A 230,686-nucleotide genomic window follows, 5' to 3' on the forward strand; every position below is an offset into this window, starting at 1 on the left:
GGCCATCAAGTAATCTGTTGTGATATAGATGAGAAGAAAATTAACAAGTTATTAGATGGTGAAATTCCTATATACGAACCTGGTTTAGAAGAAGTTGTAAAAAGGAATATAGAAGAAAAAAGGTTAACTTTTACAACAGATATTCCAAGTGCAATCCGTGACTCAGAAGTGATTTATATTGGAGTTGGAACACCGATGGCTCCATCAGGTGAGGCTGACTTAACTTATGTGAAGAATGTAGCCAAAACAATCGGTGAGAACTTGAATAGTTATAAAGTGGTTGTTAATAAAAGTACAGTTCCAGTCGGGACAGGCAGATTAGTTGCTTCTATTATTAAGGAAAACCTACAAAAGGAAATGGATTTTGATGTCGTTTCAAATCCTGAATTCCTAAGAGAAGGTTCTGCTTTGTATGACACGATGAATATGGAAAGAGCGGTAATTGGGGCAAGTAGTGAAAAAGCTGCGGCGATTATCAAAGAAATTCATGAGCCTTTTAATACTACTATTATTAGTACTGATATCGAGAGTGCCGAAATGATTAAATATGCTTCTAATGCTTTCTTGGCAACTAAAATATCCTTTATCAATGATATCGCAAACATTTGTGAGAGAGTAGGAGCGGATGTTACGAAGGTTGCAGAAGGAATGGGAATGGATACAAGAATAGGCGCTAAGTTCCTGCAAGCTGGAATTGGCTACGGCGGCTCTTGTTTTCCTAAGGATACACAAGCTCTTGTTCATATGGCTGAACAGGTAGATTATGATTTCAAATTGATTAAAGCCGTTATTGAAACTAATCAACAGCAAAAAATGCATATTGTTAAGAAGCTTAAAGATATCTTCCCAAGCCTTAAAGGCAAAAAGATATCTATTCTAGGACTTGCATTTAAGCCAAATACAGATGATATGAGAGATGCTCCATCGCTTGATATCATTCCTGCATTGTTAGAGCTTGGTGCAGAAATTAAAGCCTTTGATCCTATCGCAGTAGAAGAAGCTAAGCATTATTTTGCTGATAGTATTACCTATAATACAGATCTTAATTCTACTTTAGAAGGTACAGATGCAGCGGTAATATTGACGGACTGGAAAGAAGTTATGGAAATGGATTTAACCATCACAAAACATCTTCTGAATAACCCAATCCTTATTGATGGAAGAAACTGTTTTGATTTGAAATATGCTGAGGAAGCAGGCCTGATATATCATTCTATAGGGCGTCCTCAAGTTAATAATTAATTTTTACTCTAAAGCCCCCGAATTTTTATGGAGATTTTCTTTTTCATTTAAAAGGGGGCTTTTTATTAGGCGCAATAATCAGGAAGATTAAACCATACCAACTTTATTGAAAAGTAGTTATACTATAAAGAGTTGTAGTGAATTTTAGTAAAAGAAAATAAAGGGGATATGTAAATGGGCAACCTGTTAGATGAAAAAGGACGCCGACTCGCTTTTATTCTGATTGATTTAGGGATAATTACATTATCTTATCTCATTGCATTCTACGTTAGGTATGAAACATATGATGCTAAAAACTGGGATTCTTTTGTCCAAGTATTGCCTTGGGTGCTTTTAATTAGTGCTTTTTTCCTTTCCGTTTATGAAGTGAATCCATCGCGGAGAAAGCGTTTTTTTGATTATATAGGAAGTATTTTGGTTAGTACTTTTTCCATTACTGTAGCAACTATGGCAATTTCGTTTTTCTTCCGAGCATTTGGGTTGCCTAGATCAGTTATCCTTTTATCGTTTGTCTTTTCTGTGGTATTGTTGACAATCTGGAAAATGGTGTTTATTTACTTTAAGAAAAATACCTATCCAGAAAACATTTTGCTTATCGCGAAACCTCAGGACAAGTACAGATTGACGTACCAGATTCAGGATACCTTTGCTACCAAGGTAAATATAAAATATGTGGAGTATCATACACCACTTGAGGAAACATTTAAGGCAATTAAAAAAGCTGATTCAGTTATCTTGGGACCAAAGGATACAGATGAGAAAAAAAGTTCGCTCATCTATTACTCATTTAAGAATAAGAAAAACCTATATCTTGTACCATCTTTTTACGACTTGCTATTATCCAAATCAGATATTACGCCTTTTGAAGATACAATGGCATTATCGGTTAAAAAGTTTGGCTTATCTATTGACCAGCAAATCTTAAAGAGAACGTTTGACCTTGTTGTTTCAGTTGTTGTCTTACCATTTATTCTGCCGTTCTTCTTACTAGGAGTTTTACTTATTAAAATTCAAGAACCAAGGGGCTCTATCTTTTATTCTCAAGCTCGTTTAGGTAAGGATAACAAAGAGTTCCAAATCTTGAAGTTGCGAACGATGATAGAGAACGCTGAGGGGTCTACAGGGCCAATGTTGGCTACTGATAAAGATCCCCGAATCACCAAAGTAGGAAATTTCCTAAGAGCCACGAGAATTGACGAATTACCTCAAATTTTTAATGTGTTAAAAGGGGATATGTCCATTGTCGGCCCGAGACCTGAGCGTAGTTTCTTTATTGAACAGTTTAAAAAAGACATTAGCTCCTATCAGTACCGTAACACCGTAAAACCAGGGATTACCGGTTACGCACAAATTATGGGGAAATATACAACTAGTGTGGAGGACAAGCTACGGTTTGATCTTCACTATATTCGTAATTTCTCTGTGATGTTTGATATCGTCATCATTTTGAGGACTGTACTGGTAATGATCGACAAAACCAAGTCAGAAGGGGTAAAAGAGCCTCAAACCCGAAGTGAAAAAACCTCATAAAAAAAGACCTTGGAGCAACTCCAAGGTCTTTTGCTTATTCAGTCGTTTCTTCTGTCTCTGCAGTAGTATCTTCAATCTCTAAATGCTGTTTTAAAATGCTTCTTACTTCTAAAATGCTCTCCTCGTAAGGGACAAAGTAGTACGCTCCTGTACTAGTATCATCTGCACCTTCAAGCGTTACGTTTTCCATGCTGGATGAATTAAAGCCTGTATAAAGTTTACTTAATCCAATACCTTCTGAAACTTTGATATTGGTCTGAACGTTATTACCCATCTCTTTTGCGATATCATCAACTTTTAACAGGTTTCCTGGCTTAAGCATTTCGCTCATCGCAGCCTGGATAATTTGTTTTTGTCTATCGTTACGGCCAAAGTCTCCGCGTGGATCTTGCTTTCTCATTCGGGCATAGGCCAAAGCTTCTTCCCCGTTCAATGTCATTGGACCTTCTGTAAATTGAAGAACAGAATTGTCTACATCGGATTTTTCTGTAAAGTCAAATGGAACCTCTACATCCACACCTCCGAGAATGTCAATTACATTTTTGAAGCCTTCAAAGTTTACTGTTGTATAATAATCAATCGGAACTTCAAGTAGTTCCTCAACTTTTTCAATGGTCATTTCTTTTCCGCCATATGCATGAGCATGGTTTATTCTTGATTCATATCCAAGATGCTCATAATACACTAAAGTATCACGTGGGATACTTAATAATTTTACTGTTTTTTCTTTTGGATTTAATGTAGCGACGATTAATGTATCTGTACGTCCGTTTTCCCCACCAGAAGAATAATCCTCAATACCCATAATTAATACTGAAAAAGGATCTTTGTTAATTTTTACTTCTTTGTCACGGTACTTCGATTTATCTCTATCTAATTCCGTATATGCGCTATTGGCTGCTTGGTATGTTTCAAATAATAGGTAACCGCCATAAGCAACAACAGCTAAGAAAAGTGTCATAAAGATGAGTAAAACTCTTTTTAACCTTTTCCCTTTCTTCTTTTTCTTTTCATATCTAGAATTAACCAATGTTTTATCTCCTCTATAAAAAATTTACATATCCTGTTCAAGGTAAAGACGTTCGCCAGGAGTGGTATTTACTTTTCCATTTGTTAGGTCTATCATCCAATCCATGTATTCCTGACATTTATCTTCTACGACATACACGTCAAATGTTACGTCCTCAAGATAATGAATGTCCTTCAAAAGGTATATAGGAGAAGAACGCAACTCATTTTCTATCTTTCCTAATAATGTGTACTCGACGTTTGTATGCATAATTTGCACTAATTTCCGTTCTACCATTCCTGTTGCAGCAATTCCTTCTGAGGTAGCTTTGCCGTATGCGCGAATAAGTCCCCCTGCACCGAGTTTAATGCCGCCGAAGTAGCGGGTAATGACAACTACAGTGTCTTTCAGATCTTTTTTCTTAAGGACTTCTAGGATGGGGACGCCTGCTGTGCCGCTTGGCTCTCCATCGTCATTTGCCTTTTGAATCTGATTATTTTCTCCGATCATATAAGCAGAGCAGTTGTGTGTTGCATCCCAGTGCTTCTTTTTTATCTCTTGAATGAAGCTTTGGGCTTCTTCTTCAGTTGTTGCACGGGCTATGTGGGCAATGAATCTTGATTTTTGAATGGTAATTTCATGCTCTCCAGGCCCTTTTACGGTATAGTAGTGAGATAGCAATCTGACAACTCTCCTTTAATGAATGGCACTTTTGTATGAATAGTCATACTTTATCTATTATAAGTGCTGGGTGAAAGGACATCAAATAAAATATAGTTCATAGCTCCTTATAATGGCAAGAATCGACAAAGTTTAATCCGATTGTAATAATAATGTTATACAAGTAAAACTTTGGTCCGATATAATAAGGTGTGGACAATTTTCGACAGGTACCCCCACAAAGGTCTGGAAGAATTGGAATGATATAGCATATAGTGTCTTTCTTCCTTTTGGGTATAATGTACTATAACAATAAAGAAGTATTCATAATATTCTTTTAAGAATACAGGGTCTTTTGGAGGATGTCCTATGTCTCGGAAAGTTATAAACTCTAAACAATTAGACATGATTATTGAACAGATGGTGAAAACCGTCGAAGTGAGCAAGGACGAGATTTTTGAGATTGGGGAAAGCTCCCGAAAAGAATTTGAAAACCTCGGAAAAGAATTGAATGCGGTCAAGCTGGAAGTGGCGCAGCTTATCCATAAACAGGACAAGCTGGAGGTCCAAGTCCGGCATGCAAGAAACCGTCTTTCAGAAGTGAGCAGACAGTTTAAAAATTATACAGAAGATCAAATTAGACAAGCATATGACCATGCACATGAGTTGCAATTGGAGCTTCATACAATTTCGCAAAAAGAGGTCCAACTGCGCAACCGAAGAAATGAGATCGAACGTAGATTGTTGAATCTTGAAGAAACCATCACGAAAGCAGATCGCCTTGTTAGTCAGGTATCCGTGATTTTGAATTATGTCACAGGTGACCTTCAGCAGGTTGGCCAGATGATTGCCGATGCCTCTGAGAAACGTGATTTTGGTTTTAAAATCATGGAAGCACAAGAGGAGGAACGCCGCCGTCTTTCTCGGGAGATTCATGATGGACCGGCGCAAATGCTGGCCAATGTGATGATGCGCTCCGACTTGATTGACCGGACTTTCCGGGAGCGGGGCCCTGGGGAAGCTCTTTCAGAGATCCGCTCCTTGAAAGTAATGGTGCGCTCCGCTCTATATGAAGTGCGAAGGATCATTTATGACCTTCGACCGATGGCACTCGACGATCTTGGGTTGGTGCCTACTTTAAAGAAATATATTTCGACTATCGAGGATTATCATAATGGATATCCACAGATTGAGTTTATGAACCTTGGAGTGGAGCACCGCATTTCCTCAAACCTTGAGGTTGCCGTGTTCCGCCTTGTACAGGAGTCGCTGACAAATGCCATTAAACATGCTGCAGCGAGCTCTATCTACGTAAAATTGGAAGTGAAACCTACCCATATCATTGTCATTGTAAAAGATGACGGAGTAGGATTTGATACGACAGAAAAAAAAGAAAAGTCGTTTGGTTTAATAGGAATGAGAGAAAGAGTGGAACTAATCAGCGGAGAAATGGACATCCAATCCTCTTCTGGCAAGGGTACCACCGTTTTTATCAAAATTCCGTTAGGCTAAAGATGTATTTGGGAGGATGAGAGGAATGGATACGACAAAAATCGTGATTATTGATGATCATCAGCTTTTCCGTGAAGGAGTTAAACGTATTCTTGATTTTGAAACAAACTTTCACGTTGTGGCAGAAGGTGACGATGGAGAAGAAGCACTTGACCTAATGGAAAAGCATGATCCAGACGTCATCATCATGGACATCAACATGCCGAAAGTAAACGGTGTGGAGGCTACAAGGCGTTTAGTGGAAGCAAACGCGGAAGCAAAGGTCATCGTACTATCCATTCATGATGACGAGAATTACGTAACACACGCACTGCAAACAGGTGCACGCGGCTATCTTTTAAAAGAGATGGATGCAGATGCATTAGTGGATGCAGTTAAGGTGGTTGCTGATGGTGGGTCTTATCTTCACCCGAAAGTAACGCATAACCTTGTTAGGGAATATCGCCGTTTAACTGAAAATGGTGTGAGAAGCGGTTCACGCGGAAGCAGTGGTGGCAGTTCGACCGCTACAACGTACCAGCAGATTGAAATTCGCCGCCCGCTTCACTTGTTGACTCGCCGCGAATGCGAAGTACTTCAGCTGTTGGCTGACGGAAAAAGCAACAAGGCAATCGGGGAAGCGTTGTTCATCAGTGAAAAGACGGTTAAAAACCATGTGAGTAACATCCTTCAAAAAATGAATGTAAATGACCGTACACAAGCTGTTGTTGTCGCAATCAAGAATGGCTGGGTAGAGGTTAGGTAACCTTGGGGATTTCGGTCTCCAGGGTTTTTTTGTGGGGTTGGGTTGTGTGTGGGGGCAGGCGGCGGTGGTGGTGCGAAACCTGTCTGTTCTTGTCGATTGGCGTTTATATGAGGTATGTTGGTTGATAAAATACAAACTTGGTTGATAATATGAAAAGTTGGTCGATAAAATAAAAACTTGGTTGATAAATTTGAATGTCTCCCCTCTCCCTCAATAAATATCAAACAAAAGATGAAACTTATTCCCGTTTCATGTACAATCTATAATAGATAACAGAAATACTTTAGTATAAGGAAGGTCTACAATATGAAAACGGCGATTGTTACAGACAGTACTGCCTACATCTCATCAGAATTACGCGAAAAGCATGACATACATATGATCCCGCTAAATGTTATTTTCGGGAATGAATCGTACCAAGAAGAAGTGGACATAAAAGTAGAACAATTTTACGAAGAGGTTAAAAACAGTCGCGAACTGCCTTCAACTTCACAGCCTGCAATAGGCGAGTTTGTATCCCTTTTTGAAAAACTTGCAAAGGACTATGACGCCGTTGTGAGCATCCATCTATCAAGCGGCATCAGCGGCACATACCAAGGTGCTGTTGCAGCAGGTGATATGGTGGATGGAATTGATGTGTACGCATTTGATTCTGAAATCAGCTGCATGATCCAAGGCTTCTACGCATTAGAAGCGGCGGAATTGGCGGCTGAAGGGAAGTCCCCTGAGCAAATTATGGAACGTCTTAACGACATGAAAGAATCTGACCGAGCTTATTTTATGGTAGACGACCTTTCTCATTTACAACGCGGTGGCCGTTTAAGCAGTGCCCAAGCGATTGTTGGAAGCTTATTGCAGGTCAAACCGCTGCTGCATTTTGTCGACACGAAAATCGTTCCGTTCGAAAAGATTCGCACACGCAAAAAAGCGGTCAAACGTATTCATGACCTGTTTGATGAGGATGCTTCATTAGGAGTGCCGATGCGCGCGTGTGTGATTCACGCAAACCGTGAAGAAGAAGCGGAAGAGATGAAGAGAGAGCTTGAGCAGAAATACCCGCACGTGGAGTTTTTCTTGAGCTACTTCGGTCCGGTAATTGGAACGCATCTTGGTGAGGGTGCTTTGGGGCTTGGGTGGTATAAGCGATAACAAAAACACATCAACGAGAGATTGGAAAGACATCAGGAGCAGTGAGGTGCTTGGGGTGTCTTTTTTTAGTTTATTGAGGTAGAAAAGTGCGGGGATATCCATATTATTCTAGATCTGTTACCGTTTTGAGTAAAAAATAGGCGGAACGGGAGTAGAGAAGGCCTCTCGATTACCGTTTAAAGTAAAAAGTAAACAGAACGGGCGTAGAGGAGGGCTCTCTGTTACCGTTTTAAAGATGAAGCCAACAAAACGGGCGTAGAGACGACTCCTCAGTGACCGTTTATACGAAAATAACAACAAAACGGGCAGAGAGAAGCTAATCTAATACCAATTTTCAAACCCAAAGGAGGAAACCAATGCTTTTTACCCAAACAACTAATAACCTAATAAAAATTACCAACAATAAAACGGAACGCACCTTAAGAATTTCCGAAATAACTCCAATTCCGCAACCTCCCATTCAGGCAACATTCCCCTTTGACCAAGACCTCCAACACTTCCTCTCAGGCAAACGACTTCTAGCAGACGAACTTCCATTCAACCAAGACACAATCCACACCCATTACCAAAACGGATATCTAAAACTCGATTATGGAGTTCGCTCCACCAATCGAGAAACCAAATGCGATCGGTGCGGAAACGTAAATCTAAACCTGTTTGCTTCGTTCGACTGTGCCCGCTGTCACCAACCATGCACCTATTGCCGCCATTGCATCATGATGGGGCGGGTGAGTGAGTGCACACCGCTCTTCTCGTGGAGTGGACCACGACCGGACACCACTCTCCAATACAAGACCCTTAAATGGGAAGGCACTCTCTCCAAAGGTCAGCAACTCGCCTCCAATAAAGTCGTTGAAACAATTCAAAACAACACCTCGCTCCTCGTTTGGGCAGTCTGCGGCGCAGGGAAAACCGAGGTTCTTTTTAAAGGGATCGAAGCCGCATTAATGAAAGGCTATCGAGTTTGCATCGCCACACCGCGAACAGACGTGGTCTTTGAACTGTCCCCAAGGTTAAAACAAGTTTTTCCTACCGTTGAAGTTGCCACTCTTTATGGAGGCAGTGCGGACAGAGTAAAAAATGCTCCGCTCACCATTGCGACAACGCACCAGCTTCTTCGTTATTACCGCGCATTTGATATCCTCATTATTGACGAGGTCGATGCCTTTCCTTACTCCATGGATCGAACGCTTGAGTATGCAGCAAACCAAGCGCGAACTGAAGAAGGGAGCCTCATCTATCTAAGCGCCACTCCATCGAAAAAAATGCAAAGAGATGTTCGTGCTAAAAGCCTTGAATCTGTGGTGATTCCAGCCAGATATCACAAACATCCCTTACCGGTTCCGGCGTTAGAGTGGTGTGGGAAATGGGAGAAGCTGATTAAGAAAGGCGAGCTACCAAGGAATGTTAAAAATTGGGTGAGGATGGATGTCGAAAAGGGAAGGCCCATATTTTTGTTTGTTCCAAATATCGCTGTCTTAGAAAAAGTCACGGAAATCTTTGCAAAGGAATATGGAGACCTCGTGGCAGGCGTGCATGCAAAAGACAAGGAACGAAAGGAGAAAGTGGCTAGCTTCCGAAAAGGGAACATTAAAATACTTGTGACCACCACCATTCTAGAACGAGGCGTGACAGTAGCGGACGTGCAATTAGGAGTGCTTGGAGCCGAGGATGACGTTTTCACCGAAAGTGCTCTTGTTCAGATAGCAGGAAGGGCAGGCAGAAGTAGCAGTTTTCCAAGTGGTGATGTTCGCTTTTTTCACTATGGCAAGACAAATGAAATGGTTGCAGCGGTTGACCAGATAAGAAAAATGAACTACCAAGCGAGGAAGGGGGGCTTTTTCAAATGAAGAATTGCTTGATTTGTCATGGTGATGTTTCTTCTTCATTTGGATGGGGTGCATTCTTAGGTCTACATAAGCCTAATCCTGTTTGTGAGGAATGTGAACGTGCTTTTCAAAAAATCACGGGAGAGCTTTGTAGAATTTGCGGTCGTGAGTGGGAAATGGTGGCACCAGAAAACCGACGAAAGGACCTCTGCTCCGACTGTTTCAGATGGGAGGAAGACCAATCAACAGCTGGTTTGCTTCAACAGAACAGGTCTGTCTACCATTACAATGATCATATGAAAGATGTGTTAGCAAAATATAAATTCCGCGGGGATGCCGTTCTGGCTCAAGTTTTCCGAAAAGCGTTCCTTCAGTCATTTGAAACGACATGGAGTAAAAATCTGCCCATCTTTGTCCCCATACCCTTAAGTGCAGATCGCACATATGAACGCGGCTTTAATCAGTCGCTCTTTTTGGCAGAGCTTCTACCTGGAACCCCGGAAGAGTTACTCTTTAAATCCAACTCAGAAAAACAATCAAAAAAAGCACGAAAGGAGAGAATGGAACGGGAGAATTCTTTTTACGTCCCAGACCCTGAGCCGGTAAAGGGTAAAAGCATCCTTCTCATTGACGACATATACACAACAGGGACAACCTTACGCATGGCGGCAAAGGTCCTTAGAGACGCCGGTGCAAAAGATATTTCCTCCTTCACACTTGTTCGCAGTTAACAATTTTCCCTCCCATACGATATAAAGAGTAAGAATTTATTGCTCGAAAGGGAGTTGCGTTATGTCTCAACTAGATAATTGCCCAAGCTGCGGTCAGATTTATGTTAAAAATGCGTTTCGGGAAGTTTGTGAAACGTGCTATAAAGAAGAGGAAGCGAAGTACCAGACTGTTTACAAATACATCCGTCAACGAGAAAATCGAACAGCATCGATGGACCAAGTGGTGCAGGACACGGGAGTGGAAGAATACCTGATTATAAAATTCATCAGAAAAGGCCGTATTCAACTGGTTCATTTTCCGAATTTAGGCTATCCGTGCGACCGTTGTGGTAGGATTATTCGAGAGGATAAGCTTTGTCAGGGCTGCAAAAAAGATATACACGGACAACTTTCTCAATTAGAACGCGAAGAAGAGAGAGAACGTGCTATTCGTGAAGCAGGAAAAACATACCACGTTATAAATAAGAAGTTTTGATAAACATTCTGACTGATGTGCCGATAAGATAGATAGACAAACTGTTCGGAAGGAAGGGATATTAAATGAAGATAAATAATTTAGGACCTTCAGGGATTAATCCATATAAAAATCAGATGAAACAGCACCAAGCTGCGAAGACGAACCAAGCAAAAAGCGATCAGGTAGAAATATCAAGTAAAGCAAAAGAGCTGCAAGAGCGTTCACAATTTGCTGAAGCTCGTCAAGAGAAGATCGCTAAACTGAAAGTCTCTGTGGAGAACGGCACATATCAAGTAGACTCAAAAGCCGTCGCTAATAAGATGATTGATTTCTATCTAAATAAATAGGCCCTATAACAAGGAGAAAATATGTCCATTCCAACCATCATAACCATACTTGAAAAAATGCTTACCTTGCATGCCTACCTCTATGAACTTACAGTGCGGAAAGAAGAGATTGTAAAGGCAAACAAGGTAGAAGAGTTGCAACAGATTACTAGAGAAGAAAAACAATATACGAGAGCGATTGTCCAGCTGGAGAAGCAACGAGCTGAACTGTCAGAGGGGAAAACCGTTACAGAGCTTGCAGAAATGGGCACAGAAACAGAAAAACATTCGCTGCTTGATTTGAAAGCAAGGCTGACAGAAACAATTAGCAACATTCAAAAGCAAAACGAGCTTAATCAGCTTCTACTTCAGCAATCCTTGCAATTCGTCACGATGACCTTGAACACCTTAAATCCGCAGCCGAATGCGGTAAATTACGAGAAACCTGCGAATACGAAGAAAAGTGTCAGTGCCCCTGCGCGCTCGCTATTCGATTCGAGAGCTTAGGAGGAACATCCATGCGTTCAACATTTCATAGTCTCGAAGTTGCGAGACGTGGTCTGGTTACCCAGCAAACTGCCCTTCAGACAGTTGGTCATAATATTGCCAATGCCAATACCCCAGGTTACACGAGGCAAAGAGTTAATTTTGTCCAAACAGAACCTTATCCAGCTCCATCGTTAAATCGTCCTCAGATACCGGGACAGATTGGGACAGGTGTAGAAGCAGGCAGCATCCAGCGTGTGAGGGAGAGTTTCCTGGATACCCAATATCGCGGGGAAAACAATAAGCTTGGTTATTGGGAGTCACGGGCGGATGCATTGCAAAAGATGGAAGAAATCATGAACGAACCATCCGAAACTGGACTTTCTACGACATTAGATCGTTTTTGGCAGGCGTTTCAGGATTTGGCAGTTAATCCGACCAATGCAGGTGCACGTTCTGTAGTAAGGCAACGCGGGTTGGCGGTTTCAGAAACGTTCCGATTCTTATCAGACTCCCTGACCTCGGTTCAAGGTGATATTAAAAATGAGATGGATGTCACGTTGAAACAGGTTAATGCGCTGAGCCAACAGATTAACAATGTCAACAAACAGATTGGTGAAATCGAGCCGCATGGCTATCTTGCCAATGACCTGTACGATGAGAGGGACCGTCTTGTAGATGAGCTTTCCCAGCTTGTGAATATCAAGACAACAAAGGTTGGAACTGGCGGAAGCCCCAGTGCACTTGCCGAAGGAAAACTCACCATTGATTTAGTGGATGACTCCGGTCGCAAAATCGGTAACCTGGTCGATGCAACAACACTTAAAGTGAACAGCCTATCCCTAGAGTACCGTAATGATACGGAACTGGTGGACGGATACAGCCTTGGTGATACAAGCTTTGGAATTGGCAGCATGCAGGCTTCCGGTAAACTGCGCGGCCTAATCGATTCCTACGGCTTCATGGAAGGTAACACAGAAAAGGGTCTATACCCTGATATGCTGAACCACCTTGATACAGTGGCCTATGAATTTGCCCAGGAGATTAACAGAGTTCATGAATCAGGCTGGAGCATTTCAAGCATGGAGACTGGAGAGCACACAGCGTTTAAGTTCTTTGAGTTTAAAAATACAGACATTAGTGCTGCTAATAAAAAGGATGCGGCAAAGTTGTTCACCGTTTCAGCTGATATCATTCAATCATTGGACAATATCGCTGCTTCGGGCTACAACAAAGGGATTATCACGACAGGTGATTTCCATGGATACAACGGCGTGGAAAATGTCTCTGTGACTGTTCAGTCCACGGTAGATGCTGCTGGTGTTCAGCAGTTTAACTATACGGTGTATGATGCTGCACAGTCTCCGAAGCAAGAAGTGAAAACCTCCGGGAATTTTGCTAGCTTGAGTGAACTGGGAGCAGGATTGTCCGCAGAATTCACAGATGAGAACGGAAACCCATCGGTTGATTTTAATTTGGATAAGGTTCGTCTTGAGGATGTTTCTAAAGGTAATTTCATCAATGTAGACATCCCGAAAGTCGGACAGGTCGGTGGACGTGTTGGGGATGGAAGCAACGCAGTAGCCCTTGCAGAAGTAAAATCCCGTTCGCTTCAGTTAAATGGTGTCTCTACTACTTTCCAAAACTATTATGAGAGTGTCATAGGAGGCTTGGCAGTTGATGCACAAGAGGCAAATCGATTTTCTTATAATAGTGAAACACTGAGACTATCAGTAGATCAGCGTCGACAATCTGTAAGTGGCGTATCACTAGATGAAGAGATGACAAGCATGATTCAGTACCAGCATGCATACAACGCTTCAGCGAGAATGATCACGTTAACGGACGAACTTTTAGATAAAATAATAAACGGCATGGGAATAGGCGGAAGGTAGGTTAGATAGATGCGAGTAACACAAAGCATGCTTACGCAGAACTCACTGCGTCAATTGAGTACTAGCTACAGCAAAATGGGCAAGCTGATGGAACAGCTTTCTACAGGGAAAAAGATCTCCAGGCCATCCGATGACCCAGTCGTGGCGATGAAGGGGATGTATTACCGTACAAACCTTACAGAGCTTGAGCAGTACAAACGGAATTTGAGTGAATCGTATGCTTGGATGGAAAATTCGGAGGCAGCATTGGATCATGTACAAAGTGTCATGCATCGTGCACGCGAGTTGGTGGTGCAAGGTTCAAATGATACATATTCTCCAGAAGATCACCAGGCAATGGCAAAAGAGATCGAGCAACTGAAGCATGATTTTGTACAGGTTGCTAATACACAAGTTGCCGGAAAATACATTTTCAACGGCACAGCGATTGATAAGCCACGTATTACGGATGCAAATGACCCTACGTCAGTGAGTACGGAAAATTCTCCATTTGAGGTGGAGGTATCCCGTGGAATCAAGCTGCAGTCGAATATTAATTCGGAAAATGTTTTCAATAAAGACATGATGGAGATATGGAATGGGCTGCAATCTGCGCTTGAAACGAGTGATACAGATGCGTTGAAAGACCTGATGGGGCGTTTCGATAAGGCTGCTGATACGATTTCAGCAGAGCGTTCGGAATTAGGTGCTCGTTATAACCGCCTAGAGATGGTAGACAATCGCATTGGTTATCAGGAAGTGGTGGCTACACGGATTTTGTCCGATAATGAGGATGCGGATATTGAGAAGGTTATTACGGATTTAACGTCGCAGGAGAGTGTGCACCGCGCTTCGCTTGGTGTGGGTGCGCGTGTGATTCAGCCTTCGTTGTTGGATTTTTTAAGGTAGGGTGAGGAACTGTCTTGGAGGGAGCTGTTTAGGTGGCAGTTTTTTCTGGGGCAGTTTTTATTTTGGACTAAGGAGCTGGTGGATACATGCTATTTCCTCAAATAAGGTTGCAGTCGACATTTGCGCAGACAGAGCTGCAGATTCAAAAACCTGTACAACAAATCGAGCAGCCTCGAGCAGAGTTGAGCATAGAGCAACCGAAGACGGAGTTGACAATGAGTCGAACGCCTGGGAGATTGACGATAGATCAGACGCAGGCGAGAGAGGATATGGATTTGAAGAGTGTAGGCAGGCGCATTGAAGAAGCGGCGCAGTTTGGACGGCAGGACTGGTTGGCAGGTCTGGCACGGGTGGCGCAGGACGGCAACGAGTTGATGCAGATTGAAAATGGCGGTGGAGCTATTGTTCGTCAGGCTAAAAGAAACAGTGAGGGTCTTCCAAAAGAATTAAACATCGGCTGGATTCCATCGCACTTTAGTGTGAAAATAAATTATGTGCCAGGCAAATTGGAAATTGATGTGCAAGAACGAAAACCTATAATAGATGCGAAGACAAACAAACCGGTACATGATTACACACCTGGTTCGACACAGGTCAGCATGGCCAATCATCCATCATTAGAGATAGATTTTGAGAACCTGCGCCATGTCGGTACAGGCCGCTACGAACAAAAAATATAAGGTTGTGAAAAGATGAAAATAGAAACGAAGTATCATGGATTAATAGAAGTGTTGGAAGAAGAAGTGATCAGGTTCCCGAATGGGCTGCCAGGCTTTTTGGAGGAGAAGGAGTTCGCGGTGATTCCTTTTTCAGAGGACGGAACGTTTTTTATTATGCAATCGGTCCAGACACCTGAGCTTGGATTTGTATTGACGAATCCATTCCCATTCTTCCCTGACTATGATTTTAACTTAGAGAATCAGGCGGTGGATGCCCTCGAGCTGGATACCCCTGAAGATGTGACTATTTATACGGTTTTGACGATGGAAGATCCCTTCCATTTAACGACAGCCAATCTGCAGGCACCACTCGTGGTAAACACGAAAACAAACCTTGGCAAACAAGTAATTCTGACAGGCAGCCCTTATCAGACGAAGCATAATCTGTTTCCGGAAGCGATAGCAAAATAGAGAGGAGGAGACCGCATGCTAGTATTAACCCGAAAGAAAGACGAGGCCATTATGATCGGTGATGACATCGAAATCACCGTCCTCAGTATCAATGGCGATCAGGTGAAGCTTGGCATCCAAGCACCCAAGCATATCGAGATACATAGAAAAGAAATTTACCTTTCCATCCAAGAGGAAAACAATGCAGCATCCCACTCCTCTCTTGATCTACTGCAAGCTTTAAGTAACCAACTAAAAAAATAATTATATTTGTAGAAAATTCTCTCTCACCCTATAAACAGTTGTCGAGACGGGTCGATATAAAACATGTAAGCAAATAGAATTAAAAGGCGGCCGACTTTTGACCTATCTGCAAATCTAACACCGATTACACAAGGACGTGAAATCGGCGACAACTCAAGGAGGAAAATTGTAATGAGAATTAATCACAATATCGCTGCGTTGAACACGCACCGTCAATTAGGTTCTGCTAATGCTGGTCAAATGAAATCGATGGAAAAGCTGTCTTCAGGTTTACGTATTAACCGTGCGGGAGACGATGCTGCAGGTTTGGCTATATCTGAAAAAATGCGTGGTCAAATTCGTGGATTAGATCAAGCTTCCCGTAACTCCCAAGACGGTATTTCCTTGATTCAAACAGCTGAAGGCGCATTGAATGAAACTCATGCAATTCTTCAACGTATGCGTGAGCTTACTGTTCAAGCTGGAAATGGTACTAATCAAACGGAAGACTTGTCTGCCATTCAAGATGAGATTTCAGCATTAATAGAAGAAATCGGTGGAGAGTCAACTAAAGGTATTTCGGATAGAACTCAATTCAATGGTAAAGATCTTTTAACAGGAGATTTTGCATCTACAGGTATTTCATTTCAAGTTGGTGCTAATGCAAGTCAACAAATTGAACTAAATATTGCTGATATGAGTGCTAGTGCACTTGGAGTAAGTTCTATTGATGTTTCCTCAGGATTTACATTTGACAGTGCAATTGCTTTGATTGATAGTGCTATTAATGCGGTTTCTTCACAAAGATCTGATCTTGGTGCTACACAAAATCGTTTAGAGCATACAATCAACAACTTATCAACAGCTTCTGAAAATTTAACAGCGTCGGAATCTCGTATTCGTGACGTTGATATGGCTAAAGAAATGATGAACCAAACTAAGAACTCTATTTTAGCTCAAGCATCTCAAGCAATGCTAGCTCAAGCCAACCAACAGCCACAGGGAGTACTTCAATTGCTTCGTTAATTTTTTGGACCCTATACGAATTTATAGGGTCTTTTCTATTTTTAACCAAAGAATAACCATGATTAATATGATGCTTATTCTTTGGTTAGAAACTAAAATAAAACACTCGTAATTTTTTGGAGGGTTCATATGAGTAAAACACCTACTATATCTTTATGTATGATTGTAAAAAATGAAGAAAAGTACCTTAAAAAATGCTTAACAAGTGTGATGAATTCAGTCGACGAAATTGTTATTGTTGACACCGGATCAACAGACGCAACACTGGACATTGCGAGAGAATTTGGAGCAAGGATTTATCAATACGAGTGGAATAATGACTTTTCTGAAGCAAGAAACCATGCAATAAATTATGCAGAAAAGGAATATATACTTATTTTAGATGCAGATGAATGTATTGAGTTACATGGCAGTATTCTTAAGGATTTAAAAGAACGTAGAGATTATTACGTCACAAAGATCAAGAATTTTTCATCTGCTGGATTTATTAGGTATCATGAAGCAATACGCATATTTAAAAATAATATTGGCTTAAGATATTTTGGGAAAATTCACGAGCATATTAATATTGAGGAAACGAATAAAAATTATTCACGAGGCTATACGAATTTTTTAATTAACCATGAGGGTTATAAGGAGGAAGTTGTTACTGAAAGGAATAAAATCCAAAGAAATTTACAATTGTTATTAAAAGAAATATCTTGCAATCCCTCGGGTTATAATTTTTTTAATCTAGCGAAACAATATAAGCAAATGGGTAAAATTGACGATGCTTTAGAGTGCTTTAAGAATAGCTTTAACCTCAGCAAACTTAGCAATTATAAGAACGAATTATTATTTCACATCATTGATTGTTTACGCCAACAAAAAAGATATATTGAAGCTCTTAGAGTTTCAGAAGATGCTATATTCCTATTTCCTAATTATACAGATATACATTTTATTCGGGGCAGAGTTTACTTTGAACTAGATTATTGGGAACAAGCTGAAGAATCTTTCAGAAAATGTATAAGCATTGGGGAAGTGCAAAATTCTTCCACAACCGAAGGTGTGGGAGATTACTGGTCTTATTATTATTTAAGTGAAGTATTAATTAAAAAAGGAGATAGAATTGGTGCATTAGAAAATTTAATGTTTGCTATCAAATCTAAACACGGCTTTTATCAAGCGTTAGAAAAATATGTAAGGCTAATGACAGAAGTTAATATTGAGGCCAATGAAATTTTTAATGTATTATCAAGTGTTCATAAGATAGAAACTAGAGAAGATATTTTAAACACCGTTCAGAGCCTTTATTTTTTAAGAAATCCGCTATTGTTTATATATACTCAAAAATTTAATTTAAATATAAATAATAATGTATTGGCTGTGGCTTATATGTATGGAAAAAAATATAATCTAGCTTTAGAACTCTGGAATGAACAAAAGAATATACCGGAAGAAAATAAAAGGGATGTCTTACTTTTATCCATTATTTTGAAGAGCAAAGAACTTATTTTAAAATTGGAATGTAGTCCAGAAGAGAAAAAGTTTTATTGTTTGATGGCAAATCACGAGTTTGATAAAGTTAATGAAACTCCTGGGAATATTGAAAAGGTTTTCCTGGAAATTAGCGAAGGATTATTAAAATTAAAAGAATACAAAACTTTTTTTGAAATTTCGAAATTGGTCCCACGACTAACTTCTAATGGAAAATATAATTTGTCGAAAATTTTATATAATTATGGATTCTACAAGCAAGCGGCAGAATTACTATTAGAAATAATTAATAAGGACCCTCTTAACATTAAAGTGATGGAACTTCTTGGAGATATTTTTTATACAAATGATAACTTTGACCAATCTTTATTTTATTTTTCATCCGTACTCAATGTGCAAGAGGGCTATAGCGTATATTTCAAATTATACAAATTGTATATTAAATTTAATAAATCTGAGGCGTCAAACATTAAAAGTATATTAAATTCATTCCCTAGCTCACAATTTCTTAATGTTAAGGTGGAATCAACAATATGAAACAACTTAAAAAAGTACTAATCATTGCACATATTTTCCCACCTATAGGCGGATCTGGTGTACAACGTACACTGAAATTTGTAAAGTATTTAGAGACAAACGGATGGCAACCAACAGTTGTTACTGTAGGGAATTCCAAATACCCTTTTATTGATCAAACTTTAGTTGAGCAAATTCCTAAAAATATAGAGGTCATAAGATTTGATGAGCCAGATAACATAAACAATGAGAATATTAAGGAATTACTTTCATTATTAAATGGAGTGGTTTCCAACAAAAATTTATTGAAAGAATACTTGAGGTTTTTAAATGAAAATAAGGAAAAATTAGTGCAGTTAGTATTACCAGATCAATATTTAATGTGGGCAAATGTGGTCTTGAAGAATTTGGATAAAAAGATTAAGTTAGAAAACTTCGATCTTATATATTCTACATCCGGACCATATTCAGATCATATTATAGGCTATTATTTAAAAGAAAAACACAATAAACCATGGGTAATCGACATTAGGGATGAATGGTCCAATAATCCATACTTTCAAGTTAGTGATAAGGGTAACATTTTCTATAAAACTAGTATGGAAATTGAAAGTGAAATTCTAAGAAAGGCTGATAAGGTAGTTACAACTACACCGTTAACCACTAAAAATTATATAGATAATTTTAATCTGGATTGTGAAAAAGTGAATACTATTACAAATGGTTATGATGAGGAAGACTTCATTAATTTAGAACAAGTTCTGCCACGAAATAAGAGATTCACAATGGTTCATAATGGTTTATTTTATTCAGTACGAACACCAGAAACTATTCTAAGAGCAATACATAATCTTATTTCAAAAAAAATAATAGAGAAAAACTTAATTAAAATGGTATTTACATGGTCTGAAAAAGATTCTACCTGGTTAAAACTAATAAATGAGTTGAATCTTGAAGATGTTGTGGATTTTAAAGGCTATCTAAACCATAAGGAAAGTCTTGAATTAGCAAATCAATCTGACGCATTACTACTTGTCGTAGGACCAGACAATAAAGATAATGGAATGTATCCTGGTAAAATGTTTGAATATTTAAGATTTCAAAAACCAATCATTTCTTTAGCGCCTTCAGGTGGGGTAGTTGAAAAGATAATAGACCAAAATAATAGAGGCCAGAATGTTGACTTTCACAATATTGAAGGAATAGAAGAGGCTATTTTTAAGTATTATAAAAAATGGTTAACATTAGAAGAAAATCATTTTCCAGTTAGTGATGGAATTAAATTATATGAACGAAAGAGTCTTACTAAGGAATTGACAGAGACTTTTGATGAAAGTATAGAAGTTTTCAATAAAAAACAAGACAGTAAGAAAAATCTAAAAAAAGAAATAGAAGAAACAATTGATAATGGAAATACTGAAAGGGCTAAAGATCTGAGTGCTATATACATACAAGAATATGGATATGACATGAAGGTATATTCTTGGTTAGGGATAATCTCTATCTTGGAAAATGACAACGAAGGAGCTATTTATTACTTTCAAGAAGGGTTGAAGTTTGGGGATGACAATATGGATCTCCATTATAATCTCGGATATTCATATCTTAATATAAAAGACGCAAAATCTGCACTAATTCATTTTAAAAAAGCATTGAATTGTTGCACTGATGCTACATTAAAAAATGAAATTAAACAATACATAAATCAAGTTACAGAAGACTATCAAGAAAAGCAAAAACTCGTTTTTTTCTCTATTCACGGTGGAGATAAATTTCTACAAGAAATTATTAATGGTTTAAAAGAAGATTATGAAATCAGGAAAATTATTGTTACTGATCTAATGCAAGTAGAGGAAGGGATGAAATGGGCTGATATTTGTTGGTTTGATTGGTGTGATAAGTTACTAGAATATGGAAGTAGTCTTGAGGTTGCAAAGACACGAAGAATAATTTGCAGGTTACATCGGTATGAGGTATTTACAACAAATCCTGAAAAAGTTATTTGGGAAAATATTGATAGATTAATTTTTGTGTCAAATCACATATATGAAATTGCAAAAGAAAGAATAAGTTTGCCTAAAGAAAAAATATCAATAATTCCTAATGGTATTAATCAGACAAGATTTGAATACAGAGATAGGAAAAAAGGGTATAACTTGGCTGTACTTGGCCACATTAATATGAGAAAAAATCCAATGCTTATTCTTCATTATTTCCATGAATTACTTAAAGTTGATTCTAGATACAAATTGTACTTTGCAGGAGATTTTTCGGGAGATTTGGAGCGTGGTACATTGGAGATTTATATGAAAAATATGGTAAAAAAGTTAGGTTTAGAGAAAAAAGTGTTTTTCGACGGATTTATTGAAAATAAGAATCTTCCTGAATGGTTAGCTGATAAAAATTATCTGGTAACAGGTAGTATAAGCGAGGGCCACCCAGTAGGAATTATGGAAGGTATGAGTTGTGGACTCAAACCAGTTGTGCATGCCTATCCAGGTATTGAAGAACATTATCCGATTGAATATTCTTACAAAAGTGTAAATGACTTTATTGAGGCGATAAAAGGAGATTATTCTAGTCAAGAATACTATGATTTTATTAAAAAAAACTATTCCTTGGAAAAACAATTAGATTCTATTAAAAATGTACTATTAAGTGATGTAAATAGTTTCGATGACGAAAAAGTAGTGGAGAAGGAAAAAATAATAAACATAGAAAAAGTACAAGAATTTTATGACGATTTTATTGACCATTTAAAGAAGGATAGAGAAAGACCTAATCAACGACATGAATATATTAAAAATAGACTAAAGAAATTAGTTAAAAAAGGAGATAGAGTATTAGATTTGGGGTGTGGAATAGGTATTACTACAGAGTACATTTCCAGATTAGGGGTATCAAAAGTTATAGGGGTAGATCTATCACCAAAATTAATCAATTTCGCCAAGAGTTCAGTAAAAGATGTAGAATTTTTGGTGAATGATATTACTAACATTTCATTGGATGAAAAATTTGATGTAATAACATTATGTGATGTAGTGGAACATATTCCTAGAGATAGATACAAGGACTTGTTTAGTACCATAAGTAAACACTTAACTGATAGTGGAATTGTCTATATAACTGTACCTGACCCTCAATATAATGATTTTCTTAGAGAAACAACTCCTGAAAAAATGCAAATAATAGATAATAGTGTTACTTTAGATGAGATATTTGACTTATGCAAAATGAATAATCTGAAAATAAAGTTTACTAACATGTTTGGTGTATGGTTGCCCAACGAATACAATGAATATATCCTCGTGAATAACAATCAAGGGATGGACACCTGGATAAATTATTACATTAGATGAAAGTTTTAAGTCACTGAAAAACGTATTAATGATTATTGATTATTTAAGAGTCTGTATATTTATTGCAGGCTTTTTTTATTGGGAATTTTAACGTTTCGAGCTAGCAAAAAGCTTTTCCTATTTAAGAATGAAGATGTTGGTGGTGAGTATATGTTAATTTTTCACTTCACAATTCTCATGTTTAACCGATAATAAACTAGATAATAGTAAAATTAAGTCGGAGGAATCCCCTTGGAAATTAACAATACTGGGTCATTTGTAGAAAATACAACTAAAATTCAAAATCAAAAAGCAATATCTCATGAAGTGAAAAAATCTTTACAGAGAACAAAAGAGAATCTTCCAGAATTAAGTGAAGAAAGGATGGAAGAGATTGTTGAAGGGTTAAATAAGTTTGTTAACCCAGTCAATGTTTCTGTTCGATTTGAGTTACATGAAAGGCTTGAGGAGTACTATGTAAAAGTAGTAGATATAGCGACAGACGAAGTTCTAAGGGAAATCCCTTCCAAGAAATTTTTAGATATGTATGCGGCGATGACCGAGTATATGGGGTTGTTCGTTGATAAAAAGATTTAGGTGGTGAAGGATATGCGCTTAACTGGATTTCAAAGTGGGTTGGATATAAATCAGATGGTAAGTGATCTGATGAAAGCCCAGCGTATGCCAATGAACAAATTGACACAGCAGAAGCAGCTGCTAGAGTGGAAGCGGGATGACTACCGCGAGACAAATAGATTATTGAACGATTTCCGAAATCTTTCTTTTGATATGACATTGCAGCGTACCTACTCGCAAAAACAGGTCACTTCTACAAATGACAAGGTTTCTGCTACAGCAACTTCTTCAGCATCAAATGTTTCCTACAGTATTAAGGATGCACAGGTAGCAACAGTGGCCACAAATAGCTCTACCGCTTCCATGATGGAGGGTACAAACAAGCTTGATACAACTAAAAGCTTATGGGAGCAAAGGGGAGAAATTGCAAATTATGATTCGCTCACACCAATCGTTCCTGCCACCACTCTAACTGGAGCTACAGATCGTATTCAAGTTGGGACTGGGCTTGACCGAAACGATATGTCCTTAGTTAAAGTGAAAAAAAGCGCAGGGGAAATGATTACCTATACAATGGTGGACAGTGCTGACCAGTTTGAAACCGGAAAAAATCAAGCGTATTACAATGAAACGACAGGCGAAATCGTATTTAATAACACCTTAGATGCTGGAGCAGTGGTGGAAGTGCCTGCTAATTATCGTTTTTCTATCACGACCTATAATCAGGCAGGGGAAGCGCAGGATAATGAGTTTAATTTCCATGCAGATACCACGATGGACGAAATCGTTTCCAAAATAAACAATTCCTCTCTTGGGCTTACCGCTTTTTATGATGAGCATAATGGTGGATTAGTTCTTAGCAAAAGAGAGGCCGGTAATTTCAACGGTGCTGGTAATGAAATTGAGTTTCAAGGGACGTTTTTAACAGGTGTCTTGAATCTTGATCAAAGCAAGGAGAATGGTGGGACGGCTGCATCTGTTACGATTAACGGAGTCACAACTCAGCGTAATTCTAACACTTTCACCATAAACGGTGTAACCTTCAATTTAAAAGAAAATATGTCTCCAGGTGAGTCAGCGACCATCAACGTGGCGAACGATACAGATAAGACCTTCAATGCAATAAAGGATTATATAACAAAATACAATGAACTGATTGAAAAAATTAACGGAAAGACAGGTGAACCTGTCTACCGCGACTATAAGCCGTTGTCCGATGAAGAAAAAGAAGCCTTGTCGGAAAAGCAGGTTGAACAGTGGGAAGAAAAAGCTAGAAGTGGACTATTGCGAAATGATTCTATTCTAAATTCTGGCTTAGGTAAAATGAGATCGGCCATGTATGAGTCTGTTTCAGGTTTAAATGGACAATATGATCAGCTGGCACAACTGGGAATAACTACGAGCGCAAATTACCGTGATAAAGGAAAACTCCTTATCAATGAAGATAAATTGAGAACGGCAATTGCTAATGACCCTAATTCAGTAATGCAGATGTTCACTTCGAATGGTGAAAATGGAACAGGACTTGGGATAGCAAGGAAGTTACGTGAAGCAGCAGGAGCCACCATCTCCGGCATCGAAGCCCGCGCCGGTAACGCAACCCGCACTGCCCAGCAATTCACCATCGGCCGTGAACTATTAAATGTCGACCAACGCATCTCTGCTTTCGAACGCCGTATGCAAACAGTGGAAGACCGCTACTGGCGCCAATTCACTGCTATGGAAAAAGCTATCGGACAATCTAACCAACAATCCACGCAATTAATGAGTCAATTTTTCAGTGGCTGATAACAAGGAGTGAACAACTATGGCAATGAAAAACCCTTACCAAGCCTACCAGCAAAATTCCGTCAATACCGCAACACCTGGGGAATTGACGTTGATGCTTTACAACGGGGCTATCAAGTTTATGAAGCTTGCCAAAAAGGGAATGGAAGAAAAGAATATTGAAATGAAAAACACAAACCTGATCAAAGCGCAGAAAATCATTCAGGAACTGATGGTCACATTGGACACGAGTCATGATGTCGGGAAGTCGATGATGACGATGTATGATTATATGAACCGTCGCCTTATTGATGCGAATTTAAAAAACGACGCTACTATTGTAGACGAAGTGGAAGGGCTTATGATGGAGTTTCGTGATGCCTGGAAGCAGGTTATTCAGGCAAACCGCCAGCAGGCATTTGTTCAAGGTGGACAGGCGTAATGAACGTCGTTGAAAACCTGGATAAAGTCACTACACATCTTTTGACATTGCTTGATGGACCTTTACCGGCCGAAGAAAGCCGGGACGCATTTTTGGAAGAGATAGATAAGGTGTTGCAGATCAGAGACTCCCTGTTAGAACGTCTTGCCCCACCTTTTTCAGAAACAGAGATGGCGCTCGGTAAAAAGGTTGCGCTAGCCAGCCAACAGGTAACTCCTAAGCTTGAAATACTCCATAAACAGTTAAAGCAAGAGTGGGCCCAAATCCAGCAATCCAAAAAGACTGCCAAGGCATATGGGCAAGCGTATAGCTCTCCGACAGCAGACGGAATGTATTATGACAAAAGAAACTAGGTGCACAGGATGGCTGATTTGACAGAAGATGAATTTTTATTGTTAAAAAAATATAATGCCCTGCTCGATACGGTTGAAGAGGCTTTTGCCTATTTAAGTGACGAAAATCAAAACGCCTCCGCACCTGTGAAGCGCCAAGTTGTGCTGGATAGCTACGAAGCAATCGGTAAAATTGCAGAAGCTCATGTGAACCTCGTCCTTTTCTTTGAAAATAACGAAGAGGCTCTTCAGGTCATCGCACAATTTGGTAACCTTGTAGATGAACTCGAACAAATCGGACATTTCGAACAAAACACCGCACCAGAAAAAGAAGCACTACAAACCTATATCAAACCAGCATACGAAACATGGAAAAACGAAATCCAACACCATATCCTCCCCCACATCGCCCACTAACTCTCCAAAGTTTTGGAGGGTTTTTTATTATCTGTTTGCTTTGAAGGGCTTTATCCGTAAATGCAAATCCACCTGTTTCCTGCAGTGCAGGGTGTTCGACTCCAGCGGGGGAGCAAAGGTTGGCTGAGACCCCGCAACGCAGTGAGGAGGCTCAGCCACCTTCCCGCGGAAAGCGAACACCCGGAACGAAAGGAAACAGGAAGTAGACGAGATACCATCTCAATTTTTCATGAAAGTTTTCCCACCCATACGCATATACTTGTTTCACCCCACAAGAACAAGCCAACCCAAAACCATTCACAAATTCTTAATAATTCTTTTACGTTTAGGCAGGAATTCTGTTGGGTATTGTAGAAATATGTTTACATAAGCTTAATGCAAGCTTAACCTTCCACAATCAAATCAAAGGAAGGAAACGTAGGCAGATTGTTTGGATGCAATGAAAATCCAAACAGGAACAAAAGGAGGAGTTCGATTTATGAAGTACAACGTACGCGGTGAAAACATTGAGGTAACTCCAGCAATCCGAGATTATGTAGAAAATAAGATCGGAAAGATTGAACGCTATTTTGATTCCACAGACAATGCAGAATGCAAAGTGAATCTGAAAGTCTACAACAACCAACAAAAAATTGAAGTGACCATTCCTATGACAGGCCTAGTGTTACGTGCAGAAGAAAGTCACGATGATCTCTATGCAGCGATAGACCTTGTCGTAGATAAACTAGAGCGACAAATACGAAAACATAAAACAAAGGTAAACCGTAAGCTTCGCGATACAGGTTCACCTAAATACTTATTTAACGAAGTGATTGATAACGGAGCACCAGCCCAAGTGGCAGTTGAGGATGATGAGGACGAAGCAGACTTGGTTCGTACGAAACGCTACAACCTGAAGCCGATGGACAGCGAGGAAGCAATCCTTCAAATGAACTTGCTGGGCCACAACTTCTTCGTATTCTTAAACGCTGCGACGAATGAAACGAATGTGGTGTATAAGCGTAACGACGGGAAATATGGTTTAATTGAGTCTTATTGATAAGAAGAGGCCCTGACTACAGGGTCTTTTTCTTTTTGTTCGACTTTTTCTCCCAGCATTATTTCTCGGGAAATGTAAAAACCTCGATTATATTGTCATTTCCTAATTATTTTCAGAAAAGACTGTCTGCAAATTCTCCTTTAAGTTGTACCCACCCCCAATAAGTGTTAAAATTTATATATTATTTAGGCTATAAGACTATAGTTACAGAGGAGCGTTTGTATGCTTGGTTTATTAAATAAAGTGTTTGATATGAATAAGCGTCAATTGAAACGTCTGGAAAAGATGGCGGATCAGATAGATTCCCTAAGTGCCGATGTGGCAAGGCTTACGGATGATCAGCTTAAAGAGAAAACGGCTGAATTCCAAGGCCGTTACCAAAAAGGTGAGAAGCTAGAGGACATGCTGGTAGAAGCATTTGCAGTCGTTCGTGAGGCTTCTAAACGTGTGCTCGGACTTTATCCTTATAAAGTACAGCTCATGGGGGGCGTATCCTTACACGAAGGAAACATTTCCGAGATGAAGACGGGGGAAGGTAAAACGTTAACGGCAACGATGCCTGTTTACCTTAACGCAATCACTGGAAAAGGCGTCCACGTTGTAACGGTCAATGAATACTTGGCAAGCCGTGACGCGACAGAAATGGGTCAGCTTTATGAGTTCCTTGGTCTGACTGTTGGTTTGAACCTGAATGGACTGTCACGTGATGAAAAAATTGAAGCGTACAAAGCAGACATTACTTATGGTACAAACAATGAGTTCGGATTTGATTACCTGCGCGACAATATGGTGTTGTACAAAGAGCAGATGGTACAGCGTCCACTCCATTTTGCCGTGATTGATGAAGTTGACTCCATCTTAATTGATGAAGCGCGAACGCCATTGATCATTTCTGGTAGTGCTCAAAAGTCTGCAGCCTTGTACATCAAAGCAAACGCGTTTGCTCGTACATTGGTAAAAGATGTGGATTACACATATGATGTGAAAACAAAAGGCGTGCAGTTGACAGAGGACGGAATTACGAAGGCTGAGAAAGCATTCGGCATCGAGAATCTGTTTGATATCGGCAATGTTACGTTGAACCATCATATCAATCAGGCATTGAAGGCACATGTCACGATGCATCATGATGTAGATTATGTGGTACAGGAAGGCGAGGTTGTCATCGTTGACCAATTTACAGGTCGTCTGATGAAAGGCCGCCGCTATTCCGATGGACTTCACCAAGCGATTGAAGCAAAAGAAGGCTTGGATATCCAAAACGAAAGCATGACACTTGCGACAGTTACGTTCCAGAACTACTTCCGTATGTATGAAAAGCTTGCCGGGATGACTGGTACGGCGAAAACAGAGGAAGAGGAGTTCCGTAACATTTATAATATGAGCGTTATTGCAATTCCAACGAATAAAGATATCGTGCGTGATGACCGCGCAGATCTTATTTTCAAGTCAATTGAAGGTAAGTTCAATGCAGTGGCGGATGATATCGCAGAGCGTCATAAAAATGGACAACCTGTACTTGTTGGTACGGTTGCAATTGAGACGTCTGAGGTTATCTCTAAACTCCTCACAAAACGCGGCATTAAGCATGACGTATTGAATGCGAAAAACCATGCTCGTGAAGCGGATATTATCCTTGGTGCTGGTCAAAAGGGTTCTGTTACAATCGCAACGAACATGGCCGGCCGTGGTACAGACATCAAGCTTGGCGAAGGTGTGACGGAGGTTGGCGGTCTTGCTGTTATCGGTACAGAGCGTCATGAATCTCGTCGTATTGATAACCAGCTTCGTGGTCGTTCCGGACGTCAAGGTGACCCAGGGGTGACGCAATTCTATCTTTCCATGGAAGATGAATTGATGCGCCGCTTTGGTTCTGACAATATGAAAACCATGATGGAGCGCTTGGGTATGGATGATACGCAGCCGATCCAAAGTAAGATGGTTTCTCGTGCGGTTGAATCAGCTCAGAAACGTGTGGAGGGTAACAACTTTGATGCACGTAAACAGCTTCTTCAATATGACGATGTTCTTCGTCAACAACGTGAAGTTATTTACAAGCAGCGTTTTGAAGTGTTGGATTCGGAGAACTTGCGTGAAGTGGTGGAAAGAATGCTTGTTTCCGCAATTGAACGTCAAGTAGGCCTTTATACACCAAAAGAGGAAGTTCCGGAAGATTGGAACCTGCAAGGAATCGTTGATTATGTAGATGCGAACCTTTTAGAGGAAGGCGCAGTTACGCTGAACGATCTTCGAGGTAAAGAGCCAGAGGAAATGTCCGAGCTTATCATCGATAAAGTAAAAGCTCGCTATGACGAGAAAGAACAAGAGCTTACTCCGGAACAAATGCGTGAGTTTGAGAAAGTTATTGTTCTTCGTGCGGTGGACAGCAAGTGGATGGATCACATCGATGCAATGGACCAGTTGCGTCAAGGTATACACCTGCGTGCATACGGTCAGATTGATCCACTTCGTGAGTATCAATTCGAAGGATTTGCCATGTTTGAAAACATGATTGCTTCCATTGAAGAAGATGTTGCGAAGTATGTCATGAAGGCACAAATCCGCAACAACTTGCAACGTGAAGAAGTGGCAAAAGGCCAAGCCGTTGTTCCGAAAGAGGGCGGCGGAGAGCCTCCAAAGAAAAAACCAGTAAAAAAAGTAATGGACGTTGGCCGTAACGATGCTTGCATCTGCGGAAGCGGAAAGAAATATAAAAACTGCTGCGGAAACTAATGGCAGTTTTAGGGAGAGTGGGGCTTAATCAGCCTCACTTTTTCCATGTAAATAGAGGATATAGACATTTTCTGAAATAGTTCTTTTTAAACCAACGTTTGAATAAGTGAAAATGGAAATGTAGGAACCCCAGTAGGTACAGCGGTTCTGATTAGGATTAACTTTTGAAAAAGCTATTGTATAATAATGCGTGAAATAGCGTTTTTAAGGTGTTTTTACTACTTTAAGATAGCTCTTTTTAAACCAACGTTTGAATAACTGAAAATAGAAAATGAGTTACCCGAATGAGTGTAGCGGTTGTGTTTTGGATTAACTTTTGAAAAAGCTATTGTAACAAAGGAAATAACCACGTCAGCTCGTATTTTTTGGTTCATCTGTTGAACACAATCACTCAGGTACTTTTTTATTTGAGTGAAATACGATAATATAGACTATTAGTTGCCCTGTTCGTTTAATAAGGGTTAAAATCCGTGTTAGTGAAAATTTTATGAGGTGAAATAAATGGAATTAGTAGAAATTCGTCACGAGTTAGAAAAAATGGCTAAGCGATTAGTCGAGTTTAGGGGGTCTCTTTGACTTAGAGGCCAAAGAACGTCGTATTGCCGAGCTTGATAATGAGATGTCCAACCCGGAATTCTGGAACAACCAGAATGCAGCGCAGGTGGTCATCAACGAAGCAAACGCATTGAAAGAACCTGTAGGACAGTTTCATGAGTTAAGTGAAAACTATGAAAATCTGCAACTGACTTATGAGTTGGTGAAAGAAGAGCCAGATGCGGAGTTGCAAGCAGAGCTTGGCAGTGAAGTGAAAACAGTAGCGGAAGATTTCAACAAGTTTGAACTTCAATTATTGTTGAGCGGTGAGCATGACAAGAACAATGCGATTCTTGAGCTGCATCCTGGTGCTGGCGGAACGGAGTCACAGGACTGGGGTTCTCTTCTCTTACGTATGTACACTCGTTGGGCTGAACGTAAAGGCTTCAAGGTTGAGACGCTTGATTACCTGCCAGGAGATGAGGCTGGGATCAAGAGTGTGACTTTATTGATTAAAGGTCACAATGCCTATGGTTATTTGAAAGCGGAAAAAGGGGTACATCGTCTTGTGCGTATTTCTCCGTTCGATTCTTCCGGCCGCCGTCACACAAGCTTTGTTTCTTGTGAGGTAATGCCGGAGTTTGACGATAACATTGAAATTGATATTCGTACGGAAGATTTGAAAATTGATACGTACCGTGCAAGTGGAGCGGGTGGTCAGCATATCAATACGACCGATTCCGCGGTCCGTATTACGCATATCCCGACAAACGTGGTTGTAACATGTCAAACAGAGCGTTCCCAGATTAAAAACCGTGAGCGCGCGATGAAAATGTTGCAAGCGAAGCTTTATCAGAAGAAGTTGGATGAGCAGCAAGCGGAACTGGATGAAATCCGCGGCGAGCAGAAGGAAATCGGCTGGGGTTCCCAGATCCGTTCCTATGTGTTCCATCCATACTCCATGGTAAAAGACCACCGTACAAATACGGAGGTCGGCAATACACAAGCGGTCATGGACGGCGATTTGGATCCGTTTATAGATGCTTATTTAAGATCGAAACTTTAATAGTTGGTTGAGGACACCTCTGGCCGGTGATGGCTGGGGGTGTTTTTGTATGTATGAAAGTATAGGGTGAAGACTTAAGGTTAATCTAAGGGAAATGTATATATTCCTTAACACAAGTTCGTTAACGCTTTACCACGTTATACCAATGCCATTTACACCCTTATAATCGCGTGCTATACTCTTGCTCGTTGTGTGTATTTTAGAAAGATTCTGGGGGGCTTAAAGTTGAGTCGTAAAAATAGAAATGGGTATCAAGTGAATCCCGTGTATCAACGGGTGAAAGAATATACATATGTGGTGTTGGGTTCTGCCATTGTGGCATTGGCGTTTAACATGTTCTTGCTGCCGAACCAGGTTGCTTCCGGTGGGGTAAGTGGAATCAGTACCATATTGAAAGCGATCTTGGACTGGGAGCCGGGTATTGTACAATTATGCTTTAACATTCCACTTTTTTTAGCTGGGGTGATTCTTCTTGGAAAACAGTTTGGCCTTAAGACATTGGTTGGTACCATTACACTGCCATTGATTGTACTTTGGACGAGTAATGTTACTCCCGCAACACAGGATCCGTTGCTTGGTTCATTGTTTGGGGGAATAGGTGTCGGACTTGGGCTTGGGCTTGTTTTCCGAGGCCGTGCCTCAACAGGTGGAACAGATCTTGCTGCACAAATCATTCATAAATATACCGGTCTGACACTTGGCGCATGTGTCGCGATGATTGACGGGCTTATTGTTATCTCCGCCGCAGTAGTATTTGATTTGGAGCTTGGGATGTATGCTCTTATCGGACTTTTTGTAACGTCGAAAACGATTGACTTCGTCCAAGTGGGCTTAGGGTATTCCAAAATGGCCATCATCATTACCAAGAAGGAAGAGGAAGTTAAAGGTGCCATTCTCACAAAAATCGACCGTGGGGTAACGAAGCTTGCTGCTTATGGAGGCTACACGGAAAACGAGTTGCCTGTTTTGATGTGTGTGGTGGACCAGACGGAATTCACAAAATTGAAACAAGTGGTCCGGACCATTGATCCTGCTGCATTTGTGGTCGTAACCAACGCATCTGAAGTATTAGGTGAGGGTTTTAAAAGAGAATAAATAGGATATAATAAAAGCAATCTTGGTAATTATTACATCTCAAAATTGGGGGACCTACCTATGAAAAAGTATTTTATGGCGTTTGTACTTGGATCTTCTCTATTAACACTTGCAGCATGTGGCGGCGGTGACGAAGAACAGGAAACTTCCGGTGGTGGAGAGTTCACCATGGTAGAAAATGAAGAAGCACAGCAATTGTATCAAAGCTGTATTGGTTGTCATGGAACCAATATGGAAGGTAAGAGCGGTCCAAGCCTTCAAAAAGTAGGAAGCAAATACAGTCAAGAAGAAATTGAAAGCATCATCAATAACGGCCAAGGAAACATGCCGGCTGGTCTTGTACCAGAAGAAGACGCAACTGTTTTAGCTGAATGGTTGGCACAGCACAAATAAAATCGTGTGGAACTCTCCAAATAATGGAGGGTTCTTTTTATGTTCTTTTTACCTAAATAGGAAATTTTAATATAGGACATTCAGGGTGTTTTTGTTGGTTATTTGTGGAATTTTGTCAGTTCTTTTTAACTGAATTGTCGAAATTCTTCGTTTAATACACTAAAGTATATTGAAAATTTAAATTCTTGAAAATATAATGTGGATTGTAAAGATTTTGGACTTACGTAAGTAAATGGTACTTAAGTATATGTCTAGAATTTTTTACTTAAGTCGTAAGATACAACAAAAGGGGAGTGGGATGATTTGAAGCAGAAGTTAATCGCAGCATTCATGCCTTTGCTAGTTTTAGTACTTGTTTTCAGTACTTTTGCTACAAACGGTGTTTCTGCTAACACAGGGAAAGAAAACCTTGAGTTAGCAACCTTAAAAGGAGATTTTGATTTATCTTCCTCCAAAGCAGTTAAAGTTATTGTCGAATTACAAGAAGAATCAATTGTTGAAGCGAAGCAAAAAGGGAAAAAGCAGTCTAAGCAGAACCTGAAAAGTGCTCGTGATAAAGTAAAAAACGAAGTGGCAGACCGCACTTCTAAAAGTAAAGTGGAACGTGAGTATGACTACGTATTCTCCGGTTTCTCACTTGAGATTCCTGCAAATGAGATTCCTAGTCTACTAGCGACTCCTGGCATTAAAGCAGTATATCCGAACGTGGAATATACTACTACCGAAGAATTAGTGCCTGCAGAAGCTTATAGTCCAGCAATGGCTGATTCTGCACCATTCATCGGTTCTAACGAAGCATGGGACCTTGGGTTTACAGGAGCAGGTGTAACAGTTGCAGTCATTGATACAGGTGTTGACTATACTCACCCGGATCTTGTACATGCATTTGGGGACTACAAAGGATGGGATTTTGTAGATAACGATTCAGACCCACAAGAAACTCCAAAGGGTGACCCTCGTGGAGCTGAAACAACTCACGGTACTCACGTTGCAGGAACAGTTGCAGCGAACGGAGTTATTGAAGGTGTAGCACCAAACGCTACATTACTTGCATACCGTGTTCTTGGCCCAGGGGGCAGCGGATCCACTGAAAACGTAGTTGCATCAATCGAGCGTGCAGTTCAAGATGGTGCAGATGTTATGAACCTTTCATTAGGTAACTCTTTAAACGCTCCTGACTGGGCAACTTCCATTGCACTAGATCAAGCGATGGCTGATGGAGTAGTAGCTGTAACATCAAATGGAAACGCTGGTCCTAACAACTGGACAGTAGGATCTCCGGGAACTTCCCGTGAAGCAATCTCTGTAGGGGCTACTCAGCTTCCTTACAACGTATATGATGCTTCTATTTTTACAAGTGAAGGTGTAACTTATCCAACTTCTAAGGTAATGGGCTTCTCTTCTGATGAAGCATTAACTTCTTTAAATGGACAAACTCTGGAATTTGTAGATGCGGGTCTAGGAACTCCTGCAGACTTTGAAGACATTGATGTTGAAGGAAAGATTGCTCTAATTAGTCGTGGGGCTATACCATTTGTAGAAAAAGCAGATGCAGCAAAAGCAGCAGGTGCTGTTGGCGCAATTATCTACAATAGTGGAGCAGGGGAAATCCCATTCTACATTCCTGGAATGGCTGTTCCTACATTAAAGTTAGATGATGTTGATGGTGCGAAAATGCTCGAGGAATTAGAAAATGGAAACAATGAAGTGACGATTGGAATTGAATTTGCAGAGACAATCGGTGAAACAATGGCTGACTTCTCATCTCGTGGTCCTGTAGTTGATACATGGATGATTAAGCCGGATGTATCTGCACCGGGTGTTGACATTGTAAGTACGGTACCAACACATAATTCTGAAAATCCTCATGGTTATGGTTCTAAGCAGGGAACAAGTATGGCTTCCCCTCATGTAGCAGGTGCAGCAGCAGTCATTTTAGAAGCAAACCCTGAGTGGGGCGTATATGAAGTGAAATCTGCCTTAATGAACACAGCGGAAAAATTGATTGATCCAGCAACAGGTGAAGAATATGCACACAACTCTCAAGGTGCAGGAAGCATTCGTGTGGTTGAAGCATTACAAGCTGAGACGCTTGTGAATCCGGGCAGCTACTCTTTCGGTGTATTTGATAAGAAGAAAGGTAAGCAAGTAGAACGTCAACAATTTGAAATCCAAAACCTTTCTGACAAAGCAAAAAAATACAACATGGAATTCTCTTTCAAAAATGAAGTAGGTAAACACGTGAAGGTAAGTACAAGTAAAAACCTTCGTGTAAACCCTGGGAAGACTCAAAAAGTAAATGTGAATGTTCAAGTAAATGCGTCTAAACTTGAGCCTGGTTACTATGAAGGGCATCTAGTAGTAACAGAAGGTGACACGGAAATCCAAGTTCCTACTATTCTATTTGTAGGCGAGCCGGATTATCCTCGTCTTACTCACTTTGGTGTTACACCATTAGGTAACAATGAATTCGAATTCTATTCCTATCTACCAGGTGGAGCGGAAGAATACCAAGTTTGGGTTTACTCAGCTGACCTAAGCACATACCTTGGTGACGCTCTCTACGATGCAGATTTAGGAAAAGGCTACAACTATCATAATTGGGACGGAACGTTAGTGGATGGAACCGTTCTAGAACCAGGAAGCTACACAGTAGTCGGCTATGCAGCCAAAAAAGGCGAATCCAACTACGTTATCAGTGAAGACCTCCTAACAATCGAATAATAAGAATAACAATAAGGTGTTGTATTATAACCTTATAGTATTCGACAGAACTTCAAAAACACCTTCGGGGGTCTGACCCCCGAAGGTGTTTTTTTTCTCTTTCTCCATAAAAATCGACAAATTTCATTCGACAGTTTTCTATGTTTAGGAAAAATATACCTATGTTACCAACAATGACTTAGATTTGAAAAGAAACTGTAATAATAAAAACTCTTATTTTGTCGAAATAGATGATATAATAAAAAAGTGAATTTATGCGGAAATTTTAGATAAATATACATATTGCAAATTTCATGTACTAGTCTTATAGAACTTCCGCAATTGCTTAATGAATATTTCTGACTCATTTTTAGAATAGAGAAGAAATGCAATGATTCAAATCTTTGACCCAAACAGGTGATTAAATGATTGAAATGCAAGACGTATTTAAGAAATACCCTAACGGCGTACAAGCTGTGGATGGTATTAATATAAAAATAAAAGCAGGCGAATTTGTCTATGTAGTAGGTCCAAGTGGAGCCGGTAAATCTACGTTCATCAAGATGATGTACAGAGAAGAAAAGCCCACAAGCGGAAATATTGTGATAGACGGAGTCAATCTTTCAAAACTGAAGGAAAACAAAGTACCTATACTTCGAAGAAGCATAGGAGTAGTATTTCAAGATTTCAAACTTCTACCTCAGCTAACAGTCTATGAAAATGTGGCCTTTGCCTTAGAAGTAATAGAAGAAAGTCCTAAAAATATAAAAAAACGTGTCATGGAAGTACTTGATCTTGTTAAGCTGAAGCACAAGGCACGTCATCTTCCAAATGAACTTTCAGGTGGAGAGCAGCAACGTATTTCGATTGCACGCTCGATAGTTAATAACCCGAAAGTAATGATTGCCGATGAGCCGACAGGTAACCTTGACCCTGACACCTCATGGGAAATTATGAACATCTTTGAAGAAATCAACGAAAAAGGTACGACGATAGTAATGGCCACGCATAACCGCGAGATTGTAAACACAATCAAGAAGCGTGTAATTGCAATTGAAAATGGGAAGATCGCGCGTGACCAAGCAGAGGGGGACTACGGTTATGAAGCCTAGAACTCTACTGCGACACTTTAAGGAAAGCTTTAAAAGCTTAGCGCGTAATGGCTGGATGACATTTGCATCCGTCAGTGCTGTAACAGTTACCCTCCTATTGGTTGGTGTATTCTTGGTACTAATGATGAACTTAAACAATGTCGCATCAGAAATTGAAAGTGATGTCGAGATTAGAGTACACATTGACTTGACGGCCACTAAAGAAGATCAAGAAGTGTTGAAACAACAGATACAAAATATATCTGAAGTGGAAACAATCGAATTTTCTTCTAAAGAGGAAGAGTTGAAAGGCCTGGTGGATAGTTTTGGTGAGGACGGCGGAGCATTTGAGCTGTTTGAACAAAATAATCCATTATATGATGTTTTCATCATCAAGACAGCAACACCACAAGAAACCATTACAGCAGCCAAGAAAATTGACGAGCTGGAATTTACACATAAAGTTATCTACGGTGCAGAAACGGTGGAAAGATTATTCAAAGTGTTTGAGATTGCAAGAAACGTTGGACTTGCTCTAATCCTTGGACTAGTATTCACGGCAATGTTCCTAATTTCCAACACAATCAAAATTACCATCTTTGCCCGCAGAAAAGAAATTGAGATCATGAAATTGGTTGGAGCAACAAACTGGTTCATCCGTTGGCCATTCTTCTTAGAAGGTTTATGGTTAGGAATACTCGGTTCTTTCGTTCCGATTGGTATTATCCTAACATCTTATTATTATCTAATAGATCTTGTTCAACCAAGAATTCAAGGTACATTTATCCAACTGCTTCCATTTTACCCGTTCGCATTCCAAGTTATCGGAATTTTAGTTGCGATTGGTGCGTTTATCGGAATGTGGGGAAGCATGATGTCTGTTCGAAAGTTCCTACGAGTTTAAGAGATTGCTATAGTTGTAATACCCGCTTAAAAAATACAGAAAACCTGATGGGAACAACCAATTTGTTCCTGTTGGGATACATAAGAGTTTAGGGGGAAGTAAGGGATGAGAAGAAAGATTGGTACAATCGCTATTGCTGCAGTCATTGGCTTTTCCGGATTCTTCGCTTCGGGACTATCTGAAAAAGCTTTTGCAAATGAGATGCAACAAAGGCTGAATGAAGTGAAAGATCAACAATCATCAAATGAATCTACGAGAAATGAGAAACAAAATGAGGTTAGTCAACTTCAGGCGGAGCAAGCGGAAATAAGAGCAGAAGTTGAACGCCTGGATAAAGCGGTAGCAGAAACGAAAAATAAAATCAGCTCTAAAAAAGAAGAGATAGACACAACTCGTAAAGAGATTGAAAAACTTAAACAAGAAATTGAAGTACTAAAAGAGCGTATTGCTAAAAGAAATGAGCTTCTAGAAGATCGCGCTCGTTCCTTCCAACAAGGTGGAGGAGCCGTGAACTACTTAGACGTATTATTAGGTGCACAAAGCTTTGGAGATTTTCTGGACCGCGTTGGCGCGGTAGCAACAATTGTTCAAGCCGATCGTGATATTCTACAAGCTCATCAAAATGACATGGAAGAACTAGAAGCAAAAGAACTAGAAATGCGTGAGCAGCTAGCTTCATTAGAACAACAACTAGTCGATTTAGAGAACATGGAAGTTCAACTTAAAAGTCAAATTGCTGAAAAAGACAAGCTTTTAGCTGAATTGAAGAAAAAAGAAAAAGAAACGATGCACGAACTTCATGAACTTGAAAATGAAGCGGAAGTATTAGCTTCTCAGGAAAAAGCAATCCGTGCTGAAATTAAAGCAGCAGAAGAGCGCGCTAAACGTGAAGCAGAAGAACGTGCTAGACAAGAGGCAGAAAGAAAACGCCTTGAAGAGCAACGCAAAAGAGAACACGAAGCAGCTGTTGCAGCAGCAAAGGCTAAAGGAGAGCCTGAACCAAAACCTGAACATGTTACTTCACCGCCACCACCAGTTTCATCCGGATCTTGGACAAGACCGACAACAGGTAGTGTAACATCTGGTTTCGGTACACGTTGGGGCTCCCAGCACTATGGAATCGATGTTGGGAAAAACGGAAGAAGCGGAAATGTACCTGTCGTAGCAGCAGGTAGCGGAACAGTATTCCAGGCTTACTATTCCAGCTCTTATGGTAATGTAGTTTTCATCACACACTACATTGATGGTCAAACTTGGACAACTGTTTATGCTCACTTGGAAAGCTTGGGAGTAAGTGCAGGACAATCCGTATCTAAAGGTCAATTCATCGGTAACATGGGGAACACTGGATTCTCAACTGGTCCTCACTTACACTTTGAATTGCATAAAGGTTCTTGGAATGGATCTAAATCTAATGCAGTGAACCCTGCGTCTTATATCAACTTTTAATTTTTAGCCAACACAATCTCGCTGTTAGTAAAGGCGGCGGGGTTGTGTTTTTTTCTGCTTTCCTTTACTTTTCCTGATTCCATCACATAATATGTCCACCTATCACATATACTTAAACTATAAAAGGCATTGCACTTCCCGTGTGATGCCTTTTGCTTCAGGAACGAAGAAACTGGCAAGTGGGACAGGCTTTCTAAGAACACGTCCCCCACACTGTAGCCACTTACATAAGTTTTAATAATTTTCAACCAACGCCGGCTATGGTACAATTGCGTCATATCTATCGTTCGGTACGGGGTATAGGATGAGGAGGAGCTTTCATGAATCGCAAAATTGTTACAGTATTAATGGTTGTATCAGTTCTAGTTGGAGCGGCGGGAATGTATGCAGGGTTACAATGGTTCGGGCATGGACCGGCTGCAGCGGTACCTTCCGTGCAAAATCCTCTCACTGATAACACAGAGCAAGCTGCACCACAGGAATCGCCGAAAAAAACGGCGGCACAGATGGAAAAGATTCAACAAGCATATGAAATCATTTCTTCCCGCTATGTGGAGGAAACAGAATCAGAAAAACTGATTGAAGGCGCCATACAAGGGATGGTCAATACGTTGGAAGATCCATACTCCGTGTATATGGATAAAGATACGGCAGAGCAATTCACACAGTCGCTCGAATCTTCTTTTGAAGGAATTGGGGCAGAGGTCGGCATGCAGAACGGGAAAGTGACCATTGTGTCTCCATTCCGTGGTTCTCCGGCTGAAAAGGCTGGACTGCAACCAAATGACCAAATCCTTAAAGTGGATGACCAGGACATAGAAGGCTTAGATTTATACGAAGCAGTACTTAAAATCCGTGGGGAGAAAGGGACTGTTGTAACACTTGAAATCCAGCGTCCCGGCGTTCAGGAACCGTTCAATGTAGAAGTGACACGTGATACGATTCCGATTGAAACGGTGTATTCTGAAACAATTGAACAGGATGGAAAGAAAGTTGGGTACATCCAGATTACTTCTTTCTCACAAGATACCGGGAAAGACTTTCAAGAGCAATTAGCAGCACTGGAAGAGCAAAACATTGATGGCTTAGTGGTCGATGTTCGCGGTAACCCAGGAGGCCTTTTAGATCAAGTTCAGATCATTGCTGCTGAGCTTGTCACGAAGGAAAAGCCATATGTTCAGATTGAGCAGCGCAATGGCGAAAAGCAGCGTTTCTTCTCTTCTTTAACGGAGAAAAAGCCTTATGAAATTGTGACTTTAATTGATAAAGGAAGTGCGTCAGCATCTGAAATTTTAGCAGGTGCTTTAAAAGAAGCGGGCAACTATGAAGTGATAGGGGATGCTTCATTTGGTAAGGGAACCGTTCAACAAGCGTTAGAACTTGGTGATGGAAGTAACCTGAAGTTGACCCTTTATAAGTGGTTGACACCTGATGGGAACTGGATCCATAACGATGGAGTGGAGCCAACAATTCCTGTTAAGCAGCCGGACTACTTCTATGCGAATCCAATCAGCATGGAAGAAGATGAAGAGCTGGCGCTGGATACAAATAGTGAAAAAGTAAAGAACGTACAAGTGATGCTGAAAGGTCTTGGCTTTGATCCAGGACGTGAAGATGGGTATTTTAGTAAGGAAACGGAAGATGCCGTGAAATCTTTCCAAGCTGAAAACGACTTATCCAATTCTGGAAAAGTTGACAGCCAGACAGCAGAACAGCTGCAAGCGCAATTGCTTGAAGCAGTACGTGCGAAAGAGAATGATGTACAACTGAAAGAAGCAATCAAAACATTGCTGAAATAAATGGCTGTTTTCGTAAACTTTGTTGATTTTTCGTAGGTTTAAATCAACCGTTATATTCCTTACTGTCGTGCTCTTTTCTCTGCTATACTAAAAATACTACACGCTTATTTTAGAGTATGTAAACTGTAAAAAGTCCAATTGCAGACTTTTTACTAGTGAATAACAACACACTTTGAGAAAAGAGCCAAATAAATTAACACAGTCAGCTTCCACTATGGTGGGAGCTGACTTTTTTGTGGTAAAATAAAAGAAAAGTTTGTATGTTTAGGCGGTGATCGGGTGATGGATTCATGGTTTTGGGAATTGTTGATAGGAGTGGGACGCCTTTTCATCCACCCTGTCCTTTATGTAACCTTAGCCGTTGCAGTAGTATTAGGATATTTTCGCGTCAAAAGAGAACGCCATGACTTTCATATACGAGTGGAATACGGCCTGACAGAGTTTCAAAAGGCTTGTAAGAGTCTTTTTGTGGGACTTGCTTTATCTGTGCTGACAATTGGTTTAGGAGTGATCATTCCGTTTGGGACGATTGTGCTTCTCAGTTTATTCAGCATCATTTTTACCCTTTTCATTAAGCCTAGATGGCTCTCGACTGCCTACATATTCGGTTTTACTATTTTGGCAGTTGTGCTTGTTCCAAGATTGGAAACGGGTATCACCATTATTCAGCGCCTGGCTGAATCTGTAGAAGCAACACATTTACCGACACTTGCCATACTGATGGGGATACTCATGGTTGCTGAAGGTATGTTCGTTTGGAAGCAGGCACCTGCAAAGACCTCTCCACAGCTTCAGAAAAGTAAGCGCGGGTTGCCTGTTGGCACACATGTTGTCCAGCGAGTGTGGATTCTTCCGTTATTCTTATTTGTGCCTGTTGGTTCGGGGGGAATTGAGACAAGCTTTGATTGGTGGCCTGTCCTGCAAATGGGAGAACACACGCTTTCCTTGTGGCTTGTTCCATTCAGCATGGGTTATTATCAACGACTAAAAGCAAGCTTACCGCTTGATGCTATCCCGATTGTTGGTAGACAATTGGTTCTGCTTGCCGTTGTTATATTAATGACCGGAACTGGAAGCCTTTGGTGGGAAAATGCCGCCATCCTTGCAGCAGTCTTTGCTGTAGTAGGTAGAGAATGGCTGAATTATAGAGCCAAAACAGAGGACGAGAAGCACCAACCGATCTTTGTTCAACGTGATAAAGGACTCGTCATTCTTGGGGTGATTCCGGACAGTCCAGCTGAAAAAATGAATCTTCAAATTGGAGAGGTCATCACAAAAGTGAACAATATACCGGTAAATACCGTTTCAAATTTTTACGAAGCACTTCAACAAAACAGGGCTTTTTGCAAACTGCAAGTCGTTGATGCAAACGGTGAAACACGTTTTTCTCAATCTGCGTTATACGAAGGGGATCACCATGAATTGGGGCTCTTGTTCGTACAGGTGGGGAAGAAGTGGAAGCAGACAGAAGCGGTGTAATCTAAATTCGAACACACTTTAGAGAAACGAATTATTCGTTTCTCTATTTTTTATACTAAAATAAAGAACTAATTCAATGAATACGTGACTCAGTGGGGGTAAATACCATCAAAGAGTGGTTGACCTTTTAAAAAGCGGTATGCTAAAATTTTATGTGCAATTGATTATTATTATCAATAAGTATGGAGAATTTACTATCTTAATAAAATATGAATGTAGTAACCAAGATCTTCACAGAGGTGTGAAGGATAGAAAGGGTGTAAATATATGAAAAATATAGAGAAATATAAAAATGCATTTATCGATGCGCTGGACATAGAGGAAAATGATATAAATGAAGATTTAGCACTTGGAGCAGTTAGAGAGTGGGATTCAATTGGACATATGGCCCTCATTTCTGAGATGGAGGATGTTTTTGATGTCTCAATAGATTCAGAATGGATTACAGAGTTCAACTCTTACCTATCAGGAATTGAGTTATTGAAACGTTTAGGTGTGGACTTTATTAATGAATAGTTTTCAAAAAATGGAGGAGTTTGCGAACCTCACCGCTGTATATGCTGAACGACCATATTCTTATTCTGAAATGTTAGATATTGCTGATGCTATTTGTGCAGGAGTAGGGGAAAGAACGCTCGTTTTTTGCTTATGTTCCAATAATAAAGAATCTTTATTTGGTTATGTAGGCTTTATTAGAGGTGGAGTTGTTCCTGTACTTTTGGACGCTTCGATCCATATGGATCAGCTTCGCAGATTGATTAACCTTTATAAGCCTACTTACATTTGGGCGAGTAGCGAAAATCAAGATCTATTAAGTGAAATGGAAAGTACATTTGAATTCGGAGATTACACGTTATTTAGATGTCCGTCATCTTTCCAACATAACCTTCATAAAAGTCTTGCGCTTCTATTAACAACCTCTGGAAGTACTGGAAGCCCCAAATTTGTTCGGTTAAGTTATGAAAATATTTTTAAAAATGCTGAATCGATAGCAACGTACCTTGATATTAATGCAGAGGATAAACCTATTACAACACTTCCAATGAATTACTCCTATGGCCTCTCTATCATCAATAGTCATTTTATATGCGGGGCGACGATCGTTGTAACGGATGCATCTATTATGCAAAAAGAGTTTTGGGACTTATGTAGGGAGCAGCGAGTAACAACTTTTGGAGGAGTTCCTTTCGTATATGAGATGCTTGATAGGCTGAAGTTTGAAGATTTTGATCTTCCGAGTTTAAAAAAACTGACTCAAGCAGGTGGGAAACTAAGCTCCACTCTATCGGCGAAATTTGCTAACGTATGCAATCAGAAGGGGATCCAATTCTTTTCCATGTACGGTCAAACGGAAGCAACGGCGCGTATGGCCTATTTACCATGGGAAAAAAATCTTGAAAAAGTCGGAAGCATTGGCATTGCCATTCCAGGAGGAGAGCTGATTCTGCAAGACGATAATGGTAACCCAATTACAGAGCCTAACGTTAAGGGCGAATTGATATACAAAGGACCAAATGTTTCTTTGGGGTATGCGGAGTCGGTATTCGATCTTTCGAAAGAAGATGGGAATAAAGGCATTTTGCATACAGGTGATCTGGCTTACTTTGATGAGGATGGGTATTTCTATATAAGTGGCCGAATCAAAAGAATGATTAAGCTCTATGGGAACCGTATCAGTCTTGATGAGGTGGAAGGATTTTTATCTGAACATGGTCATGATTGTATCAGCGCTGGGACGGATGACCAAATGTATATTTACACATTAAAAGATGATGGTGTCCCAATTAAAAAAATTATTAAGGAAAAATTAAACTTAAAGGGCATGAAGATTATCAGGATTGAGGAAATCCCACGTAATCAGTATGGAAAGATCCTCTATTCCGAGTTACCTAAACATGGATAAGTTATAGAAACTTCTTAAGTTTATTTTTTGACAGGTGGTTGGATGAGTTTTATATCAATTGAGTTTCTCCTATTTTTTGCAATAATCGTTTTTACTTATTATTTAATCCCACATCGATTCAGGTGGATTCTCTTATTTGTTGCAAGTTACGTTTTTTACGCAATTTTAAGTATCCAATTTATACCTTTACTGCTTGTAAGCACAGTTTCTACCTATTTTTCTGGAATTCTTATAGAAAAACAGGAGACAAAAAGACAAAAGAAAAATGTCATGCTCGTTGGGATTTCCGTGCTATTGTTATTTCTCGGTTGGTTTAAATACGTTAATTTTGTAAATGAATCGCTTCGAGCGGTTGCAAATTACTTTAACTTGAACTATTCCATACCGTACCAAGAAATTGTATTGCCATTAGCGATTTCTTTTTATACTCTTCAGGCAGTAGGTTACCTTGTGGATATCTACCATGGAAAGCAAAAAGCGGAGAGACATTACGGATATTTTTCCATATTCTTTGCATTTTTCCCACAACTAGTTGCGGGGCCAATTGAACGCGCCAAGAAATTGCTTCCCCAATTGAAAGCGGAACAAAGTTTAAATTATGAGAATTTAAGCTATGGGATGAAGCGAATTGCATGGGGTTTTTTTAAGAAGACATTAATTGCAGATCGACTAGCTCCCATTGTCTCTAGTGTTTATGATAGTCCAGATCCGACTGGTTCACAAATCGTACTAGCTACTATTCTATTCTCGATACAATTGTTCGCTGATTTTTCTGCGTTGAGTGACATTGCCATCGGTTGTGCTAGAATGCTAGGGATAAAATTGACTGAAAACTTTAAGCAACCGCACTTTGCAACTTCGATATCCGATTTTTGGAATAGATGGCATATAACGTTCTCTACTTGGCTAAGGGACTATATCTTTTTCCCTTTATGTAAGGGGAAAAAGAAAAGAACGGACATTTATGCAGCAATTGTGATTACTTTCTTAGTAAGCGGAATTTGGCACGGCGCGGCATGGACTTTTGTTATATGGGGTTTAATTCATGGGTTTTATCGAGTGTTTGGAGATTATACAAAACATTATCGTGAAAAAGTGGCTTCCTTTACTCACTTGGATAGAAATGCAGTGTTTCATAAATGGGTGAAAATCGCCATAACCTTCCTGCTGGTTTGCTTTTCTAGAGTTTTTTATCGATCAGATTCCGTCACGCAAGCTTTTGAAAATGCACAACTTTTCTTATCCATTAGCTCCTGGAGTCCATGGGGAATCGTTCAAGCGTTTGAAATATTTAAGCTGCTAGATTTAGTGATTTTTGCATTTTTCTTTATTGTTTTTCAACTATTTCAATATATCGAAAGAAAAAATGTTTCAACATGGAAATTGCTATCGCAACGCCCGACATTTGTTAGATTTGCATTTTATGTTTTTATCATTCTATCAGTGATTATATTCGGAGCTTCGGGTGAAGGGTTTATTTATGGCAGATTTTAATACAACTTCCATGGAAAAGAAACAATGTTTTGAAAGGATTTGCTATGTGTATGGGACGTTTATTCATTAAGTTAACAATAATCATAACGGTCGTTTTATTACTGTTTATGCCAGTAAATAAATTCGTAAAGGATTCTTATGATTACAACATAAGCCATTCCATACTAGCTTTTAAGAAAGATCCACATCCAGTTGATATCATCAATCTGGGTGCATCTCATTCCATGTACGGATATTATTTTAAGCCTACTGGTTTGTCCCATCTAGACTTAGCACTTCCTGCTCAGACCATTGAATACGATTATAAATTGTTAAAAGAATATGGCAAGTATCTTAAACCTGGTGGCGTAGTGATCGTTTCCATTTCTCAAATTACATTCGCAAATTCTGAGACCAATAACATCGGAAATTACTATAAAATTTTGGATCGTAAAGATATTGAACCGTTTAATGTACTTGATTATTACAGTTATTTGTACTTACCGGGGGCAAATAGTGGGAGTTTTCATTCTGCCCTCTCTGGTAAATTGAAAAAATTTAGATGGAACGCTCATCAGCCTTGGGCAAATAACGGTAAAAACTATTCGGAAAGAAAATATGAGGATGTAGAAGAAGAATACAGAGAAGCCGTTGAAAACAATAAAATAGAACAAAATGTCAAGCAACTCAAAGAGATTGTGGATTATTGTAAAGAGAAAGGCTACCAAGTCGTATTAACCATGGAGCCGGTTCATCAGTCTTATCAAGAATATTTGAGTGAGGAAGTCATGAATAGATTAGTATTTCAGTATTTAGAGCCTCTTCAGTTAGATGTCCCATTTTTAAATTATATGGATGATCAAAGATTCGCAAACAATAAAGAGTATTTTATCGATGCAGATCATTTAAACAGTAAGGGCAGAAAAATGTATTCTTGGATTGTATACAGGGATCTCAAGAAATTGGGGTATTTATGAGTGATTACATGTAATGGTGGTAAAGAGACAGGGGCTTTGTTTAATCCTGTCTCTTCTTTTTTTACACAGTCATGTTTGTCCAATCGATGCATATACATGAACCGTTATCGAAGAAATTCTTCAGACAGCGGGAGTGTGAAAAATGGATTTCGGATTGATATCGATTTTTCTGGTTGTGTTATTGGGACCTTTACTTGTTAAAAAAATAGAAGAGAATAATGAAGTTTTTTTGTTGAGCATGGGGATACTTGCGAGTATGGTAAGCGAGGTCTACAATGAAAAACTCTTCTTCATCGCTGCAACAGATCCTATCTTAATTTCACTCGCCGTGTTGGTGGCAGGGCTCGTTTTCAGGTGGTTGCAGGTGCCTTTTAGCCGAATTCTTCGGTTTTTAAAAAATAAAATCCCATTTAAGTTATTTATCTTTTTACTAGTTGTGTTTCTTGGGTTAATTTCAAGTGTCATTACAGCAATTATTGCTGCGCTCCTTTTGGTTTTTATAGTGGTAGGACTTGATCTTGAAAAGAAAGAGCAAATAAAGCTTACTGTGCTGGCTTGTTTTTCCATTGGGTTAGGTGCAGCGCTGACTCCCATTGGAGAGCCATTATCCATCGTGACAATCAGCAAGTTGAACGGGGATTTCTTTTACCTGTTTAGGCTGATTGGCAAGGATGTGTTAGTAGCTTTGGTCTTATTCGGACTGCTTGCTGCCTTTATGGTGAAAGCACCAGTGGCTAACGATTTGCTGCGCAGTGCGAAGGACGTGGAAAGCTATGAAGAAATTTTTGTAAGAGGCTTAAAAATTTACTTTTTTGTCATGGGACTTACTTTACTTGGTGCAGGGTTTGAACCATTTGTCTCCACCTACTTTTTAGGAATGGATTCTTCCGTTTTGTACTGGTTTAATATGTCCTCAGCCATTTTGGATAACGCGACTCTGGCGGCTGCTGAAATCAGTGCCGAGCTGGATCCGGCAGTCATCCGGGTGATTTTGCTTGGTCTCATGATTAGCGGGGGGATGTTGGTGCCAGGGAATATTCCCAATATCATTGCAGCTGGAAAGCTTGGGATTACAAGTAAAGAGTGGGCAAGGCACGCGATACCAGTTGGACTTTGTGCGATGGTGATTTATTATTTTGTGGTAGTGTAGGAATGAAGACAATCTTGATCCGGAAAAAGTGATGAGATTGTCTTCATAAGGTGAATGAAGACAATTTCGAAGCGGAAATAGCGATCAAACTGTCTTCATAAAGAGTATGAAGACAATCTCGATCCAAAATAAGCGGTGAAACTGTCTTCATGCTCCCAAAATAAAACAAAGCTGGCTAGTGTGTCGTTTTTTCGACTCCTAGCCAGCTTTATTTATACTCGCTTCACTGAAATTGCCGCACGAACCTTCTGTAGTGCCTCTTTTCCCTCATCCTTCTTCGCCATGAGCACATTTACATAAATGGCATCAATCATGGCAAGCTGGGCAATTCGGGATGCCAATGCCTCTGAGCGATAGTCCGTTTCCTCTGACATCGTGTACAGTGCCATGTCCACCCCTTGACTTAACGGTGATTTGGCAAAGTTTGTGATGCCGATTGTCTTTACTCCATTTGCTTTTACCACCTCAAGGATATGCATCATGTCCTTCGATGCTCCAGTATGAGAAATGATGATGGCAACGTCTTGGTCTGTCAGTTGGCTGGCAGACATAAGCTGCATGTGGGTATCAGATTGAACGTTCACGGAAACCCCTGTGCGTATAAGTTTATGATAAGCGTCCATAGCAATAACATTGGATCCGCCGCTTCCGAACAACTCCACTTTTCGAGCCCCCAGAATGGCGCTGATCACCTGGTGAAAAGCCTGATCATCCAAAATCTTTAACGTATCTTCAAGCGTTTTTATATTAGACCGGAAAACTTTTTCCGCAATTGTTTTTTCGCTGTCGTGTTCCATGATATTTTCATGAATATCTTGAATAGGCTCCACGATTTCCGTTGCGAGTGCAATTTTCATGGCCTGATAGCCTTTAAAGCCGATCCGCTGGCAAAAACGGAATACTGTAGAGTCCGCTACACCGAGATCATCTGCAACCTGATTGATGGTGCTGTGGACAATTTTTTGTGGATTATTGAGGATATAGTCCGCGATGACTTGCTCCTTCCCCTTGAATTGTGGATAGTGGGAACGTATGCGCATCATGCAGTATTGCGATTCTTGTCTTTTCATGGTGCGACCCTCCAGAAATAGTAATCTATTATCTATCATAAAGAGGTTTCAAAAAAAAAGAAACTATTTTTTGATAACGCTTGCATTTTGAGGAATTTTTTTTCATAATAGGAACAAGACAAAAAATATTTTTCTTTTTAAAGTTCGAAAATGAAGAAGGGAGTTTCAATTTTTATGAAACTAGCAATGATAGGATTAGGCAAGATGGGATACAACCTTACATTAAACTTAGTAGATAACAAGCATGAAGTAGTTGCTTTTGATGTCGATAATGAAAACGTTGTCAAAAGTGAACAGGCAGGTGCAATCGGTGCTTACTCCATTGAGGAGGCATTAAGTAAACTGGAATCACCGAAAGTGGTATGGATGATGGTGCCGGCTGGTGAGATCACAGAAAATGTGCTTTCAGAGATTAGTAGATTCGTAACAGAAGGAGACATCATCATCGATGGCGGAAACTCCAACTATAAAGATACGTTAAAGCGTGCAGAAGATCTTGCTGCAAAAGGTATCCACTACTTGGATGTTGGGACAAGCGGCGGAATGGAAGGCGCTCGCAACGGAGCTTGTACGATGGTTGGTGGAAACGAAAAAGCGTTTAAGCACGTTGAAGCGCTTTTCCAAGACATTTGTGTAGAAAACGGCTACTTATATGCAGGGAAATCCGGTAGCGGTCATTTCTTAAAAATGGTCCACAATGGTGTGGAGTACGGCATGATGCAAGCAATCGCTGAGGGTTTCGATATCCTAGAAAAAAGTGATTTCGATTTTGACTATGAAAAAGTTGCGAGAGTTTGGAACAACGGATCTGTCGTTCGCTCTTGGCTGATGGAACTCACAGAAAATGCATTCAGCAAAGATGCGAGATTAGAAGGAATCAAAGGCGTTATGCATTCATCCGGTGAGGGTAAGTGGACAGTAGAGACAGCACTCGACCTCCAAGCGGCAGCACCAGTCATCGCCCTATCCCTGATGATGCGCTACCGCTCTCTTGAGCCGGATACTTTTTCAGGGAAAGTAGTGGCTGCCTTAAGAAACGAATTCGGCGGACATGCGGTAGAGAAGAAATAAGAAAAGGTCATCTTTGGTACCTGGGCAAGGCATTATGGGAGCTGAAAATGATTTTGGCACGAACTCGGTGCGTTTTGGCACGAACTTGCCTCATTTTGGCACGAACTCGATGCGTTTTGGCATCAACTCGTCCCATTTTGGCATCAACTTCCGAGAATGCTTGCTCAGGTTATAAAAAAACAACCACAATTTTAATCAATATGATATTTAACTAAAGGAGGAACAACACATGTCAGGATCCATGCTAATCTTAATCGCAGCAGCAGCAATATTCGTCCTACTATTCCTAGTCATCCGCACCAAACTACACGCATTCGTAGCCCTGCTCCTAGTCAGTCTACTTGTAGGTATCGCCGCAGGCATGCCGCTAAACGAAGTCATCTCATCCGTCCAAAACGGTATGGGAGGCACCCTCGGGTTCGTTGCAGTCGTAGTCGGACTTGGTGCCATGTTTGGTAAAATGCTAGAAGTATCAGGTGGAGCAGAAAGACTTGCTCAAACTCTGATGAAAAAATTCGGTGAAGAAAAGTCCCAATGGGCACTTGGTATCACAGGTTTCTTAGTAGCAATCCCGGTTTTCTTTGATGTAGGTTTCATCATTTTAGTGCCAATCGTGTATGGCTTGGCGAAAAAAACAGGAAAGTCCCTTTTACACTACGGTATTCCATTGCTAGCTGGTCTTGCTGTAACGCACAGCTTTATCCCGCCAACTCCGGGACCTATCGCAGTTGCTGACTTAATCGGCGCAGACCTTGGTTGGGTTATCCTGTTTGGTGTTATCGCAGGTATTCCGGCTATGATTTTAGCTGGTCCAGTGTTCGGTAAATATATTGGTAAGAAAATTCACGTGGTTGTACCAAAATACATGGAAATTGATGAAGATAAAGTATATGACAAGGATCTACCAGGATTCGGACTTATTGCTTCTATCATTCTAGTACCTTTAGTGTTGATTTTAGTGAATACGTTTTCAACCGTTATTTTTGAAGAAGGTCACATTGTTCGTGAGATTACGACATTTGTCGGTCACCCGTTCGTGGCGTTGACAATTGCAACGTTGCTAACGTTCTACTTCCTTGGAACAAAGCGCGGTTATACAAAACAAGATGTACAAGATATTGCGACGAAAGCACTCGAGCCAGCAGGTATCATCATCCTTGTAACTGGTGCAGGTGGAGTTTTCAAGCAAGTACTAATCGACTCTGGTGTTGGTGATGTTCTTGGTGAAATGATGGCAGGATCTGCATTGCCTCCCATCGTTCTTGCGTTCTTGATCGCAGCCGCAGTTCGTGTGGCACAAGGTTCCGCAACAGTTTCGATGGTAACGGCAGCTGGTCTGATCACCCCGCTAATCGGTATCATGGGTCTTGAAGGTCCGGTACTTGGTCTAATCGTTATCTCGATCGCTTCCGGTGCAACGGTTCTATCACACGTAAACGATTCTGGTTTCTGGTTGGTAAACAGATACTTCGGCCTTGATGTAAAAGATACATTAAAATCTTGGACGGTTATGGAAACCATCATCGGACTTGTAGGTTTTGCAGTAGCGGTAATTCTTGGTATATTTATAGGATAAGATTATTTGCTAAGGCTATTCAGAGGGTCATATAGCTGTTGATTGGAGCAAATAGCGAAGACTCCTGAGGGAGATAGCGCTAGGTGGAGACCCCGCAGGCTTGCCGAGGAGGCTTCAGCAGCGCCCCTAGGAAAGCGAAGCCATTTGCGGAAATCAACAGCGGTGTTAAACATTGTCTTAATATAATCTAAAGGGGGTCAAGGAGCTATTTCCTTGGCCCGTTGTGATTTTGAATCAAGGAGGACATCACCATGACAACATACATGCTAGGCGTTGATATAGGAACAACAAGCACAAAGGCGGTTCTTTTCACGAAGGACGGAAAAGTAAAAAGCCAACATGCCGTGGAATATCCTTTGTACACTCCTGAAATGGGAGCGGCTGAACAGGATCCCGACGAAATACTCGAAGCGGTGGCTGTTTCAATTAGTGAAACTATTCTTAAAAGTGGCATCGATACCACAGACCTTTCCCATGTCAGCTTCAGTGCGGCGATGCACAGTCTGATTGCAGTGGATGAAGCAGGAATTCCCTTGACCAAAAGCATCACTTGGGCGGACCAGCGCAGTGAGAAGTGGGCTAAGAAAATAAAAAACGAATGGAATGGCCATGAGATTTACATGAGAACTGGAACACCGATTCATCCGATGTCTCCTCTGGCTAAGTTAGTTTGGTTGCGAAGCGAACACCCTGCAATTTTTGAAAAAGCATCTAAATTCATCTCGATAAAAGAATATGTGTTTCATAAGCTATTTGGTGAGTACGTTGTGGACCACTCCATCGCTTCTGCAACAGGTTTGTTGAATCTGGAAAAATTAGATTGGGATGCTGGAGCACTTGGAGTTGCCGGTGTGACACCTGGCAAGTTGTCCCGCCTTGTGCCGACAACGGAAATCATTACAGGATTACAACCAGAATGGTCGGTGAAATTGGGACTGCCTGCTGATGTGAAATTTGTAATTGGTGCAAATGATGGTGTACTTTCCAACCTTGGAGTAAATGCTGTTCAGCCTGGCGTGGTCGCATTGACGATCGGAACAAGTGGGGCCATCCGTACCGTTGCGGATAAGCCGGTAACCGATCGGAAGGGCAGAACATTCTGTTATGCACTGACGGGGAATCATTGGGTCATTGGCGGTCCAGTCAACAATGGCGGCATGATTATGCGCTGGCTTCGAGATGAATTTTGCCAAGCGGAAGTGGAAGAAGCGAAAGCACTTGGAGTCGATCCATATGATGTGATGACAGCAAAAATTGCACAAGTGAAACCAGGTGCAGAAGGTGTCTTGTTCCATCCGTACCTGACAGGTGAACGTGCACCATTGTGGAACGGAAATGCACGCGGATCCTTTTATGGACTTGGCATCCACCATAAAAGAGAGCATATGATGCGTGCGGTATTAGAAGGAATCAATCTTAACCTGTATACAGTCTTGTTGGCGTTGGAAGAGATTATCGGGATTCCTGAAAAAATTCATGCCACTGGCGGATTTGCGAGATCAGAAGTTTGGTGCCAAATGCTTTCAAACATTTTCAATCAGGAAGTAAGCATCCCGGAAAGTGTGGAAAGTTCTTGTCTTGGTGCTGCAGTTCTTGGCTTGTATGCCTTAGGTGAAATTGACTCGTTTGATGTAATGAATGAGATGGTAGGGACGACGAATGGGTATGTTCCGGACCAAGCGGAAGTGGAAGTGTATAAAGAGTTGACCCCGTTGTTCATCCGATTGAGCCGTTTGTATGAACAAGAATTTGATGCGGTGGTGGCGTTTCAGCAGAGGAAATGATGGGAAGTTGACTTAACGGTTGATTTCCGTTCCAGGCGCTTCGCTTGCCTGCGGGCGGTCCGGGAGCCTCCTCACAACGCTTCAGGGGTCTCCCCTGTCCCTTCCTCCCGCGGGCGTCTGCGCGCCTTCCACTGCAACAACTGGAAATTGCATTAATTTGCTACTCAATTCTCTTTCTGTTAATTTTATATAAAAATAAAGAGATGGATAGATTCTAAAGCTGTTAATTGGAGCGAAAGGTGGAGACTCCGGCGGGAGGTAGCGGTAGCTTGAGACCCCACAGCGCAGCGAGGAGGCTCAAGCACACGCCCCGCGGAAAGCAAAGCCTGGCGCGGAAATCAAAAGCGGCGTAAATGGAATACAAAAATAAAGAACGACATTCTCCCGGTCACCACCATAGCGAGATTGTCGTTCTTTTTTGTACAGCTGATTCAGTTTTTCTTTTTTCGTCTTGGTTGTTTTGGTTGTAAGGTTTGCAAGGGCATAGGTACCGCGGCCGTTTTCTGGATTGCGCTTGCCTTCGCGGACTTGCTTGTCACGCAGCTTTTTTGCTTTACTTTTTGCCAAAATGATCACTCCTAACATATATTTACAAAGAGTATAACCGAGAATAGGAATAATGGAAATAGGTTTTCGTTGGATTGCTATATTTTTCTCGCGCTGATTTCTGTTATAATAGCACTATTGTGTAATTTTTGAGAGGTAGGTACGGAAACTGTGAAAAATGAACTATTAAATAAAGAGATAGACCGCCGCAGAACCTTTGCGATTATATCCCACCCGGATGCCGGGAAAACGACATTGACGGAGAAGCTTCTTTTATTCGGTAACGTTATTCGTTCAGCAGGTACGGTAAAAGGGAAGAAGTCCGGAAAATTTGCAACATCTGACTGGATGGAGATTGAAAAGAAACGTGGAATTTCCGTAACATCAAGTGTTATGAGCTTTGAATACATGGATAAGCATATTAATATTCTTGATACACCAGGACACGAAGACTTCAGTGAAGATACGTATCGTACGTTAACTGCCGTAGACAGTGCCGTGATGATCATCGACTGTACAAAAGGTGTCGAGCCACAGACGATTAAGCTTTTCAAGGTTTGTCGTATGCGTGGTATTCCGATCTTTACGTTCATCAACAAATTGGACCGTGAAGGTAAAGAGCCACTTGCGCTATTGGAAGAGATTGAAGAAGTGCTTGGCATTGAATCTTATGCGATGAACTGGCCGGTTGGAATGGGGAAACGCTTCTTGGGTGTTTACGACCGTTACAATGAAGTGTTCATCCGTTATCAAGGAAAAGATGAAGAGGATCGCATTCCATTCAAGGAACTGGATGCTGTGGAGGAAATCTCTACTCACCCGACTTTTATTCAAGCAAAAGAAGACTTTGAACTGTTGGAAGAAGCCGGGAATGACTTTGATATCAATAAAGTGAAGAATGGTTTGCAGACACCGGTATTCTTCGGAAGTGCCATCTCCAATTTTGGTGTGGAAATGTTCTTCCGTACGTTCTTGGATCTTGCAAGTGAGCCACAACCGCGTCAGACAGAAGAGGGGAAAGTAGAGCCGAAATCTACAGAGTTCTCGGGCTTTATTTTCAAAATCCAGGCGAACATGAACCCTGCTCACCGTGACCGTCTTGCATTCTTGCGCATTTGTTCCGGTGTGTTTGAGCGTGGAATGACGGTACAGGTAAGCAGAACAGGTAAATCGATTAAATTGACCCAGTCTCAGCAATTCCTAGCGTCTGACCGTGAGACGGTAGATCACGCATATCCTGGTGATATCATCGGAATCTATGATCCAGGTGTGTATCAGATTGGCGACTCTCTGTTCAGCGGTGGCAGTCAAAAGGTTGAGTTTGATGAGATCCCGACGTTTGCTCCTGAGCTTTTCGTAAAAGTAGAAGCGAAAAATGTCATGAAAGGGAAGCAGTTCGGAAAAGGTATCACCCAGCTTGTGCAAGAGGGTGCCATCCAGTTGTTCCGTCAATACGGTACAGAAGCCTACATTCTTGGTGCGGTTGGTCAGCTTCAATTGGACGTATTCGAGTACCGCATGAAAGGCGAGTACAACGTGGAAGTCGTCTACAATATGATTGGCTCGAAAATTCCTCGTTGGTTGGAAAGCCAAGACGTGGATACTTCATTGTTTGATTCCCGTAACATCCTGGTGAAAGACCGCAACGACCAGTATGTTGCCTTGTTTGATAACGACTTCTCGTTAAGGTGGTTCCAAGATAAAAATCCGAAAGTCGGCCTGATTGATATTATGGCGGAAGAGGATTAAGTTTTAATATATGTAGCTCAGAATACCCTTTCAAGCAGGGTGTTTTGGGCTTTTTTGTTGGATGAAGACACTTTCAAGGGAGTTTTCTTGTTGAAAATGTCTTCATAAGTGTGATGAAGACAATCCCGCGGAAGTTTTTGGGATGAGAGTGTCTTCATGAGCTGGATGAAGACAATTTTAAGTAATTTTTCGGGTTGAGAATGTCTTCATCAATCGACTAGTTAATTAAATGGCTACAAATAATAAGCAACCCTAAAAAAGTTTGGTTCACCAGCCGATATAATAACCAAAAGAACGGGTTTAGGGGGCAGTTTTTATGGGGGAGCAAAATGATAAGTTAATGTGGCTAGGCTTATATAGAACAAGGCACTTTGTAGTTGGTGGGATGACCATTTTACAAGTGAACGGGCGTGAAGTGACGACGGGCAGTACGAAAGTGTACATGGAAGAGCTTAATATGGAAAAATTGCGTTTTATCAGCCGGGTGGAGATTCCGGAAAATAGTAATGTGTTGTTAGGGTTGAAGTTCATGGTTGCCAATCAATTGCTAGAGTTTAAAGCCAATATCCTTGGCGTTCAGGCAAATGTAAAAAAGAGAAGATATACATACTTGGTAGAGTTTTTAATAGAAAATGATAAAGACAGACAGTCACTCCTTACATTTGTAAATAAAATTCAGTTGGCGAATAAACAGAAGAAGTTGAGAAGTGTGACAGAGATAGCTGTGGAAGTGGAATAATTATTGTAGCAGAAGCCACCAGATAGGTGGTTTTTCTTTTGAATTTTATAGAAAAAATGAAACCTATTATTCTTATAAAACGTCAAACAGAAAAAACAAGAAGGAGGTGGCAGATTGGCAAGGGAGAATGATTTGTCGGAGGAAAAACGGGAGGAAATGGTTGTGTGGGCTATGGATCACTATGGCGAAGAGATTAAACGATTAATCTACACATATGTGAGAAATTATGCAGTGGTTGACGACTTATCCCAGGAAGTGTTTGTGAAAGTTTATAAGAATTTACATCTTTTCCGAGGGGATAGTGAGTTGAAAACGTGGATTTATAGAATCGCCATTAATACCTCAAAGGATTATTTGAGAAGTTTTAAACATAAAGTCATGGAGTTGGTCCAGCCGTTTTTGGCAGGCGGTGAACTGACGGATGAGAAGGTTTTAATTTCAGAGGAAAGGCAAGAGCTTGCTGCTGTGGTAATGAGTTTGCCACTGAAATATAGGGAAGTTCTTATTCTACATTATTATAGAGACTTTTCGGTGGAAGAGATTTCAGAACTTTTGGAAGTAAACAAGAATACTGTAAAGACGAGGCTCAAACGTGGAAGAGACAAGGTAAGAGTATACATAATGGAAGGAGGCGATGAACATGAGCAAGAACCCTCGACTAGAAAGCGATCACTTTAAACAGGAAATGGACCATTTCATTTCGTCAAATTCATTATTTACTAGTGTAGACCGGGAACGAGTGTTGGAGAGAATTAAGGGGGCGAAAAAGAGAAAACACTGGTGGGGACATCCAAGGATTGTGTTGAGTGTGCTGCTCTTGTTCATTATTTCCGGTACACTTTATGGGGTTATGCAAACAACAACAGACAGGGAGACCATCTCTGCGGAATTTGTTTCGAGTAATTTATCTACAGGAATGAGCAAGCAGGAGGTCCGCAACATACTTGGAACCAATTATGTAGAGGTTGAACAGTCGATGGACAGTGGCCCCGTCTTTACTTTAAATCGGTACGATTTTCCAGTAGAGGAAGGCTACGTTTTTGAATCCCCAATGGATGACTTGGATATAGAAGGTGTACAAAGTGAAAAGATGGGAATGCAAGTTATGGTTCACTACGATGGTGAATTATTAAAAGGTTATTCTATAATTTTTAAAGAGGAAAATGGAAAAACAGTGATACACAGGTTTTTTGGTGATGAAATTCAGGTGGTACCAGTAGATTGATTCTTCTTATATAGAAGCAGAAAAACTGCTATACTAACAATAGAAGATTTTCGGATGAGATAGAAAAGAGGTTTTCAGATTGTTGGTAAAGCTGGGTTTAGCATTGATTATTCCTGCGTTGCTCGTGGTTCTTTTTACAAGAGTGACCTATAACCTATACGTGGGTACAGGTTTGGCAGTTGCGCTCATTTTAGTTTCCATTTTTAAAGGTCACGGAAATGAATGGTATGTTATTTTAGTAGATGTCCTTTCTTTAGTGATTGGATTTTTGTATGCAAAGCGCATGGTAGGGAAATTTAAATAGACAAAGAGGGAGCAACTTTCCGGTTTACGGAAGGTCTGCTCCCTCTTTTGCTTGTTGTGCTGCTTGTTGGTAGGCGGTCAATGCTTCTTGTTCTTCAGTGGTCGTCGACTCCAGTCTGGCGGGTCTCACTACCCAAAGAGGATCTTTTCCGAAGGTTTCCCCATAGCCTGTTAGTACGCCTTCAAATGTCAAAACATCTCCAACTTCCGGTGTAGGATTCAATTCTTCTACAAAAGTAACAAGGATAGCTGGAAGGAGTAGCTCCTGTAGCTCATATGTGGAATTGTTTTCTACACGCGTCACCGTGGCAGTCCATCTAATAGATTTGTCCTTATTTGCCTTGATAAAATCATGCACATACTCTCCATCCACTTCACTGTAAGTTAGTTCCTCCTCGGGAGTTTCCAATGCACGTTCATCTATATATGGGATGTCCAGCGTTTCTTCAGGAATATCGTTGAACGAACAGCCGGTCGTTAGCATAATCAGCCAAGCAAAGCAGAACATCTTACTGTAAAAAAACTTTTTCATCATAAATCTCCCCAAAACTAGTTTCCGATTCCAAATACATGATAATGATAAGAATATAGAAAACACTCTTAAAACGCAACAGACTCGGGTATAGAGTAAAAAAGCCTTTTTTTATATAAAAAGCGAATATCAGTTCGTATTTTTGTTGTTTTGGGTAGGTATTGTGGTAGAATATTGGTAGAGGTTAGATGAACGGAAATGGAGGCTTTTTGTGGATGGAACAGTTTGAGTTAGTTTCTGGATATAAGCCGGATGGAGATCAGCCGACCGCAATCGCGGAGATTGTGGAAGGTCTCAAAAACGGGAAAAAACATCAGACACTGCTTGGTGCAACAGGAACGGGGAAGACGTTTACTGTCTCCAATGTGATTCAGGCAGTAAACAAACCGACATTAATTATCGCCCACAACAAAACGTTGGCTGGGCAATTATATAGTGAATTCAAAGAGTTTTTCCCTAACAACGCAGTTGAATACTTTGTTAGTTATTATGATTACTATCAACCGGAAGCGTATGTACCTTCCACCGATACGTTTATAGAAAAAGACGCAAGCATCAATGATGAAATTGATAAACTTCGCCACTCGGCTACGGCTTCCCTTTTTGAGCGGAACGACGTTATCATCATCGCCAGTGTGTCATGTATCTATGGCTTGGGGTCACCGGAAGAATACCGTGACCTTGTCGTCAGCTTAAGAACAGGAATGGAAAAAGAACGGAATGTCCTGCTGCGTGACTTAGTAGATATCCAATACAGTAGAAATGACATTGACTTCAAGCGCGGAACATTCCGGGTTCGTGGTGATGTAGTGGAGATTTTCCCTGCATCCCGTGACGAACACTGCATTCGTGTGGAATTTTTCGGCGACGAAATTGACCGCATACGAGAAGTGGATGCACTAACAGGGGAGATTCTCGGAGACCGTAACCATGTTTCCATTTTCCCGGCTTCCCACTTCGTAACCAGAGAAGAGAAAATGAAAAAAGCCATCGTCAATATTCAGGCAGAGCTAGAAGAGAGGCTTGAAGAACTTCGCGAAGCAGGCAAACTGTTAGAAGCACAGCGATTAGAACAGCGAACTCGTTATGATTTGGAAATGATGGCGGAAATGGGCTTTTGTTCTGGAATTGAGAATTACTCCCGGCACCTGACCCTTCGTCCAGCTGGCTCGACCCCTTACACACTAATGGACTTCTTCCCGGAAGATTTTCTATTGGTGATTGACGAGTCCCACGTTACGCTTCCTCAAATCCGTGGGATGTTCAATGGGGACCAGGCAAGAAAACAAGTCCTCGTGGACCATGGTTTCCGACTGCCGTCAGCGAAGGACAATCGTCCACTCAGGTTCGAGGAGTTTGAAAAGAAAACAGCCCAGCTTGTCTATGTTTCTGCAACACCAGGACCATACGAGCTTGAGCATACACCCAAAATGGTAGAACAAATTATCCGACCGACCGGGTTGCTTGATCCGATTATTGAAGTTCGTCCAATAAAAGGACAAATTGATGACTTAATCGGTGAAATTCATCAGCGAGTGGAAAAGGATGAAAGGGTCCTTGTCACTACCTTGACGAAGAAGATGTCCGAGGATCTTACAGCTTACTTAAAAGAGCTAGGTATTAAAGTTGCGTACCTGCATTCTGAAATCAAGACGCTTGAGCGGATTGAGATTATAAGAGAACTGAGAATGGGTAAACATGATGTCTTGATTGGAATCAACCTTTTGAGAGAAGGTCTAGACATTCCAGAAGTATCACTTGTCACCATTCTCGATGCAGACAAGGAAGGGTTCCTGCGTTCTGAACGTTCCTTGATTCAAACCATCGGACGTGCTGCTCGTAACTCTAACGGTAAAGTCATCATGTATGCCGATAAAATAACAAAATCGATGGATATTGCGATCAATGAAACAAAGCGTCGCCGTGAAATCCAAGAGGCATATAACTTGGAGCATGGCATCACACCGACAACCATCAAGAAAAAAGTTCCAGAACTTATCCGTGCGACTTTCGTAGCCGAGGAAGATGGCAATTACGAAGGCAAAGCACCGACACTCAGACCGAAGAACAAGAAAGAAAGAGAAAAGCTCATAGAAAGCATGGAGCAGGAAATGAAAGATGCGGCAAAAGCGCTCGATTTCGAACGTGCAGCCGAGCTTCGTGACCTCATCTTGGAGCTCAAAGCGGAAGGATGACATAAGGATGGCAATGGATAAAATTGTAGTAAAAGGGGCCAGAGCCCATAACTTAAAAAACATAGATGTAACGATTCCCCGCGATAAATTAGTGGTGTTAACCGGGCTTTCAGGATCGGGGAAATCCTCTCTAGCCTTTGACACCATCTATGCGGAAGGACAACGCCGATATGTGGAGTCCCTTTCTGCCTATGCGCGCCAATTCCTTGGACAGATGGATAAACCGGATGTGGATGCGATTGAAGGGCTGTCACCTGCCATTTCTATCGATCAGAAGACAACAAGCCGTAATCCTCGTTCTACCGTTGGAACGGTAACAGAAATTTATGATTATCTACGTCTTCTTTTTGCACGGGTCGGTAGGCCGACTTGTCCGAAACATGGCATAGAGATTTCCTCTCAAACAATTGAACAAATGGTTGACCGTATCATGGAATACCCTGAACGGACCAAACTTCAAATTTTAGCACCAGTGATTCAAGGCCGTAAAGGCACGCATGTGAAAACACTTGAGGATATAAAAAAGCAAGGATATGTGCGCGTGCGAGTGAATGGTGAAATGATGGAAATATCCGACGATATTGAGTTGGAAAAGAACAAAAAGCATTCTATTGAAGTAGTGATAGACCGTATTGTTGTAAAAGAGGGCGTGGAAACACGTCTGTCAGATTCATTGGAATCTGCTATCAGACTTGGGGAAGGGAAAGTTATTGTGGACGTAATTGGGGAAGAGGAACTTCTCTTCAGCGAGCATCATGCTTGTCCACAATGTGGATTCTCCATAGGTGAATTAGAACCAAGAATGTTTTCTTTTAACAGCCCTTATGGAGCATGTCAAAAATGTGATGGACTAGGCACAAAGCTTGAAGTAGACATTGATTTGGTAATGCCAAACAAAAATCTCAGCTTAAAAGAACACGCTCTTGCGCCTTGGGAACCAACAAGTTCACAATATTATCCACAAATGCTGCAAGCGGTGTGCAATCACTTTGGCATTGACATGGATGTACCAGTAAAAGATATCCCCAAGAATCTATTGGATAAAGTCCTTTATGGCAGTGGAAAAGAAGAAGTTTACTTCCGCTACGAAAATGACTTTGGACAAGTGCGGGAAAGCTACATCATCTTTGAGGGAGTTATCCCCAATGTGGAAAGACGTTACAAGGAGACGAGCTCGGACTACATTCGTGAACAGATGGAAAAGTATATGGCACAGCAACCATGTCCTGCTTGTAAGGGGAACCGTTTGAAATTAGAAAGCTTATCGGTACTTATCAACAATAGGCATATCGGAAATGTGACTAACTTTTCCATTGTTGAAGCTTTGGATTTCTTTGATAGTCTTGAGCTGACAGAAAAAGAAAGAAAGATTGCCCATATGATTTTGCGAGAAATTGAGGAACGACTTGGCTTCTTGAACAATGTCGGGCTGGATTATTTGACGATGAGTCGTTCTGCCGGAACGCTTTCAGGCGGAGAGGCGCAACGAATTCGTCTTGCAACCCAAATTGGCTCACGATTGACAGGGGTTCTGTATATTCTAGATGAGCCATCTATCGGACTTCATCAGCGAGATAATGACCGCCTCATTCAAACGTTAAAAAACATGCGCGACATCGGAAACACGTTAATTGTCGTCGAGCATGATGAAGACACGATGATGGCAGCGGACTATTTGCTTGATATTGGACCTGGAGCAGGTGTTCATGGAGGTCAAGTGATTTCTGCTGGTACACCTGAGGAAGTAATGAATGATGAGAGCTCTTTGACAGGTCAATATTTATCAGGCAAGAAGTTCATTCCACTACCGACAGAAAGAAAAGTTGTAAAGGACCGCTTTATTGAAGTCATCGGTGCGAACGAAAACAACTTGAGTAATGTGGATGTAAAAATACCTCTGGGGTGTTTTGTTGCAGTGACGGGGGTGTCAGGGTCAGGAAAAAGTACGTTAATCAATGAAATTTTGCATAAGGCGCTTGCGCAGCGTTTGCATAATGCGAAGACAAAACCTGGCCAACATAAAGAGATTCGAGGGATTGACCATCTTGATAAGGTAATTGATATCGATCAGTCTCCGATTGGAAGAACGCCTCGCTCAAATCCGGCGACCTACACAGGGGTATTTGATGACATCCGTGATGTGTTTGCATCCACCAATGAAGCGAAAGTTCGTGGATATAAGAAAGGTCGTTTCTCTTTCAATGTAAAAGGCGGTCGCTGTGAGGCATGCCGCGGGGATGGAATTATAAAAATTGAAATGCATTTCCTTCCAGATGTATATGTGCCATGTGAAGTGTGTCATGGGAAGCGTTATAATCGTGAAACGCTTGAAGTGCAGTATAAAGGAAAGAACATTGATGATATTTTGAAAATGACCGTTGAAGATGCGGTGAGCTTCTTTGAAAACATTCCGAAAATCAAGCGGAAGCTTCAGACTATCTATGATGTGGGCTTAGGTTATATTACCCTTGGTCAACCGGCAACTACTCTATCGGGTGGGGAAGCACAACGTGTAAAACTTGCATCCGAATTGCATCGCAGATCTACTGGTCGTTCTCTCTATATCTTAGATGAACCGACAACAGGCTTACATGTTGATGATATTTCGAGACTTTTGAAGGTGCTACAACGATTAGTAGAAAATGGGGATACTGTGCTAGTAATTGAGCATAATTTAGATGTTATCAAAGCGGTGGATTACATGGTCGACCTCGGTCCTGAAGGTGGAGACAAAGGCGGCAGTATCATTGCGACCGGTACACCAGAAGAAGTTATTGAAGTTGAAGCTTCTTATACAGGGCAATACCTCCGACCGGTTTTACTGCGGGACCGTGATCGAATGGATCAGAAAGTAAAGAAAGTTGAAGCGGTCAGTAAAGGCTGACTTTGAGAATTATAGATGAAAAAGAGGATGGTTACGCCAATTCGGCAACCATCCTTCTTTTTGTATTTCTATTGTTTTGTCTCTTGTTCTTGAACTTTCTTTTCAATAATATCTTGTAAGAATCGAACATCTATCTCATAGGTTTTGTCCTTGAAACGAATTTCACCAGTGTTTTCGTTTAGTTTTCCTTTCAGATGAAAAGATGCGCTTTGAATCTTGTACTCTTTTGACGCTTCATCATAATGAAAGTCTGCTTTATCTATTTCATTCGTCACAACAGGACGAATGGTATTTTCCACATAATTAGAGGAAGACTCAGTGAAATCGGGACCCAGCACGCCAAAGAAAATCAATCCGGCAAGTATCAGTCCAATCATAATAAGCTTAGATAAAATGCTTTTCAAGAAAGGAATCACCACAAACAAAACGACCAGCACAATAATGATCGTCAACAAATGATCCATAATAAAATCCATATCCATTTCACTCCTTCCACACAATCTATACCCAGAAACTAGAACCATTATACCATTTTGAGTGAAAGAGACTCAAAGAATCCAAACTGAATCACCATGCGTAACAAACTAATAAGACTTGAGGCGTACGACATGGGTATCAAAAATCCTGCCGGGGTCTGACCCCTTTTCGAAATTTTTATGCAACAATATGTGTATAAGCAGAAAGTGAAACTTTTGGGTGTGGTCGGTCGTAGAGGTAGTATGGATGAATCTTAGGTAATGTTAGGTTGAGGTTATTTATTAGGTTATAGGGAGGATGTTATTTATGGAAGAGCGTAAGCGTATTTTGAAGTTGGTGGAGGAAGGGAAGCTGACTGCGGAGGAGGCGATTATTTTATTGGAGAGTTTGGAGAAGAATAGTGAAGAGAAGAATTTGCGGCAGGATGAGATTGTTTCGGAGCTTGCGAAGGATGCGAAAGGATCTCAGGAAGCAGAGGAGAATATTTTTAAGGCTCTGTCCACCAAAGTATTCTCTAATTATAATTCCAAAAATGGCTCAACAGGCTCATCGTCGAGCGGATCCAGCTCTTTTGATAAATCAAAATTTGATTCTTACAGCAAACAGGCATCCTCTTTTAAAAATAACATCTTAGATTTTGTCGGAAGTGCGCTGCAGAAGATTAAAGACTTGGACTTGGATTTCAACTTTGGACCTTCTATCTCTATTCAACATATATTCCAGCAATCAGATGTGCATTTGCAGCATATCGATCTGGATGTGGCGAATGGCGCAGTCAAAGTGGTTCCTTGGAAAGAGAACGATGTGAAGATAGAGTGTGAGGCGAAAGTTTATGAGGAGAACTCGCAAGATGACGCGCGCAAGGCATTTTTGAGTGAAGTGCTATTTTCCATTGAAGCTGGGAAACTGCGGTTTTCTGTCCAGAAGAAGCATATAAAAGTGAATGCGACGGTTTACGTACCTGAAGAAAAATATGACAGCCTGAATATCCGCATGTTTAATGGGCCGATATCAGGGGAAGGTTTACATGTAAAGTCGATGAAAATGAAATCGGCAAATGGCTCGTTAACATGGGAAAACCTAAAGAGCGATTATATTGAAGCAGAAACGGCAAACGGTCATATAAAATTGACAGATTGTGACGCGAAAGAAATCGAAGCGGAAACGATTAATGGTATGTTGAGAGTTCGCGGAGATATCGAGAAGCTCGATGTTCAGAGCTTTAATGGAAATGTGGTCGGTGAGCTGACTGGCTCTGCTGCACGTTCCATTATGGCAAAAACAAAAACAGGTAGTGTGGACCTGTTCATATCATCTGAAAACACAGTGGAAGCTGAATTGAAAACGAATCTTGGTAGTTTTACATGCGAGGTTCCAGGGATGGATGTTGTGGAGGAGAAAAATGAAGTGGTGCAAAAGGCGCTTCATTTTAAGGCGAAAAAAGAGGATGCTCCCCTCACGTATATCCTTGCAGAAACGACGACAGGCTCCATTTTAATCAAACCATATGAGGTGAAGTAATATGAAACGTCTTATCCGTTCCAAGAATGACCGCAAGCTTGCGGGTGTGCTTGGAGGCCTAGGGAAATATTTAGGAGTAGATTCCAATCTGTTGCGTGTTATTTTTGTCATTCTATTATTCCCGACAGGAGTAATGCCCTTGATTGTTACGTATTTTGTTTTAACGTTTCTACTACCTAATGAAGAGTCAGAGATACGCTGATGAGATGGGCTGTCAGTATTCTCGTTAATGCATTAATTTTAATCGTAGTTGCAGGTTATTTTGACTCGTTCCAGTTGAGCGGTGTCGGAGCGGCAATCATTGCAAGTTTGATTTTAGCTGTGTTAAATACGATTGTAAAACCAATCTTGGTCATTTTGACATTGCCTGTCACGTTGCTTAGTCTAGGGTTGTTCTTGTTTGTCATCAATGCGATCACGCTGATGTTGACAGCCTTCTTGATGGGTGATTCATTCAATATTGATGGATTTGGAACGGCCATATTGGCAGCAATCGTTATATCCATATTAAATTTGCTGATCCAGAAGGCGATTGTCGAGCCTTTGCAAAAGAAGAATTAATAGGAAACGCGAACCTATTCTCTCAAAGGTTCGCGTTTTTTTTCTGCATGAAACCGCTGTTGATTTCCGCAAATGGCTTCGCTTTCCGGGGGACGGTGCTTGAGCCTCCTCACAACGCTTCAGGGGTCTCAACCTACCGTTACTCCCCCGCAGGAGTCTTCGCCTTTTGCTCCAATCACCAGCTAAGAGGTTCCATATCCTCATTTAAATCCCCTCATCCAAACCTCCCACTTAATAAAAAAGTCAAATAGTGCTAAAATGAGAAAAGGTTGTTTTTACATAGGAAGCATGACATTTATTTTGTAAGATTACATCAGGGTGTTTCCATACTTAAGGAGGTTTTGGCTGTGCCAAAGGTTCGGACAAAGGATCTGATCGAGAAGTTTAATTTTGAATTGATTGGTGGGGAAGATGGCGTGAATCGTCCGATTGCGACAAGTGATATTTCCCGACCTGGTATAGAAATGGCCGGCTATTTCACTTACTATCCGGCTGAAAGAATCCAGCTGCTAGGAAAAACGGAGTTGTCTTTTTTTGAAAGACTTACGCCAAAGGAAAAAAGAGAGCGGATGAGTCAGCTCTGCACGGACATCACTCCAGGAATCATTGTTTCAAGGGACATGGAGGTTCCACCAGAGCTCGTGGAAGCGGCAGAGTACGAAAGTGTGCCACTTATGCGCTCCCCGATGAAAACGACGAGGCTTTCCTCGCATCTGACCAATTATTTAGAAGGAAAGCTTGCTCCGACAACAGCTGTTCACGGCGTGCTTGTCGACATTTATGGAGTGGGCGTTCTTATCACCGGAAAAAGCGGTGTTGGTAAAAGTGAAACAGCGCTTGAGCTTGTCAAAAGAGGACACCGTCTTGTGGCCGATGACTGCGTGGAAATCAGGCAGGAAGATACAGATACACTTATCGGGAATTCTCCGGAACTGATTGAACATCTGCTTGAAATTAGGGGTCTTGGGATTATCAATGTGATGACCCTTTTTGGAGCAGGAGCGGTACGCAGCTACAAACGTATCACGCTTGTCATTAATCTTGAGCTTTGGGACAAAAACAAGCAGTATGACCGCGTTGGGTTGGATGAAGAAAAGATGAAAATCATTGATTCGGAAGTCACTCGCTTGACGGTTCCTGTTCGTCCTGGGCGAAACTTGGCTGTTATCATTGAAGTGGCAGCGATGAATTTCCGCTTGAAGAGAATGGGCATGAATGCTGCTGAGCAGTTCTCCAACCGTTTGTCAGGTGTCATTAATAACGATAACGAGCATGAAGACATTTAAAAAATAATGGAGTGTGGGGAACATGTTGTTAGGAAACATTGAGCCGTTAAATCCGGTCTTGATCAGTTGGCCGATCACGGTTTACTGGTATGGGGCCATCATTGGAACAGGAGCACTGCTTGGTTTATGGCTTGCCACAAGGGAGTCCGAAAGACGAGGGCTTAACAAGGATATCTTTGTCGATTTAGTCTTATTTGCCATCCCGATTGCCATTCTTTGTGCCAGACTTTATTATGTAGCGTTTCAGTGGGATCATTATTCACAAAATCCGGGCGATATTTTGAAAATATGGGAAGGTGGCTTGGCAATTCACGGGGGATTGATTGGAGCCATTACCACTGGGGTTATTTTTGCAAGAATCCGAGGAATTTCGTTCTGGAAGCTTGCTGATATTGGTGCACCAAGTATCCTTCTTGGTCAAGCGATTGGACGCTGGGGGAATTTTATGAACCAGGAAGCTCATGGTGGAGAAGTGACTAGAGCTTTCTTAGAAGGACTTTACTTACCGGATTTCATCATCAATCAAATGTACATTAACGGTACATACTATCACCCGACATTCCTGTATGAGTCCATCTGGAATTTTGTTGGTGTCGGACTGCTTCTATTACTGAGAAAAGTAAACCTAAGACGCGGGGAACTCTTCTTAAGTTACGTGATTTGGTATTCTGTCGGCCGCTACTTTATTGAAGGAATGCGTACGGACAGCTTGATGCTAACCGAATCTTTAAGAATTGCACAAGTTATTTCCATCGGACTGGTCGTCCTTGCCATTGCCCTTATCATCATGCGTCGTGTACTCGGCATGGCCAACAGACGTTACTTAGATCCAGAAAACAAAGAACGTTATATGGACTCAAAGAAAAACACACCTGAAGCGACGAAATAAGCAAAGACTCCGACAGATAAAAAATGGAGCGGCTACTTCAAAGGGGGAGGAGCTTCATGATGCAAACTTTTAAACGCGGGCTGATGGTGGGGCTTGGGACGACGTGGACACTGGGGAAAGTCATTTTCCCAGTCACCCTCCTTGTCGGCATCCTTCAACATACACCAGTCCTACAGTATCTTATCAACGCGATTGCCCCGATCATGGGAATCTTCGGCCTGTCAGGTGAAGCTGCAATTCCACTTGTGATAGGAAATTTCCTAAACCTCTATGCTGGTATCGGTGCCATCCTCACCTTGGACCTTACCGTAAAAGAGGTCTTTATTTTAGCGGTGATGCTCTCGTTTTCCCATAATCTATTAGTAGAGTCGACCGTAGCGGCAAAAGTAGGGTTGAAAATTTGGGTAATTCTAGCTGTTCGACTCGGCCTAGCTTTTTCTGCAGGAATCATCATCAACCTGGTTTGGAAAGGTGGGGGTGAGCTTGCCCAATACGGGATGGTCGCAAAGTCTGAAGAGGCAGTAACAGGCTTTTTTCCTATTATTCTTGATGCTACCCAGCGCGGCCTGTTGGGAATCTTGCAACTTGCGATTATCGTCATACCGCTTATGATTCTTGTACAATTTATGAAGGAACTTGGCTGGCTCGCTGTATTTTCGAAGTGGATGGGGCCATTCACTCGTGCGCTCGGAATGAAAGAAAATACGTCTACAACAATGGCGGCAGGTCTGGTGATCGGTCTTGCATATGGGGCAGGAGTTATGATTCAGGCGGTAAAAGAGGATAATGTAAGTAAGAAGGATTTGACCCTTGCGTTTATTTTTCTCGTAGCCTGTCATGCGGTGGTGGAAGATACATTAATTTTCATCCCACTCGGAATCCCTGTTTGGCCTTTGCTTGCCATCCGTGTTACAACAGCCATTCTCCTCACGATAGCCGTGGCTTTCATTTGGAAACGGCTAGAACTCGCAAAAAGAAAGGAAGCCTCTTATGACCATTAACACCGTACTTTTTGATTTAGATGGAACTTTGATAGATACAAACGACCTAATTATTGAGTCGTTTCTTCACACGTTAGATCATTATTATCCGGAGCAATATGGCCGTGAAGACGTACTGACCTTCCTCGGTCCTCCTTTATACGATACATTCGTAAAAATGGATGAGTCGAAAGTGGACGAAATGATAGCTCATTATCGCGACTTTAATATGGCCAAACATGACGAGTACGTAACAGAGTTTGAAGGGGTAGTGGAAACAGTGAAGCTTCTCCATGAAAAAGGTCTGAAACTTGGGATCGTGACGACAAAAATGCGTCAAACAGTAGTGATGGGGCTTAAACTGACAGGTCTTGATCAATACTTTGATGTGGTGGTCTGTCTCGATGATGTTACAAACGCCAAACCAGATCCTGAACCAATCCACCTTGCTCTGCAACAACTTGGGTCTACGCCTGAACAGGCAATCATGGTCGGCGACAACTTTCATGACATTTTAGCAGGCAAAAATGCCGGAACGAAAACGGCCGCAGTGAGCTGGACAATCAAAGGAGTAGAATACCTTCAATCCTTCGAACCGGATTATCTGCTCACACATATGCAAGACTTGTTGCCAATAGTGGGAGTGACAGAGGGTGAGTAGACGGACGACCCGATATCCGGTGGAAGGCGCGAATTCCCTTTGGCATGTCTACAAAACCGTCCCTTTTTTAAAAGTAGTGAAAAACTTCGCCGTCATTCAGATTGCCAGATACACGCCATTTCTCGGAATGAAAAACTGGCTCTACCGCACCTTCTTGCGGATGAAGGTGGGCGAACAGACCTCCTTCGCATTAATGGTGATGCTTGATGTGATGTTTCCAGAAAAAATAAGCGTCGGCCGCAACACGGTCATTGGCTATAACACCACCATCCTTGCCCACGAATATTTGGTTAAGGAATACCGCCTTGGCGATGTGGAAATCGGCAGCGAAGTGATGATTGGTGCCAATACGACCATCCTTCCAGGCGTGGTGATCGGCGACGGCGCGATCGTCTCCGCCGGCACACTCGTACATAAAGACGTCCCAGAAGGCGCATTTGTAGGAGGAAACCCGATGCGCGTCATCTATACGAAAGAGGAAATGCAGGAGCGGATGAGGTTTTAGCAGGTTGGATAAAAGTGAAGAGTAAATGAAGACCTTTCCAACGGCATATTTGAGCCTGCGGAGTCTTCATGACCTGTATGAAGACCTGTCTAGCATCAAATTTGAGCAAGAGAAGTCCTCATGACCGTTATGAAGACCAGTCTCACAATGATTTTGAGTAAGAGGAGTCTTCATAGCCGTTATGAAGACCTGACAAGCGTCAATATGGAGCCAGCGAGGTCTTCATCAATATATAATCAACAATCTTCTACATAACAGCACTTTGTCTCCAAGGATAAAGTGCCTTTTTTTACCCAAAATAAAGTAAGACATACACCAGACCGTTAACACTTGACCAAAAAGCTTCATTTTGTTAGTATGTTACCATATTAGCGAACTAAAGGATTTCAGATTATTTTAAAAGGTGGGTATCCACATGTCAAACTCAAAACTATTCATGTTTGAAAAGCCACTAGGAATGCGGGACACGCTTCCTTCCTTATATGAAGCAAAACAGAACGTCAAAAACACGATGACAGCAGAAATCAGTCAATGGGGCTATCAGTTTATGGAGACCCCGACACTTGAATACTACGAAACGGTCGGCGAAGCATCGGCTATCCTCGATCAGCAACTCTTCAAGCTGCTCGATCAACAAGGACATACGCTTGTGTTAAGACCAGACATGACGGCACCGATCGCAAGGGTTGCTGCTTCAAGACTCTTAAATGAAGGTTATCCTCAGAGATTAGCCTATTCGGCCAACGTATTTCGTGCGCAACAGAATGAAGCAGGGCGACCGGCAGAGTTTGAGCAAATTGGTGTCGAGTGCATCGGCGACCGTTCCATCAGTGCAGATGCCGAGATGATTGCCTTGCTTGTTGCACTATTAAAGAACACAGGGTTATCGACGTTTACGGTCGCAATTGGCCATATCGGATTTTTGCAACAGATCTTCCTCGATATAGTCGGTAATGAAGAACGCGCGGCAACCTTAAGAAGATACTTATATGAAAAAAATTATGTAGGGTACCGGGAGCATGTGAAAAATCTGCCCTTATCCTCCATTGATAAAAAACGCCTTTTAAACTTGTTAACTTTAAGAGGGGATTCCTCCAACATTGAACTTGCAAAAGAAGTGCTCGATGGAGATGCCGGGAAAAAAGCGATCCAAGAGCTGGAGCAACTGTGGACGATGTTAGAAGCATATGGTGTAGCTGAGTTTGTGAAACTTGATTTAAACATTGTCAGCCATATGAGTTATTACACAGGGATCGTGTTTGAAGCGTATGCAGGCAACATCGGCTTCCCGATTGGAAACGGCGGAAGATATGATAAGCTGTTTCAAAAGTTCAATCGCGAGAAATCGGCAACAGGTTTCGGAATCCATTTAGACCGTCTTTTAGAAGCAAAAGGTGTGAAGAAGACGGAAGTGAAGATACACGGAGTATTGTTCAGTCAAGAAAGAAGAGAAGAGGCCATTGCATTTGCCACTTCAAAAAGAGAAGCTGGGGAAAAAGTAATCCTTCAAGACATTGCGGGAGTGGAAAATGTCGATGCGTGCACGGCGTCCTTCAGTGATGTGACCTTTTTTCTTGGAAAAGCCAGAAAGGAGAGCGAAGCATGAGTGTACTTACGATTGCGATGCCAAAAGGGAGAATTTTTGAAGAAGCGGCACAGTTGCTTGTTCAAGCGGGATATAAAATTCCTCCCGATCTGGAGGATTCTAGAAAGCTGATTATTGATGTACCAGATGAAAACATGCGTTTTATTTTAGCAAAGCCGATGGACGTGACCACTTATGTGGAGCATGGTGTGGCAGATGTCGGAATTGCCGGCAAGGACGTGATGCTAGAAGAAGAGCGCGATGTCTACGAAGTGCTTGACCTTAAGATCAGCGACTGCTACTTGGCGGTGGCAGGGCTGCCTGGAACGGAAATGAAAGATGTGGCCCCTAAAATTGCGACGAAATATCCCGGGATTGCTTCAAGCTATTACCGCGAGCAAGGGGAACAGGTAGAGATTGTGAAACTAAACGGGTCGATTGAATTAGCACCTCTGATCGGGTTATCAGACCGTATTGTGGATATCGTATCCACAGGACGAACCCTTAAGGAGAACGGCTTAGTGGAATTTGAAAGAATTGTGGATATCACGTCCCGATTGATTGTCAATCCTGTGAGTTATCGACTAAAAGACAAACAGATAGATGAACTTGTGGATAGATTAGCAGAGGTAGTTGGAGAGGTGTAAAAAATGATGAAGATAGAAAAAGTGAGTGAATCGGTATCTCTACGCCGTTCGATTGACCAAGGAACAGAAGAACAACGTGAGGCAGTCCTTCAAATCTTGCAAACGGTCAAGGAACAAGGAGATCAAGCCTTGTTTTCCTACACGGAAAAATGGGATGGTGCGAAGCTATCCACATTAAAAGTGAAAAAAGAAGAAATTCAAGCAGCTTATCAACAACTTTCTCCACAAGTTATCAACATTATCCACAATGCGGCGGAAAATATTCGTGATTTTCACCAAAAACAGGTCAAGCAGTCATGGTTATCCACAAAATCGGATGGTACCATTCTTGGCCAGCAGGTAACAGCCCTTGATGCGGTCGGCGTCTATGTGCCAGGTGGAAAAGCGGCATATCCATCATCCGTGTTGATGAATGTCATTCCAGCACAAGCGGCAGGAGTAGAGCGAGTTGCCATGGTGAGCCCGCCTTCAGCAGATGGCACATTGCCTGCAGGGGTGCTCGTCGCAGCGGATATTCTAGGTGTGGATGAAATCTATAAAGTGGGTGGAGCGCAAGCGGTAGCGGCTCTTGCCTACGGGACAGAAACGATACAGGCTGTGGATAAAATCGTTGGGCCTGGTAACATCTTTGTGGCACTTGCGAAAAAAGAAGTATATGGACTTGTGGATATCGACAGCATTGCCGGACCAAGTGAAATTGTCGTGCTTGCTGATGAGACTGCTAGACCAAATGAAGTAGCGGCGGATTTGCTGTCACAAGCCGAACATGATGAACTTGCTTCAAGCGTTCTAGTGACCACTTCACCATCACTTGCCGAACAGGTTGCACAGGAAGTGGAAATGCAACTATCAAGCTTACCGCGTGAAGCAATTGCGCGCGCTTCTATAGAATCATATGGCACTATTTTTGTAACAGATACGATGAAAGAGGCACTCCGTGTGGTCAATGAGCTGGCGCCGGAGCATTTGGAAGTCATGACAGCCGAGGCGATGAATCTTTTACCGTATATTAAACATGCAGGAGCTATTTTCCTAGGAAGATACAGTTCAGAGCCTGTTGGAGATTATTTTGCCGGGCCGAATCATGTGTTACCTACTAACGGGACAGCCCGCTTTTCCAGTGGATTGTCTGTGGATGAATTTGTAAAAAAATCCAGTGTAATTATGTACAGTGAACAGGCTTTAACAGAGAATGTGGATAAAATTGCAGCGTTCGCTCGCCTAGAGGGCTTAGAAGCGCACGCACGGGCGGTGGAATCCCGATTTACTAACAAGGAAAAGTGAGGAGACATGGTGATGACACGAACAGCTAGTTTGGAGAGAAATACGAAAGAAACACAAATACAGCTTGCTTTTACAATAGATGGAGAAGGAGCGGCAAAGCTTGAGACGCCTGTTCCGTTCATGACACATATGCTAGATCTTTTTACAAAGCACGGCCAGTTTAATTTGGATTTGCAGGCAAATGGGGATGTGGATATCGATGATCACCACACAACGGAGGATATCGGAATTTGTCTTGGTCAGGCCTTAAAAGACGCACTTGGGGATAAAGTGGGGATAAAACGATACGGAAACGCGTTTGTACCAATGGATGAGGCGCTTGCACAAGTGGTCGTAGATCTAAGCAACCGCCCGCATCTTGAAATTAGAGCAGAGTTCCCAAGCCAGAAGGTCGGCACGTTTGATACGGAGCTTGTCCACGAATTTTTATGGAAGCTTGCATTAGAGGCTCGAATGAACCTTCATGTGATTGTGCATTACGGTACGAACACACATCATATCATTGAAGCGATCTTTAAGGCGCTTGGCCGTGCACTGGACGAGGCAACCACGATTGATCCACGAGTTAAAGGGGTACCATCGACGAAGGGAATGTTATAGAAGATGATTGGCATCATAGATTATGGAATGGGGAATTTATATAGCGTCAGCAAGGCATTGGAGCGGATGGGTGTCGAGTATGTCATCTCTAATGACCGGGATGTGCTGTTTGAAGCGGAAGGCCTTATCCTTCCGGGGGTCGGCTCGTTCCGTGACGCCATGTCCATTTTACAAGAAACAGGCCTCGATTCTTTTATAAAAGAAGAAGTAGCGCGAGGGAAAAAGATGCTTGGGATCTGCCTTGGCATGCAGCTGTTGTTTGAGGAAAGTGAAGAGAACGGCGTAACAGAGGGATTGTCTCTTTTAAAAGGCAGGGTCGAACGTTTCCCTGGAGTTACAGCGGAAGGTACATCATACAAAGTTCCCCATATGGGTTGGAATAAGCTTGAATTTCAACAGGTATCTCCGCTTTTAGTAGGTGTGCCAGAGGACTTTGTTTATTTTGTTCATTCCTATTATGTAAAAGATTTTGCTGAAGCGGAGGTATTGGCAAGCAGTACATATGATGTGCAGGTGCCGGCTGTGGTGGGACGTGGGAATGTGTTCGGGACACAGTTTCATCCGGAAAAAAGCAGCAATGTCGGTTTGGCGATTTTGAAAAACTTTGTGAACCTTGTGAAGGAAGAGGAGCGATAATATGAGTTTTACCATTTATCCGGCGATTGATATGCGCGGTGGAAAATGCGTGCGTCTGCTGCAAGGAGACTATAGTAAAGAAACGGTCTACGGGGATTCCCCGTTTGATATGGCAAAAACGTTTGTGGAACAGGGTGCAGAGTGGATTCATATGGTGGACCTTGACGGTGCGAAGGCTGGTTCACCGGTCAATGATCGTTTTGTGTTGCAGGTGGCACGGGAGCTGCCTGCGAAAGTGCAGATTGGCGGGGGAATCCGTACTGCTGAGGACGTGGAGCACTATTTAGAAAACGGTGTAGACCGAGTGATTTTAGGAAGTGCGGCGATAAATGATCCTGCTTTTGTGAAGGCGATGCTTGCTAAATATGGTGCTAAAATTGCGATCGGGCTTGATGCAAAGGATGGATATGTGGCAACGGAAGGTTGGGTGGAAACATCGACTGTGAAAGCGACGGTGCTTGGAAAAGAGCTGGCAGATGCAGGAGGGGAAACTTTCATTTTCACAGACATTGCAACAGACGGTATGCTATCGGGACCGAATGTCGATGCGACGGTGGAGCTTGCGCGTGTGACAGGAGCTTCTGTCATTGCTTCTGGGGGAGTGAGTTCTTTGGATGATTTGTTGGCACTTAGCGAGTTTGCCGACGTTGGTGTTACAGGTTCCATTGTTGGAAAAGCAATCTACACGGAGAAAATTGATCTCGCCCGTGCATTGGAAGAGGTGAAATAGATGCTAACGAAACGAATCATCCCTTGTTTGGATGTAAAAGAAGGACGGGTTGTGAAGGGGGTTCAGTTTGTTGAGCTCCGAGATGCGGGTGATCCGGTCGAGCTTGCTGCCTTTTACGATGAAGAAGGTGCAGATGAACTGGTGTTTCTTGATATCTCTGCCTCTCATGAAGGTCGTGAAACGATGGTGGATGTGGTGGAGCAGGTTGCTGCAAAATTGGCAATCCCCTTCACAGTAGGCGGCGGCATCAATTCTATTGAAGACATGAAGCGGTTGTTACGTGCGGGTGCGGATAAAGTCTCTCTGAACACAGCTGCTTTGCTAAACCCTTATTTGATCCAAGCAGGAGCGGATTATTTTGGCTCACAATGCATTGTTGTTGCGATAGATGCTAAGTATGACGAGAGCCTTGGTTCGTGGAGAGTGTATACACATGGCGGACGCCGGGAAACGGACTGGGAAGTGGTGAAATGGGCTGAAGAAGCGGTTAAATTGGGTGCCGGGGAGATTTTATTGACGAGCATGGACAGTGATGGTGAGAAAAAAGGCTTTAATTTAGCGTTGACCAAAGCGGTGAGCGAGGCTGTCTCGGTGCCGGTTATCGCTTCTGGTGGCGCGGGTGAAGCGTCCCATTTTTTGAATGCGTTTGAAGAAGGAGCGGCAGATGCAGCATTGGCAGCCTCCATTTTCCACTACAAAGAAACGAGCGTTAAAGAAGTAAAAAGCTATCTTAAAGAGAAAGGGGTGCAGGTTCGATGATCAATTTAGAAGCAGTAAATTTTGATGAAAAAGGGCTTGTCCCAGCAATTGTGCAAGATGCCTCTACTAAAGAGGTGCTGACGCTGGCATATATGAACGGGGAGTCACTTGTTAAAACAGTCGAGACTCGAGAGACTTGGTTTTGGAGCCGATCTCGTGGGGAGCTTTGGCACAAAGGCGCAACTTCCGGTAACACGCAGCGTGTGGTAGAAATGAGATATGACTGTGACCAGGACGCGGTGCTTGTGATGGTGAAGCCGAATGGACCGGCATGCCATACGGGTGAAGAGACTTGTTTCCATGAGGTGGTGCTTGGTGCGGATACTGATGTGGCGGGTGAAATTGGTGCTCCGGCTTCAGGGGGTACTACAATTTTATCTCGTTTAGAGTCTGTCATTGCTTCACGTGCTGTGGATAAGCCTGAGGGCTCTTATACTACATATCTTTTTGAAGAAGGTGTGGATAAAATTCTGAAGAAAGTTGGCGAGGAAGCGGCGGAAGTGATTATTGCGGCGAAAAATCGTGACCGAGGGGAGCTTACTTGGGAGGTTGCGGATCTCTTTTTCCATGTGATGGTGTTGTTGCGTGAACAGGACGTTAGCTTGGATGAAGTGTTGGCAGTGCTCGAGGAGCGGCATGGGAAAAAGCCGTCTGACAAAGAATAATAGTTTTTGTTTAGCACTTTTTATAGTTAGAAACTGGGGAAGTGTTTTTTATTTGCAAATAAAGCACACCTCAAAATTTCCCACCTATTCTTTCCAACCTCTCTTATGTTATACTACGAACGGTAAGTAAGTTTGTATGGAGGCTATAATGGGAAAAAATCCGAATGTGAAACAAGTTGCGAAGATCATCCCATTTGCGCAGAATGGCGATTATTTTTTTCAAAAAGGAATCCGTGCTTATCGGAAGCGGGATTTATATAAGGCAAGAAAATGGCTCCAACGTGCGGAGGCGATGAAACCTAGTGATGCATCGATTATGTGTCAGCTGGCGATTGTCCTTACCGAGCTTGGTGACTATCAGCGTTCTAATGAACTTTTAGAGGATATAATAGAAGATTTGGCACCGGACATGCATGATTGTCATTATTTCTTGGCGAACAATTATGCCTACTTGGGATTGTTTCAAGAGGCAAGAAAACATGCCGAGGAATATTTGACGATGGAGCCGGACGGGGAATTTGTCGAGGACACTGAGGATCTGATTGATCTTTTAGAAATTGAGGCAGATGAAGCGGAAGATTATGTGGATGGTCAGGATCACCTTATTGTCATGCAGGAAAATGCAAGAGGCCTGCTTGAAAAAGGGGAACTGGATGAAGCGTTGGCGCTGCTTGAAGAGATTATTGAGGAGTATCCACAATTCTGGTCTGCCTATAATAATCTCGCATTAGCCTATTTCTATAAAGGGAATTTAACAGAGGCCCGCGATGTTTTGGAGGAAGTTCTGGAAAAGAATCCAGGAAACTTGCATGCGCTTTGTAACTTGCTCGTGTTCTTCCATTATGAAAATAATGTGAAGGAAATGAACGAACTGGCAAACCGCCTTGAAAAGGTCACCCCTATTTTGGTGGAACACCGTTATAAACTTGGAGCGACCTTCGGGTTGATTGGCAGACATGAACTGTCCTTCAAGTGGTTACGTTCCTTGCAGAAAAACGGTTTCCAAGGGGACGGGACGTTTTATTTCTGGCTAGCCAATGCTGCCTATCAAACAGAGCGCTTTTCAGTTGCGGAACAAGCGTGGTCCAAAGTGATTGAATTGAATCCGGAAAAGGCAGGAACGGAGCCTTGGAATCATGTTGAAGATAAAACGGTTGAGGAAGAAGAAGCAGAACAGCTTTTTCATATTTTCCAATCAAGTACTTCCACTAAAACAACAGTGAAAAATGTCCTTGAACAATCCTTTGTGACATCAACTGTCCGTGAATTTGCCATGTTTGCCTTATTAAACCGAAAAGATGTGCCGGTAAATGTCGTAAATGGGTATGAAATTGCGTCACTATTAAATACAAAACAAGTTGATATGATTGTAAAAGAATGGTTTGACTTATATGCTCGAGCATTAAAGCAAGCAGTTACTTTTACGAACGCACCAGCATGGGCAGCAGCATTTGCTTATGTCTGGAGCAAAGGAAACGGCTACCCTGTGACTCAGAAAGAGTTAGTGGAAACATATGAGGTTTCTACAAGCACAATAAGAAAATATATTAAAAAGGTAGAGGATCTACTTTCTTAAAAACCGGGCTGGAATGTTGCTCGGTTTTTTTGTCGTTTTTCCATGAGCAAAAAATTGGACGGACAACACCCCTGTTATATAGGATAGTAACTGGGAATACTTTTAAAGGTATTCTGTAAATCTATATCTAAAATTGGATGAATATAGGGTTATTATAAAAAGCAACAAATGAGTTAAAGGAGTGGGCAACATGACAGAGGAAAAAATTTATGATGTGATTATTATAGGAGCTGGACCTGCGGGAATGACATCTGCAGTTTACACATCTCGTGCAAATTTGAGCACGTTGATGATTGAACGCGGAATGCCTGGCGGGCAGATGGCAAACACAGAGGAAGTAGAAAACTATCCTGGATTTGACCATATTTTAGGACCTGAGCTTTCTACTAAAATGTTCGAGCATGCGAAGAAATTCGGTGCAGAATATGCATATGGCGACGTAAAAGAAGTTATTGATGGAAAAGAATATAAAACTGTAAACGCTGGAAGCAAGTCTTATAAAGGCCGCACAGTAATCATTTCAAGTGGAGCTGAGTACAAAAAAATCGGCGCACCTGGTGAGAAGGAGCTTGGCGGACGTGGGGTTTCTTACTGTGCAGTATGTGACGGCGCGTTTTTCAAAAATAAAGAATTAGTGGTTGTAGGTGGAGGAGACTCTGCTGTAGAAGAGGGAGTTTACCTGACTCGCTTTGCATCGAAAGTGACAATCGTTCACCGTCGCGATGAGCTTCGTGCGCAGAAGATCCTTCAGGATCGTGCATTTGATAATGACAAAATTGACTTTATCTGGAGCCACACGATTAAAGAAATCAACGAAAAAGATGGCAAAGTTGGAAGTGTGACACTTGTCAGCACGAAAGATGGAGAAGAGCAAGAGTTCAAAACTGACGGCGTCTTCATCTACGTGGGAATGCTTCCACTGACAAAACCGTTCTTGAACCTTGGGATCACAAATGACATGGGTTACATCGAAACAAATGAGCGCATGGAAACGAAAATCCCTGGAATTTTTGCAGCGGGTGATATTCGTGAGAAAACGCTACGCCAAATTGTTACGGCAACCGGTGACGGAAGTATCGCAGCTCAAAGTGCTCAGCATTATGTAGAAGAGCTTGTTGAGGAGCTAAAAGCAAACGCAGCAAAATAATGGGCTAAAGGTTTGAGACGCTAGGTATGTCGAACTATTAAAGGGTTTGTCGAAATCTTCCTTTAACCAAAACGTAACTGCGCCTTAACGCATCTGTAACAGCTTTGAAACAATAATCGGTTATTATATAAATAGTAATTGACCCCCTTTTATAAATATAGTGGATGACACGGGTTCCCTTTTTCCCGTGTCCTTTTTTTATGTCTTTTTTTGGAGTGGGATGCGGTCCACTGTTATCTATCCGCCCTAAGTCGATGAATTTTATGAACAAAGGTCAAATAGAGATATTCTATATGCCCGAAGCAAGTGATTTTGAAGAAGAAAGGTCAAATAGAAGTGTTCTATACGCCCGAAGCGAGTGATTTTGAAGAAGAAAGCTCAAAGTGATCTCCAAGCGGAAAAGTCCTATAGAATTCGAATCCCCCAATAAGGTCCCCTCACAACCCTCCGCCCACTACAGCTTGTGTACTATACTCAAGAGAGCTATGATATACTTAAAAAGTAAAGCGTTTACACGCCTTTAACCAAAACTGGAATCGATACCTGTAAGAAATCCTGACATACAGTTTGATAATTTGTAGAACTTTACTGTGTCTTAATCAATACTTTTGCTGTAAAATAAAAAATGATACACTTGGCTAGTTTTAAAATTTAAACAAACTCATCTATAGATTGTAGCTCCTGAGGGAGATAGCGGTAGGTTGAGACCCCGCAGCGCAGCGAGGAGGCTCAAGCACCGCCCCTAGGAAAGCGAACACCTGGAACGGAAATCTATAGTAGGTTATTAGAAAAAACACAATCAGCCAAGCTCAAAAGGGGTTGTAACCATGCAAAGAGTAACAAATTGTGTGCTAGTAAAAGATGACCAAGTGCTACTATTGCAAAAGCCGCGTCGTGGATGGTGGGTTGCACCTGGTGGAAAAATGGAGCACGGAGAATCAGTAAAAGATTCTGTTGTCCGCGAATATCGTGAAGAAACTGGCATCTACTTAAAAAATCCTGCCCTAAAGGGTGTTTTTACATTTGTGATAAAAGAAGGCAAGGATATTGTATCCGAATGGATGATGTTTACATTCCTTGCAACAGAATATGACGGACAAAATGTGAAGGAATCAGAAGAAGGAAAAATCGAGTGGCATAAGCAGGAAGAGATCGCAAAGCTTCCGATGGCACCAGGTGATTTTCATATTCTCGATTACCTTATTAAAGGATCTGGCATGATTTTTGGAACCTTTACCTATACGCCGGACTTTGAACTGTTGTCCTACCGTCTTGATCCGAACTGATTAGACAATAGAGGGAGTGGAAGAAACATGAGTACAGGTACGAGCAGTGATGTAGAATTAGTCATTATCACTGGGATGAGTGGGGCTGGTAAAACAGTAGCCATTCAGAGTTTAGAAGATCTTGGATTTTTTTGTGTCGATAATCTGCCCCCGACATTGCTTCCAAAGTTTTTGGAGCTGATGGAGGAGTCAGGCAATAAGATGAATAAAGTAGCGTTGGTAATGGATTTACGTGGCCGTGAATTTTTTGACAGTCTGTTTGAAGCGCTAGATGATATTTCGGAATTGTCGTGGGTGACACCGCAAATTTTATTCCTTGATGCTAAAGATTCTGTTTTGGTGACGCGTTATAAGGAAACAAGAAGAGCACATCCTCTGGCACAATCCGGACTGCCGCTTGAAGGGATCGAGCATGAACGCGAGTTGTTAGAAGAGCTGAAAGGCCGTGCCCAACTGATCTTGGACACTTCCAACTTAAAGCCACGTGAACTTAGAGAGAAAATCCTCAAACAATTTGCCACACACTCCAAACAGACTTTTAAATTGAATGTCGTTTCCTTCGGTTTTAAATATGGACTTCCTATAGATGCAGATCTTGTGTTTGATGTACGATTCCTGCCAAACCCCCATTATATTGACCATATGAGACCGATGACAGGGCTCGATGAAGAGGTTTCATCCTATGTGTTGAAGTGGACGGAAACACAGAAATTTATAGAAAAGCTTACGGATTTATTGACTTTCATGCTTCCTTACTACAAGCGCGAAGGGAAAAGCCAGCTGGTCCTTGCAATTGGATGTACGGGAGGGCAGCACCGTTCTGTAACCTTGGCAGAGTATTTTGCCAAGCATTTCAAGGATGAATATGATACACTCCTAACACACCGAGATATTGAGAAACGAAAGGGTAAACACTGATGAGACGTCAAAAAATACCTAAAATCGTCATCATAGGAGGGGGAACCGGGCTGCCTGTTTTACTCCGTGGCCTCAAGCACTATGATGTAGATATTACCGCGGTCGTGACTGTTGCGGATGATGGTGGGAGTTCAGGCAGGTTGCGCGATGAACTGCATATCCCACCGCCAGGAGATGTCCGAAACGTGCTTGCCGCCTTATCAGATGTGGAGCCGTTAATTGAGGATCTTTTCCAACATCGTTTTGCAACAGGCAACGGACTTTCAGGGCATTCACTAGGTAACTTGCTGTTAGCAGCAATGACTACCATTACAGGTGACTTTGTCCATGCCATCCGTGAAATGAGCAAAGTATTGAATGTTCGCGGAAAAGTTCTGCCTGCCGCTAACCAAAGTGTTATTTTACATGCGGAAATGGAAGACGGATCCATTGTTACCGGTGAATCCAAGATTCCTGCAAACGGACAGAAAATAAAGCGGGTGTTCCTAACCCCGGATAAAGTGGAGCCTTTGCAGGAATCAGTAGAAGAGATAGAAAAGGCAGATCTCATTATCGTCGGACCTGGAAGTCTCTACACTAGCATCCTGCCAAATCTTCTAGTTCCGAAGATAGGAGAGGCAGTGTGTAATGCACACGCTAAAAAAGTGTATATATGTAATGTCATGACACAAGCCGGTGAAACGCTTGAATACACGGCAAGTGATCATGTAAAGGCACTCTATGACCATTTGGGCTGCCGTTTCATGGATACCATTCTTGTTAATGAAGAAGGAATTCCGGATGAAATAGCCCTTCGCTATAAAAAAGAATCTGCAACACCAGTAATATATGATATTGCCGCCTTGTCTAATTTAGGGCTTGAAATCGTTCATGATAAAATCATTCGATACGAAGATGGAGTGATCCGTCATGATACCCAAAAAGTAGCGGCGCTATTGTACTCCATGTTAAAATTGGACGAAAATTAGGGTGCAAACGGATGCATTGCTGGTGGTAAGGGGATAGGTTCCAAAACCTCGCAGACACCAAGTACTTTCACAATGGAGGTGAAAACTATGTCCTACGCTTCTGAAACGAAAAAAGAACTAACAACGATTGAAACAAAAGACTGTTGCGTAAAGGCGGAACTTGCTGCATTGATCCGTATGAACGGCTCTCTGTCCTTTTCCAATCGCAAATTGATTTTGGATATACAAACCGAAAACGCCGCGATTGCCCGCAGAATCTACACGTTAACAAAAAGGATTTATGATGTGCGCGTCGAATTGCTTGTACGAAAGAAGATGAGACTGAAAAAGAATAACGTCTATATCGTTCGTTACGCCGAGCAGGCGCACTATATTTTGGATCAATTGAAGATCTTAAAGGACGGATTCACGTTCGTTCGAGACATTTCCGAAGACCTGATCAGTAAAAAATGCTGCAAACGATCTTATTTGCGAGGAGCATTCTTGGCTGGAGGTTCTGTTAATAATCCAGAAACGTCTTCCTATCATCTTGAAATATTTTCGCTCTACCACGAACACAACGAATCATTGTGTGAACTGATGAATATGTTTCACTTAAACAGTAAAACATTGGAGCGGAAAAAGGGCTATATCACATACCTGAAAGAGGCCGAAAAGATTGCGGAATTCTTAAGCATCATCGGTGCCCATCAGGCATTGCTGAAGTTCGAGGACATCCGAATTGTGCGAGATATGCGTAACTCGGTTAACCGCCTTGTGAACTGTGAGACTGCCAACCTCAATAAAACGATTGGTGCTGCGATTCGCCAGGTGGAAAACATCCGCTTTATCGATAGTACTGTCGGACTAGGTATCCTGCCCGACAAGCTTCGTGAAATTGCGGAACTTCGCGTCACCTACCAAGATGTCACGTTAAAAGAACTTGGCGAAATGGTGTCAAGCGGGACGATCAGCAAATCCGGAATCAATCACCGACTACGAAAAATAGATGAAATTGCCGATAAACTACGTGCAGGGGAATCTGTTAAATAAAACTGGAGAGGGTCACCTCGCATAGAGCGGACCCAACCAGCAACTATACATTAAATAGAGGAGGAATAGAAATGGTACAAAAACAAGTGGATGTTCGTTTAAAAACTGGCTTGCAAGCTCGCCCGGCAGCACTTTTCGTACAGGAAGCCAACCGCTTCTCAAGTGAGGTTTTCTTAGAAAAGGACGGAAAAAAGGTAAATGCAAAAAGTATCATGGGCTTGATGAGCTTAGCTATCAGCACTGGTGCTACGATTACATTGATTGCGGACGGTAATGATGAAGAGGATGCGATCGCTGCATTAGCAGAGTACGTACAACAAGAAAACTAAAAAACCGGGTCTCCCTTGTTGGGAAGCCCGGTTTTTGTTTTGGTGTTAGTTGTTGTTACGGATAACTTTGTCGATTAGTCCGTATTCAAGTGCACGGTCAGCTGTCATGAAGTTGTCGCGGTCTGTGTCGCGGGAAATAACTTCGATTGGCTGGCCAGTTTGCTCGGATAGGATTGTGTTCAATTTTTCGCGTAGGAACAAGATGCGTTTTGCTGCAATCTCAATTTCCGTTGCTTGACCTTGTGCTCCACCAAGTGGTTGGTGAATCATCACTTCACTGTTAGGTAGCGCAAAACGCTTGCCTTTCGCACCAGCTGCAAGCAAGAATGCTCCCATGGAAGCAGCCATACCTACACACATTGTGCTAACATTCGGCTTAATGAAGTTCATTGTATCGTAGATTGCCATACCAGCTGTGATGGACCCACCTGGGCTGTTGATGTAAAGAGAGATATCTTTTTCAGGATCTTCCGCTGCCAAGAATAGAAGCTGAGACACAATGGAGTTAGCCACATTGTCATCAATCGCACTTCCAAGCATGATGATACGGTCTTTTAATAGACGGGAGTAAATATCGTACGCGCGCTCCCCACGACTTGTTTGTTCAATAACTGTAGGAATTAAGTTCATCTCACTTTTCCTCCTTAAAATTTAAGTTTCTATCGACATAGGCTCCTATGTAAAAATGGGAAAACCTTCAGCGAACCTATACCAATTAGTAAGTATTACTAAATCTTTATGTACTTTTATCATACATACAAGGTCAAGAATGGTCAAATAAAAACCATCGCAAATACCCCCATTTTTCCCCATGTAATAATCATATCCAGTATGGGGTGGGATTAAACTTCTGTAACTGGAAAGTGTTCAACAATCAATTAAAGTTATACTTTAAAGTGCCTTAAGGAACCTGTCATAGACTATTATTGTCAGAAAAAAGTGAATATTTTATGGTATAATAATAGTTATATTTTGTAAAAGGTGTGTGGGGTAGATGTCAAAACCTATTAAAGTAAGTTTTTCTGATGGAGAAACTTTATTGATTAACGATGTTATAGAGTTTGATGCGAGACAAGTAGATGAGTTAATCACAATTGCCACCCATTATACTAAAAAACAACTTAGCAGATGCAGGAAGGAGAGACTCTTTCTTATCTAACCGAAAATCAAAAGCAGTTAATCATTGAACACAAAAATAGACTAATTCATGATAGAAGTGCTAAAAATGTATATGAAAATAGTATAGTTAGATTTACTGTTCACACGATTGATAGGATAATGGAAAGATTAGGTTCTGATGAATTACATACAATCATAAATATCATTGAAAGATTACAAATGAGTGATATTGTAAAAAAAGCACAATTTAAAGGATATCCTGCTTTAACTTACACATTGATGAAAGAAGGAGATTCTGATAAGTATATTATCCCGATCGCTTTCCAACTTGTAGGTGAAAACAGGCAAATCATCCGAATCATTACGATCAGTTTTAAAGATGCACCACCAAAAGCATTGGAACATAGATTAAATACAGATCTTGAAATGGTTATAAAGATGGAATTATTTAAGAAAAGGTTAGTGGAAAAATACAATCAGAAAAAACGTTAAACTTGATGTGTAGCTTGAATTAAATGGGTATTGGGTATAAAATTCTTAATACCGGATAAAATTTAGACGTAAAAGGGGGAAGGACAATGGTTACTATCGACAAGGAGGTTCTTAAAGTGAAACTTGAACCTAAAAGCTTGAAAAAAGATATCGTTTGGCAAGTAAACCAAGAAAATTATATTATTCATAATGTTCCTTATACTCTAAACAACTCCAAAACAGAAGAATATCTTGATATCAATGTCACTATCACAGTTACTGCATTACGGGACTTAATGGTGTCGGAACAGCTGCCTTCAGAGATAAATTTTGATGATTTCTCTGATGTTAAGTTCCAGTAACTTATTTTATATATCCCTTCTTATTTTCTTATTGATTCTAATAGTTTAAAAGGATATAATATCCTATGAACTATATTTGTATAATAAGCGCTCGTAGCTCAGGGGATAGAGCGGTGGTTTCCGGTACCGCGTCATGCGGGGGTTCGAATCCCTCCGAGCGCGCCATTTCTAATTGGAAAAACTTACGTTTGATACATAATCAGCAACCATGCTATAGTATTACTTGTAACGGACAAGCGCCGTTATCTCATATTATCTACTCACCCAGTGTCGGCACACTGGGTTTTTATTTTGTCAAAAGGTATCCCAGCGTAACGAAGGGATGCCTTTTGTTCGTTTCATTTCTAGGTTAAGTGGAACGGAAAGTATTTTTGGAGTTATGGATCAAATAATTGGCTAACGGAAAATAAATAACCCGTAACGGAAAATAAAATTGCATGAATGGAAAATAAATGACCCTTTAAGGAAAATAAACCTACTCCAGCCCCATTTACAAGCAAATCCCCACATCAAGCCTACATCAAACTTCAGCAAAAATTCACCCCAAAAAAGAATGACAACCCAAACGCCATAATAAAATACAATAAACAGCCAGCACAGTCAGCAAAAAGAGTAGCCTTCGACATAAGTGGAGAAAATCCTGCCGGGGTCTGACCCCTCAAAGCGAATTATAGGAAGATTTTTAAAGCTTACAAGTTCCCCAAAGTCATGTAAAATATAGATAGAGACCGGATATGAGTTTGGCCGGAGGAGGGTTGGATGTATGAAGCAGTCAGTTGGTTTGTATCAGGAGCAGTCGTTGAGGCTTGCGATGACGCAGGAATTGAAGCAAGCGATTACGTTGTTGCAGTATTCGACATTGGAACTGGTGGATTTCCTGAAGGAGCAGTCGCTCGAGAACCCGCTTATGGACTTAAAGGAACCGTCCATCCATAGGGAACTTGCTTCTTCTCGTGTGCAACGCTTAAAACCAAAGAAGATCGGAACGACCACCACACAAACTTTTTCCATTGAGAATTTCAGTAAACATGGTGAAACGTTACATCAATATATTGAACAACAATTGCTCGACACGAACATGACAATCGAAGAAAAACAACTTGCAAAGCGCATCATCGAACACATGGACGAGAATGGCTATATACAAGAAGAGCCAGATGCGATTGCTAAACAGCTTAAAACCAAACCAGAGAGCATCATAAAAGTACTAAATACCATAAAACAGTTGGAACCGGCAGGGATAGGAGCCCGCAATCTCCGAGAATGCCTATTGCTCCAATTAAAAAGAAAATCACCCCGAAACGAAGTGGCAGAAGCTATTTTGGAAAATGATTTTACTCTTTTTGCAGAAAAAGCGTGGAAGACACTCGCAAAAAAATACGAAATTAGCCTAAAGGAAATTCAAGCGATACACGACGAAATTGTAAAGCTGAATCCTCGACCTGGGAACAAATATGAAACAGTTGAAAAACCTAAATACATCACCCCGGACCTAATCGTCCAAAGACACCAAAACCATTTTATCGTGTCATTAAACGAAGAAATCATTCCGCAAATTAAAATAAATAAACAGTATGAGTCGGCCCTTAAGAGTAAAAATGAACTGGAATCCTACTTGCAGGAAAAACTTCAGCAATGTCAGTGGATTGTTAAGTCAATGGAGCATCGCAAACACACGCTTGTCAAAGTGATGGAGGAAATTCTCCGTGCCCAACAGTCTTTCTTCCTTAACGGACCTTCATTTTTGAAACCGTTAACATTAAAGGATATTTCTACAAGGCTTGAAATACATGAGTCCACGGTTAGCCGTGCGACAAAGGAGAAATATGTACAAACGCCATATGGTTTGTTCGAATTGAAATATTTCTTCAGTCAAGGCCTGTCTGGCAGACATGATGAAGAGAAATCAACCAAGCAGGTGCAACAGTTGGTGGAAGAACTGATTAAAAAAGAAGACAAACAGAAACCATTGTCGGATCAACAGCTGACAAACATCCTTCAAAAGCAGTATCATATAACCATCTCCAGAAGAACGGTGGCAAAATATAGGGATATATTGAACATCCCGGGGTCTTCCATGAGAAAAAGGTATGATTAGAAAGGCAGATGCAAAATGAACGTACAATTTTACACAAAAGTCGATTGTCCGCTTTGTGACAAAGCTAAAGCAAGGTTGAAAGAGCTGCAATCCGAACTGACTTTTACCATAGAGGAATTTGATATTTATAAGGATGACACATTACTGGAAAAATATCAGTTAATGATTCCGGTAGTAGAGCACGAGGGAGAAATGCTAGCATATGGTCAAGTGAACAAAGAAGAAGTAAGAAAGCGTTTACTTGAAAAAATCCGCTAAACCCTAGTTGCATAAGGGTTTCACCTTTGTTACAATCAACTTGTAGCAAGGGTGATTTTTTTTACCGCTACTGGGACATAATATGTCACAGTGGGACATTTAAGGTCCAACGGCAGACAGCGATTATTGTCCATCAGGTAAAATACACACTCTGAAGGGGAAGCTATAATGAATCAAATTATTGAAGTACAAAAGAAATTGTTGCCTGATCTTCTTTCCATTATGCAGAAACGATACGAGATCCTGAGATACATAAGGTTGATGCAGCCGATTGGAAGAAGAAGTTTGTCAGGCAGTCTGGGTTTGAGTGAGCGAGTGCTTAGAGGGGAAGTTGATTTCCTTAAAGTGCAGAACCTGATTCACGTTAGTGTTGCCGGCATGACATTGACGAAAGAAGGGGAATACCTCATTAAGGACCTGGAAGAGGTTATGAAAGAAGTTTCCGGTTTAAAGCAACTAGAAGCGGGAATAGAAGAGAAGTTAGGGATTACAAAAGTTGTCGTGGTTCCGGGTGACAGTGACCAATCCCCTTGGGTGAAAAAAGAACTCGGTAGAGCATGTGTAACCGCAATGCGAGAACGATTCCATGACGAAAATGTCATTGCCGTAGCTGGTGGAACGACTGTTTCCTCCGTAGCGGAAATGATGACACCCGACACGAAGAACCGTAATCTGCTGTTTGTCCCAGCTCGGGGCGGACTTGGGGAAAAGGTGCAGAACCAGTCGAACACCATTTGTGCCACCATGGCAGAAAAGGCATCAGGCGACTACAGGCTCTTGCATATTCCAGATTCGCTGAGCCATGAATCCTACCAGTCGATGATTGAGGAACCTTCTATAAAAGAAGTAATTTCTCTCATTAAAAATTCTAGTATGGTTATTCATGGAATTGGAGACGCTAAAACAATGGCAGAGCGCCGTAAAACAGCGCCGGAAAACATGCGCAAGATCGAGCAAAGCCATGCGGTAGCTGAAGCTTTCGGGTACTATTTCAATGAAGCCGGAGAAGTAGTGCATAAAGTTCAGACAGTTGGAATGCAACTCGCAGATTTGGAAAAGATAGAATGTGTGATTGCAGTAGCCGGCGGCGCCTCAAAGGCAAAAGCGATTCAAGCGTATCTAAAAAAAGCTCCCCACACCATCCTCATAACGGATGAAGGAGCAGCAAAAGAGTTAATTAGGGAGTAACATCCCTTCTATAAAGGCTAAGTGACTATCAGCATTTGATTGGAGCAAAAGGCGTAGACTCCTGCGGGAGGAAGGAAGATGGGAGACCCCACAGGCGAAGCCGAGGAGGCTCCCGGACCGCCCGCGGAAAGCGAAGCCTTTTGCGGAGATCAAATGCGGAGTAACGAAGCCAACTAAAAAATTTCTTAGAAAAACTAAGGAGGAAATTAACATGGCAGTAAAGATTGGTATTAACGGATTTGGACGTATTGGACGTAACGTATTCCGCGCAGCACTAAAAAATAACGACGTAGAAGTGGTAGCAGTTAACGACTTAACAGACGCTAACATGCTTGCACACCTTTTAAAATATGACAGCGTACACGGCAAATTAGCTGCTGACGTGAAAGTTGACGGAGACAACCTAGTTGTTGACGGCAAAACAATCAAAGTTACAGCTGAGCGCGACCCAGCGAAATTATCTTGGGGTGAGCTTGGAGTAGAAGTAGTAGTAGAATCTACTGGTTTCTTCACAAAGCGTGCAGACGCTGCGAAACACTTAGAAGCTGGAGCGAAGAAAGTAATCATCTCCGCACCTGCATCTGACGAAGATATCACAATCGTAATGGGTGTTAACGAAGACAAGTACGATGCAGCTAACCATAACGTTATCTCTAACGCATCTTGTACGACTAACTGCTTGGCGCCATTCGCGAAAGTATTGAACGACAAGTTCGGTATCAAACGCGGAATGATGACAACTGTTCACTCTTATACAAATGACCAACAAATCTTAGACTTGCCACACAAAGACTACCGTCGTGCGCGTGCTGCAGCTGAGAACATCATCCCTACAACTACTGGAGCTGCAAAAGCAGTATCTCTAGTATTACCTGAACTAAAAGGTAAATTGAACGGTGGAGCTATGCGTGTTCCAACACCAAACGTTTCTCTAGTTGACCTTGTAGCTGAGCTTGACAAAGACGTAACTGCTGAAGAAGTAAATGCAGCGTTCAAAGCAGCAGCTGAAGGTGAATTAAAAGGAATTCTTGGTTACTCTGAAGAGCCACTAGTATCTGGTGACTACAATGGTAACCCTGAGTCTTCTACAATCGACGCATTATCTACAATGGTAATGGAAGGCAACATGGTAAAAGTAATCTCTTGGTACGACAACGAGAGCGGATACTCTCACCGTGTAGTAGACCTAGCGAAATACATCGCTGCTAAAGGACTATAATTTTTCATAGCAATAGATATTGCTTGGATAAACCTTATCAGCATTCTATAATAAGACATGTGAAGTAGAGGGGGATTGGGGAACACACCCCTCCCTCTTTTCATGTTGTCAAAAACAAATTTCCTTTAAAGGGAGGCCGTTCAAGATGAACAAGAAAAGTATTCGTGACATCGACGTGAAAGGCAAACGCGTATTTTGCCGTGTGGACTTTAACGTACCGATGAAGGACGGACAAGTAACTGACGAAACGCGTATCCGTGCAGCATTGCCAACTATCAAGCACCTAGTGGATAACGGCGCGAAGGTCTTACTTGCAAGCCACTTAGGACGTCCAAAAGGGCAAGTAGTCGAAGAGCTTCGCTTAAACGCGGTTGCAGCCCGTCTACAAGAGCTTCTTGGAAAAGATGTAAAAAAAGCGGATGAAGCTTACGGAGATTCCGTAAAAGCCATCGTAAACGACATGAGCGAGGGAGACGTTCTTTTATTAGAAAACGTTCGTTTCTACCCTGGTGAAGAGAAAAACGATCCAGAACTTGCAAAAGCGTTTGCTGAGCTTGCAGATGTGTATGTAAATGACGCATTTGGCGCAGCTCACCGTGCACATGCTTCCACAGAAGGTATTGCCCAGCACTTACCGGCAGTAGCAGGCCTCTTAATGGAAAAAGAACTAGAAGTATTAGGAAAAGCCCTTTCCAACCCAGAGCGCCCATTCACGGCGATCATCGGTGGAGCAAAGGTTAAAGATAAAATTGGTGTCATCGAAAATCTTCTAAACAAAGTGGACAACCTGATCATCGGTGGTGGACTTGCTTACACGTTCATCAAAGCAAAAGGCTACGATGTTGGAAAATCCTTATTGGAAGAAGACAAAATCGACCTTGCTAAATCCTTCATGGAACAAGCAAAAGAAAAAGGCGTGAACATGTACATGCCTGTGGATGTTGTCGTAGCAGATGATTTCTCTAACGACGCAAACATAAAAATCGTACCTGTTGAAGAAATTCCAAGCGACTGGGAAGGCCTTGATTGCGGACCTAAATCCCGTGAAATCTACGCGGATGTAATCAAAAACTCCAAGCTTGTCATCTGGAATGGACCAATGGGAGTATTCGAACTTGATGCATTTGCTGGCGGAACAAAAGCAGTAGGTGAAGCCCTAGCAGAAGCTACCGATACATACTCTGTCATCGGTGGAGGAGACTCTGCGGCTGCAGTTGAAAAATTCAACCTCGCAGACAAAATGAGCCATATCTCAACTGGTGGAGGCGCATCCCTAGAATTCATGGAAGGCAAAGAACTTCCAGGAGTAGTAGCGCTGAACGATAAATAATTGTTGAATCATAAAGTTTCTAGCTGTTGATTGTAGCAAAAGGCGAAGACTCCTGAGGGAGATAGCGCTAGGTAGAGACCCCGCAGGCATAAGCCGAGGAGGCTCTCGTCAGCCCCTAGGAAAGCGAAGCCATTTGCGGAAATCAACAGCTGCGTATACAGAAACTTTACACCCCAACCCCGAAAGGATGGATACCATGCGTAAACCAATTATTGCTGGTAACTGGAAAATGCACAAAACACTTTCCGAAGCAACTAGCTTTGTTGAAGAAGTAAAAGGACTAGTTCCTGCTAGCGACAAAATCGACGCAGTAGTATGTGCACCAGCACTATTCCTAGAGCGACTTGTAGCAAACGTAGAAGGCCGCGAACTTAAAATCGGTGCCCAAAACATGCACTTCGAAGACAGCGGAGCATTCACAGGCGAAGTCAGCCCTGTTGCACTAAAAGATATCGGTGTATCTTACGTTGTTCTTGGTCACTCCGAGCGCCGCGAAATGTTTGCAGAAACTGACGAAACAGTAAACAAGAAAACTCTTGCAGCATTCAAACACGGATTAACTCCAATCGTATGTTGTGGTGAAACACTGGAAGAACGCGAGTCCGGTAAAACAAACGACATCGTTGGTAACCAAGTGAAGAAAGCATTAACAGGCTTAACTGCTGACCAAGTAAAAACTACAGTTGTTGCATACGAGCCTATCTGGGCAATCGGTACTGGCAAATCTTCCACAGCAGAAGATGCGAACGAAGTATGTGCACACATCCGCAGCGTCATCGCTTCTGAGTTCGATCAAGCGGCAGCTGATGCGGTACGTATCCAGTACGGCGGATCTGTAAAACCTGGAAACATTGCAGACTACATGGCTCAATCTGATATCGATGGCGCACTTGTAGGTGGAGCAAGCCTTGAGCACCAATCTTTCTTACAGCTTTTGGAGGCAGGTAAGAATGACTAAGAAACCAGTAGCACTCATCATCTTAGATGGTTTTGCGATGCGCGGCGAAACAACCGGTAACGCGGTGGCGCAAGCAAACAAACCAAACTTTGATAAATTTTGGAGCACATACCCGCACGCGCAATTGACTGCAAGCGGGGAAGCGGTAGGACTTCCAGAAGGACAAATGGGTAACTCTGAAGTTGGCCATTTAAACATCGGAGCCGGCCGTATTGTGTACCAAAGCTTGACACGTGTGAATGTGGCTATCCGCGAAGGGGACTTTTATGAAAATGAGACGTTCCTGAATGCCATTAAACATGCAAAAGAAAAAGGAACCAACCTTCACCTGTTCGGATTGCTTTCTGACGGTGGAGTTCATAGTCACATCCAGCATCTTTTCGCTCTTCTAAAGCTTGCGAAAAGAGAAGGCATGGATCGTGTATATATTCATGGTTTCCTTGACGGTCGCGATGTTGCACCAAAGTCTGCTCCTGAGTTCATCGAGCAATTGAACGAGCAGCTTCTAGACCTTGGAGTAGGCGAGATTGCAACCATTTCTGGACGTTATTATTCCATGGACCGTGACAAGCGTTGGGATCGTGTAGAGAAGTCTTACCGTGCAATGGTGTACGGCGAAGGCCCTACTTATAACGATGCAATGGAGTGTGTCAACGACTCCTATAACAATGGAATCTTTGACGAGTTCGTCATTCCATCTGTTATGACAAAAGAAGATGGCAGCCCTGTTGCAACCATTCAGGACGAAGACGCAGTTATTTTCTATAACTTCCGTCCGGACCGTGCCATCCAAATTTCCAACACATTCACCAATTCTGACTTCCGCGCATTTGATCGTGGGCCAAAGCATCCGAACAACCTTCAGTTCGTCTGTTTGACTCATTTCAGTGAAACGGTGGATGGATATGTAGCCTTCAAACCAGTAGGGATGGACAACACTTTGGGCGAAGTGTTATCCCAAAACGGCTTGAATCAGCTTCGTATCGCGGAGACAGAAAAATATCCACACGTAACGTTCTTCATGAGCGGCGGACGTGAGGATGCTTACCCTGGAGAAGAAAGAATCTTGATTGATTCTCCAAAGGTAGCAACTTATGACTTACAACCAGAAATGAGCGCATACGAAGTAACGGATGCACTTTTAGCTGAAATAGCAGCCGACAAACATGACGCCATCATCTTAAACTTCGCAAACCCTGATATGGTCGGGCATTCCGGAATGCTTGAGCCAACAATCAAGGCTGTCGAAGTGACAGATGAGTGCCTAGGGAAGGTAGTCAACGCCATCCTTGAAAAAGACGGTGTTGCTATCATCACGGCAGACCACGGGAACGCTGACGAAGTCGTAACGACAGAAGGTAACCCAATGACTGCCCACACCACAAACCCGGTACCAGTCATCGTCACGAAAAACGGCATTCAACTCCGCGACGGGGGAATCCTTGGTGACCTAGCCCCAACTGTGCTAGACTTACTAGGGGTACAAAAACCAACCGAAATGACAGGTAGTTCTTTAATAAAAAAGTAATGAGTAATCTCTAGCTTTTGATTGGAGTGCAAGGTGTGAGACTCCAGCGGGGGGATAACGGTAGCTTGAGACCCCACAGGCGAAGCCGAGGAGGCTCAAGCACCGTCCCGCGGAAAGCGAACACCTGGAACGCAAATCAAAAGCGGTGTTAACGCAATTCAAAATAAAAACAATCCAAAAGGAGAGTTACAAACATGCCAATTATCTCTGACGTTTACGCACGCGAAGTCCTAGACTCCCGTGGTAACCCAACAATCGAAGTAGAAGTATACACAGAATCCGGAGCTTTCGGACGTGCACTAGTACCAAGTGGAGCATCCACAGGTGAATACGAAGCAGTAGAACTTCGTGACGGCGACAAGTCCCGTTACCTTGGAAAAGGTGTTCAACAAGCAGTAGAAAACGTGAACGAAATCATCGCTCCTGAACTAGTAGGTCTTTTCGACGTACTTGAGCAAGTAGCAATTGACGAAGCGTTAATCGACCTTGACGGTACAGAAAACAAAGGAAAATTAGGTGCAAACGCAATCCTTGGTGTTTCCATGGCAGTAGCGCGTGCAGCAGCTGACTTCCTTCAAATTCCTTTGTACCAACACCTTGGTGGATTCAACTCCAAAACTCTTCCAGTACCAATGATGAACATCATCAACGGTGGAGAGCACGCGGATAACAACGTGGACATCCAAGAATTCATGGTAATGCCTGTTGGAGCTGAAAACTTCAAAGAAGCTCTACGTATGGGCGCTGAAATTTTCCACGCTCTTAAATCAGTATTAAGCGCTAAAGGCTTAAACACTGCTGTAGGTGACGAAGGCGGATTCGCTCCAAACCTAGGATCTAACGAAGAAGCGCTTCAAACAATTATCGAAGCAATCGAAAAAGCTGGCTACAAACCAGGCGAGCAAGTAATGCTTGCTATGGACGCTGCAGCTTCTGAGTTCTACAACAAAGAAGACGGCAAATACCACCTTAAAGGTGAAGGCGTAGTTTACACATCTGCTGAAATGGTAGACTTCTACGAGAAGATGGCGGACAAGTACCCAATCATCTCTATCGAAGACGGCTTAGACGAGAACGACTGGGAAGGATTCAAACTATTAACGGAGCGCATCGGAAACAAAGTTCAATTAGTAGGAGACGATCTTTTCGTAACAAACACAAAGAAATTGGCTGAAGGTATCGAGCGCAAAATCGGTAACTCCATCCTAATCAAAGTGAACCAAATCGGTACACTTACAGAAACTTTCGAAGCAATCGAAATGGCAAAACGCGCAGGCTACACTGCAGTAATCTCTCACCGTTCTGGTGAAACAGAAGACAGCACAATCGCTGACATCGCAGTAGCAACAAACGCTGGCCAAATTAAAACAGGTGCACCATCCCGTACAGACCGCGTAGCTAAATACAACCAACTTCTTCGCATCGAAGACCAACTTGGTGACACAGCTCGCTACGACGGCCTACGTTCTTTCTATAACTTGAAGAAGTAATTTCTTCTTGCGAGGACCCGACTTCAGTTGGGTTCTTTTTTTGTCATCTTCATCTTGTCCCACTTGACAGTTTGTGGTACATTAAATATATCGACATATGTACGTTCCGCAGGAGGTGTAGTTTACATGACGTTATTTCTTACTATTTTACTTATTATCGTAGCAATCTCTTTGATCACAGTAGTACTACTTCAATCAGGTAAAAGTGCAGGTCTTTCAGGAGCAATCTCCGGTGGAGCAGAAACACTTTTCGGAAAGCAAAAAGCACGCGGCCTAGACCTTGTTCTACACCGTGCGACAGTTGTTCTATCAGTACTTTTCTTCATTTTGACACTGTCAATTGCATATTTCGCATAATATTTCAAATGTAGCTAAATAAAAGATTCTAAAAAGCTAGGGCTAAATCCCTAGCTTTTTTTTGCGCTTTCCGTTCACTATTAAGTACGTTTTGTTTTATTTAGTGAACAAATGGTGTATACTAGTTATAAATATTTGTATTGAGGTGTCTATCCAATGAAAAAAATACTTTTAAGCTTTTTGTTCTTTGTTTTTCTTTCTAATGGATATGCCACGATAAATAAAAACGAAGAAATCCTTATAATTCAGAACCATGTTATTAAACAGGTAACATTAAAAGAAAGTGCCTGGAATCTAAAGGCACTTAAATTCTACGATCAGTTTAGAGGAAATAAGTTAAATCCTAACTTTTGGGAAATTGTAGTAAGGGAAAAGAACTATAATAACGAACTTCAATATTATCATTCGAATAATGTGAAGGTGGAGAGAGGAGTAACAAAGTTGATTGCGAAAAGGGAAAATATAGGTTCAAGGAATTACACATCAGGCTTGATTAGTACAGTGAAGGAAATGCCCATATTATACGGAAGCATCAAAGTGAAGGCAAAATTCCCCACAGGGAAAGGGCTGTTTCCTGCTATATGGTTAACTCCAATAAATGAGGATAAGTACCTTCCTGAAATCGATATCATGGAAGTGGTAGGCAACGATCCTTCAAAGATCTATTTCGTGCTACATTCTCTAAATAATCTTGGGAAGCAAAAAACACTCAGCAGTAGTTACACTTTAATGAATTTCGAAGACTTTCATACTTACGAATTGAGGTGGACAGAAAAAAAACTAGAGTGGCTCATTAATGATGTATCAATGTTCGTTATTGAGAATGAAGTGGATATTCCTAAAGAACCAATGAAATTAGTAATAAATTTGGCAGTTGGTGGTGATTGGCCAGGAGCACCAAGTAAAGATACTAAGTTTCCTGCAGAGTTCCAAATCGAGTCAGTGGAGATAAATCATGAAGGGGAGTTTTAAAATGGTAGAGTTCTTTGCAGTTCTTCTATTTCTTTTGACAATTATGTTTCCAATTTTTCATATTATAAACGCAATCTATGCCTCAAAGGGAAAAAAGCAGCAAACAACAGGAATCATTAGTGAAAAAGGTATATCCATTTTGATTCCCTGTTATAATGAAGAATCCATTATCCAAACGACCATTGATTCAATTGAAAAAATGCCTTACAAAGCAGCCGAATATATTTTTATTAATGATGGTAGCACAGACAAGACCATGATGGCTCTATTTAATTTATTGGAATTAAAGATTGTATATAAAGATTATCCATTAACACGTTTGGAATTTATGCCAATTAAAAACATCTATAAGTCAGAGAAGTTCCCTAACATTATGGTTATTGATAAAGTGAATGGTGGGAAGGCAGATGCTTTGAACGCAGGTATCATACTAGCAACACACGAGTTAATTATCACCCTTGATGCTGATAGTATTCTTGATGATCAAGCATTATCGATAATTAATGAAAAGTTTGAAGATGAAAGTATTATAGCCGCAGGTGGAATGGTACAAATTCTGCAAGGAAGTAGAAGATCCGGGAATAAATTAATGCCCAGTCTAAAAAGCAAGCTAATTGTAAGGCTACAACTGCTTGAATACCTAAGAGGATTTTATGTATATAAGGCATCATTAGCAAGATCAAATGCACTTTCTATCATATCAGGCGCGTTTGGTGTTTTTCGAAAGGAAGTCCTATTAGAAGTGAATGGATATAGGAAAACAGTAGGTGAAGATATTGATATAACCCTGAAAATACAGAAATATCTAGAAAGCAAAAAAGGGAGCAGAGTTGTTTTTATTCCGGAAGCTTGTTGCTATACAGAGGTTCCTGAAACCTGGAAGGATCTTTATAATCAAAGGATAAGGTGGCAGAAGGCATTTACAGATTGCCTAGTGATTTACCATAAAGACTATTGTAAATCTATTTTTTCTAAAAAACTCCCCTTCTTTTTCCTCATTGATTCATTTTTTGTAGGTGTCGTATGCAGTTACCTATTTTTAATGAGTATTTTACCTATTATCTTTAATGTAGGTCATATAAATTCAGAATTTGTGATGCTATATCTCATAATATCTACATGCAGCAATTTAACTTATAGCATTGTATCCATATGGATTGCAAGGAAATACAGTTTTATTCTTCCTGTAAGTGAGAAGACAAAATTAGCAAATACTATCATACTAGATCTGTTATTGTTTCGTTTCTTGAATATACTAGTTATATGTATTGGAACTATCGCCTATTTCATCAAGAAAGAAGGATGGAACAAAGTAGCCCGGACAGGCAGAGATTATTCAGTTGAACAGGCTAGCTAGTGTACCTACACGCTCTTGCGTTCTTTATTAAGAATTATATATTCTCTAACAGAAAAAGCCACTATCCAAAAAAAACGGAAAGTGGCTCTTTCTTATTTCAAGACTATTTCTTTTTTATTCTGTTTTTCCGTTTCTAGGAGGAAGGCCTTAACCTCTTCGATAGAAATTCCATAAGCTCTAGCTAATGTCAATAGTTCCACCCATTCCATATCCATCTCAACGTTCAAGCCTCTTCTTCCTCCTTTTTCGAAACTGTCTTCTTGGCACCCTGCCATTTTTGGAACTCCATGTACTCTTTAAAATGAATAAAATCTTCCTTACTAAAACCCTCCGAGATTGCTCGCTGCACCAACCGTTTCCATTCATCATCCAGCATTAGAACTTCAGGTTTATCGTCCTCCGACTCCCCGTTCAATAAAAATTCCAATTCTGTCTCAAGCGTCACGGCGATCTTATTCAAAAACTGTAGAGAAGGATTTGTCTGGATATTTCTCTCCAAATAACTCAAATAAGACTTCGACACACCAGCCAGTTCCGAGAGTTCACTCAATGAATAGCCCTTCCTCTTCCTCAACCTCTTTAAGCGCTCACCAAGCATACTCGTCCCCTTAAATTATTATGACGTATGTTCATTATATAGCACAAATTATTCTTTATAAAAAACGAAATAGTGAGATATCTTTAGGAAAATCAAGGAAAGTAGACAAAAACGTTCTTTATTAAGAAAATATGAACGAATTTGAGGTTTTTCTAAAAGAAGTAGGTGTTTTATACTACGTATTGTAAGGTTCTTTAAAAAGAACAAAAATGAATTAACTTCAGATAACCTTTAATGATATTTAGGAGGGAACTACAATATGAAAGTGTTAAAGATAATAAGTAGAGGATTAACAGTTTTACTACTTATTTGCCTAGTGTTTGCTGCAATCTTAGCAATATCTTCTAACTTAGCAGGTGGAACCCCGAAGTTCTTTGGAAAAACTATGATGATTGTCCTATCAGGGTCAATGGAACCGACTATTCCCACTGGATCAGCTATCTTTGTGGAGGAGGTAACAGATCCAACTCAATTAAAAGTAGGGGATGTAATAACCTTCGAATCACCAATACATGAGAATACAAGAATTATAACTCATAGAATTACCGAGGTAGCATCTACTGTCCCTCTGGAGTTTATTGCTCAAGGTGATAATAATCAAGCGGCAGATCCGATGCCAATACCTGCAGAAAACATTTTGGGAAAACACTCTGATATAACAGTACCTTATCTAGGATATGTACTCTCTTTCTTACAATCCAAGAAAGGAATTGGCTTAGCATTAATCATCCCTGGGTTGCTAGTAATTATTCTCGAAGTAATTTCAGTTTGGAGAATGCTAGGTAGAATGGAATCAAAAGAAAAAACCGAAACAAAAAGTATCGCATAACCACTATTGGTTGTTTCTTCTCTATCATGAGAAGTTCAATAAATTTTGCTACATATATTATAAGGAGGAATTTAGTAATGGACATTAAAAAGAAGTTATTAGGAAGTGCAGCAACTATCGCTTTAGCATCCATGGCAACAATCGGAGGAACTTTTGCTTATTTCAGTGACTCTGTTGATGCGACAAGCCAGTTTACTAACGGAACTATCAATTTACAACCTGAAAAACCTTACTTGGAGCATTTTAATATTAAAAATTGGAAGCCTGGCGATACTCTTGTTGCTAACAGAGGAAATCAGGAGCCTGCTATGATTTTGAACAACCAAGGCACACTTCCAATGAACGTATTCATGAAAGTGGATACAAGTAGCGTTAAAGGGACTCATAATGAAATAATTGTACAGAGCTTAATGTTTGGAGATGTAGATTTATTAGCAGCATGGTTTACAACTGAGCAAATTGAGGCAGGAGTAACATTGGCTGAATTGGATGAAGTTGCTAATGGAGACACTACCTTAAATAATAATGAAATAAAGGACATTGGTAAATACATTGGGTTCTTAAATGCCCCAACTAAAAACTCAGATGGCACTACAAATAAAGCAGGTACAATTAAGGGAGTTAAATATCAGTTGCATTTTAAAGATTCTGGTTTAGATCAAAATAAACTTCAAGGTGACCAAACTTCAATTAAATTTGAGTTTACTGGGTTACAATATGAAGGCATCACTTATGATGAAAGCAACCTTTCCAATCATAAAGAAGGCGGTGGCGGTCAGTACAGCGAGGAAGATGGATTTGATATAAATGATAGATCTAATGAGGGTGACAAAAACAACTAATGGAAGAAAGGGTGGGGATTCTCCACCCTTTTTATATATAACTCTATAAACAAAGAGGGATAATTGTGAAGATAAAAATCACGCTATCTATCGGTTTGATTATTATTATGTTGCTTGCTAATACTTCTTTTTCCTCAAGTGGTGCACAAGAGCAAGAAAAAAACTTATCTATTTCTACTTTTCCTAGTGAGGTCTTTATAGATTTAAGCGGACTCAAACCAGGTGACAATATAATTAAATCCATAGATGTGAAAAATATTGGAAATCTGGATTTTAGTTATTCAACTTACTCAGAGTTTAAAGATGGTTCAAAGAAATATTTTAATGCATTAGAACTAAGTGTATATGATAATAAGGAAAATATGATATTCGATGGGTTTCTTAGAGATTTGAAGTCGATATCCAAGAGAGAGTTAGCAATTTTCACACAAGAAAAACTCCGTTTTGAAGTTCATATACCCCACCATTTAGGTAACGAATATCAAGGTTTATCAACGGAATTTAATTTAGTATTTAATGCGGAAGAAGTTATAGGTGATAAAAACATTGTACCAAGTGTACCTGTTTCAAATGATACTAATCAGTTGCCAAATACAGCTAAAAACTATTATAACTTCATATTACTGGGTATTTTGCTTTTAGTTATTGGGAGTTTAGGGGCTATCCTCAGAAAAAGGTATGCAAAACAGGAATATTAACCTTAACGAAATAGTGCACTAGATTCTAAATTAAAGTAAAAACTATTAATTATTTTCCTTGAAAAGGTTAGATCTAAAAGAGGTGGTACAATGAATAAAAAAATTATTGGCTGTATAGCGCTAATTAGTATTTTTCTAATTTCAAAAGGTTTTTCAGGTTTACAAACGGTTGCTTACTTTTCAGATCAATTAGTGTATACTACTACAATCGAATCTGGTGAGTGGGAAACTAAATGCAGTATTACATTAGAGCTTGTTAATCAAACAGATAAGAAGCTAGTCGATATAGATATTGTAGCAGGTCAAGACTCTCATCCGAAAAACAACTACAATATCTATCCTATAGGTATTGAAAATGATTCATTAACAAATGAAGAGAGTAAGTCATATTCATTTGATTTAGAGCACAGAGAAGCTTTTCATTGTAATTTACAATGGATATATTTTGATATAAATGCCATAGATGAGGATGGAAACAGGTACTCGATTACCCAAGTGCGGGGGAAAGTACACAACCCACCAGGAAAAGTGAAAGATGGAGTTTCTACTGCATATTTAAAAGTTGTGATTAGTGAGGAACTAGTGGTGGATGACAACAAAAAACCTAAAAAGAAAAAAACAAATGAAAGAGAAGTAAGTAATAAAGATGTTAAAGAAATGGTAGATGAAACAAAAAACAAAGAAGAGTCAGAAACAAAAGCTGAGTCAGAAGATAAAGAAGATGAAAGTAAGATAACTGAAAATAAGGAAAAAAATGATGAAGTGGTAACGGAAGAAAAAAATGAGGAGGAAAAAGAATTAGAAGTAAGTGAAGAGATAGAAGAAGAAACATCAGAGGAAGAGTCAGAAGTTCAATCTCAAACTGAAGAATCAAATAATGGTGAGGAAGTTGTAGATAATGAGACGGACAATGAATCAGAAGAGAACTAAAAAAACAGTCAGTTCCATATTGATTATCGTACCTCTACTTATTCTAGCCGCCACTTATTGTTTAAATAATATTAAAGTTGCTGTTGTGCTGTCTGATAGTATGAGGCCCACTTTTTCAACAGGAGATTTGATTATTTCAAAGTTAATTTCTTCTGAAGAAGTCAACATTGGAGATGTTATCTCATATGGAAAGAACAAAGAAGTACCAATAACACACCGAGTCATGAAAATAGAAAAGAATTCCTTTACAACTAAGGGAGATTCTGTATCTATAGATAATACAGAAAATGTGGAAAAATCCACAATAATAAGTAAGTATGTGTTTCGGGTACCTTATGCAGGGTATATAATCAATTGGATATCTAGTCCTTGGGGTTTCTTGTTATTTTATGTAATTCCAATTAACTATATTTGCTACACAATTATCAAGAGAATTATTTATAGCAGGAAATCTCATAAAAGATATATGCCTCAGGTTTTTTAACTTAAAATTAATTCTAAGGTCACTTCTAGTGATCTTTTTTTATTGGGCACGCACTTTTGTTCTTTAACGTGAACATATATTTTCTTTATACAAAACAAAAAACTGCGAATGCAAGAGATATCACGAGCTTTAGGTAGAATATTGTTCTTAATTGCGCTAAAATGCAGTATTTTGAATATTTAAAAAGAACGATCACTCCTCTATACTCAAATTATAGTTCATTATAAAGAACTGAAAAGTTGGAATGGGAGTTGGTGATGTGTCCTTGATCCAGAGGTGTTTGATTGTGTTAGTATCGGCCTTGGTTTTTATTTTAGTTACTACTCCCTTCTCAACAAAGGCTGCAGATATGGAAAATCGCTACATAGAACAAGGGGGACATGTTACATTATTTCATCTGGTGAAACTAGCTCCTTCTAGGGTGATGGAGGAGAAGGTAATTACCATAACGAACAAAAATGAATACTCGGTGGAAATTGCAGCAAGTTTTCGATTCAATTTGGAGAAGAGTGGATTAGAGTCACAAAAGTTACAACATATGCTTGAATTTTTTGAAATGAGTTCAGAATATACTTGGCAAGTAAAGTCCATCATATAGATTGGACAAGCATGACAGAAGTGAATGAAAAACTTCAGAGTTAAATCAAATTCCTTCAAAGGGAATGTTTGAAATTATGTATTCCATCCGACTTCTGGAAACGTGGAGATAGCTGGTGGAGGATAAGCTAGTTTTGACTATTCTTCTGGCTACCTTTCTGCAAGTAGATCTCAAAGTGCTGAAGAGTGGAAGTCCATTGAAAATAACAGTACCGACCTCCGCATCATCTTAAGTGCAAGCTTTACAGGTAAGCTTAATGGTGATTCTTCTGAAATTAAATTCTCTCAATATAGATCTACTGCTCTTTTTGTTTTCAATAAAGAATCAAGTGATGTTTAAGATGCAGAATTTATTGATGAAGCCCTAAGAGAGTATTTGGAAAAAGACGATATGTCTTTGCTTGAGTTGGAAAAGCCCTTGCAAGAGTTCTATGGAGCTAAAATGGAAATTGTGGTAATTGATGAAGGAGAAGAAGATGTTGAAGTACTTGAGGAAACGCTCGAGGCTTCCCAAAATGCTCCTTTTGCAGCACAAGTAAGCTCAGAATACATTGAAGCTCAGCTTGAGAATAGCGTTTCTTCTGTAGGAACTATGTCCCATGATCCAGTTAAAGTCATGGAAAAAGGTATCCTCTTTGGAGAAACAATCTCCCGTCAACATTACGTACATGTTCTTTTCGGAACTATCTGAAAGAAACAGCTGGCAATGAATATCAAAATGCGAAAATGGACTTCCATATCCATGTAGAGGCAAATCAAGTAGATCGCCTGGCTGATACAGAATGAAAAGGTTTATTCATTTAATAAAGCTATAAAAAACCCGTTCATTTACCACTAAATACACACTAAATGAACAAAAAAGGAGGGCTCTTATGTACACGAAAGTTTGTCCAACATGCAGCCAAAAATCTTTTAGCAGTTGTTCGACATTAGATTGGGAGTGTCCTGTATGTGCTACAAATTTGACACCGCAATATGCAACAGTTGCGGGCGGCTCAGTTGTAAAAAGAGCCCTTCCGTTTACAAAGCAATTAACGTTCGTTATCAAGTCGTATAGAATAAACCAACAAATCTAGAACAAAACAAATAATCGCTGACCTAGGTCAGCGATTATTTTTATTTTCCTGATTTATCTTCCACTTATTAAATTCCAAAAACTCTTTAAACTGATCCTTGGTCACCCCAGAATCCATCGCCTCTTTCACAAGAGTTGCCCACTCTCGATCAAGGTTTTCTTTTATTTGGGCTTCGTCCTCATCGTGCAGGAGGGTGTTTACGGTTACTCCAAGTACGGATGAGACTTTCTCCAGGAATTGAACAGATGGATTGGATTGCAGGTTCCGTTCGATTGAGCTAAGGTATGATTTAGCCACGCCGGCGCGTTCGGCTAGTTCGGACATGGACATTTTTCGTTGTTCTCTATATTTTTTAATTCGTTCACCAATCATGGCTTTCACCTTCCTATCATGCTTATTATAGCATATAACGAAGGGTTTGTTAGATATTTAGAACGAAAATACGTAAATATTCACAAAATTAGAGTTTGAATGAACTATGATTGCGATAATTATGTAAGAAATCTCTAATTTCTGCAGAGGAAATACCCATTTCTAGTGCATTCGTTATTAGATCTACCCACTCCTTATCTAAATTTTCTGTCATTTCAAATGTTACGTTTTCCATCATCCTTTTCCCTCCTAAAATACTTTGGTATTTCAGGCAGCCCAGCCATCATAATTCGTAAAAGGACTTTTTTATTTCTCTTTTACATAATCTTAGATCTGTTGACTTTGCGTCCTTGCCTTTCAGCAAGTTTGCCTTTGACTGTTGTGTCGAATGATTCGATATACAACTTTGGTATTGCTACCATTGTCCTTCCTATTCCCCAAATTTATTATAAAATAACTAAATATTGAATGTTGCAGATTAGTGTCGAAGGGTCCTAATTATTTCAAAAAAATTCTTTGAGGAATGAAAAGTACATTAAAGCTTTTATAAGGGGATAGATTAACGAATTTTGAATAGTAATTTAGTGTTTTTTAACCACATTTATACTAAATGAAAAACATTATTTTTGTCGATTTCCTCCTACTAAACATTCATTTTGATATTGCTATAAAAACTACCCCCTAAAACAATAACGTCCCTTCGAAAAAGCTCCCATAAAGCTATTCCCCATCCTTTATGGTAAAATGTTCTTTTCGGACTAATCATATCTGATATTTAATTAAAAGTAGCATACTATAAATACATGTGAAAGAAAGGATGTTCTGACGTGATGAAAGTGAAGCTGCCTAAGCCTTTTACGTTTGAAGGCGGAGATCGTGCGGTATTGATGTTACATGGGTTTACAGGGAATTCGGCGGATGTGCGGATGATGGGCCGGTTCTTGGAGAAGAGAGGGTATACTTGCCATGCGCCTCAGTATAAAGGGCATGGGGTGCCACCGGAGGAATTGGTTCATACTGGACCGGAGGATTGGTGGGAGGACGTGACGGAAGCCTACCAGTTTTTAAAGGATAAAGGTTTTGAAAGCATTGCGGTCGTAGGTCTGTCTTTGGGTGGAGTTTTCTCATTAAAGTTAGGTTATACAGTTCCGGTGAAGGGTATTGTGCCTATGTGTGCGCCGATGTATATCAAGAGTGAAGAAATTATGTACCAAGGTGTCTTGGAATACGCGCGCGAGTTTAAGCGCCGTGAAGGGAAAAGTGCGGAGCAAATTGAACAAGAAATGAAGGAATTTGAAAAGACACCAATGGGTACATTGAAGGCATTGCAGGAATTAATTGCTGACGTGCGGAATAATGTAGACATGATCTATTCTCCAACATTTGTTGTACAAGCCCGACATGACAACATGATTAACACAGACAGCGCCAACATTATTTACAATGAAGTGGAATCGGACGATAAGAAAATTAAATGGTACGAAGAATCCGGTCACGTCATCACCCTCGATAAAGAACGAGAACAACTCCACCAAGACGTATACGAGTTTCTAGAGTCACTGGATTGGTAATACTACTTGAAGAGACTATTTAGTGAAGTAACCTAGCTAGTGATTGGAGTAATAGGCGCAGACTCCTGAGGGAGATAGCGGTAGCTTGAGACCCCGCAACGCAGTGAGGAGGCTCAAGCACCGCCCCTAGGAAAGCGAAGCCATTTGCGGAAATCACTAGCGGTGTACTACAGTAATTTTAAAACCCGAAAAGGGGAGGGATATATAATGGAAGAAATAATTCAACAACACGTAGATAAATTACTTTCCTATATGAAAGAAGAAGCCTACAAACCACTAACAACACAAGAACTTGAACAAGCCTTCGGTATCAAAGACTCAGAAGAATTCAAGGACTTCGTAAAAGCGTTAGTATACATGGAAGATCAGGGACTCGTTGTGAGAACTCGCAGTAACCGCTACGGCCTTCCGGAAAAAATGAATCTAGTCAAAGGAAAAGTAATCGGTCACTCTAAAGGATTTGCATTTGTCATGCCGGAAGAGGCGGATATGGACGATGTGTTCATTCCACCAAACGAACTGAACAATGCCATGCACGGAGATATCGTTCTTGTACGCGTAAGCAGAAAGGCTGCAGGTGATTCGCGTCAAGAAGGTACGGTCATCCGGATCGTTGAACGCGGAGTCAAAGAGATTGTTGGTACATATACCGAGAGTAAAAGTTTTGGCTTCGTAATTGCAGACGACAAAAAAATTGCGAATGATATCTTCATTCCGAAAAGTGCCAGCAATGGTGCGGTTGAAGGACATAAGGTTGTAGTGAAACTAGTTACTTATCCGGAAGGTCGCCTTAGTGCGGAGGGTGAAGTCATCCGCATACTCGGTCATAAAAATGACCCGGGTGTAGATATCTTGTCTGTCATTCATAAGCATGGCCTGCCACAGGAGTTTCCAAGAGAGGTTCTAGATCAGGCGAACGCCACACCGGATGAGATTGATGAAAAAGATCTTGGAGATCGTCGTGACCTTCGAGATCAGGTGATTGTTACGATTGATGGAGCGGACGCAAAAGACCTCGATGACGCGGTAACTGTGACGAAACTGGACAACGGTAACTACAAGCTTGGCGTTCATATCGCGGACGTCACGCATTATGTTACAGAAGGGTCACCGATTGATATGGAAGCGCAGGAGCGAGGAACAAGTATTTACCTCGTGGACCGTGTAATCCCGATGATTCCACACCGCCTTTCCAACGGTATTTGCTCGTTAAATCCTAAAGTAAATCGCCTTACGATTTCTTGTGAGATGGAAATTAATAATGCCGGTGAAGTGGTGAAGCATGAGATTTTCCACAGTGTAATCAAGACAACGGAACGTATGACTTATTCAGATGTCAAAAAAATTCTCGTTGATCAGGACGAAGAAGTAATATCTCGTTATGAATCCTTGGTACCGATGTTCCAGCTAATGGAAGAGTTGGCTGCTGTCCTTCGGAAAAAAAGGATGACGCGTGGGGCCATCGATTTCGACTTCAAGGAATCCAAAGTAATTGTGGATGAAGAGGGTGCACCAAAGGATGTAGTTCTTCGAGAACGTTCCGTAGCAGAGCGTTTGATTGAAGAGTTCATGCTTGTTGCCAACGAAACGGTAGCCGAACATTTCCATTGGATGAATGTACCGTTCATCTATCGTGTCCATGAGGATCCAAAAGAGGAGAAACTGCAGCGTTTCTTCGAGTTCATCACAAATTTCGGTTATGTGGTAAAAGGAAAAGGCAATGAGATTCACCCACGTGCGCTTCAAGAAGTAATTGAAGCGGTACAAGGTAAGCCGGAAGAAATGGTAGTATCCACTGTCATGCTTCGTTCTATGAAACAGGCGAAATATGATGAGGAAAGCTTAGGGCACTTTGGTTTGTCCACAGAGTTCTATACACATTTCACATCACCTATCCGTCGTTATCCTGACTTAATTGTTCATCGTTTAATTCGCACATACCTGATTCAAAAGAAACTGGATGCGAAGACACAGGAGAAATGGAGCGACAAGCTGCCAGAAATCGCAGAGCATTCCTCTAACATGGAACGCCGGGCAGTTGATGCAGAGCGTGAAACAGATGAACTGAAAAAATCCGAGTACATGCTTGATAAAATTGGAGAAGAATACGATGGAATCATCAGCTCTGTTACAAACTTCGGAATGTTCATCGAGCTGCCAAATACGATTGAAGGTCTTGTTCATGTGAGCTATCTGACGGATGATTATTACCGCTACGATGAGCGCCATTATGCGATGATCGGAGAGCGCACAGGGAAAGTATACCGCATCGGAGACGAGATCACCGTTCGTGTGATTAACGTAAACAAAGATGAGCGATCCATTGACTTTGAAGTAGTTGGCATGAAGGGTACTCGCCGCCCAGATACGAAGAGTGCACCGCGTGTCATCCAAAGCGAACGCAAAAAGCCAGCCAAAGGCCGCAGCCAAAAGCGTAAAGATGAGAGTAATATTGATGATTACACGTTTGAAATCGGCTGGACGACTAAGGGGCCAGGTACAGGTAAGCCTAGCACTGGTAAAAAGAAAAAGAAAAACAAGAAGTTCTTTGAAAATGCGCCGAAACAGAAGCGTAAAAAGAAGAAGTAATAAGTTTTGAACGGGAAGAAGGGTCTTTTTCACAAAGGAAGACCCTTCTTTCTTGTAGAGGGATAGTGGATTTGGTAAAATATTCACTACACCTTAATAGAAAGAAAGGGGGAAACATCCATGCCAAAAGGGGAAGGTAAGGTAATCAGTACCAATAAAAAAGCCAACCATGATTACTTCATTGAGCAGACCTATGAAACAGGTATGGTCCTGCAGGGTACAGAAATCAAATCCATGCGTGCTGGCCGAGTAAACTTGAAGGATTCCTTTGCACGAGTGCAAAACGGCGAAGTATTTTTACACAACCTGCACATCAGTCCTTATGAGCAAGGAAACCGTTACAATCATGATCCACTGCGTACTCGCAAGCTGCTTCTTCATAAGAAACAAATCAATCAGCTGATTGGTCTTACCAAAGAAGAAGGATACGCCCTGGTGCCTTTAAAAATCTATCTTAAAAATGGCTATGCCAAGCTTTTAATAGGATTAGGAAAAGGTAAAAAGAAATACGACAAGCGTGAAGACTTGAAGAAGAAAGAAGCGAAACGTGATATAGAGAGAGCGTTCCGTGAACGTCAAAAGGAATAGTATAGTATATTTTACAGTAACTTACAATTGCAAAGTAATCTGTATGTGCTATAATAAGGTTGTCGCTGACATAAGCAGTGACACATTGATAATTGAATAGGCCAACACATTGGCTTGATTATCTTTCCCGTAGAACCTCGTGTTTTTGCTCTTTGTTGATTTAAACTTCAACAGAGACATTTATTATCGAGGGGACGTTACGGATTCGACAGGGATAGTTCGAGCTTGGGTTGCGAGTCGGGGGGATCGTCCTCGTCATCAACGTCAACGCCAATAATAACTGGCAAAGAAAACAACAACTTCGCATTAGCTGCCTAATAACAGTCTGATGCGGTTCCTCCCTCCATCGCCCATGTGGTAGGATCAGGGACTCACTCTTAGTGGGCTACGCCGGAGATCGCCGTCTGAGGTCAAAGGAAGAGAACAACCAGACTAGCTGCTAGGATGCCAGTCAATAGGCGGAACAGTTAGCGAAATACTAATATATTGACTACACTCGTAGATGCTTAAGTGGCGATGTTTCTGGACGTGGGTTCGATTAATTATTAGTCGCCTTGTATGGCAACATACAAGTGAAAATCTGGCTTTATCGGTGAAACCTAAGTCGTATTTATTTTACGATAAGGCAATGCCGAGCGGTATGTGGAGCAATCCAACAGCCGTGTATCGACTCATAGGTTGCCACAACAGTGGTAATACTAGGATGCGGAACTGCTAGTTGCAGAAGCAACTAAAAATTTTAGTCCGCATAATACGCCAGAGGACCTCAACCTTGAGGTTCAAGATATAGTCAGTGCCATGACGAAAGCATGGAATTGCACGTCCCACCGTCTCCATATTAAATAAACCGCACTTTTCAAAGTGCGGTTTTTGCTTTTTATTTAAAGTTTAAAAAATGTTTCTTCAAATACAGCTTTTTTTACCCTTTCTTTCTCATTATACTTCCCATTTCTCTTGGTTACTAATTCATAATTATCTAAAATGTACTTAGCTCTTCTCTTTTTTTACATTAACTCTTAAGTAAGGATGTATATATTGGAGTATATTAAGTACGACTCTTTTATTTTTAATGCTAAGTGAAAATGAATTTTTATGAACACTAGGTTTATAATTTTTCTTTCTTGTAATTGAGCCACCAGTTAAAAACTTTACATACTCTAATAATTCTATATCTGTTGAAGCAATAGTTATACAAGGACGCCTATATTCATTTTTATGTATGTTTGTTAATAAGATGCTGCCTTCTCCATCTATAATACCGGCAAGATATGCGGCTTCATAATCTTTCATTTCTTCACCTTCTTAATCTATAGTTTGTTAATATAAAGGGTATAAGAAAAATGTGTATATTAAATTTAGTCTAGGGGTATTAAACAGTGAAAAAATTTATACTTAGGAGATAAAAAACTATGATGAATTTCCAAAACAAAACCGTCATCGTCACCGGTGCAGCAAACGGTATAGGTAAAGGAATCGCATCCTCTTACATAAGTGCAGGAGCGCGAGTGGTACTTGCTGATATGGATGAAAAAGCTGGCGAGGATCTTCAACAGAAGCTAGGGGACAATGCTCTTTTCGTCAAAACAGACGTCCGCAAAGAAGAGGACATACGACACCTGATAACTAAAACAATGGAACACTTTCACCAAATTGATATCCTTGTTAATAACGCAGGCGTATCCAGATTCACTCCCATTCATGACCTGACAGTTGAAGCTTGGGACGATGTAATCAACACAAATTTACGCAGTGTGTTTATTGCTTCTAAAGAAGCATCAAAGTACATGAAAAATGGCGGCGCTATCGTTAACATCGCCTCTACTAGGGCGACTATGTCTGAACCAAATTCAGAAGCATATGCAGCAACTAAGGGAGGCATTGTAGCGCTGACGCATGCGCTGGCAGCTTCCTTAAGTGAACGGAAAATTACTGTGAATGCTATTTCACCTGGATGGATTCAGAATGAAAACTATGAAGAGTTAAGAGATAAGGACCATGCACAACATCTGTCCAATCGGGTCGGGAAGCCTGGTGACATTGCAAAGGCTTGCTTGTACCTAACTGACTCCGAAAATAATTTTGTTAACGGAGAAAATATTACGGTAGATGGCGGCATGACAAGAAAGATGATTTATGAGGGATAACTTGAAATGAAAGAAAAAGTGAAAAGTGACTTGCTATTATATCAGTAGGCACATAAGAACTCATGGAATCAGGTTCTACATTATTTTGCTTTTCTAGCAGCTTTATTGGCTTGGATTTTTTTATTGATTAATTGGCGGGTCACCATAGTGCTCGCTATACTGCATTATGTTTTTTCATGGATCGGACACTTTTATTTTGAGAAGAATAAGCCAGCATCATTTAGGTATCCACTCGTTGGGTTTTATGCCGGTTTTAGTTGGTTTTTCTTAAAAACATTTGAGCTAATTTCAGGTAAAAAAATTCTGCCTAAATGAATCCATACGCTTCGAGAACCGCAATGGCTCTCGAAGCTTTTTTATATATTAGTTTCTGTTAAACACCGCTGTTGATTTACGCACTAGGCTTCGCTTTCCTAGGGGCGTTTGGGGAGCCTCCTCGGCTTGCGCCTGCGGGGTCTCCCTTAACGCTATCTCCCTCAGGAGTCTTCGCCTATTGCTCCAATCAACAGCTAGATTGTTGTAAAAATCAACAGCATGCTCTAAAAGGGCCAAATATTATTGTGGCTTTGTATAATTCAAGTCCCATTTCACACCAAAGGAGTCTTGAACGCTTCCATAACGGGCTCCCCAAAAGGTGTCTTGAAGCTCCATTAATACTTTTCCGTTCTCACTAAGGCGTGCGTATAAGGTGTCAACTTGTTCCTCACTTTCCATTTCTAACATGAGAGAGACATTGCCGCCGATCTCTACTGTTTGACCCGGGAAGGAATCAGATGCCATCAGAGTTAGGTTTCCTTTTTCAAATCGAGCGTGCATAACTAGGTTGTCCGCTTCAGGTGGCGTCGGGAAGTCCGCTTCGCCGAAGGTCATGATGCCTTTAATTTCTCCTTCAAATACCTCTTTGTAAAACTCAAGTGCCTGTCTAGCGTTACCGTTAAAAGATAAATAAGGAACAGCTTGATGCTTCATTTTCAACACTCCTTCTAAATAGGTATGTACTTACTCCTCCATTATATTTAGGGTTTAATAAAAAGTAAAGAACATACGTTCGACAAAATAGAATTTTCTAAAAAATATTGAAAGCGGATTCACTACCTCGTATAATGGAAAAAGTCGAAACGTTTCAACAACTCATAAAAGGGAAGTGAGAATCATGGCTAGAATTACATGCGATTTTTTCTCGGAGGCTTTGCAATGTTCAACATCCATGACGGTCCTATTACCGCAGCCTAATTCACAAATTGGGGTCTCAACAAAAGTAAAACAAAAGAAACACCCTACCCTCTATTTACTTCATGGACTTTCAGATGACCATACCATTTGGACAAGATTCACTTCCATAGAACGTTATGCCGCTGCTATGGGCTGGGCGATTGTGATGCCAGCTGCAGGGAGAAGTTTTTACACAGATATGGAACATGGATATGATTTTTACAAATTTGTCAGTGAAGAAGTGCCAACTCTTGCTCAAAGCTTTTTTCCGCTGTCAGATAAGAGAGAGGAAAATTTTATTGCCGGACTTTCCATGGGTGGTTACGGGGCTTTCAAAGTTGCCATGAGGAATCCAGAGAAGTTTGCTGCAGCGGCAAGTATGTCAGGCTCTGTAGATATCAATGAACGATTACCTGCATTCCCTAGGGATTTCAAGTACATATTTGGCGATCGTCCTATTTTGGGAAGTGAGGATGACCTCTATCATCTTGCAACAAAAATCGGTGAAAAGGCTCCAAAACTCTATCAGTGCTGCGGCACGGAAGATCATAACTATGAAGCAAATATTCGCTTTAGGGATCATGCCATCCAAGTGGGATTAGATCTTACCTTCTCCGATGGACCAGGAGGCCATGATTGGGGATATTGGGACAAGCATATTCAAGATGTGTTGGCATTTTTTGAACAACAGCTTTAAAGGGGGACTATATGTCGTTTATTGAATCGTGTCACTTTCAGGTACACATAGATGGGGAGTTATTATTTTTAGCTAAGACAGATATGAAGGAAGACGGACAGTTTGGAGAGAACTGGCTTGCTCATTCTGATAAGGAAATTCAACTATTGTCTGACCGTGGAGAATTGTTAAAGAAGGTTGAATTGCACAATGTTCGTTCCATCAAATTGGAGCGGTTTATCGGAGCTGGTGCCTTAATAATTACTAATGGGGATGACAAAGTAAATGAGGTTCTGATTAGATGCTCCGCTTCTTACATCCAAAAATTTTCTATCGCGGAAAAGTTTATTAATTGTTTAGCTAAAAATGAGCAGATCCCACAATTGTCTAAAACGGAACAACCGAGGATTTGTCAGAAGTGTCAACGCCCATTTGAGGATGGGACAGAAGTATGTTCTGTTTGTGTGGACAATAAAAAAGTGATTGCTAGAGTCTTAGATTTTGCCAAGCCCTATAGTGGCAAGATGGTGCTTGTCGCGGTATTTTTACTTGTTGCAACTCTTCTAGAGCTCGCCCCTCCTTATCTGACAAAAATTATTGTGGATGATGTGTTAGAACCCAAAGGTTTAGGAAGCTCTTTAATAATACTAGTAATACTTCTTGGTGTAACAGGATTAGTGCTAACATTAATGCAATTTTTACAAGGTGTTTTGGGAGTTTGGGTTGGAAGCCATATCATGGGCGATATGAGGAAGGAAATCTATGAAAACCTGATGCGTCTGTCTGTCAGTTATTTCGATCGCAGGCAAACCGCACAGTTTATCTCGAGAGTGAATAGTGATGCGGAATCAATCAGGCAGTTTCTTACCGATGGAATTTTATATATCGTCGGGCAATTATTGTTGCTCATTGCCATTATAGTCATGATGTTCAGTTTGGATTGGAAGTTGGCGCTATTTGCGTTATTGCCTTCTCCGATTGTTTTACTCTTTTCTATGGTTATTTGGCCGCGTGTGCAGCATCTTTGGTATAAACAATGGCAATCCACTAATAAGCTGAACATGATTGTCGGCGATACACTACAAGGGATACGAGTGGTTAAAGCATTTGGTCAGGAAGGACAAGAGCAGGAGCGATATATGCACGGAAATCGTGCGCTCGTGAGTCAAACTTTCAAAACAGATGGCCTTTGGCAAGGGGTTTTCCCGTTGTTTTCCTTCATTACAGGTTCGGGGATGTTGTTGGTATGGTATTTTGGAGGTTTGTCTGTCATAAGTGATGATATTACGCTCGGTACTTTGCTTGCCTTTGTTGCTTATCTTGGGATGTTTTTTGGTCCGTTGCAGTGGTTCAATCAGATGATAAGCTGGGTGACAAGGGCGATTTCATCAGCTAATCGCATTTTTGAGATAATTGATACACCTTCTGAAGTTCCTGATAATAAAAATGCTATCGTGTTAGATAAAATTGCAGGTCATGTTCAAGTTGAAGGCGTGACCTTTGGATATGAAAAGCATCAACCAGTCATAAAAAACATTAATCTTGATGTGAAACCTGGTGAAATGATCGGGCTTGTCGGTCATTCTGGAGCCGGTAAATCTACCTTAATCAATTTAGTTACTCGCTTTTATGATCCAAATGAAGGTAGGATTTTACTAGATGGTGTGGATTTAAAGAATTTAAAGCAAGAACAGCTTCACCAGAATATAGGGGTGGTTTTACAGGAAACGTTTTTATTTGACGGAACCATATCTGAAAATATTGCCTATTCTAAGCAGGATGCGACACCGGAAGAAATAATGCGGGCCGCTAAAATTGCTAATGCCCATGAGTTCGTGGTGAAGATGTCAGATGGCTACGATACGAAGGTTGGGGAACGGGGACATCGATTATCAGGAGGGCAAAAGCAACGAATTGCTATTGCTAGGGCGATATTGCATGACCCTCGTATTCTTATCTTGGATGAGGCGACAGCATCCGTTGATACAGAAACGGAACGAAAGATTCAAGAAGCTATATCAAGGCTTGTGAAAGGGCGAACTACCTTTGCCATTGCCCATCGTTTATCAACGCTGCGCAATGCAGATAGACTTGTAGTGGTGGATAAAGGCGTTATCGCAGAAGTGGGTACACATGAGGAACTGCTTAAAAAAGAGGGAATCTATTATAAACTTGTGGAGGCGCAACGAGAGCTGTCGCAAATAAAAGGAGTAGAGGTTGGATGAGTGGAGAATATGATATCACCTATTTTGACCCTCAAGAGGTAGAGTTTTTCTATGGGAACGGGACTACCATGCACTTCAGGCATAAAGGAACTGATTACCCCAATGTAAGTATCTTTCGCACCTTTCCTTTCTCGAAACCATACGAGTATATATCCATTTGGAATGAGGATACAGAGCTAGGGGTCATTAAGAGTGTGGATCAATTAGATGATGAAAGTGAGGCTGTATTACGAAGGGAATTGCATGTTCGCTATGTGGTCCCGGAGGTGAAAAGAATTCAGTCAATAAAAGAAGAACCAGGTCTTTGGATCTTTGAACTCCTCACTGACAGAGGGCCATTAAAGCTCATGATGAGAAACATACACGAGCACCTTGAACTGCTTCCACCCAACCGAATCATCATCACCGACATGGACGGCAAACGCTGCGAAATTACAAATATCAAAGAACTAGACCTACACAGTAGAAAAGAACTATCAAAAGTGATCTAATAATAAGTAAGCTCTGTTAAAGTTAAATGTTGAGTTATTTTCGCCTTCTAGCTGTTGATTGGAGCAAAGGGCGAAGACTCCTGAGGGAGAAAGCGGTAGCTTGAGACCCCGCAACGCAGTGAGGAGGCTCAAGCACCGCCCCTAGGAAAGCGAAGCCATTTGCGGAAATCAACAGCGGTGTACCACAGAACAATAAAGCAATTATCGAATCGATTCTATCAATCAGAATCGGTTTTTTTTCTATTTTTCATAAACATAGAAACACAGGTAATACCCACCAACGCCTTATAAATTAAGACTTTTCAATCAATTCTATCAATCTCCGAAAATATTTCGAGAATAATATTGTAATCGTTTACAATACGGAGTATAATGACGTTAGTGAAACGTATCAATTGCAGATAGACAGGTAAAAAAGGTTGAGTAGATCTCCCTTTTTATTTTTACGAACAAATTGAAACGTTTCGATTAAATGACTAAATATTAAATAAGGGGTGTATGGGTAATGAAATTGATGAAACCTTGGATCGCGATTGCCGCTTCGTTCATGCTGGTAGTTGGGTGCAGTAATTCCAACAATGCTTCAAATGACGCGGAGAAGGAAGGTAACAACGAGGATCAAGTAACCATTAAGTTTGCTAGTTGGGCACTTGGAACGGAAGAGGATAATAACATCGAGCGCTTAATGATTGCGGAATTCGAAGAGAAATATCCTAACATTGATGTAGAAATTGATGAGTCTATCGCAACAGATGACTGGAATAACTCCCTTTCCTCTGCAGCAAGTGCAAATGCGATGCCTGACGTATTCATGGTATCTCAAGTGCCGACTGGCCTTGCGAATGACTGGTTGTTAGATGTAACGGAATTGGCTGCAGAAGATGAAGATTTTGCAAAGATTCCTGAAGTTGTAACAGATTCTGTTACATACAATGATGCGGTATTTGCCATTCCTAGTGCACAGCATTTCCTTGGTTATTTTGTAAATAAAGATTTATACAACCAGGCAAACCTGGATGTTCCTGAATATGGTTTCTCTGTAGATGAATTTACGGAATCTGTTCGTTCCGTGACTAACGTAAACAGTGGAGTGGTTGGATTAAATAATCCATTTGCTATTGTAGATTGGTATCCTTCTTCTGTAAACGAAGAGATTGGCTGGTATACATTCAGTGAAGATGAATATCACCTAAACAGTAATGAATTCATTTCTGGTGTTAATCTTACAAGTGATTTCGTAACAAATGGCTATTCTTATGAGAATTTGTCTGATGAGCAAAAAGCTAACTTCAATGGTGAGAATGCTGGAGAAGTATTTGCCGGCGGTGGAATCGGACTTAACTGGGATGGTACATGGGCAGTGGAAAACTTCTCTACTAACCTTGATTTTGATTGGGACTTCGTTGGAACTCCTGGTGGAAGAACGGTTATCGTAAATGATTTCATGGGAATCTCTAAATCTACTAAACATCAAGAAGAAGCATTTCTTTTTGCTAAGTGGATGAGCTTTGGTAAAGAAGGATTCTTGAAGCGTATTGATTTAGCAGTAGAGAATGACAAGGCATTGAACAACTTACCTGTAACACAGGACGAAGAAGTATTGGATGCATTCTTTGAAGTTCAGGATATCCCTGGCTTACGTACAGCATATGACAATTTAGCGAATGGAATCGTGGAACCTGTTAAAACAGTACCAGGATTCGTTCAGTCCAGATGGGAAGCACCAACTGGGGTAGCAGTTGGCGACAATCCTAATGCAAATATCGCAGGATTAATTGATGCTAGTATCAGAGGCGAAATTAAGATTGAAGACTACGTGGCACAAATCAATGAATTAGCAAATCAAAAGTACCAAGAAGGCAAAGAAGCGATTGGTCAATAAGATGTATCAACTGTGAAGGGGATGGGGATTAGATATGAAACGTAAAATGATGTTCTGGTCATTAATACTGCTGTTGCTAGTACCAGGCCAATTCGCATTTGCTGATGAAGAGAAGAGCCTAGAGCAGGTGGCAGAACAAGTCATTGAGCCACGCTATCTATCAATCCTTAAACAGTGGAATGAAGTGGGACAAGACAACGCGCAAGATTTCGAGCGCGTTGTCCCTCCCGCCGATTTTTTATCCATTGATGAGAATAGCCTGCTTTCTAGTGGAGAAAGCAAGGAGTATGGCGATCAGGTATATGCTTGGAGAAACAAAGATACAGTCACGATTGAAGTGGATGTAGAGGAAGAGGGTTTATATGAACTGGGCTTTGACTATTATCCTCTTGGTGAAGGAATTGTCCCGATAGAGGGATCTATCAAAGTAAACGGGGAATATCCGTATTTTGAAAGTCGAAGGATTACGTTCCCGAAGGACTGGAAAAGCGCAACCAATGATTTTGAGCAGGACCGTTTTGGAGATGAAATTATCCCGAAGCAGCTGCCAATCGAACAATGGCATTTTATCAAAGCAGAGGATTCTAGTCATCTGCAAGCAAGACCGTTGAAGTATAGATTAAAAGAAGGTAAAAACACCATCACACTTGAAAACATCCGAGGAGAAATGCTGCTTGGAAATATTTATGTGAGCGGTGTGGGAACGATCCCTACATATGAAGAATATCGAGAAAACCAAGCTGGGGATCTCACGGAAACAAACAGTATCACGATTGAAGCGGAGCACCCGCTGAAGAAGAACAGCTCTTTTATCAGACCTGTGAATAGACAAGATGCATCTGTTGTCCCTTATGAACGTGACAAACGCTTATTGAATGCAATCGGCGGAGAGTCATGGGAAACGAGCGGTCAAATGGCTACATGGGAAATGGAAGTGGAGGAAGCAGGCTACTATCATATTTCCTTGAAGGTATTACAAGAAAAACAATCAGGCTTTCCGGTGTTCCGGACAGTCATGATCAATGGAGAGGTACCTTTTAAAGAAGTAGAAAGCTATACTTTCCAACAGGAGAAAAACTGGGTAAATGAAACGCTTAGCAACGAAGACAGGGAACCGTATTATTTTTATCTAGAAAAGGGCAAAAACACCCTGACACTTGAAGGTGATGCGTCACCTGTAAATCGCACGTTATTCGAAATGGATGAAGTGATGAAGGGCATTGAACAGCTCTCTTTATCTATTAAACGATTAACTGGAAACAACCAAGATCGCTCTCGCGGCTGGAGAATTACCGAGTACATGCCTGAGATAAAAGGGGAACTTACTTCCTGGGCGGATAAGCTTGAAGGAGAAAGTGAGTATCTGCTTGAGTTAAGTGGTGGAAAAGAATCAGTGGAAATTGTATCGCTCACCATTGCCGTCGAACGGCTGAGGGAACTTGCAGCAGATCCTGACAAAATTCCGGCACGACTGACTCAGCTTTCAGAAGGCTCCAGTTCTGTCGCACAGCTTCTTGGAAATGCAACACTGAATTTGAAAAAACAGCCATTGATAATGGATCGAATATATATTCACGGTGACGAAAAGTTACCAAAACCAGAACTAGGTTTCTTTGCAAAAGCAAAAGAATCTGTTTTGAAATTCTTCCACTCGTTCCAGTCTAATACGTTAGCAACGGAAAAAGTGGATGAAGATGTGGTGGATGTGTGGGTTAACAGACCACGTCAATATGTGGAATTGATGCAGAACATGGTGGATCAGAACTTTACTCCTCAAACAGGAATAAAAGTGAGATTTTCCATCATGCCTTCCGAGCAAAAGTTGATTTTAGCAAATGCAGCGAACAGTCAGCCGGATCTCGCGCTTGGAATTAGTAGCTGGCTGCCATATGAACTAGCTATCCGTGGAGCGGCGTATGACTTAAGAGAGTTTGACGATTTTAATGAAACGCTTGCTCACTTCTCACCTGGCGCTTTGTTGCCAATGATCATTGAAGATGAAGTATACGGGTTGCCGGAAACGCAGGATTTCTTTGTTCAATTTTACAGAAAAGATATTTTAGGTGCCTTGGATGTTCCTGTCCCTGACACATGGGATGATGTAGTAGATGTCTTGCCAGAGCTGCAACGCTTTGGATTAAATTACTACACCCCTATTGCAGGTGCAGTAGCGTTCAAGCCATTCCAGTCAACCTCTCCATTTATCTATCAGCATCAAGGGGACATGTATAAAGAGAATGGCATGGGTACGACGATTGACAGCGATGAAACAGTCCGCGGGATTCAGCTTATGACGGATTTAAATACGATTTATAGCACGCCGCTTCAGGTGCCGAATTTCTATAATCATTTCCGTTATTCCACATTGCCAATTGGTGTGTCTAACTTCCAGACTTATGTAGAGCTTACATCTGCAGCACCAGAAATCTCTGGCTGGTGGGACATTTCCCTTCATCCTGGAGTGGAAAATGAGAACGGAGAAGTGGAAAGATGGGCAACAGGGTCTGGACAAGCCGGCATGATTTTTAACGGCAGCAAGAATAAGGACGAAGCGTGGGAAGTGCTGAAATGGTGGATGTCTACAGAAACACAGACTGACTTTGCCACTACCCTGCAGATTATGTACGGTCCTTCTTACATGTGGAATACCGCAAATCTTGACGCTTTTAAACAATTACCATGGCCAGAGGAACATAAAGAAGTCATCTTAGAGCAATGGGAACATTTACGTGAAGTACCGAAAACGCCATACACCTATATGGTAGAGCGTGAGATTAGTAATGTATGGAACCGCGTGGTCTTTGACGGGGAAAATACCCGGTCAGCTGTTGATGATGCGGTAGTGACCATTGACCGTGAAATGAGACGGAAGATGGAGGAATTCGGATATATGAAAGACGGAAAAATCGTGAAAACCTATCCGATTCCAACGATTGAACAAGTAGAAAGCTGGGTGGAAGAAAATGAGGAGTAGCCTTCAAAAGCATGCAAGTACATCGATCTTTCTTGCACCATATTTAATCTTTTTCTTTACCTTTATCATCATTCCGGTGGTAGTGGCCATTCTCTTATCGTTCACGTACTTCAATGCGATAGAGATGCCGAGCTTCATAGGGCTTGCCAACTATGTGAGTGTGCTTACGCAAGATGAAGTCTTCATGCAGCGCGTCTTGCCGAATACATTGATGTTTGCAGTCATCGTCGGGCCGGGGGGATATATTTTATCCTTCCTGCTAGCCTGGATGCTTGCACAGATCTCCAAAGGGCCGCGAACGGTATTGGCGCTTATCATCTATTCCCCTTCCATGACAGCCGGAATTGCGATGGCAGTTGTGTGGACCATTATATTTAGTGGGGATCAGACAGGTTATTTAAACAGTCTTTTAATCACAATCGGTGTTATCTTGGAGCCTGTTCAATGGCTGCAATCACCAGATCACTTAATGACGATCATGATTGTTGTAACCCTTTGGGGGAGCATGGGAGTAGGGTTCCTTGCGATGCTATCGGGTGTTCTGAATATCAATAAGGAAATCTATGAAGCTGGTTATATTGACGGCATAAAAAATAGATTCCAAGAAATCATTTATATCACGATTCCATCCATGAAGCCGCAGATGCTTTTCGGAGCTGTCATGGCAGTGGTCGGAACGTTCCAGGCCGGTGCGATCGGGGTCGCCTTATCCGGTGCCAACCCGACACCTCAATATGCAGGTCAGTTAATGGTTAACCATTTAGAAGACTATGGATTTATCCGTTACGAAATGGGATATGCAGCAGCAATATCCGTTCTATTACTATTATTCGTATATATCTTCTCAAAAATCGCCTGGCGTTTATTCGGTGAAAAAGACTAAATGGCGATGGTTGTTTTCTAGGGAAAAGTTAATAAGTGGATTGGAGCGGAAGTCACTTGACTCAAAGCCACTGGAAAACTGAATTATTATGTGCATAGAGAATTCCTAGCTGTGGATTGGAGCAAAAGGCGAAGACTCCTGAGGGAGATAGCGGTAGCTTGAGACCCCGCAACGAAGTGAGGAGGCTCAAGCATCGCCCCTAGGAAAGCGAAGCCATTTGCGGAAATTCACAGCGGTGTCTAAACAACATGTTAAATCAGATTAACAATCTTTAAGAAAACATCCAAGCTATAAAACTTCTAATGTAGGGAGTGAATGATGTGTCGGCATTCCATGGAACGAAAATCAATCCAGACCGTTTTCACAAAAGCCAATTAAAGTTCTATGCATTTCTAATACCGCTCGCCATCTTTATGGCTATGCCCATCGTCTTTGTCTTTTCTCACGCCTTTAAGCCGATCGATGAGCTATTCGCTTATCCACCGCGCTTCTTTGTGCAAAAGCCGACGATGCAGAACTTTATTGATTTAATGAACAACACAAGTACATCGGGCGTTCCGATGTCCCGTTACTTGTTTAACAGTATCTCCATTACCCTTATCGTCGTCTTTGTCACTGTCCTTATCAGTACGATGGCAGGGTATGCCTTATCAAAAAAACGATTCAAATTAAAGAAAACCATTTTTGAAATCAATACACTTGCCTTAATGTTTGTTTCGGCGGCAGTGGTGATTCCACGTTATCTTTTAATTGAAAAGGTGGGACTGTTGGACACGTTTCTTGTTCATATTTTCCCACTGATCGCCATGCCGATCGGCCTTTTCCTGGTAAAACAATTTATCGATCAAATACCGAACGAATTAATAGAAGCAGCCCAGATGGATGGGGCGACGGACTACCAAATTTTCGGAAAAATCATCATTCCGCTTGTAAAACCCGCGATTGCGACCATTGCGATCCTATCTTTCCAACTTGTTTGGAATAACACGGAGACCTCGACATTGTTTGTTGATAATGAAAATTTGAAGACTTTTGCCTTTTACATGTCGACATTAACTTCGGCCACAAGTGGTAACACAGTAGCGGGTCAAGGAATGGCAGCAGCGGCATCTTTAATTATGTTCATTCCAAATTTAATCATCTTTATCATCTTACAAAGTCAAGTAATGAATACGATGGCACATTCAGGAATCAAGTAGAAGGGGGAGAAAAAGAGTATGAAGCGCATTTTCATTGGCTTATTGACTGTATGGTTAATCCTCCTTTCTCCTTTGCAATCATTTGCAGCCCTGTCTGTTCCATATAATACAGAGACGGTATCAACAGAAGGGGATATCATTGAAACGCAAACCGCTTATATTCCGGTGGGGCTTTTCGGAAGTACTAGTGATATAGTCAATCCAGAAGATGTCTATATTGATCAGAACAACGATGTGTATGTGGCTGATTCCGGTACGAAGAAAATCACCAAGTTTGATGAGAATGGTAGAAAACTGTTAGAAGTCGGAGAAGGAATCCTGCAAATGCCGACTGGGGTTTTTGTGGATGAAGAACAGCAAATATATGTAGCGGATTATACAAATGAAAAAGTCTATCGTTTTTCTGAAGAAGGGGAAATGCTCCAAGAATACGGAAGACCGGATTCTCCCCTTTTTGGAACAAAAACGCCGTATAAGCCACAGAAAATTACGGTGGACAAACGAGGCAACCTATACATTATCGGAGAGGGTTCGACAAATGGAGTCATCCAGGTTGGTCAGGATGGTACATTTCTCGGATTCTTCGGGGTAAACCGTACAAGACCGTCGTTAATGTCTGTAATCCAGGATGCACTGACAACAGACCAGCAGCGCTCCAGCATGTTTCTAAAAGTGCCGCCAGCGCCAACTAATATTGCGATTGATGAAAAAGGACTCGTTTACACCATTACAGCGGGTACTAGCTTTGAAGTCATTCGAAAGCTGAATATTGCAGGTGGGAACATTTTATCACCGTACATTTCTGAGATTACTAATCTTCAGGATATAGCAATGGGGCCGCTTGGGAACTTCTTTGTTTTAGCTAAAGACGGAAGAATCTATGAGTATGATAGTTTTGGAAATCTGCTCTTTATTTTTGGCGGTAAGGATGATGGAACAAACCGCCTGGGATTGTTTATGGATCCTTCAGGAGTTGCAACTGATAATCTCGGGAGGGTTTTTGTTACAGACCGTGAACGAGGAACAGTTCAAGTACTGGAACCAACAGCTTTTGCAGAAATGCTTCATGGCGGGATCTCACTCTATGCGCAAGGGCTTTACATAGAGAGTGAGCAATATTGGAGCGAAGTGTTGCGCATGAATTCTTCCATTGGCCTTGCTCATAACGCCATGGGGGAAGCTTATTACAAGCAGCAAGATTATGAACAAGCATTAAAATCATTTGAACTGGTAGGGAATGTGGAAGGCTATTCCGATTCCTTCTGGGAAATTAGAAACCAGTGGATGAATGAAAATCTGAGTACTGTTTTTACTATCTTAATCGGATTATTTGCAGTCAGGGCGACCTTGCTTTTTGCATATAAAAAGAAAGGAATCTTAGCCCCGGCAAGGAACAGATGGCAGGCATTCAAAAATAGGAAACTATTAAGTGAGCTATTATTTTTAGGCAAATTCTTACGTCATCCAATTGACAGCTTCTATTATATTAAAAGACAAAGAAGGGTATCCGTTTTATCGGCTACCATCCTCTATATCATTCTTTATTTGGAATTCTTGTTCATGAAGTATTTCACTGGATTCATTTTCAGGGGCGGTATCACTTTAGAGCAAATTAATTTCGGTATGGAATTCATACTCTTATTCCTGCCAATCATTCTATTCATCGTATCCAACTATCTAGTAAGTACGATCAACGATGGAGAAGGAAGATTCTCAGACATCTATATTGGAACCATTTATTCTTTGGCACCGATCATTTTGCTCTTGGTTCCGATTACACTTATGTCAAATGTGCTTACGCTAAATGAATACTTCTTGTATGTATTCTTTATGCAAGTGATGATGGGATGGTCGTTGATTATCTTGTTTATCATGATCAAAGAAATTCATGCCTTTGAATTCTGGGGAACGGTACGAAACATCTTTACGACGATTTTCTGTATGTTGATTATCGTATTGGTATGTTTCATCATCTACGTATTAATAGATCAGGTTATTGATTTTGTAACAGCAATCATTCAGGAGGTGATTCTCCGTGTTTAAGAAAATTCTGCTCGTCATGCTTATTGCCATTCTTCCGGTATCCGTATTTGCTGAATCATTGACATCAAAGGAAGAGTTGGAAGATGTCGAAGTGGAAACAGAGCTCGGAGAACAGACTCTCCGCTTTGATTCCAATCAATTTACCCAGCCAGAGAGAGAGAATAAACCGTTATCCGAAGGAAGCCTTGAAGGCTTTACAAAGGTAACGGAGAACGACAAGCTTGCGCTGTATGTACAAGAAGAGTCGCTTGCTATAAAAATTAAAAACAAAAAAACGGGCTATATTTGGCACTCCGGTGTAGATAATGCGGAGAATTACCGTTTGAACAACACTTGGACAGATATGGTGCAATCAGCCATAACGATTGATTACTTGGATCGCCGCGGAAACATCAAAACAGAAAGCATTCTGACGGAAGAAACGAAACCAAGCATTCAACTAAACGACGACGGTTTCACCGCAGAGATCGATTTCCGTGGTTCCAGCATTGAAGTCGTGCTGAATGTGACGCTTGAAGACGAAAGCATTGTGATTGATGTGCCAAATGAAGGCGTTCAGGATGGAACTTACAATAAGATTGTAGCGATGAAAGTTTACCCATTCCTTGGTGCCGCACATATGGATGATATCACCGGGTATTTGTTCATACCGGACGGAAGCGGTGCACTGATGCGTTTTGAAAAAAGTGCTTTCCGTTCAGATACACCATTCATCGGTTCCATTTATGGAGAAGATGAAGGGTTTACAAGACCGAAAAACACAGACGATGATTACACATACCCGGCACAGACGATTTCGGTTCCTGTCTATGGTGCCGTACATGGTGTCAAACAGAATGCCTTCATCACATCCATTGAGGAAGGGCAAAGTTATGGTCGAATCCTAGCTTACCCGTCTGGTGCATCTACTGATTTCTTTTGGGTAACATCAGACTATCAATATCGTTTTAATTATTTTCAGCCGACAAGTAAGAGCATGGGAGGCTTTAACGTCTACCAAGAAGAAAAAAACAATTTCAATATCAAACAGAAAGTCATGTTCTTATCCGATGAAGAAGCAGATTATGTCGGAATGGCAAACAGATATCAGCAGCATTTAGAAGATAAAGGCACGCTTTCTAATAACAACGAAGACAAAGTAGATCTTCGCCTGGAGCTTTTAGGCGGGGAAACGAAAAAAGGCCTGATTTGGAATTCCGTGGAGCAAATGACAGAGATTCAAGACATTCCTCGTTTTGTAGAAGAGTTGGAGCAAAACGATGTCGATAATCTGCATGTGGTATTAAGAGGCTGGACAAAAGGTGGACTGACGGGAACGCTGCCACAAAAGTTTCCGTTAGAGAAGAAAGTTGGCAGTAAAGGGGATTTGGAGGCAACCATCCAAACTTTAGAGGAAAAAGACATTCCTTTCTATCTGCACACAGACTTCACAACCGCTTTTGACGGCGCATCCGGCTTTTCCGGAAGCAAGGATGTTTCTAAGAAAATTAACGGACAGCCGATGACGCAGAGTAAATTTGGCTATAGCAGTTATTATCTCAGTCCTGCGAAATCGCTTGAAATTGCCAAAAAAGATGCAGCTGATTTCAAGGATCACGGGGTAGAAAATATAGCAATTGAAACGACTGCAAGTAAACTATTCTCTGACTTTAACAAAGGTATGTCTTCTTCAAGAGCAGAGATGATTGAATTGAATCAAGAACTATTTGCACATTATCAAGAGCAAAATATTGATTTATCCCTATATCGTCCGAACAACTACGCTTGGGGTTATATGGACAAGTACTTGGATATGCCGATGTATTCCTCTAACTATATGTTTGTTACAGACACCGTTCCGTTCTTACAAATAGTTCTGAAGGGATACACGCCGTATTATGCGACCTTCTCCAACTTCTCCCATAATCCAACGGAAGAAGTGCTGAGAATGATTGAGTTTGGTGCTTATCCTTCCTTTTATCTGACTAGGGAGTCCGCACAGCTATTAATGAAGACTCCTTCAAGAGGTTTGTATACGTCTGAGTTTGCTAGTTGGAAAGAAGAATTGATCAGTCAATATAGTCAAGTGAAAGAAAGTCTTGGAAAAGTAGAGAACAGCTCGATTGTCGATCGAATTGTTCATCAACAAGGGGTGTCTGAAGTTGTCTATGAAAATGGTGTTTCTATTTTCGTTAACTACACGGATTCAGAAGTTACCATTGACGGAACAACGGTCGCAGCTACGTCATTTAGCATAAAAGAAGGGGGGAATTAAGCATGAAGCAGCTATCCATGCGCTCGAAGAATTCGCTAACAGGATTATTGTTCATCTCACCATGGATTCTTGGGTTTCTCTTATTCACAGCTTATCCCCTCTTTTATTCCTTGTACTTAAGTTTTCAAAAAGTAAGGATTACTACAGAGGGTATCCAAACGACCTTTGTAAAGTTTGATAATTTTAAAGATGCCTTTACAGTGGATGCATTGTTCACCCAAAAGCTGTTGACGTTTGTGCAGGAGCTGGTGTTATCGGTGCCAATCATCATTGTATTTTCTTTAATCATTGCGATTCTGTTGAATCAGCCAATCCGCTTTCGTAATTTTTTCCGGATGATTTTCTTCCTTCCGGTTATCATTGCGAGCGGCCCGGTTATCAATGAATTGATTTCACAGGGTGTGACATCGATTCCGTCCATCAAGGACTATGCGATATTTGAAACGATGCTCTCTGCTGATTCCTTATTCAGCAGTGTGCTCCTGTATTTAATGGATAACCTGATCATCATTTTATGGTTTTCCGGAGTGCAGTTCTTAATATTCCTGGCAGCCTTGCAAAAAATAGATACACAAGTCTATGAAGCTGCCAAAATTGACGGCGCGTCCAACTGGGAATGCTTTTGGAAGGTGACACTGCCAAGCATTTTCCCAATGATCGTCGTTAATACGGTTTATACGATTGTGACATTCTCGATATTCTCGTTAAATCCAGTCATCGAGCATATCCAAACAAATATGTTTCAAATCAATACAGGCTTTGGCTATGCCTCAGCCCTGTCATGGATCTACTTCCTATTGATTGCGGTTGCACTGGGTATTTCAGTAGCACTGTTAACCGTTAGAGGAAGAAAAAATTATGCTTAAAGGAGGCCGTTATCATGGCAAGCGAATCGCTGACTAACCGCAAACCAAAAGGGACAGGCATCGTGACCAGGTTGAAAAAGCTCGCTTTCGGAATGAAAGGGAACGACGGCCTTCTATATAAGCTATTCATCTACGGCTTGTTAATTGGAATTGGCTTTGTATACTTATTCCCGTTGCTTTATATGATTTCATATAGTTTAAAAAGTTTGGATGATATCTTAAATCCACTAGTAAACTGGATTCCAACACAACTTTATCTGGATAACTATCAATCTGCATATGCAGTATTGAAGTTCGTACCTACTTTAGTGGAGTCTCTATATGTGACAGCAATACCAGCCATTGTTCAAACGGCAGTATGTGCCGTTGTTGGCTATGGGTTTGCACGCTTTGCCTTTCCATTCAAACGGACCATGTTTGTGTTGGTATTGGCGACGTTCATCATTCCTCCTCAAGTGACGGTCATCCCTCGTTATGTATTTTTTAACGAGATAGGTATTCTGGGAAGCATTCAAGCTTTCTTGTTCCCAGCCTTACTTGGACAAGGAATCAACAGTGCCATCTTCATTCTGATTTTCTATCAGTTCTTTAAAATGATGCCAAAAGCGCTGGAAGAAGCAGCCCAGCTTGATGGCGCAGGATATTTACGTATATTCTTAACGCTTGCGCTTCCAATGGCTGCACCTGCTATCATCATTTCGTTCTTATTCTCCTTCGTTTGGTATTGGAACGAAACATATCTGGCAGCGATCTATTTTGGTAACTCATTAACAACCTTACCGCTCGAGCTTCAAAAGTTCGTAGCGACCTATCAACAGATGTACCCGCAAAGTGGTGGGGAAGCATCTGAAATAAACGAAGGCATCAATATGGCAGGTACAGTTATGACGATCTTGCCGATGCTTGTTGTCTATGCAATCACACAACGCTGGTTTGTTGAAGGTGTCGACCGCTCCGGTATAGCGGGTGAATAAGTGGGTAAAGAGTGCTGTTATGGCCTCTTTATCGAAATAAATAGAAACGTTTCGAAAAATATACCAAATTTTATTACAGAAAAGCTTATATTTATGCATTGTTTTCAGTGAAAACGTTTCGTATATATGCAGTGCGATTGGGGAGGTAATTAAGGATGGCTAAAAACATGGAAAGTCTTCTAGAACAAATGACATTAGAGGAAAAAATAGCCCAGCTCATGCAATTGGCAACATTCTTCTATAAAGGTGCAGCAGGGGATGGAGAAATTACCGGTCCTTTAGAAGACATGGGAATTTCAAATGACGTGGTGCAAAACAGCGGCTCTGTCCTTGGTGCATCAGGAGCGTGGGAAGTTGCCAATATTCAACGAGAGCATCTTGCAGAAAACAGGTTGGGAATTCCTCTACTGATGATGGCAGATATTGTCCACGGATTTAAAACCATCTTTCCAGTACCTCTTGCAATTGGTTGTTCCTGGGATACAGAGCTTGCCGAAAAGAGTGCAGAAATTGCCGCCAAAGAAGCATCTGTCTCTGGTGTTCATGTCACATTTGCACCGATGGTCGATTTAGTAAGAGATCCTAGATGGGGACGAGTGATGGAATCAACAGGGGAAGATCCTTATCTGAACAGTGTCTTTGCCAAGGCCTTTGTTCGAGGCTTCCAAGGAGAGGACTTGACCAATGACACTCACCGTGTTGCAGCTTGCGTAAAACACTTCGCAGCATACGGGGCACCAGAAGGAGGCAGAGATTATAATACGGTCAACATGTCAGAAAGACAGCTTCGCGAGTCTTACTTGCCGGCGTATAAAGCGGCATTAGATGAAGGCTGCGAAATGGTTATGACCGCTTTTAACACGGTCGACGGCATTCCTGCATCAGGTAATAAAAAGCTGATGAGAGACCTTCTGCGCGAGGAATGGGGCTTTGACGGTGTCATGATTTCCGACTGGGGTGCTGTAAAAGAACTGATTCCACATGGCGTTGCAGAAGACGAACGAGAAGCGGCGCTGAAAGGTCTTGAGGCAGGGGTGGACATCGAAATGATGACCGCCTGTTATGCAAAAAACCTTCAAGATCTTGTTGGGAGCGGCGAACTTTCGGAAGCGCTGATCGATGAATCGGTCTTACGAATTCTCAACTTAAAAAACAAACTTGGACTTTTTGAAAATCCATACCGCGGTACGAGCGAAGAACTAGAAAAAGAAGTCATCATGTCAGAGGAGCACCGCCAAGTGGCAAAGGAACTTGCCATCAAATCTAGTGTTCTCTTAAAAAATGATCAGGTTCTACCGTTGAATAAAGACAAGAAAATCGCAGTAATCGGACCTTTTGCGAAAAACGGGGACGTGCTTGGTCCTTGGTCCTGGCAAGGTTCAAAGGAAGCCGCAGTACAGGTTTATGACGGACTGCTTGCCAAAACATCTGAAGCCAACCTTTTGGTTGCACAAGGCTCTGACATCGAAACGATGACAGAAGAGCAGCTCACACAAGCTGTGGAAACAGCAAAGGAAGCAGATGTCATTGTCCTTGCACTTGGGGAAGCATCTGAAATGAGCGGAGAAGGTGGCTGCCGTGCAGACATCCGCCTGCCTGAAGCACAATTAAAGCTTGCAGCGAAAATGAGGGAGCTTGGTAAGCCAGTCGTGACCGTTCTTTTCAATGGTCGTCCGTTAGATCTTCATGGAGTAATTGATCAATCTGATGCATTACTTGAAGCCTGGTATCCGGGAACGGAAGCTGGATCGGCCATCGCGGACCTGTTGTTTGGAGAGGTGAATCCTTCCGGAAGACTTGCGATGAGTTTCCCATATTCTGTTGGACAGGTGCCTGTCTACTATAACTGTTTCAACACAGGGCGCCCGCAAGGCAAAAACAAACAGGAACGCTATGTCACCCATTATCTTGATATCCCAAATGAGCCACTACTTCCATTTGGATACGGATTAAGCTATACAACTTTTGAATACAGCGATGTGAACTTATCAACAGATAGTTTAACAGAAGACTCCAGTATCGATGTGACGGTCAACGTAACGAATACAGGTGAACGCGCCGGTGAAGAAACGGTTCAGTTCTATATCCGTGACCTCTCAGGCGAAATTGTCCGCCCGCTTAAAGAGTTAAAAGGATATGAAAAAGTTTGGCTAGAGCCTGGTGAAACAAAACAAGTCACTTTCACCATCACAGAAGATCAGCTTCGTTACTATCATTCGGACCTGACCTTCCAGAGCGACAAAGGCATATTCCACGCCATGATCGGCCCAAACAGCAACGAACTAACAATAAAAGAGTTCATTTTAAATAAGTAGTTTGTAACGAAAGTGCAGTACCAGCAGGTGATTGGAGAAAAAGGCGAAGCTAAGCCACTGAAAACTGATATTTCGTGTGAATAAAGATTTACAGCTGTTGGTTGGAGAAAAAGGCGAAGACTCCAGCGGGGGAGTAGCGACAATGTTGAGACCCCGCAGTGAAACGAGGAGGCTCAAGGTCGCCCCGCGGAAAGCGAAGCCATTTGCGGAAATCAACAACGGTGAGAACCAAAAAGTAATATCATAGATTTTTTCAGTGGCGTCGGCGTAACAGAGGAAGCTCATGTAAGCCCCTAGGAAAGCGAAGCCTTTTCCAAAATCACCTGCTTCGTATCAGCAGCCCAACCATTAAAGGAGGACTTTAATCATGCAAACAAAAACAGCCAATCAAAAGATTAATATAGAAGCCGGAAATGTTCGCTTTACTTTCCTAAACAGCGGGGACCTCTTTGAAGCAACACACAAGGAAATCATGATCAACCAATGGATGTCCAACCCAATCGACGGTGCACTCAACAACCTATACCTTCGCGTTCACGGTGAAAACGGGATCAAAGCTTACCCCTTACTAGGCGTAAAATCAACCAGCACCACAAGCCATTCCCAAAACGAAATTAAATGGGAAGGAACAGTTGCTGACATCGACTATTCCGTAAATTTCCGTCTATCAGAAAAAGGTATCTGGTTCTGGGATGTAAACGTAAATGGCGACGGTCAAACAGTCGATATTGTATATGGTCAAGATGTTGGAATCGGAAGCAAAGGGCTTGTTCGTACAAACGAATCATACCTGTCCCAGTATATCGACCACACCGTATTTGAAGACGAGCAGAATGGCTATGTAGTTTGCTCCCGTCAGAACCAGCCACAACCTGAAGGTTTTCCATACTTGCAACAAGGTTCCCTGACAAAAGCAGTGGGCTACTCAACAGATGGCTTCCAATTCTTTGGTCTTTCCTACAAAGAAACAAACGAGCCGGAAGTGCTATCAAAAGAAACACTTTCCAATGAAATCTATCAATATGAATTCGCTTTTACAGGCTTGCAATCCGAAAAGGTTGTGCTTGATGGGCAAGAAAACTTCGTATTTTATGGCCTGTTCAAAGAAAACCACCAAGAAGCTGTAACAGAGCTTGAGTTTACTGAGGAAGTAGCAAAGGCTTGGGAAGAAGTGAAGGAGATTGCATCCGACTCTTCTGAAGAATTGAATAAGGTTACGGCCAACGCCAACCTAGCAGGCGTACTTTCCGGATCTTCTTTTACAAAAGAGGAACTGGATAAGTACTTCCCGGTTCGCCAGCAAGAAGAATGGGAAGGCGAAACGTTGCTATCTTTCTTCACCGATACGTATGAGCATATCGTGTTAAAAGAAAAAGAGCTTATCGTTGAGCGCCCGCACGGCCATATCATCATGTCCGGCAATAATGACAAAATGACGGAAAACATCATCACCTCTACATCTTATATGTACGGTATTTTTAACTCGCAGCTTGTGGTAGGCAACACTTCTTTCCATAAGATGATGACAAATGCACGTAATGCGTTGAATGTCATGAAAACTTCCGGACAGCGCATCTATGTGGAAGTCGAAGGACAGTACAAGTTATTAACGATGCCTACTTTATTCGAAATTGGCTTTAACTATGCTCGCTGGTACTACAAAACAGCAGACGATGTAATTGTGGTAACAAACTATACAGTAGTAGATTCTCCTGACATTCAGTTAGAGGTAACGTCTGAAAACGGCAAAAACTACCGTTACCTTGTGACCAATCAAATCTCCATGAACAACAATGAACTGGTTGTTTCTTATGATATGAAACAGGACGGCAAGGTATTGACGTTTAAAGCGGTGGAAGGGTCTGATAGCAAGCATGTTTACCCTGACCTAGCTTACAAACTGACTGTGGAAGGCGCTGACTTTAGGGTTAGCGACGAAACGAAACTTGCAGAAGGGATTGCACCTGGATCTGCTTCCCTTGTGGTATTGGAAACAGAAGCAACAGCTAGCTGGTCGATGACGGTTCAAGGGTTATTGCATGGTGAAGAGAGAGAATTTGTGGCTGCGGATTTTGCCACAGAAGTTGAACGTTACCGCGCGTTTTTTGAAAAAGTGATGAACGGCTTCAAGTTGTCATTGGGCAACGAAAGTAAAGAAGAGTTAGAAAAAATGAATGCCACTGCATGGTGGTATACACATAACATGCTAGTTCACTACTCTGTGCCACATGGTCTAGAGCAATACGGTGGAGCGGCATGGGGGACGCGTGATGTTTGCCAAGGGCCAACGGAATACTTCATGGCAACGCAAAACTACGAAAGCGTGAAGGAAATCATCAAAAAAGTGTACACTCATCAATATGAGGATACTGGGAACTGGCCGCAATGGTTCATGTTTGATCATTACAACCGTATCCAAAGCGAAGAGAGTCACGGAGATATCATCGTTTGGCCATTAAAAGTATTAAGTGATTACCTTACGATCACAAAAGATTACTCTATTTTAGAAGAAAAGGTTCCTTACACGGTTCGTGGTGCATTCCATTTCACAGAAGAAAAAGCGACTGTGTTCGAACATGCGAAAAAAGAAATTCAATTCATTAAGGATCACTTCCTACATGATACCTTCCTATCCTCCTATGGTGACGGAGACTGGGATGACACGCTGCAGCCGGCAAATGCGCAGTTGAAGCAATACATGGTATCGAGCTGGACCGTTTCCTTAACCTATCAAGTATTGAACACACTTTCTAAAGCACTAGAGGATGTTTTAACAGAGGAAGCAACAGAACTAAAGGCTTTGGCAAAAGGTATTGAAATTGACTTTAATAAATACATGCTTGCATCTGATGTAATTCCTGGTTTCGTTTATATGGAAGATCAGGACAAACCGGAATTGATGGTACACCCAGAAGATACAAAAACAGGCATTCATTATCGTTTGCTGCCAATGACTCGCAGCATGATCAGTGAACTATTAACACCAGAACAAGCAAAATCTCATTTTGACTTGATTAAGAAAGAGTTGTACTGCCCAGACGGCGTGCGTCTTATGAACCGCCCGGCAAACTATGCAGGTGGCGTCAGCACACACTTTAAGCGTGCAGAACAAGCGGCAAACTTCGGCCGTGAAATCGGACTGCAATATGTGCACGCACATATCCGTTATGTGGAAGCAATGGCCAAGCTTGGGAAGACGGATGAAGTGTGGAAAGGTTTGAATACCATCAACCCAATCAATATCCAAAAGGCAGTGCCAAACGCAGAACGCCGTCAAAGCAACGCCTACTTCAGCTCTTCAGACGGACAGTTTAACGACCGTTATGAAGCACAAGAACAATTTGGCAAACTGCGCGATGGCTCTGTAAAAGTAAAAGGCGGATGGAGAATCTATTCTAGCGGACCAGGAATCTACATGAACCAATTGATTTCCAACTGCCTCGGCATCCGTTTCCAAGCAGGAGACCTTGTAGTGGACCCAGTGTTGCCAGCAGAACTTGACGGACTGCACTTTACCTATAAAGTAAATGGACACGATGTTCAGTTTGTTTACCACTTAGGTCAAGAACAGAAGGAAGTACGTGTAAACGGAAAAGCAGTGAAGGGATCAGAAGTCTCCAACCGCTACCGCAACGGAGGATATGTCATCAGCAAGGAAGAGTTAAAACAGCTTCTGCTTGAAGGTGAAAATAAGATCGAGGTATTTATCTAAGCTTTCTTACCACTAAAAGGGTAAAATAGGAAGATACCAATTTAATGATAGGATACGGCGTAGGTTTATGTGCGCCGTATTTCTTTGTGAGGAGAGAAAATCTTGAAAAAAGTGAAAGTTGGAGTCATCGGTACAGGTACGATCAGCGGCATTTATTTAGAAGCGCCAACCAAATTTTCCATCCTGGACATTGTCGCAGTAGCCGATTTGAATTTGGAACGCGCAAAAGAGAAGGCAGCAGAATATAACATGGAGAAAGTTTACACGGTTGAAGAAATGCTAGCAGATCCGGAAATTGAAATGGTCATCAACCTGACCATTCCTAAAGCACACTATGAAGTGACACTTGCTGCACTTGAAGCAGGCAAACACGTATTTGTTGAAAAACCACTGACAATAGAAGTCGCAGAAGGGAAAAAACTTTTAGAATTGGCTGAGAAAAAAGGGCTCCGTGTTGGTTGTGCTCCAGATACGTTTCTTGGCGGAGCGCTGCAAACCTGCCGTAAGCTAATCGACGAAGGAGTGATTGGCAAGCCGGTAGCAGCTACAGGCTTCATGCTAGGGGCAGGTCCTGAAGGCTGGCATCCTGCACCTGATTTTTACTACCAAAAAGGTGGCGGACCGATGTTTGACATGGGACCTTATTATTTAACGGCTTTCATTCATCTTTTGGGACCGATCAAACGAGTAACAGGCTCCACCCAATCAGCCTTTGAAAAGCGGACCGTGACAAGAGCAGAAGATTACGGACGCCAAATACAAGTAGAAACACCAACACATGTCACAGGTTTGCTTGATTTTGAAAATGGAGCGGTTGGAACACTCATTACAAGCTTTGATGTGATGGGTGGCACCCAGCTGCCATGCATAGAAATCTACGGCACAAAAGGGACGCTAAGTGTTCCAGATCCGAATAATTTTGGCGGTGCGATTCGTGTTCGAGCACTTGGGGAACACGATTTTAAGGAAGTTCCACTGGAATACGGATACTCCGATAACAGCAGAGGAATTGGAGCGGCTGATATGGCCCATGCGATCAGAGCTGGCAGACCTCACAGGGCAAATGGACAGATGGCTCTACAAGTTTTAGAAGTCATGCATGCCATCCACGAATCTTCGGTGGAAGGAAAGCATGTTCACATGAAAAATAGATGTTCCCGCCCTGAAATATTACCTTATGGATTGGATCAGGAAAATCAGGATTTGTTTAATAATTAAGCAGGATATTGTTTTAGAAAACCCTCTATGGAAGCTATAAACTATTGAATAATAACAACGTTTACATTATGCTAGAGATAGGAGATTGAAACGTTTCGAACAGAAGGTGATCACATGTCGTTTTTGGGCACGTGGCCTGTCTTCATAAGGGGGTTAAGCAAGGTGGCAACAATCAAAGATGTGGCAAAGCTTGCCGGAGTAGCAGTTTCGACGGCATCCTATGCATTGAATAATGTAAACAAGGTCAGTCCGGCTACAATGAAAAAAGTGCAAGAAGCCGCTAGGGAATTGAACTACTTTAAAAATGGTTTTGCTTCTGATTTAAAAAGAACAAAAACGAATACAATTGCCCTTATATTAAGGGATCTATCGGGACCATTCTATTCCGAGCTAATCAAAGGGGTACAGGAAGTCACCACTGCAAATGGTTATGATCTGATAGCATGTAGCTCTGTTGGTGGTGCGCAATCAACCGCAGCAAAATTTCTAAAAGAAAAAAGGGTGGATGGCGCGATCATCCTTGCCCATAATATAACAAACGATATTATCTTAGAATCAGCACGTGAAGGTTTCCCAATCGTCGTACTTGATCGAAAGCTTAACCATGAATTTGTGTATCAAGTGGAAGTGGACAATATTCACGGGGGATATGCGGCAACGGAATACTTGATTAACAAAGGACATCGTGAAATCGGCTATGTGAGCGGACCGATGAACTCCCATGATAATCAGATGCGTTTTGACGGGTATATGTTGGCCTTAAAGGAACACGGAATCCAATACCAGAACAAATGGAAGCTGTCCGGCGATTTCACTCGTGAAGGCGGCTACCGAGCAACAAAAATGCTAATCGCACAACGCCAACTACCAGAAGCCATTTTCTACGCCAATGATGAGATGGCAATCGGCGGTCTGCAAGCCTTTAAAGAGAACAAAATCAGCGTGCCAGATGACATTTCCATCATCGGTTACGATGACATCCAGCTGGCAGAGTATGTGAGTCCGCCTTTGACAACGGTAAGGCAGCCAAAGTATGAGGTAGGGGCATTAGCGGTACATGTTGTGTTCCAAGCGTTGGCAAAAGAGGATTCAGTAGAAAATTACTATAACCTTTCTACCGAGATTGTGGAGCGGAAGTCTGTGAAATAAGGCGGTGGGCCTTTCCTGTTAATGTGACAGGAAAGGCTTTTTTGTGTGAGAGTGGTGGGGGAGTTTAACGGCATTTTGCGTAATTTTAATGTATATTGGTCATTCCTGTTTAATATGTCGGGTCTCCATTATCCTTGATTGGGGAGAATTGGCTTATATCCATTGTGAAAAGATTTTATCCATTGTTCAGAGCCATTTATCCATTGTAAAAAAGTTTTATCCATTGTAAAACAAATATATCCATTGTAAAAGTGATTTATCCATTTTATCTTTTTTTCCATCAATTCACGCCAGTCATCTTCCGTCCCCTTCCCTGAACTTCCCCCCTTCATGCGAGAAGTCGGAATTTTACCATCTAGTTCGGACTTTAACATTGAAAACGCTTTATCTTCCATTTATAATGTAGGAGAGTTGTCTTGAGACGTTTCATATATCGCAATATGGAAACGTTCCCACACATATGACAACAACCAATTACTAGAGTTAGAGATTTTACAAAAAAATATAGGAACCTAGCTGATCATTGGAGCGAAAGGCGAAGCCTGGCGCGTAATTCAGCAGCGGTGTAACCAAAATAGACTGGTAGCAAGAAAGGGGAAACAATCAATGATCAGAGTAACAGTATGGAATGAAAACCGACATGAACAAACAAACGAAAAAGTGAGAGAAGTATATCCAGAAGGTATCCACGGTGCCATCGCTTCCTTCCTGAAAGAAGAAGACTATGAAGTAAGAACCGCTACTTTGGATGAGCCAGAGCACGGACTTACCGAAGAAGTGTTGAACAACACAGATGTTCTTTTATGGTGGGGCCATGTAGCGCATGAAGATGTGAGCGATGAGATCGTCACTCGCGTGAAAAATAGAGTACTAGACGGAATGGGATTGATCGTTCTTCACTCTGGACATTTCTCTAAAATCTTCAAAACATTGATGGGTACAACTTGTGACCTGAAATGGAGAGAAGCAGACGAAAAAGAACGCATCTGGGTAGTATCACCAGGCCATCCGATCGCAGAAGGCATTGGGGAGCATATCGACATTGAACGCGAAGAAATGTATGGCGAGCACTTCGATATTCCAGATCCGGACGAGCTAGTATTTGTGAGCTGGTTTGAAGGCGGAGAGGTATTCCGCAGCGGTTGCACATACAAGCGTGGAAGAGGGAAAGTATTCTACTTCCGTCCAGGCCACGAAACATACCCGACTTACTATCATGAAAAGGTGCAAAAAGTCATCAAAAATGCCGTTAACTGGGCAAAACCAACAACAATCGGCGATGTATATTACGGAAATGCAAAACCATTAGAAGAAATCAAAAGCAAATAAGGGGGATAACAAAATGAAGAAATTACGAGTTGGAGTAGTAGGATGCGGAAGTATCGCAAAGCACCGTCATTTACCAGAGTACCATGCAAACCAAAATGTGGAGCTTGTAGCACTATGTGATGTTGTATTAGAACGCGCGGAGCAAGCAGTTGAAACGTACGGCGGGAAAGCTTATGAAAGCTACCAAGAAATGATCGACCGTGAAGAGTTGGATGTTGTGAGTGTGTGCACACCAAACTACCTGCATGCCCCTGTATCCATCTATGCATCCAAAGCTGGAGCGCACGTTTTATGTGAAAAACCGATGGCAACGTCTAAAGAAGAAGCGGACGAAATGATTGCTGCAGCGCAAGCGTCTGGGAAAAAACTGATGATCGCGCACAACCAACGTTTTGTTCCTTCCCACCAAAAAGCGAAGCAACTGATTGAAAGTGGCGAAGTTGGGAAGATTTACAGCTTCCGTACGGCATTCGGTCACCCTGGACCAGAAGGCTGGAGTGTGGACGGAAAAAACAGCTGGTTCTTCCGTAAAGAAGAAGCATTTATCGGGGCAATGGGAGACCTTGGTGTACACAAGTCCGACTTGATGCGCTACCTTTTAGGGGAAGAAATCGTAGAAGTGGGAGCATTCATCGAAACTTCTTCCAAAGAAAACACAGATGTGGATGACACGGCAGTTTGCGCGTTAAGAACGGAAAGCGGAATTGTTGGAACACTTGCTGCAAGCTGGTCTTACAAGCGTGAAGATAACTCTACCATTATCTATGCGGAAAAAGGGGTTCTTCGTTTAGAAGACGATCCGACTCACTCTTTAGTCGTGCAATATGCAACTGGTGAAACAGTTCGCTACGAATTAGGTAAAATCCAAAGCAATGATGCTGGCGGACAAACTGGTTCTCATGTTATCGACCATTTTGTAACAAGCATCCTAGAAGACAAAGAAGTACTTGTAGACGGAAACGAAGGAAAGAACTCCTTGATGGTTATTCTAGGTGCGCTTGAATCCAATGAAACGAAGAAAATTGTCAACATCCAAAACGAATTGAACTAAGGAGCGTGAACATTTATGAAACTAGGCGTATTTACCGTCCTTTTTGCAAATAAATCTTTCACAGAAATGCTTGATTATGTAAAAGCGGCAGGGTTGGATGCAGTGGAAATCGGTACTGGTTGCTATCCTGGAAACAATCATTGTCCTTTGGATACCCTTTTAGAAGACGAAGGGGCGCGCAATGCTTATATGGAGGAAATCCATTCCCGCGGTTTACAAATCAGTGCATTCAGCTGCCATGGTAATCCAATTTCACCAGATGAAGCTTTTGCAAAAGAATCGCATGAAACATTACTAAAAACGATTGATCTTGCTGCATTAACTGGGGTAGAAGTAGTGAACTGCTTCTCAGGCGTTCCTGGTGACAGCGAAACAGCAAAAGCACCAAACTGGCCTGTTGCACCATGGCCAAATGAATATGGCGACGTTCTTACATGGCAATGGGAAACAAAGCTTGTGCCTTACTGGAAGGAAGTAGGGAAGTACGCGGAAGAGCGTAATATTAAAATCGGACTTGAACTGCACGGCGGATTCTTGGTACATACGCCACACACGATGCTGAAACTTCGTGAGTTAACGTCCCCTGCAATTGGCGCAAACTTAGATCCAAGTCATCTTTGGTGGCAAGGAATTGATCCTGTTGCAGCAATCAAAATTTTAGGAAAAGCTGGCGCTATCCATCATTTCCATGCAAAAGACACATACATCGATCAGGATAATGTGAACATGTACGGCTTGACGGACATGCAGCCATATGGCGAAGTGCAAACTCGTGCATGGAGCTTCCGTTCTGTGGGATGCGGCCATAGTGTCCAAGAGTGGTCAGATATGATGAGCGCATTGCGTACGTACGGGTACGATTATGTAGTCAGCATCGAGCACGAAGACCCAATCATGTCGATTGAAGAGGGCTTTGCGCGTGCGGTGACGAACCTACAATCTGTATTGATTAAAGAGCAACCTGCTGAAATGTGGTGGGTTTAAGGATATCTAAAACAGCAACCAAGGTTCTTGGTTGCTTGTTTTTATAAAATTGGAGGCGGATGAGGATGAAACATAAAATTGCAGCACAGCTTTATACAGTGCGTGATCTATTGGAAAAGGATTTTATCGGAGTACTTAAAGAGCTAAAAGAAATGGGCTATGCAGGAGTGGAAATGGCAGGACTTTACGGCCATGATGCAAAAGAAATCGCGGCTGCTCTCAACGAATTAGAGCTCTCCGTTGCAGGTATGCATGTAGGATTGGATCGATTACGCAACGAGCTTCCGACCGTGTTAGATGAAGCAGAGCTATTCGGGACAAAGCACCTTGTTATGCCATATGTGGTTGAAGAAGACCGTACGGAGGAATATTATGTTTCTTTGAAGGCTGAGTTGAATGAGCTTGCTGCTGTCTTGAAGAAAGACGGTTACACGATTAGTTATCATAACCATGATTTCGAGTTTCATAAAGAAATTGACGGCAAGGTAGTCCTAGAATATTTACTAGAGCCTAGTGATAAAAACTTGCTGTATGCCGAGCTAGATGTTTATTGGGTAACCAAAGCAGGTCGTGATGTTCTGGAATTCTTGTCACCGTTAACTGGCCGTGTTCCAACGTTACATATGAAAGATATGGCTGCAGGTGAGGAAGGAAGCTTTGCAGAGGTAGGTACAGGAGTCATTGACTTTGAACCGGTAGTGCGTTGGGGAGAAGAGAACGGCGTGAAGTGGTACATCGTTGAGCAGGATGTATGTCCTGGGAATCCATTGGACAGTTTGCGTGTCAGTATTGGGAATTTGCAGGGGATGATGGAGAAAATTTAATTGTTTGTTGGACAGGTGGCCTCCGGGAGAAGGGGGGCTGCCTGTTTTTTTGTGGTTTTGGGAAATCGGCACCAACTTGATGGGTTTTAGCACGAACTCAAGGTGTTTCGGCACGAACTCAGGGCGTTTTAGCACGAACTCCCCTTGTTCCGCACGAACTCTGTTAAATCACAGTAAAAATGCCCAGATACCGTGCTCTTATGAAGAGTAAGGGACCTGGACAGCTCTCTAAATCCATTATTTGAATTTAACCACTAAATGATCATCAATTTTCCCATGTTTCTTAGAAGTAATTAAAACTTTTGAAGAATCAACCTTTTCCACATGATAATCAGCGTTCTCCAGTACAACCCTGTCTGTTTCCAAGAGAATGACATCCCTCTTTTGTGTCAGTCGGAAGGCAATGGAATCATCGATAACCTCCATAATTTCAGCAGTAGAATAAACTACTTTTACTCCAGGTTTCTCCAAGGATACATTCATAGGTAGCATCACGCCATCTTTACTTTGTAATGTAAAATTGCGTCCGTCTAGCAATTTGCTTCCGTTTAAACAAATCTGAATTTCCTTCTCAAATCCATCCAAATTCAAAAGATGAATAAAACGCTCATCGCCATTAGATACAGATGTCGAGAAAATGCCATGGTACTCACAATCATGAGTAAGACCTGCAGTAGCACCAAGTCGCTCCAATGAAGTTTTAAAAAGATCGATATCGCAACGATAAGCCGTAGCAAGCACAATCGCACGTCCTTCTCCAACCTTCGTATCAAACCCACACACATCATCCAATTCCGTCACACGCATGATGGCTTCGGCATTCGAACCAAGTTCAAATGTTTGTGTAAAATAAGTGCGAATTTCAGGACGCTCTGAAGCCCAGCCGTCTGCAGTCAAGGACATGAATCGCCCGTGTTCATTGAATGTTACACCCAAAGGCTTCACGCCAAGCGCATCAGCTAAAACAGAAAAAGGTTTTCCTTCCATATCAAAGGTCGGAACCTCGCCGTATAACAGAATTCCTCCACCATGCTGCAAATACTCAACCAATTTCAGCTGGACGTCTCTGTCCATATAACGGGCAGATGGCAGTACAAGTGCCTTGGTCACTTTCGGATCCAATTCTTTATTTTGTACATCTACGGAACTGAATCTGTAGCTTGCAAGCAACATCGCACGAGCAACAATCTCCCAGGCACCTGCACCGCGATGCATCGTGATATTATCGACAATCTCCCGCATTTTCGCACTATCAGGATAGCGATATTCCGTCATGTAATAGTCCGGGATAAACGCGAAAGCCACAGAGTCTCGGTCCTCATCCATTGCTGCCAGCTTGTTCCCTACTGCCATCATCGTTTTGATGGAACGGGCCATGCGAGGGAAGGTGTAGTTGAGTTTACCCTCTGGATTGACCGGCGCTGCAAATCCGTGACGCTCTCCAGTGGAAGCAATACGTCCATTTCCGTCGCCTGCTGCTTCATCCATATTATAGTTGTAGCCGCCGGTAAACAGGTAATAGTTAATAAGACGATTTCCTTGTGCGACACACATTCTTGTTTTAAAATCGGCGGCAGAAACATCATAACGACCGCCATATGTCTCCCCGAAATTGCCGTCGCCACAGTTGAACTCGACGCTAGTCAAAGGCTGATCAGGATTATGCACTGCATCCATAAACCCATTGATCAAGTAAAGATCTTGGAATGATTCCATATCTAGATCCCCAAAATAGATGTCAGACCCGGACAAGTATCCATCTCCCTGTGTGTAGGACTCGTAAAGCTGAGAGATACCGATCGGATATGTCAAACCACGGCCTCCGCCTGTTCCATGAATATTGACGATGAATGGAACATCTTTCACACCGAATTCTTCGGCATACTCGCGCAAAATAGCGACATAACGGGCAAAGCGGTCTCTCATGTAATGGCCAAGGTCGCGCATCAATTCAGCTGCATACTCCTCTTTTGGAGAGCGGATGCCAGTGATTCTTTCAGTTGCATCCTGCAGGTTAAATGGATAACGCTGCTTTAGCTCTGCTTCTTCGTAATTATCTTGTAACCAGATAACAAAGTCCTCCAACAGGTGCTCAGTCAGATCAGGACAGTTGCTGACCCAAGATAACATACCAATTTCATTATCAAGCTGTACCCCAATAATATTCCCGCCGTTTGTATGCAAACGTGGAGCGATGACTGCCATTACTGCCTCATACCACTTTTTTGTTTCTTTCAAGAAGTTTGGAGCCAGGTAATCGAGTGTTGGTGTAGTTGCTGCATTGCCATCCCAACCGACTGGGACAACTTCTGGGTGCTTCTCAGATACCCAATGAGGTATCCCTTCATTTTTCATTTCTGCCATAATGAACGGGCCTGGTCTGGCAAAAAAGTATAGATCATTTTCGGCACAAAGGTCGATAAATGCACCTAAGTCCAATTCCGGTCGAGTTTGGCCATCTAAATCTACCTGTCCTTCCACCGGCTCATGACAAAGCCAAGGGATATATGTAGCAACGGCATTGCAACCTGCATCTTTCAGTTTATTGATGCGATCTTGCCAATCTTTTCGTTCTAAACGGTAATAATGTATTTCTCCGCACATAATAAGTGCGGGTTTTCCATCTATAAGTATCTGTTTATTTTTAATTTCAATCATGTCTCTCCATCCCCTTAAAGTAAAATAGAAAAGCGCTTACAAAATACTTTAAATCGAAACGTTTCGCTAAATGATATACTAGAATAATCCTACCACAAATACATGATTGTTGAAACGATTTTATTTACTGATGGTTCCTTAAATAATGGTATAGAAGAGATAAAGCAACTCCATTCTATATAATAAGGAAGTAATAGAATTAAAATTTAAAGGGTTGACAATATACCCTGAGGGGTATAATATATGAGCATAGACATTGTTACTACATCATTTTCAACAGGAGGTGCATGTCTGCTATGGAATACACAAACCAAATGAAGAATCGATTGAAACGTGCCGAAGGGCAAATCAGGGGAGTTCTTCATATGATGGAGCAAGGTGAAGATTGTCGAGATGTGGTATCTCAATTAAATGCCGCAACTACTGCAATTGAACGTGCCATTGGCGTTATCGTAAGTACAAACTTGGAGCAATGCGTTCGAGAAAATGTACTAAAAGGTGAAGAGACTAGTGAAATGGTGCAACAAGCGGTTGATCTTCTGATTAAAAGCAGATAGTAAAAAAAGTACTTGATAATATACCCTAAGTGGTATATTATAGAGTTACCGATACCCACTAGGGTATTAGCATAGAGGGTTGCATTTTATTTTTTTGCATATCATTATACCCCTAAGGGTATTTAGAACTACCCACTATTTTTTTAAAGTAAAATATACCCTACCAGGTATAAAGATATAAACCATATTTTTTTAACTTACAATATACCCCCAGGGGTAAAAAATAGGAGGAATTACACATGAATGTAAACAAAGTATTAGACGCAAAAGGATTAGCTTGCCCAATGCCATTGGTGAAAACGAAGAAAGCATTAAATGAAGTGAACAGCGGTGAGATTTTAGAGGTTATCACTACAGATAAAGGTGCAAAAACTGACCTTACTGCATGGTGTAAAGCAACTGGAAACGAGTTATTGGACATGAAAGAAGAAAACGACGTATTTACTTTCTATATTAAAAAAGCGTAACGACAGATATAACAATAACCAAAAGGAGAGGATCTTTTCATGGAAAAGAAAAAAACAACGATTGTACTTTTCAGCGGTGATTATGACAAAGCGATGGCAGCTTATATTATTGCAAACGGTGCTGCAGCATATGATCACGAGGTAACAATTTTTCACACATTCTGGGGCTTAAATGCACTTCGTAAAGAGGAGCTTGTTCCAGTCAAAAAGAACTTTATTGAAAAAATGTTCGGCAAAATGATGCCACGCGGAGCGAACAAGTTGCCATTATCTACGATGAACATGGCTGGTATGGGTCCGAAAATGATTAAAGGCATCATGAAAAAGCATAACGTTCAATCTTTACCAAGCTTAATTGAAATGGCAAAAGAACAGGATGTTAAACTAGTAGGCTGCCAAATGACGGTTGACTTACTTGGCTTGAAGCACGAAGAAATGATCGACGGAATTGAGTACGCAGGGGTTGGCGCATATTTAGGCGATGCTTCTGAAGGTAATGTTAACTTATTCATCTAAAAGGAGTGTGGCTTGATGGAGTTTCTTCCTTATATTTTAATGGGGCTGGCAGTGGTCTTTTTAATCAGCAGAATGAAGCCGACTGCCGGTGTCCGTCAGATAACAACGGCTGAATTAAAACAGGAATTAAACGATAAGAACAAACAGTTCATTGATGTTCGTACACCGATGGAATACAAAGGGAATCACATTCGACAGTTTCAGAATATCCCCTTGAACACCATTGGAAACAGCATGAATAAACTTTCTAAAGATAAAGAGACTATTGTCATTTGTCAAAGCGGTATGCGCAGTAATGCAGCCGTGAAGCAATTGAAGAAAGCAGGATTTACGAAGCTTGCTAATGTAAAAGGTGGCATGAATGCCTGGTAATTTTTAATTAGAAAAGGAGCTGTCAAACATGAAAGAGATTACACCACAGGAATTAGAAGCAAAGCTTGCTGCAGGTGAGCAGGTATCGATCATTGATGTACGGGAAGCAGAGGAAGTAGCTGCAGGAAAGATCCCACAAGCGGTGAACATCCCGTTAAGTTTATTAGAGTTCCGTACGCAAGATATTGATAAGTCTAAAACACATTTCATGGTCTGTCGTTCAGGTGGAAGAAGTGGAAAGGCCTCCATGTTCTTGGCAGCCCAAGGTTTTGACGTCATCAATATGGTTGGCGGAATGCTTGAGTGGGAAGGTAACGTTGAATAAATATTTTTCATAAAAGGAGATGACCTACTGATGAATGTAAACTTGACTGTAGATGCACAAGGATTGGCATGTCCAATGCCAATCGTACGTACGAAAAAGGCGATCGACCAGATTGAATCTGGAGAAGTTTTGGAAGTAGTAGCAACCGATAAAGGTTCAAAAGCGGATATTAAAGCATGGGCAGATAAAATCGGCCATCAATATTTAGGTACATTAGAAGAAGGCGATGTGCTGAAGCATTATATCCGTAAAGCAAGATCAGAAGAGGAAAAAGAAGAACAAACCTATCCTCATGTTGCAACGAACGAAGAGTTGGCTGCTAAGTTAGAAGAGGAAATTACGGTATTGGATGTTCGTGAACCAGCCGAATATGCATTCGGACACATTCCTGGTGCAGTTTCCGTTCCATTAGGTGATTTAGAAGGTGGAATTGCTGAATTAGACAAAGAAAAAGAAACGTATGTTATTTGCCGTACAGGAAGCCGTAGTGATATGGCTGCACAAAAATTAACAGAACTAGGTTTTACAAAAGTAAAGAATGTTGTCCCAGGAATGAGCAAGTGGGAAGGTCCAACAGCTTAAGGATTTAAATTTTTTTAAAATAAATTATACCATAGGGGGTATTTATTCATGTTAAACGCAATGACTTCAAAAGATGTAACGAAAAAGATTTTGGCTAATGAATCATTATTTATTTTAGATGTGCGAAACGAAGATGCATTTGCTGATTGGAAAATTGAAGGCGCATCTGTTGAGCATAAGAATGTACCTTACTTTGAATTGATGGATGGCGTAGAAGAAATCTTAGGCCAAATTCCATCTGAAAATGTATTGGTTGTATGTGCAAAAGAAGGCTCTTCTATTTTTGTTGGTGAGATGTTAGTAGAAGCTGGCGTGAAAAATGTTTCTTACTTGCAAGGCGGAATGAAGGCTTGGAGTGAGTATTTGGAGCCAGTTAAGGTAGCAGATCTAACAGATGGCGGTACATTGTGGCAGTTCGTTCGTATCGGAAAAGGCTGCTTAAGTTACCTTGTTGAATCTGATGGTTCTGCAATGATCATTGATTCTACACGTATGGTGGATCAATACATTTCATTTGCTGAAACTAAAGGATTGAAAGTGGTACATGTGGCTGACACACACTTACACGCAGACCACATTTCCGGTGGACGCATGCTTCGTGAAGCAACGAATGCGACGTACTGGTTACCTCCAAAGGATGCAGAAGAAGTAACATTTGATTATGCAGCTTTGGAAGATGGAGTCGAAATCACAGTTGGTACAACAAAGGTTGCTGTACAGGCAATCTACTCACCTGGTCACACAATCGGAAGTACATCATTTGTCGTGGATAACCGTTTCTTGTTAAGTGGTGACATCCTATTCGTAGAATCAATCGGCCGTCCGGACCTTGCTGGAAAAGCAGAAGACTGGGTAGCAGATCTTCGCGAAACACTTTACTCTCGCTACAAAGAGTTGTCTGATGATCTTGTTGTGTTACCAGCTCACTTCGGTACAATGTCCGAGGTAGGCGAAGGTGGCCTAGTGGCAGCACGTTTAGGAGACTTGTTTAAAAACAATGCAGGCCTAAACATTGAAGACGAAGCGGAATTCCGCAAACTCGTTTCCGAAAACCTGCCACCACAACCAAACGCATACCAAGAAATCCGCCAACTAAACATGGGCAAAATTAACCCAACCGAAGACGAACAACGCGACATGGAAATCGGCCCAAACCGTTGCGCGGTGCATGGGTAAAAAATAATTGTGAAGAGGGGTCAGACCCTCAAAGGAATTTCGCCCTTCGTGTCGAAGGGCGGAAAAATATTTAAAAAAGTTCAGAAGAGGGGTCAGACCCCTCTAGGAGTTTTGGCATTTGTGTCGAAACCCCCTCAACCTAGAAGGAGGGATGCTTTATGGAATTTGATGTTATGTGGCTTGTAGCTTTGTTTGCGATAGGTTTCATCGGTTCGTTTGTGTCGGGGATGGTTGGTATCGGAGGTTCGATTATTAAGTATCCGATGTTATTATATATCCCGCCGATGCTTGGTCTTACTGCGCTCACAGCGCATGAGGTTTCCGGTGTCAGTGCGGTGCAGGTGTTTTTCGCCACCATTTCAGGTGTATGGGCCTACCGCAAAGGCGGCTATTTGAATAAAGACCTTATTATATATATGGGAGTAAGTATCCTGATTGGTAGTTTTATCGGAGGATATGGATCTCGCCTTATGAGCGCAGACTGTATTAACATGGTTTACGGTATTCTTGCACTTATAGCTGTTATTATGATGGTCGTTCCCAAAAAAGGCATTGATAACATACCGTTAGATCAAGTTACCTTTAATAAGGCGTTGGCTGCTGTCCTGGCGTTCATCGTTGGTATCGGCTCCGGTATTGTCGGAGCGGCAGGGGCATTCTTGCTCGTCCCTATCATGCTTGTTGTATTAAAGATTCCTACACGTATGACCATCGCATCTTCACTTGCAATCACCTTTATCTCTTCTATAGGTAGTACCGTAGGAAAGATTACGACTGGCCAGGTGCTATTGGTACCAGCAATTGTCATGGTCATCGCGAGCATCATCGCGGCCCCAATTGGTGCAAAACTTGGACAGAAGATGAATACGAAAGTGTTGCAGTGGATTTTGGCATTACTGATATTAGCAACTACGATTAAGATATGGTTGGATATAATCTAATAATGTCTTAACTTTAGTGTATTCGAGACAAAGATGAAAACTCCTGTCGGGGTCTGACCCCGACAGGAGTTTTTTTCTACACCAAATTCCTCCAATACAGCTGATTGCTCATGTATAATAAAACAAACGACTTAAAAAGAAGGTTGCCTTGGTATGCTTGATACTTTGATGTTTTTCTACGTAGTCGTACCGCTTGTCCACCTGATTCATGAGGCAGGTCATGTGAGTATGGCAAAACTTCATAAGGTGAAAAAAACGGAGATTGGGATCGGCATAGGACCTAAGATTGTGGACTTTCATTTAAAGGGTACTCAGATTAGGATCAACATTATTCCGTTTTTGGGAGGGTACTCTAGTAATGATCTGACAAGGGAGTTATCCCACAAAGAGATTGTCTGGATTTCCTTTGGCGGGCCACTCTTTAACATAATATCAATCTTATTGGTTCTTCCTTTTTGGACCCCATTTGAATTTTCTTTTTCTGCCTTGTTTGTCTATTTCAGCCTTTGGATTGGTAGCGTGAATCTTATTCCATTTAAATGGGGAGAAAAATGTTCGGACGGATGGCAGATTGCGTCTTCACTAATCAAACTAGTAAAAAACGGATAGATTGGGAGTGTAATAATGAACTATTTTATCGTAACAGGCTCTTCCAAAGGACTTGGAGAAGCCACAGCTAAATTACTACTAAAAGAAAACCATCATCTGATTTGTATCGCCAGAAGTGAAAATAAGGACCTGGAACTCGCTGCAAAAGAGAGTGGAGCAGAATTTACTTTTTTACAAGAGGATTTAAGCAAGCATGAACGAGTAACTGGAATTGTGCAATATCTTCTATCTAAAATTGAAGAAGACGTTCAGGCAGAAGGTGTATATCTAATCAATAACGCCGGTATGGTCGATCCGATTAAGCCTGCGGGGAAAGCGGACGAAACCTCCATGACAAAGGCAGTTCACCTAAATCTCCTTACACCGATGCTGATGACCAATGAGTTTATCCGGCTTACTGAAGAGTGGGATTGCAAAAAGGTAATCGTCAATATTAGCTCTGGTGCTGCCAACCGCCCGATTCATGGATGGAACACTTACTGCACGACAAAGGCTGGACTCGATATGTTTACAAAATCGGTAGGGGTAGAGCAAAGCCAAGCTGCACATCCGACGACCATTCTTTCTTTTTCTCCCGGAATTATGGACACAGAAATGCAAGGAATCATTCGCAGCTCTGATGAAAAAGACTTCAGTAATGTTGAGACTTTCAAGAACTATCATGAAGAAGGCCAATTAAGAAGTCCGTCTTTTGTGGCTGAGAAAATGTTAGATCTCATATTCTCAAGTACGGTTGAAAACGGAAGAGTCTATGATATAAAGGAATTTATTTAAGAAGCGCACTTATCGGTGTGCTTTTTCAATAAAAAGAGCTGGCACACATTAAGTGCCAGCTCCCACATTATTATTCTTCACCTAAAAATACTTTCTCAATATCATCCAACATAAGGTTTGCTGCAAGTACGCCACCAGCTGTGTTCCATACAGCGTCACTTACTTCATGTACATTTCCCGCCTTCGCAACCTCAAGGTTATTAAACAATGGATCCTCTAACCACTCATCCTTGATCTTTGTTGCTTCTCCGTCACCAGTCTCAAAAGAGAAGTGGAAAAGGACGTCTCCGTCCATCGCAGGGATTCTTTCTTTTGTTGCATTTTTTTCAGCAAAGTCATCAACATCCTGAGATTCCGGACGAGCAAATCCAAGTTGATCTAGAATGATTCCAGAGAAGGAATCTTTATGGTAGATACGAACATCTCCAGCTGTGAAGCGGACGATAGAAACTTCTTGCTCTTTCTTTTCACCAAGTTGTTCGCTCATCTCAGCTACACGTGCATCAAAGTCGGACATTACTTTTTGACCTTCATCTTCTTTGTTCAATGCTTTTGCGTAAAGCTTAAAGTTCTCTTTCCAGTCACCTTTTAACGTTTCAGCAAAAACTGTTGGTGCAATTGCATTTAGTTGCTCATATACATCTTCTTGACGCAGCTTGTTACCAATGATCAAGTCCGGCTTAAGTGCCGCAATCGCTTCTAAGTTTACCGCGCTTTCAGTACCAACAACTTCTACGCCTTCCATGTCAGACTTGATATGGTCATACCAAGTGTCGCCTAACCAAGATTGAACAGCCCCGACAGGTTTTACACCCATTGCAAGCAATGCTTCTGTACCTTCGTTTGTAAGAATAACTACTTTTTCTGGTGTTCCTTCAATTTTAGCCGTACCCATTGCATGCTCTACTTCATAAGAAGTATCTTCCGTTGGAGTATCACCTGAAGCATCTTCTTCTTGCCCAGCATTCTTGCTATTGTTGCCAGAGCAAGCCGCTAAAACAAGTGAAGTGACTAAAGTAAGTAAAAATAAAGAAAAAATCTTTTTGTTTTTCAACATAATATGTAGCCCCCGTATACTAATGATAATGATTTTCATTCACAAGATAAATAGTACTCCGGATGAGAATGATTGTCAATACTTTCATGAGAATGATTTTCAAAGTCATTGACACTTCCTTTTAATTCTCCTAAACTTATATGTAGATAAAAAGATATATAGATTGAAGGTACACATTATGCTACTTCGTAAAAAAACTCACAAAGTATTTGGATTGATAATCGGGTTTCTTCTATTATCATTTAGCTTTGTGGCAAGCATCATATATGGATATACAGATACTAGCTTTTCACTCGCAATCGAGGCATTCCGCAACTTCGACGGTTCAAATGAACATATCATTGTTCAATCGGTTCGTCTGCCGAGGGCAATTATTGCAGCAGTGGTTGGAGGAAGCTTGGCGATTGCAGGACTTTGGATGCAGGCGTTGACCAAAAATCCTTTGGCATCGCCTGGGATTTTCGGAATTAACGCGGGAGCTAGCTTTTTTGTGGTAGTCGCGGTTTCCTTCTTTTCTGTTTCATCTCTACAAACATACACTTGGCTTGCTTTTGCGGGTGCAGCACTTGCTGCGTTTGCGGTTTATTTTATCGGATCACTTGGGCGTGAGGGGCTGACTCCTATGAAGCTAACCCTTGCCGGTGCGGCGTTTGCAGCTATGTTTTCTTCTCTCACACAGGGGTTGCTCGTTGTGAATGAGACTGCTCTTGATCAAGTGCTTTTCTGGTTGGCAGGTTCTGTTCAGGGCAGAAGTCTTGATATGGTTTATGCCGTTCTTCCTTATATTGCAGTTGCATGGTTTGCTTCCTTTTTTATTGGAAGGAAGATTAACTTGCTTGCAATGGGAGATGACGTTGCAACAAGTCTTGGTGTGAAAATCGGCCTACTAAAAATAACGGCCGCGATCATTATCATCTTGCTAGCAGGAGGATCGGTTGCGATAGCGGGACCAATTGTTTTCATCGGAATAGTTATTCCGCATGTTGCGAGATATCTAGTCGGTAACGACCATCGCTGGCTGGCACCCTACTGCGGGATATTAGGTGGTATTCTCTTGTTAGTAGCGGATATTGGAGCTCGCTATGTGATTATGCCGCAAGAGGTCCCTGTAGGTGTCATGACGGCTGTAATTGGAACTCCATTCTTTATTTATATTGCGAGAAGGGGGTTCCATGGAAAATGAAGAACTATAAAACGTTTCGACTTGGAAAAGGTCGGTTATCCTTCTTTATGGATAAAAAAGCGATACTTACTATTTTTGGTTTAGCACTCGCAGTCATCACTTTGTTTATTTTAAGTACAGGTATGGGGGATATGAAAATCTCTCCATGGAATGTTTTAAAAGTATTCTTCGGCCAAGGGGACTCGATGGAAACGCTCGTTGTCCAATCCTTCCGTCTGCCGAGAATTATCATCGCTTTACTTGTCGGAATTTCGCTAGCGGTTGCCGGGGCCATTTTACAGGGCATAATTCGGAATCCGCTCGCATCTCCTGATATTATAGGATTGACTGGCGGGGCTTCAACAGCGGTTGTCCTGTTTCTCGCTCTTTTCAGTGACAGCAACAGCTCACTAATTGTCAGCATTCAGTGGCTGCCATTAAGTGCATTTGTCGGAGCGACAGCCATCGCGATACTTGTATACTCGCTTGCGTGGAAAAACGGATTATCACCAATCAGGCTTGTTTTGATTGGAATAGGGATTTCCACATTGATGCAGGCTTTAACAACATTATTTATGATACTTGGTCCAATTTATCGTGCAAGCCAAGCGAACATTTGGATTACCGGAACTGTGTATGGCTCAAACTGGAGTCATGTGAAAATTTTATTACCTTGGACTGTCTTACTTGTTATTGTAAGTATAATGGCAGTAAGGCAATTGAATATACAAGAACTTGGAGATGAAGTGGCAACAGGAGTAGGCGGTGCGGTCAATAAACACCGAATGGGCTTGCTTTTCCTGAGTACAGCTCTGACAGGTGGGGCAGTTGCATTTGCTGGAGGAATTGGATTTGTTGGTCTAATGGCTCCTCATATCGCGCGCAGACTTGTTGGCTCCTCTTTTGGAGTGCTGATCCCCACATCCGCATTTATCGGAGCCTTTCTTGTCATGCTGGCTGATTTAATTGGCAGAACCTTGTTTTCGCCACTAGAAATTCCGGCAGGCGTATTTACCGCATCAATTGGAGCACCATATTTTATTTATCTACTTTATAAAACGAGAAATTCTTAACGAGAGGTGGAAGTAACATGAATGCTTTAGAAACCCAGTCACTAACTTTATCATACGGTGAATCCATCATTATAGAGGAATTAGATCTGCAAATCCCTAAAGGGGAGATTACGGTCTTTATCGGTGGAAATGGCTGTGGAAAATCCACCTTGCTTCGTTCGCTTGCTCGTTTATTAAAGCCAAGACAAGGAAATGTGCTCCTGGAAGGTAAGGCTATATCCGGCCAATCCACAAAAGAAATCGCCAAGCAACTTGCCATCCTTCCACAGGGACCAACTGCACCAGAGGGGTTATCCGTGCTTCAACTGGTAAAACAAGGCCGTTATCCTTATCAATCATGGTTAAAGCAATGGTCGGAACATGATGAAAAAGTAGTCTGGGATTCGCTTCGTGCAACAGGTATGGAGGAATTTGCAGAAAGAACGGTCGACTCCCTATCTGGTGGGCAGCGCCAGCGTGCATGGATTGCGATGACGCTTGCACAAGAAACGGATGTCATCTTATTGGATGAACCGACAACCTATTTAGATCTTACCCATCAAATTGAAATTCTCGACCTTCTATTTGAGTTGAATGAAAAGGAAAACCGTACGATCATCATGGTTCTTCATGATCTTAACCTTGCTTGCCGCTATGCTCATCATTTAGTTGCCATCCGAGATAAGCAGATTTATGCACAAGGCAAACCAGAAGAAGTAATCAACTGCGATCTTGTCAAAAATGTGTTTGACATGAATTGCCAAGTAACAACAGATCCACTGTTTGGGACACCTTTATGCATCCCGCATGGTCGCGGCAGATGCTTGGTTCCTAATCTCGAAGGGCTAAGAGCATGATGAGTACGCTCACTAAACAGGAATTTCGTTTTCTTGAAGAGAGTTGTCGTTTTATAGCAGGGGAGGCAGAGGTAGAGGATACTATCTCTCTTTATTCACTTATTCATGACGGAACGGAAGAATATTTGATGAAGGTTAAGGCTGCATTGGGTACAGACGAAATGGATGTTGCGGCATCCCTTCTCATGAAGAGATTGGGATTTCTCGCGGTAAACTGTTTGCTCTCCATGACGGCATTTAATAAAACGTTAAAAGTGGACCCAGCCAACATTTGGATTGATTCTTATGTGGAAAATGATGTGTGGTTGCCGAAGCTTCGTTACACAGAGGTGCAAGCGGTGGAGGTCACGGGTTTTGAAACGCGTGAGGAATGGAGAGTTCAGCATTTTAATGATCTTTTCAACGGAGTGTTTTATCTGCTGATTCAACGTATGTCCAAAGAGGCAAAGGTATCCCGCCAGACATTATGGGAAAATGTAGTGCTTTATATCTACTGGATGTATGAGTCCATTCTTCCTAACCAAGAGTTGCATGCACCATATCAAGAAGAAGATTTTATAAGCTTGCTTGAGGCGGATCCAGTGCTGTTTGGAATGAAAAGAAATCCAGTAGCAACGTTTTATAAACCGAAAACCTTCGTAGAACTGCACCAAGCTGAAATGAGAATGCGAACTACCTGCTGCTACTATTATAAAACCAACAGTGAAGGAGCCCGATGCTCTACCTGTCCATTGAATTGTAATGTGTGATTGACTTCACTATAATGGAACAAAAGCTTGAGGGGAGGTTCGACTGATGAATGAAAAGCTCAATCAGCAACTGGACGGTCTGTTAGAAAAGTACACGGAGCTTCTTTTAGGAGAAGCGACAGAAGAGCACAAGGAAAATGTGAAAGCATGGGTGCTCTATACATATATCGCAAAATCAATGCCACCACTTGTTAAGCATTGGAATGAGCAATACCCAGACGCAAAGCAAGATATGATGGCACTTATTAAGGAAATAAAAGAATTAAATGACGCCCACCGTGCAAAAAGCGCGAAATAAAAAAGAGCCTTGGATTGCAAGCTTGCAAATCAGGGCTCTATAAATTTTGAGGTGCGAGTTAAACTCGGCTTTGTCCTGATATCCATTGTCAAACAGATATATCCATTGCAAAAGGCAACTTATCCATTGTAAATTCAATATATCCATTCTAAGAAACCATTTTTCCATTAAAGCCATTTTCAATATTTATTTACAGAGATCTTCTTCTTCACTAACCCCGCGAGAACACCTATAACGAACTTCCGCCTTCTCTACATACCAATAGTCATTTTCTTTCAACATCGTGAGCTTTATATCGCTGCCCCCAACAGAATCATCGCGCATTCCATAACTCATGATATACCCCTCTGCTATTACATCATCCTTAACATCAATCCTTGTGTTAATTTCCCACACATCCATACCAAGTCCACTGCTTAATCCTACGTCCAACATCCATGCATTCAATAGCAACCCAGGAGCATCCCAAGTTTGATTGGCACTACCCAAAGCTTGGTCATATTCGCCATCCCACTCCCGCCAATTTGTAACGCCTTTCTCCCAGCCGTTCTCTTTTGCTAGCGAATCATCTATCAAGTAATCCCAAAGTTGTGCATCAACATCTCTCCATAGAAGAGGGACTTGAACTTTAGGAATTGTGATGAATTCTCCAGTTTCCTCTTCCGCAGGTTGTTGGGAAAGCGTTTCTATCTCTATTTCTTTCTCTTCTAGTTGCGCATAAGCTTCCGCTATTTCGTTTTCCAACTTTGTAACTTTTTCTTGATGCATATCCGTATTAGAACAACCACTAAATAATACTCCTACCAAAAGTAATGTGACTACACGTTTCACATATTTCCCCCCTAGAAACATGAATATTTTGTTTAATTTTACCACAAATAAATGGAATAATTTTCATTTGTTTAAAAGTTTCGGGTTTCGGATGATATGCTCAAGGGTAGAGGGGAAGATACGAATTAGAAAAATACCTTAAAAAACAAAAAAGCAACGAAAGAAGCGGCAATTCTCTGCTTCATCCGTTGCTTTAATCAGTTTACTGCATCATCCCGTTATTTCCATAAGGAAACTGGTTTGTGTAACCCTGGAACTGTTGATATTCCTGTTGAAGTTTCGTCTGATCAGCCGGCTCTAGTCCGTACCAACCTTTCTGGAACATCACATTGTACAACTCACGCTGACAATTTTGAGTTTCATTAAAAATTGCAAGCAGGTCTGTGTAGATTTGCTGGTTGCTTGCTTCATTTAATGCAGTGCAATAAGAATCGGTCATGTATTTCTCCGTAGCCAGCATATCATTGATAAAATCGCGCTCATTCATTTGCGGTGTTTTGGCAACCTGCGATTCAGGGTTCTGGATTTTCTGTTGATTCATATAGGTTATTCTCCTTTCTATTGTAGTGGCTGTTGTTGCTGCATTTGAGTTTGCCCCTGTAAGTGAGTCAAAATCTTTTGGTAATGTCTCTGATGCATTTGGCCTGCTTTTTCAATAGCAGTAACGACTCCTTGGTCTTGGCATTGACTTGCAAAAAAGTGCGCTTTTTTCATTGCAAGTAAATTCCAAGAAAGCATATCTGCAAAGTATAAAGAATCTTTTGTCGTAACTACATTTGGCGGTTGTGGATAATTGCCGGGTTGCTGAGTAGTATTTTGCTGTGGTTGTTGCTGTTGCATACAACGACCTCCTATCATAATCTATCAAATGTAGAGTAACCTTTTAGCAAGAAAATATGTACGCACAAGGAAATTCTTCATCCTCAGAAAGCTTAAAAATGTGACAAAAATCAGCACTATTTCCCGACAAATAATTTGTATTCAAAAATTTGAAAAGATGATAAAATGAGGGTGTAATTTTATTTTTACACTCAATGAAAGCGTTTACTATAAATTTCAGAAAAATAGAATAAAGCAATCGGAGAGGGACACCAAGAAGAAGCGGGAGGAATTTTAAATGGAACAGGTAATGCGTAATACATTTTTGTATCTATCTAAAAGCAAGTCATTAACTAAAATGGCAAGAAAGTACGGATTGCGTTTCGGTGCTGGCCGTTTTGTTGCAGGGGAAAGAATTGATCAAGCGGTAAAATGTATCCAAGAACTTAATCAAAAAGACCTTTGTGTCACTATTGACTATTTGGGTGAGTTTATTGACACTGAAAAAGAAGCGAATGAAATGGCAGACAACTCCATTGAAGCGATTCGTGCAATCGGCACCGAAAATCTTGATTCTCAATTGTCTTTAAAAATGACATCCATGGGTCTTGATATCTCAGAAGAAGTTGTGATGAAAAACATGCGTAGAATCCTTGATGCTGCAAAGGAATACGGTGTATTTGTTACGATTGACATGGAAGATTACTCCCGCTGCGGAAAAACTATCGACGTTTTCAAAAAGCTGAGAGAAGAATATGATAATGTCGGTACCGTTATCCAAGCTTACTTGTACAGAACGGTTAAAGACATGGAAGACCTGAATCAATATAGTCCTAATCTTCGTCTGGTGAAAGGCGCTTACAAAGAATCGCCGGAAGTAGCTTTCCCAGAAAAGAAAGATGTGGATGATAACTTCAAGAAAATCATTGAAATGCATCTTTTAAACGGAAACTACACAGCTGTAGCGACTCACGATGATTCGATGATAGAATACACAAAAGAACTTGTGAAAAAACATGGCATCTCCAAAGATCAATTTGAATTCCAAATGCTCTACGGTATCCGCCCAGAACGACAACTGGAACTCGTAAAAGAAGGCTACAAAATGCGTGTATACGTTCCGTACGGCACAGACTGGTACGGATACTTCATGCGCCGCCTAGCAGAACGCCCAGCAAACGTCGCGTTCGTCCTAAAAGGAATCATCAAGAAATAATAAGAGAGCGTGCGAAATGCACGCTCTTATTTTTTAAAAGGAATGCAGAAACTTAGTTGATCGTAGTGGAAGGCGCGCAGACTCCTGCGGGAGGAAGGGACAGGGGAGACCCCGCAACGAAGTGAGGAGGCTCCCGGACCGCCCGCGGAAAGCGAAGCGCCTGGAACGAAGATCAACTGTCAAACAGATTTTTTAGTCTTGCATGTTTTGTTTCCCATACTGCTGATTATTGCTCGTCTTTTTGCCGCTATAGTCCATCTCCATAGTAGGACCTGCGTTTCCTTTTACACTCGCAGCACTTTTAGCTGCCTGAGAAGGTTGTTTCTTCAACTTTGCCATGATGTCTCACCTCCACACCTACATTTTTCCCACACCAATCAGCCACATACAGCGTACATTAGAAAATAATATGGAAAATTCCTATTTATTTATTGCGAAAATTTTCAAAATACTTTATAGTTAAAACCAAGGGAACTTCTTACAAAGGAGATTTTTTTTGCGGTAAAAATGAATGAGCATTCATTCAAAAACTGTTACTAACTTTTAAAACCAACTATCAAGGGGGAGGAAGAATGAAACAAAGTATCAAAAAGGCTGCTGTAATCGGATCGGGAGTTATGGGATCCGGCATTGCCGCACACTTAGCAAACGTTGGAATTCCTACAATCTTGTTAGATATCGTTCCTAACAAATTAACGAGTGAAGAAGAACAAAAAGGCTTAACACTCTCTGATAAAGCAATTCGAAACAAATTTACCAATACTGCAGTACAAAAGCTCTTAAAACAAAAACCAGCTCCACTTACATCCAAAACTAATCTTGCTCTTATTGAAGCAGGAAACCTAGAAGATGATATCGCGAAAATTGCAGATTGTGACTGGGTAATAGAAGTAATTGTCGAAAACCTAGAAATCAAAAAGCAACTATTCGAAAAGGTTGATGCACATCGCAAGCCTGGAAGTTTCATCAGCTCCAACACATCAGGTATCTCCATAGAAGCGATGGCGGAAGGACGCTCCGAAGATTTCAAAAAGAACTTCCTGGGAACGCACTTCTTTAACCCACCGCGTTACTTGAAATTACTTGAAGTGATTCCAACTAAAGATACAAGTCCTGAAGTTGTTAGCTTCATTAAAACATTTGGTGAAGATGTATTAGGAAAAGGCATTGTTCTTGCAAAAGATACGCCAAACTTTATTGCCAACCGCATAGGAACGTATGGCTTACTTGTAACGGTAAATGAAATGCTTGAGGGCGGCTATACTGTCGGGGAAGTGGATTCTGTTACTGGCCCTGCAATTGGCAGACCAAAAAGTGCAACATTCCGAACGCTTGACGTGGTAGGATTGGATACATTTATCCACGTGGCCAACAATGTTTATGAAAAAGTGGAAGGCAAGGAACAAGAAGTATTCCGCATTCCAGACTTCATGAACAAGATGAAGGAAAAAGGCTGGCTAGGATCCAAATCAGGTCAAGGCTTCTTCTTAAAACAAGGAAAAGAAATCTTGGAGCTTAATCCTGAAACATTGGAATATGATGCACGCAAAAAATTGAAAACTCCTGCGCTTGAAATGAGCAAACAAGCTAAAGGCTACAACAACAAAATGAAAGCGCTTGTATATGCGGATGACCGCGCTGGGAATCTGATTTGGAGCATTCTGGCACCGGTGTTGAGCTATTCCGCTGAGTTACTTGGTGAGATTGCCGATGATATTGTAGCAATTGACCAAGCAATGAAATGGGGCTTCGGCTGGGATCATGGACCTTTTGAAACTTGGGATGCCATCGGTTTAGAAGAGTCAGTTCTGAAAATGAAAGAAGACGGAATTGCGGTTCCGAAATGGGTCGACGAAATGCTAGCGAACGGCCATCGTTCCTTCTATAAAAAAGACGGTGGAACAACATTATTTTATGAGAACGGCACTTACAAAGCGTTAGAAGTGAATCCAAAAGTAGTTCACTTGAAAACATTGAAAGAAACAAACGGTGTGATTAAGAAAAACTCTGGAGCAAGCTTAATCGACCTTGGAGACGATGTCGCACTACTTGAATTCCAATCTCCTAATAACGCGATTGGCCTTGATATCATCCAGATGGTGAACTACGCACTTGAAGAAGTAGATAAAAACTATAAAGGGCTTGTAATCGGTAACCAAGGTAAGAACTTCTGTGTAGGTGCTAACCTCGCGATGATTCTGATGGAAGCGCAAGACGACAATTATTTTGAAATAGAAATGGTTGTTAAGCACTTCCAACAAGCCATGATGAATATAAAATACAGCTCCAAACCGGTTGTGGCCGCGCCATTTGGAATGACACTCGGTGGTGGAACTGAAATCTGTTTGCCAACAAGTCAACTACAGGCATCCAGTGAATCGTATATGGGACTTGTGGAAGTCGGTGTCGGTTTGATCCCTGGAGGAGGCGGAAATAAAGAGCTTTACATGAAGCACTTAAACAGCATGCCACAAGGACTTGAATATGACCTGCAAAAGGTTGCGAACAAAGTATTCGAACAAATTGCGACGGCAAAAGTCTCCACTTCTGCAGCGGAAGCAAGAGATCTGCACTTACTGAATAACAAAGATCAAATCAGCTTCAACGGTGACCACCTGATTCATGATGCAAAGCAGGCAGTAACAAGCTTGTATGATGCAGGCTACACAGCACCTGTTCGCAGAAAAGTCCCTGTAGTGGGAGAAACAGGCTATGCAACGTTAATGCTCGGAGCACACAATATGCAATACTCCGGATTCATTTCCGAGCACGACTTAAAGATTGCTCAGAAACTGGCATATGTTATCGCAGGCGGAAACGTACCGTTCGGAACAGAAGTAGATGAACAGTACCTACTAGACCTTGAAAGAGAAGCATTCCTAAGCCTAGTTGGCGAAGCAAAATCCCAACAACGCATGCAACATATGCTCGTAAAAGGAAAACCATTACGTAACTAAATTAATTATAAATATATCCTAAGCTGTTGATTGGAGCACAAGGCGAAGACTCCAGCGGGGGAGTAGCGACAATGTTGAGACCCCGCAGCAAAGCGAGGAGGCTCAAGGTCGCCCCGCGGAAAGCGAAGCCTGGTGCGTAAATCAACAGCGGTGTAAAACTAACATTCTACTAAACTACTAGAAAAGCGAGGGGAGCATTTTGAAAGAAGCGGTTATTGTTGCTGGTGCAAGAACACCAGTCGGGAGATCAAGAAAAGGATCACTAGCTACAGTTCGACCAGATGATCTAGGGGCATTAGTAGTAAAAGAAACACTAAAACGAGCAGGCAATTACGATGGTCCAATCGATGACCTGATTTTCGGATGTGCGATGCCAGAAGCAGAACAAGGACTTAACATGGCAAGAAACATCGGAGGATTGGCAGGCCTTCCATCAAGTGTACCTGCAATCACGATAAATAGATATTGTTCTTCAGGCTTACAAACTATTGCTTATGCAGCAGAGCGAATTATGCTAGGACACTCTGAATCCATCATCGCAGGTGGAGCAGAATCCATGAGTATGGTACCAATGGTAGGCCATACAGTAAGACCAAATGCACGACTTGTTGACTCCGCACCAGAGTACTACATGGGAATGGGTCACACGGCAGAACAAGTAGCAATGAAATACGGAGTAAGCCGCGAAGACCAGGATGCATTTGCTGTACGCAGTCATGAGCGCGCTGCAAGAGCCATTCAAGAAGGAAAGTTCGTGGATGAAATCGTTCCTGTGGATGTAACGATGCGTAAGGTTGGTGCCAACCACAAATTGCAAGAATCTACATTCACTTTCAGCCAGGATGAAGGAGTAAGAGCAGGAACTTCCATGGAAGTATTGAGCAAACTGCGTCCGGCATTTAATGTCAAAGGCTCCGTAACAGCAGGAAACTCTTCTCAAACAAGTGACGGGGCAGCATCTGTCCTTGTCATGGAAAGAGAAAGAGCGGAAGCACTTGGACTTAAACCAATCGCTAAATTCCGATCCTTCGCAGTAGGCGGAGTACCACCGGAAGTAATGGGAATCGGCCCGGTTGTAGCCATCCCTAAAGCACTTAAGCTGGCAGGCTTGGAACTTTCCGATATCGGCTTACTTGAATTGAACGAAGCATTTGCATCCCAAGCAATCCAAGTCATGCGCGAACTAGGTCTTGATGAAGACAAAGTGAACGTAAACGGTGGAGCAATCGCCCTAGGGCACCCACTAGGATGCACAGGTTCCAAACTGACCCTGACCCTTCTACACGAAATGCAACGCCGCAACGAACAGTTCGGCATCGTCAGCATGTGTATCGGAGGCGGAATGGGCGCAGCAGGCGTATTTGAACTACTGGCTTAAATATATTGTTTATAAACGTTTAATAGAAATGCTTAATATTACCTGATTCATCCTGTGGACTGGAGTGCAAGGTGTGAGACTCCTGAGGGAGATAGCGGTAGCTTGAGACCCCGTAACGAAGTGAGGAGGCTCAAGCACCGCCCCTAGGAAAGCGAACACCTGGAACGAAAGGAAACAGGAAGTTATCCAGACAATAATTATTTTTTAGTAACCAAACGGGAGGAAAACAAAATGTCAAACACATTAGAAAACGTAATCAAAGGCGGAAGCTTCCTACTTGACGATATCGCCGCAGAAAAAGTCTTCACACCAGAAGACTTCTCAGACGAGCACAAACTAATTGCCAAAACAACAGAAGAATTCGTCGTAAACGAAGTAGTACCAAACTTAGAAGAAATCGAACACCATAACTTCGATATCTCCGTAAAACTTTTAAAAGAAGCAGGAGAACTAGGTCTACTAGGAGCAGACGTACAAGAAGAATACGGCGGATTTGGACTTGATAAAATCAGTTCATCTCTAATCACAGAAAAATTCTCAAGAGCTGGCGGCTTCTCTTTATCCTACGGAGCACACGTTGGAATCGGATCCCTTCCTATCGTTCTTTTCGGTAATGAAGACCAAAAGCAAAAATACCTTCCAAAACTGTCTTCAGGTGAAATGCTTGCAGCTTACGCATTAACAGAGCCAGGTTCCGGATCTGATGCACTTGGTGCGAAAACGACAGCGAAGTTGAATGACGAAGGCACACACTATGTATTGAATGGTGAAAAACAATGGATTACCAATGCAGGCTTTGCTGACGTATTCGTTGTCTATGCAAAAGTCGATGGCGAGCACTTCTCTGCATTCATCGTAGAGCGTGAGTTTGGTGGGGTTTCCACTGGTCCAGAAGAAAAGAAAATGGGGATCAAAGGCTCTTCCACACGTACATTGATCTTAGAAGATGCATTAGTACCAAAGGAAAACCTTCTTGGTGAAATTGGACGCGGCCATGTTATCGCATTTAATATTCTTAACATTGGACGTTACAAATTGGCTGTTGGAACAGTAGGTGGATCTAAGCGCGGAATCGAGCTTGCAGCAACGTATGCAAATCAACGCCAACAGTTCAAAACACCTATCGCAAAATTCTCCCTTATCCAAGAGAAGCTTGCAAACATGGCTGTTAAAACATATGCAACGGAAAGCTCCGTTTACCGTACAGTCGGTCTTTTTGAAGACAGCATGGGCCGCTTGACGAAAGAAGAAGAGAAAGATCCTAACGCAGTTGCAAAAGCGGTTGCTGAATATGCTATCGAGTGTTCATTAAATAAAGTATTCGGTTCTGAAACGCTTGATTATGTAGTGGATGAAGCAGTTCAAATCCATGGTGGATACGGCTTTATGGCTGAGTACGAAGTAGAAAGAATGTACCGCGACTCCCGTATCAACCGTATCTTCGAAGGAACAAACGAAATCAACCGCTTATTGGTTCCAGGAACTTACCTGCGTAAAGCATTAAAAGGTGAACTTCCACTTATTCAAAAAGCGCAAAGCTTACAAGAAGAGTTAATGATGCTTATGCCTGAAGAAGTTGGCGATGGAGTATTGGAGCAAGAGAAATATCTTGTGAAAAATGCTAAGAAAATTGCTATCTTAATGACAGGACTTGTTGCTCAAAAGTACGGAAAAGCATTGGAAAGAGAGCAAGAATTGCTTGTTAACATCGCTGACATCATCAGCAATGTGTACTCCATGGAATCTGCTGTTCTACGTACAGAAAAAGCGATTGCAAAATCCGGCGAAGATAAAAATAAATTGAAAGTGCTTTACACGCAAGTGTTCTGTCAAGAAGCGTTCAACCAAATCGAAGCAGATGCAAGAGAAACATTGGTAGCTGCTGAAACTGGCGATACGCTTCGCATGATGATCTCTGCACTACGCAAATTCACTCGTCACACACCAATCAACGTGGTTGCGAAGAAGCGTGAAATTGCAGCAGTCGTATTGGATGCACAGAAATACACAGTATGATAACGAAAAACCAGATCTCCTTATTGGGGGCCTGGTTTTTTATTTTTTATTGGGAAAATAGAGATATACCTTCACGTCAAAAAGGAAAATAGAAAAAGACGTCGAATTATAGAAAATAGCGTGTTGAAAATTAGGCGCAAGCTTTCTGTTATGCTACAATATATGAGTAAAATCATGTATGCTAAGGTGGTGCAAAAAGGTTATGACAGTAACGTTTTATTGGTATCCTAAATGTGGCACATGCCGCAATGCTAAAAAGTGGCTTGAGGCGAATGGTGTAGCGGTAGAAGAAGTACATATTGTCGAAAATCCACCATCACGTGAAAAGTTAGAGGAGCTGTACAAAAAAAGCGGTCTCGAACTGAAGAAGTTCTTTAATACAAGCGGCATGAAATATCGTGAGCTTGGCTTGAAGGATAAAGTGAAAACGGCATCCGAAGAGGAGTTGCTTGATATTCTTGCAACAGACGGGATGCTGATCAAGCGCCCGATTACTACGGACGGCAGTAAAGTAACAGTTGGATTTAACGAAAAACAGTTTGAGGACACATGGAAATAGGACAGGCTCTCTTTTTAAATGGGCAAGCCCTGTTAGAAGAGCTAAAATAAACTAGTTTGATGGAGGGAATTATTAATGAGCACACCTAAAGATTTACGTTATTCCGAAGAGCATGAATGGGTAAAAGTTGAAGGAGAAAAAGTACGAGTGGGGATTACGCACTTTGCACAATCCGAGCTTGGAGATATCGTGTTTGTTGAACTTCCTGAAGTTGGAGATGAAATCTCTGCAGATGAGCCATTTGGAAGTGTAGAATCTGTAAAAACAGTTTCTGAACTTTACGCTCCAATTAGCGGAAAAGTGGTAGAAGTTAATGAAGACTTAAATGACAGCCCTGAGTTTGTTAACGAATCTCCATACGAAAAAGCATGGATGATTGTGGTGGAACCTGCAGATGCTGGTGAAGTTGACAATTTAATGACTGCTGAGCAATATGAGGAAATGACAAAAGAAGACTAATAATGAAGACGAGGGGCAACCTAACTTTAGTTAACTTTTACTAAAGAGGGTGACCTAAATGACGTTGGATAACAAAAGGTTGGACATCACCGACCGAGTAAACGGTAAGTTGACAAATCAAGGCTTTGAGCTCTACGTGGAAAATGAATCCATCGGTCAAGTGACGTTTACTGATCAAGGCAACCAATACGCATTAAAAAATGGCTATGAACAAGAAGGAAGCAAGATTTTCCAACAAGTTTCAGTGCCTTCTGAAAAAGATGCCAAATATGTAGATTGCGACTACGAAAATGGATGGTGTTAACCATCGGTGGGGTTGGGACTTAATTTAGTTCCGCCCCTTTTTTTATATAATAGCGCCCTTATTTCTAATTATATGTGTACATTACCACTATTCGGAATAGTTATAGTATAAAGCAATTTATCTTTATACATCTTTTTAGAACAGGTGATGGATATGGATTATATACATGAGGAAAAGATCATCATAGTTGAGGGGAAATCAGATAAAAAACGTGTTCAGGAAGTCATCAATGAGCCGGTTCATATCATATGTACGAATGGCACAATCAGTGTCACAAAGCTCGATGAATTGATGGAAGACATTATGGATAAAGAGGTTTATATTCTGGTGGATGCGGATAGCTCCGGTGAGAAGTTGCGAAAGCTTTTTAAACGGGAATTTCCAGAGGCGGAGCACCTCTATATTGATAAAATGTATCGAGAAGTAGCATCAGCGCCACATCACCATATAGCTACGGTGTTATTGAGTGCAAACATTGATATTCATGCAGAATTCTTGTAATAAAGTGTAATGAGGATGAGAGAATGAAGGATTGGACAAAGAATGAGCTTTTACAGGAAATTAACGCAAATAAACTAAATGTGGTTTATTTTTTTACCCCTATGTGTGGGACATGTCAGGTTGCCAAAAGAATGATGGATGTCACGAAAGAACTTTTTCCGCATCTTACTTTTGGGATGCTTGATGTGAATTATATTCAAGATCTTGCTATGAAGTGGGAGATCGAAAGTGTTCCTTGTTTGATGATTTTCGAGAATGGTGAGATTAAGGAAAAAATTTATGCTTTTCGTTCTGTGGAGTATTTGTATGGACTCATTAAACAGTATGACGGTAAGTAAAATTTTAAAGCACCCATTGTGGTGTTTTTTTGTTATCTAGGAATAATCGAACCAGGGATAGTCATTAGAGTAATTTGATGGCTGTTATGAAGACATCAGTGACAGGGCGAAAGGAGAAGAGAGGTCCTCATCGCCGTTATGAAGACATCAGTGACAGGGCAAAAGGAGAAGAGAGGTCCTCATCGCTGTTATGAAGACATCAGTGACGAGAAATCAGGGAGAGAGAGGTCATCATTGCTGTTATGAAGACATCAGTGACGAGAAATCAGAAAGAGTGAGGTCCTCATCGCCAATATGAAGCCCTTGGAGACATTCTTTCAGTGGCCCACTAAGTTACGGGGCGGTCTCCCCGTCCCTTCCTTCCGCAGGCGTCTACGCGCCTTTCACTGTAATCAGCAAGGTTACTGCATAATTTTTTTCATATTCGACAGAAACCCCTATTGCCATTTTTCTGAAAAAGGAGTAAGTTTATTTAGGGAGACGAAATATATTTTTACACATTCAAACAAGGGGCAAAAATATGTTGAAAAATGCAAACTGGTTTCGGTCATTTAAACGCTATGATCATAATATCCAGAAGTTATTTATGGTTAATATCCTTACGCAAATAGGGCTTGGGATTTTTATGATTGTTTATAATTTTTATATTAGGGAGCTTGGATTTGCGGAAACGGTCAATGGTAATGTCATCGCGGCTTCTTCACTGGCAGCAGCAATCATCTTAATTCCGGCAGGTATACTAAGCGATCGGATTGGCCGTAAGAAAATGATGCTGTTTGGTGTGTTTTTTAGTGGCATCTTTATGTTTTTGAGAAGTATTTTTGAGTTAGAATCACTGCTATTGGTCAGTGCTTTTATTGCAGGAATAGCGATGGCTTTCATCCAAGTGACAGCAGTACCATGGCTTGCGGAGAGCTCCACAAAAGAGCAGCGAGTTAAACTCTTCAGCTATCACTTTGCCGTTATGATGGGCGCAAATGTTGTTGGAAATCTCTTGGGAGGAATTCTAACTGATTTACTTTTACACGTTGTAGGTGTTAGCCCTGTTTGGAGTATCAGGTTGACACTTCTTCTTGGAAGTTTCATCTTCATGTTGGGAATCATCCCTCTATTAAAAACCACGGAAGTACGGCGAGAAAAAGAGAACAAAGCATTTACCTTTAAAAATTTCCAAGCTTCTATCCCAAAGGGACAATGGAAACTAATCTTTGCTTTTTCTTTTGCCTCTATTTTGATAGGGTTTGGGTCTGGATTGGTCATTCCTTATCTGAACATGTATTTTGCAGATCGTTTTGGAACATCCAATTCTACCATTGGAATTGTTCTTTCTCTAGGTCAGGCAGTAACTGCAATTGCCATGATTATTGGACCTGCGGTTGTCAGGAGAGTAGGGGAGATGAGAGCGGTAGTTATTTTACAGCTTCTTTCCTTACCATTTATGCTACTAACCGCCTTCACCCAAATTTTTTGGCTCGCGGCTCTCGGTTTTTTATTTAGGCAGGCATTGATGAATGCGGCCAATCCAATTATTTCATCGATGATGATGGAGAAGGTAGACAACTCTTTGAAAGGTTTTGCTAACTCCATCAATCAAATGGTTTTCTCACTCGGATGGGCAAGTATGGGCCCAGTCTCCATGACTATTGTGCTTTTGTACGGGGAATATTGGGGATATTCGATTGTATTCTCCATCACGGCTGTGCTTTATCTGACAAGTTCTATTTTCTTTTATATGATGTTTAGAGAAAAAACGACGGAAACCTACCAAAAGGCTATAGTAAAGACATCATAGTCTGACATATTTCTTGGGAAATGAAAGAACAGTTATCGGAAACACGCGGTAATTGTTCTTTTTTTATTGCAGGGATTTGGTTGACAAGCAGGGAAATTAAGTAGAAAAGGGGGCTGGTTTGTAATGGTAGTAGAGAGTTTGGAAATGTTTCTTCACAAAGCCAAATGTAAGTCTCATGTAATGGAAATCTTGCCTTACTACAGTCTGCGTTGCTGTTTAGTGACCCAAGGGGAAAGGTCGTTTTTTTCAATAAGCAGAAATCAAATGCAATTGGTACAGGATGCAACGGTAGCTGATATGGTGATAGAAGGATCAAAAGAAGATATTATGGAACTTTTGAATGGCACGAAAATGAGAGATGTTAAAGGTTTGACGTTTAAAGGGTCCTTCAGACATTACTTGCTTATGGATTCCCTGTTCACCCTTGTAAACCGTTCAGAAAGAAAAGAGGTATCTTAAAGGAATTGTCCTCGCCTATACCGAATTAAACTAGATAGATAAAGAGAAATTATAGGCGGTGTAAGGGTAGTGTATCATATTATTGTCAACAAGATGGCAGGCAATGGAAAAGGATTTCGTATGTGGAAAGAAACGGAGAAGTTTTTAGAGAAGAAAAGTGTAACTTACCACGTCTTTTTTACTGAATATGCAGGCCATGCCGGTGAATTATTAGAAAAAATAGAAGAGAATTTCAGTCATGGAGTAGTAGTAGTCGGTGGAGACGGTACTATTCATGAAGTGGTGAATAAATTGGTTCATAAAAGAGTGGCTCTCGGGATTATTCCTGCAGGTTCTGGAAATGACTTGGCAAGAAGCCTTGGAGTCCCTTTTGATGTGGAAGGAGCATGGTCTCGGATTTTAAAGGGTTCTTATCATTTTATAGATGTACCCAAAGTAGGTAAAGAGCATTATATATCGATTGCCGGGCTTGGGTTTGACGGTAAGGTTGCCGAAGTCACCAATAGGTCAAGGTCGAAACGTTTATTGAATAAATTAGGCTTAGGTGGTTTGTCGTATGTACTGAATATTTTCAGCGTTCTTTTCACTTATCAACCGGCTGATGTTTCAGTTGAAGTGGATGGAAGGATAGATAAGTTTGAGGATGTTTGGCTGATAGCGGTTGCGAATCTCCCTTATTATGGTGGAGGAATCATGATCTGTCCAGAAGCCAGTGGAGATGATGGTGTTCTAGATATTTGTGTGGTTTCTGGTATTGGACGCTGGGAGTTGTTATTTGTGTTTCCGCTTGCTTTTAAGGGGAGGCATATAAAACACCGAAATGTTACGATGCTTAGGGGCTCATCCATAAAAGTAAGTCCTAATGCCCCAATGGTCATGCAGTGTGACGGAGAAATTGTTCCAAATGGCACAACTGATTTTAGTGTGGAGGAGAAAGCATTAAAGATTTTTTAAATGTAAGAAGAAAGTTTTTAATTGACAGGCTATTTAACACCGTGATACGATAACACTCGTTAATTCGAATTGCCCAAATACTTAATTTTAATTATATATGTTTATCTCTTATCGAGAGAGGTGGAGGGACGTGCCCGATGAAACCCGGCAACCGTCAACAAGGAATTGTTGAAATTGGTGCCAATTCACACAAAGCAATTTGCTTTGATAGATGAGAGAAAGGACTTTTCTCATTTAATCCTTTCTGCTCATTGTTGCAGAAGGGATTTTTTATTTTCAAGGATTAAACAAACGTTTGTTTATTCTTTATTGGGTAAGCTAAAACAAGGAAATGTAAGAAAGTAGGTGTGAACATGATTTCACTTCAAGGTGTAAAAAAAGTTTTTAAAACGAAAAACGGTTTGGTGACAGCTGTTGATAACATAGATTTATCCATCAATCAGGGAGAGATTTTTGGTGTTATTGGATATAGTGGAGCAGGAAAAAGTACGCTGATCCGCATGCTAAATGGACTGGAAACACCAACTGACGGGGTGGTAGATGTTGCAGGTAGAAACCTTGCAAAGGTTAAGGGCAAGGAGCTGAGGGAAGCACGCCAGGAAATCAGCATGATCTTCCAACACTTCAATTTATTATGGTCAAGAACGGTAAAGGAAAATATCGCGTTTCCACTTGAGATAGCAGGAGTAAGCAAACCAGAGCGTAACAAGCGAGTGGAAGAACTTATCAAGCTTGTAGGCTTAGAGGGAAGAGGAGACTCCTATCCATCTCAATTAAGCGGAGGGCAAAAGCAACGTGTCGGGATTGCAAGAGCCCTTGCAAATAACCCTAAAGTGCTTTTATGTGATGAAGCAACTTCTGCATTGGATCCACAGACAACAGATTCCATCCTGGACCTCTTAGTCGATATTAATAAACGTTTATCTCTAACTATCGTACTAATCACACATGAAATGCATGTTATTCGTAAGATCTGTCATCGTGTCGCGGTGATGGAGAATGGAAAGGTTGTGGAGCAAGGAGATGTACTTAATGTATTCCGTAAGCCAGAACAGCCAATTACAAAACGTTTCGTAAAACAAGTGACAGAACCAGAAGACACACAAGAAACAGTGGAACATTTGTTGGCTGAATATCCACAAGGAAAAGTGATTCAATTAACCTTTGTAGGTACATCGGCAGAACAACCTTTAATCACAAACTTGATTCGCAGATTTACTATTGATGTGAACATTCTTCAAGGGAAAATCTCACAGACTCAAAATGGAGCATATGGCACTCTTTTAGTGCATCTTGATGGAGAAGAAACGCAAGTACAAGAGGCATTGAGTTTTATCCGTGAGCAGCAGGTGGAGTTGGAGGTGATGACACATGCTTGAGAGAGTTAATTGGGACAAGATGTGGGAAGCAACCTTAGAAACTCTTTATATGAGCAGTATATCGGTTGTGGCTACGTTTGTATTAGGAATTGTTTTAGGACTATTATTGTTTTTAACAGCTAAAGGAAACATATGGGAAAGTAGATTGATTAACGGATTGGTTGCAGCTTTCGTCAATATCTTCCGTTCCATCCCATTTGTCATTTTAATATTTTTACTTATTCCTTTTACAAGGTTCATTATGGATACCATTATCGGCGCGAATGCTGCATTGCCCGCTTTAATTATAGGAGCAGCACCATTTTATGCGCGAATGGTGGAAATTGCATTACGCGAGATTGACAAAGGTGTCATCGAAGCAGCGCGATCGATGGGTGCAAAGACTTCAGAAATCATTTGGAAAGTACTCCTTCCGGAATCGATGCCAGCATTGGTTTCCGGTATAACGGTAACAGCGATTGCCATTGTAAGTTATACGGCCATGGCAGGTATCATTGGTGCAGGTGGATTGGGTAACCTTGCATTCTTAGATGGTTTCCAGCGCAACAACTGGGAAGTAACCCTTGTATGTACGGTCATTATTCTAATCATTGTATTTATCATCCAATTCATTGGAGATTTAATAACCAACAAACTAGACAAACGATAAGAAAGTGGGGACTAAAATTATGAAAAAAGTTTTAAGTTTTGCTGTAATATCATTGTTAGTGTTAGTACTTGCTGCATGTGGCGGCGGGGACAAAGGTATTAAAGAAGGTAAGCTAGTAATTGGTGCATCAAATGTACCGCATGCAGAGATTTTAGAAGAAGCTAAGCCAATTTTAGAGGAAAAAGGGATTGAATTAGATATTCAAACGTATACAGATTACATCATTCCGAACCAAGCGCTACGTGATAAAGACATTGACGCTAACTTTTTCCAGCACGAGCCTTACTTGAAAAGTCAAATCGAAGAAAATGATTATAAATTTGTAAGTGCAGGTGGCGTACATATCGAGCCAATCGGTGTGTACTCCCAAGAGTATGACAGCCTGGAAGAACTACCTGAGGGTGCTGAAATCTTAATGAGTAACTCTGTTGCCGATCATGGCCGTATCCTAGCTATGCTTGAAGAAAAAGGACTAATTACGTTAAAAGAAGGTGTAGAAGTTACATCTGCATCTGTAGATGATATTGAAGAAAACACGAAAAATCTTGAATTCAACACTCAATTCGAAGCAGCTTTCCTTCCACAAGCGTATTTGAATGGTGACGGAGATGCAGTACTTATCAACGGTAACTATGCACTTGGTGCTGACATCGATCCAGAAAAAGAAGCGATTGCTTTAGAATCTGGAGAAAACAATCCTTACGTTAACCTGATTGTTGTTCGTGAAGAAGATAAAGATAATAAACAGATCAAAGCATTGGTAGAAGTGCTTCAATCTGATGAAATCAAAGCATTCATTGAAGAAGAATATAAAGGTTCCGTGCTTCCTGCAAAAGCATCTGAAGAAGAATAAGATTTTTTAGGACCCCGTGCGAAACTTTAAGTGCGGGGTTTGAAATTTTGTCGTCGCTCATGAATACTTACCTCCCCCCTAAACAAATACTAACTTTGTGAAAAATAAGGATGGGAGTTGTCTTCAATGGAACAACATTACGAGCCAAAAAACTATGCAGAAGCAGCACTTCATGATTATAAAGCCGGACTTGGTGTATTCACTGAAAAAATGCCTGAGCTTGCACACCACTATAACGAGTTTACAGAAGCTTGTTTTAAAGAAGGCGTACTTGATAAAAAGCAGAAGCAATTGATTGCTCTTGGTGTCAGTGTGTATTCCCAAGATGAATATTGCATCGTTTACCACACAAAAGGCTGCTTAGATCAAGGTGCAACTGAGCAGGAAATCTTGGAAGTTTGCGGCGTGACAGCAGCATTCGGAGGCGGAGCGGCAATGAGCCAATCGGTGACGTTGGTGCAGTCTTGCATTAGTGATTTTAATGAATTGAAGCATTGATTTTTCTGGAGTCTGACCTTTTGGGGTTGGACTTTTTTATTGGAATGAGATTTTTACGAGATCTTTCTGGGTATTCCACATCAGAACTAAAGTTATTTCACTGTTTTAATCGTGCTAAAAATGGTTCGGTCAATTTTTACGTGGGTTCGGACATTCTCACTCTATTTTAATAGGGTGTTCGGTCATTTGAAAAATCGGATCGGTCAACTTCCAGAAAACTTCGGCCAACTTTCCAAAAACTTCGGTCAACTTCCGAAAATCTTTGGTCAACTTTCAAAAAACTTCGGACAATTGGGGCTGCTTAGGTTAACTCCCAACCACAAAGTGAACATCTATGTCCAGATCTAACACCAAAACAACACCAAAAGCACCGGTCATATCGGGACAACCAGAACGCCCTAGCATTTAAGAGAAATAGTAAGCCTCCTATCATCTATCTTCCCTAACTCCGCCACAACCTTCAATATTCCCGGTAATCGGCTTATACCTAAGTTGGATAAATTAACCACCCCTGTTATGATTAATAAGGTGTTTATGACAAATACTTTGAGGGTATCAGAAAACTGGTACGAAAAATAAACACTTATAAATACGAAGGGAATGGTTTATTATCCATCAGGTACACGTAAAGTACACAGGTGAAATGGAGAAGGCAATGTATCAAGCTTACGGTTTTGGTTATGAGGAGTACTCAAATAAGCTCTCGAAACTCATAGAAGTTGAGCAAAAGCGAGAAAAGGATTACCAAAAAAGCTTGGAGATTGTTGAAGAAGTAGACCGTAATTTCCACCCATAAAACCTGAGCAGCAGCAAGCTGACAGGTTGACCATATAATATAGAAGAAAAGGGTTCGTGTTATTCTCTATAAATGAGAATAATGCAGACCCTTTTTGTTGTTTATTAACCGTGAGCTAAACAAATAAAAAAATCCCCCGAAAATTCGACTTTCCCCCCTTATATTCGTTATAATTTGAGGGTATCTTACACAAGGCGGAAAAGGTTGCTATCACTTTCTATTTGTTATAAGATTGTAATGAGAATAAAATGAGAATTAAAACAAGAATGTGTTTTCATATAGGAACACAAGAACATTGGAGGTTACAGTTATGGGTTCAACGTTAACGATTAAAGATTTACATGTATCCATTAATGATAAAGAGATTTTAAAGGGTGTAAATCTTGAAGTAAAAGGCGGAGAGATTCACGCAATCATGGGTCCTAACGGAACAGGAAAGTCTACGCTTTCTTCTGCAATTATGGGACACCCAAAATATGAAGTAACAAGCGGAAGCATCACATTTGATGGTGAAGATGTTCTTGAAATGGAAGTGGATGAGCGCGCGCAAGTTGGCTTATTCCTTGCTATGCAATACCCAAGTGAAATCAGTGGTGTAACAAACGCTGACTTCTTGCGTTCTGCTATCAATGCTCGCCGTGAAGAGGGCGATGAGATTTCCTTGATGAAATTTATCCGTAAAATGGATAAAAACATGGACTTTTTGGAAATGGATCAAGCAATGGCACAACGTTACTTAAATGAAGGTTTCTCCGGTGGGGAAAAGAAGCGTAACGAAATTCTTCAATTGATGATGATTGAGCCTAAGATCGCGATCCTTGATGAGATTGACTCTGGTCTTGATATCGATGCATTGAAAGTTGTTTCTAAAGGAATCAACGAAATGCGTGGAGACGATTTCGGTTGCCTTATCATCACTCACTACCAGCGTTTATTGAACTATATCACTCCTGACCACGTTCACGTTATGATGCAAGGCCGCATCGTGAAGTCCGGTGGCAAGGAATTAGCGCAACGTTTAGAGGCAGAAGGTTACGATTGGATTAAGCAAGAATTAGGTATCGAAGACGAAACAGTCGGTCAAGAAGCGTAAGCAAGGAGGATTATCATGACGTTAGAGACGAAATTACCGTTTGATCAAGACTACCTCACTAACTACTCCAAAGAGTCAGGGGAGCCTCAGTGGCTGTTAGATCTTCGCTTACAAGCTTTATCCTTGGCAGAAGAACTGCCATTACCTAAGCCGGATAAGACGAAGATTACAAACTGGAATTTTACAAACTTCCAGAAGCACACTGTAGAAACTTCCATTACTTCTGTGGACCAATTGCCTGAAGAGGTAAAGACGTTAGTAGATGGAGAAAATATATATGTTCAAGTGGATAACACACCAGTGGTATCTACTCTTAAAGAAGAATTAAAAGCACAAGGCGTTATCTTCACAGATATTTTCACAGCTACAAAAGAGAACAGTGACCTTGTGAAAAAGTACTTCATGCAAGATGGTGTTAAAGTAGATGAGCATAAGCTATCCGCTTTACACGCTGCATTAATGAACGGCGGAGCATTTCTTTATGTTCCGAAAAACGTTGTCATTGAAGAACCGATCCAAGCGATCTACCTTCAAGACGAAGCAGAAGCTGTGTTCAACCACGTATTGATTGTGGCAGAAGACAACAGTGCAGTCACTTATGTTGAGAACTATCTGTCTAACAATGATGGAGAAGGATCTATTTTCAATATCGTGACAGAAGTTATTGCTAACGGAAACTCTAAAGTGCAATACGGTGCTGTAGACAACCTTGGAAAAGGTGTCACAACTTACGTTAACCGCCGCGGAGTAGTTGGACGTGACGCAACACTTGAGTGGGCGCTTGGCCTTATGAACGATGGCGACACAATCTCTGAAAACGTAACAAACCTAATGGGCGACGGCTCTGTTGGTGATACAAAAACAGTAGTGGTTGGACGTGGAGAGCAAAAGCAAAACTTTACAACGAAGGTTGTACATTTTGGCAAAAACTCTGACGGTCAAATCCTTAAGCATGGCGTTATGAAAGACAGCGCAAGCTCTGTATTTAACGGTATCGGTAAAATTGAGCACGGTGCATCTAAATCTAATGCCGAGCAGGAATCTCGAGTGTTAATGCTTAGTGAAAAAGCTCGTGGGGACGCTAACCCAATTCTTCTAATCGACGAAGATGATGTAACAGCAGGACACGCAGCATCAGCGGGCCGCATCGATCCACTTCAGCTTTACTACTTGATGAGCCGCGGAATTTCCAAGAAAGAAGCGGAGCGCTTAGTAATCCACGGATTCTTGGCACCTGTAGTAAATCAATTGCCAATCGAAAAGGTTAAGAACCAGTTGATTGATGTAATTGAAAGGAAAGTGAAGTAATGAATATCCAGGAGATACGTCAGCAGTTTCCGATTTTGCATCAAGAGGTCAATGGAAATCCGCTTGTGTATCTGGATAGTGCTGCTACATCTCAAAAGCCGCTCGCGGTCATTGAGGCGTTGGAGAAGTACTATAAAGGGTATAACTCCAATGTTCATCGAGGAGTTCATACTTTAGGTACGAGAGCGACAGACGGTTACGAAGGTGCACGTGATAAGGTGAAGAACTTTATCAACGCAGCCCACAGAGAAGAGATTGTCTTTACTCGTGGAACAACGACCGCTCTGAACCTTGTAGCTGGCAGCTATGCACGCGCCAACCTGAAGGAAGGCGACGAAATAGTTATCACCTACATGGAGCATCATAGTAATATCATTCCATGGCAACAGGCGGCAAAAGCCACTGGTGCTACTTTAAAATATATCCCGTTGACAGAGGACGGAAGCCTGTCCTTATCAGATGTGGAAGCTACCATTACGGAAAATACGAAAATTGTTTCCATCATGCAGGTTTCTAACGTATTAGGAACGATCAACCCGATCAAGGAGATCGCTGAAATTGCCCATAAAAATGGAGCAATCATGGTGGTTGACGGTGCCCAGAGTACTCCACACATGAAAGTGGACGTACAGGATCTAGATTGCGACTTTTTCGCACTGTCTGGTCATAAAATGGGTGCTCCAACGGGAATTGGTGCTCTATACGGGAAAAAACATCTGCTTGAGAACATGGAACCAATCGAGTTCGGTGGGGAAATGATCGATTTTGTCGGACTGCAGGAATCCACTTGGAAGGAGCTACCTTGGAAGTTTGAAGGAGGTACCCCAATCATTGCGGGTGCGATCGGACTTGGGGCAGCAATTGACTTCCTAGAGCAAGTGGGAATGGACAATATCCTTGCCCATGAACATAAGCTTGCAGAGTATGCGATGAACCGCATGTCCGAGATCGAAGGAATCACGATTTACGGTCCGCAAAAAAGAGCGGGACTTGTTACATTCAATATAGACGACGTACATCCACATGATGTAGCTACAGTGCTGGATGCTGAAGGAATTGCTGTTCGTGCAGGACATCACTGTGCACAGCCATTAATGAAGTATCTAAACGTTTCTTCCACTGCACGTGCTAGTTTTTACCTGTACAATACAGAGGAAGAAATTGATAAGCTAGTAGCATCATTAGTGAAAACAAAGGAGTACTTTAGTAATGTCTTTTAATAATTTAGATACTCTCTATCGTCAAGTGATTATGGATCATTATAAAAATCCGCGCAACAAAGGGACAATCGAGTCCGACAGCATCACTGTCGACATGAATAATCCTACTTGCGGTGACCGCATCCATTTGACACTTCAAGTAGAAGATGGAAAAGTGAAGGATGCAAAGTTTGACGGCGAAGGATGTTCCATTTCCATGGCATCTGCATCCATGATGACCCAGGCAGTAAAAGGGTTAGAAGTGGAAAAAGCTTTAGAACTGTCCCAAATCTTTTATGATATTATGTTGGGCAAAGAATATGACGACGAAGCGATGGACTTAGGGGATCTTGAAGCACTTCAAGGTGTGGCGAAGTTCCCGGCACGTATAAAATGTGCCACTCTTGCATGGAAAGCCATGGAAAAGGGAGTCAAATCGGAGGAATAAGCAAGGCAAGATAGGGAGTAATAGTGCGGCAATGTGTGTTGCACTGTTGCTCACCTCTTGAATGGAGGGAATAATATGGCTAAAAAAATGCCTGAAATCGGCGATTACAAGTATGGTTTTAAGGACAAAGACGTTTCCATTTTCCGTTCCGGCCGTGGTCTTACGAAAGAGATTGTTGAAGAAATCTCTCGTATGAAGGAAGAGCCTCAATGGATGTTGGATTTCCGTCTTAAATCATTAGAACATTTCTATAACATGCCAATGCCACAATGGGGCGGCGATTTGAACAGCTTGAACTTTGATGAAATTACGTATTACGTAAAGCCATCTGAAAAGTCTGAGCGTTCTTGGGATGAAGTACCTGAAGAAATCAAGCAAACGTTTGACAAATTAGGTATCCCTGAAGCAGAACAAAAGTACCTTGCAGGTGTATCTGCTCAGTATGAGTCTGAGGTTGTATACCACAACATGCAAGAAGACTTAGAAGACCTTGGTGTAGTGTTCAAAGACACAGACACAGCGTTAAAAGAAAACGAAGACATCTTCCGTGAGCACTGGGCGAAAGTAATTCCGCCAACAGACAACAAGTTCTCTGCATTGAACTCTGCAGTATGGTCTGGTGGATCTTTCATCTACGTTCCTAAAGGTGTTAAAGTGGAAACTCCACTACAAGCATACTTCCGAATCAATTCTGAAAACATGGGTCAATTCGAACGTACGCTAATCATCGTAGACGAAGGCGCACACGTACACTATGTAGAAGGCTGTACAGCACCTGTTTACACAACAAACTCCCTTCACAGTGCGGTAGTAGAAATTATCATCAAGAAGGATGCTTACTGCCGTTACACGACGATTCAAAACTGGGCGAACAATGTATACAACCTAGTTACGAAGCGTGCAGTATGTGAAGAAAATGCGACAATGGAATGGATTGATGGTAACATCGGTTCCAAGTTAACGATGAAATACCCAGCGGTTATCCTTAAAGGTGAAGGCGCTCGTGGTATGACTCTATCCATCGCATTAGCTGGTAAAGGCCAACACCAGGATGCAGGGGCGAAAATGATTCACCTTGCACCAAACACGTCTTCCACTATCGTTTCTAAATCCATCTCCAAGCAAGGTGGGAAAGTAACATACCGTGGAATCGTACACTTTGGTAAAAAAGCTTCCGGGGCACGCTCCAACATCGAGTGTGACACGCTAATCATGGATAACCAGTCTACTTCTGATACTATTCCTTACAACGAAGTGTTCAACGACAACGTTTCTCTTGAGCACGAAGCGAAGGTATCCAAAGTATCCGAGGAGCAACTGTTCTATTTAATGAGCCGTGGATTATCGGAAGAAGAAGCAACAGAAATGATCGTAATGGGCTTCATCGAGCCATTCACAAAAGAACTACCAATGGAATACGCAGTAGAAATGAACCGTCTGATCAAGTTCGAGATGGAAGGTTCTATTGGGTAACATTTAGTCATAAAAAAACCTTGACGTGCTGCATGCGCGCCAAGGTTTTTATTTATGGATAGCTATTTTATTATTTGGCTTGATAGAGCCATTCCCCTTCACCCGCTTCAATGTCGCCACAATAAGAAAGCTGACAATCACGAGCAATAGCCAGGAGCTGACCTTTCCTAAGTGGACGAGGCTCCACGCCTCTGTTTGATTGGGATATTCCCAAGCACCGAAGAATGTTGCGATATTTTCTGCGACCCAAATGAAAAAACCAATGAGCATAAAGGAAAGTGCGATAGGCATACGATATTGAATTCCGCCAACCTCATAGTTGACCCAAGACTTCCAAAACAGAATAATGACTAAAGCAGATAACCACCAACGAATATCGATCCAATAATGATGGGTGAAAAAATTAAGATAAATGGCTGCTGCGAGCGATACCACTGCCCAAAAAGGTGGCCAGTCTATGAGCTCGACATTCAACCTTCTCCAAGCCTGACAAAGATAGCTTGCGACGCTTGCATACATAAACCCGCTATATAATGGGACCTCAAAAATTTTGGAGTAACCTTCTTCAGGATAGGACCACGATCCCATATGCACCTTGAAGATCTCAAGTGCCAGACCGATAAGGTGGAACAAGGTGATGACTTTTAATTCATCACGGGTTTCAAGACCAGACCGTAGCATCCACCATTGCATGATGAGACAGATGATTAGAAGCCAATCATACCGTGGCAGGAATGGTAGAGGAATCACTTGTGTTAAGGCGAGGGAAGCAAAAATAACGACAGGAAACACACAGGAGAGGGCCTGTTGCCAACCAAAACGAACAAGTTGCATGAAAGCGCCAACCATGAACCATTCCTTCTTTTTCATCCTTGAACTAAGTTCCAGTGTTTCGCGTATCATCTCTGACACCTCTCATTTTAATATTGTATATTGAATTTACCATATTATTTATTGATAAACAATAAAAATTTATTGATTATATTTTATAAGATTGTTAGTATTCAATACCTTGTTCATGATGATGACACTTTTGATCAAAAAATTTGCGTGAAAGTGTCTTCATCTCATCAATGAAGACACTTTCGGCATAGAAATAACCACGAGAATGTCTTCATTATACTGATGAAGACAATTTGGACAAGGAAATCAGCATGAAATTGTCTTCATCACTCTCCGTTCCCCACAACCAAACAAAAAAAGCATCCCCTCCAAACAAAGGAAGGAATGCCCCCAATTAACCAGAAATCACTGAACCAATTCCGTATCATCCGAATCAGAATCCGGTACCTTCTCTTCTTTCTGCTTTTCCAAATACTCATTAACCTTCAAGCTGGAATAAATAAACCCAGCAGCAATCAACACGCCAAACACCCAGCCGTTCACTTTCATAAAGAACAAGATCCTGTCATACCCTTGAACGCCGTAAACGCCAATCAGATAGTATTTCAATCCCGCGGCAACCAATCCCCTCAAAGCGAATATCCCTGTAAGGATATAAAAAGCTGGCAGGATTGTTTTCTGACGATAGAGTCTTAAGCTGTCTTCCCGTTTGTGACCTTGCAGATAGGCAATATCCACTCCTAAATACAGAGCTAACGGTTTTTTTACAAGCATCGTTCCCAAGATGAACAATCCAAATCCAGCAGACACATATACCGAGTTTTGAAGCATGGTAAAGGCATCCCCTGAAAGGATATCGACCAATGTGCTAACAAAAAGGGAAACCATAATAAACATCCCGGTCACATTAAATTGCCTTTCTACAGCGAAACGAACGATTGTGTAGACAAACCCCGGCGCGGTGGAAAGCAATATGGCATAGTAGTCTCCTAGCGGTTCTTGTCCAAATTTCCAAATCAGATAAGGCAAAGCCAAGTAGAATAGTAAGTCAAAAACAACAATCTTATTTTTCATAGCGCCTCCGATAGTATCAATGATACATTTATCATACCAATTACTCCCATATTCTGCACTATAAACATGAGAAATTACCCCTAGTTATGATAAAATGTAAAAAATGAGGTGAAGCGGATGATTTATGTTGGGGTGACAGGTTGGGGAGATCATGATTCGTTATATACTGCAGGTATTGCACCTAGAGACAAGCTGCTGGAATATGGAGCGCACTTTCCGACAGTTGAGGTGGATGCGTCCTTTTATGCCATTCAACCGAAACAAAACGTAGAAAAATGGGTAGCGGATACGCCTGAACGTTTTCAGTTCATTGTAAAAGCTTATCAGGGAATGACTGGTCATCAGCGCGGCGAAATTCCTTTTGACTCTAAAGAACTGATGTTCACTGCTTTTAATCAATCTATTGAGCCCTATGAAAAGGCTGATAAAATGGCGATGGTTCTTTTTCAGTTTCCGCCATGGTTTGAGTGTAAGAAGGAGAATGTAGATTATTTAAGATGGTGTAAAGAGCAAATGGGAGATACGAAAGTGGCCCTGGAATTCCGCAACCAGACTTGGTTTCAATCTGCCTATCATGACAGAACACTGAAGTTTATGGAAGAGGAAGGATGGATTCACAGCATCTGTGATGAACCACAAGCGGGGAAAGGATCCATTCCTACCGTCCTGCACCCAACCGATCCTGACAATACTTTAGTGCGACTTCACGGTCGAAATACGTATGGTTGGACAAAACCTGCTTCAGGGAAGGACTGGAGAGAGGTCCGTTATCTGTATGATTATAACCAAGAGGAGTTATTAGAGTGGAAGGAAAATCTAGAAAGGTTAACTCCATTATCTCGAAACATTAATATGTTATTTAACAATAATTCCGGAGGCCATGCAGCTGGAAATGCCAAACAGATGATTGACCTATTGGATGTCGAGTACACAGGATTGGCACCACGGCAATTAGATTTATTTTAGAGGAGAGAAACGGTGTGCAACAAATTAGAATTTTACATACAAACGATATTCATAGTCACTTTGATGCCTATCCCAAGCTTGCTACTTTTCTAAAGGAGCAGGACTTCACATTGCCATCGGCCCTTGTTGATATTGGTGACAATATGGACCGTTTTCATCCTATTACCGAAGCTACTGGTGGAAAAGCCAATACCAGCCTACTAAACAAGCTTCGCTATGACTATGCCACGTTCGGAAATAATGAAGGCATAACATTGGACTATGAGGGATTATCACAGCTGTACGAGGAAGCAGAATTCCCCGTTTTAGCTGCCAATCTATTCGAAGAAAATGGCGAATATCCGGATTGGGTAAAACCGTATGAAGTGAAAAAAATGGGAAATGTTAAGGTAGCTTTTATTGGAGTGACTGTTTTCTATCAGCATTTCTATGCACTGCTCGGCTGGAAAATAGAAGATCCTTATATTATGTTGGAAAAATACCTGCCTGCTTTAAAAGAAGAGGTGGACGTTATTGTGGTACTTTCGCATCTGGGCATTTCTGATGATGAGGAGATGGCAAGGAGGTTTCCTGAGATTGACGTTATCCTAGGCGGACATACTCACCATGTTTTGCCTGAAGGAAGACGGATTGGAAATACGTTAATTTGTGGAGCGGGGAAGTATGGGCAATACATCGGCCAGGTAGATCTTGTTTATAATCAAGAGTTGAAATCCCTTACTCAATCTACCGCAAAGCTTCATAAGTTGGAACTCTATCAATCAGATCAGCAACTAACAGCGCAGATAAAAGCTATGGAACAAGTAGCGGAAAAGCATCTGAATAAAAAAGTAGGAAGTATCAAAGAATCGTTGCCGGTAGAGTGGTTCGCGCCTTCTATTTTTCCTAATTTCCTTGCAGATAAGTTAAGAGAATGGTGTCAGGCAGAGATCGGAATGGTCAATGCGGGTGTATTGCTTGATGGACTTGAAGAAGGAGAGGTAACACTTGGAATGCTCCATCGTATTTGCCCCCATCCTATTAATCCATGCAGGGTGACCCTGACTGGCGAGGAGTTAAGGGAAGTGGTCCAGCAGGCTCTGCATCCTGATATGGAAAACTTGAGAGTGAAAGGTCTCGGGTTCCGCGGTGAGGTAATGGGGCGCATGGCATTCAGCGGAGTCAGGTTCGATACAGAGGCGATAAAAGAAGGAAGCGTTCAAGTGACAGATATTTATATTGGTGATAAACGATTGACGTCAAAAGATGATGTAACAGTTGGGACCATTGATATGTTTACTTTCGGAAGAATGTTTCCAAGCATCATCCGTGCAAAAGAAAAGAAGTTTTTCCTGCCAGAACTGCTTCGTGATGTGTTGGCACATTCATTTTCTGATAATTGACCTATTTTTCACACCCTTTCCATGCAGGCACCATAAATTGATATGGGAAGGGAGCGTGACAATTATCTATGATTGAAATGACACCAATTACAATCGACGGCCATACGTTTACTGCGATTACGGTACGGTTGCCAAAGACTAATTTCTTGGCGGTAACAAGTGATAAAGGGTATATCATGTGCGGTGCACTGGATGTAGGCTTATTGAATGCCAAGTTAAAGGACCGAAAGATTATTGCGGGGCGGGCAGTTGGAGTGCGTACCATTGAGCAATTAATAGAGGCCCCTTTGGAATCCATTACGTATGAGGCGGAGAATGTGGGTATTACGGTTGGGATGCCTGGGAAAGAAGCTTTGTTAAAAATGTTATAAAAGTTAGGGCCGCTAGTTTTTTGCTTGCAGCCTTTAGCACCAAATATATAATACCATCGTGCTCAAACGGTGGTATTTTTAAATTGCGGTTGATTTCCGTTGCAGGCGCTTGCTTTCCGCGGGCGGTCCGTAAGCCTCCTCGGCTTACGCCGAAGCCACCTGAAATTTCACAGATTTAAGATGTTGTTAAGACATCGCTGTTGATTTACGCAAATAGCTTCGCTTTCCTAGGGGCGCTGCTGGAGCCTCCTCGGCAAGCCTGCGGGGTCTCCACCTAGCGCTATCTCCCTCAGGAGTCTTCGCCTTTTGCTCCAATCCACAGCTAGAAATCACTAAGTACATGATATTTCAGTTTTTCAGTGGCTTCGCTTACGCCTGTGGGGTCTTCCCTGGCCCTTCCTCCCGCATAAGACAAGCGCCTTCCACTTCAATCAACTGGTTGTTTTCCTAACTTTTTTATGTTGGCTACAAACTTTTCAAAACTTTTTTTTATTTTATCAAGCTTTATCCCGGAATTTTTACTATAATAGGAAATATATAGATTTTGTCGAAATGTGAAGATAGGAGAAGTTATGAGACTATTACCTACAAAATCAATGAAACCGGGAATGGTGTTGGCCAGATCAATCTATAATGATTCTGGCAGAGTACTGTTGAGTGAAGGGATCTCTGTTACTTCACGCATGATTTCGCGTTTGCAACAATTGAATGTCACTTATGTATATATAGAAGATGCACGGACAAGCGGGATGGAAGTTCCGACTATTATTTCCGACAAGACCCGTAAGGAAGCAGTAAAGACAATTACTGATACCTTTAAATCCGTTGAACATGAAAGAGAGTTAAGTAAGTGGTTTGTCATGGACAAGTCTTCCAAGAGCATCAAATCGCTTATTCAAAATCTGCTGACAGATATGAAATCCAATGAAGAAGTGTCTGCGCTTCTGACTGATGTGTATGTGCACGACAACTATGTGTTTACCCATTCTTTAAATGTGACGCTTTATGCCCTCTCCATAGGATTGAAATTAGGACTGTCACAAAAAGACTTAGAAACATTAGGGCTCGGTGGAATTCTTCATGATATCGGCAAAATGTTAATTCCCAATGAGATTCTCTTTAAGCCAGGAAAACTTACAAGTGATGAGTTTGCTGAAATGAAGCGGCATGCGACCTATGGGTACGATATTCTTCGCAACATGCAGACGATTCCGCTAATGGTTGCACACTGTGCTTTCCAACACCATGAGCGCCTAAACGGCAGCGGCTATCCTCGTGGCATTAAGTCGGATGATATTCATCTGTTTGGTAAGATTCTTGCTGTAGCGGATGTTTTTGATGCTGTTACCTCTCATCGGATTTACCGGAGTGCTATGCTTCCACATGAAGGACTCGAAATTTTGTATGCGGGTTCTGGTTCGTTGTATGAACCGGAAATTATTGAAGCGTTCCGCAAATCGGTAGCAATCTATCCATACGGCTTAATGGTTACTTTGAATGATGGTAGAAAAGGGCTTGTTGTTGGGCAAAACAAAGACCTAACAGAACGACCTGTTATAAGGGTGGTCGAAGAAGAAGGAGAAGAGCTAGAAACACCTTATGATATTAACTTAAAAGACCATCTGAATCTAGCAATTGTTGACTGCGATTCCCTAGAAAAAATAGCAGCAGTCAGCTAAAAGGAAAGACTAGAGAAAAAAGAAATATATTTCCTTTGTCCTATATCAGGATATATGTTATAGTGAAAACATAAAATAATATACTTCCCTTATCATACGATGAGGTAGAGGCTGCATAGCATAAGAGTAAAACTACTGGAGGTTGACACCTAAGATGGTAGAAAGAAAGGATGCTGTGCCGAAGCAATATGAGCGGTCAAACTCATGTTGCTGGGGTTATCTTGAACAAGGATAACACTGCCATTATGACCGGTACGGACGGTTTTTATAATGGAGGGCTACTGATCGGATGGAGGATAACACATTACATAGGTAATGATAGTTATTTTCTATCATTACTTTTTATTTTGTTTTCTTTCAGCGCCTTCCATTGTTGTAAACCGTTTGAAACCAGTCAAACATATTACAGCTTAATGGGGGTTTTTTGTTATGGAAGAAACAATTTATTCTTTAATTCCTCCAGTGCTTGCAATCTTGATGGTTATTTTGACCAGAAGAGTATTGCTTTCACTTGGAGTAGGTATTCTGGCGGCAGCCTTAATGTTGGCCGACTTCAATCCGGTGACAATGGTTGTGCTGATCTGGGATATGGTATTAGGTCTATTTTATTCCGTAGACGATAAAGAGTTGAACTTATGGAATATTTATATCCTCGTATTCTTAATCATCTTAGGAATTATTACTGCATTCATTTCTATTACTGGTGGCAGCAGGGCATTTGCTGACTGGGCACAGACAAAAATCAAGACAAGAAGAGGATCAAAATTCCTAACCGCTATTTTAGGAATCGTTATTTTTATTGATGATTATTTCAACGCATTGGCAGTAGGTCAGATCAGTAGACCCGTAACGGACCGCTACAAAGTATCACGCGCAAAATTAGCGTACTTGATTGATTCCACGTCAGCGCCGATTTGTGTTATCTCACCTGTATCAAGTTGGGGTGCTGTAATTATCGGTATTATTGGAACAGATGTAATCGTTAGACAAAATATTAGTGACTTAACAGCAATCAGTGCTTTCATGCAAATCATTCCAATGAACTTATATGTTTTTTCTGCATTGATTATGGTGTTCCTGGTAAGTTATTTTAACTTCAATATTGGGCCAATGAGAAAGCACGAGCAACGTGCAATGGAGACGGGTGAGTTATACGATTCTGAAAAAGAAGTGCCAGGAGAGCTTTCAGACGAACTTCCTACTAGTACGAAAGGTACGATTGGCAATCTTGTGTGGCCGATTGTAGCACTTTTTGTTGGGGTTATCGGAGCAATGCTTTGGACGGGTGCTTCCGCAATTGAAGGAGATATCACCGTATTAGGTATTTTTGAAAATACAGATCCATCTGCAGCACTATTCTATGGTGGATTGTTTGCATTAGTAGTTTCATTCATCTTACTTTTTAGCCAGATTTCCAAAGGCGGAGTATCCAATAATGTAGTGGGCCGCGGTTTAGTGGAAGGAACAAAATCCATGCTTCCTGCCATCTATATTCTATTATTTGCTTGGACCATTGCAGGATTAATTGATGGGTTAGGAACTGGAACATACATCGCTCAACAAGTAGAAAACTCTAATATTAATATTGCATTCTTGCCAGCAATCATTTTCATTATTGCAGGTTTTACGGCATTAGCAACAGGAACTTCATGGGGGACTTTCACGCTGTTACTTCCGATTGCTGGTCAAATAGCTGTGGCAACAGACGTATCAATTTTATTACCTGTACTTGCTTCTGTATTGGCTGGAGCAGTATTCGGAGATCATTGTTCACCAATTTCCGATACAACGATCCTTTCCTCTACAGGTGCAGGATGTAACCATATTGACCATGTACTAACTCAGCTGCCTTACGCGCTAATTAGTGCAGGGGTTGCGATTGTAGGATATATTGTGCTAGGTTTGACTGGAAGCACATTACTTGGATTGTTAGTAGTATTAGTGGCATTTGTTATTATCGGTTTTAGTTTTAAAGCTGTAAAAACAGCAGAATAATCCAATAATACTTTTCAAATAAAGTAAAAAACACCTCCTTTTTATCTACTTATTATTGAGTGGTAAAGAGAGAGGTGTTTTTTCTTTTTGAAAATAAAATGAATAAATATTCAATTAGGAATTCCTTTATATCAATACATCTAGCTTTTTTTCTGGAATTAATAGAATAAAAATACAATGTTGAGTATTGTCACATGGTGTCGATTAATATAATGTGAAAGTTTGTTTTGACATAGTCATAAAGTCTAGTTATACTATGTATAAATTATATTAAATAATCAGAAAAAATAAAACATTTGGACTCTTTTATCTATTTTTTGGTAAAAAAAGAGTCTAAGTAGGGGGAGAAAGAGAATGGAAAATCGACCGCAATGGGGGACAAGAGCAGGATTTATTTTAGCAGCGGTTGGATCGGCCATCGGATTAGGTAACATTTGGCGTTTTCCAGCAACTGCTTATGAAAATGGAGGAGGAGCATTCTTTGTACCATATTTATTCGCTCTTCTGACAGCAGGTATTCCGTTATTGATTCTTGAATTTACTATGGGTCATAAGTACCGAGGTTCTGCACCACTTTCTTATGCAAGAATGAACAAAAAGTCTGAATGGCTTGGCTGGTGGCAAGTTGGTATTGCATTTGTAATTTCTACTTATTATGCCGTCATCATCGCTTGGGCTATGTCTTACTCTGTATTTTCACTTAACCTGAAGTGGGGAGACGATACAGGCGGATTCTTGATTGGAGAATACCTTCAGGTTGCTGCACCAGGTGAGATTGGGGGACTTGTTCCTTCCGTATTGCTTCCATTAGTAATTGTATGGGTTGTGACACTAGGAATTCTTTTCAAAGGTGTTAAGAAGGGTGTAGAGGTTGCAAATAAAATTTTCATCCCTGCACTAGTTGTTTTGTTCTTAATTATCGTTGTTCGCGCTCTGACATTAGAAGGGGCAGCAACAGGACTAAACGCATTCTTCAAACCTGACTGGAGCACGATTGCAGACGGTAAGGTTTGGGTAGCTGCATATGGACAAATTTTCTTCAGTTTATCGATTGCATTTGCCATTATGATTACGTATTCCAGTTATCTGCCGAAAAAAGCGGATATTACAAATAACGCATTTATTACTGCTTTCAGTAACTCCGGGTTTGAATTATTAGCTGGTATCGGTGTATTCAGTATTTTAGGGTTTATGGCAGTTCAGCAAGGTGTTGGAGTAGAGGATGTGGTAGCAGGCGGTGTCGGATTAGCGTTCGTTGTCTTCCCGCAAATCATTAATGAATTCCCAGCCTTTAAGGAATTGTTTGGATTCTTGTTCTTTGGATCACTAGTATTGGCTGGACTTTCTTCATTAATCTCTATCGTAGAAACTTTTGTTGCAGGGGTGCAAGATAAATTCAAAGTATCCCGTACAAAAGCAGTTGCATTTGGTGGAGGATTATCTGCCCTTATTTCTATCCTATTCGCAACAAAAGGCGGTTTGAACTTCCTTGATGTTGCTGATTACTTCATCAACCAATTCGGTGTGGCGCTTGCAGGTCTTGTGCAAGTAATCATTGTTGTATATTTTGCAAGACAGCTAAAAGTATTGAAGAACCATGCGAATGAAATCTCTGATATTAAATTAACAGGATTCTTAGGTCATTGGTGGACTTGGTCCTTAGCAGTCATCACACCAATTGTACTTGGATATATGATGATTGATCTTATCCGTACAAATATTGCGCAAGTGTACGGTGCGGCTGATGGATATAGTCGTATCTTCACAATCCAATATGGTGTAGTAGTAGCGGTGCTTGCCTTGCTTGTAGGTATTGCCTTCTCCCTTATTAAATGGAAAAAAGACACGTTAGAAATTCCGGTTTCTTCGTCTAAGGAGGTCAATAAATAATGGAAACAAGTGCGATTATCATGATGGTTGTCGGAATTGTCATCATTTGGGGTGGCCTTGCTGGAAGTATCCTTTGGGCTATGAAGAAAAGTAAGGAAGCATAAAGATAAAAAAGCTGTTGATCGAGTAAATTCGGTCAGCAGCTTTTTTTATGCTGAAGAAAGCAGGTAGTCCGGTTGATCTCCGTTCCAGGCGCTTCGCTTGCCAGCGGCCAGTCCGTGAGCCTGCTCAGGCTTCCGCCTTCCGGGGTCTCACCTGTCCCTTCCTCCCGCGGGCGTCTGCGCGCCTTCCACTCCGATCAACGAGGTAACTTCACTTCCGGAAGGTTAAAGAAAGGTAATTAAAAGTTAATGAAATTAGCATTTTTTAACTTAATTTCTAGCTGTGGATTGAAGCAAATGGCGTAGACTCCAGCGGGGGAGTAACGGTAGGTTGAGACCCCGCAACGAAGTGAGGAGGCTCAAGCACCGTCCCGCGGAAAGCGAAGCCATTTGCGGAAAGGAACAGCGGCGTTTAACGACTAACAGATGTTTTATCGGTTTTTTTTAAGGTTTTTCGAAAATTTTATCGCTTCCTTCTATCCCCACGTTCCCATGATTTCAGATGTGGGAACGGGTCAAAGGACCATTCGGAGTAGCCGTTGTCTTTGTACATCCCGTAGTGAAGATGCGGAGGGAATTTCCCTGCTGTTCCAGGCGGTCCATATCCAGAACTTCCTACAGACCCGATTATCTGCCCAGGCTCTACCACTTGACCTACTTCAAGGTCCTTGGCGAAGCCATTTAAATGAGCAAAATAATGATAAGTATTATTAATGTCACGAATGCCAAGACGCCAGCCGCCGAACTTATTCCATCCTTTAATCTCAATGACTCCATAACAAGTGGAGCGGACGGGGACACCATAGCTTGCAAAGATATCTGTGCCTTCATGCATTCTTCGACCACCCCAGCCCCGTGCATCTCCCCACGTATTGCGGTAACTGAAATTGGACCTGATTGGGAGGGGAAAAGCATGTGTATCAAGCTTAAGCGTATTATACTTACTATACAGCTTCATATGATTCATGATAAGCCCTACCGTTTTATCCCGTTGATAATACTCCCATAAGGCAATCTTAATATTTTCTTTGTCTGTCCCATAAGGCTGAAGATAATGTGCAAAGGTAAATAATACATCTTCATCATTTGTGGAATCAGCGACTCCATCTCCATTTCCATCTAACCCCATTCCACCAAAGAATTGAATGCTCATAGGGTTGCTATCTTCAGAATTGGGATTTAGAGGACCAGCCCATACCTCAGGTTTGTAGTATATGCCGATAACTCCTTTAGCCTTAGGAATATCTCGTCTTACTCTGCGGACATTTCTTTCATATTGGTCAACAGCTGCAAAATAGTACCATGGAATTTGGGTTACAGATTGCATTCGATTATATAGTTCCTGCCTTTTAGCATAGATTTGTTCGTCTGTTAAGTTTGTTTCGGCAGCAAGAGCATCTGTAGGAATCATGCTAAATAGAATAATTACGCACAAAAGTAGCCGTATCAAGTCCTCACTCCTTCCTTTTCTTTCATTTCCTACTGTTAGTTTGGTAAGTTTTCCTCATTTCATAAATACTAATTCATGGAAGATAATCAGGAGTATGTTCGTGGAAGGTTTTGGACTTGTTTCTTTACCAGATGTTTGATAAAGTGACAGATGTGAATATGTCATTTTCCCTATGAGATAAGTTAGAATAGTGAAAATATACAGATAAATCATTGATGAAGTCATCTTGAAAATAAGACAAGTTGGAGTTGATCATATGGCTAAAAAAGAGGAGTACATACGTAAACCAGATTGGCTGAAAATCAAGCTGAATACGAATGAAAACTATACAGGACTTAAGAAACTAATGAGAGAGCACAACCTTAACACAGTTTGTGAAGAGGCAAAGTGTCCGAACATTCACGAATGCTGGGCAGTAAGACGTACAGCTACTTTCATGATTCTTGGTGCTGTCTGTACGCGCGCATGCCGTTTCTGTGCGGTTAAGACAGGATTGCCTACAGAACTTGATACACAAGAGCCGGAACGCGTAGCTGAATCCGTTAAACTGATGAACTTAAAGCATGCTGTAATTACAGCGGTTGCCCGTGATGATTTAAAAGATGGCGGTGCGGCCATTTTTGCTGAGACTATTAGAGCGGTCCGCCGTGAAAACCCTTTTACAACTATAGAAGTATTACCATCTGATATGGGCGGGGTTTATGAAAATATTGAAATGTTAATGGCGGCAAGACCGGATATTCTTAACCATAACATTGAAACAGTTCGTTCTTTAACACCTCGAGTTCGTGCAAGAGCAACCTATGACCGATCTTTAGAGCTATTGCGTCGTGCAAAAGAATTACAACCTGACATTCCAACAAAATCAAGCATCATGATTGGACTTGGAGAAACGAAAGAAGAGATTATCCAAACAATGGATGATCTTCGTGCCAACAATGTGGACATTATGGCGATTGGTCAATACTTGCAACCTTCTAAGAAGCATATTAAGGTGCAGAAGTATTACCACCCGGATGAGTTTGCAGAGTTGAAGGAAATTGCGATGACTAAAGGATTCAGTCATTGTGAAGCTGGTCCGCTTGTTCGTTCTTCTTATCATGCCGATGAGCAGGTAAACGAAGCTTCTAAAGCAAGACAAGCACAGGCTTAATACGACCCGTTGATTTCCGTTGCAGTCGCTTCGCTTTCCATGGGCGGTCCGGGAGCCTCCTCACTTCGTTGCGGGGTCTCCCCTGTCCCTTGCTCCCATAGGACAAGTAAGGCTTCGAGAGCGATTCATCGCACGAAGAAAATGCGGTAGCATTTTCGAGGAGTCTGCGCGCCTTCCACTTCAATCAACTTAGGTTTTTCTATTACAAAAGGTACAGCTCCTATTTTTACGGAACTGTACCTTTTTGTGTGTTAATCGTTTTTCATTTGTTTTCTGAATTCGCTTTTGTCTGATTCTTCGTTCATCTCACCGTCTGCTTCGCCGTTCCCGTTTTCGCCGGAATTCAGCTGTTTCCCTTGTGGAGATTTGAGCATCTCTTTAATAGTGCTTTCTAAAATCTCATCCACTCTAGGGCTTGTCACACCAAGGGAACGAAAGCGTTCGATATCATGAATCATCTCTGGGTTATCAGAAATGTAAACATGATAATAACGTGGAACGATGGATAATCCCGTTTTACTTACCTGATCGGCCGTAAGCTCGCGGTCTTCACTATTTGTTTCATAAGCAATTAGTACTTCTTCATCCGTTACCAATGTAGCGGAGTCTTCTATTGCAGGTAATTGAACGACCATTTTATTGATGATATTGGCTATTTCACCATAATCCACCGCAGCAATATTTTCATTATAGCGCTTAGAATTTCTCACTGGATCTGCTTGGTCGCGAACGTAACCAAAACGAGTTTGATCATGGTTGTTGGTGTCTCTTACATCATACATATTGTAACGGTGTCCTGTATTTGTATTCATTGGCTGGCCATCACGCCCGTAAATGGCGCTTCGGGCTTGTCTTTCCTCTGGCGTAGGGTCAAAAGAACAGGCTGAAGTAATAGCAGTAACTAAACTACATGCTGCAAGAATTTTTATTGTTTTCCTCAATGGAAACACCTCCTTACACATAGGATTGCCCGTTGAGAAAAATTTTGACTTAGAAATTAGTGGAGAATGGTCTATAATGTAAATAAGAGCAGAAATGGAGGAGCGGAAAATGATTTGTATTGGAAACCATTGCTACGAACTTTTGGAAGAGAACCGAAACGGCTTCAACGAAGAAACCTTTCGCGCAAGATATATTGATGTGTTAAACAAATACGACTACATTGTAGGTGACTGGGGATATAACCAATTGCGTTTAAGAGGATTTTTTGAAGACCAAAATCATAAATCCACCCATGACACGAAAATAAGCACTTTGCCCGACTACATTTTAGAATACTGTAATTTTGGTTGTGCTTACTTTGTATTAAAGAAAGTGAAGAAACCTGTTGCTGAGGCGAAATAATAAATAGCCTGAAAAAGACCCCATCCACGACGATGGGGTTTTAATTATTAGTCTTTCTCATTCCCATATGGGGGCTCTTCGTTCATACTCTTGTCATCATGGGTCGGATGAGCACCAGGATGCTGTCTTGGGATATCCTGATGAAGGTTTTTATTTTCATAATTAAAGGCACTATAATAACGTTGTCCTTCACGCCAAGGGGTGCTTTTATTTTCCACAGGTGTGTCTTTGCCACGTGGAGAGCCATAAGGACCTTCGGGTAATGTTTCAGGAATCAAATAATCTCTTTGCGTTTCCACATTGGAGAAGTCAGTATACTGCTCTTCCTCTTTATCCTTTTCGTCAATAAACATGAAAAAATCCCCTTTGTCGTAGAATAAAGTTAGTTTTACCGAGACATTAGGGGATTATTATCATTTTTAGATTTTAGACTACCTCATACAAAAAAGATCGCAATTCTGCTGCATCTTCTTCAGATAACTGGTATGCATGTTCAAGATAGCCTGGCTCGTCCAGGTCATCACTGCCGATTATGGCAAAGCGGTTGCCTTGGATATCAAGGACAAGACTTTTTCCATAATAGCGATCGGATTTGACTATTGCCAAATCAAAGCGGCTATTTTCCCCCATAAAGCTAACAAAACGGGTTTTGGTATCGACTGTATCATCATATAAAAAGAATTTTTCTCCCATATTGAAACCTCCTTCTTGCATCTTTTTCTAGTATAACAAATACAACCTTATTCTTGTTGTTAGATATTCTCAAATATATCTCTGCGGTGCAAGAAATGGGACAATTTTCTTATTTTTTATGATAAAATAAAAAGAAATACAACTTGCTGATTTTTGTCTAGAGAGAAGGGAGCCACTTCATGGGGCGAAGCTGGAATCGCATAAAGAGATACTATAAAAAGAAAGGCTCACATCTAGTGAAAATAATGCTTCCTTCCAAGTATCTGCGTTATTATCCGCCAATCTATATTTTGAGAAATCCGATTGAACAAAGAGTGACACAAACCTTGAAAAAGGGATATCAGGTAGCGGTGATATCATTTTATTTTCCTGACCTGGAGAATATCATCTCAAAAATTGGCAGACGTAAATATTTAGCATGTCGAGAAGTGATTAAGACCCAGCTTAAAAAAGTCATTGGGCAAACATTTACAGATGAAGAAATCGTGTGTTTGCATGAACAATATAGTGATGGAATTTCTTTGTTATTAAAAGTGGATGCAAGATTTCACAGCACAACTGAACTTGAGGATAGACTTGCTAAAGTAAAGACTGTAATAGAAGGACGCAAGTATAAACAATTGGATAACCAGCATTTGTGTGTGCAATCTGGTTATGTTTTCTTGGAGTCAGGGGAATATTCGTTATCTGAATGCATGCTTAAAGCCCATGTACAGGCAATGGCCATGGCCGAAAAACAAGACAAATTACAATACCAGCAATTAAAATTTCAAATAAATCAGATCATAGCTTTTAAAGATATCACCCTTTTAGCTCAACCAATTATGGATGTGTCTAAAGGTGGAATCAAGGCGTGGGAATTACTGACTCGAGGCCCTAAAGGATCATTAATGGAAAATCCATTGCAGTTATTTTCCATCGCCAAACAGACCAACCGTTTATTTATGTTGGAGTTACTCATATTAGAGAAGGCATTTCAACTTATCTATCAATGCAAAATGAAGGAAGCGATTTTTATCAATTTTACTCCTACGACTTTAAATGAGGTAGAGTTGATTGAAAAGATGCTGCTTCTGTTGAAAAAGTATCCTGAGATTATTCCGCAGAATATCGCTATTGAGGTGACAGAGCAAGATTCAATCGATGGGCTGAAGAATTTTGAACGGAACATTGTCGCGCTCAGGGAAATGGGCTTTCAAATTGCCGTCGATGATACGGGTGCCGGTTATGCGAGTTTTCATACCATCAATAGAATTATGCCTGATATAATAAAAATTGATCGTTCCGTTATTCAAGATATTGATAAAAATATGGTCAAAGAGAAGATGCTGCAGGGACTTTTGTTAATAGCAAATGAGACAGGCTCGCTCGTGGTTGCAGAGGGAATTGAGCGTCCTGAAGAGGTTCAGATTCTTTCCAAACATAAAGTGGACATGGCGCAAGGTTATTTTTACGCCAGGCCAAAACTGCTGCAACCGGTAACATAACAACAGCCAAGATGACATACAAAGGAGAATACAGAATGTACTTTGTGGATCGAGAAAAAATTGAGCAAACGTTACTTTATATTGAAGAGAATATCGCTTTATATCAAGAGCATGTCTCATGGATTTCCTCCATTGAAAAGAAAGCCCTTGAACGGGTTGCAGTAGCAATCATTGAAGGCATCCTGGATGTAGGTAATGCCATGATTGACGGTTTTATTATGCGGGATCCAGGCAGCTATGAGGACATCATTGACATTCTGGAAGATGAAAAAGTAGTATCAGGTGACATGGCGCAACAGTTAAAAAACCTTGTTCGTCTCCGTAAAACACTAGTACAAGAATATCTACTTATCCGTCACAAAGAGGTGGATGCATGTTTAGCGGAAGTACAGGATACAGTTGTTGCTTTCTGTGGTGCTGTCCGAATTTATTTGGAAAATGAATTAGGGCCTGTATCGGCTTTTAGAAATTAATTTTGCCATGAGAACGCTTTCTTTTATGAGAGCGTTCTTTCTTGCTTTTATCGGGCTAGTAAATTGTGCTAACATGAACAGGTTAAAAGAAACCTAAACTAATGAAATGAAAATAGTGGAGTGTGAAGATAGATGAAAAAGTACCAGGGATATTTAATCGACCTTGATGGAACGATGTATCGCGGAAAAGAAAAAATTGTAGAGGCAAGTCATTTTGTAAAAGCACTTTATGATAAGAAAATTCCTTATCTTTTTGTAACAAATAATTCCTCAAGAACCCCACAGCAGGTTGCGCAAAAGTTAAGGGACTTTGGCATCCCGACATTAGATGAACAAGTTTTTACAACAAGTAATGCCACGGCCAATTATATTTATGATTATAAGCCTGAAGCAAAAATCTATGTGATTGGCGAGGAAGGAATCAGAACGGCGTTATTGGAAAAAGGCTTTGAGTTGGTGGAAGAGGGAGCAGATGTTGTAGTAAGCGGAATTGACCGTTCCATTAGTTACGAAAAGCTGGCACTTGGTGCGATTAATATTCGTAATGGTGCGCGTTTCATTTCAACGAACGGTGACATTGCCATTCCAACTGAGAGAGGGCTTCTTCCTGGAAACGGATCTCTTACTTCCGTATTGACGGTTTCAACGGAAACTCAGCCAACTTTCATCGGAAAGCCGGAAAAGGTCATCATGGAGCAGGCCCTGAAAGTATTGGGAGTACCTCGTGAAGAAACGCTGATGGTAGGGGATAACTACCATACAGATATTAAGGCGGGAATGAATGCTGGGATGGATACGTTGCTCGTGCATACAGGTGTGACGACAAAGGCGCATCTAGAAACGTACGAGGAGAAACCGACCTACACGGTGGATTCGTTGGAAGAATGGATCGAGAGAATATAATTTTTGATGGAAACACATGAGGAAACCAGGCAGCTCCGACTTAAAGGAGATGCCTGGTTTTTGTTTTATATCTATAGTCATTCAGTATTTGCTGCTCTATGTGCCAAACGGCTTGAAGCTGCAGCAGCGATTGCTCCAACGATATCATCTAGGAAGGTATGAACTTTCCCGGAGCTTTTGTCATTAAGGTGTTCTAATATACCTGGTTTTAATTTGTCTATATAACCATAGTTTGTGAAGCCGATGGAGCCATAAACATTTACAATAGATAATGCCAATACCTCATCTACTCCATACAATCCTTCATCATCACGCAATATCCTTAAAAGAGGCTCTTGAATTTTGCCTTGCTCCGCCAATATGTCTAATTCGATTGCTGTAAGAACGGTATTTTGAACTTCACGCTTTGAAAGAACACGGTCTACATTTTCCAGACACTCCGAACGCTCAAGGGCAGGGTGGTACTTCGACTGCAAGAAATACACCAACTCCGCAATATCATCCATCGTCACCCCACGCTCCTCCAACAACGCCCGCGCCTTCTTCTCCACATCATCCATACTCTCAAAATTCTTCATACAACTCACCCATCTTTTATAATATAGTCGAGGGGGTGTTTGCCTCCTCTTTAGTACTTTAGAGCGGTGAGGGTCAGACCCCTCTTTACTTCTTTATATCTTTAACGCTTTAGAGTAATGAGGGTCAGACCCCTTTCCTTTTCATTTTTGTTTCTTTATCTACCCTTTATGCCCTTATTTGGTGGAATTAATAGCTTTTGGTCATAAAGTTTAGGAAGATAGCTATTCTTAACAAGTTTTCTCTGTTTTCTTCATATAGTTGGTACTAGGGAGAAGGAGGGAACAGAGTTGAAGCAGATAATTTATGATCAATATGAGTTAAGGGTGGAAAGGAAGCAAAGGGTACGACAGTTTGATGCTTTTTGGTCTAACCGCGTACTTTATATCATGGTACCTGTTGCTCACTTGGAAGCAGAAGAAATTGATGAGCTTCAAAAGATAAGTGACTATATGATACGCACGCATAAAGATATATATGTTAGTTCTTTTGTGAAAAATAAGAATGATACCTATACAACAGAGATAGAAGGCCGTCAGATAGCCCTTTTTCGGATGCCTTATGATTATAGTTCAAGACAATTAGTCGTTGGAAAAGAACTTGCTGCCTTCCATACGCATGCTAGAAGCTATCCTGCTAAAGTGACAGCCATTAATCGAATTGGGCAATGGAAAAGCTTATGGGTGAAAAGGGTCGATCAAATGGAGAGCTATTTTAGAGAAAAGGTAAGAAGCAATCCAGTGGATGTCTTTGATACCCAGTTTGTTGAATCTTTTCCATACTATTTAGGTTTGACGGAAAATGCCATTCAGTATCTCGTGGATACAGAGCTTGATGATAGTCCTATGATGAATGATGCAGCCACCCTTTGTCACCACCGCTTCACAGATCTCACCTGGCAGCAGGCGCAATGGATGAAGCTTCCGACAGATTGGATATTTGATCATGCAAGCAGAGATCTTTCTGAATGGATACGGGTGGAATGTCGCAAAGGAAAAGACATGAACCCTGCGAAGGTCCAAACCTTTTTACAAGACTATGAACGGGTATCGCCCCTTTCAAGCTTTTCATGGCGACTCTTGTATGCAAGGTTAACGTTTCCAATCCACTATTTTGAGTGTGTAGAAGATTACTATACGAGCGGACCTGTGGCCGATAAAAAATGGCATGAGGACCGGATGAAAACAATTTTGCAATCCTCTACGTACTACGAACAAGTTCTCGGGAATTTTTATGATCTTGCAGGTGTACCCGCAAAAAGCTATGGAATCCCAGTATTAGACTGGGTGAAAAAATAAGCGCTTGCCCTATATTTGTATGTTTCGGAAAAGCTATGAGTGATAAAATAACAGGTAGCTTTAGGAACTATTCCAGACAACAAGATGTAGGGAGAGAGACAGATGACAAGGCCATATGTGTTTATTACGAGAAAGCTAAATGAAGAGCTATTCGCTCCTCTTATAGAAGTTGCGGATGTGAAGATGTGGGACAGTGAAAGCGAGCCTGTACCAAGGGAGATGCTGATGAAAGAAGCTCAAAAAGCAACAGCTCTTTTGACGATGCTCTCTGATAAAGTGGACGAAGAACTTTTAGATTGTGCGCCGAACCTGAAAGTGGTGGCGAACCTTGCAGTCGGATATGACAACATTGACGTGAAGGCAGCGTCAGAGAGAGGTGTGACGGTTTGCAACACACCAGACGTGTTGACGGAAACCACCGCAGATCTCACCTTTGCGCTGATGCTTGCGACAGCTAGAAGAATCACGGAGTCTCAGGAATTTGTAAAAGAGGGGCGCTGGCAAAGCTGGAGTCCCTTCCTGCTTGCTGGAGCTGATGTGCATCATAAAACAATCGGCATTGTGGGCATGGGTAAAATAGGACAAGCCGTTGCTAGGCGGGCAAAGGGATTTGGAATGAAGATTCTCTATCATAATAGAAATCGTCATATAGAAGCTGAACAAGAGTTAGGAGCGGCATACAGAAGCTTTGAACAGTTGTTAGAGCATTCTGATTATGTTGTCTGCTTAACTCCGTTAACAGACGCTACAAGGCATCTGTTCAATGATGAAGCATTTAAACTTATGAAGGAATCTGCATTTTTCATAAATGTAGGGAGAGGGCAAGTGGTGGATGAGGAAGCGCTCATCGCGGCATTACAACAAAATGAAATTTCCGGAGCAGGCTTGGACGTTTTCTATGAAGAACCGATTGGAACAGATCATCCTTTGCTTCAATTTCCACAGGTTGTGGCAATCCCTCACATAGGAAGTGCAAGTGTAGAAACAAGGACAACGATGATAAAGCTATGCCGGGATAATATAGTGGCAGTGCTGCAAGGAAACAAAGCAAAAACAATAGTCAGATGAGTCTAATCAGGACCGGATTCTTTTCTCTACAAAGAAGTGTGGAGAAGAGATCCGGCCTTTTATTTTTTTCTTATTACTCCCCCAGTAAGTTAAGCGCTTACATAAAGAGATCTGCTAAAATCCCCCCTTGTCAAGCACGCCAAAGCCCTCTATAATGTCCATTATATAAATACAAATGTACACACAGAAAAGACAAAAGAAAAAAGGGTGGAGAATTCTTTAGTGCTTTAGCGGAGTGAGGGTCAGACCCCTCTTTAATCCTTTAACGCACTGAGGGTCAGACCCCTTCAAAGGGAGTGGAGTGCAGTGAAGGTGATTTCGGTTGGTTTGTTGGGGTTGGGTACGGTTGGTTGTGGTGTGGTGAAGATTGTGGAGGGTCATCAGGATAAGTTGATGCATCAGGTGGGTTGTCCGGTTCGGGTGAAGAAGGCGCTTGTGAAGGATTTGCATAAGGAGCGGCTGGTGGATTTAAATCCTGAGTTGTTGACTCTTCATGCGGAAGAGGTGCTTGATGATCCGGAGATTGATGTGGTCATTGAGGTAATGGGGGGAGTTGAAGAGACTCGACATCATATTTTAAGGGCACTTCATAACAAGAAACATGTAGTTACTGCAAATAAAGATTTAATGGCCGTGTATGGATCGGAACTTCTAGCGGCAGCTGCACAGAATAATTGTGACCTGTTTTACGAGGCCAGCGTGGCAGGTGGCATTCCAATTCTAAGAGGTTTGGTTGATGGGCTTGCCTCAGATAGAATCACGAAAATGATGGGAATCGTCAACGGAACAACCAATTTCATCCTTACAAAAATGAACAACGAGGGTTCCTCTTATGAAGAAGTACTCAAAGAAGCGCAGGAACTAGGATTTGCCGAAGCTGATCCAACTGCAGACGTGGAAGGAATCGATGCAGCAAGAAAAATGGCCATCCTCTCCACGCTTGGGTTTTCCATGAATATCGAACTCAAAGATGTTTCGGTGAAAGGAATCAGCTCCGTTTCTGAAGAGGACCTGAACTATAGCAAAAAACTTGGATATACAATGAAACTGATTGGCATTGCTCATCGTGAAAAGGAAAAGGTTGAAGTCAGCGTTCAGCCGACACTTCTCCCACATTATCATCCATTGGCAAGTGTACAGAACGAATATAATGCAGTATACGTATACGGGGAAGCGGTAGGAGAAACGATGTTTTACGGACCAGGCGCAGGCAGTCTTCCTACAGCAACAGCGGTGGTGTCTGACCTTGTGGGAGTGATGAAAAACATGCGCCTTGGCGTGAATGGCAAAAGCATGGTAACCCCTCAATTCCAGAAAACACTCAAAGAAAAAGAAGAAATTCAGGCAAAGCATTTCCTCCGGGTTCATGTACAGGATGAAGTTGGAGTACTCTCTCACATTACGAATCTATTTTCGCAAAAAGGAGTCAGCTTTGAAAAAATCCTGCAACTGCCATTAAAGGAAGAAGCGTTGGCAGAAGTGGTGGTAGTGACACATCACGCCTCATTAGAGCGCTATGACGATCTCCTTCAAGAGTTGGCAGATATGCAATATGTGAAAGAAATCAAAAGCAGTTATCGGGTGGAAGGGGAAGTCGCGGTATGATGTGGAGAGGACTAGTTAAGGAATACAACAGATACTTACCAGTTAGTGACCAAACACCAAACGTATCCCTTCAAGAAGGACACACACCTCTTCTTTTTCTCGAGAACCTTTCAGAAAAATTAGGAGTAGAGTTGCATGTGAAAGTGGAGGGAGCTAACCCTACAGGATCCTTCAAGGACAGAGGGATGGCTCTGGCAGTTGCGAAGGCAAAGGAAGAAGGTAGTACAACAGTAGTTTGTGCCTCTACAGGAAACACATCAGCCTCTGCAGCCGCTTATGCAGCAAGAGCGGGGATGAAGTGTATAGTCGTTATTCCAGACGGTAAAATAACGCAAGGAAAGCTTGCTCAGGCTGTCATGTATGGGGCCGAGATCTATTCCTTGGACGGCAATTTTGATGAAGCCCTGCAAATGGTGCGGCAATTATCAGAGGAACTTCCTATTACGCTCGTAAACTCTCTAAATCCCTATAGAATAGAAGGACAAAAAACGGCTGCATTTGAAGTGTGCGACCAGCTTGGAAAAGCACCAGATGTCCTCGCGCTGCCTGTTGGAAATGCAGGTAACATCACGGCATATTGGCGAGGGTTTCAAGAATATCATCAAGTCCGTGGCACTGGATTACCTGAAATGCGAGGTTTTGAAGCGGAAGGAGCTGCGGCAATCGTACAAAACCGTGTCATTCCTAACCCGGAAACAATCGCGACTGCCATTAGAATCGGAAACCCTGCAAGTTGGGAACATGCGGTCCGCGCGGCAGATGAATCCAAAGGGAAAATTGATTTTGTCACAGATGATGAAATGCTACATGCCTACAAACTACTTGCTCAATCAGAAGGGGTGTTTGCAGAACCAGCGTCTAGCGCATCCATTGCTGGGATTATCAAACAACTGAAATCAGGCGAATTGGCAAAAGGTAAACAGGTGGTTGCGGTATTAACAGGAAATGGTTTGAAAGATCCAGTGACAGCTACAACTTACGCAGATGTTAACGTTCAAAAGATCCCCAATGACTACTCACAACTCGTAAAGTCGTTTGAAGGTGTATCCGTATGAATGGATATAGAGATGGATTTGTGATCAAAGTACCCGGAAGCTCTGCCAATCTAGGGCCTGGATTTGATTCCATCGGGATGGCGGTAAACAAATACGTCACCCTTTTTGTCAATCATGCAGACGAATGGAAGTTTACAAGTGTTCCGCCTCTTTCCATCAAAAAAGAGGAAAACATCCTTTACACTGTCTGTCAGGAATTGCAAAAGCTATGGAACGTGGGAGCCCCTCCGGCACATGTTCTGACCATGAGTGACATTCCGCTGGCAAGAGGCCTTGGGAGCAGTGCAGCAGCTATTGTGGGAGCCATTGAAATTATGAATGTACTATGTGAAAAGAATCTTAGTCCAGATGAAAAACTGCAACTGGCAGCAAAGTTCGAAGGGCATGCCGATAATGTTGCGGCTTCACTATATGGAGGGCTTGTCGTCTCTACCTTTCAGAACGAAAAATGGGAGTATGTAAAGCTACCGGTGGATGACTTGGAAACGGTGGCAGTCATTCCGGAATTTGAAGCCAAAACGAAGGATTCAAGAGGTTTATTGCCAGACAAACTTTCATTTGGTGACGCGGTGACAGGCAGCAGCCATGCCAATGTGATGCTTGCGGCGTTTATGCTTAAAAAATGGGATCTCGTTGGTAAAATGATGGAAAGTGATATTTTCCATGAGCCTTACCGCCAAAAATTGTTTCCAGATTTCAGGGAACTAAAAGAGAGAGCAGGAAAAGCGGGAGCGTTTGGTGTGACAATTAGCGGTGCCGGACCGACTGTCATCTGTTTTTGTGAAAAAGGAAAAGGTAGAAATGTTGTCAACGCGCTCTCTTCGGAGTTTCCACAACATAAAGTGGAGCTTCTGCAAGTAAGTAAAGCAGGTAGCGAGGTGCATTCCAATCATTTATGTAAAGTGTCATCCATATAAAAAACCGGCAAGCTGACTAGAACTGTCCGCTTGCCGGTTTTATTTTTCTAAAAGAATATTAGAATACTTGCTCTACTTCGATGATGCCTGGTACTTCTTCAAGTAATGCACGTTCAATACCAGCCTTCAATGTGATCGTGGAACTTGGGCAAGAACCGCATGCACCTAATAGACGCAACTTTACGATGCCGTCTTCCACATCTACTAATTCACAGTCCCCTCCGTCACGAAGAAGAAACGGACGTAATTTATCTAGTACTTCCTGAACTTGCGCATTGATTTCCGGGTTAGACATAGTTATCGCTCCTTTCCTTACATAATTCTATTATAAAGAAAACTACTCAAAAAATCTATTGCTCTGCACTGGGTCTTTTTAGGAAATGAAGATTTATTCTATGAAAAAGTAAGCGTTTTACGTTAAAATGAAGAAAATGCTGTGAATGTTGGGGGATGTCGGCTTATGAAGAAAAAAGTAGAAATTTGTGTATATGGTGCAGAGGTGCTGTGTCCTAGTTGTGTAAACCTACCTTCGTCAAAAGAAACGTACGAATGGTTAGAGGCGGCAGTAGCAAGAAAATATCCAAATCAGGAATTCGCCATCTCTTATATAGATATTTTTAAAACAGAAGAGTGTGACGGAGACAAGAGAGATTTTGCCGCCAGGGTTGTAGAGGAAGATATGTTTTATCCAGTAGTAGTCATCGAAGGGGAGATTGTAGGAGAAGGTAATCCGAAATTAAAAACCATTTATTCCGCCATGGAGAAATACGGCTACGCGGCATCATAAAAAAATCCCCAAAGGTCAAAGCGACTTTTGGGGATAACTTTTATCCGTTATGGTATTTATACATCCAAAGAATACCTGATTTTAATAATCGTGCCACACGGCCAGTTAACGGCCTTTCATTTACCAAACCAAATCCATGCTTCTTGCCAAGTGAGCCCAATACTCCTTTTAGCTTAATTGCTGGGAATTCTTCTGGCGGGGTTTCGCCATTCCACCTTTTTAATAACACTTGGACGATCTGTTCAGCTTGTCCTTCTGCCAATTGTGCACTTGGTGCGTGAGGGAGACTAGCGCAATCCCCTACCACATAAATATTTTCATGCCCCGGGATGTTGTGCTGTTTTGTCAGGACTACACGGCCTTGTCCATCTTTTTCTACATCTAATTCACGAACTACTTTGTTTGGCTGAATGCCAGCAGTCCAAACGATTACATCACAATGTACCGGCTCGTCATGATTGTAAAGGGTATTTTCCTCTACACGAGTGATGTTAGAGCCATTCACTACTTCCACACCATGTGTTTCAAACCAGTTTTGTACGTATTTACTAAGTCGTTCAGGGAAGCTGGAAAGGATAATATTCCCGCGGTCGAATAGTTTAATGGTCAAGTCCGGGCGGCTTTCTCGAAGTTCACTCGCAATTTCAACACCGCTTAAACCACCACCGACAATAGCAACCACCTTATTAGCCGGTAAGTCGTTTAAAGCTTGATAAGCTTTTCTAGATTTATTAATAGTCTGAATGCTGTATGTGTATTCTTCTGCACCAGGAATGTCATGGTACTTGTCTTCACAACCAAGGCCGATAATCAGATCATCAAAGGAAAGAGTACTTTGATCTTCAAAGTATACCACTTTGCCGTCCATATCCACTTTGGAAACTTCCCCGTATTTTACAGAAAGTCTTTCATGTTCCGGAAAAGTGACACGAACATGATGATCTGAAATCGTTCCCGCAGCCAGCGCATAGAATTCCGTTTTCAAACTATGGTATGGAGCTCTGTCTACCAATACAATTTCAGTGTCGGATGGTAATTGATTAGGAAGAAGTCGGTGTAAAACGCGCATACCGCCGTAGCCTGCGCCAAGCACAACAAGTTTTTTCATAGCAGCTAAACCCCTTTTTAAGCTAATAGAATCAAAAGTATAATAAATGAAGACCTTTTACAGGTAATTGTAAGAAATTTCAATAAAACTAGTATTCTAGGAAAACTTTTATGTGAAAGAAAACACATATTGTATGACAATTGCGCTTTCATTTTGAAAATGTATAACACGTTTAAATAAAATAACATTAAAAGTATATCGAAATTATGACAAAATAACAACATTCTTTAGGAAAAATGTTGAGGCTAGTCGAATAATCATCAAGGTTCTATCAACACTTTACAGGAAAACTTGATAATTGACGTTTTAAGGAAAAAAAGGTAGCATGGAAGGGCAATAGAGGGGTGAAATAAGTGAAGCCAATCATCGAATTTTGTATTAGCAATTTAGCCAGTGGTTCACAAAAGGCAAGAGAAGTGTTGGAAAAGGATCCAAATCTGGATATTGTAGAGTACGGCTGCCTCGGGTATTGTGGCAAATGCTTTGACACACTTTTCGCCCTCGTCAACGGAGATGTTGTGGCGGGAGAGTCACCGGAACAATTGGTAGACAACATATATATTTATCTGGAAGAAAACCCAATGTTTTAACCAAAAAGAGCATGGAACCCATACTGGGAGCCATGCTCTTTTTTATTATATAAGATTAGAAATTATATATTAAGGTTGATTTCCGTTCCAGGCGCTTCGCTTGCCTACGGGCGGTCCGTGAGCCTCCTCGGCTTGCAGCCTGTAGGGTCTCACCTGTCCCTTCCTCCCGCGGGCGTCTGCGCGCCTTCCACTCCAATCAACAAGGTAACTTCGTTCAAGTTATGTATTAAACAACCTTCAAATCGAGCTATATGAAAAGTATTAACATTCTTTACATAATTTCTAGCGGTGGATTGGAGCAAATGGCAAAGACTCCAGCGGGGGAGTAACGGTAGGTTGAGACCCCTGAAGCGTTGTGAGGAGGCTCAAACACCGTCCCGCGGAAGCGAAGCCATTTGCGGAAAGGAACAGTGGTGAATAACCAATAACTAACGTTGTATAGTAAAAAATACTGTTGGGGTTTGACCTGTTTTTTCCTTAACAAACCTAGCTACTCACTTTTAATTTAGAGGATGTGCGGATTTCATACCAACGGTCTCTTGCTTTTGTGACAAGGCGTTGCTCTTTTTCCTTTTGCTTGTGGCCAATGACCATCTGAAAATATTGAATGGCTTTCCGTTCCATGTTCAAACGAAAATTAAGGTCTCCGATCAAGTAAAGCAATTTTATTTCAGACATACCTTTTCCTTCATAATCACCTAGTGTATAGGAAAGTTCAAACTGCTCGACAGCAAGTTTTAGAAAACGTTGTTCCTGGGTTTTACTTTTTTCAACCGTGCGATATATCCATGCGAGCCGAAGATAGAGACCTGCCATGATAATAGGGGTTTCTTTTTTGATAATACCAGAATAGATTCCCAGCTTATAAGCGTTTATGGCTTTATCGACAGACCTTATCTGCCCATAATTTTTATAGTTCCAATGCTTTTGTATCTTTGTTTGGATGGCTAGATGTGCTTCTTCAGTTAGCTTAGCACTAAATTCCTCTGTCACTGCATATCCACAATGTGGACAAACCGACACGTAATAAAGGAGGGGGTTCATTTCTATTGATTGGTAGGTAGAGCAAAAATCCGAATCATGAGTCAAAGGGCGAATAAAACGAGATTTAATTTTTAATGTGCTATATTCATGTTGGCAATTTTCGCATAAAATACTTCTGCTGTAGTATGGATCCATCAATATCACCCTATTTTTAACAATATAATACAAAAGTACCATAACGGCGAAGTGCGTACAACTTAATTAATTCCAAATACCTATAAAAGTGGCTGTGTTTTTTTTCGTGTCTATACATTATTTTGTAATACTTGGGTAATTTATTTAAGAACACACAGTTATGAGAACGATTTCTTATTGGATGTAACATATTGACAAAAAAAAGTTCTTTCAAACGCTTTCATTTCGTAGTAAAGTGGTACTGTGATAGTTAGATGTCTGACGACAAACGACTTGCAGAAATTTCTAATAGAGGTGAATATTATGAATAATATCCTTTGGGGTTTAATGGGGATCGCAGTTATCTTTGCAATCGCATTCCTACTTTCGGAAAACAAACGAAAGATTAAGATTCGTACTATTTTAGGCGGATTAGCTATCCAATTGCTATTCGCATTTATCGTATTGAAGTGGGAGTTAGGTAGAACTGCCTTCCTTAAGTTAACAGAGCTAGTTCAAAATATTATCAATTACGCAAATGAAGGAATCGGTTTCCTTTTCGGACCGGTACTGGGTAATCCTGGGTCTGAAGCTACAGGATTTGTATTCGCATTCCATGTATTGACGATTATCATTTTCTTCTCTGCATTAATTTCCGTTCTTTATTATCTTGGTATTATGCAAATTGTCATTCGTTTCTTAGGTGGGGGTCTTGCGAAACTCTTAGGGACAAGCAAGACAGAATCTTTATCTGCTTCCGCTAACATCTTTGTTGGACAAACAGAAGCACCATTAGTAATCCGTCCTTATATCGCAGGAATGACAAAGTCTGAGTTATTCGCGGTTATGACAGGTGGACTTGCATCTGTAGCAGGTTCTGTATTATTCGGTTATGCTGCACTTGGAATTCCTCTAGAGTATCTATTGGCAGCAAGTTTCATGGCAGCGCCTGGTGGTTTAATCATGGCAAAAATGCTTATTCCTGAAACAGAAGAGCCAAAAAACGAAACAAATGCTCAAATTGGTGAGTCTGAAGAAGACAGAGCAACTAACGTAATTGATGCTGCTGCTCGCGGGGCATCTGACGGTTTAAAGCTTGCACTAAACGTTGGTGCAATGTTACTAGCATTCATCGCTTTAATTGCTCTTATCAATGGAATCTTAGGTGGAATCGGCGGCTGGTTCGGAGCTGAAAACTTCTCACTTGATTTCATTCTTGGTTATCTATTCGCACCACTTGCGTTCGTTATCGGTATTCCTTGGAGTGAAGCCGTTGCTGCAGGTAACTTGATTGGTCAAAAACTTGTATTGAATGAATTCGTAGCATATTCTACTTTCTCTGCACAAATTGATATGTTCAGTGAAAAATCAGTTGCTGTTATCGCATTCGCACTTTGTGGATTTGCTAACCTTTCTTCCTTGGCAATCCTATTAGGTGGACTTGGAAACTTAGCTCCAAGCCGTCGTCCTGATATCGCACGTTTAGGATTCCGCGCAATCATTGCCGGAACACTTTCTAACTTGCTAAGTGCTGCAATCGCAGGTATGTTCTTGTTCTAAAAATAGTAATCCACTCGCCAGTGTCAGTTGGCGGGTGGTTTTTTTATGTATAGAAAAGTGGATGAAGACCTCTGAGAACAGTTCTTCGAATGGGAGAAGTCATCATAAACCGGATGAAGACTTCAGAGAACAGTTTTTCGGTGGATAGATGTCCTCATAAGCCGGATGAAGACCTATGAGAGAAGATTTTCGATGGATAGATGTCCTCATAAGCCGGATGAAGACCTGTGCGAGAAGACTTTTGGTGCAGAGATGTCTTCATAAGCTGTATGAAGACTTGTGCGAGAAGATTTTCGGTGGAGAGATGTCCTCATAAGCCGGATGAAGACTTGTGCGAGAAGATTTCCGGTGGATAGATGTCTTCATAAGCTGTATGAAGACCTGAGAGAGAAGGTTTCCGAACGAGAGATGTCCTCATAAGCAAGATGAAGCCCTCCGAGAGCACCTACAAAACCCAAACAGATCCTCGCATCAACAATCCTTCAACCAAAACCAGAAAAACCCATGTCATCGTGCTTCCACAGAAGCAAGCGATACATGGGTTTTTCATATAAAACGGGGGATATTTCTATTGTGTTCAGACTTTTATGTATTTATACTTGAAGAAATAATTATTTTTGGAGGAATAGTAAAAAAATGCGCTCCTTTCAATTCACCAAGATGCACGGACTCGGAAACAACTATATATATGTAAATATGTTTGAGGAAAAGTTAAAAGAAGAAGAGCTATCAAATCTTGCTATCAAAGTTGCGAACATCCATACAGGTATAGGATCTGACGGGATGATCCTCATCTGTCCATCTGAAGTAGCACCAGTAAAAATGCGAATCTTCAATAACGATGGATCGGAAGGGAAGAATTGTGGAAACGGTCTTCGCTGTGTGGCAAAATATGCTTACGAACACGGCATCGTTCAGACAGAGACTTTTAAAATTGAAACACTCTCCGGACTAGTGGAAGCCGAAGTGGAGCTAAAAGGTGAAAAAATTATTTCTGTAACCGTCGACATGGGAGAACCAAGGCTTTCTACAAAGGAAATCCCGATACTTGTGGAGGAAAAAGAAGCACTGGTTGCGGAACCGTTCATAGTTGACGATGAAACGTATAAGATAACCACAGTATCCATGGGAAACCCACATGTCATTTTTTTTCTGGATGACATAAAGGATGCTCCTCTAACGACGCTTGGTCCTGTAGTAGAAAAGGATCCCCGCTTTCCAGAGGGCGTAAATGTTGAATTTGTCGAGGTTGTCGCAGAAGATGAGTTGCACTTCCGTGTTTGGGAGAGAGGGTCTGGCATAACCCAGGCATGTGGTACAGGTGCATGTGCTGCAGTGGTGGCATCTGTCCTGAATAACAAAACGGTACGTGGCAAAGAAACGGTTGTTCATCTGGCAGGAGGAGACCTCTATATCACGTGGACAAAAGAAGGTTCTGTAAAAATGCGAGGGCCAGCAGAGGTTATCTGTATAGGAGCTTTCTATTATTAATCACAATGGCTTGTTCCTTTTGCATATACTATAAAAGCAGTAAGTTTGAGCAGACTTCCATTTCACGATATAATGAAGCTATTGGAACTGGAAATACATTGGGAGGTGTAACATATGAGTGATGTTATTACAATTACAGAAGCAGCAGCTTTTCAAATAAAAGATATGATGAGAGAACACGGCGATGAATCTGTCTTTTTACGTGTAGGCGTGAAAGGTGGAGGGTGTAGCGGTCTTTCCTACGGTATGGGCTTTGAAGAAGAAAAAGGCGAAAAGGACATTGAATTGGAACAGCACGGCATCAGAATCTTAATCGATGCTGAAAGCAAGCCAATTCTTCAAGATGTAAAAATTGATTTTAAACAATCCATGATGGGCGGCGGATTTACCATCGACAACCCGAACGCCATTGCAAACTGTGGGTGTGGTTCTTCCTTCCGTACAGCGACGAACACGGGTACACCGGAAGAATGCTAAAATATAGTCCAAAACTTGGGTAGCCTGTTAGGTTATCCAAGTTTTTTTGTTTTATTTATTTTCCAAAATTATGAAACTTAATGCCTCTCTCAACCGTCTATATAGGTAGGTGAAAAAGAAGGAGTGGTCGCAGTGAAAGGGAAAAGGAGCATGACAATTATTTTTTTGTCGGCACTAGGATTTGCAAGTATTGGAGCTTCCTGTCAAGGAGTTGAGACACAAGCTAGTATATCCTACCAATTGCATACAAAAAAACCTTCCAATCAATATGTGCGGATGGCGATACCATCTAATACATTTTCCATAGATACCAGTGAAGTAGAAGAAGTTACAAAAGTAAGTACTAAGCCGGTAGAAAATCCATCTGAAGCTCCACGTGAAGAACCTCCTGCCCCTGAGACAGTTGACCAAAAGGATGATGAAGTGGAAGAGCAGCCTGAAACAGTCACTTTAGGAGACTATACCTATCATAAAATAAATGATGAAAAATTTAAAAATCATATAGCTATCGCAGAAAAGCATGGTGCCAATCTTTATGGAATTCCAAATTCCGATGGATTTATGATCTACCATGAGACAGAAGGCATTTTACTTTCCATGAGTACAGGGGCAGCAGGGACAGACCCCACTCATGCAGAGGTGTTAATCGATTATTTTTCCACAGACGATTGGTCAGAGTATACTGGGATAGTGGAGGGCATTAAACACGTCCTGGAAACTGGGGAAGAGGTTAATGTAGACCTTGGGGATTATATAGGATATTTTATTAGCCTTGATGATGGCATGATTGTTGTCTTCTACTAATCAAATATAAAAAAAGCACCTTTTTCAATAAGAGGTGCTTTTTCCATGTTTATTTATTTTGTACTTTTCCAACGGTAGAAGAAGCATGCGCCCAGCACCAATGCCACTCCAAGGGTACCGATAACTGCATTTTGTGTGGAGAAGTTACCGGTTGGCTTTGTCTCCTCTGTGGGAACAGTTCCTTCCCCAAGTTCCTTCAAGTCGGACTGTGCCTGGGCAAGCTCGGCTGTTCTGGAACAAAGGTATGTGGTGTATTCTCCATCCTCCAAATGAGCATAGACCAAGTAATCTTTGTCTTTTTCAAAATAAACCCCACATGCCGCGGAGTCCATGGCAGTGTAAATGACTACTTCCTTCGTGTTCACACCTTTCCAAGTTTCTGACACGCTTAACTTTACTTTTGTGGTACTGTTGTACTTTTCGTCCACCTCTAGTACTTTTCCTGTGAATACGGCATCCATTTTTGCCAGTTCCTCTTGTGGTGTACCCGGTGGCAAGCAGGAACATGCGTAGCCTGTTGATGTGAAGAACGGCAGGGATAGGATAGTAAGGAGAAAAGAAAGAACGGCAACTTTGAAGAGTTTCATTTAGCAGATCACCTCATTGGGTTTGTTAATAGGTTAGACGTTGAGTGGCGGAGGAAGGTTACAGGGGAAATGAATATCGGTTTTTATAAAAGTGATAGATTAACGTTTAGGCTTGTTCGTATGAAGACAGTTTGAACGGGGAAATCAGTTTGAAAGTGTCTTCATTGCATGTATGAAGACATTTTGAGTACAGAAATCAGTTTGAGAGTGTCTTCATTAGTGTTATGAAGACACTTGGAGCAACAAAATCGAGTTGAAAGTGTCATCATTCAGTATCTACGTACAACATTATATCCTTATCCTCTCCACAAAAAAACCAACCCCTGTTCCCACAAGGGTTGGCTGCACCTTCATAGCCGGCTTAGAATAGACTAGTACTATGAAGTGGCTGTACTTTTGCTTTTGGATCGATATAAGATTTGGCGTTATTAACCGCAGTAGGTGCCTCGCCAAAGCCACAAGCGATTAGTTTCACTTTTCCTTCGTAGGTGCAAATATCACCAGCAGCATAGATTCCGGAGATGTTTGTTTCCATTTTGGAATTGACTACAATAGAATTTTTTTCGATTTCAAGTCCCCAATCCTTGATAGGTCCAAGGGAGGAAACGAATCCGTAGTTGACAATGACATCATCAACATCCAGCACTTCACGGTCTTCGGATTTCACTTTTTCGAGGACAACCTGATTGATTGCGTTCTCGTCCCCGATCAGTTCTACCGGTACGTATGGCGTCTTAATTTCAACTTTGGAATTCATTAATGTTTCTACACTGTGCTCGTGTGCGCGGAACTTGTCACGACGGTGAATCAGTGTTACTTTTTCCGCAATCGGCTCAAGCATTAGCGCCCAGTCAACAGCAGAATCTCCACCACCGAATACTACTACTTTTTTGCCGGAAAATTTATTCATATCGTCCACAAAATAGTGGATGTTCTTGTTCTCATACTCCTTAGCGTTTTCAAGCTCAAGGCGGCGTGGTTGGAATGCTCCATTACCGGCAGTGATGATGACTGCTTTGGAATAGTGTGTTTCTTTATCTGTTACAATCTTGAACGTTCCGTCTCCCATTTTCTCAAGGGTTTGTACGGATTGCTCAAGTGCAACCGTTGGCTCAAACTTGGCCATTTGTTCTTTTAGATTATTGATCAATTCTTGTGCACGGATTTTTGGGAATCCGGCAATATCGTATATGTACTTTTCGGGGTATAACGCGGATAACTGTCCACCCAATTGTGGTAGACTTTCAATGATTTTGACGCTAGCCTGCCTCATACCTCCGTAGAAAGCAGTGAATAAGCCTGTTGGCCCTCCACCGATGATGGTGATGTCAAATACTTTTTGTTCTTCGCTCATCTGAATCTATCCCCCTAAACAATTGTTAACTTTCTTTCTTTATCATAGCATAATTTTCTCACAATTTCTGTTTTCAACCTTGGAAAAAGGGGAACATATACTGAAAATAGCTAGAAATTTAGAAATTTTCACACAAAATTACTTGTTTTTTCCGAATATTTTAAAGCTTTTTAAACTATGATTTTATCTTGAAAAAAAGACGAAAAAAGAATATGATGTTAGATAGGTTAAGTTTCTTTGTGACAAATTTCGCACTTTTTTGCCGTCCATATTCGTGAAGTATTTCACAATCATTTATTTCTAATAAATTTTATCTTAATAGCGGATAGTAAGAGTAGGTACAGTGGGATTTGTTCCATGTCTTCATATTTATTTTATAAAAAATTTCAATATAAAAGGTGTGATTCATTTGAAAAAGCCAAGTATAGTTATTCTAGGTGCAGGTTACGGTGGGCTAGTAACGGCTGTTCGTCTTCAAAAAATGATCGGTGTTAACGAAGCCGATATTACGTTGGTAAACAAAAACGATTACCATTACGAGTCTACATGGTTACATGAAGCATCAGCAGGAACATTACCAGCTGATCGTACGCGTTACAAAATTTCTGATGTAATTGATCGCAGCAAGATTCATTTCTTACACGATACTGTTACAGGCATCAACCGTGAGGCAAAAACTGTGGCTTTGACTAAAGGCGGAGAAATCTCTTATGACTATCTAGTGGTTGGTCTTGGTTATGAAGCAGAGACTTTTGGCATCAAGGGCTTGAAAGAGCATGCGTTCACGATCGCAAACTTAAATGTTGCTCGTAAAATCCGTGAGCACATCGAATATCAGTTTGCTACTTACAACACAGAAGCACACCGTCGTGACGATCGTTTAACTATCGTTGTTGGTGGAGCTGGATTTACAGGTATCGAGTTCCTTGGAGAACTTGTTAACCGTGTTCCTGAACTTTGCCAAGAGTTTGATATCCCTAAAGAAAAAGTACGCATCGTGTGTGTAGAAGCAGCACCGACTGTACTTCCTGGATTTGATCCAGAACTAGTGGAATACGCTGTGAATACGCTTGAGCGTAAAGGCGTAGAATTTAAAATTGGCACAGCGATTAAAGAAGCAACTGAAGAAGGAATCATCGTTGCAAAAGACGAAGAAGTAGAAGAAATCAAAGCTGGTACAGTTGTTTGGGCTGCTGGTGTACGTGGAAACCACTTGGTGGAAGATTCCGGATTCGAAAACATGCGTGGTCGTGTGAAAGTAGATCCTTACTTGCGCGCTCCTGGACATGAAGATGTATTCATCGTTGGGGATTGCTCTCTAATCATCAACGAAGAAATTAACCGTCCATACCCTCCAACTGCACAAATTGCAATGCAACAAGGGGAAGTTTGTGCGAAAAACTTGGCAGTATTGGTTCGTGGCCAAGGTGAACTGCAAACTTTCACTCCTGATTTAAAAGGAACAGTATGTTCTCTAGGTGAAGACGATGCAATCGGCGTAGTATTCGGTCGCAAAATCTGGGGTTCCAAAGCATCTTTCATGAAGAAAATGGTTGATAACCGTGCTCTTTACATGATCGGTGGAGCTGGACTAGTAATGAAAAAAGGTAAATTCAACGTTTTATAAGATATATTTTTGAGAAGCTGTACATTTTATAGTGTGCAGCTTTTCTTTTTGTCGTTTTTCTTGGTACCATTACTGTATCAGCTAGAAACAGGGGGGAGATAATATGGGAAAAAGAGAAGATGTCTGGCTAGCGGTTGCGGGGATTGTGGTATCAGAGGACGGTAAATGGCTTGTCGTGAAAAAACGCTACGGAGGACTGAAAGGGAAGTGGTCCTTTCCTGCAGGATTTGTGGAAGCAAATGAAACCGTAGATGAGGCGGTTGCTAGAGAAATATTAGAGGAAACAGGCATAAACGTTAAGGTTGAGGGGCTGGTTGGAGTCAGATCTGGTGTTATAAAGGATAAAATCAGTGATAATATGCTCCTGTTCTTATGTACTCCTTTAAACAACGACGTAGTCTATCAGGATAGCGAACTATCTGACGCAGCATTCAAAACGCTTGAGGATTTGGAGAGAGATCCTGATTCTTCTTTACTCATTCACTATTGCGCCAAGCTTACAAACCTTTCTATATTAAAAGAAACGGACGCCATGAATCCCGGAAAGGTTTTTAACTATAGTTCATACAAATTATTTTTCTAATAATTCTGTAAATTTAAGAAAAAGCAAGAAACGGATAGATTGGATAAGATGTATTCGCTTACATCGTATTTTTCAGCCGTTTTTGTCCCTTTCCTTTTTCCTTAAAAGGATGATATATTATCAGAAAATTAAATTAAATTCTGTTTTGAGAAAATCATCTGGAGGGATAAGGAATGAAAAATCAACTGCAAACAGAGAAGAAAGATTGCCCATATTGTTCAGGTAAAGGGTATTTTCAACTTTTGCTAGGCGGATCAGAAACTTGTTCCTGCTGTGGAGGAAGCGGAAGAAAATAAATTATTAAGTTTTCCACACAATCGCGCTAGTTCTAAGATAGGTCATTTATGACGTATTTAGGACAATTGCGATTGTGTTTTTGTTTGATTGCCAAAAAGAATTGACTCGTATCAACGCTTTCAGTACACTAAGGAAAGATGTGTAATGGAGGTGCTTGGTATTGAACATACCAATTTTACTTATTTCTGTCGTCTTATTTTTTGTACTTTTCTTTGGAATCGGATTCCTTTTAAATATGTTATTACGCATGTCTTGGATAATGGCGATTATTTACCCAATAGTCTGTGTGTGGATTATCGCTCAGGATGATGTGAGGTTGATCGATTATTTCAGGGAGCCTGGTAGTGCTTTTTCGAATCTTGGCTCAGAGGTTGCTTCCTTGCAGGTTGCAGATATTACTATTTTGGTGAGCGGCTTAGCAGGAGCGATCACTTCTGGTATCGTTATTAAAATGCTTAGAAAAAATGGATATCAAATGTTTTAAAGTTATGTCAAGAACCGGTACTGTTGCCGGTTCTTATTTTTTTAAAGAAGAAAGTATATTATCCGGTTGATTTCCGTTCCAGGCGCTTCGCTTGCCTGCGGGCGGTCCGTGAGCCTCCTCGGCTTACGCCTCCGGGGTCTCCCCTGTCCCTTCCTCCCGCGGGCGTCTGCGCGCCTTCCACTCCAATCAACAAGGTGATCTCATTCATCAAAGGGGTTAAGAACAGTACTTAACCGAGTTAACTGAATCAATCATTAACATTACATTTACGCAATTTTTAGCTGTGGATTGGAGCAAATGGCGAAGACTCCAGCGGGGGAGAAACGGTAGGTTGAGACCCCTGAAGCGTTGTGAGGAGGCTCAAGGCACCGTCCCGCGGAAAGCGAAGCCATTTGTGGAAAGGAGCAGCGGCTGTTAACCACTAACTAATGTATTATTTTAAAGATGTTTTTTAATTGCCTGATGTCTCAAAATAATCCACTAATCTAGTATTTATTTTTGGAAAAAATAGGTGATTACTAGCTTTTCTCACAAAAAAGGAATACTTTCCATAAAAACAGGGAAGGAATATCTTGTGAGAGGAGTGTGAGTGAATCACATGAAATTAGCGAAAACAATTTGTCGGAGGACGGTTATCGGGTTATTATTTGTACTTGCTCTGTCTGTAACCTTCCAATCCATATCAGGTGTTGAGGCATCCACGATTCACAACTGGCTAAAAGAAAATAATATATATGCCACTAATGGACAAGGTGATCAAGAAGAAGAAAAAGAAGGCTTCTTTAAGAAAATCGGACTAGACTTAAAACAATTGAACTTACTTTCAGCAACACCTACCATGGTGTCGGCAGAAGAAGCGATAGAAAAACCCAAGAAGTTAGAGGATTTAGACTGGAATCAATATGAGACACATGAGGTTCACGCCACTGGATATACAGCAGGCTATGAATCAACAGGCAAGAACCCGGGAGATCCAAGCTATGGAATTACATATTCAGGTCTTAAAGTTAAAAGAGATCTATACTCGACCATTGCAGCGGATATTAATGTCTTTCCAATAGGCACAATTCTATTTATACCTGGTTATGGTTATGGAGTAGTAGCTGATATCGGAGGAGCGATTAAAGGGAATAAAATCGATCTCTACTACGATACAGTGGATGAGGTATTTAATGATTGGGGTAAGCAGACCATCGATGTTTATATAATTAAAAAAGGCGATGGCACATTGACCGAGGAAGAATTAACACAATTGAATGAGGACGAAAGCATGCAGGTTTTCCGTCAACAATATAAAGGGACCGGAGAATAGCATGACAAAAGCCGTACCTATCAGGGATACGGCTTTTTATTATTTTAGTAATGGGTCTTCTCCGGTGTACGAAGGGTAGCTAGTAGGATGAAGGAGGGCTGCAAGTTTTTGTAATCCTAAGATAAGCCTTGGAGAAGGTCTGCAATAGAGGCTCTCTTCTAGTACATGTATTTGAGAGTTACGAACCGCTCGGACGGTCTCGGCGCTATCCCGCTTCATTACATGCTTAGGATTCATTTTTGACTCTTTTACCCCAACCCAAATCATACAGATTGTATCAGGATTTTTCTCTACCACTTCTCCCCATTCCGTCTGGTAACTTGCCACTTCTTTATCAGCGAAGACATTGACTGCCCCTGCCAAATTACTTATTTCCGTCAGCCAATTGACCTTGCCAGGAGTGAAAATGGGTTTTGGCCACCATTCCCAATATAAAGAGGGTTTGTTTTCACATGTTGTTGCGCACTGTCTGTATGTATGGATTATTTCCTTCATAGAGGAAGCAACCTCAATGGCCTTGGATAGAGAATTTGTAAGTTCTCCTACCGTCAAGATATCACGGGCGATATCCTCGAGTGATTGAGGGTTTAATACGATATGAGGAATGGAGCGCTTTTCCAATTCTTCAATGTTGCGCTCCATTCCAGGGACACTTAAACTGGCCAATACTAAGTCAGGTTCCAAGGACTCCAGTTTCTCCATATTTATATTCAAATCTGGTCCAAGCTTTGGTAGATTTGAAACTTCGCTTGGCCAATCAGAGAAATCATCCACTCCAACTAGGGTGCTTGATAAACCTAGGTAGTGGAGTAACTCTGTGTTGCTCGGACAAATGGATATAAGTCTCATCCACTTCTACCTCCTCTATAAGACATGAACAAAGTAATGCAAGACCAGTGTAAGCAAAATCCCTGTAATTGCACCGAAAAATACTTCAATCGGTTTATGACCTAGGAGTTCCTTCAAATCCTTCACTTTTTCTTGCTCATTCATTTTCGGCCATTTCTTGGTCTCTTCCACAAAACGGTTAAAATCACCAACAAGTTTGTTTAATACAGTTGCTTGTTCTCCAGCATGTCTTCTAACCCCGGTTGCATCAAACATCACGATGATAGCAAAGACGGTCGCTACGGCAAATATAGGAGAATCCAAGCCGGTTTCAAATGCAACGCCTGTAGCCAAAGCCGTGACCGCAGCAGAGTGTGAGCTTGGCATGCCACCTGTACTTGTGATCAAGGACCAATCAATCCTTCTTGAGGCAATATATTGAATAGGGACCTTTACAAATTGTGCAAATCCGATTGCTGCAAGTGCAGCCCATAGAGGGAAATTAGAAAATAACTCCATTTGATAGTATCGCCCTTTCTCTGCAGATGTTTCTATTACTATACCCTTTCTTTTAAGATGTAGCACAGTAAGTAGAGTATTATGTATAGGTAATATTCTTATTATTATGAATCATTATAATGGATTTGTTAAGATGAATGTAGGAGAAATGATGAAAGGAGTAGGAAAGTTGTCATTTTGTATATGATTAGAAACTCGAAATATTTCCATAAGTTCGATATAATAAACGTACAATAAAATGGAGGTGTTCAAATATGTTTATCGTACATAATGAAGCAGATTTTTCAAATCAACAGGAGGCGTTGGTAGTAGGCCTTTCTGAGAAACATAGCAAATTAGATGGATTGTTGGGAGAACTAGATTCCCAGTTGGAAGGACATCTTACCCAACTATTAAAAGATGGGGACATATCTGCAAAAAAAGGAAAGTTAGCAAGAATACATACATTGGGCAAAACTTCATACAAAAGAATCTTTGTAGTGGGGACAGGTCGTGAAGAGAAACTAACTTTCGTTGAATTACGCAAAGTGTTTGGGAAAGTGGGTAAAACCCTTCAAGAATCTAAACTTAAGAGTGTTGTAGTTGCGCTGGATACTTTTGTAACGGAAAATGTGGATGTGCTGGATGTTGCTCATGCTTTGGGTGAGTCCATTCCGTTAGCAACATATAAGTACGATGGATACAAGCAAAAATCCAATGAACCGGAAGTGAAGCTGGATGAGGTTCTACTACTGACAGATCATGATAAAGAAGAAGTGGGAGCAAGTGCACATGTAGGATATGTCTTTGCTAAAGGAACAAATACAGCTCGAACTCTTGTAAACCTTCCAGGAAATATGCTGACTGCCACAGATCTTGCAAACCATGCTGCCCAACTAGCAGAGAAGTATGGCTTTGAACTTGAAATTCTTGAAAAAGAAGAGATGGAGAAGCTTGGAATGGGTGCTTTGTTAGCAGTTAACAAAGGGTCTGTGGAACCGCCTAAGATGATCGTGTTGAAATATCAAGGAAAAGAAGACTGGACAGATGTAATCGGTTTAGTTGGGAAAGGAATCACTTTTGATACTGGAGGGTACTCCATCAAACCAAAAGATGGCATTGTCGGCATGAAAACAGATATGGGTGGAGCGGCAACTGTGCTTGGAGCCATGGAAGCGATTGGTGAGCTGAAGCCGGAGCAAAATGTACTGGCAGTTATTGCTTCTACAGACAATATGATTAGCGGAGAAGCCTTCAAGCCGGATGATGTAATCACATCCATGAGCGGTAAAACAATCGAGATCTTAAACACCGATGCAGAAGGGCGTCTTGTATTAGCAGATGCAGTAACCTATGCAAAACAGCATGGAGCTAACTACCTGGTTGACGTAGCAACCCTAACTGGCGGAGTCATCATCGCGTTAGGTAACCACACGACAGGTGCGATGACAAATGACGAAGCATGGTTTGAACAAGTGCTTGAAGCATCCCATGAAGCGGGAGAAGAGATGTGGAGACTTCCAATTTTTGATCACGCAAAAGAAAGAGTTCGCAACAGCAAAGTAGCCGATTTGAACAACTCACCGGGTCGTGACGGCCACGCTATTTTTGCAGGAGCGTTCATCGGAGAATTTGCAGAGGGTACACCATGGGTTCACTTGGATATTGCAGGCACAGCCACTTCCAAGTCTGCTCATGACCTTGGACCAAGCGGTGGAACAGGCGCGATGGTTCGAACGCTCGTAACGTTAGTAGAACGTTTTGGATTGACAGAAGAAAATTAATCGTTCATACAGAATTTATTTGATGCGCATCCTACAATGGGATGCGTATTTTTTCTATAGAAAATTATAAAAATAATTGAATTGTGGATAGTTTTAAGAGATATTTTTGACGTCGGGATGAAGACCTTGATGACGAGAAATCAGGAGAAGAGAGGTCCTCATCAGTGTTATGAAGACATCAGTGAAGGGAAATCAGGAGAAGAGAGGTCCTCATCAGTGTTATGAAGACATCAGTGAAGGGAAATCAGGAGAAGAGAGATCCTCATCGGTGTTATGAAGACATCAGTGAAGGGAAATCAGGAGAAGAGAGGTCCTCATCGGTGTTATGAAGACATCAGTGAAGGGAAATCAGGAGGAGAGAGGTCCTCATCGGTGTTATGAAGACATCAGTGAAGGGAAATCAGGAGGAGAGAGGTTCTCATCGGTGTTATGAAGACACAAGTAACAAGCAATCAGTAGAAGAGACGTCTTCATCGCCACTATGAAGTCCAGTATCAATCCTTTGATTTCCGTTCCATGCGCTTCACTTGGCCTGAGGGCGGCCAGGGAGCCTCCTTGGCTTCTTCCTAACTTTTCCGTTGACAGTCCTTTCAAATCTATGTTAATTTATTTTTATGCTTTTTCACTCTAATTCTCTAATGATTTAATTAACTAAAGCGAAAACTACATGATTTACAGAAAGAAAGGAAGTCTTTATTATGAATGCAGTCATCATAGCCGTATTGGTTATGCTTACATTAAGTTTACTTAGAATAAATGTTGTACTTGCCCTGGTTTCAGGTGCTTTTATTGGTGGAATGGTTGGAGGTTTAGGCCTGGAAACCACGATTAATACTTTTACAGACGGTCTAGGGGGAAATGCAGCGGTTGCCCTAAGTTATGCCCTCTTGGGTGCTTTTGCAGTGGCACTTTCTAAAACAGGACTTCCTGATGCTCTTGTTGAAAATGCAATAAAGCTTGTCGGAACAAAAGAGGACTCAAGAAAAAAGGCGTTATCTAAAGTACTTATACTACTTATCATTTTAGCTGTCTCTATTATGTCTCAAAACGTGGTTCCCGTTCATATTGCGTTCATTCCAATCTTAATTCCACCATTACTTAAAATCTTGAACGAACTGAACATTGACAGAAGGCTGACAGCGACCATCATCACATTCGGTCTAACAGCACCATACATTCTTTTACCGGTTGGGTTTGGCGGTATTTTTCACGGTATCCTAAAAACGAATATGAAAGAAAGTGGATTGGATATCAGCTTATCATCTATTCCAACAGCTATGTTAATTCCGGTTTCAGGAATGATAGTTGGACTTCTTATAGCAGTTTTCTTTAGCTATAGAAAGCCGAGAACATACGTACAGAAGTCTATAGCAGACCAAGAAACAGAGTCCTACACAAAGAAGTCTATTATTATTGCTATTGTGGCGGTAGTAACCTCGCTTGCTACTCAAGTCTATCTAAGTGATGTGCTTGGCGTAGATGGAATGATTTATGGTTCACTTGTTGGTATTATTATCCTTTATGCAGGGGGAGTAATGAAATCCAATGAGACCGATGTTATCCTCACGTCTGGTATGCGTATGATGGCATTCATTGGGTTTGTCATGATTGCGGCTTCCGGATTTGCAAGTGTCTTAAGAGAAACTGGTGATATTGAAACATTGGTTGCTTCTTCTGCAGAATGGATTGGTTCTAATCAGCTCATTGCAGCATTCGCTATGTTACTAGTCGGATTACTCATTACAATGGGAATTGGATCTTCTTTTTCTACCATTCCTATTATTGCCGCGATTTTTGTACCGTTATGTGCGGAGCTTGGGTTTAGTGCGATGGCGACCATTGCTATTGTTGGTACGGCGGCTGCTTTAGGAGATGCTGGGTCACCTGCTTCTGACAGTACGCTTGGACCGACTTCTGGTTTGAATGCGGATGGTCAGCATAACCACATTTGGGATACATGTGTACCTACTTTTCTACACTACAATATCCCTTTGATTATTTTCGGCTGTATTGCTGCGGTAATCTTATAAAATATACCAAAAATCCAGGCTGCGTGTATTGCAGCCTGGATTTTTGTCAAAGAATAAAAAAGTATATAGTGCGGTTGATTTCCGTTCCAGGCTCTTCGCTTGCCTGCGGGCGGTCCGTGAGCCCCCTCAGGCTTCGCCTTCCGGGGTCTCACCTGTCCCTTCCTCCCGCGGGTGTCTACGCGCCTTCCACTCCAATCAACTAGGTTACTTCAATTAACTAAGGTAATGAAAAATCACCTTTTCAAGTTGTCTGAAAACAGAAAATTTCAACGTGGTTTCTAGCTGTGGATTGGAGCAAATAGCGAAGACTCCAGCGGGGGAGTAATGGTAGGTTGAGACCCCGCAACAAGTGAGGAGGCTCAAGCGCCGTCCCGCGGAAAGCGAAGCTATTTGCGGAAAGGAACAGCGGAGAATAACTAATCACTAAAGTTTTTACTATAAAAAAACCGGGCTGCTTTGCCCGGTTTGTCTTATTAAGCGACCTTACGTGTGTAAGGTGTATTGGTTGTTTTATTGACAACATAGAATAATCTAGCAGCAAGCAATGCGCATAGAATTGTAAACACGACGTCTTTTAATGCGAAAAGAGCCATTGTCGTCCAAGCCGCTACATAAGGTGTGCTTATTTCTAAAACATAGTTAATAATCACAAACATGTAGTTTGTTCCGATAAAATAAATAAGAATAATGCCAATGAAAGAGGCAAACATAAATGTGCCTAATTTCGGTTGAGCTTTCTTCTCTACAATCAGTCCAGCTGCAAAAGCGGCAGCCACATAGGATAGTAGAAATCCTCCGGTCGGACCGATAATCGTTGCAAAGCCTGAACTAAACTGAGCAAATACTGGTGCACCTGCAATACCTACTAGTAGATACACAATCATAGAAAGGGCTCCAAGTCTTGATCCTAATAATATTCCGGCTAACACACAGAAAAATGGCTGCATGGATAGTGGAACACCACCGACTTGAAGGAATGGCATCCAAGATACAATGTTCGCGCCAATTGCCATTAAAGCAACAAACATGGCCGCATAGGTAATATCCAATGTTGACAGTGAACGTTTCATAATGTAAACCCCTTTGTTGTATGTAGTTAACAATAAAATAATAATCTAAAAGTTTAGTAGTTGTCAACACCATTATCTTTTTGGTTAACAATTGATGAAGTTGAATATTTTAGCCTGCCTCGCTAAAATATGAACTATAAAGATTAGGAGGAAGTTCATATATGAAGATTAGGAAAGCAAATTTGCAAGTTGATACTTTTAGTGTGTATATACATGAGAATAAAAGAGAGGAGCAGACCCTGATCGCAATTCCGTTTATTAATTGGTCTACGATTATTCCGTATGAGGAGGATAATACGGGTTTGACGAAGAGGCTGGAGGAGGAGTTTCGGTCTGCGCTGAATTCTGAGGATGCGACGCACTTATCCCTTAAGCTTGTCCAATGGGTCCGTGAGATGTAAGGGACCAAAGTGGCAAGGAAACAGTTGGAGAAGAGTCTTCATGAAGGTTATGAAGACCTTAGTAGGAAGGAAACAGGTAGAAAGAAGTCTTCTTCACTGTGACTTTGTATAAGAAGAAATCCAATCGCCACCCTACAAACTAATGTATAAGCTCAAAGGACAAATATAAAAATGGAAAGAGGCATACCTGCTAATAGCGGGTGTGTCTCTTATTTTGTTTTGCAGAAGTAAAGTTTTCATGCAAGGAATCAATTACTAAATCTGTAGGGAATACGACCCTTTTTCCTGATTTTTGTTTAAAGAATGTGCTAAGAGTGAATATAACCTGAAACAGAATAAAATTCATTTAAAGGAGTGGATGTAAATGAGTGTGAAAGATAGTGCCATGCAACTTAGTAAAAACAAGTGGGTAACAGGAGCAGTTGTCGGAGGCGTCGCAGCAAGCTCGGCTTTACTTTTAAAAAAAGAACGTCGGAACAAGGTGATGAAATTTTTTCGGCGAGATGAAGGGGAGCAACAACCTGAAGGAACTGAAGAAGAAACTGTTAAAGAAAGCTAGAAAAGAAGCGACGGAACAATATGTCGACTATAAGAAGGAAAAAACGAAGAATAGTATGCAAGAGAAAATCGGTGAATTATCAGATAATTTAGATGATTCAACAGACCAATTTGCAGACAAAGTTCACAGCAAGGCAGAAGACATCCAGGAGAAAGTGCAAGACTCACTATTAAAGGTGAGAGATCGATTGAAGAAAGTCAAAGAAGCAGGCGAAAACTTTCAAGAGAAAATCGGTAAGGGAAGCCGTTCCAGTGGAATCAAAACCTACTCTGATGTGAAGAGGGCTGATGATTTAAATGGAATGAATTCCGTGAAACGAAGCGATCAAATCCCAAATGTGAGTGACATTAAAGGAGTGAAGTAAAATGGCAGCAATTCAAAAAAGTACGGATGGATCAAGTCTTGCAGAGGTCATCGATAGAATTCTAGATAAGGGAGTCGTCATTGACGTTTATGCACGAGTGTCCCTAGTGGGAATCGAACTGATCACGGTGGAAGCACGAGTCGTTATCGCCAGTGTGGATACATGGTTGCGCTATGCAGAAGCAGTTGGATTATTGAGAGATGATTTAATGGATGGAGAATTTCATTTATCCGGACAATCAACAGAACGTCAAAACGCATAAGATTTGATAATTAAATACTAAGGAATCAAGGCACATATTACATGTGCCTTTGTTCCATTTTCCAAAAAGGCGGGGATGGTAGTGAGTATGAAAAAAGTCTTGAAAGAGGTAACGGATTTTTTTACAGAGTTCGTAAAACCTCCATATAAGATTACAGCAGTTCAGCCTACAGATCAGGGCTGGGACGTCGTGGTAGAAGTAATTGAAGAAAAAGAATATATGAAAGCATATGCCAAAGACCAGATGGTTGGTGTGTATCATGCCAAACTGAATAAAGAAATGGAAGTGGAATCATATAATCGAAGGAGCTTGAGGTCTAGAAGCTCAATAGATTTGAACAATGAGTAAGGGCCGTTGGCAATGGAGGTAGTGGGACATGAACAAACAGCTGGAGAAGGAGATTGTTACACATGCTAAGGTGGAAGAGATTTCTGCTAGAACGGTAGACTACTTGAAGAATGGATTTCCTGTTCATTTTACAGGGCCGACTGGTGTAGGGAAAACTTCTATGGCATTGCACGTAGCCAGGAAACTTGAAAGGCCGGTGGTGGTACTGCAAGGGCATGAAGAAATGACCAATGCAGACCTGCTTGGAGACTTTAATGGATATACCAAAAAGTTATTAGTGGATAATTATGTCCGCTCGGTCATGAAAAAAGAAGAAACAATGAAAGAGTCTTTCCAAGAAGGGCTTTTGTTGGAAGCGGTAAAAAACGGATATACACTTATTTACGATGAGTTTACACGGTCCAAACCAGAAACAAACAATCTTTTCCTATCGGTTATCGAAGAAGGTGTTCTTCCCTTGTATGGTTCCAAGCATGAAGAGAAATGGGTAAAGGTGCATGAAGATTTCTCCATTATTTTTACGAGTAACCCTGTGGAATATGCCGGAGTGCATAAGACTCAGGATGCACTGCTGGACCGGATGATTACGATGGAACTTGGATATATGGAAAAAAATGCAGAAACTGAAATCTTACAACAAAAAGTAGATATCTCAGAAGAAGATGCCATTCTTATCACAAATTTTGTTTCAGCTCTTAGAGACAAATGCTTGAATAAAGGCAAGCATGCACCAGGTATCCGTGCAGCCATCATGATTGCTACCATTTCGAAGCAAAAGGAAATGGAACGGAGTACAGCAAATGAGGATTTCAAACAACTTTGTGTGGATGTGCTGTTGCATTCCGTCCACAAAGGGATGGAGTATGAAAAGCAATCAAGGTCTTTATCTCTTATTACACAAGAATTCAAGAAAGCTTTTGGAGGGAATACAAATGGAAAATAATCTTGGCTATTATACGTTTTGTGTCATACCAAATGAACAGAAAAAAATAGAATTGGGAGAAGTGGTGTTGGAGGGAAGAACCAGCCAGCTACTTACCATTGAATACAAAGAATTCTCTATGGTGGTTACTAAAGCTCCAATCAAAATCTATCATCCAAAAAAAGAGAATCTATTAACCCATCAAAATGTCGTATCTTCCCTCATGGAGAGGACGACGGTTATTCCAATGAGCTTCGGAAATGTATTTGAGACAGAAGCAGATGTTGAATTTCTCATGAAATCATTATATACAGAGCTTCAGAACATCTATAAAAAGATAGAAAATAAAATAGAAGTAGGCCTGAAAATAATTGGTAAGGAAGACTGGCTGAAAGCTGAAATCAACAAGAATCAAAAAGCAATGAAGCTAAAGGAAAAAATCAGCGGGAAATCGGAAGCTGCCTCCTATTACGAGCGAATAGAACTGGGTGATATGGCGCAGAAATTTATGAAAGAAAAGATGCAAATTTGCATGCAGGAAGTTTTCTTACCATTAGCTGAAAAAGCCGTTTCTGCGAAGCAAAACGAAACAATTGGAGGCAAGATGCTCATCAATGCAAGTTTCTTGATAGAACGAGACCATGAGGAAGAGTTTGATGAACTGGTAAATAAAATCTATGAAAAGTGGCAGGACAAAGTGGAATTCAAATATACCGGTCCATGGCCTGCTTACAACTTTATTGATATAAAACTGAAGGCGAAGGAAGCCTAATGATCCATAAGCTTCTTACAGGCCCAATGGGAGCTTTAGTAAAACTCGGGGAAAAGATTAAAGAAGAAGTGGACCGGGAAATGTATGATATTGATCATATTCAGAAGCAATTGGTTCAATTAGAAATGTTAATGGAAACAGAAGAAATTACAGAAGAAGAATATCATGCACAAGAAGAAGAATTGTTGCAGCGTTATGAAGTGGCAAAGCTTCGGGAACAGCGAATGTTTGAAGACTTGAAAAGAAGAGACGGGGGTGGCTGAACATGACAGAAACAAAAACAGACAAGTCGTTGTTTTATCTATACGGATTAATACCTACAGAAGAATTAAAAGAAAACCCACTGACGCCATTTGCAGGAATTGACGGACGACATAACTTATATGAACGGCAGATAGGCGAAGTGACAGCAATCTTATGTGAAATTGATGAAGAGGAATTTTCTGAAGAGGTTATTGAAGATAAGGTTAATCATGATATGGAATGGCTGCAAGTGAAAGCTTTGCATCATCATGAAACACTTGAAAAGCTTCATAACACCTATACACTTATCCCACTGAAGTTCTGTACCATTTACAAAAATGAACAGAATTTGGAGAGAACAATAGAAACGGAGAGTTTGAAATTCCATCAGCTTTTCGAGAATATTGCTCAGAAAGAAGAATGGAATCTAAAAATCTATTGTGACGATAAGAAAATCAAAGAAGAAGTAGCAGAACATTCCGCTGACATCAAACAACATGAAAAAGAAATTGAATCACTTAGCCCAGGAAGACAGTTTTTTGAAAGAAAAAAACTGAAGCAAAAAATAGAAGAAGCCGTCGTGAATGTGAAAAGAAAAAAGTGTGATGAAATTCATGAAAGATTGAGTGAATGGTGTGCCCAGTCAGATGTGAAGAAGAACTGGAGCCAAGAGATGTCCGGTAGAAAGCAAGATATGAACTGGAACGGTATCTATCTATTAAATAAAAATAATAGAGATGGCTTTCTGCAACAAGTGAAACAGCTCCAGAAAGAGTACGTGGACCTTGGTTTCACTATGGAGTATACCGGCCCGTGGCCATGTTATCATTTCGCAAACTTATAGGCAGAAGGTAGGGAACAAAATGCCAACGCAATATGGAGTAAACCCTAATCAAGATGTTTCTTTACTGGACATTTTAGATGTCATTTTGGATAAAGGTGTCGTGCTAAGAGGGGAGCTTATCATCTCCATAGCGGACATTGATTTAATTTACTTGGATTTGCGATTGCTAATCACTTCAGTAGATAAACTGATGGAATCCAATGAAAGAAAAATAATTGGCGAGGAGGAAGCGAAATGGAGCATAGACCAGAAAAGAGCGGCAGGATCCAATTAGATCCAGATAATGTGGAACAG

At 41.4% G+C, this 230,686-nt stretch carries 230 protein-coding genes, 1 tRNA gene, 1 other RNA gene, 2 pseudogenes and 3 riboswitches (2 of these 237 only partly in view); of the genes and pseudogenes, 198 read left to right on the forward strand and 36 right to left on the reverse strand.

All coding sequences use genetic code 11. The features are described 5' to 3' along the window. A protein-coding gene (gene tuaD, locus LC091_RS11055; protein ID WP_226682054.1) for a UDP-glucose 6-dehydrogenase TuaD crosses the window boundary here: on the forward strand, window positions 1–1,242 show its 3' portion. 69 nt of this gene lie to the left of the window's left edge; the window shows 1,242 of its 1,311 coding nt (coding positions 70–1,311); its start codon lies off the left edge, out of view; it ends in the stop codon at window positions 1,240–1,242. A gap of 174 nt (window positions 1,243–1,416) precedes the next feature. Beyond that, window positions 1,417–2,772 (forward strand): sugar transferase, encoded by a 1,356-nt coding sequence (locus tag LC091_RS11060; protein WP_226682055.1) that lies wholly within the window; start codon window positions 1,417–1,419, stop codon window positions 2,770–2,772. 34 nt (window positions 2,773–2,806) lie between these two features. Here the strand turns inward: LC091_RS11060 and LC091_RS11065 are convergent, their stop codons facing one another. Together LC091_RS11065 and LC091_RS11070 are read right to left on the reverse strand one after the other, a co-directional pair. Then, entirely contained in the window at window positions 2,807–3,733 is a 927-nt protein-coding gene (locus LC091_RS11065; RefSeq protein WP_226682056.1) for an LCP family protein, read from the reverse strand. Window positions 3,734–3,826: 93 nt separating this feature from the next. Further along, window positions 3,827–4,462: a YigZ family protein gene (locus tag LC091_RS11070; RefSeq protein WP_226682057.1), complete on the reverse strand. Its 636-nt coding sequence runs from the start codon at window positions 4,460–4,462 to the stop codon at window positions 3,827–3,829. Between the two features lie 348 nt (window positions 4,463–4,810). Between LC091_RS11070 and LC091_RS11075 the strand changes: the two genes are divergently transcribed. From LC091_RS11075 to LC091_RS11220, 30 genes are all read left to right on the forward strand, one after another. Further along, the gene (locus LC091_RS11075; protein WP_226682058.1) at window positions 4,811–5,953 is read left to right on the forward strand and encodes a sensor histidine kinase; all 1,143 of its coding nucleotides are present in this window, start codon (window positions 4,811–4,813) and stop codon (window positions 5,951–5,953) included. 25 nt (window positions 5,954–5,978) lie between these two features. Continuing rightward, on the forward strand, window positions 5,979–6,698 hold the full coding sequence (locus LC091_RS11080; RefSeq protein WP_226682059.1) for a response regulator: 720 nt from the start codon (window positions 5,979–5,981) through the stop codon (window positions 6,696–6,698). Between the two features lie 306 nt (window positions 6,699–7,004). Continuing rightward, window positions 7,005–7,847, forward strand: coding sequence for a DegV family protein (locus LC091_RS11085; protein WP_226682060.1), 843 nt, complete (start codon window positions 7,005–7,007; stop codon window positions 7,845–7,847). A 356-nt stretch (window positions 7,848–8,203) separates the two neighbouring features. Beyond that, window positions 8,204–9,697: a DEAD/DEAH box helicase gene (locus LC091_RS11090; RefSeq protein ID WP_226682061.1), complete on the forward strand. Its 1,494-nt coding sequence runs from the start codon at window positions 8,204–8,206 to the stop codon at window positions 9,695–9,697. Further along, entirely contained in the window at window positions 9,694–10,407 is a 714-nt protein-coding gene (locus LC091_RS11095) for a ComF family protein (RefSeq protein ID WP_226682062.1), read from the forward strand. The genes LC091_RS11090 and LC091_RS11095 overlap by 4 nt, the downstream gene beginning before the upstream one ends. Window positions 10,408–10,468: 61 nt before the next feature. Beyond that, on the forward strand, window positions 10,469–10,882 hold the full coding sequence (locus LC091_RS11100) for a TIGR03826 family flagellar region protein (RefSeq protein ID WP_226682063.1): 414 nt from the start codon (window positions 10,469–10,471) through the stop codon (window positions 10,880–10,882). A 65-nt stretch (window positions 10,883–10,947) separates the two neighbouring features. Beyond that, window positions 10,948–11,211, forward strand: a complete 264-nt coding sequence (gene flgM, locus LC091_RS11105) for a flagellar biosynthesis anti-sigma factor FlgM (protein WP_226682064.1) — start codon at window positions 10,948–10,950, stop codon at window positions 11,209–11,211. A gap of 21 nt (window positions 11,212–11,232) precedes the next feature. Then, window positions 11,233–11,697: a flagellar protein FlgN gene (locus tag LC091_RS11110; protein WP_226682065.1), complete on the forward strand. Its 465-nt coding sequence runs from the start codon at window positions 11,233–11,235 to the stop codon at window positions 11,695–11,697. Window positions 11,698–11,708: 11 nt separating this feature from the next. Beyond that, entirely contained in the window at window positions 11,709–13,571 is a 1,863-nt protein-coding gene (gene flgK / locus LC091_RS11115) for a flagellar hook-associated protein FlgK (RefSeq protein ID WP_226682066.1), read from the forward strand. Window positions 13,572–13,580: 9 nt separating this feature from the next. After that, window positions 13,581–14,459, forward strand: a complete 879-nt coding sequence (gene flgL, locus LC091_RS11120) for a flagellar hook-associated protein FlgL (RefSeq protein WP_226682067.1) — start codon at window positions 13,581–13,583, stop codon at window positions 14,457–14,459. 86 nt (window positions 14,460–14,545) lie between these two features. Continuing rightward, the gene (locus tag LC091_RS11125) at window positions 14,546–15,139 is read left to right on the forward strand and encodes a DUF6470 family protein (protein WP_226682068.1); all 594 of its coding nucleotides are present in this window, start codon (window positions 14,546–14,548) and stop codon (window positions 15,137–15,139) included. Window positions 15,140–15,151: 12 nt separating this feature from the next. Beyond that, complete coding sequence (gene fliW, locus LC091_RS11130; RefSeq protein WP_226682069.1) at window positions 15,152–15,589, forward strand: flagellar assembly protein FliW; 438 nt, start codon at window positions 15,152–15,154, stop codon at window positions 15,587–15,589. 15 nt (window positions 15,590–15,604) lie between these two features. Continuing rightward, the gene (gene csrA, locus LC091_RS11135) at window positions 15,605–15,832 is read left to right on the forward strand and encodes a carbon storage regulator CsrA (protein WP_226682070.1); all 228 of its coding nucleotides are present in this window, start codon (window positions 15,605–15,607) and stop codon (window positions 15,830–15,832) included. A gap of 171 nt (window positions 15,833–16,003) precedes the next feature. Continuing rightward, window positions 16,004–16,837, forward strand: coding sequence for a flagellin N-terminal helical domain-containing protein (locus LC091_RS11140; protein WP_226682071.1), 834 nt, complete (start codon window positions 16,004–16,006; stop codon window positions 16,835–16,837). 129 nt (window positions 16,838–16,966) lie between these two features. Then, complete coding sequence (locus LC091_RS11145; RefSeq protein WP_226682072.1) at window positions 16,967–18,853, forward strand: glycosyltransferase; 1,887 nt, start codon at window positions 16,967–16,969, stop codon at window positions 18,851–18,853. Next, window positions 18,850–22,191: a glycosyltransferase gene (locus LC091_RS11150; RefSeq protein ID WP_226682073.1), complete on the forward strand. Its 3,342-nt coding sequence runs from the start codon at window positions 18,850–18,852 to the stop codon at window positions 22,189–22,191. The genes LC091_RS11145 and LC091_RS11150 overlap by 4 nt, the downstream gene beginning before the upstream one ends. Window positions 22,192–22,422: 231 nt before the next feature. After that, a complete protein-coding gene (flaG, locus tag LC091_RS11155; protein ID WP_226682074.1) occupies window positions 22,423–22,767 on the forward strand; it encodes a flagellar protein FlaG in 345 nt (114 codons plus the stop codon). A 12-nt stretch (window positions 22,768–22,779) separates the two neighbouring features. Next, complete coding sequence (locus LC091_RS11160) at window positions 22,780–24,534, forward strand: flagellar hook-associated protein 2 (protein ID WP_226682075.1); 1,755 nt, start codon at window positions 22,780–22,782, stop codon at window positions 24,532–24,534. Between the two features lie 19 nt (window positions 24,535–24,553). Continuing rightward, window positions 24,554–24,955, forward strand: a complete 402-nt coding sequence (fliS, locus tag LC091_RS11165) for a flagellar export chaperone FliS (protein WP_226682076.1) — start codon at window positions 24,554–24,556, stop codon at window positions 24,953–24,955. Next, window positions 24,955–25,308: a hypothetical protein gene (locus LC091_RS11170; RefSeq protein ID WP_226682077.1), complete on the forward strand. Its 354-nt coding sequence runs from the start codon at window positions 24,955–24,957 to the stop codon at window positions 25,306–25,308. Before fliS ends, LC091_RS11170 begins: the two co-directional genes overlap by 1 nt. A gap of 9 nt (window positions 25,309–25,317) precedes the next feature. Then, a complete protein-coding gene (locus tag LC091_RS11175) occupies window positions 25,318–25,704 on the forward strand; it encodes a hypothetical protein (RefSeq protein ID WP_226682078.1) in 387 nt (128 codons plus the stop codon). Between the two features lie 478 nt (window positions 25,705–26,182). Further along, window positions 26,183–26,743, forward strand: a complete 561-nt coding sequence (hpf, locus tag LC091_RS11180) for a ribosome hibernation-promoting factor, HPF/YfiA family (RefSeq protein WP_226682402.1) — start codon at window positions 26,183–26,185, stop codon at window positions 26,741–26,743. A gap of 222 nt (window positions 26,744–26,965) precedes the next feature. Next, complete coding sequence (secA, locus tag LC091_RS11185; protein WP_226682079.1) at window positions 26,966–29,476, forward strand: preprotein translocase subunit SecA; 2,511 nt, start codon at window positions 26,966–26,968, stop codon at window positions 29,474–29,476. A gap of 501 nt (window positions 29,477–29,977) precedes the next feature. Continuing rightward, window positions 29,978–31,076 (forward strand): peptide chain release factor 2 gene (gene prfB / locus LC091_RS11190; protein WP_223491262.1). Its coding sequence is split into 2 segments (ribosomal slippage): window positions 29,978–30,049 and window positions 30,051–31,076, totalling 1,098 coding nucleotides; the frame shifts between segments, so codons are not numbered across the junction. Between the two features lie 225 nt (window positions 31,077–31,301). Then, entirely contained in the window at window positions 31,302–32,171 is an 870-nt protein-coding gene (locus tag LC091_RS11195; RefSeq protein WP_226682080.1) for a YitT family protein, read from the forward strand. A 60-nt stretch (window positions 32,172–32,231) separates the two neighbouring features. Then, a complete protein-coding gene (gene cccB, locus LC091_RS11200; protein WP_226682081.1) occupies window positions 32,232–32,564 on the forward strand; it encodes a cytochrome c551 in 333 nt (110 codons plus the stop codon). A 303-nt stretch (window positions 32,565–32,867) separates the two neighbouring features. Beyond that, window positions 32,868–35,288, forward strand: coding sequence for a S8 family serine peptidase (locus tag LC091_RS11205; RefSeq protein WP_404819678.1), 2,421 nt, complete (start codon window positions 32,868–32,870; stop codon window positions 35,286–35,288). A gap of 404 nt (window positions 35,289–35,692) precedes the next feature. After that, window positions 35,693–36,379 carry a cell division ATP-binding protein FtsE gene (gene ftsE / locus LC091_RS11210; protein ID WP_226682082.1) on the forward strand — a complete coding sequence of 229 codons (687 nt, stop codon included), beginning with the start codon at window positions 35,693–35,695 and terminating at the stop codon, window positions 36,377–36,379. Further along, a complete protein-coding gene (gene ftsX, locus LC091_RS11215) occupies window positions 36,369–37,262 on the forward strand; it encodes a permease-like cell division protein FtsX (RefSeq protein ID WP_226682083.1) in 894 nt (297 codons plus the stop codon). Before ftsE ends, ftsX begins: the two co-directional genes overlap by 11 nt. A gap of 105 nt (window positions 37,263–37,367) precedes the next feature. After that, window positions 37,368–38,711: a murein hydrolase activator EnvC family protein gene (locus tag LC091_RS11220; RefSeq protein WP_226682084.1), complete on the forward strand. Its 1,344-nt coding sequence runs from the start codon at window positions 37,368–37,370 to the stop codon at window positions 38,709–38,711. Here the strand turns inward: LC091_RS11220 and LC091_RS11225 are convergent. Further along, entirely contained in the window at window positions 38,708–38,959 is a 252-nt protein-coding gene (locus tag LC091_RS11225; RefSeq protein ID WP_226682085.1) for a hypothetical protein, read from the reverse strand. The two genes, LC091_RS11220 and LC091_RS11225, sit on opposite strands and share 4 nt — an antisense overlap. A gap of 72 nt (window positions 38,960–39,031) precedes the next feature. Between LC091_RS11225 and LC091_RS11230 the strand changes: the two genes are divergently transcribed. From LC091_RS11230 to LC091_RS11260, 7 genes are all read left to right on the forward strand, one after another. Further along, window positions 39,032–40,510, forward strand: a complete 1,479-nt coding sequence (locus tag LC091_RS11230) for a S41 family peptidase (RefSeq protein WP_226682086.1) — start codon at window positions 39,032–39,034, stop codon at window positions 40,508–40,510. Window positions 40,511–40,792: 282 nt separating this feature from the next. Then, window positions 40,793–41,989: a PDZ domain-containing protein gene (locus LC091_RS11235; protein WP_226682087.1), complete on the forward strand. Its 1,197-nt coding sequence runs from the start codon at window positions 40,793–40,795 to the stop codon at window positions 41,987–41,989. A 267-nt stretch (window positions 41,990–42,256) separates the two neighbouring features. Further along, a complete protein-coding gene (locus tag LC091_RS11240; RefSeq protein ID WP_226682088.1) occupies window positions 42,257–42,505 on the forward strand; it encodes an acyl carrier protein in 249 nt (82 codons plus the stop codon). Continuing rightward, complete coding sequence (locus LC091_RS11245; protein WP_226682089.1) at window positions 42,498–43,892, forward strand: AMP-binding protein; 1,395 nt, start codon at window positions 42,498–42,500, stop codon at window positions 43,890–43,892. Before LC091_RS11240 ends, LC091_RS11245 begins: the two co-directional genes overlap by 8 nt. A gap of 42 nt (window positions 43,893–43,934) precedes the next feature. Beyond that, window positions 43,935–45,386, forward strand: coding sequence for an MBOAT family O-acyltransferase (locus LC091_RS11250; protein ID WP_226682090.1), 1,452 nt, complete (start codon window positions 43,935–43,937; stop codon window positions 45,384–45,386). Between the two features lie 50 nt (window positions 45,387–45,436). Beyond that, window positions 45,437–46,342, forward strand: a complete 906-nt coding sequence (locus tag LC091_RS11255) for a hypothetical protein (RefSeq protein ID WP_226682091.1) — start codon at window positions 45,437–45,439, stop codon at window positions 46,340–46,342. Between the two features lie 142 nt (window positions 46,343–46,484). Further along, window positions 46,485–47,492: a DUF1646 family protein gene (locus LC091_RS11260; RefSeq protein WP_226682092.1), complete on the forward strand. Its 1,008-nt coding sequence runs from the start codon at window positions 46,485–46,487 to the stop codon at window positions 47,490–47,492. Window positions 47,493–47,704: 212 nt separating this feature from the next. Here the strand turns inward: LC091_RS11260 and LC091_RS11265 are convergent, their stop codons facing one another. Beyond that, window positions 47,705–48,562, reverse strand: a complete 858-nt coding sequence (locus tag LC091_RS11265) for a MurR/RpiR family transcriptional regulator (RefSeq protein WP_226682093.1) — start codon at window positions 48,560–48,562, stop codon at window positions 47,705–47,707. 174 nt (window positions 48,563–48,736) lie between these two features. Here LC091_RS11265 and gnd point away from each other — a divergent pair, with 174 nt between their 5' ends. The 3 genes from gnd to gntK all read left to right on the forward strand — a co-directional run bounded on the left by gnd (window position 48,737) and on the right by gntK (window position 52,993). After that, the gene (gnd, locus tag LC091_RS11270; RefSeq protein WP_226682094.1) at window positions 48,737–49,633 is read left to right on the forward strand and encodes a phosphogluconate dehydrogenase (NAD(+)-dependent, decarboxylating); all 897 of its coding nucleotides are present in this window, start codon (window positions 48,737–48,739) and stop codon (window positions 49,631–49,633) included. Between the two features lie 229 nt (window positions 49,634–49,862). Continuing rightward, complete coding sequence (locus LC091_RS11275) at window positions 49,863–51,209, forward strand: GntP family permease (protein WP_226682095.1); 1,347 nt, start codon at window positions 49,863–49,865, stop codon at window positions 51,207–51,209. Between the two features lie 251 nt (window positions 51,210–51,460). Next, the gene (gntK, locus tag LC091_RS11280) at window positions 51,461–52,993 is read left to right on the forward strand and encodes a gluconokinase (protein ID WP_226682096.1); all 1,533 of its coding nucleotides are present in this window, start codon (window positions 51,461–51,463) and stop codon (window positions 52,991–52,993) included. A 297-nt stretch (window positions 52,994–53,290) separates the two neighbouring features. Here the strand turns inward: gntK and LC091_RS11285 are convergent, their stop codons facing one another. Further along, window positions 53,291–53,560, reverse strand: coding sequence for a hypothetical protein (locus tag LC091_RS11285; RefSeq protein WP_226682097.1), 270 nt, complete (start codon window positions 53,558–53,560; stop codon window positions 53,291–53,293). A 150-nt stretch (window positions 53,561–53,710) separates the two neighbouring features. Between LC091_RS11285 and LC091_RS11290 the strand changes: the two genes are divergently transcribed. The 5 genes from LC091_RS11290 (at window position 53,711) to LC091_RS11310 (ending at window position 57,556) form a co-directional block, all read left to right on the forward strand. After that, window positions 53,711–55,288, forward strand: a complete 1,578-nt coding sequence (locus LC091_RS11290) for a peptide chain release factor 3 (protein ID WP_226682098.1) — start codon at window positions 53,711–53,713, stop codon at window positions 55,286–55,288. A 316-nt stretch (window positions 55,289–55,604) separates the two neighbouring features. After that, window positions 55,605–56,027, forward strand: a complete 423-nt coding sequence (locus LC091_RS11295) for a hypothetical protein (RefSeq protein ID WP_226682099.1) — start codon at window positions 55,605–55,607, stop codon at window positions 56,025–56,027. 114 nt (window positions 56,028–56,141) lie between these two features. After that, window positions 56,142–56,705, forward strand: a complete 564-nt coding sequence (locus LC091_RS11300; protein ID WP_226682100.1) for a sigma-70 family RNA polymerase sigma factor — start codon at window positions 56,142–56,144, stop codon at window positions 56,703–56,705. After that, window positions 56,668–57,252, forward strand: coding sequence for a hypothetical protein (locus LC091_RS11305; RefSeq protein ID WP_226682102.1), 585 nt, complete (start codon window positions 56,668–56,670; stop codon window positions 57,250–57,252). The genes LC091_RS11300 and LC091_RS11305 overlap by 38 nt, the downstream gene beginning before the upstream one ends. Window positions 57,253–57,331: 79 nt before the next feature. After that, the gene (locus LC091_RS11310) at window positions 57,332–57,556 is read left to right on the forward strand and encodes a DUF2198 family protein (RefSeq protein ID WP_226682103.1); all 225 of its coding nucleotides are present in this window, start codon (window positions 57,332–57,334) and stop codon (window positions 57,554–57,556) included. A 24-nt stretch (window positions 57,557–57,580) separates the two neighbouring features. Here LC091_RS11310 and LC091_RS11315 read toward each other — a convergent pair whose 3' ends face one another. After that, window positions 57,581–58,090, reverse strand: a complete 510-nt coding sequence (locus LC091_RS11315; protein ID WP_226682106.1) for a hypothetical protein — start codon at window positions 58,088–58,090, stop codon at window positions 57,581–57,583. A gap of 212 nt (window positions 58,091–58,302) precedes the next feature. On the opposite strand from LC091_RS11315, the gene uvrB reads away from it, so the two are divergent. Both uvrB and uvrA read left to right on the forward strand, forming a co-directional pair. Further along, window positions 58,303–60,282, forward strand: a complete 1,980-nt coding sequence (uvrB, locus tag LC091_RS11320) for an excinuclease ABC subunit UvrB (RefSeq protein ID WP_226682108.1) — start codon at window positions 58,303–58,305, stop codon at window positions 60,280–60,282. A 7-nt stretch (window positions 60,283–60,289) separates the two neighbouring features. Next, on the forward strand, window positions 60,290–63,166 hold the full coding sequence (gene uvrA / locus LC091_RS11325) for an excinuclease ABC subunit UvrA (RefSeq protein ID WP_226682110.1): 2,877 nt from the start codon (window positions 60,290–60,292) through the stop codon (window positions 63,164–63,166). A 68-nt stretch (window positions 63,167–63,234) separates the two neighbouring features. Here uvrA and LC091_RS11330 read toward each other — a convergent pair whose 3' ends face one another. Then, on the reverse strand, window positions 63,235–63,642 hold the full coding sequence (locus LC091_RS11330) for a hypothetical protein (protein ID WP_226682112.1): 408 nt from the start codon (window positions 63,640–63,642) through the stop codon (window positions 63,235–63,237). Window positions 63,643–63,949: 307 nt separating this feature from the next. On the opposite strand from LC091_RS11330, the gene LC091_RS11335 reads away from it, so the two are divergent. The 23 genes from LC091_RS11335 to LC091_RS11445 all read left to right on the forward strand — a co-directional run bounded on the left by LC091_RS11335 (window position 63,950) and on the right by LC091_RS11445 (window position 84,208). Then, complete coding sequence (locus LC091_RS11335) at window positions 63,950–65,164, forward strand: DUF4097 family beta strand repeat-containing protein (RefSeq protein ID WP_226682114.1); 1,215 nt, start codon at window positions 63,950–63,952, stop codon at window positions 65,162–65,164. A gap of 1 nt (window position 65,165) precedes the next feature. After that, window positions 65,166–65,366, forward strand: a complete 201-nt coding sequence (locus tag LC091_RS11340; protein ID WP_010196904.1) for a PspC domain-containing protein — start codon at window positions 65,166–65,168, stop codon at window positions 65,364–65,366. After that, window positions 65,363–65,725 (forward strand): phage holin family protein, encoded by a 363-nt coding sequence (locus tag LC091_RS11345; protein ID WP_226682404.1) that lies wholly within the window; start codon window positions 65,363–65,365, stop codon window positions 65,723–65,725. Before LC091_RS11340 ends, LC091_RS11345 begins: the two co-directional genes overlap by 4 nt. A gap of 347 nt (window positions 65,726–66,072) precedes the next feature. Continuing rightward, a complete protein-coding gene (hprK, locus tag LC091_RS11350; RefSeq protein ID WP_226682116.1) occupies window positions 66,073–67,011 on the forward strand; it encodes an HPr(Ser) kinase/phosphatase in 939 nt (312 codons plus the stop codon). A gap of 22 nt (window positions 67,012–67,033) precedes the next feature. Beyond that, window positions 67,034–67,900 (forward strand): prolipoprotein diacylglyceryl transferase, encoded by an 867-nt coding sequence (gene lgt, locus LC091_RS11355; protein ID WP_404819680.1) that lies wholly within the window; start codon window positions 67,034–67,036, stop codon window positions 67,898–67,900. A gap of 56 nt (window positions 67,901–67,956) precedes the next feature. Next, window positions 67,957–68,901, forward strand: a complete 945-nt coding sequence (locus LC091_RS11360; protein WP_226682118.1) for a nucleoside recognition domain-containing protein — start codon at window positions 67,957–67,959, stop codon at window positions 68,899–68,901. Further along, window positions 68,891–69,541: a pyrophosphatase PpaX gene (ppaX, locus tag LC091_RS11365; protein ID WP_226682119.1), complete on the forward strand. Its 651-nt coding sequence runs from the start codon at window positions 68,891–68,893 to the stop codon at window positions 69,539–69,541. Before LC091_RS11360 ends, ppaX begins: the two co-directional genes overlap by 11 nt. Further along, entirely contained in the window at window positions 69,534–70,046 is a 513-nt protein-coding gene (locus tag LC091_RS11370; protein ID WP_010196885.1) for an acyltransferase, read from the forward strand. Before ppaX ends, LC091_RS11370 begins: the two co-directional genes overlap by 8 nt. A 415-nt stretch (window positions 70,047–70,461) precedes the next feature. After that, complete coding sequence (locus tag LC091_RS11375; RefSeq protein WP_226682120.1) at window positions 70,462–71,652, forward strand: ATP phosphoribosyltransferase regulatory subunit; 1,191 nt, start codon at window positions 70,462–70,464, stop codon at window positions 71,650–71,652. Next, the gene (hisG, locus tag LC091_RS11380) at window positions 71,649–72,278 is read left to right on the forward strand and encodes an ATP phosphoribosyltransferase (RefSeq protein WP_226682121.1); all 630 of its coding nucleotides are present in this window, start codon (window positions 71,649–71,651) and stop codon (window positions 72,276–72,278) included. Before LC091_RS11375 ends, hisG begins: the two co-directional genes overlap by 4 nt. Before the next feature lie 6 nt (window positions 72,279–72,284). Then, entirely contained in the window at window positions 72,285–73,562 is a 1,278-nt protein-coding gene (gene hisD / locus LC091_RS11385; RefSeq protein WP_226682406.1) for a histidinol dehydrogenase, read from the forward strand. Window positions 73,563–73,574: 12 nt separating this feature from the next. Further along, a complete protein-coding gene (gene hisB / locus LC091_RS11390) occupies window positions 73,575–74,162 on the forward strand; it encodes an imidazoleglycerol-phosphate dehydratase HisB (protein ID WP_010196875.1) in 588 nt (195 codons plus the stop codon). A 3-nt stretch (window positions 74,163–74,165) separates the two neighbouring features. Next, window positions 74,166–74,798, forward strand: coding sequence for an imidazole glycerol phosphate synthase subunit HisH (gene hisH, locus LC091_RS11395; protein ID WP_226682122.1), 633 nt, complete (start codon window positions 74,166–74,168; stop codon window positions 74,796–74,798). A gap of 1 nt (window position 74,799) precedes the next feature. Then, window positions 74,800–75,528 (forward strand): 1-(5-phosphoribosyl)-5-[(5-phosphoribosylamino)methylideneamino]imidazole-4-carboxamide isomerase, encoded by a 729-nt coding sequence (gene hisA / locus LC091_RS11400; RefSeq protein WP_226682123.1) that lies wholly within the window; start codon window positions 74,800–74,802, stop codon window positions 75,526–75,528. Continuing rightward, window positions 75,529–76,287 carry an imidazole glycerol phosphate synthase subunit HisF gene (hisF, locus tag LC091_RS11405; protein WP_226682124.1) on the forward strand — a complete coding sequence of 253 codons (759 nt, stop codon included), beginning with the start codon at window positions 75,529–75,531 and terminating at the stop codon, window positions 76,285–76,287. Next, window positions 76,284–76,952, forward strand: coding sequence for a bifunctional phosphoribosyl-AMP cyclohydrolase/phosphoribosyl-ATP diphosphatase HisIE (gene hisIE / locus LC091_RS11410; protein ID WP_226682125.1), 669 nt, complete (start codon window positions 76,284–76,286; stop codon window positions 76,950–76,952). Before hisF ends, hisIE begins: the two co-directional genes overlap by 4 nt. Before the next feature lie 148 nt (window positions 76,953–77,100). Then, a complete protein-coding gene (locus LC091_RS11415) occupies window positions 77,101–78,528 on the forward strand; it encodes a tetratricopeptide repeat protein (protein ID WP_226682126.1) in 1,428 nt (475 codons plus the stop codon). Between the two features lie 190 nt (window positions 78,529–78,718). Next, window positions 78,719–79,675, forward strand: a complete 957-nt coding sequence (gene trxB, locus LC091_RS11420; RefSeq protein WP_226682128.1) for a thioredoxin-disulfide reductase — start codon at window positions 78,719–78,721, stop codon at window positions 79,673–79,675. An 827-nt stretch (window positions 79,676–80,502) separates the two neighbouring features. Continuing rightward, window positions 80,503–80,961 (forward strand): 8-oxo-dGTP diphosphatase, encoded by a 459-nt coding sequence (locus tag LC091_RS11425; protein WP_226682130.1) that lies wholly within the window; start codon window positions 80,503–80,505, stop codon window positions 80,959–80,961. Between the two features lie 27 nt (window positions 80,962–80,988). After that, window positions 80,989–81,879, forward strand: a complete 891-nt coding sequence (gene rapZ / locus LC091_RS11430) for an RNase adapter RapZ (protein ID WP_226682131.1) — start codon at window positions 80,989–80,991, stop codon at window positions 81,877–81,879. Further along, on the forward strand, window positions 81,879–82,847 hold the full coding sequence (locus LC091_RS11435) for a gluconeogenesis factor YvcK family protein (protein WP_226682132.1): 969 nt from the start codon (window positions 81,879–81,881) through the stop codon (window positions 82,845–82,847). Before rapZ ends, LC091_RS11435 begins: the two co-directional genes overlap by 1 nt. Before the next feature lie 87 nt (window positions 82,848–82,934). Continuing rightward, window positions 82,935–83,879 (forward strand): DNA-binding protein WhiA, encoded by a 945-nt coding sequence (whiA, locus tag LC091_RS11440; protein WP_223491228.1) that lies wholly within the window; start codon window positions 82,935–82,937, stop codon window positions 83,877–83,879. A gap of 71 nt (window positions 83,880–83,950) precedes the next feature. Next, window positions 83,951–84,208, forward strand: coding sequence for an HPr family phosphocarrier protein (locus LC091_RS11445; RefSeq protein ID WP_226682133.1), 258 nt, complete (start codon window positions 83,951–83,953; stop codon window positions 84,206–84,208). A 45-nt stretch (window positions 84,209–84,253) separates the two neighbouring features. Here LC091_RS11445 and clpP read toward each other — a convergent pair whose 3' ends face one another. After that, window positions 84,254–84,838: an ATP-dependent Clp endopeptidase proteolytic subunit ClpP gene (gene clpP / locus LC091_RS11450; RefSeq protein WP_226682136.1), complete on the reverse strand. Its 585-nt coding sequence runs from the start codon at window positions 84,836–84,838 to the stop codon at window positions 84,254–84,256. A gap of 648 nt (window positions 84,839–85,486) precedes the next feature. Here clpP and LC091_RS11455 point away from each other — a divergent pair. The 14 genes from LC091_RS11455 (at window position 85,487) to LC091_RS11520 (ending at window position 98,915) form a co-directional block, all read left to right on the forward strand. Next, window positions 85,487–85,819 carry a hypothetical protein gene (locus LC091_RS11455; protein ID WP_226682137.1) on the forward strand — a complete coding sequence of 111 codons (333 nt, stop codon included), beginning with the start codon at window positions 85,487–85,489 and terminating at the stop codon, window positions 85,817–85,819. 86 nt (window positions 85,820–85,905) lie between these two features. Continuing rightward, a complete protein-coding gene (locus LC091_RS11460; RefSeq protein WP_226682138.1) occupies window positions 85,906–86,160 on the forward strand; it encodes a hypothetical protein in 255 nt (84 codons plus the stop codon). Window positions 86,161–86,247: 87 nt separating this feature from the next. Further along, window positions 86,248–86,325 (forward strand) — tRNA-Arg (locus LC091_RS11465). 598 nt (window positions 86,326–86,923) lie between these two features. Next, the gene (rpoN, locus tag LC091_RS11470) at window positions 86,924–88,258 is read left to right on the forward strand and encodes an RNA polymerase factor sigma-54 (RefSeq protein ID WP_226682139.1); all 1,335 of its coding nucleotides are present in this window, start codon (window positions 86,924–86,926) and stop codon (window positions 88,256–88,258) included. A 15-nt stretch (window positions 88,259–88,273) separates the two neighbouring features. Continuing rightward, window positions 88,274–88,516 (forward strand): glutaredoxin family protein, encoded by a 243-nt coding sequence (locus LC091_RS11475; RefSeq protein ID WP_226682141.1) that lies wholly within the window; start codon window positions 88,274–88,276, stop codon window positions 88,514–88,516. A gap of 168 nt (window positions 88,517–88,684) precedes the next feature. Beyond that, a complete protein-coding gene (locus LC091_RS11480) occupies window positions 88,685–89,704 on the forward strand; it encodes a sugar-binding transcriptional regulator (protein ID WP_226682142.1) in 1,020 nt (339 codons plus the stop codon). Window positions 89,705–89,915: 211 nt separating this feature from the next. After that, window positions 89,916–90,923 (forward strand): type I glyceraldehyde-3-phosphate dehydrogenase, encoded by a 1,008-nt coding sequence (gap, locus tag LC091_RS11485; protein WP_148965511.1) that lies wholly within the window; start codon window positions 89,916–89,918, stop codon window positions 90,921–90,923. A 145-nt stretch (window positions 90,924–91,068) separates the two neighbouring features. Beyond that, window positions 91,069–92,253 (forward strand): phosphoglycerate kinase, encoded by a 1,185-nt coding sequence (locus LC091_RS11490; RefSeq protein WP_226682144.1) that lies wholly within the window; start codon window positions 91,069–91,071, stop codon window positions 92,251–92,253. Window positions 92,254–92,449: 196 nt separating this feature from the next. Continuing rightward, the gene (gene tpiA, locus LC091_RS11495; protein ID WP_226682146.1) at window positions 92,450–93,211 is read left to right on the forward strand and encodes a triose-phosphate isomerase; all 762 of its coding nucleotides are present in this window, start codon (window positions 92,450–92,452) and stop codon (window positions 93,209–93,211) included. Then, window positions 93,204–94,739 (forward strand): 2,3-bisphosphoglycerate-independent phosphoglycerate mutase, encoded by a 1,536-nt coding sequence (gpmI, locus tag LC091_RS11500; RefSeq protein WP_226682148.1) that lies wholly within the window; start codon window positions 93,204–93,206, stop codon window positions 94,737–94,739. Before tpiA ends, gpmI begins: the two co-directional genes overlap by 8 nt. 194 nt (window positions 94,740–94,933) lie before the next feature. Further along, window positions 94,934–96,229, forward strand: a complete 1,296-nt coding sequence (gene eno / locus LC091_RS11505; protein ID WP_010196826.1) for a phosphopyruvate hydratase — start codon at window positions 94,934–94,936, stop codon at window positions 96,227–96,229. A 126-nt stretch (window positions 96,230–96,355) separates the two neighbouring features. Then, window positions 96,356–96,586: a preprotein translocase subunit SecG gene (secG, locus tag LC091_RS11510; protein WP_060665413.1), complete on the forward strand. Its 231-nt coding sequence runs from the start codon at window positions 96,356–96,358 to the stop codon at window positions 96,584–96,586. Between the two features lie 156 nt (window positions 96,587–96,742). Then, a complete protein-coding gene (locus LC091_RS11515; protein ID WP_226682149.1) occupies window positions 96,743–97,558 on the forward strand; it encodes a glycoside hydrolase family 16 protein in 816 nt (271 codons plus the stop codon). 1 nt (window position 97,559) lies between these two features. Continuing rightward, on the forward strand, window positions 97,560–98,915 hold the full coding sequence (locus LC091_RS11520) for a glycosyltransferase family 2 protein (RefSeq protein WP_226682151.1): 1,356 nt from the start codon (window positions 97,560–97,562) through the stop codon (window positions 98,913–98,915). A gap of 92 nt (window positions 98,916–99,007) precedes the next feature. Here LC091_RS11520 and sinI read toward each other — a convergent pair whose 3' ends face one another. Then, window positions 99,008–99,142, reverse strand: a complete 135-nt coding sequence (gene sinI, locus LC091_RS11525) for a DNA-binding anti-repressor SinI (protein WP_226682153.1) — start codon at window positions 99,140–99,142, stop codon at window positions 99,008–99,010. Then, window positions 99,139–99,513: a helix-turn-helix domain-containing protein gene (locus LC091_RS11530; protein ID WP_226682155.1), complete on the reverse strand. Its 375-nt coding sequence runs from the start codon at window positions 99,511–99,513 to the stop codon at window positions 99,139–99,141. Before LC091_RS11530 ends, sinI begins: the two co-directional genes overlap by 4 nt. Window positions 99,514–99,772: 259 nt before the next feature. Between LC091_RS11530 and LC091_RS11535 the strand changes: the two genes are divergently transcribed. The 8 genes from LC091_RS11535 (at window position 99,773) to LC091_RS11570 (ending at window position 104,969) form a co-directional block, all read left to right on the forward strand. Continuing rightward, window positions 99,773–100,342: a signal peptidase I gene (locus LC091_RS11535; RefSeq protein ID WP_226682156.1), complete on the forward strand. Its 570-nt coding sequence runs from the start codon at window positions 99,773–99,775 to the stop codon at window positions 100,340–100,342. A gap of 77 nt (window positions 100,343–100,419) precedes the next feature. Further along, complete coding sequence (locus LC091_RS11540) at window positions 100,420–101,184, forward strand: TasA family protein (RefSeq protein WP_226682158.1); 765 nt, start codon at window positions 100,420–100,422, stop codon at window positions 101,182–101,184. Window positions 101,185–101,249: 65 nt separating this feature from the next. Beyond that, the gene (locus LC091_RS20515; RefSeq protein ID WP_226682160.1) at window positions 101,250–101,882 is read left to right on the forward strand and encodes an LPXTG cell wall anchor domain-containing protein; all 633 of its coding nucleotides are present in this window, start codon (window positions 101,250–101,252) and stop codon (window positions 101,880–101,882) included. A gap of 90 nt (window positions 101,883–101,972) precedes the next feature. After that, window positions 101,973–102,812 carry a hypothetical protein gene (locus LC091_RS11550; RefSeq protein WP_226682162.1) on the forward strand — a complete coding sequence of 280 codons (840 nt, stop codon included), beginning with the start codon at window positions 101,973–101,975 and terminating at the stop codon, window positions 102,810–102,812. 19 nt (window positions 102,813–102,831) lie between these two features. Then, on the forward strand, window positions 102,832–103,296 hold the full coding sequence (locus LC091_RS11555; protein WP_264179287.1) for a signal peptidase I: 465 nt from the start codon (window positions 102,832–102,834) through the stop codon (window positions 103,294–103,296). Between the two features lie 280 nt (window positions 103,297–103,576). Next, on the forward strand, window positions 103,577–103,894 hold the full coding sequence (locus LC091_RS11560; protein WP_226682164.1) for a hypothetical protein: 318 nt from the start codon (window positions 103,577–103,579) through the stop codon (window positions 103,892–103,894). Window positions 103,895–104,284: 390 nt separating this feature from the next. Then, the gene (locus LC091_RS11565; RefSeq protein WP_226682165.1) at window positions 104,285–104,584 is read left to right on the forward strand and encodes a hypothetical protein; all 300 of its coding nucleotides are present in this window, start codon (window positions 104,285–104,287) and stop codon (window positions 104,582–104,584) included. A gap of 181 nt (window positions 104,585–104,765) precedes the next feature. Further along, complete coding sequence (locus tag LC091_RS11570; protein ID WP_226682167.1) at window positions 104,766–104,969, forward strand: hypothetical protein; 204 nt, start codon at window positions 104,766–104,768, stop codon at window positions 104,967–104,969. A gap of 27 nt (window positions 104,970–104,996) precedes the next feature. On the opposite strand, the gene LC091_RS11575 is transcribed toward LC091_RS11570, so the two are convergent. After that, window positions 104,997–105,341 (reverse strand): helix-turn-helix domain-containing protein, encoded by a 345-nt coding sequence (locus LC091_RS11575; protein ID WP_226682168.1) that lies wholly within the window; start codon window positions 105,339–105,341, stop codon window positions 104,997–104,999. Window positions 105,342–105,429: 88 nt separating this feature from the next. Continuing rightward, entirely contained in the window at window positions 105,430–105,579 is a 150-nt protein-coding gene (locus LC091_RS11580; protein WP_226682169.1) for an anti-repressor SinI family protein, read from the reverse strand. A 29-nt stretch (window positions 105,580–105,608) separates the two neighbouring features. After that, window positions 105,609–105,722: riboswitch (cyclic di-GMP riboswitch) on the reverse strand. A 449-nt stretch (window positions 105,723–106,171) separates the two neighbouring features. On the opposite strand from LC091_RS11580, the gene LC091_RS11585 reads away from it, so the two are divergent. The 4 genes from LC091_RS11585 to ssrA all read left to right on the forward strand — a co-directional run bounded on the left by LC091_RS11585 (window position 106,172) and on the right by ssrA (window position 110,630). Continuing rightward, window positions 106,172–106,912 carry an alpha/beta hydrolase gene (locus LC091_RS11585; RefSeq protein ID WP_226682407.1) on the forward strand — a complete coding sequence of 247 codons (741 nt, stop codon included), beginning with the start codon at window positions 106,172–106,174 and terminating at the stop codon, window positions 106,910–106,912. Window positions 106,913–107,119: 207 nt separating this feature from the next. Further along, window positions 107,120–109,501, forward strand: a complete 2,382-nt coding sequence (rnr, locus tag LC091_RS11590; protein ID WP_226682171.1) for a ribonuclease R — start codon at window positions 107,120–107,122, stop codon at window positions 109,499–109,501. 120 nt (window positions 109,502–109,621) lie between these two features. After that, a complete protein-coding gene (gene smpB / locus LC091_RS11595; protein ID WP_226682172.1) occupies window positions 109,622–110,089 on the forward strand; it encodes an SsrA-binding protein SmpB in 468 nt (155 codons plus the stop codon). 198 nt (window positions 110,090–110,287) lie between these two features. After that, window positions 110,288–110,630: a transfer-messenger RNA gene (ssrA, locus tag LC091_RS11600) on the forward strand. A 446-nt stretch (window positions 110,631–111,076) separates the two neighbouring features. On the opposite strand, the gene LC091_RS11605 is transcribed toward ssrA, so the two are convergent. Beyond that, entirely contained in the window at window positions 111,077–111,379 is a 303-nt protein-coding gene (locus tag LC091_RS11605; RefSeq protein ID WP_226682174.1) for an LAGLIDADG family homing endonuclease, read from the reverse strand. 122 nt (window positions 111,380–111,501) lie between these two features. Here LC091_RS11605 and LC091_RS11610 point away from each other — a divergent pair, with 122 nt between their 5' ends. Continuing rightward, complete coding sequence (locus tag LC091_RS11610) at window positions 111,502–112,233, forward strand: SDR family NAD(P)-dependent oxidoreductase (RefSeq protein WP_226682408.1); 732 nt, start codon at window positions 111,502–111,504, stop codon at window positions 112,231–112,233. A 63-nt stretch (window positions 112,234–112,296) separates the two neighbouring features. Then, a pseudogene (locus tag LC091_RS11615) lies at window positions 112,297–112,548 on the forward strand (Mpo1-like protein); the annotation flags it as partial. A gap of 240 nt (window positions 112,549–112,788) precedes the next feature. Here LC091_RS11615 and LC091_RS11620 read toward each other — a convergent pair. After that, window positions 112,789–113,202, reverse strand: coding sequence for a VOC family protein (locus LC091_RS11620; protein WP_226682176.1), 414 nt, complete (start codon window positions 113,200–113,202; stop codon window positions 112,789–112,791). Between the two features lie 184 nt (window positions 113,203–113,386). Here LC091_RS11620 and LC091_RS11625 point away from each other — a divergent pair, with 184 nt between their 5' ends. The 15 genes from LC091_RS11625 (at window position 113,387) to LC091_RS11695 (ending at window position 138,306) form a co-directional block, all read left to right on the forward strand. After that, window positions 113,387–114,142 (forward strand): alpha/beta hydrolase, encoded by a 756-nt coding sequence (locus LC091_RS11625; protein WP_226682177.1) that lies wholly within the window; start codon window positions 113,387–113,389, stop codon window positions 114,140–114,142. An 11-nt stretch (window positions 114,143–114,153) separates the two neighbouring features. Continuing rightward, a complete protein-coding gene (locus LC091_RS11630; protein ID WP_226682179.1) occupies window positions 114,154–116,346 on the forward strand; it encodes an ABC transporter ATP-binding protein in 2,193 nt (730 codons plus the stop codon). Further along, window positions 116,343–116,837, forward strand: a complete 495-nt coding sequence (locus LC091_RS11635; protein WP_226682180.1) for a DUF1854 domain-containing protein — start codon at window positions 116,343–116,345, stop codon at window positions 116,835–116,837. Before LC091_RS11630 ends, LC091_RS11635 begins: the two co-directional genes overlap by 4 nt. Window positions 116,838–117,342: 505 nt before the next feature. After that, the gene (locus tag LC091_RS11640; RefSeq protein ID WP_226682181.1) at window positions 117,343–118,719 is read left to right on the forward strand and encodes an ABC transporter substrate-binding protein; all 1,377 of its coding nucleotides are present in this window, start codon (window positions 117,343–117,345) and stop codon (window positions 118,717–118,719) included. 34 nt (window positions 118,720–118,753) lie between these two features. Further along, complete coding sequence (locus LC091_RS11645; protein WP_226682183.1) at window positions 118,754–121,693, forward strand: extracellular solute-binding protein; 2,940 nt, start codon at window positions 118,754–118,756, stop codon at window positions 121,691–121,693. Further along, the gene (locus tag LC091_RS11650; RefSeq protein ID WP_226682185.1) at window positions 121,683–122,576 is read left to right on the forward strand and encodes a carbohydrate ABC transporter permease; all 894 of its coding nucleotides are present in this window, start codon (window positions 121,683–121,685) and stop codon (window positions 122,574–122,576) included. Before LC091_RS11645 ends, LC091_RS11650 begins: the two co-directional genes overlap by 11 nt. A gap of 320 nt (window positions 122,577–122,896) precedes the next feature. Further along, complete coding sequence (locus LC091_RS20520; RefSeq protein WP_226682186.1) at window positions 122,897–123,775, forward strand: carbohydrate ABC transporter permease; 879 nt, start codon at window positions 122,897–122,899, stop codon at window positions 123,773–123,775. An 18-nt stretch (window positions 123,776–123,793) separates the two neighbouring features. After that, complete coding sequence (locus LC091_RS11660; RefSeq protein WP_226682187.1) at window positions 123,794–125,818, forward strand: YIP1 family protein; 2,025 nt, start codon at window positions 123,794–123,796, stop codon at window positions 125,816–125,818. Continuing rightward, complete coding sequence (locus tag LC091_RS11665) at window positions 125,811–128,072, forward strand: DUF5696 domain-containing protein (RefSeq protein ID WP_226682189.1); 2,262 nt, start codon at window positions 125,811–125,813, stop codon at window positions 128,070–128,072. The genes LC091_RS11660 and LC091_RS11665 overlap by 8 nt, the downstream gene beginning before the upstream one ends. A 2-nt stretch (window positions 128,073–128,074) precedes the next feature. Then, window positions 128,075–128,938, forward strand: coding sequence for a carbohydrate ABC transporter permease (locus tag LC091_RS11670; RefSeq protein WP_226682191.1), 864 nt, complete (start codon window positions 128,075–128,077; stop codon window positions 128,936–128,938). Between the two features lie 14 nt (window positions 128,939–128,952). Then, a complete protein-coding gene (locus LC091_RS11675; protein ID WP_226682195.1) occupies window positions 128,953–129,912 on the forward strand; it encodes a carbohydrate ABC transporter permease in 960 nt (319 codons plus the stop codon). Window positions 129,913–130,067: 155 nt separating this feature from the next. After that, window positions 130,068–132,227: a glycoside hydrolase family 3 N-terminal domain-containing protein gene (locus tag LC091_RS11680; RefSeq protein WP_226682196.1), complete on the forward strand. Its 2,160-nt coding sequence runs from the start codon at window positions 130,068–130,070 to the stop codon at window positions 132,225–132,227. Between the two features lie 367 nt (window positions 132,228–132,594). Further along, window positions 132,595–135,939: a GH36-type glycosyl hydrolase domain-containing protein gene (locus LC091_RS11685; RefSeq protein ID WP_226682198.1), complete on the forward strand. Its 3,345-nt coding sequence runs from the start codon at window positions 132,595–132,597 to the stop codon at window positions 135,937–135,939. A gap of 102 nt (window positions 135,940–136,041) precedes the next feature. Next, window positions 136,042–137,157 carry a Gfo/Idh/MocA family protein gene (locus LC091_RS11690; protein ID WP_226682199.1) on the forward strand — a complete coding sequence of 372 codons (1,116 nt, stop codon included), beginning with the start codon at window positions 136,042–136,044 and terminating at the stop codon, window positions 137,155–137,157. A 162-nt stretch (window positions 137,158–137,319) separates the two neighbouring features. Next, window positions 137,320–138,306, forward strand: coding sequence for a LacI family DNA-binding transcriptional regulator (locus LC091_RS11695; protein WP_226682201.1), 987 nt, complete (start codon window positions 137,320–137,322; stop codon window positions 138,304–138,306). Between the two features lie 128 nt (window positions 138,307–138,434). On the opposite strand, the gene LC091_RS11700 is transcribed toward LC091_RS11695, so the two are convergent. Beyond that, window positions 138,435–138,701: a hypothetical protein gene (locus LC091_RS11700; RefSeq protein WP_226682202.1), complete on the reverse strand. Its 267-nt coding sequence runs from the start codon at window positions 138,699–138,701 to the stop codon at window positions 138,435–138,437. A gap of 211 nt (window positions 138,702–138,912) precedes the next feature. On the opposite strand from LC091_RS11700, the gene LC091_RS11705 reads away from it, so the two are divergent. From LC091_RS11705 to LC091_RS11720, 4 genes are all read left to right on the forward strand, one after another. After that, window positions 138,913–139,635 carry a ThuA domain-containing protein gene (locus LC091_RS11705; RefSeq protein ID WP_226682203.1) on the forward strand — a complete coding sequence of 241 codons (723 nt, stop codon included), beginning with the start codon at window positions 138,913–138,915 and terminating at the stop codon, window positions 139,633–139,635. Window positions 139,636–139,648: 13 nt separating this feature from the next. Further along, entirely contained in the window at window positions 139,649–140,686 is a 1,038-nt protein-coding gene (locus LC091_RS11710) for a Gfo/Idh/MocA family protein (RefSeq protein WP_226682205.1), read from the forward strand. A gap of 15 nt (window positions 140,687–140,701) precedes the next feature. Beyond that, a complete protein-coding gene (locus LC091_RS11715; RefSeq protein ID WP_226682206.1) occupies window positions 140,702–141,670 on the forward strand; it encodes a sugar phosphate isomerase/epimerase family protein in 969 nt (322 codons plus the stop codon). 65 nt (window positions 141,671–141,735) lie between these two features. Further along, a complete protein-coding gene (locus tag LC091_RS11720) occupies window positions 141,736–142,494 on the forward strand; it encodes a sugar phosphate isomerase/epimerase family protein (RefSeq protein WP_226682208.1) in 759 nt (252 codons plus the stop codon). A 237-nt stretch (window positions 142,495–142,731) separates the two neighbouring features. Here LC091_RS11720 and LC091_RS11725 read toward each other — a convergent pair whose 3' ends face one another. Continuing rightward, the gene (locus LC091_RS11725; RefSeq protein ID WP_226682209.1) at window positions 142,732–145,152 is read right to left on the reverse strand and encodes a beta-galactosidase; all 2,421 of its coding nucleotides are present in this window, start codon (window positions 145,150–145,152) and stop codon (window positions 142,732–142,734) included. Between the two features lie 296 nt (window positions 145,153–145,448). On the opposite strand from LC091_RS11725, the gene LC091_RS11730 reads away from it, so the two are divergent. The 10 genes from LC091_RS11730 (at window position 145,449) to LC091_RS11775 (ending at window position 151,471) form a co-directional block, all read left to right on the forward strand. Then, window positions 145,449–145,709, forward strand: coding sequence for a metal-sensitive transcriptional regulator (locus LC091_RS11730; RefSeq protein ID WP_010196754.1), 261 nt, complete (start codon window positions 145,449–145,451; stop codon window positions 145,707–145,709). Between the two features lie 239 nt (window positions 145,710–145,948). Beyond that, on the forward strand, window positions 145,949–146,176 hold the full coding sequence (locus LC091_RS11735; protein WP_226682211.1) for a sulfurtransferase TusA family protein: 228 nt from the start codon (window positions 145,949–145,951) through the stop codon (window positions 146,174–146,176). Window positions 146,177–146,215: 39 nt separating this feature from the next. Then, window positions 146,216–146,692, forward strand: coding sequence for a DsrE/DsrF/DrsH-like family protein (locus tag LC091_RS11740; protein WP_010196750.1), 477 nt, complete (start codon window positions 146,216–146,218; stop codon window positions 146,690–146,692). Window positions 146,693–146,707: 15 nt separating this feature from the next. Beyond that, a complete protein-coding gene (locus LC091_RS11745; protein WP_226682409.1) occupies window positions 146,708–147,064 on the forward strand; it encodes a rhodanese-like domain-containing protein in 357 nt (118 codons plus the stop codon). A 28-nt stretch (window positions 147,065–147,092) separates the two neighbouring features. Further along, window positions 147,093–147,389: a rhodanese-like domain-containing protein gene (locus LC091_RS11750; protein ID WP_064098870.1), complete on the forward strand. Its 297-nt coding sequence runs from the start codon at window positions 147,093–147,095 to the stop codon at window positions 147,387–147,389. 30 nt (window positions 147,390–147,419) lie between these two features. Continuing rightward, window positions 147,420–147,971, forward strand: a complete 552-nt coding sequence (locus tag LC091_RS11755) for a sulfurtransferase TusA family protein (protein ID WP_404819681.1) — start codon at window positions 147,420–147,422, stop codon at window positions 147,969–147,971. A gap of 48 nt (window positions 147,972–148,019) precedes the next feature. Next, window positions 148,020–149,147: an MBL fold metallo-hydrolase gene (locus tag LC091_RS11760; protein ID WP_226682213.1), complete on the forward strand. Its 1,128-nt coding sequence runs from the start codon at window positions 148,020–148,022 to the stop codon at window positions 149,145–149,147. Between the two features lie 158 nt (window positions 149,148–149,305). Further along, the gene (locus LC091_RS11765; RefSeq protein WP_226682214.1) at window positions 149,306–150,088 is read left to right on the forward strand and encodes a sulfite exporter TauE/SafE family protein; all 783 of its coding nucleotides are present in this window, start codon (window positions 149,306–149,308) and stop codon (window positions 150,086–150,088) included. A gap of 153 nt (window positions 150,089–150,241) precedes the next feature. Continuing rightward, entirely contained in the window at window positions 150,242–150,697 is a 456-nt protein-coding gene (locus LC091_RS11770) for a site-2 protease family protein (RefSeq protein ID WP_226682216.1), read from the forward strand. Between the two features lie 15 nt (window positions 150,698–150,712). After that, window positions 150,713–151,471 carry a (S)-benzoin forming benzil reductase gene (locus LC091_RS11775; RefSeq protein ID WP_226682217.1) on the forward strand — a complete coding sequence of 253 codons (759 nt, stop codon included), beginning with the start codon at window positions 150,713–150,715 and terminating at the stop codon, window positions 151,469–151,471. 70 nt (window positions 151,472–151,541) lie between these two features. On the opposite strand, the gene LC091_RS11780 is transcribed toward LC091_RS11775, so the two are convergent. Then, entirely contained in the window at window positions 151,542–152,528 is a 987-nt protein-coding gene (locus LC091_RS11780) for an ABC transporter substrate-binding protein (RefSeq protein WP_226682219.1), read from the reverse strand. A gap of 178 nt (window positions 152,529–152,706) precedes the next feature. On the opposite strand from LC091_RS11780, the gene LC091_RS11785 reads away from it, so the two are divergent. From LC091_RS11785 to LC091_RS11805, 5 genes are read left to right on the forward strand one after another with little or no spacing between them, the layout of a single operon-like run. After that, on the forward strand, window positions 152,707–153,711 hold the full coding sequence (locus tag LC091_RS11785) for a FecCD family ABC transporter permease (RefSeq protein ID WP_226682221.1): 1,005 nt from the start codon (window positions 152,707–152,709) through the stop codon (window positions 153,709–153,711). Next, a complete protein-coding gene (locus LC091_RS11790) occupies window positions 153,708–154,763 on the forward strand; it encodes a FecCD family ABC transporter permease (RefSeq protein ID WP_226682222.1) in 1,056 nt (351 codons plus the stop codon). Before LC091_RS11785 ends, LC091_RS11790 begins: the two co-directional genes overlap by 4 nt. A 17-nt stretch (window positions 154,764–154,780) precedes the next feature. Further along, entirely contained in the window at window positions 154,781–155,599 is an 819-nt protein-coding gene (locus tag LC091_RS11795; protein ID WP_226682224.1) for an ABC transporter ATP-binding protein, read from the forward strand. Continuing rightward, the gene (locus LC091_RS11800; protein ID WP_226682225.1) at window positions 155,596–156,348 is read left to right on the forward strand and encodes an IucA/IucC family C-terminal-domain containing protein; all 753 of its coding nucleotides are present in this window, start codon (window positions 155,596–155,598) and stop codon (window positions 156,346–156,348) included. Before LC091_RS11795 ends, LC091_RS11800 begins: the two co-directional genes overlap by 4 nt. A 46-nt stretch (window positions 156,349–156,394) precedes the next feature. Continuing rightward, the gene (locus LC091_RS11805; RefSeq protein ID WP_226682227.1) at window positions 156,395–156,646 is read left to right on the forward strand and encodes a YusU family protein; all 252 of its coding nucleotides are present in this window, start codon (window positions 156,395–156,397) and stop codon (window positions 156,644–156,646) included. A 186-nt stretch (window positions 156,647–156,832) separates the two neighbouring features. Here the strand turns inward: LC091_RS11805 and LC091_RS11810 are convergent, their stop codons facing one another. From LC091_RS11810 to LC091_RS11820, 3 genes are all read right to left on the reverse strand, one after another. Continuing rightward, on the reverse strand, window positions 156,833–157,477 hold the full coding sequence (locus LC091_RS11810; RefSeq protein WP_226682228.1) for a hypothetical protein: 645 nt from the start codon (window positions 157,475–157,477) through the stop codon (window positions 156,833–156,835). Window positions 157,478–157,679: 202 nt separating this feature from the next. Further along, complete coding sequence (locus LC091_RS11815; protein ID WP_226682230.1) at window positions 157,680–158,018, reverse strand: spore coat protein; 339 nt, start codon at window positions 158,016–158,018, stop codon at window positions 157,680–157,682. Window positions 158,019–158,035: 17 nt separating this feature from the next. Further along, the gene (locus LC091_RS11820) at window positions 158,036–158,317 is read right to left on the reverse strand and encodes a hypothetical protein (protein ID WP_226682231.1); all 282 of its coding nucleotides are present in this window, start codon (window positions 158,315–158,317) and stop codon (window positions 158,036–158,038) included. 277 nt (window positions 158,318–158,594) lie between these two features. Here LC091_RS11820 and LC091_RS11825 point away from each other — a divergent pair, with 277 nt between their 5' ends. Beyond that, window positions 158,595–159,512, forward strand: coding sequence for a proline dehydrogenase family protein (locus tag LC091_RS11825; protein ID WP_226682234.1), 918 nt, complete (start codon window positions 158,595–158,597; stop codon window positions 159,510–159,512). 192 nt (window positions 159,513–159,704) lie between these two features. Here the strand turns inward: LC091_RS11825 and LC091_RS11830 are convergent, their stop codons facing one another. Then, window positions 159,705–159,851: a YuzL family protein gene (locus LC091_RS11830; protein WP_010196688.1), complete on the reverse strand. Its 147-nt coding sequence runs from the start codon at window positions 159,849–159,851 to the stop codon at window positions 159,705–159,707. A gap of 233 nt (window positions 159,852–160,084) precedes the next feature. Here LC091_RS11830 and LC091_RS11835 point away from each other — a divergent pair, with 233 nt between their 5' ends. From LC091_RS11835 to sufB, 22 genes are all read left to right on the forward strand, one after another. Further along, entirely contained in the window at window positions 160,085–162,469 is a 2,385-nt protein-coding gene (locus tag LC091_RS11835) for a 3-hydroxyacyl-CoA dehydrogenase/enoyl-CoA hydratase family protein (RefSeq protein ID WP_226682235.1), read from the forward strand. 199 nt (window positions 162,470–162,668) lie between these two features. Next, the gene (locus LC091_RS11840) at window positions 162,669–163,847 is read left to right on the forward strand and encodes an acetyl-CoA C-acetyltransferase (protein ID WP_010196686.1); all 1,179 of its coding nucleotides are present in this window, start codon (window positions 162,669–162,671) and stop codon (window positions 163,845–163,847) included. 231 nt (window positions 163,848–164,078) lie between these two features. Further along, window positions 164,079–165,863 carry an acyl-CoA dehydrogenase family protein gene (locus LC091_RS11845; protein ID WP_169292725.1) on the forward strand — a complete coding sequence of 595 codons (1,785 nt, stop codon included), beginning with the start codon at window positions 164,079–164,081 and terminating at the stop codon, window positions 165,861–165,863. A 202-nt stretch (window positions 165,864–166,065) separates the two neighbouring features. Next, window positions 166,066–166,422 (forward strand): arsenate reductase family protein, encoded by a 357-nt coding sequence (locus tag LC091_RS11850; RefSeq protein WP_226682236.1) that lies wholly within the window; start codon window positions 166,066–166,068, stop codon window positions 166,420–166,422. A 75-nt stretch (window positions 166,423–166,497) separates the two neighbouring features. Next, window positions 166,498–166,881 (forward strand): glycine cleavage system protein GcvH, encoded by a 384-nt coding sequence (gene gcvH, locus LC091_RS11855; RefSeq protein WP_010196676.1) that lies wholly within the window; start codon window positions 166,498–166,500, stop codon window positions 166,879–166,881. Between the two features lie 58 nt (window positions 166,882–166,939). Further along, complete coding sequence (locus LC091_RS11860) at window positions 166,940–167,185, forward strand: YusG family protein (protein WP_010196674.1); 246 nt, start codon at window positions 166,940–166,942, stop codon at window positions 167,183–167,185. A 153-nt stretch (window positions 167,186–167,338) separates the two neighbouring features. Continuing rightward, complete coding sequence (locus tag LC091_RS11865; protein ID WP_226682238.1) at window positions 167,339–167,686, forward strand: toprim domain-containing protein; 348 nt, start codon at window positions 167,339–167,341, stop codon at window positions 167,684–167,686. Between the two features lie 23 nt (window positions 167,687–167,709). Next, on the forward strand, window positions 167,710–168,024 hold the full coding sequence (locus LC091_RS11870; protein WP_226682239.1) for a thioredoxin family protein: 315 nt from the start codon (window positions 167,710–167,712) through the stop codon (window positions 168,022–168,024). 520 nt (window positions 168,025–168,544) lie between these two features. Further along, window positions 168,545–169,816, forward strand: coding sequence for an MFS transporter (locus LC091_RS11875; protein WP_226682241.1), 1,272 nt, complete (start codon window positions 168,545–168,547; stop codon window positions 169,814–169,816). A 123-nt stretch (window positions 169,817–169,939) separates the two neighbouring features. Beyond that, window positions 169,940–170,275 carry a hypothetical protein gene (locus LC091_RS11880; RefSeq protein WP_226682242.1) on the forward strand — a complete coding sequence of 112 codons (336 nt, stop codon included), beginning with the start codon at window positions 169,940–169,942 and terminating at the stop codon, window positions 170,273–170,275. Between the two features lie 69 nt (window positions 170,276–170,344). Then, complete coding sequence (locus tag LC091_RS11885; RefSeq protein ID WP_226682243.1) at window positions 170,345–171,229, forward strand: diacylglycerol/lipid kinase family protein; 885 nt, start codon at window positions 170,345–170,347, stop codon at window positions 171,227–171,229. A 105-nt stretch (window positions 171,230–171,334) separates the two neighbouring features. After that, window positions 171,335–171,447: riboswitch (SAM riboswitch) on the forward strand. Window positions 171,448–171,582: 135 nt separating this feature from the next. Further along, complete coding sequence (locus LC091_RS11890; RefSeq protein ID WP_226682244.1) at window positions 171,583–172,608, forward strand: methionine ABC transporter ATP-binding protein; 1,026 nt, start codon at window positions 171,583–171,585, stop codon at window positions 172,606–172,608. After that, entirely contained in the window at window positions 172,601–173,257 is a 657-nt protein-coding gene (locus LC091_RS11895; RefSeq protein WP_226682245.1) for a methionine ABC transporter permease, read from the forward strand. Before LC091_RS11890 ends, LC091_RS11895 begins: the two co-directional genes overlap by 8 nt. Before the next feature lie 19 nt (window positions 173,258–173,276). Next, complete coding sequence (locus tag LC091_RS11900) at window positions 173,277–174,110, forward strand: MetQ/NlpA family ABC transporter substrate-binding protein (RefSeq protein ID WP_226682246.1); 834 nt, start codon at window positions 173,277–173,279, stop codon at window positions 174,108–174,110. A 126-nt stretch (window positions 174,111–174,236) separates the two neighbouring features. Then, on the forward strand, window positions 174,237–174,608 hold the full coding sequence (locus LC091_RS11905; protein ID WP_060665463.1) for a carboxymuconolactone decarboxylase family protein: 372 nt from the start codon (window positions 174,237–174,239) through the stop codon (window positions 174,606–174,608). Window positions 174,609–174,794: 186 nt separating this feature from the next. Beyond that, window positions 174,795–174,956 carry a hypothetical protein gene (locus tag LC091_RS11910; protein ID WP_226682247.1) on the forward strand — a complete coding sequence of 54 codons (162 nt, stop codon included), beginning with the start codon at window positions 174,795–174,797 and terminating at the stop codon, window positions 174,954–174,956. Between the two features lie 295 nt (window positions 174,957–175,251). Then, window positions 175,252–175,404 (forward strand): hypothetical protein, encoded by a 153-nt coding sequence (locus tag LC091_RS11915; protein WP_226682248.1) that lies wholly within the window; start codon window positions 175,252–175,254, stop codon window positions 175,402–175,404. Between the two features lie 310 nt (window positions 175,405–175,714). Further along, entirely contained in the window at window positions 175,715–176,497 is a 783-nt protein-coding gene (gene sufC, locus LC091_RS11920; RefSeq protein WP_088019426.1) for a Fe-S cluster assembly ATPase SufC, read from the forward strand. Between the two features lie 15 nt (window positions 176,498–176,512). After that, entirely contained in the window at window positions 176,513–177,805 is a 1,293-nt protein-coding gene (gene sufD, locus LC091_RS11925; protein ID WP_226682250.1) for a Fe-S cluster assembly protein SufD, read from the forward strand. Continuing rightward, window positions 177,805–179,025: a cysteine desulfurase gene (locus LC091_RS11930; protein ID WP_226682252.1), complete on the forward strand. Its 1,221-nt coding sequence runs from the start codon at window positions 177,805–177,807 to the stop codon at window positions 179,023–179,025. The genes sufD and LC091_RS11930 overlap by 1 nt, the downstream gene beginning before the upstream one ends. Beyond that, complete coding sequence (sufU, locus tag LC091_RS11935) at window positions 179,015–179,452, forward strand: Fe-S cluster assembly sulfur transfer protein SufU (protein WP_226682254.1); 438 nt, start codon at window positions 179,015–179,017, stop codon at window positions 179,450–179,452. Before LC091_RS11930 ends, sufU begins: the two co-directional genes overlap by 11 nt. A gap of 75 nt (window positions 179,453–179,527) precedes the next feature. Continuing rightward, a complete protein-coding gene (sufB, locus tag LC091_RS11940) occupies window positions 179,528–180,925 on the forward strand; it encodes a Fe-S cluster assembly protein SufB (RefSeq protein ID WP_060665469.1) in 1,398 nt (465 codons plus the stop codon). Window positions 180,926–180,973: 48 nt separating this feature from the next. Here sufB and LC091_RS11945 read toward each other — a convergent pair whose 3' ends face one another. Then, a complete protein-coding gene (locus tag LC091_RS11945; protein WP_226682411.1) occupies window positions 180,974–181,774 on the reverse strand; it encodes a DUF817 domain-containing protein in 801 nt (266 codons plus the stop codon). Between the two features lie 399 nt (window positions 181,775–182,173). Continuing rightward, window positions 182,174–182,842, reverse strand: a complete 669-nt coding sequence (locus LC091_RS11950) for a VC0807 family protein (protein WP_226682255.1) — start codon at window positions 182,840–182,842, stop codon at window positions 182,174–182,176. Between the two features lie 117 nt (window positions 182,843–182,959). Here LC091_RS11950 and LC091_RS11955 point away from each other — a divergent pair, with 117 nt between their 5' ends. The 7 genes from LC091_RS11955 to LC091_RS11985 all read left to right on the forward strand — a co-directional run bounded on the left by LC091_RS11955 (window position 182,960) and on the right by LC091_RS11985 (window position 191,229). Beyond that, entirely contained in the window at window positions 182,960–183,808 is an 849-nt protein-coding gene (locus tag LC091_RS11955) for a DUF72 domain-containing protein (RefSeq protein WP_226682257.1), read from the forward strand. 14 nt (window positions 183,809–183,822) lie between these two features. After that, entirely contained in the window at window positions 183,823–185,190 is a 1,368-nt protein-coding gene (locus tag LC091_RS20525) for a bifunctional metallophosphatase/5'-nucleotidase (RefSeq protein ID WP_226682259.1), read from the forward strand. Window positions 185,191–185,258: 68 nt separating this feature from the next. Beyond that, window positions 185,259–185,561: a YunC family protein gene (locus LC091_RS11965; RefSeq protein WP_226682260.1), complete on the forward strand. Its 303-nt coding sequence runs from the start codon at window positions 185,259–185,261 to the stop codon at window positions 185,559–185,561. 596 nt (window positions 185,562–186,157) lie between these two features. After that, the gene (locus tag LC091_RS11970; RefSeq protein WP_319003658.1) at window positions 186,158–187,240 is read left to right on the forward strand and encodes an HD-GYP domain-containing protein; all 1,083 of its coding nucleotides are present in this window, start codon (window positions 186,158–186,160) and stop codon (window positions 187,238–187,240) included. A 97-nt stretch (window positions 187,241–187,337) separates the two neighbouring features. After that, window positions 187,338–187,529, forward strand: a riboswitch (Lysine riboswitch). Between the two features lie 140 nt (window positions 187,530–187,669). Then, window positions 187,670–189,235, forward strand: coding sequence for a Na+/H+ antiporter NhaC family protein (locus LC091_RS11975; protein ID WP_226682263.1), 1,566 nt, complete (start codon window positions 187,670–187,672; stop codon window positions 189,233–189,235). 354 nt (window positions 189,236–189,589) lie between these two features. Next, on the forward strand, window positions 189,590–191,125 hold the full coding sequence (locus tag LC091_RS11980) for a sodium-dependent transporter (RefSeq protein ID WP_226682265.1): 1,536 nt from the start codon (window positions 189,590–189,592) through the stop codon (window positions 191,123–191,125). Beyond that, a complete protein-coding gene (locus LC091_RS11985) occupies window positions 191,125–191,229 on the forward strand; it encodes a methionine/alanine import family NSS transporter small subunit (RefSeq protein ID WP_010196622.1) in 105 nt (34 codons plus the stop codon). The genes LC091_RS11980 and LC091_RS11985 overlap by 1 nt, the downstream gene beginning before the upstream one ends. Window positions 191,230–191,689: 460 nt before the next feature. Here LC091_RS11985 and LC091_RS11990 read toward each other — a convergent pair whose 3' ends face one another. Next, on the reverse strand, window positions 191,690–192,673 hold the full coding sequence (locus LC091_RS11990) for a M23 family metallopeptidase (protein ID WP_226682412.1): 984 nt from the start codon (window positions 192,671–192,673) through the stop codon (window positions 191,690–191,692). A 259-nt stretch (window positions 192,674–192,932) separates the two neighbouring features. On the opposite strand from LC091_RS11990, the gene lipA reads away from it, so the two are divergent. Beyond that, a complete protein-coding gene (gene lipA / locus LC091_RS11995; RefSeq protein WP_226682267.1) occupies window positions 192,933–193,829 on the forward strand; it encodes a lipoyl synthase in 897 nt (298 codons plus the stop codon). A 251-nt stretch (window positions 193,830–194,080) separates the two neighbouring features. Here lipA and LC091_RS12000 read toward each other — a convergent pair whose 3' ends face one another. Continuing rightward, on the reverse strand, window positions 194,081–194,770 hold the full coding sequence (locus LC091_RS12000; protein ID WP_226682268.1) for a YhcN/YlaJ family sporulation lipoprotein: 690 nt from the start codon (window positions 194,768–194,770) through the stop codon (window positions 194,081–194,083). A gap of 109 nt (window positions 194,771–194,879) precedes the next feature. On the opposite strand from LC091_RS12000, the gene LC091_RS12005 reads away from it, so the two are divergent. Continuing rightward, window positions 194,880–195,173: a YutD family protein gene (locus LC091_RS12005; protein WP_226682270.1), complete on the forward strand. Its 294-nt coding sequence runs from the start codon at window positions 194,880–194,882 to the stop codon at window positions 195,171–195,173. Between the two features lie 47 nt (window positions 195,174–195,220). On the opposite strand, the gene LC091_RS12010 is transcribed toward LC091_RS12005, so the two are convergent. Together LC091_RS12010 and LC091_RS12015 are read right to left on the reverse strand one after the other, a co-directional pair. Continuing rightward, on the reverse strand, window positions 195,221–195,526 hold the full coding sequence (locus LC091_RS12010; protein ID WP_226682272.1) for a cytosolic protein: 306 nt from the start codon (window positions 195,524–195,526) through the stop codon (window positions 195,221–195,223). A gap of 73 nt (window positions 195,527–195,599) precedes the next feature. Continuing rightward, on the reverse strand, window positions 195,600–195,866 hold the full coding sequence (locus LC091_RS12015; protein ID WP_088019408.1) for a DUF3055 domain-containing protein: 267 nt from the start codon (window positions 195,864–195,866) through the stop codon (window positions 195,600–195,602). A 179-nt stretch (window positions 195,867–196,045) separates the two neighbouring features. Here LC091_RS12015 and LC091_RS12020 point away from each other — a divergent pair, with 179 nt between their 5' ends. The 3 genes from LC091_RS12020 (at window position 196,046) to LC091_RS12030 (ending at window position 198,729) form a co-directional block, all read left to right on the forward strand. Further along, window positions 196,046–197,353, forward strand: coding sequence for an EAL domain-containing protein (locus LC091_RS12020; RefSeq protein ID WP_226682274.1), 1,308 nt, complete (start codon window positions 196,046–196,048; stop codon window positions 197,351–197,353). 35 nt (window positions 197,354–197,388) lie between these two features. Further along, window positions 197,389–197,826, forward strand: a complete 438-nt coding sequence (locus LC091_RS12025) for a DUF86 domain-containing protein (protein ID WP_226682276.1) — start codon at window positions 197,389–197,391, stop codon at window positions 197,824–197,826. Between the two features lie 132 nt (window positions 197,827–197,958). Further along, on the forward strand, window positions 197,959–198,729 hold the full coding sequence (locus LC091_RS12030; RefSeq protein WP_226682278.1) for a TIGR01457 family HAD-type hydrolase: 771 nt from the start codon (window positions 197,959–197,961) through the stop codon (window positions 198,727–198,729). 77 nt (window positions 198,730–198,806) lie between these two features. On the opposite strand, the gene LC091_RS12035 is transcribed toward LC091_RS12030, so the two are convergent. Then, the gene (locus LC091_RS12035; protein ID WP_034774906.1) at window positions 198,807–199,289 is read right to left on the reverse strand and encodes a phosphatidylglycerophosphatase A family protein; all 483 of its coding nucleotides are present in this window, start codon (window positions 199,287–199,289) and stop codon (window positions 198,807–198,809) included. Window positions 199,290–199,595: 306 nt separating this feature from the next. Here LC091_RS12035 and yutH point away from each other — a divergent pair, with 306 nt between their 5' ends. The 5 genes from yutH (at window position 199,596) to thrB (ending at window position 205,248) form a co-directional block, all read left to right on the forward strand. After that, window positions 199,596–200,603, forward strand: a complete 1,008-nt coding sequence (gene yutH / locus LC091_RS12040; protein WP_226682280.1) for a spore coat putative kinase YutH — start codon at window positions 199,596–199,598, stop codon at window positions 200,601–200,603. A 102-nt stretch (window positions 200,604–200,705) separates the two neighbouring features. Continuing rightward, window positions 200,706–201,671, forward strand: a complete 966-nt coding sequence (locus LC091_RS12045) for a 2-hydroxyacid dehydrogenase (RefSeq protein ID WP_226682282.1) — start codon at window positions 200,706–200,708, stop codon at window positions 201,669–201,671. Window positions 201,672–201,977: 306 nt separating this feature from the next. Beyond that, window positions 201,978–203,276 carry a homoserine dehydrogenase gene (locus tag LC091_RS12050; RefSeq protein WP_226682284.1) on the forward strand — a complete coding sequence of 433 codons (1,299 nt, stop codon included), beginning with the start codon at window positions 201,978–201,980 and terminating at the stop codon, window positions 203,274–203,276. Continuing rightward, window positions 203,276–204,331 carry a threonine synthase gene (gene thrC, locus LC091_RS12055; protein WP_226682413.1) on the forward strand — a complete coding sequence of 352 codons (1,056 nt, stop codon included), beginning with the start codon at window positions 203,276–203,278 and terminating at the stop codon, window positions 204,329–204,331. The genes LC091_RS12050 and thrC overlap by 1 nt, the downstream gene beginning before the upstream one ends. Then, window positions 204,328–205,248, forward strand: a complete 921-nt coding sequence (gene thrB / locus LC091_RS12060; RefSeq protein WP_226682287.1) for a homoserine kinase — start codon at window positions 204,328–204,330, stop codon at window positions 205,246–205,248. The genes thrC and thrB overlap by 4 nt, the downstream gene beginning before the upstream one ends. Window positions 205,249–205,306: 58 nt before the next feature. Here thrB and LC091_RS12065 read toward each other — a convergent pair. After that, window positions 205,307–205,578: pseudogene (locus LC091_RS12065) on the reverse strand (NifU family protein); the annotation flags it as partial. Window positions 205,579–205,708: 130 nt separating this feature from the next. On the opposite strand from LC091_RS12065, the gene LC091_RS12070 reads away from it, so the two are divergent. Then, on the forward strand, window positions 205,709–206,035 hold the full coding sequence (locus LC091_RS12070) for a YuzD family protein (RefSeq protein WP_226682288.1): 327 nt from the start codon (window positions 205,709–205,711) through the stop codon (window positions 206,033–206,035). A 40-nt stretch (window positions 206,036–206,075) separates the two neighbouring features. On the opposite strand, the gene LC091_RS12075 is transcribed toward LC091_RS12070, so the two are convergent. Continuing rightward, a complete protein-coding gene (locus tag LC091_RS12075; RefSeq protein WP_226682290.1) occupies window positions 206,076–207,143 on the reverse strand; it encodes an NAD(P)/FAD-dependent oxidoreductase in 1,068 nt (355 codons plus the stop codon). A gap of 353 nt (window positions 207,144–207,496) precedes the next feature. Here LC091_RS12075 and LC091_RS12080 point away from each other — a divergent pair, with 353 nt between their 5' ends. Next, window positions 207,497–207,733, forward strand: coding sequence for a YuzB family protein (locus LC091_RS12080; protein WP_010196565.1), 237 nt, complete (start codon window positions 207,497–207,499; stop codon window positions 207,731–207,733). A 486-nt stretch (window positions 207,734–208,219) separates the two neighbouring features. Here the strand turns inward: LC091_RS12080 and LC091_RS12085 are convergent, their stop codons facing one another. Next, on the reverse strand, window positions 208,220–208,954 hold the full coding sequence (locus LC091_RS12085) for a DUF2225 domain-containing protein (RefSeq protein ID WP_319003659.1): 735 nt from the start codon (window positions 208,952–208,954) through the stop codon (window positions 208,220–208,222). 261 nt (window positions 208,955–209,215) lie between these two features. Between LC091_RS12085 and LC091_RS12090 the strand changes: the two genes are divergently transcribed. The 4 genes from LC091_RS12090 (at window position 209,216) to LC091_RS12105 (ending at window position 213,223) form a co-directional block, all read left to right on the forward strand. Then, entirely contained in the window at window positions 209,216–210,451 is a 1,236-nt protein-coding gene (locus tag LC091_RS12090) for a NupC/NupG family nucleoside CNT transporter (protein WP_226682293.1), read from the forward strand. Window positions 210,452–211,087: 636 nt separating this feature from the next. After that, window positions 211,088–211,942 (forward strand): diaminopimelate epimerase, encoded by an 855-nt coding sequence (gene dapF / locus LC091_RS12095; RefSeq protein WP_226682294.1) that lies wholly within the window; start codon window positions 211,088–211,090, stop codon window positions 211,940–211,942. A gap of 114 nt (window positions 211,943–212,056) precedes the next feature. Beyond that, window positions 212,057–212,419 carry a HesB/IscA family protein gene (locus LC091_RS12100; RefSeq protein WP_226682295.1) on the forward strand — a complete coding sequence of 121 codons (363 nt, stop codon included), beginning with the start codon at window positions 212,057–212,059 and terminating at the stop codon, window positions 212,417–212,419. A gap of 150 nt (window positions 212,420–212,569) precedes the next feature. Continuing rightward, window positions 212,570–213,223: a hypothetical protein gene (locus LC091_RS12105; RefSeq protein WP_226682296.1), complete on the forward strand. Its 654-nt coding sequence runs from the start codon at window positions 212,570–212,572 to the stop codon at window positions 213,221–213,223. A 53-nt stretch (window positions 213,224–213,276) separates the two neighbouring features. Here the strand turns inward: LC091_RS12105 and LC091_RS12110 are convergent, their stop codons facing one another. Next, window positions 213,277–213,810 (reverse strand): hypothetical protein, encoded by a 534-nt coding sequence (locus tag LC091_RS12110; protein WP_226682297.1) that lies wholly within the window; start codon window positions 213,808–213,810, stop codon window positions 213,277–213,279. Between the two features lie 361 nt (window positions 213,811–214,171). Then, window positions 214,172–215,164, reverse strand: coding sequence for an NAD(P)/FAD-dependent oxidoreductase (locus tag LC091_RS12115; RefSeq protein WP_226682298.1), 993 nt, complete (start codon window positions 215,162–215,164; stop codon window positions 214,172–214,174). A gap of 400 nt (window positions 215,165–215,564) precedes the next feature. On the opposite strand from LC091_RS12115, the gene LC091_RS12120 reads away from it, so the two are divergent. From LC091_RS12120 to LC091_RS12140, 5 genes are all read left to right on the forward strand, one after another. Further along, a complete protein-coding gene (locus LC091_RS12120) occupies window positions 215,565–216,791 on the forward strand; it encodes an NAD(P)/FAD-dependent oxidoreductase (RefSeq protein ID WP_060665617.1) in 1,227 nt (408 codons plus the stop codon). 103 nt (window positions 216,792–216,894) lie between these two features. Further along, window positions 216,895–217,374: an NUDIX domain-containing protein gene (locus LC091_RS12125; protein WP_226682299.1), complete on the forward strand. Its 480-nt coding sequence runs from the start codon at window positions 216,895–216,897 to the stop codon at window positions 217,372–217,374. A gap of 173 nt (window positions 217,375–217,547) precedes the next feature. Beyond that, on the forward strand, window positions 217,548–217,670 hold the full coding sequence (locus LC091_RS12130) for a YuiA family protein (protein WP_157860702.1): 123 nt from the start codon (window positions 217,548–217,550) through the stop codon (window positions 217,668–217,670). Between the two features lie 155 nt (window positions 217,671–217,825). Beyond that, on the forward strand, window positions 217,826–218,155 hold the full coding sequence (locus LC091_RS12135; RefSeq protein ID WP_226682300.1) for a YuiB family protein: 330 nt from the start codon (window positions 217,826–217,828) through the stop codon (window positions 218,153–218,155). Between the two features lie 598 nt (window positions 218,156–218,753). Beyond that, on the forward strand, window positions 218,754–219,467 hold the full coding sequence (locus tag LC091_RS12140) for a 3D domain-containing protein (protein ID WP_226682301.1): 714 nt from the start codon (window positions 218,754–218,756) through the stop codon (window positions 219,465–219,467). Window positions 219,468–219,506: 39 nt separating this feature from the next. On the opposite strand, the gene LC091_RS12145 is transcribed toward LC091_RS12140, so the two are convergent. After that, entirely contained in the window at window positions 219,507–220,316 is an 810-nt protein-coding gene (locus tag LC091_RS12145) for a cobalamin-binding protein (protein ID WP_226682302.1), read from the reverse strand. A 15-nt stretch (window positions 220,317–220,331) separates the two neighbouring features. After that, entirely contained in the window at window positions 220,332–220,814 is a 483-nt protein-coding gene (locus tag LC091_RS12150) for a divergent PAP2 family protein (RefSeq protein ID WP_226682414.1), read from the reverse strand. Between the two features lie 254 nt (window positions 220,815–221,068). Between LC091_RS12150 and LC091_RS12155 the strand changes: the two genes are divergently transcribed. Then, entirely contained in the window at window positions 221,069–222,577 is a 1,509-nt protein-coding gene (locus LC091_RS12155; RefSeq protein WP_226682303.1) for a leucyl aminopeptidase, read from the forward strand. A gap of 698 nt (window positions 222,578–223,275) precedes the next feature. After that, window positions 223,276–224,607 carry a Na+/H+ antiporter family protein gene (locus LC091_RS12160; protein WP_226682304.1) on the forward strand — a complete coding sequence of 444 codons (1,332 nt, stop codon included), beginning with the start codon at window positions 223,276–223,278 and terminating at the stop codon, window positions 224,605–224,607. Window positions 224,608–225,080: 473 nt separating this feature from the next. Here LC091_RS12160 and LC091_RS12165 read toward each other — a convergent pair whose 3' ends face one another. Further along, window positions 225,081–225,677, reverse strand: coding sequence for a biotin transporter BioY (locus LC091_RS12165; protein ID WP_226682305.1), 597 nt, complete (start codon window positions 225,675–225,677; stop codon window positions 225,081–225,083). Between the two features lie 161 nt (window positions 225,678–225,838). On the opposite strand from LC091_RS12165, the gene LC091_RS12170 reads away from it, so the two are divergent. The 11 genes from LC091_RS12170 to LC091_RS12220 form a co-directional block, all read left to right on the forward strand. Further along, window positions 225,839–226,078: a YueH family protein gene (locus LC091_RS12170; protein WP_226682306.1), complete on the forward strand. Its 240-nt coding sequence runs from the start codon at window positions 225,839–225,841 to the stop codon at window positions 226,076–226,078. A 364-nt stretch (window positions 226,079–226,442) separates the two neighbouring features. After that, on the forward strand, window positions 226,443–226,637 hold the full coding sequence (locus LC091_RS12175; RefSeq protein WP_226682307.1) for a hypothetical protein: 195 nt from the start codon (window positions 226,443–226,445) through the stop codon (window positions 226,635–226,637). Beyond that, complete coding sequence (locus LC091_RS12180; protein ID WP_226682308.1) at window positions 226,582–227,001, forward strand: hypothetical protein; 420 nt, start codon at window positions 226,582–226,584, stop codon at window positions 226,999–227,001. Before LC091_RS12175 ends, LC091_RS12180 begins: the two co-directional genes overlap by 56 nt. 1 nt (window position 227,002) lies before the next feature. Beyond that, a complete protein-coding gene (gene gvpA, locus LC091_RS12185; protein WP_148989232.1) occupies window positions 227,003–227,263 on the forward strand; it encodes a gas vesicle structural protein GvpA in 261 nt (86 codons plus the stop codon). An 87-nt stretch (window positions 227,264–227,350) separates the two neighbouring features. Next, a complete protein-coding gene (gene gvpO, locus LC091_RS12190; RefSeq protein WP_226682309.1) occupies window positions 227,351–227,611 on the forward strand; it encodes a gas vesicle protein GvpO in 261 nt (86 codons plus the stop codon). Between the two features lie 28 nt (window positions 227,612–227,639). Continuing rightward, a complete protein-coding gene (gene gvpN, locus LC091_RS12195; RefSeq protein WP_226682310.1) occupies window positions 227,640–228,554 on the forward strand; it encodes a gas vesicle protein GvpN in 915 nt (304 codons plus the stop codon). After that, window positions 228,544–229,305 (forward strand): GvpL/GvpF family gas vesicle protein, encoded by a 762-nt coding sequence (locus LC091_RS12200; RefSeq protein ID WP_226682311.1) that lies wholly within the window; start codon window positions 228,544–228,546, stop codon window positions 229,303–229,305. The genes gvpN and LC091_RS12200 overlap by 11 nt, the downstream gene beginning before the upstream one ends. After that, window positions 229,305–229,568: a gas vesicle protein GvpG gene (locus LC091_RS12205; protein WP_226682312.1), complete on the forward strand. Its 264-nt coding sequence runs from the start codon at window positions 229,305–229,307 to the stop codon at window positions 229,566–229,568. Before LC091_RS12200 ends, LC091_RS12205 begins: the two co-directional genes overlap by 1 nt. Before the next feature lie 2 nt (window positions 229,569–229,570). Then, window positions 229,571–230,392, forward strand: coding sequence for a GvpL/GvpF family gas vesicle protein (locus tag LC091_RS12210; RefSeq protein ID WP_226682313.1), 822 nt, complete (start codon window positions 229,571–229,573; stop codon window positions 230,390–230,392). A gap of 19 nt (window positions 230,393–230,411) precedes the next feature. Then, complete coding sequence (locus LC091_RS12215) at window positions 230,412–230,666, forward strand: gas vesicle protein (RefSeq protein WP_168865282.1); 255 nt, start codon at window positions 230,412–230,414, stop codon at window positions 230,664–230,666. Then, window positions 230,627–230,686, forward strand: partial view of a gas vesicle protein K gene (locus tag LC091_RS12220; RefSeq protein ID WP_060665532.1) — the beginning only. 225 nt of this gene lie beyond the right edge of the window; only the first 60 of its 285 coding nucleotides appear in the window; it begins with the start codon at window positions 230,627–230,629; the stop codon falls past the right edge of the window. Before LC091_RS12215 ends, LC091_RS12220 begins: the two co-directional genes overlap by 40 nt.

Origin of the sequence: Sutcliffiella horikoshii, from assembly GCF_020524325.1 — a bacterium.
GTDB lineage: Bacteria > Bacillota > Bacilli > Bacillales > Bacillaceae_I > Sutcliffiella_A > Sutcliffiella_A horikoshii_D.

Excerpts from the sequence above, each read along its gene's own strand:
- LC091_RS11060 (WP_226682055.1), top strand. The coding sequence starts at position 1,417 with ATGGGCAACCTGTTAGATGAAAAAGGACGCCGACTCGCTTTTATTCTG.
- LC091_RS11065 (WP_226682056.1), bottom strand. The coding sequence starts at position 3,733 with ATGACACTTTTCTTAGCTGTTGTTGCTTATGGCGGTTACCTATTATTT.
- LC091_RS11075 (WP_226682058.1), top strand. The coding sequence starts at position 4,811 with ATGTCTCGGAAAGTTATAAACTCTAAACAATTAGACATGATTATTGAA.
- LC091_RS11080 (WP_226682059.1), top strand. The coding sequence starts at position 5,979 with ATGGATACGACAAAAATCGTGATTATTGATGATCATCAGCTTTTCCGT.
- LC091_RS11085 (WP_226682060.1), top strand. The coding sequence starts at position 7,005 with ATGAAAACGGCGATTGTTACAGACAGTACTGCCTACATCTCATCAGAA.
- LC091_RS11090 (WP_226682061.1), top strand. The coding sequence starts at position 8,204 with ATGCTTTTTACCCAAACAACTAATAACCTAATAAAAATTACCAACAAT.
- LC091_RS11095 (WP_226682062.1), top strand. The coding sequence starts at position 9,694 with ATGAAGAATTGCTTGATTTGTCATGGTGATGTTTCTTCTTCATTTGGA.
- LC091_RS11100 (WP_226682063.1), top strand. The coding sequence starts at position 10,469 with ATGTCTCAACTAGATAATTGCCCAAGCTGCGGTCAGATTTATGTTAAA.
- flgM (WP_226682064.1), top strand. The coding sequence starts at position 10,948 with ATGAAGATAAATAATTTAGGACCTTCAGGGATTAATCCATATAAAAAT.
- LC091_RS11110 (WP_226682065.1), top strand. The coding sequence starts at position 11,233 with ATGTCCATTCCAACCATCATAACCATACTTGAAAAAATGCTTACCTTG.
- flgK (WP_226682066.1), top strand. The coding sequence starts at position 11,709 with ATGCGTTCAACATTTCATAGTCTCGAAGTTGCGAGACGTGGTCTGGTT.
- flgL (WP_226682067.1), top strand. The coding sequence starts at position 13,581 with ATGCGAGTAACACAAAGCATGCTTACGCAGAACTCACTGCGTCAATTG.
- LC091_RS11125 (WP_226682068.1), top strand. The coding sequence starts at position 14,546 with ATGCTATTTCCTCAAATAAGGTTGCAGTCGACATTTGCGCAGACAGAG.
- fliW (WP_226682069.1), top strand. The coding sequence starts at position 15,152 with ATGAAAATAGAAACGAAGTATCATGGATTAATAGAAGTGTTGGAAGAA.
- csrA (WP_226682070.1), top strand. The coding sequence starts at position 15,605 with ATGCTAGTATTAACCCGAAAGAAAGACGAGGCCATTATGATCGGTGAT.
- LC091_RS11140 (WP_226682071.1), top strand. The coding sequence starts at position 16,004 with ATGAGAATTAATCACAATATCGCTGCGTTGAACACGCACCGTCAATTA.
- LC091_RS11145 (WP_226682072.1), top strand. The coding sequence starts at position 16,967 with ATGAGTAAAACACCTACTATATCTTTATGTATGATTGTAAAAAATGAA.
- LC091_RS11150 (WP_226682073.1), top strand. The coding sequence starts at position 18,850 with ATGAAACAACTTAAAAAAGTACTAATCATTGCACATATTTTCCCACCT.
- LC091_RS11160 (WP_226682075.1), top strand. The coding sequence starts at position 22,780 with ATGCGCTTAACTGGATTTCAAAGTGGGTTGGATATAAATCAGATGGTA.
- fliS (WP_226682076.1), top strand. The coding sequence starts at position 24,554 with ATGGCAATGAAAAACCCTTACCAAGCCTACCAGCAAAATTCCGTCAAT.
- LC091_RS11170 (WP_226682077.1), top strand. The coding sequence starts at position 24,955 with ATGAACGTCGTTGAAAACCTGGATAAAGTCACTACACATCTTTTGACA.
- LC091_RS11175 (WP_226682078.1), top strand. The coding sequence starts at position 25,318 with ATGGCTGATTTGACAGAAGATGAATTTTTATTGTTAAAAAAATATAAT.
- hpf (WP_226682402.1), top strand. The coding sequence starts at position 26,183 with ATGAAGTACAACGTACGCGGTGAAAACATTGAGGTAACTCCAGCAATC.
- secA (WP_226682079.1), top strand. The coding sequence starts at position 26,966 with ATGCTTGGTTTATTAAATAAAGTGTTTGATATGAATAAGCGTCAATTG.
- cccB (WP_226682081.1), top strand. The coding sequence starts at position 32,232 with ATGAAAAAGTATTTTATGGCGTTTGTACTTGGATCTTCTCTATTAACA.
- ftsE (WP_226682082.1), top strand. The coding sequence starts at position 35,693 with ATGATTGAAATGCAAGACGTATTTAAGAAATACCCTAACGGCGTACAA.
- ftsX (WP_226682083.1), top strand. The coding sequence starts at position 36,369 with ATGAAGCCTAGAACTCTACTGCGACACTTTAAGGAAAGCTTTAAAAGC.
- LC091_RS11220 (WP_226682084.1), top strand. The coding sequence starts at position 37,368 with ATGAGAAGAAAGATTGGTACAATCGCTATTGCTGCAGTCATTGGCTTT.
- LC091_RS11230 (WP_226682086.1), top strand. The coding sequence starts at position 39,032 with ATGAATCGCAAAATTGTTACAGTATTAATGGTTGTATCAGTTCTAGTT.
- LC091_RS11235 (WP_226682087.1), top strand. The coding sequence starts at position 40,793 with ATGGATTCATGGTTTTGGGAATTGTTGATAGGAGTGGGACGCCTTTTC.
- LC091_RS11240 (WP_226682088.1), top strand. The coding sequence starts at position 42,257 with ATGAAAAATATAGAGAAATATAAAAATGCATTTATCGATGCGCTGGAC.
- LC091_RS11245 (WP_226682089.1), top strand. The coding sequence starts at position 42,498 with ATGAATAGTTTTCAAAAAATGGAGGAGTTTGCGAACCTCACCGCTGTA.
- LC091_RS11250 (WP_226682090.1), top strand. The coding sequence starts at position 43,935 with ATGAGTTTTATATCAATTGAGTTTCTCCTATTTTTTGCAATAATCGTT.
- LC091_RS11255 (WP_226682091.1), top strand. The coding sequence starts at position 45,437 with ATGGGACGTTTATTCATTAAGTTAACAATAATCATAACGGTCGTTTTA.
- LC091_RS11260 (WP_226682092.1), top strand. The coding sequence starts at position 46,485 with ATGGATTTCGGATTGATATCGATTTTTCTGGTTGTGTTATTGGGACCT.
- LC091_RS11265 (WP_226682093.1), bottom strand. The coding sequence starts at position 48,562 with ATGAAAAGACAAGAATCGCAATACTGCATGATGCGCATACGTTCCCAC.
- gnd (WP_226682094.1), top strand. The coding sequence starts at position 48,737 with ATGAAACTAGCAATGATAGGATTAGGCAAGATGGGATACAACCTTACA.
- LC091_RS11275 (WP_226682095.1), top strand. The coding sequence starts at position 49,863 with ATGTCAGGATCCATGCTAATCTTAATCGCAGCAGCAGCAATATTCGTC.
- gntK (WP_226682096.1), top strand. The coding sequence starts at position 51,461 with ATGACAACATACATGCTAGGCGTTGATATAGGAACAACAAGCACAAAG.
- LC091_RS11295 (WP_226682099.1), top strand. The coding sequence starts at position 55,605 with ATGGGGGAGCAAAATGATAAGTTAATGTGGCTAGGCTTATATAGAACA.
- LC091_RS11305 (WP_226682102.1), top strand. The coding sequence starts at position 56,668 with ATGAGCAAGAACCCTCGACTAGAAAGCGATCACTTTAAACAGGAAATG.
- LC091_RS11315 (WP_226682106.1), bottom strand. The coding sequence starts at position 58,090 with ATGATGAAAAAGTTTTTTTACAGTAAGATGTTCTGCTTTGCTTGGCTG.
- uvrB (WP_226682108.1), top strand. The coding sequence starts at position 58,303 with ATGGAACAGTTTGAGTTAGTTTCTGGATATAAGCCGGATGGAGATCAG.
- uvrA (WP_226682110.1), top strand. The coding sequence starts at position 60,290 with ATGGCAATGGATAAAATTGTAGTAAAAGGGGCCAGAGCCCATAACTTA.
- LC091_RS11330 (WP_226682112.1), bottom strand. The coding sequence starts at position 63,642 with ATGGATTTTATTATGGATCATTTGTTGACGATCATTATTGTGCTGGTC.
- LC091_RS11335 (WP_226682114.1), top strand. The coding sequence starts at position 63,950 with ATGGAAGAGCGTAAGCGTATTTTGAAGTTGGTGGAGGAAGGGAAGCTG.
- LC091_RS11340 (WP_010196904.1), top strand. The coding sequence starts at position 65,166 with ATGAAACGTCTTATCCGTTCCAAGAATGACCGCAAGCTTGCGGGTGTG.
- lgt (WP_404819680.1), top strand. The coding sequence starts at position 67,034 with ATGTTGTTAGGAAACATTGAGCCGTTAAATCCGGTCTTGATCAGTTGG.
- LC091_RS11360 (WP_226682118.1), top strand. The coding sequence starts at position 67,957 with ATGATGCAAACTTTTAAACGCGGGCTGATGGTGGGGCTTGGGACGACG.
- ppaX (WP_226682119.1), top strand. The coding sequence starts at position 68,891 with ATGACCATTAACACCGTACTTTTTGATTTAGATGGAACTTTGATAGAT.
- LC091_RS11375 (WP_226682120.1), top strand. The coding sequence starts at position 70,462 with ATGTCAAACTCAAAACTATTCATGTTTGAAAAGCCACTAGGAATGCGG.
- hisG (WP_226682121.1), top strand. The coding sequence starts at position 71,649 with ATGAGTGTACTTACGATTGCGATGCCAAAAGGGAGAATTTTTGAAGAA.
- hisD (WP_226682406.1), top strand. The coding sequence starts at position 72,285 with ATGAAGATAGAAAAAGTGAGTGAATCGGTATCTCTACGCCGTTCGATT.
- hisB (WP_010196875.1), top strand. The coding sequence starts at position 73,575 with ATGACACGAACAGCTAGTTTGGAGAGAAATACGAAAGAAACACAAATA.
- hisH (WP_226682122.1), top strand. The coding sequence starts at position 74,166 with ATGATTGGCATCATAGATTATGGAATGGGGAATTTATATAGCGTCAGC.
- hisA (WP_226682123.1), top strand. The coding sequence starts at position 74,800 with ATGAGTTTTACCATTTATCCGGCGATTGATATGCGCGGTGGAAAATGC.
- hisF (WP_226682124.1), top strand. The coding sequence starts at position 75,529 with ATGCTAACGAAACGAATCATCCCTTGTTTGGATGTAAAAGAAGGACGG.
- hisIE (WP_226682125.1), top strand. The coding sequence starts at position 76,284 with ATGATCAATTTAGAAGCAGTAAATTTTGATGAAAAAGGGCTTGTCCCA.
- LC091_RS11415 (WP_226682126.1), top strand. The coding sequence starts at position 77,101 with ATGGGAAAAAATCCGAATGTGAAACAAGTTGCGAAGATCATCCCATTT.
- trxB (WP_226682128.1), top strand. The coding sequence starts at position 78,719 with ATGACAGAGGAAAAAATTTATGATGTGATTATTATAGGAGCTGGACCT.
- LC091_RS11425 (WP_226682130.1), top strand. The coding sequence starts at position 80,503 with ATGCAAAGAGTAACAAATTGTGTGCTAGTAAAAGATGACCAAGTGCTA.
- rapZ (WP_226682131.1), top strand. The coding sequence starts at position 80,989 with ATGAGTACAGGTACGAGCAGTGATGTAGAATTAGTCATTATCACTGGG.
- LC091_RS11435 (WP_226682132.1), top strand. The coding sequence starts at position 81,879 with ATGAGACGTCAAAAAATACCTAAAATCGTCATCATAGGAGGGGGAACC.
- whiA (WP_223491228.1), top strand. The coding sequence starts at position 82,935 with ATGTCCTACGCTTCTGAAACGAAAAAAGAACTAACAACGATTGAAACA.
- LC091_RS11445 (WP_226682133.1), top strand. The coding sequence starts at position 83,951 with ATGGTACAAAAACAAGTGGATGTTCGTTTAAAAACTGGCTTGCAAGCT.
- clpP (WP_226682136.1), bottom strand. The coding sequence starts at position 84,838 with ATGAACTTAATTCCTACAGTTATTGAACAAACAAGTCGTGGGGAGCGC.
- LC091_RS11455 (WP_226682137.1), top strand. The coding sequence starts at position 85,487 with ATGGAAAGATTAGGTTCTGATGAATTACATACAATCATAAATATCATT.
- LC091_RS11460 (WP_226682138.1), top strand. The coding sequence starts at position 85,906 with ATGGTTACTATCGACAAGGAGGTTCTTAAAGTGAAACTTGAACCTAAA.
- rpoN (WP_226682139.1), top strand. The coding sequence starts at position 86,924 with ATGAAGCAGTCAGTTGGTTTGTATCAGGAGCAGTCGTTGAGGCTTGCG.
- LC091_RS11475 (WP_226682141.1), top strand. The coding sequence starts at position 88,274 with ATGAACGTACAATTTTACACAAAAGTCGATTGTCCGCTTTGTGACAAA.
- LC091_RS11480 (WP_226682142.1), top strand. The coding sequence starts at position 88,685 with ATGAATCAAATTATTGAAGTACAAAAGAAATTGTTGCCTGATCTTCTT.
- gap (WP_148965511.1), top strand. The coding sequence starts at position 89,916 with ATGGCAGTAAAGATTGGTATTAACGGATTTGGACGTATTGGACGTAAC.
- LC091_RS11490 (WP_226682144.1), top strand. The coding sequence starts at position 91,069 with ATGAACAAGAAAAGTATTCGTGACATCGACGTGAAAGGCAAACGCGTA.
- tpiA (WP_226682146.1), top strand. The coding sequence starts at position 92,450 with ATGCGTAAACCAATTATTGCTGGTAACTGGAAAATGCACAAAACACTT.
- gpmI (WP_226682148.1), top strand. The coding sequence starts at position 93,204 with ATGACTAAGAAACCAGTAGCACTCATCATCTTAGATGGTTTTGCGATG.
- eno (WP_010196826.1), top strand. The coding sequence starts at position 94,934 with ATGCCAATTATCTCTGACGTTTACGCACGCGAAGTCCTAGACTCCCGT.
- secG (WP_060665413.1), top strand. The coding sequence starts at position 96,356 with ATGACGTTATTTCTTACTATTTTACTTATTATCGTAGCAATCTCTTTG.
- LC091_RS11515 (WP_226682149.1), top strand. The coding sequence starts at position 96,743 with ATGAAAAAAATACTTTTAAGCTTTTTGTTCTTTGTTTTTCTTTCTAAT.
- LC091_RS11520 (WP_226682151.1), top strand. The coding sequence starts at position 97,560 with ATGGTAGAGTTCTTTGCAGTTCTTCTATTTCTTTTGACAATTATGTTT.
- LC091_RS11530 (WP_226682155.1), bottom strand. The coding sequence starts at position 99,513 with ATGCTTGGTGAGCGCTTAAAGAGGTTGAGGAAGAGGAAGGGCTATTCA.
- LC091_RS11535 (WP_226682156.1), top strand. The coding sequence starts at position 99,773 with ATGAAAGTGTTAAAGATAATAAGTAGAGGATTAACAGTTTTACTACTT.
- LC091_RS11540 (WP_226682158.1), top strand. The coding sequence starts at position 100,420 with ATGGACATTAAAAAGAAGTTATTAGGAAGTGCAGCAACTATCGCTTTA.
- LC091_RS11550 (WP_226682162.1), top strand. The coding sequence starts at position 101,973 with ATGAATAAAAAAATTATTGGCTGTATAGCGCTAATTAGTATTTTTCTA.
- LC091_RS11565 (WP_226682165.1), top strand. The coding sequence starts at position 104,285 with ATGTCTTTGCTTGAGTTGGAAAAGCCCTTGCAAGAGTTCTATGGAGCT.
- LC091_RS11570 (WP_226682167.1), top strand. The coding sequence starts at position 104,766 with ATGTACACGAAAGTTTGTCCAACATGCAGCCAAAAATCTTTTAGCAGT.
- LC091_RS11575 (WP_226682168.1), bottom strand. The coding sequence starts at position 105,341 with ATGATTGGTGAACGAATTAAAAAATATAGAGAACAACGAAAAATGTCC.
- LC091_RS11580 (WP_226682169.1), bottom strand. The coding sequence starts at position 105,579 with ATGATGGAAAACGTAACATTTGAAATGACAGAAAATTTAGATAAGGAG.
- LC091_RS11585 (WP_226682407.1), top strand. The coding sequence starts at position 106,172 with ATGAAAGTGAAGCTGCCTAAGCCTTTTACGTTTGAAGGCGGAGATCGT.
- rnr (WP_226682171.1), top strand. The coding sequence starts at position 107,120 with ATGGAAGAAATAATTCAACAACACGTAGATAAATTACTTTCCTATATG.
- smpB (WP_226682172.1), top strand. The coding sequence starts at position 109,622 with ATGCCAAAAGGGGAAGGTAAGGTAATCAGTACCAATAAAAAAGCCAAC.
- LC091_RS11605 (WP_226682174.1), bottom strand. The coding sequence starts at position 111,379 with ATGAAAGATTATGAAGCCGCATATCTTGCCGGTATTATAGATGGAGAA.
- LC091_RS11610 (WP_226682408.1), top strand. The coding sequence starts at position 111,502 with ATGAATTTCCAAAACAAAACCGTCATCGTCACCGGTGCAGCAAACGGT.
- LC091_RS11620 (WP_226682176.1), bottom strand. The coding sequence starts at position 113,202 with ATGAAGCATCAAGCTGTTCCTTATTTATCTTTTAACGGTAACGCTAGA.
- LC091_RS11625 (WP_226682177.1), top strand. The coding sequence starts at position 113,387 with ATGGCTAGAATTACATGCGATTTTTTCTCGGAGGCTTTGCAATGTTCA.
- LC091_RS11630 (WP_226682179.1), top strand. The coding sequence starts at position 114,154 with ATGTCGTTTATTGAATCGTGTCACTTTCAGGTACACATAGATGGGGAG.
- LC091_RS11635 (WP_226682180.1), top strand. The coding sequence starts at position 116,343 with ATGAGTGGAGAATATGATATCACCTATTTTGACCCTCAAGAGGTAGAG.
- LC091_RS11640 (WP_226682181.1), top strand. The coding sequence starts at position 117,343 with ATGAAATTGATGAAACCTTGGATCGCGATTGCCGCTTCGTTCATGCTG.
- LC091_RS11645 (WP_226682183.1), top strand. The coding sequence starts at position 118,754 with ATGAAACGTAAAATGATGTTCTGGTCATTAATACTGCTGTTGCTAGTA.
- LC091_RS11650 (WP_226682185.1), top strand. The coding sequence starts at position 121,683 with ATGAGGAGTAGCCTTCAAAAGCATGCAAGTACATCGATCTTTCTTGCA.
- LC091_RS11660 (WP_226682187.1), top strand. The coding sequence starts at position 123,794 with ATGAAGCGCATTTTCATTGGCTTATTGACTGTATGGTTAATCCTCCTT.
- LC091_RS11670 (WP_226682191.1), top strand. The coding sequence starts at position 128,075 with ATGAAGCAGCTATCCATGCGCTCGAAGAATTCGCTAACAGGATTATTG.
- LC091_RS11675 (WP_226682195.1), top strand. The coding sequence starts at position 128,953 with ATGGCAAGCGAATCGCTGACTAACCGCAAACCAAAAGGGACAGGCATC.
- LC091_RS11680 (WP_226682196.1), top strand. The coding sequence starts at position 130,068 with ATGGCTAAAAACATGGAAAGTCTTCTAGAACAAATGACATTAGAGGAA.
- LC091_RS11685 (WP_226682198.1), top strand. The coding sequence starts at position 132,595 with ATGCAAACAAAAACAGCCAATCAAAAGATTAATATAGAAGCCGGAAAT.
- LC091_RS11700 (WP_226682202.1), bottom strand. The coding sequence starts at position 138,701 with ATGGAAGATAAAGCGTTTTCAATGTTAAAGTCCGAACTAGATGGTAAA.
- LC091_RS11705 (WP_226682203.1), top strand. The coding sequence starts at position 138,913 with ATGATCAGAGTAACAGTATGGAATGAAAACCGACATGAACAAACAAAC.
- LC091_RS11710 (WP_226682205.1), top strand. The coding sequence starts at position 139,649 with ATGAAGAAATTACGAGTTGGAGTAGTAGGATGCGGAAGTATCGCAAAG.
- LC091_RS11715 (WP_226682206.1), top strand. The coding sequence starts at position 140,702 with ATGAAACTAGGCGTATTTACCGTCCTTTTTGCAAATAAATCTTTCACA.
- LC091_RS11720 (WP_226682208.1), top strand. The coding sequence starts at position 141,736 with ATGAAACATAAAATTGCAGCACAGCTTTATACAGTGCGTGATCTATTG.
- LC091_RS11725 (WP_226682209.1), bottom strand. The coding sequence starts at position 145,152 with ATGATTGAAATTAAAAATAAACAGATACTTATAGATGGAAAACCCGCA.
- LC091_RS11730 (WP_010196754.1), top strand. The coding sequence starts at position 145,449 with ATGGAATACACAAACCAAATGAAGAATCGATTGAAACGTGCCGAAGGG.
- LC091_RS11735 (WP_226682211.1), top strand. The coding sequence starts at position 145,949 with ATGAATGTAAACAAAGTATTAGACGCAAAAGGATTAGCTTGCCCAATG.
- LC091_RS11740 (WP_010196750.1), top strand. The coding sequence starts at position 146,216 with ATGGAAAAGAAAAAAACAACGATTGTACTTTTCAGCGGTGATTATGAC.
- LC091_RS11745 (WP_226682409.1), top strand. The coding sequence starts at position 146,708 with ATGGAGTTTCTTCCTTATATTTTAATGGGGCTGGCAGTGGTCTTTTTA.
- LC091_RS11750 (WP_064098870.1), top strand. The coding sequence starts at position 147,093 with ATGAAAGAGATTACACCACAGGAATTAGAAGCAAAGCTTGCTGCAGGT.
- LC091_RS11755 (WP_404819681.1), top strand. The coding sequence starts at position 147,420 with ATGAATGTAAACTTGACTGTAGATGCACAAGGATTGGCATGTCCAATG.
- LC091_RS11760 (WP_226682213.1), top strand. The coding sequence starts at position 148,020 with ATGTTAAACGCAATGACTTCAAAAGATGTAACGAAAAAGATTTTGGCT.
- LC091_RS11765 (WP_226682214.1), top strand. The coding sequence starts at position 149,306 with ATGGAATTTGATGTTATGTGGCTTGTAGCTTTGTTTGCGATAGGTTTC.
- LC091_RS11770 (WP_226682216.1), top strand. The coding sequence starts at position 150,242 with ATGCTTGATACTTTGATGTTTTTCTACGTAGTCGTACCGCTTGTCCAC.
- LC091_RS11775 (WP_226682217.1), top strand. The coding sequence starts at position 150,713 with ATGAACTATTTTATCGTAACAGGCTCTTCCAAAGGACTTGGAGAAGCC.
- LC091_RS11780 (WP_226682219.1), bottom strand. The coding sequence starts at position 152,528 with ATGTTGAAAAACAAAAAGATTTTTTCTTTATTTTTACTTACTTTAGTC.
- LC091_RS11785 (WP_226682221.1), top strand. The coding sequence starts at position 152,707 with ATGCTACTTCGTAAAAAAACTCACAAAGTATTTGGATTGATAATCGGG.
- LC091_RS11790 (WP_226682222.1), top strand. The coding sequence starts at position 153,708 with ATGAAGAACTATAAAACGTTTCGACTTGGAAAAGGTCGGTTATCCTTC.
- LC091_RS11795 (WP_226682224.1), top strand. The coding sequence starts at position 154,781 with ATGAATGCTTTAGAAACCCAGTCACTAACTTTATCATACGGTGAATCC.
- LC091_RS11800 (WP_226682225.1), top strand. The coding sequence starts at position 155,596 with ATGATGAGTACGCTCACTAAACAGGAATTTCGTTTTCTTGAAGAGAGT.
- LC091_RS11805 (WP_226682227.1), top strand. The coding sequence starts at position 156,395 with ATGAATGAAAAGCTCAATCAGCAACTGGACGGTCTGTTAGAAAAGTAC.
- LC091_RS11815 (WP_226682230.1), bottom strand. The coding sequence starts at position 158,018 with ATGAATCAACAGAAAATCCAGAACCCTGAATCGCAGGTTGCCAAAACA.
- LC091_RS11820 (WP_226682231.1), bottom strand. The coding sequence starts at position 158,317 with ATGCAACAGCAACAACCACAGCAAAATACTACTCAGCAACCCGGCAAT.
- LC091_RS11825 (WP_226682234.1), top strand. The coding sequence starts at position 158,595 with ATGGAACAGGTAATGCGTAATACATTTTTGTATCTATCTAAAAGCAAG.
- LC091_RS11830 (WP_010196688.1), bottom strand. The coding sequence starts at position 159,851 with ATGGCAAAGTTGAAGAAACAACCTTCTCAGGCAGCTAAAAGTGCTGCG.
- LC091_RS11835 (WP_226682235.1), top strand. The coding sequence starts at position 160,085 with ATGAAACAAAGTATCAAAAAGGCTGCTGTAATCGGATCGGGAGTTATG.
- LC091_RS11845 (WP_169292725.1), top strand. The coding sequence starts at position 164,079 with ATGTCAAACACATTAGAAAACGTAATCAAAGGCGGAAGCTTCCTACTT.
- LC091_RS11850 (WP_226682236.1), top strand. The coding sequence starts at position 166,066 with ATGACAGTAACGTTTTATTGGTATCCTAAATGTGGCACATGCCGCAAT.
- gcvH (WP_010196676.1), top strand. The coding sequence starts at position 166,498 with ATGAGCACACCTAAAGATTTACGTTATTCCGAAGAGCATGAATGGGTA.
- LC091_RS11860 (WP_010196674.1), top strand. The coding sequence starts at position 166,940 with ATGACGTTGGATAACAAAAGGTTGGACATCACCGACCGAGTAAACGGT.
- LC091_RS11865 (WP_226682238.1), top strand. The coding sequence starts at position 167,339 with ATGGATTATATACATGAGGAAAAGATCATCATAGTTGAGGGGAAATCA.
- LC091_RS11870 (WP_226682239.1), top strand. The coding sequence starts at position 167,710 with ATGAAGGATTGGACAAAGAATGAGCTTTTACAGGAAATTAACGCAAAT.
- LC091_RS11875 (WP_226682241.1), top strand. The coding sequence starts at position 168,545 with ATGTTGAAAAATGCAAACTGGTTTCGGTCATTTAAACGCTATGATCAT.
- LC091_RS11880 (WP_226682242.1), top strand. The coding sequence starts at position 169,940 with ATGGTAGTAGAGAGTTTGGAAATGTTTCTTCACAAAGCCAAATGTAAG.
- LC091_RS11890 (WP_226682244.1), top strand. The coding sequence starts at position 171,583 with ATGATTTCACTTCAAGGTGTAAAAAAAGTTTTTAAAACGAAAAACGGT.
- LC091_RS11895 (WP_226682245.1), top strand. The coding sequence starts at position 172,601 with ATGCTTGAGAGAGTTAATTGGGACAAGATGTGGGAAGCAACCTTAGAA.
- LC091_RS11900 (WP_226682246.1), top strand. The coding sequence starts at position 173,277 with ATGAAAAAAGTTTTAAGTTTTGCTGTAATATCATTGTTAGTGTTAGTA.
- LC091_RS11905 (WP_060665463.1), top strand. The coding sequence starts at position 174,237 with ATGGAACAACATTACGAGCCAAAAAACTATGCAGAAGCAGCACTTCAT.
- LC091_RS11915 (WP_226682248.1), top strand. The coding sequence starts at position 175,252 with ATGGAGAAGGCAATGTATCAAGCTTACGGTTTTGGTTATGAGGAGTAC.
- sufC (WP_088019426.1), top strand. The coding sequence starts at position 175,715 with ATGGGTTCAACGTTAACGATTAAAGATTTACATGTATCCATTAATGAT.
- sufD (WP_226682250.1), top strand. The coding sequence starts at position 176,513 with ATGACGTTAGAGACGAAATTACCGTTTGATCAAGACTACCTCACTAAC.
- LC091_RS11930 (WP_226682252.1), top strand. The coding sequence starts at position 177,805 with ATGAATATCCAGGAGATACGTCAGCAGTTTCCGATTTTGCATCAAGAG.
- sufU (WP_226682254.1), top strand. The coding sequence starts at position 179,015 with ATGTCTTTTAATAATTTAGATACTCTCTATCGTCAAGTGATTATGGAT.
- sufB (WP_060665469.1), top strand. The coding sequence starts at position 179,528 with ATGGCTAAAAAAATGCCTGAAATCGGCGATTACAAGTATGGTTTTAAG.
- LC091_RS11945 (WP_226682411.1), bottom strand. The coding sequence starts at position 181,774 with ATGGTTGGCGCTTTCATGCAACTTGTTCGTTTTGGTTGGCAACAGGCC.
- LC091_RS11950 (WP_226682255.1), bottom strand. The coding sequence starts at position 182,842 with ATGAAAAATAAGATTGTTGTTTTTGACTTACTATTCTACTTGGCTTTG.
- LC091_RS11955 (WP_226682257.1), top strand. The coding sequence starts at position 182,960 with ATGATTTATGTTGGGGTGACAGGTTGGGGAGATCATGATTCGTTATAT.
- LC091_RS11965 (WP_226682260.1), top strand. The coding sequence starts at position 185,259 with ATGATTGAAATGACACCAATTACAATCGACGGCCATACGTTTACTGCG.
- LC091_RS11970 (WP_319003658.1), top strand. The coding sequence starts at position 186,158 with ATGAAACCGGGAATGGTGTTGGCCAGATCAATCTATAATGATTCTGGC.
- LC091_RS11975 (WP_226682263.1), top strand. The coding sequence starts at position 187,670 with ATGGAAGAAACAATTTATTCTTTAATTCCTCCAGTGCTTGCAATCTTG.
- LC091_RS11980 (WP_226682265.1), top strand. The coding sequence starts at position 189,590 with ATGGAAAATCGACCGCAATGGGGGACAAGAGCAGGATTTATTTTAGCA.
- LC091_RS11985 (WP_010196622.1), top strand. The coding sequence starts at position 191,125 with ATGGAAACAAGTGCGATTATCATGATGGTTGTCGGAATTGTCATCATT.
- lipA (WP_226682267.1), top strand. The coding sequence starts at position 192,933 with ATGGCTAAAAAAGAGGAGTACATACGTAAACCAGATTGGCTGAAAATC.
- LC091_RS12005 (WP_226682270.1), top strand. The coding sequence starts at position 194,880 with ATGATTTGTATTGGAAACCATTGCTACGAACTTTTGGAAGAGAACCGA.
- LC091_RS12010 (WP_226682272.1), bottom strand. The coding sequence starts at position 195,526 with ATGTTTATTGACGAAAAGGATAAAGAGGAAGAGCAGTATACTGACTTC.
- LC091_RS12015 (WP_088019408.1), bottom strand. The coding sequence starts at position 195,866 with ATGGGAGAAAAATTCTTTTTATATGATGATACAGTCGATACCAAAACC.
- LC091_RS12020 (WP_226682274.1), top strand. The coding sequence starts at position 196,046 with ATGGGGCGAAGCTGGAATCGCATAAAGAGATACTATAAAAAGAAAGGC.
- LC091_RS12025 (WP_226682276.1), top strand. The coding sequence starts at position 197,389 with ATGTACTTTGTGGATCGAGAAAAAATTGAGCAAACGTTACTTTATATT.
- LC091_RS12030 (WP_226682278.1), top strand. The coding sequence starts at position 197,959 with ATGAAAAAGTACCAGGGATATTTAATCGACCTTGATGGAACGATGTAT.
- LC091_RS12035 (WP_034774906.1), bottom strand. The coding sequence starts at position 199,289 with ATGGATGATGTGGAGAAGAAGGCGCGGGCGTTGTTGGAGGAGCGTGGG.
- LC091_RS12045 (WP_226682282.1), top strand. The coding sequence starts at position 200,706 with ATGACAAGGCCATATGTGTTTATTACGAGAAAGCTAAATGAAGAGCTA.
- thrC (WP_226682413.1), top strand. The coding sequence starts at position 203,276 with ATGTGGAGAGGACTAGTTAAGGAATACAACAGATACTTACCAGTTAGT.
- thrB (WP_226682287.1), top strand. The coding sequence starts at position 204,328 with ATGAATGGATATAGAGATGGATTTGTGATCAAAGTACCCGGAAGCTCT.
- LC091_RS12070 (WP_226682288.1), top strand. The coding sequence starts at position 205,709 with ATGAAGAAAAAAGTAGAAATTTGTGTATATGGTGCAGAGGTGCTGTGT.
- LC091_RS12075 (WP_226682290.1), bottom strand. The coding sequence starts at position 207,143 with ATGAAAAAACTTGTTGTGCTTGGCGCAGGCTACGGCGGTATGCGCGTT.
- LC091_RS12085 (WP_319003659.1), bottom strand. The coding sequence starts at position 208,954 with ATGGTACTTTTGTATTATATTGTTAAAAATAGGGTGATATTGATGGAT.
- LC091_RS12090 (WP_226682293.1), top strand. The coding sequence starts at position 209,216 with ATGAATAATATCCTTTGGGGTTTAATGGGGATCGCAGTTATCTTTGCA.
- dapF (WP_226682294.1), top strand. The coding sequence starts at position 211,088 with ATGCGCTCCTTTCAATTCACCAAGATGCACGGACTCGGAAACAACTAT.
- LC091_RS12100 (WP_226682295.1), top strand. The coding sequence starts at position 212,057 with ATGAGTGATGTTATTACAATTACAGAAGCAGCAGCTTTTCAAATAAAA.
- LC091_RS12105 (WP_226682296.1), top strand. The coding sequence starts at position 212,570 with ATGACAATTATTTTTTTGTCGGCACTAGGATTTGCAAGTATTGGAGCT.
- LC091_RS12110 (WP_226682297.1), bottom strand. The coding sequence starts at position 213,810 with ATGAAACTCTTCAAAGTTGCCGTTCTTTCTTTTCTCCTTACTATCCTA.
- LC091_RS12115 (WP_226682298.1), bottom strand. The coding sequence starts at position 215,164 with ATGAGCGAAGAACAAAAAGTATTTGACATCACCATCATCGGTGGAGGG.
- LC091_RS12125 (WP_226682299.1), top strand. The coding sequence starts at position 216,895 with ATGGGAAAAAGAGAAGATGTCTGGCTAGCGGTTGCGGGGATTGTGGTA.
- LC091_RS12130 (WP_157860702.1), top strand. The coding sequence starts at position 217,548 with ATGAAAAATCAACTGCAAACAGAGAAGAAAGATTGCCCATATTGTTCA.
- LC091_RS12140 (WP_226682301.1), top strand. The coding sequence starts at position 218,754 with ATGAAATTAGCGAAAACAATTTGTCGGAGGACGGTTATCGGGTTATTA.
- LC091_RS12145 (WP_226682302.1), bottom strand. The coding sequence starts at position 220,316 with ATGAGACTTATATCCATTTGTCCGAGCAACACAGAGTTACTCCACTAC.
- LC091_RS12150 (WP_226682414.1), bottom strand. The coding sequence starts at position 220,814 with ATGGAGTTATTTTCTAATTTCCCTCTATGGGCTGCACTTGCAGCAATC.
- LC091_RS12155 (WP_226682303.1), top strand. The coding sequence starts at position 221,069 with ATGTTTATCGTACATAATGAAGCAGATTTTTCAAATCAACAGGAGGCG.
- LC091_RS12160 (WP_226682304.1), top strand. The coding sequence starts at position 223,276 with ATGAATGCAGTCATCATAGCCGTATTGGTTATGCTTACATTAAGTTTA.
- LC091_RS12165 (WP_226682305.1), bottom strand. The coding sequence starts at position 225,677 with ATGAAACGTTCACTGTCAACATTGGATATTACCTATGCGGCCATGTTT.
- LC091_RS12170 (WP_226682306.1), top strand. The coding sequence starts at position 225,839 with ATGAAGATTAGGAAAGCAAATTTGCAAGTTGATACTTTTAGTGTGTAT.
- LC091_RS12175 (WP_226682307.1), top strand. The coding sequence starts at position 226,443 with ATGAGTGTGAAAGATAGTGCCATGCAACTTAGTAAAAACAAGTGGGTA.
- LC091_RS12180 (WP_226682308.1), top strand. The coding sequence starts at position 226,582 with ATGAAGGGGAGCAACAACCTGAAGGAACTGAAGAAGAAACTGTTAAAG.
- gvpA (WP_148989232.1), top strand. The coding sequence starts at position 227,003 with ATGGCAGCAATTCAAAAAAGTACGGATGGATCAAGTCTTGCAGAGGTC.
- gvpO (WP_226682309.1), top strand. The coding sequence starts at position 227,351 with ATGAAAAAAGTCTTGAAAGAGGTAACGGATTTTTTTACAGAGTTCGTA.
- gvpN (WP_226682310.1), top strand. The coding sequence starts at position 227,640 with ATGAACAAACAGCTGGAGAAGGAGATTGTTACACATGCTAAGGTGGAA.
- LC091_RS12200 (WP_226682311.1), top strand. The coding sequence starts at position 228,544 with ATGGAAAATAATCTTGGCTATTATACGTTTTGTGTCATACCAAATGAA.
- LC091_RS12205 (WP_226682312.1), top strand. The coding sequence starts at position 229,305 with ATGATCCATAAGCTTCTTACAGGCCCAATGGGAGCTTTAGTAAAACTC.
- LC091_RS12210 (WP_226682313.1), top strand. The coding sequence starts at position 229,571 with ATGACAGAAACAAAAACAGACAAGTCGTTGTTTTATCTATACGGATTA.
- LC091_RS12215 (WP_168865282.1), top strand. The coding sequence starts at position 230,412 with ATGCCAACGCAATATGGAGTAAACCCTAATCAAGATGTTTCTTTACTG.